The organism is Paraburkholderia sp. DD10, assembly GCF_049177125.1.
Taxonomy (GTDB): domain Bacteria; phylum Pseudomonadota; class Gammaproteobacteria; order Burkholderiales; family Burkholderiaceae; genus Paraburkholderia; species Paraburkholderia terricola.
Map to the genome: position 1 here is coordinate 847,680 of NZ_CP185392.1, position 227,886 is coordinate 1,075,565.

The 227,886-nt window shown below is 63.1% G+C and carries 199 protein-coding genes, 2 tRNA genes, 3 rRNA genes and 8 pseudogenes (2 of these 212 running past the window's edge); 116 read left to right on the forward strand and 96 right to left on the reverse strand.

Annotated features, from left to right (window positions below):
- From ACOCG7_RS03950 to ACOCG7_RS03985, 8 genes are all read left to right on the forward strand, one after another.
- Nucleotides 1-1,393, forward strand: partial view of an efflux RND transporter permease subunit gene (locus tag ACOCG7_RS03950; protein ID WP_073430156.1) — the 3' end only. It extends 1,793 nt beyond the left edge of the window; only the last 1,393 of its 3,186 coding nucleotides appear in the window; its start codon lies beyond the left edge, outside the window; it ends in the stop codon at nt 1,391-1,393.
- Between the two features lie 13 nt (nt 1,394-1,406).
- Nucleotides 1,407-2,987 (forward strand): efflux transporter outer membrane subunit, encoded by a 1,581-nt coding sequence (locus ACOCG7_RS03955; protein ID WP_073430155.1) that lies wholly within the window; start codon nt 1,407-1,409, stop codon nt 2,985-2,987.
- Nucleotides 2,988-3,382: 395 nt separating this feature from the next.
- Nucleotides 3,383-4,222: a MetQ/NlpA family ABC transporter substrate-binding protein gene (locus tag ACOCG7_RS03960; protein ID WP_421376903.1), complete on the forward strand. Its 840-nt coding sequence runs from the start codon at nt 3,383-3,385 to the stop codon at nt 4,220-4,222.
- 42 nt (nt 4,223-4,264) lie between these two features.
- Nucleotides 4,265-5,671: an LLM class flavin-dependent oxidoreductase gene (locus tag ACOCG7_RS03965; protein ID WP_421376905.1), complete on the forward strand. Its 1,407-nt coding sequence runs from the start codon at nt 4,265-4,267 to the stop codon at nt 5,669-5,671.
- 13 nt (nt 5,672-5,684) lie between these two features.
- A complete protein-coding gene (locus tag ACOCG7_RS03970) occupies nt 5,685-6,842 on the forward strand; it encodes a methionine ABC transporter ATP-binding protein (RefSeq protein WP_421376907.1) in 1,158 nt (385 codons plus the stop codon).
- Nucleotides 6,835-7,491: a methionine ABC transporter permease gene (locus ACOCG7_RS03975; protein WP_073430151.1), complete on the forward strand. Its 657-nt coding sequence runs from the start codon at nt 6,835-6,837 to the stop codon at nt 7,489-7,491. Before ACOCG7_RS03970 ends, ACOCG7_RS03975 begins: the two co-directional genes overlap by 8 nt.
- A 60-nt stretch (nt 7,492-7,551) precedes the next feature.
- Complete coding sequence (locus ACOCG7_RS03980; protein ID WP_083082467.1) at nt 7,552-8,754, forward strand: acyl-CoA dehydrogenase family protein; 1,203 nt, start codon at nt 7,552-7,554, stop codon at nt 8,752-8,754.
- A gap of 67 nt (nt 8,755-8,821) precedes the next feature.
- Nucleotides 8,822-10,150, forward strand: coding sequence for an Nramp family divalent metal transporter (locus ACOCG7_RS03985; RefSeq protein WP_310125544.1), 1,329 nt, complete (start codon nt 8,822-8,824; stop codon nt 10,148-10,150).
- 151 nt (nt 10,151-10,301) lie between these two features.
- Here the strand turns inward: ACOCG7_RS03985 and flhC are convergent, their stop codons facing one another.
- From flhC to ACOCG7_RS04005, 4 genes are all read right to left on the reverse strand, one after another.
- A complete protein-coding gene (gene flhC / locus ACOCG7_RS03990) occupies nt 10,302-10,871 on the reverse strand; it encodes a flagellar transcriptional regulator FlhC (RefSeq protein ID WP_073430148.1) in 570 nt (189 codons plus the stop codon).
- 14 nt (nt 10,872-10,885) lie between these two features.
- On the reverse strand, nt 10,886-11,206 hold the full coding sequence (gene flhD, locus ACOCG7_RS03995; RefSeq protein WP_073430147.1) for a flagellar transcriptional regulator FlhD: 321 nt from the start codon (nt 11,204-11,206) through the stop codon (nt 10,886-10,888).
- A gap of 690 nt (nt 11,207-11,896) precedes the next feature.
- A complete protein-coding gene (locus ACOCG7_RS04000) occupies nt 11,897-12,433 on the reverse strand; it encodes a GNAT family N-acetyltransferase (protein ID WP_083082464.1) in 537 nt (178 codons plus the stop codon).
- An 83-nt stretch (nt 12,434-12,516) separates the two neighbouring features.
- Nucleotides 12,517-13,410, reverse strand: coding sequence for a helix-turn-helix domain-containing protein (locus ACOCG7_RS04005; protein WP_421376912.1), 894 nt, complete (start codon nt 13,408-13,410; stop codon nt 12,517-12,519).
- Between the two features lie 116 nt (nt 13,411-13,526).
- Between ACOCG7_RS04005 and ACOCG7_RS04010 the strand changes: the two genes are divergently transcribed.
- The 5 genes from ACOCG7_RS04010 (at nt 13,527) to ACOCG7_RS04030 (ending at nt 15,728) form a co-directional block, all read left to right on the forward strand.
- Nucleotides 13,527-13,895, forward strand: a complete 369-nt coding sequence (locus ACOCG7_RS04010) for a nuclear transport factor 2 family protein (RefSeq protein ID WP_154871999.1) — start codon at nt 13,527-13,529, stop codon at nt 13,893-13,895.
- Nucleotides 13,896-13,923: 28 nt separating this feature from the next.
- Nucleotides 13,924-14,274: a hypothetical protein gene (locus ACOCG7_RS04015; protein ID WP_227470546.1), complete on the forward strand. Its 351-nt coding sequence runs from the start codon at nt 13,924-13,926 to the stop codon at nt 14,272-14,274.
- 76 nt (nt 14,275-14,350) lie between these two features.
- On the forward strand, nt 14,351-14,812 hold the full coding sequence (locus ACOCG7_RS04020) for an RbsD/FucU family protein (protein ID WP_073430143.1): 462 nt from the start codon (nt 14,351-14,353) through the stop codon (nt 14,810-14,812).
- Nucleotides 14,813-14,960: 148 nt separating this feature from the next.
- Nucleotides 14,961-15,392 (forward strand): DoxX family protein, encoded by a 432-nt coding sequence (locus ACOCG7_RS04025; RefSeq protein WP_073430142.1) that lies wholly within the window; start codon nt 14,961-14,963, stop codon nt 15,390-15,392.
- Nucleotides 15,393-15,455: 63 nt separating this feature from the next.
- Nucleotides 15,456-15,728 (forward strand): hypothetical protein, encoded by a 273-nt coding sequence (locus ACOCG7_RS04030; RefSeq protein ID WP_073430141.1) that lies wholly within the window; start codon nt 15,456-15,458, stop codon nt 15,726-15,728.
- A 139-nt stretch (nt 15,729-15,867) separates the two neighbouring features.
- Here the strand turns inward: ACOCG7_RS04030 and ACOCG7_RS04035 are convergent, their stop codons facing one another.
- Nucleotides 15,868-17,172, reverse strand: a complete 1,305-nt coding sequence (locus tag ACOCG7_RS04035) for an MFS transporter (RefSeq protein WP_421376916.1) — start codon at nt 17,170-17,172, stop codon at nt 15,868-15,870.
- A 402-nt stretch (nt 17,173-17,574) separates the two neighbouring features.
- On the opposite strand from ACOCG7_RS04035, the pseudogene ACOCG7_RS04040 reads away from it, so the two are divergent.
- The 4 genes and pseudogenes from ACOCG7_RS04040 to ACOCG7_RS04055 all read left to right on the forward strand — a co-directional run.
- Nucleotides 17,575-17,998: pseudogene (locus ACOCG7_RS04040) on the forward strand (response regulator transcription factor); the annotation flags it as partial.
- Nucleotides 17,999-18,396: 398 nt separating this feature from the next.
- Complete coding sequence (locus tag ACOCG7_RS04045; protein WP_083082456.1) at nt 18,397-18,747, forward strand: hypothetical protein; 351 nt, start codon at nt 18,397-18,399, stop codon at nt 18,745-18,747.
- 173 nt (nt 18,748-18,920) lie between these two features.
- The gene (locus ACOCG7_RS04050; protein WP_114163811.1) at nt 18,921-19,358 is read left to right on the forward strand and encodes a response regulator; all 438 of its coding nucleotides are present in this window, start codon (nt 18,921-18,923) and stop codon (nt 19,356-19,358) included.
- Nucleotides 19,359-19,834: 476 nt separating this feature from the next.
- Nucleotides 19,835-20,752 (forward strand): LysR family transcriptional regulator, encoded by a 918-nt coding sequence (locus ACOCG7_RS04055; RefSeq protein ID WP_083086813.1) that lies wholly within the window; start codon nt 19,835-19,837, stop codon nt 20,750-20,752.
- Between the two features lie 256 nt (nt 20,753-21,008).
- Here the strand turns inward: ACOCG7_RS04055 and ACOCG7_RS04060 are convergent, their stop codons facing one another.
- Nucleotides 21,009-22,046, reverse strand: a complete 1,038-nt coding sequence (locus ACOCG7_RS04060) for a phage integrase central domain-containing protein (RefSeq protein ID WP_347143373.1) — start codon at nt 22,044-22,046, stop codon at nt 21,009-21,011.
- A 50-nt stretch (nt 22,047-22,096) separates the two neighbouring features.
- Nucleotides 22,097-22,294, reverse strand: coding sequence for an excisionase (locus ACOCG7_RS04065; RefSeq protein ID WP_114163809.1), 198 nt, complete (start codon nt 22,292-22,294; stop codon nt 22,097-22,099).
- A gap of 48 nt (nt 22,295-22,342) precedes the next feature.
- Between ACOCG7_RS04065 and ACOCG7_RS04070 the strand changes: the two are divergent.
- The 9 genes and pseudogenes from ACOCG7_RS04070 to ACOCG7_RS04110 form a co-directional block, all read left to right on the forward strand.
- Nucleotides 22,343-22,810, forward strand: a pseudogene (locus ACOCG7_RS04070) (DnaB-like helicase C-terminal domain-containing protein); the annotation flags it as partial.
- 3 nt (nt 22,811-22,813) lie between these two features.
- The gene (locus tag ACOCG7_RS04075; RefSeq protein ID WP_421376920.1) at nt 22,814-23,872 is read left to right on the forward strand and encodes a helix-turn-helix domain-containing protein; all 1,059 of its coding nucleotides are present in this window, start codon (nt 22,814-22,816) and stop codon (nt 23,870-23,872) included.
- Between the two features lie 14 nt (nt 23,873-23,886).
- Nucleotides 23,887-24,747, forward strand: a complete 861-nt coding sequence (locus tag ACOCG7_RS04080) for a hypothetical protein (protein WP_421376922.1) — start codon at nt 23,887-23,889, stop codon at nt 24,745-24,747.
- A 342-nt stretch (nt 24,748-25,089) separates the two neighbouring features.
- Complete coding sequence (locus ACOCG7_RS04085; protein ID WP_421376924.1) at nt 25,090-25,653, forward strand: MarR family transcriptional regulator; 564 nt, start codon at nt 25,090-25,092, stop codon at nt 25,651-25,653.
- A gap of 34 nt (nt 25,654-25,687) precedes the next feature.
- A pseudogene (locus ACOCG7_RS04090) lies at nt 25,688-27,130 on the forward strand (terminase gpA endonuclease subunit); the annotation flags it as partial.
- 58 nt (nt 27,131-27,188) lie between these two features.
- Nucleotides 27,189-27,764, forward strand: a pseudogene (locus tag ACOCG7_RS04095) (phage late control D family protein); the annotation flags it as partial.
- Between the two features lie 94 nt (nt 27,765-27,858).
- Nucleotides 27,859-28,320, forward strand: a complete 462-nt coding sequence (locus tag ACOCG7_RS04100) for a hypothetical protein (protein ID WP_114162730.1) — start codon at nt 27,859-27,861, stop codon at nt 28,318-28,320.
- A complete protein-coding gene (locus ACOCG7_RS04105) occupies nt 28,317-28,868 on the forward strand; it encodes a glycoside hydrolase family 108 protein (protein ID WP_421376926.1) in 552 nt (183 codons plus the stop codon). The genes ACOCG7_RS04100 and ACOCG7_RS04105 overlap by 4 nt, the downstream gene beginning before the upstream one ends.
- Nucleotides 28,869-28,921: 53 nt before the next feature.
- On the forward strand, nt 28,922-29,491 hold the full coding sequence (locus tag ACOCG7_RS04110) for a hypothetical protein (protein WP_421376928.1): 570 nt from the start codon (nt 28,922-28,924) through the stop codon (nt 29,489-29,491).
- On the opposite strand, the gene ACOCG7_RS04115 is transcribed toward ACOCG7_RS04110, so the two are convergent.
- From ACOCG7_RS04115 to ACOCG7_RS04125, 3 genes are all read right to left on the reverse strand, one after another.
- Nucleotides 29,460-29,735 carry a hypothetical protein gene (locus ACOCG7_RS04115; protein WP_421376930.1) on the reverse strand — a complete coding sequence of 92 codons (276 nt, stop codon included), beginning with the start codon at nt 29,733-29,735 and terminating at the stop codon, nt 29,460-29,462. The two genes, ACOCG7_RS04110 and ACOCG7_RS04115, sit on opposite strands and share 32 nt — an antisense overlap.
- Nucleotides 29,736-29,897: 162 nt before the next feature.
- Entirely contained in the window at nt 29,898-30,245 is a 348-nt protein-coding gene (locus ACOCG7_RS04120) for a hypothetical protein (RefSeq protein WP_347143367.1), read from the reverse strand.
- On the reverse strand, nt 30,242-30,919 hold the full coding sequence (locus ACOCG7_RS04125; RefSeq protein WP_421376933.1) for a glycoside hydrolase family 73 protein: 678 nt from the start codon (nt 30,917-30,919) through the stop codon (nt 30,242-30,244). Before ACOCG7_RS04125 ends, ACOCG7_RS04120 begins: the two co-directional genes overlap by 4 nt.
- Nucleotides 30,920-31,027: 108 nt before the next feature.
- Here ACOCG7_RS04125 and ACOCG7_RS04130 point away from each other — a divergent pair, with 108 nt between their 5' ends.
- Nucleotides 31,028-31,819, forward strand: coding sequence for a DNA adenine methylase (locus ACOCG7_RS04130; RefSeq protein ID WP_347143366.1), 792 nt, complete (start codon nt 31,028-31,030; stop codon nt 31,817-31,819).
- A gap of 1,366 nt (nt 31,820-33,185) precedes the next feature.
- Nucleotides 33,186-34,751: a hypothetical protein gene (locus ACOCG7_RS04135; protein ID WP_421376935.1), complete on the forward strand. Its 1,566-nt coding sequence runs from the start codon at nt 33,186-33,188 to the stop codon at nt 34,749-34,751.
- A 664-nt stretch (nt 34,752-35,415) separates the two neighbouring features.
- Here ACOCG7_RS04135 and ACOCG7_RS04140 read toward each other — a convergent pair.
- From ACOCG7_RS04140 to ACOCG7_RS04155, 4 genes are all read right to left on the reverse strand, one after another.
- Entirely contained in the window at nt 35,416-36,735 is a 1,320-nt protein-coding gene (locus tag ACOCG7_RS04140) for an IS701 family transposase (RefSeq protein ID WP_421376937.1), read from the reverse strand.
- Nucleotides 36,736-36,813: 78 nt separating this feature from the next.
- Nucleotides 36,814-37,086 (reverse strand): hypothetical protein, encoded by a 273-nt coding sequence (locus tag ACOCG7_RS04145; protein ID WP_083086380.1) that lies wholly within the window; start codon nt 37,084-37,086, stop codon nt 36,814-36,816.
- Between the two features lie 253 nt (nt 37,087-37,339).
- Complete coding sequence (locus ACOCG7_RS04150) at nt 37,340-38,467, reverse strand: GNAT family N-acetyltransferase (RefSeq protein ID WP_083086381.1); 1,128 nt, start codon at nt 38,465-38,467, stop codon at nt 37,340-37,342.
- Between the two features lie 411 nt (nt 38,468-38,878).
- A complete protein-coding gene (locus ACOCG7_RS04155; protein WP_143326721.1) occupies nt 38,879-39,142 on the reverse strand; it encodes a hypothetical protein in 264 nt (87 codons plus the stop codon).
- A gap of 738 nt (nt 39,143-39,880) precedes the next feature.
- Here ACOCG7_RS04155 and ACOCG7_RS04160 point away from each other — a divergent pair.
- The 5 genes and pseudogenes from ACOCG7_RS04160 to ACOCG7_RS04180 all read left to right on the forward strand — a co-directional run.
- On the forward strand, nt 39,881-41,062 hold the full coding sequence (locus tag ACOCG7_RS04160; protein WP_421376940.1) for a GNAT family N-acetyltransferase: 1,182 nt from the start codon (nt 39,881-39,883) through the stop codon (nt 41,060-41,062).
- A 294-nt stretch (nt 41,063-41,356) separates the two neighbouring features.
- Nucleotides 41,357-41,671 (forward strand): hypothetical protein, encoded by a 315-nt coding sequence (locus tag ACOCG7_RS04165; protein WP_083086386.1) that lies wholly within the window; start codon nt 41,357-41,359, stop codon nt 41,669-41,671.
- A 261-nt stretch (nt 41,672-41,932) separates the two neighbouring features.
- Complete coding sequence (locus ACOCG7_RS04170; RefSeq protein WP_416448122.1) at nt 41,933-43,324, forward strand: PQQ-dependent sugar dehydrogenase; 1,392 nt, start codon at nt 41,933-41,935, stop codon at nt 43,322-43,324.
- 578 nt (nt 43,325-43,902) lie between these two features.
- Nucleotides 43,903-44,187 (forward strand): DUF3303 domain-containing protein, encoded by a 285-nt coding sequence (locus tag ACOCG7_RS04175; protein WP_083086389.1) that lies wholly within the window; start codon nt 43,903-43,905, stop codon nt 44,185-44,187.
- Nucleotides 44,188-45,159: 972 nt separating this feature from the next.
- Nucleotides 45,160-45,486, forward strand: a pseudogene (locus tag ACOCG7_RS04180) (winged helix-turn-helix domain-containing protein); the annotation flags it as partial.
- A 114-nt stretch (nt 45,487-45,600) separates the two neighbouring features.
- Here the strand turns inward: ACOCG7_RS04180 and ACOCG7_RS04185 are convergent.
- Nucleotides 45,601-46,506, reverse strand: coding sequence for a dihydrodipicolinate synthase family protein (locus ACOCG7_RS04185; RefSeq protein WP_421376943.1), 906 nt, complete (start codon nt 46,504-46,506; stop codon nt 45,601-45,603).
- 349 nt (nt 46,507-46,855) lie between these two features.
- Between ACOCG7_RS04185 and ACOCG7_RS04190 the strand changes: the two genes are divergently transcribed.
- The 6 genes from ACOCG7_RS04190 (at nt 46,856) to ACOCG7_RS04215 (ending at nt 51,784) form a co-directional block, all read left to right on the forward strand.
- Complete coding sequence (locus tag ACOCG7_RS04190; RefSeq protein WP_073432056.1) at nt 46,856-47,812, forward strand: 4-hydroxyproline epimerase; 957 nt, start codon at nt 46,856-46,858, stop codon at nt 47,810-47,812.
- Nucleotides 47,809-48,939 carry an NAD(P)/FAD-dependent oxidoreductase gene (locus ACOCG7_RS04195; RefSeq protein WP_083086392.1) on the forward strand — a complete coding sequence of 377 codons (1,131 nt, stop codon included), beginning with the start codon at nt 47,809-47,811 and terminating at the stop codon, nt 48,937-48,939. Before ACOCG7_RS04190 ends, ACOCG7_RS04195 begins: the two co-directional genes overlap by 4 nt.
- Nucleotides 48,932-49,207, forward strand: a complete 276-nt coding sequence (locus ACOCG7_RS04200) for a (2Fe-2S)-binding protein (protein ID WP_073432058.1) — start codon at nt 48,932-48,934, stop codon at nt 49,205-49,207. Before ACOCG7_RS04195 ends, ACOCG7_RS04200 begins: the two co-directional genes overlap by 8 nt.
- On the forward strand, nt 49,204-50,484 hold the full coding sequence (locus ACOCG7_RS04205) for an FAD-dependent oxidoreductase (protein WP_421376946.1): 1,281 nt from the start codon (nt 49,204-49,206) through the stop codon (nt 50,482-50,484). The genes ACOCG7_RS04200 and ACOCG7_RS04205 overlap by 4 nt, the downstream gene beginning before the upstream one ends.
- 192 nt (nt 50,485-50,676) lie before the next feature.
- The gene (locus ACOCG7_RS04210) at nt 50,677-51,444 is read left to right on the forward strand and encodes an AraC family transcriptional regulator (RefSeq protein WP_073432060.1); all 768 of its coding nucleotides are present in this window, start codon (nt 50,677-50,679) and stop codon (nt 51,442-51,444) included.
- A gap of 10 nt (nt 51,445-51,454) precedes the next feature.
- Nucleotides 51,455-51,784 (forward strand): hypothetical protein, encoded by a 330-nt coding sequence (locus tag ACOCG7_RS04215; protein ID WP_073432061.1) that lies wholly within the window; start codon nt 51,455-51,457, stop codon nt 51,782-51,784.
- A gap of 16 nt (nt 51,785-51,800) precedes the next feature.
- On the opposite strand, the gene ACOCG7_RS04220 is transcribed toward ACOCG7_RS04215, so the two are convergent.
- The 3 genes from ACOCG7_RS04220 to ACOCG7_RS04230 all read right to left on the reverse strand — a co-directional run bounded on the left by ACOCG7_RS04220 (nt 51,801) and on the right by ACOCG7_RS04230 (nt 54,625).
- Nucleotides 51,801-52,058: a hypothetical protein gene (locus tag ACOCG7_RS04220; RefSeq protein WP_073432062.1), complete on the reverse strand. Its 258-nt coding sequence runs from the start codon at nt 52,056-52,058 to the stop codon at nt 51,801-51,803.
- Nucleotides 52,059-52,222: 164 nt separating this feature from the next.
- Nucleotides 52,223-52,555 (reverse strand): hypothetical protein, encoded by a 333-nt coding sequence (locus ACOCG7_RS04225; protein ID WP_073432063.1) that lies wholly within the window; start codon nt 52,553-52,555, stop codon nt 52,223-52,225.
- Between the two features lie 186 nt (nt 52,556-52,741).
- On the reverse strand, nt 52,742-54,625 hold the full coding sequence (locus ACOCG7_RS04230; protein WP_083086395.1) for a bifunctional sugar phosphate isomerase/epimerase/4-hydroxyphenylpyruvate dioxygenase family protein: 1,884 nt from the start codon (nt 54,623-54,625) through the stop codon (nt 52,742-52,744).
- A gap of 323 nt (nt 54,626-54,948) precedes the next feature.
- On the opposite strand from ACOCG7_RS04230, the gene aroQ reads away from it, so the two are divergent.
- Genes aroQ through ACOCG7_RS04245 form a run of 3 tightly spaced genes read left to right on the forward strand, consistent with a single transcriptional unit; the run spans nt 54,949 to nt 57,730 of the window.
- Entirely contained in the window at nt 54,949-55,404 is a 456-nt protein-coding gene (gene aroQ, locus ACOCG7_RS04235; RefSeq protein WP_073432065.1) for a type II 3-dehydroquinate dehydratase, read from the forward strand.
- Nucleotides 55,401-56,303 (forward strand): shikimate dehydrogenase, encoded by a 903-nt coding sequence (locus ACOCG7_RS04240; RefSeq protein WP_073432066.1) that lies wholly within the window; start codon nt 55,401-55,403, stop codon nt 56,301-56,303. The genes aroQ and ACOCG7_RS04240 overlap by 4 nt, the downstream gene beginning before the upstream one ends.
- Before the next feature lie 59 nt (nt 56,304-56,362).
- The gene (locus ACOCG7_RS04245; RefSeq protein WP_421376951.1) at nt 56,363-57,730 is read left to right on the forward strand and encodes an MFS transporter; all 1,368 of its coding nucleotides are present in this window, start codon (nt 56,363-56,365) and stop codon (nt 57,728-57,730) included.
- A gap of 93 nt (nt 57,731-57,823) precedes the next feature.
- Here ACOCG7_RS04245 and ACOCG7_RS04250 read toward each other — a convergent pair whose 3' ends face one another.
- The 3 genes from ACOCG7_RS04250 to ACOCG7_RS04260 form a co-directional block, all read right to left on the reverse strand.
- On the reverse strand, nt 57,824-58,534 hold the full coding sequence (locus ACOCG7_RS04250; protein ID WP_073432068.1) for a TetR family transcriptional regulator: 711 nt from the start codon (nt 58,532-58,534) through the stop codon (nt 57,824-57,826).
- Nucleotides 58,535-58,625: 91 nt separating this feature from the next.
- A complete protein-coding gene (locus tag ACOCG7_RS04255; protein ID WP_083086397.1) occupies nt 58,626-59,930 on the reverse strand; it encodes an NAD(P)/FAD-dependent oxidoreductase in 1,305 nt (434 codons plus the stop codon).
- A gap of 78 nt (nt 59,931-60,008) precedes the next feature.
- Nucleotides 60,009-60,941, reverse strand: a complete 933-nt coding sequence (locus ACOCG7_RS04260; protein WP_073432070.1) for a dihydrodipicolinate synthase family protein — start codon at nt 60,939-60,941, stop codon at nt 60,009-60,011.
- 149 nt (nt 60,942-61,090) lie between these two features.
- Here ACOCG7_RS04260 and ACOCG7_RS04265 point away from each other — a divergent pair, with 149 nt between their 5' ends.
- Both ACOCG7_RS04265 and ACOCG7_RS04270 read left to right on the forward strand, forming a co-directional pair.
- Nucleotides 61,091-62,026 (forward strand): LysR family transcriptional regulator, encoded by a 936-nt coding sequence (locus tag ACOCG7_RS04265; protein WP_421376954.1) that lies wholly within the window; start codon nt 61,091-61,093, stop codon nt 62,024-62,026.
- Between the two features lie 194 nt (nt 62,027-62,220).
- A complete protein-coding gene (locus tag ACOCG7_RS04270) occupies nt 62,221-65,301 on the forward strand; it encodes a transglycosylase domain-containing protein (protein WP_073432072.1) in 3,081 nt (1,026 codons plus the stop codon).
- Nucleotides 65,302-65,370: 69 nt separating this feature from the next.
- Here ACOCG7_RS04270 and ACOCG7_RS04275 read toward each other — a convergent pair whose 3' ends face one another.
- From ACOCG7_RS04275 to ACOCG7_RS04295, 5 genes are all read right to left on the reverse strand, one after another.
- On the reverse strand, nt 65,371-66,597 hold the full coding sequence (locus ACOCG7_RS04275; RefSeq protein ID WP_073432073.1) for an ROK family transcriptional regulator: 1,227 nt from the start codon (nt 66,595-66,597) through the stop codon (nt 65,371-65,373).
- 31 nt (nt 66,598-66,628) lie between these two features.
- Nucleotides 66,629-67,426, reverse strand: a complete 798-nt coding sequence (locus ACOCG7_RS04280; RefSeq protein ID WP_073432074.1) for an ATP-binding cassette domain-containing protein — start codon at nt 67,424-67,426, stop codon at nt 66,629-66,631.
- 14 nt (nt 67,427-67,440) lie between these two features.
- The gene (locus ACOCG7_RS04285; RefSeq protein ID WP_073432075.1) at nt 67,441-68,427 is read right to left on the reverse strand and encodes an ABC transporter permease; all 987 of its coding nucleotides are present in this window, start codon (nt 68,425-68,427) and stop codon (nt 67,441-67,443) included.
- Between the two features lie 86 nt (nt 68,428-68,513).
- A complete protein-coding gene (locus ACOCG7_RS04290; RefSeq protein ID WP_073432076.1) occupies nt 68,514-69,518 on the reverse strand; it encodes a sugar ABC transporter substrate-binding protein in 1,005 nt (334 codons plus the stop codon).
- A gap of 472 nt (nt 69,519-69,990) precedes the next feature.
- The gene (locus ACOCG7_RS04295; RefSeq protein WP_073432077.1) at nt 69,991-71,022 is read right to left on the reverse strand and encodes a LacI family DNA-binding transcriptional regulator; all 1,032 of its coding nucleotides are present in this window, start codon (nt 71,020-71,022) and stop codon (nt 69,991-69,993) included.
- Nucleotides 71,023-71,214: 192 nt separating this feature from the next.
- On the opposite strand from ACOCG7_RS04295, the gene ACOCG7_RS04300 reads away from it, so the two are divergent.
- Genes ACOCG7_RS04300 through ACOCG7_RS04320 form a run of 5 tightly spaced genes read left to right on the forward strand, consistent with a single transcriptional unit; the run spans nt 71,215 to nt 77,573 of the window.
- Complete coding sequence (locus ACOCG7_RS04300; RefSeq protein ID WP_083086400.1) at nt 71,215-72,369, forward strand: ABC transporter ATP-binding protein; 1,155 nt, start codon at nt 71,215-71,217, stop codon at nt 72,367-72,369.
- Nucleotides 72,370-72,380: 11 nt separating this feature from the next.
- Entirely contained in the window at nt 72,381-74,369 is a 1,989-nt protein-coding gene (locus tag ACOCG7_RS04305) for a beta-galactosidase (RefSeq protein WP_073432079.1), read from the forward strand.
- A gap of 60 nt (nt 74,370-74,429) precedes the next feature.
- Nucleotides 74,430-75,683 (forward strand): ABC transporter substrate-binding protein, encoded by a 1,254-nt coding sequence (locus ACOCG7_RS04310; protein WP_073432080.1) that lies wholly within the window; start codon nt 74,430-74,432, stop codon nt 75,681-75,683.
- A gap of 45 nt (nt 75,684-75,728) precedes the next feature.
- On the forward strand, nt 75,729-76,712 hold the full coding sequence (locus ACOCG7_RS04315; RefSeq protein ID WP_421376958.1) for a carbohydrate ABC transporter permease: 984 nt from the start codon (nt 75,729-75,731) through the stop codon (nt 76,710-76,712).
- A 9-nt stretch (nt 76,713-76,721) separates the two neighbouring features.
- Nucleotides 76,722-77,573, forward strand: a complete 852-nt coding sequence (locus tag ACOCG7_RS04320) for a carbohydrate ABC transporter permease (protein WP_073432082.1) — start codon at nt 76,722-76,724, stop codon at nt 77,571-77,573.
- A 30-nt stretch (nt 77,574-77,603) separates the two neighbouring features.
- On the opposite strand, the gene ACOCG7_RS04325 is transcribed toward ACOCG7_RS04320, so the two are convergent.
- From ACOCG7_RS04325 to ACOCG7_RS04350, 6 genes are all read right to left on the reverse strand, one after another.
- The gene (locus ACOCG7_RS04325; RefSeq protein ID WP_073432083.1) at nt 77,604-78,347 is read right to left on the reverse strand and encodes an energy transducer TonB; all 744 of its coding nucleotides are present in this window, start codon (nt 78,345-78,347) and stop codon (nt 77,604-77,606) included.
- Nucleotides 78,340-78,738 carry an ExbD/TolR family protein gene (locus ACOCG7_RS04330; protein WP_073432084.1) on the reverse strand — a complete coding sequence of 133 codons (399 nt, stop codon included), beginning with the start codon at nt 78,736-78,738 and terminating at the stop codon, nt 78,340-78,342. The genes ACOCG7_RS04325 and ACOCG7_RS04330 overlap by 8 nt, the downstream gene beginning before the upstream one ends.
- On the reverse strand, nt 78,735-79,382 hold the full coding sequence (locus ACOCG7_RS04335) for a MotA/TolQ/ExbB proton channel family protein (RefSeq protein ID WP_073432085.1): 648 nt from the start codon (nt 79,380-79,382) through the stop codon (nt 78,735-78,737). Before ACOCG7_RS04335 ends, ACOCG7_RS04330 begins: the two co-directional genes overlap by 4 nt.
- 26 nt (nt 79,383-79,408) lie before the next feature.
- Entirely contained in the window at nt 79,409-81,607 is a 2,199-nt protein-coding gene (locus tag ACOCG7_RS04340; RefSeq protein ID WP_073432086.1) for a TonB-dependent receptor, read from the reverse strand.
- A gap of 346 nt (nt 81,608-81,953) precedes the next feature.
- A complete protein-coding gene (locus tag ACOCG7_RS04345; protein ID WP_073432087.1) occupies nt 81,954-82,748 on the reverse strand; it encodes an alpha/beta hydrolase in 795 nt (264 codons plus the stop codon).
- Between the two features lie 115 nt (nt 82,749-82,863).
- Nucleotides 82,864-83,214, reverse strand: coding sequence for a DUF4148 domain-containing protein (locus tag ACOCG7_RS04350; protein ID WP_073432088.1), 351 nt, complete (start codon nt 83,212-83,214; stop codon nt 82,864-82,866).
- A 756-nt stretch (nt 83,215-83,970) separates the two neighbouring features.
- Between ACOCG7_RS04350 and ACOCG7_RS04355 the strand changes: the two genes are divergently transcribed.
- Nucleotides 83,971-85,887, forward strand: coding sequence for an SMP-30/gluconolaconase/LRE-like region family protein (locus tag ACOCG7_RS04355; protein ID WP_421376963.1), 1,917 nt, complete (start codon nt 83,971-83,973; stop codon nt 85,885-85,887).
- A 3-nt stretch (nt 85,888-85,890) separates the two neighbouring features.
- On the opposite strand, the gene ACOCG7_RS04360 is transcribed toward ACOCG7_RS04355, so the two are convergent.
- The 5 genes from ACOCG7_RS04360 to ACOCG7_RS04380 all read right to left on the reverse strand — a co-directional run bounded on the left by ACOCG7_RS04360 (nt 85,891) and on the right by ACOCG7_RS04380 (nt 92,470).
- Nucleotides 85,891-87,057: an MFS transporter gene (locus tag ACOCG7_RS04360; protein ID WP_421376965.1), complete on the reverse strand. Its 1,167-nt coding sequence runs from the start codon at nt 87,055-87,057 to the stop codon at nt 85,891-85,893.
- Entirely contained in the window at nt 87,054-87,848 is a 795-nt protein-coding gene (locus ACOCG7_RS04365; protein ID WP_073432525.1) for a DeoR/GlpR family DNA-binding transcription regulator, read from the reverse strand. Before ACOCG7_RS04365 ends, ACOCG7_RS04360 begins: the two co-directional genes overlap by 4 nt.
- An 86-nt stretch (nt 87,849-87,934) precedes the next feature.
- A complete protein-coding gene (locus tag ACOCG7_RS04370; protein ID WP_073432526.1) occupies nt 87,935-89,464 on the reverse strand; it encodes a PepSY-associated TM helix domain-containing protein in 1,530 nt (509 codons plus the stop codon).
- A gap of 71 nt (nt 89,465-89,535) precedes the next feature.
- On the reverse strand, nt 89,536-91,986 hold the full coding sequence (locus ACOCG7_RS04375) for a TonB-dependent receptor (protein ID WP_083086401.1): 2,451 nt from the start codon (nt 91,984-91,986) through the stop codon (nt 89,536-89,538).
- Between the two features lie 82 nt (nt 91,987-92,068).
- A complete protein-coding gene (locus ACOCG7_RS04380) occupies nt 92,069-92,470 on the reverse strand; it encodes a DUF2946 domain-containing protein (protein ID WP_073432528.1) in 402 nt (133 codons plus the stop codon).
- A gap of 239 nt (nt 92,471-92,709) precedes the next feature.
- Here ACOCG7_RS04380 and ACOCG7_RS04385 point away from each other — a divergent pair, with 239 nt between their 5' ends.
- Both ACOCG7_RS04385 and ACOCG7_RS04390 read left to right on the forward strand, forming a co-directional pair.
- Entirely contained in the window at nt 92,710-94,008 is a 1,299-nt protein-coding gene (locus tag ACOCG7_RS04385; RefSeq protein ID WP_073432529.1) for an MFS transporter, read from the forward strand.
- Between the two features lie 45 nt (nt 94,009-94,053).
- Nucleotides 94,054-94,833 (forward strand): substrate-binding domain-containing protein, encoded by a 780-nt coding sequence (locus tag ACOCG7_RS04390; RefSeq protein ID WP_421376969.1) that lies wholly within the window; start codon nt 94,054-94,056, stop codon nt 94,831-94,833.
- Nucleotides 94,834-95,091: 258 nt separating this feature from the next.
- Here ACOCG7_RS04390 and ACOCG7_RS04395 read toward each other — a convergent pair whose 3' ends face one another.
- Complete coding sequence (locus ACOCG7_RS04395) at nt 95,092-97,026, reverse strand: SMP-30/gluconolactonase/LRE family protein (RefSeq protein WP_421377680.1); 1,935 nt, start codon at nt 97,024-97,026, stop codon at nt 95,092-95,094.
- Nucleotides 97,027-97,623: 597 nt separating this feature from the next.
- Between ACOCG7_RS04395 and ACOCG7_RS04400 the strand changes: the two genes are divergently transcribed.
- Nucleotides 97,624-98,007, forward strand: a complete 384-nt coding sequence (locus ACOCG7_RS04400) for a hypothetical protein (RefSeq protein WP_073432532.1) — start codon at nt 97,624-97,626, stop codon at nt 98,005-98,007.
- A 187-nt stretch (nt 98,008-98,194) separates the two neighbouring features.
- Here the strand turns inward: ACOCG7_RS04400 and ACOCG7_RS04405 are convergent, their stop codons facing one another.
- Both ACOCG7_RS04405 and ACOCG7_RS04410 read right to left on the reverse strand, forming a co-directional pair.
- Complete coding sequence (locus ACOCG7_RS04405; protein WP_159442610.1) at nt 98,195-98,653, reverse strand: hypothetical protein; 459 nt, start codon at nt 98,651-98,653, stop codon at nt 98,195-98,197.
- Nucleotides 98,654-98,795: 142 nt separating this feature from the next.
- Nucleotides 98,796-100,223 carry a cytochrome P450 gene (locus tag ACOCG7_RS04410; protein ID WP_083086404.1) on the reverse strand — a complete coding sequence of 476 codons (1,428 nt, stop codon included), beginning with the start codon at nt 100,221-100,223 and terminating at the stop codon, nt 98,796-98,798.
- A 124-nt stretch (nt 100,224-100,347) separates the two neighbouring features.
- On the opposite strand from ACOCG7_RS04410, the pseudogene ACOCG7_RS04415 reads away from it, so the two are divergent.
- Nucleotides 100,348-100,670: pseudogene (locus ACOCG7_RS04415) on the forward strand (CoA transferase); the annotation flags it as partial.
- Between the two features lie 324 nt (nt 100,671-100,994).
- Here ACOCG7_RS04415 and ACOCG7_RS04420 read toward each other — a convergent pair.
- From ACOCG7_RS04420 to ACOCG7_RS04430, 3 genes are read right to left on the reverse strand one after another with little or no spacing between them, the layout of a single operon-like run.
- Nucleotides 100,995-101,840 (reverse strand): MBL fold metallo-hydrolase, encoded by an 846-nt coding sequence (locus tag ACOCG7_RS04420; RefSeq protein ID WP_073432534.1) that lies wholly within the window; start codon nt 101,838-101,840, stop codon nt 100,995-100,997.
- A 21-nt stretch (nt 101,841-101,861) separates the two neighbouring features.
- Nucleotides 101,862-102,188 carry a hypothetical protein gene (locus ACOCG7_RS04425; protein WP_073432535.1) on the reverse strand — a complete coding sequence of 109 codons (327 nt, stop codon included), beginning with the start codon at nt 102,186-102,188 and terminating at the stop codon, nt 101,862-101,864.
- A 7-nt stretch (nt 102,189-102,195) separates the two neighbouring features.
- Nucleotides 102,196-102,741, reverse strand: coding sequence for a sugar ABC transporter (locus ACOCG7_RS04430; protein WP_421376972.1), 546 nt, complete (start codon nt 102,739-102,741; stop codon nt 102,196-102,198).
- A 166-nt stretch (nt 102,742-102,907) separates the two neighbouring features.
- On the opposite strand from ACOCG7_RS04430, the gene ACOCG7_RS04435 reads away from it, so the two are divergent.
- Nucleotides 102,908-103,801, forward strand: coding sequence for a LysR substrate-binding domain-containing protein (locus tag ACOCG7_RS04435; RefSeq protein ID WP_073432537.1), 894 nt, complete (start codon nt 102,908-102,910; stop codon nt 103,799-103,801).
- A gap of 355 nt (nt 103,802-104,156) precedes the next feature.
- Nucleotides 104,157-105,428 carry an IS256 family transposase gene (locus ACOCG7_RS04440; RefSeq protein ID WP_412534878.1) on the forward strand — a complete coding sequence of 424 codons (1,272 nt, stop codon included), beginning with the start codon at nt 104,157-104,159 and terminating at the stop codon, nt 105,426-105,428.
- Between the two features lie 308 nt (nt 105,429-105,736).
- On the opposite strand, the gene ACOCG7_RS04445 is transcribed toward ACOCG7_RS04440, so the two are convergent.
- Nucleotides 105,737-106,099, reverse strand: coding sequence for a winged helix-turn-helix transcriptional regulator (locus ACOCG7_RS04445; RefSeq protein WP_073432538.1), 363 nt, complete (start codon nt 106,097-106,099; stop codon nt 105,737-105,739).
- Nucleotides 106,100-106,211: 112 nt separating this feature from the next.
- Here ACOCG7_RS04445 and ACOCG7_RS04450 point away from each other — a divergent pair, with 112 nt between their 5' ends.
- From ACOCG7_RS04450 to rrf, 12 genes and pseudogenes are all read left to right on the forward strand, one after another.
- On the forward strand, nt 106,212-106,946 hold the full coding sequence (locus ACOCG7_RS04450; RefSeq protein WP_073432539.1) for an SDR family NAD(P)-dependent oxidoreductase: 735 nt from the start codon (nt 106,212-106,214) through the stop codon (nt 106,944-106,946).
- A gap of 91 nt (nt 106,947-107,037) precedes the next feature.
- Nucleotides 107,038-107,640: an NADPH-dependent F420 reductase gene (locus ACOCG7_RS04455; RefSeq protein WP_114163683.1), complete on the forward strand. Its 603-nt coding sequence runs from the start codon at nt 107,038-107,040 to the stop codon at nt 107,638-107,640.
- 1,207 nt (nt 107,641-108,847) lie between these two features.
- Nucleotides 108,848-109,603 (forward strand): DeoR/GlpR family DNA-binding transcription regulator, encoded by a 756-nt coding sequence (locus ACOCG7_RS04460; protein ID WP_073432544.1) that lies wholly within the window; start codon nt 108,848-108,850, stop codon nt 109,601-109,603.
- A 359-nt stretch (nt 109,604-109,962) separates the two neighbouring features.
- A pseudogene (locus ACOCG7_RS04465) lies at nt 109,963-110,399 on the forward strand (hypothetical protein); the annotation flags it as partial.
- A gap of 43 nt (nt 110,400-110,442) precedes the next feature.
- On the forward strand, nt 110,443-110,622 hold the full coding sequence (locus ACOCG7_RS04470; RefSeq protein ID WP_114163682.1) for a hypothetical protein: 180 nt from the start codon (nt 110,443-110,445) through the stop codon (nt 110,620-110,622).
- A 2-nt stretch (nt 110,623-110,624) separates the two neighbouring features.
- On the forward strand, nt 110,625-111,890 hold the full coding sequence (gene phnA, locus ACOCG7_RS04475) for a phosphonoacetate hydrolase (RefSeq protein ID WP_421376976.1): 1,266 nt from the start codon (nt 110,625-110,627) through the stop codon (nt 111,888-111,890).
- 323 nt (nt 111,891-112,213) lie between these two features.
- Nucleotides 112,214-112,774: a phosphonate degradation HD-domain oxygenase gene (locus ACOCG7_RS04480; RefSeq protein ID WP_421376978.1), complete on the forward strand. Its 561-nt coding sequence runs from the start codon at nt 112,214-112,216 to the stop codon at nt 112,772-112,774.
- A 563-nt stretch (nt 112,775-113,337) separates the two neighbouring features.
- A 16S ribosomal RNA gene (locus ACOCG7_RS04485) occupies nt 113,338-114,870 on the forward strand.
- Nucleotides 114,871-114,935: 65 nt separating this feature from the next.
- Nucleotides 114,936-115,012: transfer RNA gene (locus tag ACOCG7_RS04490), tRNA-Ile, on the forward strand.
- A 53-nt stretch (nt 115,013-115,065) separates the two neighbouring features.
- Nucleotides 115,066-115,141: transfer RNA gene (locus tag ACOCG7_RS04495), tRNA-Ala, on the forward strand.
- A 309-nt stretch (nt 115,142-115,450) separates the two neighbouring features.
- Nucleotides 115,451-118,331: ribosomal RNA gene (locus ACOCG7_RS04500) — 23S ribosomal RNA — on the forward strand.
- Nucleotides 118,332-118,499: 168 nt separating this feature from the next.
- Nucleotides 118,500-118,613 (forward strand): 5S ribosomal RNA (rrf, locus tag ACOCG7_RS04505).
- The 16S, 23S and 5S rRNA genes sit together here with 2 tRNA genes alongside, the layout of an rRNA operon.
- Before the next feature lie 208 nt (nt 118,614-118,821).
- Here the strand turns inward: rrf and ACOCG7_RS04510 are convergent.
- The gene (locus ACOCG7_RS04510; RefSeq protein WP_073431941.1) at nt 118,822-119,823 is read right to left on the reverse strand and encodes a LysR family transcriptional regulator; all 1,002 of its coding nucleotides are present in this window, start codon (nt 119,821-119,823) and stop codon (nt 118,822-118,824) included.
- A gap of 198 nt (nt 119,824-120,021) precedes the next feature.
- On the opposite strand from ACOCG7_RS04510, the gene ACOCG7_RS04515 reads away from it, so the two are divergent.
- From ACOCG7_RS04515 to ACOCG7_RS04525, 3 genes are all read left to right on the forward strand, one after another.
- Complete coding sequence (locus ACOCG7_RS04515) at nt 120,022-122,190, forward strand: FUSC family protein (RefSeq protein WP_073431940.1); 2,169 nt, start codon at nt 120,022-120,024, stop codon at nt 122,188-122,190.
- Nucleotides 122,191-122,333: 143 nt separating this feature from the next.
- Nucleotides 122,334-122,549 (forward strand): hypothetical protein, encoded by a 216-nt coding sequence (locus ACOCG7_RS04520; RefSeq protein ID WP_073431939.1) that lies wholly within the window; start codon nt 122,334-122,336, stop codon nt 122,547-122,549.
- 191 nt (nt 122,550-122,740) lie between these two features.
- A complete protein-coding gene (locus ACOCG7_RS04525; RefSeq protein ID WP_073431938.1) occupies nt 122,741-124,255 on the forward strand; it encodes an acetyl-CoA hydrolase/transferase family protein in 1,515 nt (504 codons plus the stop codon).
- A gap of 58 nt (nt 124,256-124,313) precedes the next feature.
- Here ACOCG7_RS04525 and ACOCG7_RS04530 read toward each other — a convergent pair whose 3' ends face one another.
- Both ACOCG7_RS04530 and ACOCG7_RS04535 read right to left on the reverse strand, forming a co-directional pair.
- Nucleotides 124,314-124,568: a GlsB/YeaQ/YmgE family stress response membrane protein gene (locus ACOCG7_RS04530; RefSeq protein ID WP_073431937.1), complete on the reverse strand. Its 255-nt coding sequence runs from the start codon at nt 124,566-124,568 to the stop codon at nt 124,314-124,316.
- Between the two features lie 161 nt (nt 124,569-124,729).
- Entirely contained in the window at nt 124,730-125,437 is a 708-nt protein-coding gene (locus ACOCG7_RS04535; protein ID WP_073431936.1) for an MgtC/SapB family protein, read from the reverse strand.
- A gap of 684 nt (nt 125,438-126,121) precedes the next feature.
- Between ACOCG7_RS04535 and ACOCG7_RS04540 the strand changes: the two genes are divergently transcribed.
- Nucleotides 126,122-126,643, forward strand: a complete 522-nt coding sequence (locus ACOCG7_RS04540; RefSeq protein WP_073431935.1) for a hypothetical protein — start codon at nt 126,122-126,124, stop codon at nt 126,641-126,643.
- 139 nt (nt 126,644-126,782) lie between these two features.
- On the opposite strand, the gene ACOCG7_RS04545 is transcribed toward ACOCG7_RS04540, so the two are convergent.
- Nucleotides 126,783-127,946, reverse strand: a complete 1,164-nt coding sequence (locus ACOCG7_RS04545; RefSeq protein ID WP_073431934.1) for a metallophosphoesterase — start codon at nt 127,944-127,946, stop codon at nt 126,783-126,785.
- A gap of 361 nt (nt 127,947-128,307) precedes the next feature.
- On the opposite strand from ACOCG7_RS04545, the gene ACOCG7_RS04550 reads away from it, so the two are divergent.
- The 6 genes from ACOCG7_RS04550 (at nt 128,308) to yjfF (ending at nt 134,775) form a co-directional block, all read left to right on the forward strand.
- A complete protein-coding gene (locus tag ACOCG7_RS04550; RefSeq protein ID WP_073431945.1) occupies nt 128,308-128,637 on the forward strand; it encodes a hypothetical protein in 330 nt (109 codons plus the stop codon).
- Between the two features lie 307 nt (nt 128,638-128,944).
- Nucleotides 128,945-129,550: an alpha-ketoglutarate-dependent dioxygenase AlkB family protein gene (locus ACOCG7_RS04555; RefSeq protein ID WP_073431933.1), complete on the forward strand. Its 606-nt coding sequence runs from the start codon at nt 128,945-128,947 to the stop codon at nt 129,548-129,550.
- 354 nt (nt 129,551-129,904) lie between these two features.
- On the forward strand, nt 129,905-130,831 hold the full coding sequence (locus tag ACOCG7_RS04560; protein WP_227470935.1) for an ABC transporter substrate-binding protein: 927 nt from the start codon (nt 129,905-129,907) through the stop codon (nt 130,829-130,831).
- A gap of 214 nt (nt 130,832-131,045) precedes the next feature.
- Entirely contained in the window at nt 131,046-132,650 is a 1,605-nt protein-coding gene (locus ACOCG7_RS04565) for a sugar ABC transporter ATP-binding protein (protein WP_073431931.1), read from the forward strand.
- Nucleotides 132,647-133,678, forward strand: coding sequence for an ABC transporter permease (locus tag ACOCG7_RS04570; protein ID WP_073431930.1), 1,032 nt, complete (start codon nt 132,647-132,649; stop codon nt 133,676-133,678). The genes ACOCG7_RS04565 and ACOCG7_RS04570 overlap by 4 nt, the downstream gene beginning before the upstream one ends.
- Nucleotides 133,675-134,775, forward strand: a complete 1,101-nt coding sequence (yjfF, locus tag ACOCG7_RS04575) for a galactofuranose ABC transporter, permease protein YjfF (protein WP_073431929.1) — start codon at nt 133,675-133,677, stop codon at nt 134,773-134,775. Before ACOCG7_RS04570 ends, yjfF begins: the two co-directional genes overlap by 4 nt.
- Nucleotides 134,776-134,820: 45 nt before the next feature.
- Here the strand turns inward: yjfF and mdcH are convergent, their stop codons facing one another.
- From mdcH to ACOCG7_RS04615, 8 genes are read right to left on the reverse strand one after another with little or no spacing between them, the layout of a single operon-like run.
- Entirely contained in the window at nt 134,821-135,753 is a 933-nt protein-coding gene (gene mdcH / locus ACOCG7_RS04580) for a malonate decarboxylase subunit epsilon (protein ID WP_073431928.1), read from the reverse strand.
- Nucleotides 135,753-136,448 carry a malonate decarboxylase holo-ACP synthase gene (locus ACOCG7_RS04585; protein WP_083086307.1) on the reverse strand — a complete coding sequence of 232 codons (696 nt, stop codon included), beginning with the start codon at nt 136,446-136,448 and terminating at the stop codon, nt 135,753-135,755. Before ACOCG7_RS04585 ends, mdcH begins: the two co-directional genes overlap by 1 nt.
- Nucleotides 136,448-137,263, reverse strand: a complete 816-nt coding sequence (mdcE, locus tag ACOCG7_RS04590) for a biotin-independent malonate decarboxylase subunit gamma (RefSeq protein WP_073431927.1) — start codon at nt 137,261-137,263, stop codon at nt 136,448-136,450. The genes ACOCG7_RS04585 and mdcE overlap by 1 nt, the downstream gene beginning before the upstream one ends.
- Nucleotides 137,260-138,144 carry a biotin-independent malonate decarboxylase subunit beta gene (locus ACOCG7_RS04595; protein WP_073431926.1) on the reverse strand — a complete coding sequence of 295 codons (885 nt, stop codon included), beginning with the start codon at nt 138,142-138,144 and terminating at the stop codon, nt 137,260-137,262. Before ACOCG7_RS04595 ends, mdcE begins: the two co-directional genes overlap by 4 nt.
- Nucleotides 138,141-138,455 (reverse strand): malonate decarboxylase subunit delta, encoded by a 315-nt coding sequence (locus ACOCG7_RS04600; protein ID WP_073431925.1) that lies wholly within the window; start codon nt 138,453-138,455, stop codon nt 138,141-138,143. The genes ACOCG7_RS04595 and ACOCG7_RS04600 overlap by 4 nt, the downstream gene beginning before the upstream one ends.
- Nucleotides 138,443-139,474 (reverse strand): triphosphoribosyl-dephospho-CoA synthase, encoded by a 1,032-nt coding sequence (locus ACOCG7_RS04605; RefSeq protein ID WP_083086281.1) that lies wholly within the window; start codon nt 139,472-139,474, stop codon nt 138,443-138,445. The genes ACOCG7_RS04600 and ACOCG7_RS04605 overlap by 13 nt, the downstream gene beginning before the upstream one ends.
- A gap of 2 nt (nt 139,475-139,476) precedes the next feature.
- Complete coding sequence (gene mdcA / locus ACOCG7_RS04610) at nt 139,477-141,138, reverse strand: malonate decarboxylase subunit alpha (RefSeq protein ID WP_421376986.1); 1,662 nt, start codon at nt 141,136-141,138, stop codon at nt 139,477-139,479.
- Nucleotides 141,139-141,146: 8 nt separating this feature from the next.
- A complete protein-coding gene (locus ACOCG7_RS04615) occupies nt 141,147-141,920 on the reverse strand; it encodes a GntR family transcriptional regulator (RefSeq protein WP_073431923.1) in 774 nt (257 codons plus the stop codon).
- Nucleotides 141,921-142,115: 195 nt separating this feature from the next.
- Between ACOCG7_RS04615 and ACOCG7_RS04620 the strand changes: the two genes are divergently transcribed.
- Both ACOCG7_RS04620 and ACOCG7_RS04625 read left to right on the forward strand, forming a co-directional pair.
- Nucleotides 142,116-142,556, forward strand: a complete 441-nt coding sequence (locus tag ACOCG7_RS04620) for a type II toxin-antitoxin system Phd/YefM family antitoxin (RefSeq protein WP_421376988.1) — start codon at nt 142,116-142,118, stop codon at nt 142,554-142,556.
- Between the two features lie 10 nt (nt 142,557-142,566).
- Nucleotides 142,567-142,818: a Txe/YoeB family addiction module toxin gene (locus ACOCG7_RS04625; RefSeq protein WP_073431921.1), complete on the forward strand. Its 252-nt coding sequence runs from the start codon at nt 142,567-142,569 to the stop codon at nt 142,816-142,818.
- 78 nt (nt 142,819-142,896) lie between these two features.
- On the opposite strand, the gene ACOCG7_RS04630 is transcribed toward ACOCG7_RS04625, so the two are convergent.
- Complete coding sequence (locus ACOCG7_RS04630) at nt 142,897-145,035, reverse strand: TonB-dependent receptor (RefSeq protein ID WP_421376991.1); 2,139 nt, start codon at nt 145,033-145,035, stop codon at nt 142,897-142,899.
- 453 nt (nt 145,036-145,488) lie between these two features.
- Nucleotides 145,489-146,409 carry a DMT family transporter gene (locus ACOCG7_RS04635; protein WP_073431919.1) on the reverse strand — a complete coding sequence of 307 codons (921 nt, stop codon included), beginning with the start codon at nt 146,407-146,409 and terminating at the stop codon, nt 145,489-145,491.
- A gap of 103 nt (nt 146,410-146,512) precedes the next feature.
- On the opposite strand from ACOCG7_RS04635, the gene ACOCG7_RS04640 reads away from it, so the two are divergent.
- Entirely contained in the window at nt 146,513-147,400 is an 888-nt protein-coding gene (locus tag ACOCG7_RS04640; protein WP_073431918.1) for a LysR substrate-binding domain-containing protein, read from the forward strand.
- A gap of 16 nt (nt 147,401-147,416) precedes the next feature.
- On the opposite strand, the gene ACOCG7_RS04645 is transcribed toward ACOCG7_RS04640, so the two are convergent.
- Nucleotides 147,417-148,937: a carbohydrate porin gene (locus ACOCG7_RS04645; protein ID WP_073431917.1), complete on the reverse strand. Its 1,521-nt coding sequence runs from the start codon at nt 148,935-148,937 to the stop codon at nt 147,417-147,419.
- Between the two features lie 357 nt (nt 148,938-149,294).
- Here ACOCG7_RS04645 and ACOCG7_RS04650 point away from each other — a divergent pair, with 357 nt between their 5' ends.
- From ACOCG7_RS04650 to hutC (ACOCG7_RS04690), 9 genes are all read left to right on the forward strand, one after another.
- Nucleotides 149,295-149,975 carry a hypothetical protein gene (locus tag ACOCG7_RS04650; protein ID WP_073431916.1) on the forward strand — a complete coding sequence of 227 codons (681 nt, stop codon included), beginning with the start codon at nt 149,295-149,297 and terminating at the stop codon, nt 149,973-149,975.
- A 199-nt stretch (nt 149,976-150,174) separates the two neighbouring features.
- The gene (locus ACOCG7_RS04655) at nt 150,175-151,011 is read left to right on the forward strand and encodes an arylamine N-acetyltransferase family protein (RefSeq protein ID WP_073431915.1); all 837 of its coding nucleotides are present in this window, start codon (nt 150,175-150,177) and stop codon (nt 151,009-151,011) included.
- 16 nt (nt 151,012-151,027) lie between these two features.
- Complete coding sequence (locus tag ACOCG7_RS04660; RefSeq protein WP_073431914.1) at nt 151,028-151,708, forward strand: methyltransferase family protein; 681 nt, start codon at nt 151,028-151,030, stop codon at nt 151,706-151,708.
- A 324-nt stretch (nt 151,709-152,032) separates the two neighbouring features.
- A complete protein-coding gene (locus ACOCG7_RS04665; RefSeq protein WP_374710950.1) occupies nt 152,033-152,857 on the forward strand; it encodes a transporter substrate-binding domain-containing protein in 825 nt (274 codons plus the stop codon).
- Nucleotides 152,858-152,947: 90 nt separating this feature from the next.
- A complete protein-coding gene (locus ACOCG7_RS04670) occupies nt 152,948-153,670 on the forward strand; it encodes an ABC transporter permease (RefSeq protein WP_073431912.1) in 723 nt (240 codons plus the stop codon).
- 14 nt (nt 153,671-153,684) lie between these two features.
- Complete coding sequence (locus tag ACOCG7_RS04675; RefSeq protein ID WP_073431911.1) at nt 153,685-154,440, forward strand: ABC transporter permease; 756 nt, start codon at nt 153,685-153,687, stop codon at nt 154,438-154,440.
- Between the two features lie 35 nt (nt 154,441-154,475).
- Nucleotides 154,476-155,267, forward strand: coding sequence for an ABC transporter ATP-binding protein (locus ACOCG7_RS04680; RefSeq protein ID WP_421376996.1), 792 nt, complete (start codon nt 154,476-154,478; stop codon nt 155,265-155,267).
- Between the two features lie 39 nt (nt 155,268-155,306).
- Entirely contained in the window at nt 155,307-157,001 is a 1,695-nt protein-coding gene (locus ACOCG7_RS04685) for an HAL/PAL/TAL family ammonia-lyase (RefSeq protein ID WP_421376998.1), read from the forward strand.
- Nucleotides 157,002-157,192: 191 nt separating this feature from the next.
- A complete protein-coding gene (gene hutC, locus ACOCG7_RS04690) occupies nt 157,193-157,876 on the forward strand; it encodes a histidine utilization repressor (RefSeq protein ID WP_090518852.1) in 684 nt (227 codons plus the stop codon).
- Nucleotides 157,877-157,908: 32 nt separating this feature from the next.
- Here the strand turns inward: hutC (ACOCG7_RS04690) and hutC (ACOCG7_RS04695) are convergent, their stop codons facing one another.
- From hutC (ACOCG7_RS04695) to ACOCG7_RS04715, 5 genes are all read right to left on the reverse strand, one after another.
- Nucleotides 157,909-158,748, reverse strand: a complete 840-nt coding sequence (gene hutC / locus ACOCG7_RS04695) for a histidine utilization repressor (protein ID WP_073431907.1) — start codon at nt 158,746-158,748, stop codon at nt 157,909-157,911.
- A gap of 57 nt (nt 158,749-158,805) precedes the next feature.
- Entirely contained in the window at nt 158,806-159,675 is an 870-nt protein-coding gene (locus ACOCG7_RS04700) for an amino acid ABC transporter ATP-binding protein (protein WP_073431906.1), read from the reverse strand.
- A 19-nt stretch (nt 159,676-159,694) separates the two neighbouring features.
- Nucleotides 159,695-160,357, reverse strand: a complete 663-nt coding sequence (locus tag ACOCG7_RS04705; protein WP_073431905.1) for an amino acid ABC transporter permease — start codon at nt 160,355-160,357, stop codon at nt 159,695-159,697.
- Between the two features lie 21 nt (nt 160,358-160,378).
- Entirely contained in the window at nt 160,379-161,029 is a 651-nt protein-coding gene (locus ACOCG7_RS04710; protein ID WP_073431904.1) for an amino acid ABC transporter permease, read from the reverse strand.
- A gap of 87 nt (nt 161,030-161,116) precedes the next feature.
- Nucleotides 161,117-161,944 carry a transporter substrate-binding domain-containing protein gene (locus ACOCG7_RS04715; protein ID WP_421377002.1) on the reverse strand — a complete coding sequence of 276 codons (828 nt, stop codon included), beginning with the start codon at nt 161,942-161,944 and terminating at the stop codon, nt 161,117-161,119.
- A gap of 286 nt (nt 161,945-162,230) precedes the next feature.
- Here ACOCG7_RS04715 and ACOCG7_RS04720 point away from each other — a divergent pair, with 286 nt between their 5' ends.
- Both ACOCG7_RS04720 and ACOCG7_RS04725 read left to right on the forward strand, forming a co-directional pair.
- Complete coding sequence (locus ACOCG7_RS04720) at nt 162,231-163,220, forward strand: isopenicillin N synthase family dioxygenase (protein ID WP_073431902.1); 990 nt, start codon at nt 162,231-162,233, stop codon at nt 163,218-163,220.
- A complete protein-coding gene (locus tag ACOCG7_RS04725; protein WP_227470930.1) occupies nt 163,217-164,665 on the forward strand; it encodes an FAD-binding oxidoreductase in 1,449 nt (482 codons plus the stop codon). The genes ACOCG7_RS04720 and ACOCG7_RS04725 overlap by 4 nt, the downstream gene beginning before the upstream one ends.
- A gap of 50 nt (nt 164,666-164,715) precedes the next feature.
- Here ACOCG7_RS04725 and ACOCG7_RS04730 read toward each other — a convergent pair whose 3' ends face one another.
- The 4 genes from ACOCG7_RS04730 to ACOCG7_RS04745 form a co-directional block, all read right to left on the reverse strand.
- Nucleotides 164,716-165,486, reverse strand: a complete 771-nt coding sequence (locus ACOCG7_RS04730; RefSeq protein ID WP_073431901.1) for a hypothetical protein — start codon at nt 165,484-165,486, stop codon at nt 164,716-164,718.
- A gap of 271 nt (nt 165,487-165,757) precedes the next feature.
- Entirely contained in the window at nt 165,758-167,572 is a 1,815-nt protein-coding gene (locus tag ACOCG7_RS04735) for an L-lactate permease (protein ID WP_073430875.1), read from the reverse strand.
- Nucleotides 167,573-167,744: 172 nt separating this feature from the next.
- Nucleotides 167,745-171,161 carry an alpha/beta fold hydrolase gene (locus ACOCG7_RS04740; RefSeq protein ID WP_421377005.1) on the reverse strand — a complete coding sequence of 1,139 codons (3,417 nt, stop codon included), beginning with the start codon at nt 171,159-171,161 and terminating at the stop codon, nt 167,745-167,747.
- Between the two features lie 236 nt (nt 171,162-171,397).
- Nucleotides 171,398-172,189 carry a hypothetical protein gene (locus ACOCG7_RS04745; RefSeq protein ID WP_073430877.1) on the reverse strand — a complete coding sequence of 264 codons (792 nt, stop codon included), beginning with the start codon at nt 172,187-172,189 and terminating at the stop codon, nt 171,398-171,400.
- A gap of 423 nt (nt 172,190-172,612) precedes the next feature.
- Between ACOCG7_RS04745 and ACOCG7_RS04750 the strand changes: the two genes are divergently transcribed.
- Nucleotides 172,613-174,508: a hybrid sensor histidine kinase/response regulator gene (locus tag ACOCG7_RS04750; RefSeq protein WP_073430878.1), complete on the forward strand. Its 1,896-nt coding sequence runs from the start codon at nt 172,613-172,615 to the stop codon at nt 174,506-174,508.
- Between the two features lie 239 nt (nt 174,509-174,747).
- On the opposite strand, the gene ACOCG7_RS04755 is transcribed toward ACOCG7_RS04750, so the two are convergent.
- The 7 genes from ACOCG7_RS04755 to ACOCG7_RS04785 form a co-directional block, all read right to left on the reverse strand.
- Nucleotides 174,748-175,542 carry a response regulator transcription factor gene (locus tag ACOCG7_RS04755; protein WP_073430879.1) on the reverse strand — a complete coding sequence of 265 codons (795 nt, stop codon included), beginning with the start codon at nt 175,540-175,542 and terminating at the stop codon, nt 174,748-174,750.
- A gap of 330 nt (nt 175,543-175,872) precedes the next feature.
- Complete coding sequence (locus ACOCG7_RS04760; protein ID WP_073430880.1) at nt 175,873-176,058, reverse strand: hypothetical protein; 186 nt, start codon at nt 176,056-176,058, stop codon at nt 175,873-175,875.
- Nucleotides 176,033-177,037: a cytochrome d ubiquinol oxidase subunit II gene (gene cydB, locus ACOCG7_RS04765; RefSeq protein WP_073430881.1), complete on the reverse strand. Its 1,005-nt coding sequence runs from the start codon at nt 177,035-177,037 to the stop codon at nt 176,033-176,035. The genes ACOCG7_RS04760 and cydB overlap by 26 nt, the downstream gene beginning before the upstream one ends.
- Before the next feature lie 36 nt (nt 177,038-177,073).
- On the reverse strand, nt 177,074-178,486 hold the full coding sequence (locus tag ACOCG7_RS04770) for a cytochrome ubiquinol oxidase subunit I (RefSeq protein WP_421377008.1): 1,413 nt from the start codon (nt 178,484-178,486) through the stop codon (nt 177,074-177,076).
- 127 nt (nt 178,487-178,613) lie between these two features.
- A complete protein-coding gene (locus ACOCG7_RS04775) occupies nt 178,614-178,778 on the reverse strand; it encodes a hypothetical protein (protein ID WP_159442586.1) in 165 nt (54 codons plus the stop codon).
- Nucleotides 178,779-178,811: 33 nt separating this feature from the next.
- Entirely contained in the window at nt 178,812-179,099 is a 288-nt protein-coding gene (locus ACOCG7_RS04780; protein ID WP_083086272.1) for a helix-turn-helix domain-containing protein, read from the reverse strand.
- Complete coding sequence (locus ACOCG7_RS04785) at nt 179,086-179,418, reverse strand: type II toxin-antitoxin system RelE/ParE family toxin (RefSeq protein WP_073430884.1); 333 nt, start codon at nt 179,416-179,418, stop codon at nt 179,086-179,088. Before ACOCG7_RS04785 ends, ACOCG7_RS04780 begins: the two co-directional genes overlap by 14 nt.
- Before the next feature lie 614 nt (nt 179,419-180,032).
- Here ACOCG7_RS04785 and ACOCG7_RS04790 point away from each other — a divergent pair.
- Nucleotides 180,033-180,866, forward strand: coding sequence for an NAD-dependent epimerase/dehydratase family protein (locus ACOCG7_RS04790; protein ID WP_073430885.1), 834 nt, complete (start codon nt 180,033-180,035; stop codon nt 180,864-180,866).
- Between the two features lie 27 nt (nt 180,867-180,893).
- Complete coding sequence (locus ACOCG7_RS04795) at nt 180,894-182,186, forward strand: MFS transporter (protein ID WP_421377011.1); 1,293 nt, start codon at nt 180,894-180,896, stop codon at nt 182,184-182,186.
- Nucleotides 182,187-182,292: 106 nt separating this feature from the next.
- Here the strand turns inward: ACOCG7_RS04795 and ACOCG7_RS04800 are convergent, their stop codons facing one another.
- The 3 genes from ACOCG7_RS04800 to garL form a co-directional block, all read right to left on the reverse strand.
- Nucleotides 182,293-184,305: a glycoside hydrolase family 28 protein gene (locus ACOCG7_RS04800; protein WP_421377013.1), complete on the reverse strand. Its 2,013-nt coding sequence runs from the start codon at nt 184,303-184,305 to the stop codon at nt 182,293-182,295.
- Nucleotides 184,306-184,415: 110 nt separating this feature from the next.
- Nucleotides 184,416-185,345: a 2-hydroxy-3-oxopropionate reductase gene (locus ACOCG7_RS04805; RefSeq protein WP_421377557.1), complete on the reverse strand. Its 930-nt coding sequence runs from the start codon at nt 185,343-185,345 to the stop codon at nt 184,416-184,418.
- Entirely contained in the window at nt 185,342-186,142 is an 801-nt protein-coding gene (gene garL / locus ACOCG7_RS04810) for a 2-dehydro-3-deoxyglucarate aldolase (protein WP_073430888.1), read from the reverse strand. Before garL ends, ACOCG7_RS04805 begins: the two co-directional genes overlap by 4 nt.
- A gap of 222 nt (nt 186,143-186,364) precedes the next feature.
- Between garL and ACOCG7_RS04815 the strand changes: the two genes are divergently transcribed.
- Nucleotides 186,365-187,948, forward strand: a complete 1,584-nt coding sequence (locus ACOCG7_RS04815; RefSeq protein WP_421377015.1) for an aldehyde dehydrogenase (NADP(+)) — start codon at nt 186,365-186,367, stop codon at nt 187,946-187,948.
- Nucleotides 187,949-188,047: 99 nt separating this feature from the next.
- Here ACOCG7_RS04815 and ACOCG7_RS04820 read toward each other — a convergent pair whose 3' ends face one another.
- The 3 genes from ACOCG7_RS04820 to kdgD all read right to left on the reverse strand — a co-directional run bounded on the left by ACOCG7_RS04820 (nt 188,048) and on the right by kdgD (nt 191,431).
- On the reverse strand, nt 188,048-188,791 hold the full coding sequence (locus tag ACOCG7_RS04820) for a FadR/GntR family transcriptional regulator (RefSeq protein ID WP_073430890.1): 744 nt from the start codon (nt 188,789-188,791) through the stop codon (nt 188,048-188,050).
- 209 nt (nt 188,792-189,000) lie between these two features.
- A complete protein-coding gene (locus ACOCG7_RS04825; protein ID WP_073430891.1) occupies nt 189,001-190,350 on the reverse strand; it encodes an MFS transporter in 1,350 nt (449 codons plus the stop codon).
- Nucleotides 190,351-190,513: 163 nt separating this feature from the next.
- Nucleotides 190,514-191,431, reverse strand: coding sequence for a 5-dehydro-4-deoxyglucarate dehydratase (gene kdgD, locus ACOCG7_RS04830; protein ID WP_073430892.1), 918 nt, complete (start codon nt 191,429-191,431; stop codon nt 190,514-190,516).
- Nucleotides 191,432-191,646: 215 nt separating this feature from the next.
- Between kdgD and garD the strand changes: the two genes are divergently transcribed.
- The 7 genes from garD to ACOCG7_RS04865 all read left to right on the forward strand — a co-directional run bounded on the left by garD (nt 191,647) and on the right by ACOCG7_RS04865 (nt 199,935).
- Nucleotides 191,647-193,236, forward strand: a complete 1,590-nt coding sequence (gene garD, locus ACOCG7_RS04835; RefSeq protein ID WP_421377018.1) for a galactarate dehydratase — start codon at nt 191,647-191,649, stop codon at nt 193,234-193,236.
- A gap of 42 nt (nt 193,237-193,278) precedes the next feature.
- Nucleotides 193,279-194,121: an NAD(P)-dependent oxidoreductase gene (locus ACOCG7_RS04840; RefSeq protein WP_310120145.1), complete on the forward strand. Its 843-nt coding sequence runs from the start codon at nt 193,279-193,281 to the stop codon at nt 194,119-194,121.
- Nucleotides 194,118-195,059, forward strand: a complete 942-nt coding sequence (locus ACOCG7_RS04845; protein WP_421377021.1) for an SMP-30/gluconolactonase/LRE family protein — start codon at nt 194,118-194,120, stop codon at nt 195,057-195,059. The genes ACOCG7_RS04840 and ACOCG7_RS04845 overlap by 4 nt, the downstream gene beginning before the upstream one ends.
- A gap of 608 nt (nt 195,060-195,667) precedes the next feature.
- The gene (locus ACOCG7_RS04850; protein ID WP_073430896.1) at nt 195,668-196,669 is read left to right on the forward strand and encodes a TRAP transporter substrate-binding protein; all 1,002 of its coding nucleotides are present in this window, start codon (nt 195,668-195,670) and stop codon (nt 196,667-196,669) included.
- A gap of 139 nt (nt 196,670-196,808) precedes the next feature.
- Nucleotides 196,809-197,288 (forward strand): TRAP transporter small permease, encoded by a 480-nt coding sequence (locus tag ACOCG7_RS04855; RefSeq protein ID WP_073430897.1) that lies wholly within the window; start codon nt 196,809-196,811, stop codon nt 197,286-197,288.
- Nucleotides 197,289-197,295: 7 nt separating this feature from the next.
- A complete protein-coding gene (locus ACOCG7_RS04860) occupies nt 197,296-198,648 on the forward strand; it encodes a TRAP transporter large permease (protein WP_073430898.1) in 1,353 nt (450 codons plus the stop codon).
- Nucleotides 198,649-198,735: 87 nt separating this feature from the next.
- Nucleotides 198,736-199,935: a porin gene (locus ACOCG7_RS04865; RefSeq protein ID WP_073430899.1), complete on the forward strand. Its 1,200-nt coding sequence runs from the start codon at nt 198,736-198,738 to the stop codon at nt 199,933-199,935.
- Nucleotides 199,936-200,230: 295 nt separating this feature from the next.
- On the opposite strand, the gene ACOCG7_RS04870 is transcribed toward ACOCG7_RS04865, so the two are convergent.
- Entirely contained in the window at nt 200,231-200,596 is a 366-nt protein-coding gene (locus ACOCG7_RS04870; RefSeq protein WP_083086264.1) for a 4-oxalocrotonate tautomerase, read from the reverse strand.
- Nucleotides 200,478-201,254: a class II aldolase/adducin family protein gene (locus ACOCG7_RS04875; RefSeq protein ID WP_083086262.1), complete on the reverse strand. Its 777-nt coding sequence runs from the start codon at nt 201,252-201,254 to the stop codon at nt 200,478-200,480. Before ACOCG7_RS04875 ends, ACOCG7_RS04870 begins: the two co-directional genes overlap by 119 nt.
- Nucleotides 201,255-201,570: 316 nt before the next feature.
- Here ACOCG7_RS04875 and ACOCG7_RS04880 point away from each other — a divergent pair, with 316 nt between their 5' ends.
- The gene (locus tag ACOCG7_RS04880) at nt 201,571-202,125 is read left to right on the forward strand and encodes a putative glycolipid-binding domain-containing protein (RefSeq protein WP_244745990.1); all 555 of its coding nucleotides are present in this window, start codon (nt 201,571-201,573) and stop codon (nt 202,123-202,125) included.
- Here ACOCG7_RS04880 and ACOCG7_RS04885 read toward each other — a convergent pair.
- The 5 genes and pseudogenes from ACOCG7_RS04885 to ACOCG7_RS04905 all read right to left on the reverse strand — a co-directional run bounded on the left by ACOCG7_RS04885 (nt 202,100) and on the right by ACOCG7_RS04905 (nt 205,500).
- Nucleotides 202,100-202,480, reverse strand: a complete 381-nt coding sequence (locus ACOCG7_RS04885; protein WP_347143442.1) for a hypothetical protein — start codon at nt 202,478-202,480, stop codon at nt 202,100-202,102. The two genes, ACOCG7_RS04880 and ACOCG7_RS04885, sit on opposite strands and share 26 nt — an antisense overlap.
- Nucleotides 202,481-202,533: 53 nt before the next feature.
- Entirely contained in the window at nt 202,534-203,532 is a 999-nt protein-coding gene (locus tag ACOCG7_RS04890) for a sulfonate ABC transporter substrate-binding protein (protein ID WP_083086305.1), read from the reverse strand.
- A gap of 108 nt (nt 203,533-203,640) precedes the next feature.
- Nucleotides 203,641-203,901 (reverse strand): annotated as a pseudogene (locus ACOCG7_RS04895) (MerR family transcriptional regulator); the annotation flags it as partial.
- The gene (locus tag ACOCG7_RS04900) at nt 203,898-204,482 is read right to left on the reverse strand and encodes a GNAT family N-acetyltransferase (RefSeq protein ID WP_244745994.1); all 585 of its coding nucleotides are present in this window, start codon (nt 204,480-204,482) and stop codon (nt 203,898-203,900) included. The gene ACOCG7_RS04900 and the pseudogene ACOCG7_RS04895, both read right to left, overlap by 4 nt.
- A 130-nt stretch (nt 204,483-204,612) precedes the next feature.
- Nucleotides 204,613-205,500 (reverse strand): DMT family transporter, encoded by an 888-nt coding sequence (locus tag ACOCG7_RS04905; RefSeq protein WP_083086303.1) that lies wholly within the window; start codon nt 205,498-205,500, stop codon nt 204,613-204,615.
- A 117-nt stretch (nt 205,501-205,617) separates the two neighbouring features.
- Between ACOCG7_RS04905 and ACOCG7_RS04910 the strand changes: the two genes are divergently transcribed.
- Nucleotides 205,618-207,051 carry a PLP-dependent aminotransferase family protein gene (locus tag ACOCG7_RS04910; protein ID WP_083086256.1) on the forward strand — a complete coding sequence of 478 codons (1,434 nt, stop codon included), beginning with the start codon at nt 205,618-205,620 and terminating at the stop codon, nt 207,049-207,051.
- A 23-nt stretch (nt 207,052-207,074) separates the two neighbouring features.
- On the opposite strand, the gene ACOCG7_RS04915 is transcribed toward ACOCG7_RS04910, so the two are convergent.
- From ACOCG7_RS04915 to ACOCG7_RS04925, 3 genes are all read right to left on the reverse strand, one after another.
- On the reverse strand, nt 207,075-208,175 hold the full coding sequence (locus ACOCG7_RS04915; RefSeq protein WP_083086254.1) for a TAXI family TRAP transporter solute-binding subunit: 1,101 nt from the start codon (nt 208,173-208,175) through the stop codon (nt 207,075-207,077).
- A 24-nt stretch (nt 208,176-208,199) separates the two neighbouring features.
- Nucleotides 208,200-209,288 (reverse strand): hypothetical protein, encoded by a 1,089-nt coding sequence (locus tag ACOCG7_RS04920; protein WP_421377028.1) that lies wholly within the window; start codon nt 209,286-209,288, stop codon nt 208,200-208,202.
- Between the two features lie 267 nt (nt 209,289-209,555).
- Entirely contained in the window at nt 209,556-211,088 is a 1,533-nt protein-coding gene (locus ACOCG7_RS04925; protein WP_347143441.1) for an MDR family MFS transporter, read from the reverse strand.
- Nucleotides 211,089-211,163: 75 nt separating this feature from the next.
- Here ACOCG7_RS04925 and ACOCG7_RS04930 point away from each other — a divergent pair, with 75 nt between their 5' ends.
- Nucleotides 211,164-211,988, forward strand: coding sequence for a TetR/AcrR family transcriptional regulator (locus ACOCG7_RS04930; RefSeq protein ID WP_421377030.1), 825 nt, complete (start codon nt 211,164-211,166; stop codon nt 211,986-211,988).
- 358 nt (nt 211,989-212,346) lie between these two features.
- Nucleotides 212,347-212,859 carry a response regulator gene (locus tag ACOCG7_RS04935; protein ID WP_073430909.1) on the forward strand — a complete coding sequence of 171 codons (513 nt, stop codon included), beginning with the start codon at nt 212,347-212,349 and terminating at the stop codon, nt 212,857-212,859.
- Between the two features lie 28 nt (nt 212,860-212,887).
- Here ACOCG7_RS04935 and ACOCG7_RS04940 read toward each other — a convergent pair whose 3' ends face one another.
- Together ACOCG7_RS04940 and ACOCG7_RS04945 are read right to left on the reverse strand one after the other, a co-directional pair.
- A complete protein-coding gene (locus tag ACOCG7_RS04940) occupies nt 212,888-213,505 on the reverse strand; it encodes a Fur family transcriptional regulator (RefSeq protein WP_421377032.1) in 618 nt (205 codons plus the stop codon).
- 64 nt (nt 213,506-213,569) lie between these two features.
- Nucleotides 213,570-214,196 carry a glutathione S-transferase family protein gene (locus tag ACOCG7_RS04945; protein WP_073430911.1) on the reverse strand — a complete coding sequence of 209 codons (627 nt, stop codon included), beginning with the start codon at nt 214,194-214,196 and terminating at the stop codon, nt 213,570-213,572.
- A gap of 182 nt (nt 214,197-214,378) precedes the next feature.
- On the opposite strand from ACOCG7_RS04945, the gene ACOCG7_RS04950 reads away from it, so the two are divergent.
- From ACOCG7_RS04950 to ACOCG7_RS04960, 3 genes are read left to right on the forward strand one after another with little or no spacing between them, the layout of a single operon-like run.
- Complete coding sequence (locus ACOCG7_RS04950) at nt 214,379-216,073, forward strand: ATP-binding domain-containing protein (protein ID WP_073430912.1); 1,695 nt, start codon at nt 214,379-214,381, stop codon at nt 216,071-216,073.
- A gap of 28 nt (nt 216,074-216,101) precedes the next feature.
- A complete protein-coding gene (locus tag ACOCG7_RS04955; RefSeq protein WP_083086246.1) occupies nt 216,102-216,644 on the forward strand; it encodes a molybdopterin-dependent oxidoreductase in 543 nt (180 codons plus the stop codon).
- Nucleotides 216,614-218,485, forward strand: a complete 1,872-nt coding sequence (locus tag ACOCG7_RS04960) for a hybrid sensor histidine kinase/response regulator (RefSeq protein ID WP_073430913.1) — start codon at nt 216,614-216,616, stop codon at nt 218,483-218,485. Before ACOCG7_RS04955 ends, ACOCG7_RS04960 begins: the two co-directional genes overlap by 31 nt.
- A 193-nt stretch (nt 218,486-218,678) precedes the next feature.
- Here ACOCG7_RS04960 and ACOCG7_RS04965 read toward each other — a convergent pair whose 3' ends face one another.
- The 3 genes from ACOCG7_RS04965 to ACOCG7_RS04975 form a co-directional block, all read right to left on the reverse strand.
- Entirely contained in the window at nt 218,679-219,533 is an 855-nt protein-coding gene (locus ACOCG7_RS04965) for a helix-turn-helix domain-containing protein (protein ID WP_073430914.1), read from the reverse strand.
- Between the two features lie 444 nt (nt 219,534-219,977).
- Nucleotides 219,978-221,318, reverse strand: coding sequence for a type II toxin-antitoxin system HipA family toxin (locus ACOCG7_RS04970; protein ID WP_073430915.1), 1,341 nt, complete (start codon nt 221,316-221,318; stop codon nt 219,978-219,980).
- Nucleotides 221,319-221,320: 2 nt separating this feature from the next.
- Nucleotides 221,321-221,575: a helix-turn-helix domain-containing protein gene (locus ACOCG7_RS04975; RefSeq protein WP_073430916.1), complete on the reverse strand. Its 255-nt coding sequence runs from the start codon at nt 221,573-221,575 to the stop codon at nt 221,321-221,323.
- Between the two features lie 376 nt (nt 221,576-221,951).
- On the opposite strand from ACOCG7_RS04975, the gene ACOCG7_RS04980 reads away from it, so the two are divergent.
- The 6 genes from ACOCG7_RS04980 to zwf all read left to right on the forward strand — a co-directional run.
- A complete protein-coding gene (locus tag ACOCG7_RS04980) occupies nt 221,952-223,292 on the forward strand; it encodes an NAD(P)/FAD-dependent oxidoreductase (RefSeq protein ID WP_421377036.1) in 1,341 nt (446 codons plus the stop codon).
- Between the two features lie 20 nt (nt 223,293-223,312).
- Nucleotides 223,313-223,951 (forward strand): C39 family peptidase, encoded by a 639-nt coding sequence (locus ACOCG7_RS04985; protein ID WP_073430943.1) that lies wholly within the window; start codon nt 223,313-223,315, stop codon nt 223,949-223,951.
- 107 nt (nt 223,952-224,058) lie between these two features.
- Complete coding sequence (locus tag ACOCG7_RS04990) at nt 224,059-224,313, forward strand: hypothetical protein (protein ID WP_073430918.1); 255 nt, start codon at nt 224,059-224,061, stop codon at nt 224,311-224,313.
- Between the two features lie 117 nt (nt 224,314-224,430).
- Nucleotides 224,431-225,537, forward strand: coding sequence for a potassium channel family protein (locus ACOCG7_RS04995; RefSeq protein ID WP_073430944.1), 1,107 nt, complete (start codon nt 224,431-224,433; stop codon nt 225,535-225,537).
- 90 nt (nt 225,538-225,627) lie between these two features.
- Nucleotides 225,628-226,563 (forward strand): bifunctional Delta(1)-pyrroline-2-carboxylate/Delta(1)-piperideine-2-carboxylate reductase, encoded by a 936-nt coding sequence (gene lhpI, locus ACOCG7_RS05000; protein WP_073430919.1) that lies wholly within the window; start codon nt 225,628-225,630, stop codon nt 226,561-226,563.
- Nucleotides 226,564-226,790: 227 nt separating this feature from the next.
- Nucleotides 226,791-227,886, forward strand: the 5' portion of a protein-coding gene (gene zwf / locus ACOCG7_RS05005; RefSeq protein WP_073430920.1) for a glucose-6-phosphate dehydrogenase. 386 nt of this gene lie beyond the right edge of the window; 1,096 of the gene's 1,482 nt are visible here — the first part of the coding sequence; it begins with the start codon at nt 226,791-226,793; its stop codon lies beyond the right edge, outside the window.

The following is a 227,886-nucleotide window of genomic DNA, read 5'->3' on the forward strand; positions in this document are numbered from 1 at the left end:
GATCCGCGACATGAGTGCGATCGCGCTGAAGCAACCCGGCGTGGAAAGCGCGGTGGCGTTCCCTGGTTTGTCGGTGAACGGCTTTACCAACAGTTCGAGCGCGGGCATCGTGTTCGTGACGCTCAAGCCCTTCAAGGAGCGTGGCGACAAGAAGCTCTCGGCCGGTGCGATTGCCGGTGCGTTGAACCAGCAATATGGCGCGATCAAGGACTCGTTCGTGGCGGTGTTCCCGCCGCCGCCGGTGCTCGGTCTCGGTACGCTCGGCGGCTTCAAGATGCAGTTGGAGGACCACGGCGCGCTCGGTTACGCGGAGTTGAACAAGGCCGCGGAGGCCTTCGTGAAGAAGGCGGCGCAAACGCCTGAACTCGGCCCGACCTTCTCCAGCTATCAGATCAACGTGCCGCAATTGAACGTCGACCTGGATCGCGTGAAGGCCAAGCAACTCGGCGTGCCGGTCACGGACGTGTTCAACACGATGCAGATCTATCTGGGCTCGCTGTATGTGAACGACTTCAACCGCTTTGGCCGCGTGTATCAGGTGCGGGTGCAGGCGGACGCGCCGTTCCGTCAACGCGCCGACGACATCCTGCAACTGAAGACGCGTAACACGGCGGGCGACATGGTGCCGTTGTCGTCGCTGGTGGCGGTGACGCCGACGTATGGTCCGGAAATGGTGGTGCGTTACAACGGCTATACGGCGGCCGACATCAACGGCGGACCCGCGCCGGGCTTCTCGTCGGGCCAGGCGCAAGCGGCGGCCGAACGCGTCGCGGCGCAAGTCCTGCCGCATGGCGTGAAGCTCGAATGGACCGACCTGACGTATCAGCAGATTCTCGCCGGCAATGCGGGCCTGTGGGTGTTCCCGATCAGCGTGCTGCTCGTGTTCCTCGTGCTCGCCGCGCTGTATGAAAGCCTGACGCTGCCGCTCGCGGTGATCCTGATCGTGCCGATGAGCGTGCTGTCCGCGCTGACCGGCGTGTGGCTCACGCAGGGCGACAACAACATCTTCACGCAGATCGGTTTGATGGTGCTGGTGGGCTTGTCCGCGAAGAACGCGATTCTGATCGTCGAGTTCGCACGCGAACTGGAGCATGACGGACACACGCCGCTCTCGGCGGCGATCGAAGCGAGCCGCTTGCGTCTGCGCCCGATTCTGATGACGTCGATCGCGTTCATCATGGGTGTGGTGCCGCTGGTGCTGTCGAGCGGAGCCGGTTCGGAAATGCGTCACGCGATGGGTATCGCGGTGTTCTTCGGCATGCTCGGCGTGACGCTGTTCGGCTTGATGCTGACCCCGGTGTTCTATGTGGTGCTGCGCACGCTGGCCGGCGGAACGATTCACGTCGCGCAGAAGGATGCGCCGCACTATGGCGCGCCGGTGACGGACGCTTGAGGAGAAAACAATAATGAAACGTTTTGAATCTTTGGGCGGGTGGGGTCGGGCTGCTACCAGCGGTTTGCTGGTCGCGCTGCTCGCCGCCTGCTCGGTGGAGCCCACGTATAAGCGGGCGGAGGTGGATACGCCGGCCGCGTTCAAGGAAACGCCTGCCGCTTCGGCACAGGACACGGGCACATGGAAGCAGGCCCAGCCCGCCGACGACGCGCATCGCGGCCAATGGTGGACGATTTTCGGCGACCCGCAGTTGAACGCGCTGGAAGAGCAGGCGGCCGCCGCGAATCAGGATCTGAAGGCAGCGGCGGCGCGCGTGCAACAGGCGCGCGCGGTGACGCGGGCGGCGCGCTCGGACTGGTTCCCGAAGCTCGACGCGGGCTTCGGCCCGACGCGTGAGCGCGTTTCGGCGGCCTCGCAATTCCAGCCGGCCAGCGCGGGCGGTACGACGGGCACGATCTGGCGCGCGCAGGTGGGCGCGTCGTACGAAGCCGATCTGTTCGGGCGCGTCGGTTCCAACGTGAACGCATCGCAAGCGGACGAGCAGCAAAGCGAAGCGCTGTTCCGTTCAGTGCAGTTGTCGTTGCAGGCGGACGTCGCGCAAAACTATTTTCAACTGCGCGAACTCGACACGGATCAGGATCTGTACCGCCGTACCGTGGCGCTGCGCGAGGACACGCTGAAGCTGGTCGAACGGCGTTTCAAGGAAGGCGATATCAGCGAACTGGACGTGTCGCGCGCGCGCAATGAACTGGCGAGCGCGCGTGCCGATGCGGTGGGCGTGGCGCGTCAGCGGGCGGCGTCCGAGCATAGCCTCGCGATTCTGCTCGGCAAGCCGCCGGCGGATTTCTCGTTCGCGGAAGCGCCGCTTGCGCCGGTCACGGTGCGCGTGCCGCCTGGTTTGCCTTCGGCCCTGCTCGAACGCCGGCCGGATATTTCGGCGGCGGAGCGGGCGATGGCGGCGGCGAACGCGCGGGTGGGTCTCGCGAAGTCGGCGTTCTTCCCGAAGCTCGATATCACGGGCGCATTCGGTTATGAGTCGGCGACCTTGGGCGATCTGTTCATGTGGTCGAGCCGTGCGTTCATTCTCGGGCCGTTCGCCGGCACGGCGCTGACCTTGCCTCTGTTCGACGGCGGCCGCCGCAAGGCGAACCTCGCGCAAGCTCGCTCGAAGTACGACGAGGACGTCGCGCAATATCGTCAGCAGGTGCTGGTGGCGTTCCGCGAGGTGGAGGACAACCTGGCCGATCTGCGTTTGCTCGACGATCAGATGCGCGAGCAGAACAATGCGGTGCAGGCATCGCAGCGCGCGGCGCATCTGTCGCGCACGCAGTACACCGAGGGCGCGGTCAGCTATCTGGACGTGATCGACGGCGAGCGGCAGGTGCTCCAAACGCAACTACAGGCGAGTCATTTGTCGGGCACGCAGGCGGTGGCGACGGTTAATCTGATTCGCGCGTTGGGTGGTGGATGGAGCGATGTGAAGGCGCCGGATGCCGCGGTGGGGTCGGTTGCGCCGGCTTCGGGTGCGGTTGCTGCTTCTGCTGCTGCTTCTGCTTCTGCTCCGGCGGTGACGGAACAGGTAGCGAAGCGGTAGGTTTTTAGATCAGTTGTTAGTGGTGAACGCCGGGGCGCGCGGTTGCGCGGCCCGGCGGTTTTGTTTGGGCAGCAGCGCGACGGCGCGGTTTTGGCGGTTCTATTCCCCACGGCGTCCCGCCAAATCATTTTTCCCGCTTTCCTTCCGAAAATCCCTTCGTAGACCACTGGTTTCGCCGCCTCTATCATGGGCCGCACCTCATCTGGAGAGAGGCGATGACCTGTCCGACTTTCCGCTGTTCGCGCTGACCGACTGGCGCTTCCTGTCACTGCCACGCGCGGGCTAAGCCGCGCGTCGCGGATTTCCGTTGCCCGATGTTCTAGCGGCATGCGTCGCCGCGTGCCGTTGGACCGGCTCGCCTCAAAACCTATACGTCACGACTTTACGAGTTCACCATGCGCATTTTTCTATCCACATTGCTGCGCTCTTTCAATGCGCCGGCTCGCACGCTTTTCGGCGCATTCGGTCTCGCGCTGGCGTTGTCCGCCACGTCGGCATTCGCGGCGGATGTGCCCACGCTGAAGATCGGCACCGCCACCAGCCCGCAAATCGAGGCGCTCAAAGTCGCCGCGCGCGAAGCCAGGGAGCAGGGACTCGACGTCAAGATCATCGAGTTCACCGACTGGAATACGCCGAACGCGGCGCTCGCCAACAAGGATATCGACGTCAACTACTTCCAGCACATTCCGTTTCTGGAGAACGCGAAGAAGCAGGGCGGCTATAACTTCGTCGCGATCGCGCCGGGCACGATCATGAAGATCGGCCTGTACTCGAAGAAGATCAAGCGCTTCGACGAATTGAAGAACGGCGCCACGGTCGCAATCGCCAACGATCCGGTCAACGGCGGCCGCGGGCTGTTGTTGCTGCAACGCGCCGGTCTCATCAAGCTGACGCCGGGTATCGACTATCGCGCCACGACGCTCGACATCATCGACAACCCGAAGCACCTGAAGATCGTGCAGCTCGAAGCGTCGCAACTGGCCCGTTCGCTCGACGACGTCGACCTCGCGCAAGGCTACCCGAGCTTCATCAAGCTCGCGGGCACCACCGATCCGAATAGCGCGCTGCTGTTCGACGGGCTGGAGAACAAGAACTACGCGATCCAGTGGGTCGTGCGTCCGGAAAGCGCGAACGATCCGCGTATCCGCAAGTTCATCGCGATCTATCAGCATTCGCCGGCCGTGCGCGCCGCGCTCGACAAAGCCTTCGGCACGCTTTACGCCGTCGCCTGGTAACGAAAGCGGTTAGGCGTGGCCGGAACAGAAAGGAGCCGCACGATGGCGAAGAAAAAGATTCTGCTGAACGCGTTCAACATGAATGCCGTCGGCCATATCAATCATGGCTTGTGGACGCATCCGCGCGACCGCTCCGCGCATTACACGGATCTCGACTATTGGACGAGTCTTGCGCAAACACTGGAGCGCGGCAAATTCGACGGCATCTTTCTCGCGGATATCGTCGGCGTCTACGACGTTTATCAAGGCGGACCGGACACGCCGTTGCGCGAATCGGTGCAGATTCCGATCAACGATCCGTCCCTGATCGTGCCCGCGATGGCGCACGTGACCCAGCATATCGGTTTCGGCGTCACGTCGAATCTGACCTACGAACCGCCGTATCTGTTCGCACGCCGCATGTCGACGCTCGATCACCTGACCAGGGGCCGGGTGGGCTGGAACATCGTCACCGGCTATCTGGACAGCGCGGCGCGCGGCATGGGGCTCGCGCAGCAGATCAGCCACGACGACCGCTACGATCGCGCCGACGATTACATGGACGTGGTCTACAAGCTGTGGGAGCAAAGCTGGGAAGACGATGCGGTGGTGCGCGACCGCGCGGCGCGCATCTTCTCGCATCCCGACAAGGTGCATCGCGTGAAGCATGACGGTCCGTATTATTCGATCGACGCCATTCATTTGAGCGAGCCGTCGCCGCAACGCACGCCGGTGCTTTACCAGGCGGGTTCGTCGAGCCGGGGCGTCGATTTCGCGGCACGTCACGCGGAATGCGTGTTCGTCGGCGGGCAGAACAAGCCGCTCACGCGCTCCATTGTCGACGACATCCGCGCGCGCGCGGTGAGTTTCGGGCGTGCCGCGGACGATATAAAAATCTTCGCGGGCATCACGGCTGTCGTCGGCGAAACGGAACGCGCGGCGCGGGAGAAGTTCGACGAGTACCGGCGTTATGCGAGTGCCGAAGGCGGCCTCGCGCATTTCTCCAGTTCGACCGGCATCGACTTCTCGCAATACGAGCTGGACGAGCCGATCTCGTATGTGAAGACCGAGTCGATGCAATCCGCCGTCGAAGCCATTTCGAAGAAGAGCGTGAGCGGCGTGTGGACCAAGCGCAAGGTACTCGAACAGATGACGCTCGGCGGCCGCGCGAAACCGGTGGTCGGCTCGCCGCAGCAGATCGCGGACGAACTGGTGTCGTGGATCGAGGAAGCGGGTGTCGACGGTTTCAATCTGACGCGCACGGTGATGCCGGAATCGTTCGAGGACTTCGTGAATCTGGTCGTGCCGGAGTTGCAGAACCGCGGCGTCTATAAGGAAGATTACGATGCCGCGCCGACGCTGCGCGAGAAGCTGTTCGGCGCCGGCCGAGCGCGGCTGCCCGACGTGCATGCGGGCGCGCGGCATCGGCGTCATGCACGACACCACCTGCCGAGCGCAGTGAATGCCTGAGAGGAGCGAAGCAATGGCTAATCTATTCGACGTGCCGCAGTTCATTGAAGACACGCCGTCCCTCGCATCGAATCCTGGTTCGCTTCAGGCGACGCGAGCCGTCGTCGTATTCGACGACGTAGGCAAGACCTTCACTCATGCGCGCGGCGTGCCGACCGCGGCGCTTTCGAACGTTACGCTGAACGTGGCGCACGGCGAAGTGTTCGGCATTATCGGCCGCAGCGGCGCGGGCAAGTCGACGCTGCTGCGGCTCGTGAACGGGTTGGAGAAGCCGAGTTCAGGCAGCGTGCGCGTGAACGGCGTGAGCGTCGGCGAACTCGACGAACGCGGCCTTGTTACATTGCGGCGGCGCATCGGCATGGTGTTTCAGCACTTCAATCTGCTTTCCGCGAAAACCGTGCGCGAGAACATTGCGTTACCGCTGAAAATCGCCGGCACGCCGAAAGCGGTGATCGACACCAAAGTCGACGCGCTGCTCGAACTGGTCGGCCTGTCCGCCAAACGCGACGCTTATCCGGCGAGCCTCTCCGGTGGTCAGAAACAGCGCGTCGGCATTGCGCGGGCTCTCGTCACCGATCCTGAGATTCTGCTTTGCGACGAAGCCACGTCCGCACTCGATCCCGAAACGACGCAGGCGATTCTCGCGTTGCTGCGCGACATCAATCGGCGGCTCGACCTCACCATCGTTTTGATCACGCACGAAATGCAGGTGATTCGCGAAGTCTGCGATACGGTTGCCGTGATCGAGCGCGGCGAAGTGGTGGAAAGCGGACCGGTGTGGCGCGTGTTCGGCGATCCCCGGCACGATGCGACGCGCGCCTTGCTGCGCACGCTCGTGCACGACTTGCCCGCGGATCTCGCTGAACGCATCAAGCCTTTGCACGACATCGCGCACACCGATGCGCGGATTCTGCTCGACGTGCGTTTCACCGGAGCCGATGCGCGCGAGCCGGATCTCGGCGGGCTGACTTCGGCGCTGAGCGTCGAAGGTGGGCGCGTGAGCTTCGTGCATGGCGGCATCGACAGGATTCAAGGGCATGCGCAAGGGCGTCTGGTCGTGTCCGCGCAAGTGCGCGCGAATGCGCACGGCACGATTCAAAAGCAGATCGCGACGCTCGTCGAGCGCGCGCGCGGCTACGCCAATCACGTCGAGGTGCTCGGCTATGTCTGATCTCTGGCTCTCGGAACTCGCGGACGCGATTCGCGACACCGTCGTGATGGTCGGCGTCTCCGCGTTCGTCGCGGCGTTGGCCGGCATTCCTCTGGCGCTGGTGCTGGTGACCACGACACGCGGCGGCATCTTCGAAAAGCGCGCGGTGAACAGCACGCTCGGCGCGCTCGTCAACGTGTTCCGCTCCACGCCGTTCATCATTCTGCTGGTCGCGCTGCTGCCGTTGACGCGCTTGCTGATCGGCACGACGATCGGCGTATGGGCCGCGATCGTGCCGCTCAGCATCGCGGCGATTCCGTTTTTTGCGCGCGTGGCCGAAGTGAGCCTGCGCGAAGTGGACCGCGGTTTGATTGAAGCCGCGCAGGCGATGGGCGCGCAACGGCGTCACATCATCTGGCACGTGCTGCTGCCTGAAGCGCTTCCCGGCATTCTCGGCGGCTTCACGATCACGGTGGTGGCGATGATCGGCTCGTCCGCAATGGCGGGCGCGGTCGGCGCGGGCGGCCTCGGCGATCTGGCGATCCGTTACGGCTATCAGCGTTTCGATACCACGGTGATGGTGACGGTGATCGTATTGCTGATCGTCATCGTGACGGCCGTGCAGTTCGTCGGCGACCGCTTCGTGCGACGGTTGGCGCAGCGCGCGTGACGGCCGGACCGCGCTTATGATGCTTGCGTCGCTCGTCAAACCTTTTCACGTGGACATTGCATGAACGAACCCCGTCATCCCGAGGCGCTGCAAACGCAGCAGGCGTGCGCCGCGCCCGTGGTGCGCGATCTCGCCGGCTTGCTCGACGCATTGCGCGCCAGCGCCGCGCAGCGCGATCGCGACGGCGGTCACGCAGCCCAGGAAAAACAATGGATCGCGGATGCGGGACTGCTCACGCTCGCCGTGCCGCGCGAATTCGGCGGGCTCGGCGCGCGCTGGCCCAACATCTACGAGACGATTCGCAAGATCGCGGCGGTCGATAGTGCGCTGGCGCATCTGTTGGGCTTTACCTGCTTGCAGGTGGTCAGCGTCAATGTATGGGGCAACCCCGAACAACGCGCGCGCTATCTGGGCGGCACCGTGGAAGGGCGCTGGTGGTGGGGCAATGCGGTCAATCCGCTCGACACGCGGCTCGTCGCGAGCGCGAGCGGCGACGGCGGCTATCGTCTCGACGGCCAGAAGGGCTTTTGCTCGGGCACGCGCGGCTCGCGGATGATGACCGTCTCCGCGCACGATCCGGTCAGCGGCAAACCGGTGTTCGCCGTGGTGCCGACCACGCGCGAGGGCATCACCGTCCACGAAGACTGGAATCCGATCGGTCAGCGGCAGACCGACAGCGGCAGCGTGTCCTTCGCGCAGGTCAGGGTCGAGCCGCATGAAGTGCTCGTGCGCGCCGATACGCCGTATGCGAGTTTGCGCACGCTGGTTTCGCAGCAGGTGTTGATCAATCTGTTCGTGGGCATCGCGCAAGGTGCGCTCGAGGAAGCGCGCGGCTACGTCAATCAGCATGGCAAGCCGTGGATCAGCTCCGGCGTCGACAAGGCCACCGACGATCCTTATCTGATCCAGCGTTTCGGCGAAATGCGCCTGCAAGCGGTGAGCGCGGAAGCGCTGGCGACCCGCGCCGCCTACGCACTCGAGGACGCGTGGCAACAAGGTCCGGCGCTTTCCGCGGAAGCCCGCGCGCACGTCGCGCTCGCCACGTCGGAGGCGAAAATCCTGGCGCATCGCGCCGCGCTCGACGTCAGCGAAAAACTGTTCGACGCCTGCGGCGCCCGCGCCACCCACGCGCCGCTCGCGCTCGACCGGTTCTGGCGCAACGCTCGCGTGCATACGCTGCACGATCCGCTCGACTATCGCGTGCGCGACGTCGGCCGTTATGCACTGAGCGGGACATTGCCGGAGGTTTCTTTGTACACTTGAGGCGGTTCGCGGCGGCCATCCCCCTTATGACGCGCCGCGGTTTATCCCCCTTCAAGAGATTGCCGACTTGCAGTTCAAACTCCCGACTACCGCAACGGCGCCGTTTTGCCCATCCGAGGTGCAAGGCTCGGTCGCCGTCTCGCAAGGCGCGCCTTTCTGGAAAAAAATCCTGCAATTCGCCGGCCCCGGCCTGCTCATCTCGATCGGCTACATGGACCCGGGCAATTGGGCCACCGATATCGAAGCCGGATCGCGCTACGGCTACAGTCTGCTGTTCGTCGTCATGTTGTCGAGCCTCGCGGCGATGGTGCTGCAATGCCTGAGCATGCGACTCGGCATCGTCACCGGGCGCGATCTTGCGCAGTTGTCGCGAGCGCGTTATTCGCCGGGCGTGGCGCGCGTTCAATGGCTGCTCGCCGAGGTGTCGATCGTGGCCTGCGATCTGGCCGAAGTGCTCGGCGGCGCGCTCGCCTTCCATCTGCTGTTCAAATGCTCGCTGACCACCGGCGTCTTGCTGACCGCGTTCGATACGCTGATCGTGCTCGGCCTCAAGGGCAAGAACTTCCGCGACCTCGAAGCGATCATGCTCGGCCTGATCGCGACCATCGGCGTGGGGTACGTCATCGAATTGGCGCTGGTGCAGCCGCACTGGCCGTCGGTCGCGCAAGGGTTGATTCCGTCGTGGGAGGCGCTCAGCAGCCGCGAGCCGATGTATCTCGCGATCGGCATTCTCGGCGCGACCGTGATGCCGCATAACCTCTACCTGCATTCGTCGATCGTGCAGACGCGCGCGGTGAAGCGCGACGCCGCGAGCATCGGGTCGGCGATCGGCATGTCGCGCATCGATACGATCGTGTCGCTGGTGCTCGCGCTGCTGATCAACATGGCGATCCTGATTCTCGCCGGGGCGGCGTTTCATGCGACCGGCCACGATCAGGTCACCGAGATCGAAGACGCTTACACACTGCTCGCGCCGATCGTCGGCACCGGTTTGGCGGCGGTGCTGTTCGCCGTCACCTTGCTCGCCTCGGGACAAAGCTCGACCTTCACTGGCACGGTGGCCGGGCAGGTCATCATGGAAGGCTTTCTGAACCTGAAAATTCCGTGCTGGCAACGGCGCTTCATCACGCGGGCGCTCGCCTTGATCCCCGCGCTGATCGGCGTGCAGATGATGGGCAACGGCGCGGTCGGCAAACTGCTGGTCGCAAGCCAGGTGGTGTTGAGCCTGCAATTGCCGTTCGCGCTTTATCCGCTGATCCGCATGACCAGCGACCGTTCGCTGATGGGCGAATTCGCCAACAAGCTGCCGACGCGGCTACTGGCGTGGATGCTGTTCGTGGCGATCAGCGCGGCGAACTTGTGGCTGGTGGTGCAGACGGTTGGGCTGGTGGATTGAGGCGGTGCCGGGGCGGCTTGAGGTGGTAGCCGCGGGGGTGCCGGTGGCTGTGGCGGTGGAAGTGACAAAAAAAGTCCGCTCGTAACGGCGGACTTTTTTCTCAGGCTTCGGTTCGAGTCGGGCGGACCAGCCCTTCTCGATTCAGTTCAGCTCAGGCGGCTTGCGCGATCTGCGCTGCATCGAGCGCTTCCTGGCGGGCCGCTGCGGCTTTCTTCGTCTTGCCCGCGCGCGACGGCGGCTGGCACGCGCCGCACACCACGTTGTGTTGCAAATCGTGCTTGTGCGCGACGAACTTGCCGGTGCAACGGCAGCATTTGGTCAACTGCAGAATGTCGGCGTCGAAGAAACGCACCAGCGTCCAGGCGCGCGTCAAATCCAGCACCGGTTCGGTTTCGCTGTGCTTGCAGTGTTCGAGATACAGCCGGTAGCCCTTGGTCAGCGCATCCAGATGCGAGCAACGCGCTTCGTTCTTCAGGAACAGGTACGTGTTGTAGAACAACGATGCGTGGATGTTCGCCAGCCACGTCATATACCAGTCCGCCGAGAACGGCAGCATGCCCTTGGGCGGCGATACGCCCTTGACCTCGCGGTACAGGCGAATCATGCGGTCGCGTGAGAGCGTCAGTTCGCTCTCCAGCACCTGCATGCGTGCGCCGAGTTCGATCAGCGCGATGGCGCGGAATACTTCTTGTGCGTCTTCCGTCAGGCTACGCTTGAGCATCGCAGTCACCTCGATTAAGCGAACTGCTCGGCGGGCTGGCCCGCAAGCAGGATTGCCGCGTGAGTCGGTGCAACTGCTGCGTGCTTCGTGGTTTGCGTCAACGCCGACAACATGGCGTGGTCGTTGAAGCGGAAGAAGCACAAAAGTTGATCGGAAGCGGCCAGCTTGACGACCTGCGCGAGCGACAGCCCGCCAAGCAGATCGGCCAGTTCCGATGACAGTCCCAGCCGGAACATCCCGACTGCTTTGTCCTCGCGCAACATGCGCTGCGCAAGCATGATGTACGACAAGTTGATCTCGCGGATTGAATCCAGCGTCTCGCTGCTACGGTCCATTTTCTCTGTTTCCGAAGCCCCGAATTACCATGCCGGCTTTTTGCCGTTTTCTCTTTTATGCCTCGCCGGAAACGATGACCTCCGGCTACATGTCTTGATACAGATGGCGACTTTTTGATACATCGCGTTACATTTCGTAACAGCTTGGGACGAATTGTATGAAGGGCAAAACAAGAAATCAATCCCTTCTCGAAAAAATATCGCTAAAAAGATACATCAATTTCAGGTAATTTTTTCACGGGCTCGTAATAGAAGCCGTTATGCACATTTTTGGGTTGGGGCGGCCTTCGTCTGGTCCCTGAAAACCCTTATAGAACAGGACTTGTAAGCTTTCGTCTGAGCACACGACAAGTGTGGGGCGATCTCGCCGATTTAAGCGCGCCTGGAAAAGAAAAAGCAGAAGGGCGATCTGCTGAGATGTAATAAATACCGCACGTTTTCGGAGGTGGGGGACAAATCACAGATGTAACAGATCGTCGCGGCCCTCGTTACAAACCAGGCCGAGTTTGTAACTTTTTTCGTAACATCGTGGGCCGGCCGGTCGAACCCGCTCGACTGCGGGGCCGGGAACAGCGGCCGCATCGGCCGTCCATGACGGGCCGTTCGCCCTGGCCTGGATGTCAGCCGTAGCCGGTCTGTTAGGGCAAGAGGAGGTCAGATCACGCGCCGCCGGTTCGAGACAGCGACGGCTCACATGAACCGCGCCATCAAATCGGCGTCGTGAAACACGCCGTCGACATTCAGCGCGTCGACTTCGCATCCGTATATCCGAAAGCCGAGCGACTCGTACAGCTTGCGCGCCGCCTCGTTGCGGCTGCCGACCATGAGTTGGACTTGCCGCAAACCTTCTATTCGCGCCGCACGCGCCAGCAACTCGTCGAGTAGCGCGCGCCCAACGCCACGCCCAGCGGCTTCCGGCGCGACGTACATGCCGACCACGGCGGCTTTGTGCCGCTCCTTGTCGCGCGGGTTGCGCCGCATTCCAACCACGCCGACGAGCGGTGCGCCGGCCGATGCGTAAGCGCCCAGCAGAAAATCACCGTCGGCCGCGCGCGAACCTTCCAACATGGCGTCGTGTTGCGCCGCACCTCTTGCCAGCGCGTCCGCGTAGCTTTGGCCGAATGATTCCGGATGCGCCTTCAGTCCGCGCAGGCGAAGTTCGAAGTAGGCGTCGCGGTCGGCCAGTCCGAGTTGGCGTATCAGCACGGCGTGATTGTTCAAGTGCATCTCCGTGGACGGTTGTTCGAATCGGGCGGTCGTGACCGGCGCGCATTGCCCGGTTTCGGCGGTGTTGCGGGATCAAACCACGACTAAGGCGCCGCCTGGGCGCGCTGGCTTTCGGCAAACTCGCGCAACGCCGCCGCGGTGTGCTGGTCGGCTGGAAAAAACGCTTCGATCGCAAGCTCCGATAGCGTCACGTCCACCGGCGTACCGAATACGGTGGTGGTGCTGAAAAACGACAGCAGCCCGAGCGGCGTGCGTAGCCGCAGCGGCACGGCAATCTGATTGATGGCCGGGTCGGGGTCGATCGCCTCCGCACCAGGCGGCGCGGGATAACCCGCCAACTCGTCGCGCAACGCGCTCAGCGTGTCGTCGCCGCTTACGTCGATCTGACGTTGCAGCCGGGCCAGCACGTGTTCCCGCCAGGCATGCCAGTTGACGATGGAAGCCGCGATCCCCTCCGGATGCAAGCTCAGGCGCAGCGCATTGACCGGCGGCTTCAGCAGCTCCGCGCTTGCGCCCGCCACCAGAGGCGCGAGCGCGCTGTTGGCGGCAAGGATGGTCCAGTGACGGTCGATGGCGAGCGCCGGATACGGCTCGTGCCCCTTGAGCACCAGTTCGACGGCCTCACGCGCGGCGGCCAACTGGGGATCGGTGAGCGGACGCTCACGGAACAACGGCGCATAACCCGCCGCGATCAGCAGCGCATTGCGTGCACGCAGCGGCACGTCGAGCCGTTCCGCCAGATGCATGACCATCTCCCGGCTCGGCACCGCGCGGCCAGATTCGACGAAGCTCAAATGCCGCGTCGAAATATCGGCCTCGGCGGCGAGCAGCAACTGGCTCATTCGTCGCCGCTGCCGCCATTCGCGCAGCAGATCGCCGACCGTGCGGCTGGCCGTCGGCGGATTCGACGGGGCGGTTTGCGCAAGAGAGAGCGTATTCATGCCAACGATGATAGCCAAGCCGCGCTGGCAATCCATTACCTCGCACGTAATCGACGCGCCGCGCGCGAGCCGCCAATCTTCACTCCGAGCCCGCCGCATACAACGTGTTTGCCGAGCGTAGTGCTCAGTCGCTACCTATGAAGGAGTCTGAGATGAATGCGCATACCGATCTGATCGACCGTTATTTCGACGCATGGAATGAAACCGATGGCGCGCGCCGTCGCGAGTTGATCGCCGCGACGTGGGCCGCGGATGCCGACTATCGTGATCCGCTGCTGGCGGGCGCGGGCCACGACGGCATCGACGCGATGATCCGCGCGGTGCATGAACGCTTCCCGCATCACACGTTTCGCCGCACGACCGAGGTCGACGGCTTCGCGAACCGGCTGCGTTTTTCCTGGGAACTGACCACGCCCGCGGGCGAGGCGATCGTCAAGGGTTCCGATTTCGGCGTGGTCGATGCGCATGGCCGCCTGCAGGCGGTCACCGGTTTCCTCGATCAGGTGCCGGCCGCCGCCTGACCGGCGTCATCTTTTCACGGAGACGATCATGCCTGAACCCGCTGCCGCCACAGCTATCCGAACCGTCATCGCGTTCGCGCGCCTGTCGTGCGCCGTCGACGCGTTGTGCAGCGCCATCGCCGGTTTCGCCTTGCTCGCCGGCGCGCGCGCGTTCACGTTCACCGCCTTGCTCGCGTGGCGCGAGCCGGTTCTCGGCGGCGTGGGCCTCGTGCTGCTGGCGTTGGTCGGCTGGCTGCGGTGGCGGTGCGGCGTCTCGCGCGGGTTTGCGCGGATGGACGCAAAGTTGCTTGCTACAATCGATCGCCGGAATGCAATCGGCGGCGCTGTTCCGTTCTCGTCGAGCGCCGGTCGTATCGGCGAGACCCGAACGCGGGCGTGAAGCGGTCGCTGCGTAAAGAATCGACTGTTGTTTAAAACCGGGCGGCCAGCCGCCAATCGAACTACAAGGAGACACCGTGCTGAAGAATCTCGACCCGCTGCTGAATGCCGATGTGCTGCATGCGCTGCGCTCGATGGGCCATGGCGACGAACTGGTGATTTGCGACGCGAACTTTCCGGGCGATTCGGTCGCCCGCGAGAGTGTGCTCGGCAACCTGCTTCGCCTCGACGGCGTGAGCGCGCCGCGCGCGATTCGCGCGGTGCTGTCGGTGATGCCGCTGGATACGTTCATCGAACACCCCGCCTCGCGGATGGAAGTGGTCGGCGAGCCGCAGACGATTCCGGCGGTGCAGCGCGAGGCGCAGACCGAGGTCAATGCCGCGGAAGGGCGCGAGGTGCCGTTTGCGTCGATTGAACGGTTCGCTTTTTACGAGCGGGCGCGCAAAGCCTATTGCGTGATCGCCACGGGCGAGGAGCGCGGTTATGGTTGCTTCGTGTTCACCAAGGGCGTGCTGCTTGCGCCGGATGCGCCTCGGTAATCGCCTGCGCTCCAATACGGCGGGCGCCGCGCCGCTCGGCCCCGCCCGAGCTTGGAAAAGGCGGGTAATGCACATATCCTCAGGTGCAAGGCGGGGAACTGCGGCAACCTGACCGGGTCTGCTGCTTATTCATTTATAGGAGCTTCTCATGGCGCGTCCCGTCGATTCCGGCGTTATCCTCATCGCACGTATCGCCCTTGCCGTGCTGTTTCTGTGGGGCGGTGTGATGAAACTGCTGGGCTATGCGGGCTTCGTCGGCTACCTGCATTCGAAGGGCGTGCCGTTCGTGCAGATCGCCGCGCCGATCGCGACCGTGGTAGAGGCGCTCGGCGGCCTCTTGCTGATCGTCGGCTTCAAGGTGCGTCCGCTTGCCGTGATCATGGCCGTCTATACCGTGGCGACAGCGGTGTTGGGCCACGATTTCTGGAACGTCACCGATCCGGCTTTGCAGCGCGACATGGTGATCCATTTCTGGAAGAACATCGGAATCGCCGGCGGCTTCCTGCTGCTGTTCGTGACCGGCGCGGGCCGTATCAGCATCGACGGCGCACGTGCGCCGCGCGGCGGGCTGGGGCTCTGATACGGAGCCCGGGCGGCGGGCGCCCGCCGCCATCGATTCTGGCTGCAACCAAGGGAGCAAACAATGATTCAGAGTTTCGAGCAAACCATTGGCGGCAAGGTGATGCAGTTGTGCGCGAGCCTCGGCGAAGGGCCCACGCCTCATCGGGTCATCATCAGCCTGGCTGATTCGGCGAAAACACTCGTCGTGCTGGATGCGTCCGGCCTCATCGGCACGCTCAAGGCGGAGATCGAGGAGCCCGACAAGCTGATCGCCGATGCGATCACGAAGGCGCAAAGCGAAGGGCTGATCGAACGCGCGATCGATACCGGCACGATTCAGGAAGCGTCGCTGTAAGCCGCGGCGCGGCGCAGCGGTTCTTTGGCCGCTCCGTCGTGTTGCCGCAGCCTTGCCATTGAAAAACGACCCCCGCGATGCGCGCGCATCGCGGGGGTCGTTTTTTCACGGGTCAAGTCGCGTCGACCGCCAGCCCCGCTCAGCGAGCTTGCGGCGCTGCGTCCTTGATAAACAGCGTGGTCAATGCGCCGAGAATGCAGATCGCTCCCACATACAGCGGCGCGGCCATCGGGTTGGACTTCATCATCAGCGAGACGGCGATCGGCGTGAGGCCGCCGAACACCGCATAGGCGACGTTATACGAGAACGAAATGCCCGAAAACCGCACGACGGGCGGGAACGCCTTGACCATCACGAACGGAATCGCGCCGATCACGCCGACAAACAGGCCGGCCACGGCGTAGAGGGGCACCAGCGCAGACGTATCGACGGCGAGTTGCTGGAACATCACGTAGTACGTGACCGCCAGCGCGAGTCCGCCGATGAAAATCGCGCGACCGGCGCCGATGCGGCCGGCGATCGAGCCCGCCATCACGCAGCCGATCGTCAGGCACAGCGTCGCCACGCAATTCGCCAGCAGCGCGGTGGCCGGCGCGACATGAAACTGCTTTTGCAGCAGCGTCGGCGTCATCAGAATCACCACGACGATCGCGGCCGACAGCATCCACGTGAGCAGCATCGAGACGATCACGGCGCGGCCGTGGTCGCGCAGCACGGCCTTGAGCGGCACTTCGGCGGCGATCGCCTTGCGCTGCTTGAGTTCGGCGAAGACCGGCGTTTCATGCAGCCAGCGGCGCAGGTAGACGGAGAACATGCCGAACACGCCGCCCACGAGGAACGGCAGGCGCCACGCATACGCGGAGATCTCCGCCGGCGCGAAGTTGCGGTTGACCGCCGAGGCGATCAAGGAGCCCAGCAGGATGCCGGCCGTGAGACCGGCCGTCAGCGTGCCGCATGCATAGCCGATATGCCGCTGCGGCACGTGCTCGGAGACGAACACCCAGGCGCCCGGCACTTCGCCGCCTACCGCCGCGCCTTGCATCACGCGGAACAGCAGCAGCAGCACCGGCGCCAGCACGCCGATGCTCGCGTAGGTCGGCAGTAGGCCCATCATCAGCGTGGGCACCGACATCAGCAGCACGCTCAGCGTGAACATGCGCTTGCGGCCGAACAGGTCGCCGAAGTGCGCCATGATGATGCCGCCGAGCGGCCGCGCCAGATAGCCCGCCGCGAAGATCCCGAAGGTTTGCACCTGGCGCAGCCACTCCGGCATCGCGGCCGGGAAGAATAGCTGACCGATCGCCGGCGCGAAAAACACGAAGATGATGAAGTCGTAGAACTCGAGCGCTCCGCCGAGGGCGGCGAGGCCGAGCGTTTTGTAATCGCTGCGCCCAAGAGGGCGTGGGGTGACAGCCTGCGCTCCACCCAGATTTGTCGCTTGCATTGCTACGTCGTTGTCTTGAATGGTGAGCCACACGTGGCGCGTGGAAATACGGCGGTCGTCGGGCGAGAAGTGTGGTAGGCGCTGGGTAGAGCACGGGACACCGGCGCGCCGGCCCGGATAGGGGGCGCGATGACGACTTTGGCCAGGCGGGGATTTTACAGGATGAAAGTCGCCCGCCTCGGGAAGGGCTTAATTCGATTGAGAAAAGTTCCACGGGGACGGGCGTTTTCGCCACCGGGTTCCGGCTCTGCGCGCTGGGAAACGTCGCGGCAGCTTGTAGGAGTTGCGGGATGGAGTTGTCGGGCGGCGTCGATAGATATGTAAATTAGGATTGTTCCTATGGGATGGAACGGGCCTGCCTCTGAGAATCGCGTCCGAGCTATCAGTTAAGAGTCATCCCCCATGCGCATTGCCATTCTTCAGCGTGACCCGGTCATGCGTCAGTCCATCGAAACAGTTCTTCTCAGCGCGGGCCATACGTGCATGGCCTACGACGACGGCCTTGCCATGTCGAAAGCGCTCGCCCGTTCCACCGTGGATCTGCTGGTGCTGGACTGGCACGGCACGCGCCTGTCCGGTGCGGAGGTGCTGAGGTCGGTGCGGGCGGTCGGCGGCGACCGGTTGCCGGTCATCTTCGCCTCGCGGGAGACGTCGGAGGAAAGCATGGTGCGAGCCCTCTCCGGTGGCGCGGACGATTACGTCGCGTTGCCGCTGCGCCCAGCCGAGTTCCGGGAGCGCGTCGGAGCGCTGCTGCGGCGCGCGTATCCCGATCGCTCCAGCGTGGCGAGTTTCGACGTGGGGCCGTACCATTTCGACATTTCCCGTCGCCCGCAAAGCCTTACCCAGCAGGGGCTGTTTAATATTTGTTCAAAATTCGTTCAAAACTCCCAGTTCCGATTCGCTGCGCTCGGGAGTGGTTTGTGGGCGTTGCGGAGGCCTGCTCTGCGAATCTGATTGGTGTGCGTCGCCGTCCGGCCATTTACTGCCGTTTGCCAAGTTTCGTGGATCGGCGAGTGAACGTCAGCTTCCGCCGAGCTACCTGACAGTCGCACCTTGACAAGGTAACGACATCATTGGCGGAGGATAATGTGGTGGGTCCCGAGCAAGCCGACGCTGTTGACAAGGTCGGGCCGGGCATTTTGGTAGGACCCTTGGTCGCATTGCGACCGACCTGGTGACGTAGACTACGAGGCACGGACTCAACCGGCGCGACACCGAACACGGATGATCTATTTGAGCAACCTTGACGACCAGGCCCGCGCTGAACTGCTCTGCTACCTGGTGGTGGGGCAGCTGGTCGCGCGAGCGCGCACAAGCGGTTGGATGCGAACCGTTCATGTTGAGGAGTTGCTGAGCATCTGGCTAAACGGCAACGGAGCCCGAGCCGACTGGACGGACTGCGTTCACCTCGGCGCCCTATCGGAAAAGGTAGCACTGGGTTTTGCAGGGTTCCCCATGTTTGCAGATTCGTATTTTCTCGCGCAACTGTTCACCGATGGCTGGCGGTTGGACTACTGGTCACCAGTTGTCTGCAAGATCTATGCAGCCTGCGAAGACGAGTTGCAGCGGAGCTAGGCCTATTTAATCGCAGCCGCGCGGCCTCACAAACCCCACATAGCGACCGGATGGACGCCATTCGAGGTTCAGGGGGAGATTCTGTGCTGACTCTCGGGATTTCAAAGAACCGAAGCGACGTTCGGGGCGGCATAGCAGTTGCTGAAAAAAGGGAGCCTCACTGGGCTCTCGCTATGTCTATCATCCTGATTGTTGACGATGACCCCGATTCGTTGTGGCTTCTTCAGGTTGCCTTGGAGGGACGGGGCCATCACGTTGTGCTCGCGGGCGATGGGCAATCGGCGCTGGAAATGGCAGGTCATTGCCTTCCTGATGTAATTGTCACCGACTGGAACATGCCGCGCATGGACGGGGACGTCTTATGTGAGCAGCTGAAGTGTTATCCGGCACTGGCCTTGATTCCGATCGTCATGACGTCGGCGCGGTCGCCGCCGTTAGATAGAACTGGACTATGGAATTTTTTTCTCCGCAAGCCCGTAGATATCGAAACGCTCGCCGCGACGGTCGATTCTCTCGTGACAAAGCGCCTGGGGAATAACTCGATTCGGTCGCATTGCGGGGCCGCGCCGCTATGCAGGTGGCCTGCGGAAGCTCTCAAGTACTGGGCCTAGCACCGCCGCGCTTGAGGCCGCGCGAACCGACTATTTCAAGCGACTTCTGGCATCACTCGAACGTGTCTACACCTTGGGACCGGTCATTCACCACGCTCGGCCCGAAGGGCCGCGATGGGTCGCGTGCCGCCGGCCGCCCGAGGCCTTCGAGGCGGGCGACGTATGCCAATTGCATAAGACGGGAATCGGCCAGTTTGAGACATTCGACACGGTCACCTAGGTCGTTGACAATTCGACGGGTGTGACTCCCGTTATGCGCGGCAGTCACGCAACAGTATGCCAACGGTGTCAAATAGCTTAGACTCGCGCACCGTTGCGGGCCCTGTCGATTCAATTGGCCGCGGCTGTGCAGCCGAGAGAATTTGCTTGCAAGACTGCATCAATCCTGTCCTGAACCGCCCCCGAGTGAACCCATGCATAAGAGCGCGAAAGCGCTGCTGCAAATTGTTAGCAATACCTTGAGGACGTAAGCTCCTATGGCGATAAGCCTTTCGTTTGAAGTTCTTGAGGTTTTGGACGCGATCGACCGCACCGGCACATTTGCTGAAGCGGCCGAATCGTTGCATCGCGTTCCTTCGTCCCTCACGTATCTCGTGCAGAAATTGGAGGGCGAGATCGATGTCGAGCTTTTTGATCGCAGCGGCAGACGAGCAAAACTCACGCAGGCTGGTCGTTTTCTTGTCAATGAGGGGCGTCAGCTTCTGCGGACCGCCCGGGATCTGGAAGTCAAAACGAAGGGGATACAGGACGGCTGGGAATCTGAGCTGCGAATATGCCTGGATGCTATCTTGCCCTCCGCAGCGTTGTGGTCACATGTCCGCGCTTTCTATGATCTAGAGATGGTTACCCAGTTGCGCCTTTCCACCGAGGTGCTTGGGGGGGTATGGGACGCGCTGGTTACCCAGCGCGCCGACCTGGCCGTGGGCGCATTTGGCGAGCCGCCGCATGCGTCCAATATCGCAGCCCGGCCAATCGGCACGCTCCGTCACGTGTTCGTCGTTGCACCAGACCACCCACTCGCCGATTTCCCAGAGCCGTTGGATAGCGGGGTGATCGCAAGATACCGGGGTGTTGTTATAAGTGACACATCTCGCCAATTGCGACCTCAATCCGTGGCCAAACATAACGGACAGATCGTAATTGTCGTCCCGACACTGGGGGCCAAGGTTGAAGCATTGTGCGAAGGTATCGCTGTCGGAATGCTGCCCGATCGCGTAGCGGAAGGGCCGATACGCGAAGGGAAACTCGTGGTGCGACGCGTTGTGGGCGTGCGCGAATACACAAATTGCTACCTGGCCTGGCGCGAAGACAAAATAGGGCATGCTTTGGAATGGTGGATAGCACAACTAGACAAGCCCGATCTGGTTGAACGATTTTTTGGGAAGTTGGGTTAGATTGCACGCCTTCTGTTCAACGTCGGATCGCCCTGCATTGCCCCAGTCAAACCTTTGGACCCTTTAAGGGTGCGTCTTTGCTTCTGTTCATGTGCCCCATTGAGTAACGGTGCGCGGTTGCGCGCGCTTGCGGGGTGTCCGTTTTTTGAAGATTTGGCCGTCCCTTGTGGGTCGAAGTGGGACCCTAGATGCGGCACAATCATGGTTCACCTGTGTGACGATCGATATGCGTCTGATACCAGCGCCCTTACCCCGGTCACCTTTTGCTGATCTTCACCTTCAGAGGTTCAAGGCCACGTGAATTTGCATACAGGTCAGCAATCGCGTCTGTCATATGCCCGAGTAGCGCTTTGGTGTCGACGCCGCCCTGTTCCATGTAAAGTCGTTTCGTCAGACTGCGCATTTCGTGGAAGGTCGGCGCGTCGTCGCCCGTGATGCCGGCGAGGTCGCGTGCTTCCTTGAATTTCGACGTGAAGGTCTTGATCTTGATCGCAGCGCCTTTGGGCGCGTTTACGTTTGGCCTGATGTGGTGGACCAGGTATTTGCTGACGATCCCCGTGGACCTGCAGCGCGCGATTACGTCGGCGAGCGACATCCCGAGCACGTCCATGCGCAATTCAAGCGGGATCGCGATGCGTACGCCGGTCTTGCCACGCGTCAGCACTGCATGGCCGTCCTGTTGGAAGCTGCGCTCCCAGCGCGCTATCGTGGAACGGTCCTGCCCGGAAACAAGTGCCAGCAGCATCGCATTTTGCAGCCATAGAGCCACCTGCGGCGCCTTCTCGTAGATCGCCTGGAACTCCTCGAACGTCAGTCGTCGGCGCTTCACCGTAACTTTTGCCTTGTCGGTGGCGTCGGCAGGGTTCCTGTCCATCCAGCCAAGTGCCATCCCTCGGCGACACACGGCGCGCATGCGACTGCGGATGTGAACAGCCCATTGCATTTTGCCGCGCGCTTCCACCTTCTCCAGCATGTCGGCGACGTGTTTCGTCGTCAGGGCCGCGCACGGGACCTTCCCGATCTCGTCGCGAATCGCGGAATCCACGTACTTCCTGTGGCGCACCGTCTCGGGCTTTGCCTTGCCAACGGGCATCTTGTCCAATAGATCGCCGATAGTCTCGCGCGGCGTGTCCAGCCGTTCAGCAAGGCTCGTTGCTACTTTGCCAGCCACTACCTTGGCGTTCGCCTCCTGCGCTTCAAAGATCGCGAGTGCGAGGTCGATGCGCCCGAGGACATACGTCTTCCCGTCACGCGGGTCGCGCCAGGTGTAATAGCCAGGGCGTGGTTCGTGCATGTTGGCCGGCCAGTTGGCACGGCGCCGAATGCGTGGTCGTGCTGCCATAGTTATTGTGGAATTCGTTGTGCAAGACGTGGGCGAACCGTGCCGTCCTGAAAGACCGCGTTCTGTTCGACGTAGTAAGAGCGCCCGACCTTGATCGGCGTGGGAAAGATTTTTCCCGCGTTGATCCAAAGGCGCGCTGTACGGATCGCCGGCGGAGGATCGAACTCGCGTTTCAGCCACTCATCCAACCTGATTTTCATTTCACCTCCTAATGTTTGCGTATGGTTTCGAGAATTTGCTGTGCTGCTGCGGTTACGCCTTCAACGCTCAAGGGCCGGCTGCGCAGGCTGCACCGCGAGTGCGGGCGCCTGGGCGTTGTCGTCGTCGACTACCTGCAACTGATGTCGGGCGATGGCGGCAACTCGGACATGCGCGCGGCGGAGGTGAGCGAGATATCGCGCTCGCTCAAACAGATTGCGACCGAACTGCGCGTGCCTGTCGTCGCGCTGTCGCAGCTGAACCGCGGCCTCGAGCAACGCCCGAACAAACGTCCTGTCATGTCCGATCTGCGCGAGTCGGGCGCGATCGAACAGGACGCCGACGTCATCCTGTTCATCTATCGCGACGAAGTCTACAACCCCGACAGCGCTGATCGCGGCACTGCGGAAATCATCATCGCGAAGCAGCGCAACGGGCCGATCGGCACCGTGCGACTCGCATTCCAGAACGCAATAACCCGGTTCGAAAACTTTGCCGACCCGGGCTCAGGATATTGATCTATGACCACCGTGTCCCCTTTCTTCACCTGGCGCCGTGCGATGACGGGCAGTGAACTGCCGTCGACCACAAAGCTGGTGCTGTTCGTGATCGCCGAATACACCAATGCGATGGACGACACCTGCTGGCCGTCTGTCGAAACGATCGCCGAGAAGGCGAGCCTCTCGGAGCGTTGCGTCAGCAATCACCTCGAGGTCGCGGAGCGCAACGGATGGCTCACGCGCTGGAAGTCGCGCAGGCCGACGCGTCGCTGGGCGCATGCGCACTACCGACTCTCAATCCCGGCGGACGTCGCGCGCCGTCAGCGTGATGCCATTGATTTCGATCTCGCGGACGATGCCGTGATGTTGGGCAATCCGGAATCACGTTCAGGTAACCCTGGGGAGTTAGATGAACGTGGTTCCGAAGTTGCACAGGAAACGAGCAATCCGGAACCACATTCCGGTAACCCCGCGGAACTGGATGAACGTCGTTCCGAAGTGCCCGGCGCGGAGCCCCTGCAGGCAGTGAATCCGGAAAGTTACCGGAACCACGTTCCTACTAATAAACCAGTAAACAGAAATACAAGTAAACCCTCTCTATCTCAACCCTTAGCGGTTAACGAAGCTAAGGACGTTCAGAGAGAAAAACAGGACGAAGCGGATTTATCGCTTGAGCGTTGGATGTTCGAGCGGATTCGGACGCGCCTGCACGATTTCCCCAAGCCGGACATGAGTCAATGGGCGCGTGACGTCGACGATATTCAGCGCGTCGATGGTCGTAGCCGGGAGGACATCGCGCGGCTGTTTGGGTGGGCGAACCGTGACAGGTTCTGGGCGAAGGTCATCACGTCGCCAGCGCGTTTGCGAAAGAACTGGGAGGAGTTGCGCCGTCGTCGCAACGACGCGCTGATTGCCAGGCCCGCAAATGCGACATCGCAAACCGTGAGTGCGGCTGACGATCGGGTCTGTGCTCACGTCGAAAACGGTTGCCGCTGCACGCATGCCGCCACGACCATCATCGGCGCCGGCTCGACGCGGCGCGGCTATTGCCGACCGCACATCGGCCAGTACGAAGACTGAGGACCGGGGGAACCATGTACGAAATCGAATTGAAAGAGCAGGTCGGTGTAGCCATCAATCCGCGCTCGCAGACGGCCGACCCGGTCGGCGACGTCGCGTTGAAGATCGGCGCGCTCGCCAGGGTCGACGAACTCGGCGCATTGCTGCTGCGTATGAAATACGGTGACGACAAACGCCGGTCGGGGTTGCATCGCGCGGTGCTGCTTCTCGCGAAGCGTGAGCGTTCGAGCGTGCGGTTCCGGCGCGGAAAGTACATCGCGTTCAAGCGCGAGATTCGCGAGGCCCCGCACGCGACGCCGCAATCTCCGATGGGCGATGTGATCGAGCGATTCTCCGCGGCTGTGCTCGAAGCGTGGCTCGATGACATGTGCGGCGCGTGCAGCGGGCGCGGCAACGTCGGTGGCAAGGAAGGTGTTGAGTCGGGCACCGCTGCTTGCGGCAAATGCGGCGCGACCGGCAGGGTTGCAGTCGGTAGCCATGTCACGCCATTCTGCTCATGGCCGCATGGAGTCGCGCGCGACGAACCGGTGAAGCGAGGCCAGCGTTATGAAGCGCCGACGACTGGTTTGCCCATTTGCGAATTGATGACGCGGACAGAGTTTGATGGATGTCCGGCGTGCGCCGGCATTGGCCGGATCGTAACCCGGGCGAAGTCGGTGTCGCGTCAGGTCTGCCGCGTGTGCAGTGGCACCGGCAAGCGCTGGCAGATTCCGGCGCAGCGCGCGCACGCAATGCAGGTGTCGCTCGGCCAGTATCAGGCCCACTGGCATGAGCGGTTCGAGGCGTCGTTGCGCATGCTGGCGGCGCTCGACGAGTGGACGGATCTGCAACTGCGTCGTGAGCTGCGCGCAAAACCACTTGCGAATCCAAAATGATTCGCATAGACTCCGTTTCCAATGAAGTTCGCTGGCACCGCGCGTTAGTCGTGCAGCCCTTTCGAGACACAACAACAATAAGTGGAGCTCGTTAGGTACGGCGGGTCCGCTCGCCTGAACAAAACGAAACGAATTCCCAAAGCCCTGAGTGCGCAAGCCTCGGGGCTTTTTGCATTGGACCTTCCAAAAGGCGCAGTCATCGGCCCGGATAGCCCGCCCAGCAAGGCTTTGAGCCAGATGCGGCAAGGCCGCGACGCAGCCGGGGACCCTATAGCAGTTCTGGACACGGGGGCTCGCACCCGCGTTTTTTCTCTACTGGTGATTCCCCAGGGGGGCATATTCATGCCAACCCAACAGCAGATCGCCGACCACCTGGACCTCGACCAGTCGGCAGTTTCGCGCCTCGTCGACAAGCTCGGCATCGACTACCGGCAGGCATCGATCGACGAGATCCGCGTCGAGTACATCCGGCATCTTCGTGGTATCGCGTCTGGTCGGGTCGGCGACGGCGGATACGACCTTGCCACCGAGCGCGCGATGACCGAGCGTGTGGAGCGCGAGATCAAGATCCTTACGCTCGCGGAGAAGAAGGGGCAGCTCGTCAACGCAGAGCAGCTGGAACGCGCCTATGGCCAGATGGTCGGCGCGTTCCAGTCGGACCTGCTGTCGCTGCCGGACAGGATCGCGCAGGAGATGCGCACGCTCTATGGGGTCGACGTCGATGTCGAGTTGTTGAATGAACACATCAATGGATGTCTCGAGCAGCTGGCTGGATACGACCCAGACCGTGCGCGCAGTGATCCGGCGCCTGGCGAAGCTGCTGACGCCGGCCGAGAAGATCGGGACGACGGACTGGGCGAGGCGCTATCGCCGTTTGAGCGCGAAGGCGGCAGCGAGCCCGGGTAAGTACAACCCGGACATCACGCCGTGGGTGCACGGTATGCACGCCGCGCTCGACGATCCGCGCGTGCAGAAGGTCGTATGCATGAAGTCCGCACAGGTGGCATGGACCGATGGCGTTCTGCTGAACTACGTCGGGCGACGTATCGACATCGATCCGTGCCCGATGATCATCATGTTCGCGAAGGAAAAGTCGGCGAAAAAATTCAACCTCGAGAAGTTCGAGCCGATGGTCGAGGTGACGCCGCGCCTGTCCGCGAAACTGCCCGTGCATGCGGGCCGTGACAAGAACAACCTGTGGGACCACAAGACGTTCGCCCGAGGGTTTCTCAAGTTCATCACGTCGAATGCACCGGATGATGTGAAGTCGACTCCGGCGCCCGTGGTTGCCGTGGAAGAGCCGGACGACGCGAACCAGAACGTTCGCGAGCAGGGCGATTCGATCACGCTGCTCGAGGAGCGCAACAAGAGCTACTCCGACAGCCGCCGCAAGGTGATTTTCGGCGGCACGCCGACGATCGACGGTTTCTCGCGCATCGCGCAGGCTTATGAGTCGTCGGACCAGCGCCGGTATCTGGTGCCGTGTCCCGATTGTGGCGAGGAGCACGAGCTGGCCTGGGACAATGTGACGTGGTCCGAGAATGCCGAGGCGCCGCATGAGGTGTTCGGTCTGGCAACGCCCGCGTCCGCACGTTACGCCTGTCCGTTCTGCGGCAGTCTGTGGGACGACACGGCGCGATTTCGCGCAGTGCGCCGCGGCCGGTGGGTCGCCACCGCCGCCTTTCACGGCGTCGCCGGCTTCCGTCTGAACGAGCTCGTGTCGCCCTTTCCCGGCTCGCGCCTCGCGGAGCTCGTGAAGAAGCGGCTCGTCGCGGAAAAAGCGCTGCGCGCGGGCGACGACACGAAGATGCGCTCGTTCGTCAACAACACCGAAGGCCGCCCGTACCGATACGAGAGCGATATTCCGGAGATCGATCTGCTCGCCGAGCGTGCGCTCGACTATGACGTCTTCACCGTGCCGGCCGGCGCACTGGTACTCACCGCCGGCATTGACGTGCAGCACGACCGGATCGCGATCGTGCTGCGCGCGTGGGGCCGTGGCGAGGAAAGCTGGCTGGTGCTGTGGGATGAAATCTACGGCAACGTGCTCGAGCAGGGCACCGATCCGATGGTCGGTGGCGTATGGGGCGCACTGACCGATCTGATCACGCAGGGCTACCGGCATGCGAACGGCTGGGTGCTGCGCGTGAAGGCGGCGTCGATTGACTCGTCGGATGGCTCGACGTCGGATGCGGTCTATCGCTATGTGCGCGTCGCGCAGAAGCGCGGCATCAACATCATGGCGATCAAGGGCGCGAAGCAGATCGATGCGGAAATATTCAGCGTGCCGAAGGCGCCCGTCGACTCGGTGCGTAACAACAGCAAGGCGGCGAAGTACGGTCTGCGGCCATACATGGTCGGTGTGAGCAAGGCCAAGGATCTGATTCTCGATAACCGGCTCAAACTCGAAGATGACGGCGCCGGGCGCCTGCACTGGTACCGGGGCGACGGCGACGGTGAAGGCGGGCAAGCTGATCGTCGTGGGACGTGGCGCCGGCCGGAGCGTGAGCGGCAAACCGCTGCCCACGATCACGCTCACGCCCGACATGCTGCTCGATTACGAGATCACGTTTCCCGATCGCGCGAGCTTTGTTGCCGTGCGCACGAAGGTCCATGACGCGAAGACCGGCAGGAAGATCGATCTGACGATCCCGAACCCGGATGCGCCGCCTGGTGCAGCGGCGGTGCACACCGAGCGGCATGCGTTCGCGAGCCCCGAGGCCGCGAAGGCGGCAGCGAACGCCCGCCTGCAGAAGCTGAATCACCATACCGCGAAAAGCACGATGACGATGACCGGCCGGGCGGACTTTGCGGCCGAGAAGACGGTGACGCTCAAGGGCTTCAAGAAGGAGGCGGACGGCGACTTCCTGATCGAGTCGGTGACGAACACCTATGCGGGCCGCAGCTGGGAAACGCAGGTCGAGCTGAATGCCGGCAACCGGGGCAAGGCGAAGGTCGGGCACGGGAAAAAGAAGGGCAGGAAGATCAGTCTCGTGGTGCCGGCGCCACCGCACTGACACGATCGACGGAAGATAACCACTAGCATCACCACAAACCGCCCGCGCCCGCATATGGGACGCGAGGCGGTTTTTTTATTGAACGGACGGCCCGATGGGTGAACAGCACAACAACGATCTGGCGGTGCAGATCGCGCGTTTCGGCGAGCAGCTGCGCAGCGTCGCGGCAAGCCTCGAGGACATCAAGACGTCGGTGCAGCCGGTCGCCGCGCTCGATCGTGCGCTCGCGCAGATGTCGATCCACAACCAGAACGCGCGCAAGGACATCGAGCTGCTATGGGCGCGTGTCGATGAGGGGAAGAAGGAACGCGATGCGCTCGAGGCGCAGATCGGCGACGTCGACGACCGGGTGGCGGCGATGAAGAACACGGCGAGGGGCGCGATGTGGGTGCTCGGGATCGTGCTCGGCATCGTGCAGACGTTCCTCGTCGGCTCGATCGTGTGGGTGTTCACCCATATCAACGAAGGCGACATCCTCAACCGGTTGCAGCAGCAGCGCCTCGAGGTGCTGGAACAGACCATGACGCGGGAAACCAGACAGGGAACGAAACAATGACACTTGACGAAAAAATCGATGCGCTGATCGGCCGCGAGGGCGGCTACTCGAACAATGCGCTTGATGCCGGCGGCGAGACGATGTGGGGCGTGACTGCCGCGGTCGCCCGCGCGTTCGGCTATACCGGCGCGATGCGCGACATGCCGCGACCGACCGCCGCGCAGATCTATCGCAGCCGCTACTGGCAGCAGCCGAAGTTTGATCTGGTCGACGCGGTCTCGCCGGCGCTCGCCGAGAAGCTGTTCGATATCGGCGTGAACGCCGGGCCGGCGACCGGCGTGCGCTTCCTGCAACGTGCGCTGAACGTGCTGAACCAGAACCAGCGTGCATTCGCCGATATCGCCGTCGACGGCGGCATGGGCGCCATGACGGTCGCGGCGCTGAAAGCTTTTCTCGCCGCGCGGGGTGCGGACGGCCATCGGGTGCTGCTGGGCATGGTGAGCGCGCAGCAGTCGGTCTATTACATCGAGTGCGCCGAAAAGCGCGTCGAGAACGAGACGTTCGAATACGGCTGGCAGCTCAATCGTGCACTGGGGGTGAGCGCATGATGGATGTCCTGAAAACGGTCGCGCCGTGGCTTGTCACGGCCTTGACGGGCGGGGTGCCGGGCATCGCGGCAATGGCCGCCTCGGCGATCGCCGGCAGGCTCGGTCTGGCGGATGGTTCGGTCGACGCGGTGAAGACCGCACTGACCGGCCAGCAGATGACGCCCGAGCAGCTGCTCGCGCTGAAGCAGGCCGACGACGATTTCGCATTGAAGATGCGGCAGGCGGGTTTCACGCATGCGGAGAACATGGCCGGCATCCAGGTGCAGGCCGACCGGGTGGCGGCCGACGATCGTGCGAGCGCCCGCAACTTTGCGGCGGCAGAGCACGACCATACGGCGCGTAATCTGGCCTATATGTATACGGTCGCGCTGTTTGCGGTGATTGGTCTCGAGTTCCTGCTGGCGGCCAGGCAGGTCCGGCTCGACGACGGCGTGATGCGTGCGCTCGATACCCTGTTCGGCATTCTGATCGCGATGGTGCTCGGCTCGAAGGAATACTTCTTTGGCTCGTCGTCGCGTGCCGACAGGCAGGCTGCGGCGATCACCCAGTTCGCGGTGTCGCCGGACACGGTGGTGGCGCGCTCGGATGCGCTCACGAGCCGGCCGGATAAAGCGGCGGGCTGAGCTCGCCGCTTGCAGTGGCGGTGTCTCCATCCCAGTGCTCATCGATCCAGGCGACCGCCCAGGCACGGCCGAAGGCCTCAGCTGACCATTCGTTGTCAAACTGGCCGAGATCAATGGCCTCAAACGTCTCGCCGTCTCTTTCGTCCCTGCGAGGCGGACGGCTGATGCGGACGCGCGCGAAGAATTTTCCAATCGAAAAATCAGGCGTCGCGTCGATCGTGTAGACCTTGTATGCGTGCAGCATGATTCCCTCCTTATCAGGATACGAATCTAGGTCACCAGTTCGAAAAAATAAAGGGGACTCGTGGTGCGCACAACGGATTGAGCGTATCCGGCCCGTCGGTATCAACTGGTCGCAGGTGCCGCCGACATTGAAGGTATTGAACGCCGGGGAGCAGTACGCGCCTCAATTCTTTGCGGATCTTCTGAGCGGCAGGTACTGCTCGCTGTCGTACGCGGTGGTGAGCGTATAGCCGTCGCGTTTGCGGATCTTCAGGAAGAACAGGGTAGGCGAGACGCCGGCGGCACCGCCGCAGGCCTGGGTGTGGTTTTCGCGCACCCGCACCAGAAAGTATTCGCCCTTGTCGGCGGTATCGAAGAGCAGGCATTCGGTCCTGTCTTCCGAGAGCCCGTAGGTGCGCGTGATGTCGGCCGCACGCGCGGCTGCGTCATTGTCATCTGCCAACGGTTGCTGGGCCGCGCACGCCTGCGTGCAGACGATCAGCGCTGCCGTGATGACCGCGCGGCGCATCATGGCGCGGTCCTGCGCGCGTCGTATTGATCGAGCTTATGCGCACGGATGATGGCGTTGAGCTTGACCGCGTAAGACGGATCCGGCGCATAGCCATTGCGGGCGAGTGCGTTGGCGAACTGCGAACTGCGGGTATAGAGAAAGCACGACCGGAAACGCGGGTTGTTGCGGAGCATCTGCGCGTAGTCGTCGGCGGCCTCTTCATAGCTGCCGTAGGCGCGGAACGCATCGTCGATCCTGATCGCCTGGCCGTTGATCACTTCGTGAGTGGTGAACGTGGTGCTGTCGCCGCTGGGCGCGCGGCCCTTGACGCCGAAATAGGCGTTGCCGACGACCGACCTTCCCCAGTTGCTCTCAAGTGCAGACTGGGCGATGACGACGCCTGCGGGCACCTGGTACCTGCGCTGCACTTCCTGCGCGGCGGCCAGATGGGTATCGATGAATTGCTGCACGTACGCCGGCGCCACGTGGGGCTTCGGCTGGTGCCGCGTCGCGGCATGATGGTGTGTCGACGGTTGCGCCATGACCAGGCTGTTCCTCGTCCGAAACGGGAGATCCAGCATGCCACACGCGCGTATCACGGGCAATCGGCCGCCCGATGCGCGCAGCATAAAGTTACTTTGATCGCGCTTCGTGGCGCGGGAAAAGACAGGGCGACCGGGATGATGTTCGCGCATTTCTCCCGGTCACCTTTCCACTGAACACGCCAGTGAATTAGCCAGGGCCCTGCTACCTACCGGTAGGCGGGCCGAATTCTAACCGAAAAAGAAAAGGCAATTCCAGATATGGCAACTCCCATCGTTCCATGGATCGGCGGCAAGCGCCGCCTTGCGGACCATCTCATCCCGCGGTTCCCTGAGCATGAGTGTTATGTCGAGGTCTTCGCGGGCGGGGCTGCGCTGTACTTCATGAGGCCGCCAGCGAAAGTCGAGGTGATCAACGACATCAACGGCGAGCTGGTGAACCTGTACCGCGTCGTGCAGCATCACCTCGAGGAGTTCGTGCGCCAGTTCAAGTGGGCGCTCACCAGCCGGCAGGTGTTCAGATGGTTGCAGGACACGATCCCGGAAACGCTCACCGATATCCAGCGGGCGGCCCGCTTCTACTACCTGCAGCAGAACTGCTTTGGCGGGAAGATCGAAGGGCAGTCGTTCGGCACGGCGACGACCACACCACCGGGGCTAAACCTGCTGCGGCTCGAGGAGACACTGTCAGCCGCACACCTTCGCCTGTCCAACACGTTCGTCGAGCGGCTCGACTGGAAGGCGTGTATCGACAAGTACGACCGGCCGCACACGCTGTTCTATCTGGATCCGCCGTACTGGGAGACTGAAGGCTACGGCGTGCCGTTTCCATACTCCGAATACCTTGAGATGGCAGCCCGTCTGCGATCGCTGAAGGGCAGGGCGATCGTGAGCCTCAACGACCATCCGGACATCCGTCGGGCGTTCGAGGGGTTTCACATCGAGACGGTGGATATCAGGTACACCGTGGGCGGTGGAGGGCGGGAGGCTGCGCGAAAGGAGGTGATTATTTTCAGCTGGGATGATGCGGCACAGCCGGCGGGACTCTTCTAGCTTGGAGCGATTGCCGGAGTCCTTGTCGAGGGCTCGGGTGTAACCTTTCCGGTGATTCGAGTCCGGCCTCCTCATATAAGAATCAATCCGATTGGATGCCAAACAATGCAAGGCTCGTGCGAATCTCACAACACCATTTCGACATCAAAGCTCCTTCGCACGCACCTCTCCGGGATAACTTGAATAGCTAAATTGTTAAATTTGCTGGCGATTCGAGAAAGGCAGTTTAGTGCTTGGCTATTCAGGGCGCATGCTCAGCACCGTGCTGGCTGCGGCGACGGCGATCGGGATTGGAATTATGCTTTTTGATGCTGCAGATTGTTAACGGTTGAAAAGTTCGCTGCGGGCGAGTTTCTCTAGACAAATTAAAAGCCCTATGTGAGAGTGCATCCTGCACTTACGGAACCTTCCGTCCTTACCGGAACCCACTTTCAACCAAGTGGAGGCAAAGATGGCCCAAATAAGCGCCGTTGTTCAATTGGTCAATAAGACAAACCACGATCTGTCGCTTGATCCCAATGACTGTTCTCTTGGAGCTGGAGAGTGGGTGACCAGTCCACCGGAGTCCATTCCGGCTCAATCTACTGGCGAGTGGGAATCAGAGTCAGAAGACGAGCAGGGTGGGACGCACGGACGCTGCAATTACATTATTCAAGACGGATCTGATGCCCAGGTCGAACTATTTTGGGCCGTCCCATCTTTGGGGGAAAATAGGGCAACATCTGATGTGAATGATAGCGGTATTTACGTCTGTACACCGCCTAATCCTGGCTCATATAACGGAGACAATCCCACGATGGTGTTCACCTTGAGGGAATCAAATTAGGAGGTTGAAAGAGATGGGCCAAGCACCGTCATACGTGAAGGGCGCGTAGATCTGGATCGGTACGCCGAAACGCCTCGCGTACCTGGGGCCCATCCTCTCAAGCGAGCGACCTGCTTTGGAGCAGATGACATAGTCGGCGGCCTCGCCGGCGAGCGTCGCGAGGGCTTCTGTACGCACGCCGTCGCCGGCGAGAATCCCTATCTGACCAGGCCTTACGCCTGTCATTCCACCCCTGACCTATCGCCGGCCGGCAAAATACCCAGCAAAAGTAACTTGAACGGCTCAGTACGACCCATCCCCGTCGTTCGATACGACGTCACGTCAAGGGCAGCTTCCAAAGGTACAGCGGTCGTTCGGTGTCGGCACCATAGCCCGCAGAGTGTTGGCCGGGCAACAGTAACCTTGGAAGGTTGCGCCGATAGTTCTCAAGCACGTGAGCAAAGAATTCACCGGTCTATATGAATCAACGTTTCTCTCCAAAATGGGAGTAACCCAGCGCGGCACCTGGGACTTCTATTAGAGTAAAGGACATATCGCGGCATGAGCTCAAATAAAGAAAAACGCTGCCTTGTCAAATTTTCTATCACGCTCCTGATTGCAATCTCGAGTCTTTGCGCTACGGTATTCGCGTGCGCTCAGGTTGACCTTAGTTCTCGACAAGCACGTGTCGACATCGGTGCAAACTCGCACCAAAAAAACACGTGTTTGAAACGGACTGATCTGCTTGCAGGTCTGACTCTTCTAGATCTGGACGCCGCAATGGTCGCGTGTGTCAAACAAGGGAAATTCGAGGACGCCACGTTTCTATATGCGTTATCGGGTGTTTATGGCCGATACGATATCTTGAGGGTCCCCGATCGAACTGCGCATCAAGCCGTTACAGTGTTGCGGACGTGGGCGATGTCTTCACTGAGCGATGAAGAAAAGGCAAGATTCAAGAACGAAGTGTTGAGCAGAACCGAGGACAATGAGGCGCGGTCTAAAATCTGCAAAGACGTCGAGAAAATCGGGCCACCTCGATACATTCCTACTTACATGACAGGCCATGGCCTCGGTGCGATTGTCGGATCCGAGCAAAGCGGGTCGACGCCAGCGGGATTCAATTCATCAAGCGCATGGCACGAGGCTTTGACTGGCTATCTTCATTGTCCTTCGCCCACAGCGATTAACGAAACTCGCCAGTTCGAACTCAACGTGGTACTCCTCATAAACCGGGAGCCGCGCGAAATCTCATACAACTGGCGGTGCACACGTATCCGGGATACCGCGAATGCAAGTCAAAATTCGCCGTGGACGATTTTTCCTCGGCCCGGTCCTGTACTGAAGATGTTGGGAGCCGAAGCCGCAGTTCTCGTTACGGCTCCGAATTACTGTGCGACGGGTGCCCAGGAAGCGCCGGAAAACGATCCCATCCCATACTCATCGCCTGTCATGATTGTCGATTCGGTTACCGATCCCTTCACGATCCAAGTATTTACAGAAAACTATTATCGCGGGGTGGGATACGAAGTCTTAATAAAGTCTGAATCGATGCGGCGCATCGACTCCGCAACCAAGGACTATGAATTCTCGAAGGAGGAACTGAGTTTCCGGGAGACTGTATCGAAAGGGAATATATACTTCCAATCCGTGCAGGCAAGAATGGAACCAAAATCGATGTGGGGCAATTCTGAAGCTGCAATGCAATTTTTCTCGGACAAGAAAGGCATCGTCGTCGCTGATACGCCTGCACGTATTGAGACAAGCGTTGCCGGTCGTGACGGCGCCCATAATTTCTTCCCGTTTGACCGGGCTGGAATCAAAACGGGACGAAATCTGGATAGGTTCAGCGTACCGCTCAGAAAGATCGGCGATGTTTGGCTGCTTCAGCCAACTGACGACACCGCTTCTGCCACGACGTATGTTCGCGTAGCCGACGACTCAGAGCAGTTGGCGACCCGAAGGTATGGAATCAGCCGGCCGCCTCCGGTTACCGTAAGATATGAGGGTGTTGCCGTTCCGGTCATAGGTTCCCAGGAAGTTTACGACGCTGATCGCGAATTGTTGATCCAATTCATTAACGGGTATAGACCAATAAAAACTCTTGGATTGTTCGTCGATCGCTAAGGAAGTTGTAATGCTGATGATGCATCCGAGTTGTTCAAAGGACAGAGAACGCAAGGAAGATGAGCCCTACTGAGAAACGTCAAGGTGCCGGATGTGCGATGCTCATTGACGGCCGCTCAGATCTCAAACGGCGACCGGCGCCGATCTTTGAATGTCCGATATCTGGAAGCTTGAGACGTACGAATGGCGGAGTCGGGACGCCAGCCGATGTCCGAAACTGGGCCGGTCGCTGCCTGTCGTCGCAAGAGTCACCGCGATCCGCGTCAAGGGGGCGGTGCCATGGAGGAGCCATGCACGGGGATTCTGACGCCGGGTGATTGATCTGAAAGAATATTTGTCTGAATGGAGCGGATCAATATTCGACGGCCCTATCGGATAAAACTTCCCCTCGCAGACCACGAGCCGACATCACGGCTCGCGCGCCTCACTCGGCGACGCATTCCATCCATCCAACTGGGTGAACCATCACTAGATGGCGTGGTTTCTGGCGTAGGTCGGCCTTAAAAAGCCGGTCAGAAAAGGCGCGGGTACTGCTGCATCAGCAAAGTGTGTCTCCTAGTCTTACTGTGTCAGATAATTAGTCGCGCAGTCTGTCGCCGGACAGGAAGAGTGCCATCGTTGCATGAGGCGAAGTCCAAGCAGGATCCGCAACGTGGTAATGGAATCAGGAACGTGGCGTTGAGCGCGCTGGACTGCCCCGTGGGACGTAATCCGGGGGAAGGGCAGGCAGCGCGCGTTCGGGGAAGTTTTTTTTATCGCGCTCATCCGAGCGCATCCTGAGTCGCTGCGCCATCAGAAACCCATACGCAGCGATACTCAGTGTGGCGTGGTGGTGAAAGCCACGCCAGCCTCGTCCTTCGTAATGACCGAGCCCGAACTCCTGTTTCAGGTCCTGATAGTCGCGCTCGATGCGCCAGCGCATCTTGGTCACGAACACGAGCTGCTCAAGTGTCGCCTCAACTGGGGCGGTAGTGAGAAAGTACTTGAGCGGCTCCGTATCGCCATCAGGCCATTCAATGAGCAGCCATTCTTCATCGCGAACGGTGCTCCGCCAATAGTCGCGATGTGCGGGACGAACCCGTACGGCGGCAAAGCGTGAGGAAAGTGCCGCGTTGCTGCCTTCCCGCCAGGTTACGGTTTGCCAGGCGTTCCCGGGTAATAGCATGGCCAGTTCCTTCACCGCGAGCGGTTCATGGCCGGGCGCACGGCGCAACAATGTCGATGGCTTGCCGCGCCCGCTCCAGGGCCTGGGAGGCAGTGGCGCCGTACCGGGCGCCCACACAGAGGTGCCTGGCCGGATCCCTACTGCGTACAACAAACCCAGTTCAGTTACGCCATCCCGGAAAGCCGTTTCGTCGCCATACCCCGCATCGGCCAGCACGATGCCCGGTGCAACGCCGGATGCCACAGCTTCGCGAAGTTGCGCCAGCGCAATCTCGGGCTTGGTCTCGAAGGCCAGATCGTCGGGAATGCCCGCACGACGGGCACGTTCCCGGTCGTCAATCCATTCCTTGGGGACATACAACTGCCAGGCAATCGGCAGGCTGCCACGTTGCGTCGCGATTGACAGGCTCACGGCGACCTGACAGTTGTCCTGTTTCCCAAGCTGCCCACAGTACTGACGTGCCACCCCGACCGAATGACGTCCCTTCTTTGGAAAACCGGTGTCGTCAATAATCCAGTAGTAGCCGCTTTCTTCAGCAGCGTGTGCGTCTAACGCGGGCATCACCCATTCGCGTACCCGCTGCAAAACCGCGCGGTCAGACCATCCTGCCTTGGCCACAAAGTGGTGGAGCGACTGGTGCTTCGCACTCGCGTGAAGTGGGTCAATGTGCGCGGCCATCGGCTCGACGCTCTTGCGCGACAGCGGCAATACCAGGCCCGAACAGTAACCTTTGAGGCCGGCATGGCGATCGGCGTGCCCTAATGCCTGCCCCAGATGATTCAGATACGCGTCAAATTCGTCGACAACATCTTCTCTCATCGCGATCGCCCGAAGTCTTTAGTATTCAATACTACCAGGTATCGCTCTCCTGCAAACAAATTTTGTGACACAGTAAGACTAGGCACAAGTGAAGCCACGTACTTCCAATGCAGCGTCGCCTTTACCTCGTCGTTCCAGATCCTCGGCAAGTAGCTCTTTAAACAGTGCTACTTCCTCATCCCCATACAGGTTGCGAAACTCACCGATGACCTCGGTGATCGCCCGGGTACGGGTATCGGGTGTAAGCATACTGCTGACGTGTGAACAGCCCCGGGCCAGTTCGAGGAAGTAGATTGCTCGAGCAGCAGTAGGAGAGATCATGGCGCCGCCGCGAGATTTTCCTTTGGGCATGAGGTTCACCTCTCTTTTGTAGCTGCCTTGCTCCGTCCGGGCGGTGGCTCCTGCCGTTGATGAACGGAACCTGCCACCTTAGCCAATCTAGCACGCGCACCTGAGCGGAAACTTAAGCGATTGGCGAAACGGGAAGAGTGAATCGAGCTCGTTGTGCAGGAGCACCTAATAAGCGAGGCGTCGTGATCGGAAAATATACAGATCGTGTGATCGATGAAGGATGTCCGCCGTCGCGCCGGGATCTGTGACGTGTTCACGTTCTACGCAGGGTCTGCAGCGTTCCCTTCGCATGGGACATGATCCCCTGTTGCAGACGTAGAGCACGCATTCCCAGGCGCCCCCACGGAGAACTGACAGTCCGCAACGTCCAGACGCCCCCCTTGTTGCCGCGGGCCCAGAATTGCTTGTACTGCTCGTCGCCTGCGCCGAAGTCGAGATCCAGCCCCCGGTCGAATGCCCATTGCACGACATATTCGTACGCCAGCAAACCGGGCGAGAGCTTGCGCTGCGCCTGGTCGAAGCCTGAAATGATTGTGCTCGCGCAGCAGTTGTCAACGCAGAACACCAGCGCCGCGAGCGGTTCGCCATCAAGCGCGACGACGAGCAGATGGGCTTCCGTTGCCAACGGCGACGATAGCCACTCGACGAGGAAGTTCCGGTAGTGAACGGACGTCACCCACTGCCCATGCTTGCCGACACGATCGCCCCAGTCGCGCTTCCATTCGAGCATCAGGTCGATGGCAGAAGCGACGGCGCCCTTGTCTGACAGGTCTACCAGCGATGCATCCAGTTGCCCTTTTTTCGCCAGGCGACGCGCGATGGAACCAGGCTTTTTACTTTCCTCAAGCACGGTCAGCGAATCGCAGAACGATGTCCAGTCGCGCTGCCTGCATTCGAGGCTGAGCTTTGCGACATATGAAACGTTGCGGTGCCTGGTTACGAGCGACCGGTCCTGCCCGGCGACGCGGTATAGGTCCGCCGACTCATGCAGGTATGGCAGGTGCACGAAGTCGGCGCCACAGTGCCCAGTCGCGATGCGCCAGGCGCCTTCGATCCAGGAGAGGGTCCCGGCACGCGCTTCCATGAGTATGTCCGAGTAATCGGCGGCCTCCGGGGACAGCGGTGCCAGGCAGGCCCACATGAACCGGTGACGCAGGACAAGCGGCCATACCATGGCAAGCCTGCCTTCGTCGCGCCGGATAATGCAGCGCAATGACCTGCCCTTCGGCTTCGCTACCTGCTGCCACGCAGTCCAGCAGAACGCGAACGACAGGTAGTGCCGCCCCCCTGCGCGTTTCCACAACGCGTCCCATTCGGGTTGCAATCCGGCCAATGCATGTTCGTCGGTGATGATTTCGTAGTGGAAATCCGGGACCGTCATCGCTGCCTCGCCAGAGCCGCATGAAGCAGCCTGTTTGACATCACGTCTCGGGGGAAGATTACTCCTCGCATGAGAGCGCCACGCGTGCGGTGGCGCACGGTTATAGGCGCTCTGAAATGAACCGCGAGCGTGGTAAAACCCGCAACGCAAGCCACCCTATGTGGCGCCGGTGTTATACATACGTGACCGACGCTGGGCGGCTGAAGAGCTGCCGATGCCCAAGCACGATGTCGCCTGACACCGGTCCGAAGCTTCAACATTAGCATTCACGTAATTCTCGAGGGTGCCACTCGTCACTCGCCTGAATGCAGTCGTTAGTGGCGGCCGCCGGTCGGCCTGATTCACGACCTGCCTCAAGAGGCCGCCGATGCGATCTGGGGAGGTCGCACTCCTGACTCGCACGTGATGACGTCAGTTCCTCAACACGAGGAATGCGCAATCAACAAAGGTATGCGCACGACGCTGACCGTAGGCGACGGCCTCCTCGGGACACGCAAACTCAAGTGACTCTGCATGACTTGCAACCACGTTTTCCGGAATGAAGTGAGCTTTCTTATGCACATACCAGGTGACGGTATAGCGTGGCTCGGCACCATTGAAGGAAAGTGCTGTGGTCTCGTCGACACGTACGTGTACTCCGAGATCCCGGTATGGCTGGCAGATATGGTCTCGCACTGTCTCCTCCTCAGTCCTGGGGAAGCGAATGAATCCCCCTTTGCAACGTCTGTTCAAGACGTGTATTTCACGGTGTGGCGCCGCCGGACTAATACATAAGAGCTATGGCCTGCGCAGCGCCAGAAAAGCAGGGTTGGCGGTCCACGCTCACACCTGATATGTAATACGAAACGATTACGGCTGAGCACTGGCTGGCGTGACGCACATCGACGGTCCGCATCTGAAACGCTGCAACCGAAAAGCTTGAGCAAAAAGCGGCGTCACCGGCTGAGAACCAGGACGCCGCTGAAAACACCTCCCGCGTGGACAGGGTAGTCCGCAGGAGTGACCTGAAGGTATCGTTCATCGGTCCTCGGTTCAAGATGCAGAATTTCCGTTTGTAACAGAGCCCAAGGTATTTTATGCAGCATTAAAACTGGATGCGCCGCAGGCAAGGAGGCGACGGTGCAGCGCCCGGATCGCGGGCGACAATCGATAAATTTACAAACCGATAAATTTTTTACAACACTGCTGGTTGCTTGGGCTCGCGCGGCAACGGGGTGATGTCCTGAAGGTAGGGCGGCGGTTTCAATTTTCGAATGTCTGATCGCCCACAGTGGTGCATCCGAACTGCCGCTACGCTTGGTCTGCCGCACTTTCCGGGTTCGTTTCAGGACGGTGACCACAATTTGACGTGACGCCGCAACAGCGGTGTTTGGCGCCAAAGCGCGACGGGGCAGCGACTATATAACGGGTTTCATGAATGAAGCCTCGGCGGCCGTGTCGATATTTAAACCCGTTATCTGTAAACGCTCCAGCCGATTGAATCCTTATGTGGCTGCCTGCGACAGCTACGCTGGTACCATGAACATGGTTAACGAAGACGTCTCCGTGAAGCTGATGCCTGCACCACGAATCGAAGTCGACCGAATGCGCACCGATGTGAGCAACGCCAGGACAACCGTCATCCACGCCGCACGCGCCGGTCTGAACGGGCGCTCGATTTTCCATGAGCCCTGGTGGCTGGATATCGCGACCGGGGGCAACTGGAAGCTGGCGTCGGTTCATGACCGTGGTCAACTGGTCGCCGAAATGCCGTACACCGTGACACGCAAGGGCATCTGGCGCCTCTCGACCTTGCCCCCGCTAACGCGCACGCTCGGTCCCGTGATTCCGGCAGCAAGAGGCACGAGCGACGATGACTGGCGTCATTGCTTCGGTGCAACGCAAGCCCTGGTCGAGCAGTTGCCGGAGTGCGCGCTGTTTCACCAGCGGTTCGACCCGTACGTCTCGGATGCCATGGGATTTGCGTTGCTGGGCTTCGGGGTCGCCGTAAGCTATACGATGCGGATCGAGCCCGGCAGGGCCGAGCCGGACGTATGGGCCGGACTTCGTCCGAATACCCGCAATCTGGTTCGCCGTGCCGGCGAACAGCACACCGTTCGTCAGATACCCGACGCGAACCTGTTCGTCAGCTTCTACGATGCCAATCTGACGCGCCGGAATCGGGACAATGTGTACGGCACTCGCGTCATGAGGCAACTCGTCGATGCCTTCGTCTCGAGGGGCTCGGGTATGGTGCTTGGCGCCTACCAGGCGGACGGCAGCCTGTGCTCAGCGATCGCGGTGATATGGGATAAGCACACGATGTATTACCTGCTGTCGTCGAGAAAAGACGATGCCCATGGCGGTGTCATCGGCCTGTTGTTATGGCACGCCATGCGCAATGCCAGGGAAAAAAATCTCACTTTCGACTTCGACGGCATTTCCAATGTCGGCATTCTCAAGTTCCTCAGCGGTTTCGGAGGAACCCTGGTTCCGCGGCTCGAAGTCGAGCGGGCGAGAGCAGACTATGCTGCGATGCGCGGCATCGTGCATGTGGGGCGATCTGTATCACGTTCGGTAGGCCAGCGCGTAGGGCGACAGAAGCGTGACCAGTGATGACTATTGCGACAACGCGAACACCTTCCTGAACATCGGAACGAGGAAGCGTACGTTGATCTGGTTAGCATCAACAGGCCCGGCCGAAGCTGCTCGGCAGGTGTCAACGGCGATTTCAAAGCTACAGCGATGATCCGCAAAATGCTTCCGTCGGGCGGATTATTGATCAGGTCGCCAGCGTGGATCTGCGCGTCGAGGCCTGCCAAGGTACTTTCCCTGGCCACATTCCGGGCGGCATGCGGGTTGCGCGCTACTCGTTGTCGGTTCGCGCAATAGCGGGACGAGGGGGCGCCAATGTCTTTCCAGATCTTTGCTTCATACCGCGGGTATAGCATCAATGTTCAGGTCACTCCAGCCAGGACGTTGTCTTTCCATGGCGTTGGGCGTCGATACAAGGTGTCCTGGTTCATCAAAAAGTCTGGACATCCCGGCGAGGAGATCGCAGGTTTTCCTGAGCGGCTCGAATTCATGTCCGAGCATGAGGCGTTCAGATACGCTGAAAACCGGGCCCATACCTTCATCGACTGCGTACTTTCCCGAAGACACGCTGCGAGGCCTGCGGTTGAAGGAGGAGCCAGTCAGGAGCGCTCGCTCGGTCCGGGCGGCTGATGTCGTAACAGGTGATGCCAAAATGCGGGCCCGGAAGGGCCGTCCGCTATTCAACAGTTCGAACGGCAGCTTACAGCGAGATATCGGTCGGCGTCTTAGCGCCTGTCTCATATGTCAGCGAAGCGCGTGCCGGCCGCAGCTCATCCTCCCATTCAGCTTGCTTGCCGGCGTGCGACGTCGCTACTTTGTCCGCCGCCTGTGGGCAAACGGCCTATCGTTAAATGGTTTCGCGATGAATCTATCCGTGAGTGGGAGGATAAGATGCCGCACTCCGTAGAAGGCTGGCCAAGCCGAAGCCCCGTGATCGCCACGCTGGCAGCGTTGCTCATATTGTTGGCTTTCACCGATGTGGCGCGCGCTCAGGCCGCTGCTGTACCCAATGTTGCTGTCGGGCAGTCGGTTACATGCCAGCCCGCGTCCACGACCAGGCCGCAACCGAAGCTTCCCATTGGTTTTACCGAGCAGATCTTATACGCAGGCTGTCTCACTCAGCCGACCGCGATAAGCTTTAACGGAAGCAAGACCAGGGTTTTCGTCGCCGAAAAAGGGGGCAAGGTTTGGAATTGCGATTTGGCGGCCCCTACCTGTACGTTGCTCGCCGACTTGGGGAGCGAAGTTTGCAATGATGCCGACCGGGGGCTCCTCGGACTTGCAGTCGACCCGCAGAATGATGGGAACGTCTACGTGCTTTACACGACGCGTCCTACCACAGGAGCGTGTAATGGAAACGTCCTTACCGGCGGCCAACTTTCGCTTTTAACGGGGTCAGGCGAAACGAAGATTCTGCCCCGCGCAGGATCCACCAGCCAGCCGTGGTGTTTTTACTATACGTCTCACAGCATCGGGGGCTTGGTCTTCGCAGCCGATAACAAAACGCTATATGTCAGTGCCGGCGATGGCGCAAGCTTCGACCGGGTCGACTACGGCCAGTTGGATACCGCTTGCGGCGATGGTACAAACTTGCCTCAGGGGGCGTTTCGCAGTCAGAGCGTGTCGCCCTACAACGATGGCGTTATTCTCAGGGTAACGAACCCGGGCGCGACAACCCAAAGCGTTTCCGTTGTCACAAACGGCCTGCGCAATCCGTTCCGCTTCGCCAGACTGCCCGGTATGACGGATGAACTGTATATCGGTAATGTGGGTTGGACCCTCTGGGAATCCATCGATCACTTCACCGTCGCCGGCCAGAACTTTGGGTGGCCGTGTTTCGAAGGATGGGCCCCCAACAACAACTTCAGTGCGGCTCCTCAACCCGACTACCAGAACACCGCATACTGCGGAAGCGTTGGCGGCGTCACTGCACCGTTCTTTGCGTACGCTCATGCGAGTTACGTTACGGCCCAAGACAGCAAGGGAAGGACCTGCGGTGGCAAGCCGTCCGGCGGTGGGGCTGATCAAAACGGTAGTGTGATCTCCGCGATTGGATTCACTGACGGCACCAGCACAACCTACCCTCCTGAGTTCAGGAACGCCCTGTACTTTGGCGATCTTCTTCGGAAATGCATCTGGACAATGCAGCCGCCGAATAATACGCCACAGTCCTTTGCAAGAGACCTGCAGGGAGGACCGGTGGATTTGAAATCCGGTCCGGCCGGGGACCTCTTTTACGTAGACCTCGTTACCGGTACCGTGAGGCGATTTACGCATAAGTAGGAGGCGACAGCTGAGTGGTGCCTGGCTGGCGCTAAACGATTCCTGTGCCTTGCGCGAGTTGTGCGTTTGGTCCGCGTGTTAGGAGATTGGACCCGAAACAGACGAACGGCGGCTTCAGAGGTTGAAGCCGCCGTTTGAATGCCCGTCGGCTCAGCATGACGAAAGACCGGAACTGGCCCGCGACCGGCCCCTCGACGGAAACGGGCTCTCCCGCATTCGAAGAAGTGGAAAACTGCTCAGGCGAGCATGCGGCCTGGCACCGACGACGCTATACGTCTGGCGCAACGTGTCACTGCGCAATGAGACCCAATCGACAATCGTAGTTGCTATATATTGTCAGGCAGTAGATGTGGCGGCATTGCTATGAAAGTTGGCCATTCGCTGCTGTATTCAGAGGGTTTCTATTGCGCGGGCCAATCTATGATGAACTATGCGCCTCGTGGCCTCATACCGATCGTGTGGATGAGGAAACACTCCAAGCCCCGATCCCGGGCGTCGACGCGCCGCGACGCTGCGGCGTGTGGGGTGTCGACGGCCCGCCACGAGCCGGCGTCGCCAATCTGCGAATGGGGACTGCAATGAAGTTCATTGTTCAATGGAAGGGCCTGCCGCCGACACAAGAGCTTGCAATCGAGCGCTTCATGAAAACCGGCGGCCGTCCGCCGGACAACGTCGAGCTGCTGGGACGCTGGCATGCGATCGGTGAATTGAGTGGCGTTGCCATCGTTGAAGCGACAGATGCTAGTGGGCTCGCGGAATGGATACTTCAATGGGGGGATCTGTTCTCGTTCACTTCCGCTCCCGCGATGTCCGACGAAGAACTGGGTGCCGTGCTCGCGGCTCATCAGGCGGCGTCGAAATAGGACGCGGACAAGGAAAAGAGGCAAGCCGGCAACACGGCGCGTCGGAGAATCGTGCTGCTCGACTCCCCGCGTCGCTCACCCCGCACAAAACGCCTGACGGACTGGATCAGGACATGAAGCGGACGGCCAAAATGATGGTTTGAACGGCTCAAACTGGGCCGGTCACTGCCGGTCGTCGCATGAGTCATCGCAATCCGCGGCAAGGGGCAGCGGTGCCGTGGAGGTGCCATGCACCGGAACTCTAAAAATAGGTGATTGATCTGAAAGAATATCTGTCTGAAATGGAGCGGATCAAGTACTGGACATATCGCTTGGAACGGCGGTTGATCTGAGCCGCGAAATCGCGCGCCTACCCTCGAAGACAAAAAGACACGCGCAAGCATCTTCTAGATCACATAGCGGTTTGGGTCGCTGCATTGGGTGCTCATCGCAGCGTTACATCTGGCACCATCGTGGAATCGATTCTGGGAGGCCTGCGTGGCTGAAGACACCAATCTCGATCGCGATGCGCGAGCCGAGCTCCTTTGCTATCTGGTTGTTGCTCAGCTCGCGGCGCATGCCCGGACGGGAGAATGGCTGCGTACGGACCATCTCGTCGAGTCCGCCCGCATGTGGACGGATTCCAACGGCGCGCACGGGGCATGGTTGGCGCGGTCCGAGCTCGGCCAAGCTTCAGCGACTATCGCCCCGGACTTTCTCAAGGTTTCAGCGCTTTGCGACTCTGGCTCGCTTGCAATGCTCTTCACGGATGGCTGGCGACTGGACTATCGATGTCGACTCGTACGTTGGTTGCATGACGTTTGCGACGCGCACCTACATGGGAGCGGAGAGCTGCCAACCCTTGGCGGGCATGTTCATAACTCTCCGTAAGTGATTGATTTTACTTGGACGCGTCATGCTGTTTTTGCTGTGAATTTCGATCCAAAAATCCACCATAAACCAATGATTTCTAGTCGCAAATTGGCGGTGCGGGGGCTGTATCATTTCGACACGCACCGTCAAGTCGTCATGGTGCGTGGCCAGCCGGTGCAACTCTCCGGCACGCAATACCGGCTGGCGTCGCTGTTCTTCTCCAACATCGGCCGCGTGATGTCGCGCGATCACATCTTCGCGATGGTGTGGGGCCGTGAGTTCCGCGAGTTCACCCGCACGATCGACAGCCACGTCTCGCGGCTGCGTCTGTTGCTCGAAATCGAGCCGCAAAACGAGTTCCGGCTGCAACCGGTTTATAAAAGCGGCTATCGACTGCTGCATCTGCGGCAAGATGAATCCGCCGACGAGCAAAAGCGGGTCGCCTGAATTCGCCTCCGCATCGAAGGTGAATGAGGCGGCGGCCGCCGCATCCATCGCACCACCGCCTACAGCCGCCGCCAGCGATTGCTATCGGCCGGTTCGGCAAAAATCAAACGTGATTCAGATTCGCGGCAGCGCCGGCCGCGTTTCAATCGCGTTGCGAATCAACGTTTCCACCGCCTTGCGCTCGTCGCCTGCCAACGGCAGACGCGGCGGGCGCACCGGCTCTGTTCCCAATCCGACGATCGTCTCGGCCAGCTTGATGTTCTGCACGAGCTTCGGCGACACGTCGAGTGCGAGCAAGGGTGCGAACCAGCGATAGATCGTTCGCGCTTCTTCAAGGCGTCCCGCCTTCAGCAATCTGTAGATCGCCACGGTCTCGTGCGGAAACGCGCATACGAGTCCGGCCACCCAGCCGTGCGCGCCCATCAGCATCGCTTCCATCGCGAGATTGTCGACGCCGCACAGAATCGCGAAGCGGTCGCCCACCGCGTTGATCAGATCGGTCACGCGCCGCACGTCGCCGCACGATTCCTTGATCGCGACGATCTTCTGTTCGTCGGCGATCTCCGCGAACATCTCGGGCGTCATGTCGACGCCGTAGGCGAGCGGATTGTTGTAGACCATCAGCGGCAACGCGCTTGCATCGGCGACGCTGCGGAAATGATGCAGCGTCTCGCGCCGGTCCGACAAATAGCGCGGCCCCGGCAACACCATGAAACCGGCCGCGCCGCGACGGCCGCCGGCTTCGGCCTGGCGGCAGGCGTCGAGCGTGCTGTTTTCGGCGATCGTCAATAACACCGGCACGCGGCCTTGCGAGGCCTCGACGGCAATGTCGAGCACCTGCAGCTTTTCGTCGAGCGAGAGCGTCGACGCTTCGCCGAGCGATCCGCATACGATGATGCCGTCCACACCCGCGTCGATCTGCGCCTCGATGTTCTTCGCTGTCCACGCGCGGTCTATGCTGAAATCCGCGTGAAACTTGGTGGTGACCGCGGGCCATACGCCTTCCCAGATATGCGCCACGACTGCTCTCCTGAGTGTGATGTGTCGAGGCGCAGTGTAAGCAGGGAAAATGCCGCCGTCTTGCGCGATTCGCGCGCTGTGAATGACGATTTCGGCATAGGCGATATGCCTGTACCCGCGCTCGTTCAAGCCGTTCCGCATATTGCGGGATAAAAGGCGGTCTCCTTCGAAGAGGCGTTGCCAGCGACATGCGATGCGCTTCAGGTCTCGCTCACCGCTCGTGGCGCCGGCACGGTCCATGATCCGGTTCGACGAAGTAACCTGCCCGTAAGCCATCGGCCGGACTGTGCCAAAATCGTCACAATCCGCGCGTAAGCGCACCAAGACGCGAACGCCCGGCATTCCTACCATGGGCGTCATGAAAACCTTGGACTTCATCGACTCGCACACCGGCGGTGAACCGACCCGCCTCGTGGTGTCGGGCGGCCCGGATCTCGGCGGCGGCACGCTGGCGCAACGTCTCGACGTATTCCGCACCCGCTTCGATGGCTGGCGCGCCGGCGTCGTCACCGAACCGCGCGGCTCGGACGTGGTGGTGGGCGCGCTGCTGTGCGAACCGGACGACCCCACCTGCGCGGCCGGCGTGATCTTCTTCAACAACGTCGGCTATCTCGGCATGTGCGGGCACGGCACGATCGGCCTCGTTGTTTCGCTCGCGCACATGGGGCGGATCGGGCCAGGACGTCATCGGATCGAGACGCCGGTCGGCATCGTCGAGGCGACGCTCAACGAGGACGGCAGCGTCGCCGTGCGCAACGTGCCGGCTTATCGCTACCGGCAAGCCGTGCAGGTGGACGTGCCCGGTCATGGCGTATTGAGCGGGGACATCGGCTGGGGCGGCAACTGGTTTTTTCTCGTCGCCGAACATGGGCATGTGCTGGACGCGTCGCATATCGCCGAGTTGACCGTCTTCAGTTCCGCAATTCGCGATGCGCTGATCGCGCAACACATCACCGGCGCGGACGGCGCCTTGATCGACCACATCGAACTCTTCGCACCCGGTTCGCGTGACGGCATCGACAGCCGCAGCTTCGTGCTTTGCCCCGGCAACGCGTACGACCGCTCGCCGTGCGGCACCGGCACGAGCGCGAAAGTCGCCTGTCTCGCCGCCGACGGCAAACTCGCCGAAGGCGCGGTGTGGCGGCAGGAGAGCGTTATCGGCAGCGTGTTCGAGGCCAGCTATCGTCACGCAGGCGACGGCGTTGCGGTGATCCCAACCATTACCGGCCACGCGCACATCATGGCCGAAGGGCGCCTCTGCTTCGATGAGCGCGACCCGTTCGCGTGGGGCATTCCCACGGTATGACAGCGGATGCGCTGATCGTCGGAGCCGGCATCGTCGGCGCGGCCTGCGCGGCGGAGCTGGCCGCGCTAGGCATGCGGGTCGACGTGCTCGACGCGCATGGCATCGGCGGCGGCGCGACGGCGGCGGGCATGGGCCACATCGTCGTGATGAACGATTCGCCGGCGGAATTCGCGCTCAGCCGTTACTCGCGGGACTTGTGGCTGCAACTCGCGCCGCGGTTGCGCACGCGCGACGCGTTCGCGCGCTGCGGCACGCTCTGGATCGCCGCCGACGACGAAGAATGGCACGCCGCCCGCGCCATGCATGCCGCGTTCGAGGCGCAGGGCATCGGTGCGCAACTGCTCGACGCGTCCGCGTTGCGCGCGTGCGAGCCCGCCTTGGCGGCGTCGATGGCGGGCGGTTTGCGCGTCGAGCACGACAGCATCGTATATGCGCCCACCGTCGCCGAGTGGCTGCTGACGCAGTCTCCCGCAGCGGCGAATATCCGCTTGCGGCTGCGCACGCCGGTTACGGCGGTCCGCGCGGATGGCGTGACGCTGCAAAACGGCGAACGCATCGGCGCCGCGCACGTGATCGTCGCTAGCGGCCTGGGCGCACGGCAATTGGTGCAGCCGTTGCCGTTGCAGCCGAAGAAGGGTCATCTGCTGATCACCGACCGCTATCCCTCGCTGATCCGTCATCAGTTGCTGGAACTCGGCTACATCAAGAGCGCGCATCATGCGGCCGGCACCTCGGTGGCGTTCAATGCGCAACCGCGGCCCACGGGGCAATTGCTGATTGGCTCGTCGCGTCAGTTCGACACCACCGATCCCGCCGTCGAGATGCCGGTACTCGCGCGGATGCTGCAACGTGCCGCGCGCTATCTGCCCGTCTTGCCGACGCTCAATGGGGTTCGCGCCTGGACGGGCTTTCGCGCGGCGTCGCCGGATGGCCTGCCGTTGATCGGCCCGGCCGGCGATTTCGCGCCAGGTGTCTGGCTCGCCGTCGGCCACGAGGGCCTCGGTGTGACCACCGCGCTCGCCACCGCGAGACTGCTCGCCGCGCAGATCACGGCGAGCGCCGCGCCGATTCCCGTCGAGCCTTATTTGCCGGCCCGTTTTGCGCGCAAGGTGGTGGCTCATGATTAGCCCCGGCACGACGCGCATTCGCGTGACGATCGACAACCAAAGCATCGAAGTCGAAACCGGCACGACCGTGGCCGCCGCGCTCGTTCTCGCGGGCGTGAAAGGCACGCGGATTTCGGTCGACGGCGAGCCGCGCGCCGCGCTGTGCGGCATGGGCGTGTGCCAGGAGTGCCGCGTGACGATCGACGGTGGATCGCATGCGCTGGCCTGTCAGACACTATGCCGCGAAGGCCAGGTCATCAGCGTCCCTCATATGATGAACGCGCGATGACGCAGCACTTCGATATCGTCGTGGTCGGCGCCGGTCCGGCCGGATTGAACGCGGCGCATGCGGCGGCGCGCGAGGGCGTTACCGTCGCGCTGCTCGACGACAATCCGCGCGCCGGCGGCCAGATCTGGAGACAAGGTCCGGGCCAGCCACCGCAAGTACCGTTGCAAAGACTGCTTGCTGACTTGAATCAGCAAAGCAACGTCACGTATTTTTCTTCGACCCGCGTGATCGCGCCATTGGGCGCGCACGGCTTGCTGCTGGAATCGGCCGGGCACGGCGGCGTTGGCATCAGGTACGAGCGCCTGATTCTCGCGACCGGCGCACGCGAGCGGCTTTTGCCGTTCGCGGGCTGGACTTTGCCCGGCGTGACCGGTGCCGGCGCGTTGCAGGCGCTCATCAAAGGCGGCATGCCGGTGCACGGCGAACGGATCGTGATTGCCGGCAGCGGTCCGTTGCTGATCGGGGCGCTCGCCACCGCGCGCGCGGCTGGGGCGCGCGTGGTGGCGGTGGTCGAACAGGCACCGGCGTTCGAGGTTGCGCGCTTCGGCGCCTCGTTGATCAGCGAGCCGGCGAAGCTGCGCCAGGCCGTTGGCATGACGCGCGGTTTCACGGGATTGCGTTACTGGACTAGCAGCATCGTGCAGGAGGCGCACGGCGAAGGCTGCGTCGAGCGCGTGACAATCCGGCGCGGCGAGCGGAACGTGACGCTCGCTTGCGACCGCGTTGCATGCGGCTATGGACTCGTGCCGAACGTCACGCTCGCGCACGCGCTCGGCTGCGCGATCAACGAAGCGGGCGAGATCGTCGTCGACGGCGAGCAGCGGAGTTCGGTCGGTGGTGTATTGGCGGCGGGCGAGTGCACCGGTATCGGCGGCGCGGAACTGGCGGCCGTCGAAGGCGAACTCGCGGGACTGTCGGCAAGCGGCTCTGCTGCGAGCCGTGCCGTGCTGCATGCGCAACGAGCGCGCTGGCGCCGCTTCGGCCGCCGGGTCGAAGCGGCCTTTGCGTTGCGCGACGCGGCGCTTGTAGCGCCCGCCGACGCCACGCTGCTTTGCCGCTGCGAAGACGTCAGCCTCGGCGAAGTGCGCGCCTATCCCGACTGGCGCGACGCCAAGCTGCATACGCGTTGCGGAATGGGCGCCTGTCAGGGCAGAATCTGCGGCGCGGCGGCGAGCTTGTACTTCGGCTGGCAGGCCGCCGCGCCGCGGCCGCCGTTCAGTCCGGCGCGAATCGGCACGTTGATGGCGGCGAGCGAAGAACCGCCGTTGGCTGAGTGACATCGGCCTGCGGATATCCTCTGGATATTGCCGGCAGCAGCACGGCCCTATAATCGTCCGCAGACGCGAAAGGCTACGGCGCAGCGACTGCCCGGGAACCGCACGCCGAGCGCACGCGCCGCCGATCACCCGCATAACCCAACGCGAAACCATACCGTCCAACGCCCGAACATCGACCACGGAATCCGCACGATGAACTTGCTGGCTCATCCGCTCGAACCGGACGACGCAACGCTGTCCGGCATGTTGTCGCACTTCACGCTGCTCGAGCCCGTGTTCGACGCGATGCCGGACGTCGTGTTCTTCGTCAAGGACGTCGAGGCGCGCTACGCGCTGGTCAACCGCACGTTGGCCTCGCGCTGCGGCTTCAAGGAAAAGACAGCGCTGCTCGGCAAGACCGCCGAGGACGTTTTTCCGCGCCGCTTCGGCCGCATCTACACGGCGCAGGACAAGGCGGTCATCAACGTCGGCAACCAGATGATCGATCAACTGGAATTGCACCTGTATCCGGGCCGCCAGCCGGGCTGGTGCCTGACCTGCAAGCAGCCGTTGCGCGATCCTTCGGGGAAAGTGGTTGGTCTCGCCGGCATTTCGCGCGACCTGAAAGCGGACGAAAGCAGCCACCCCGCGTATAGCCGGCTCGCAGCGGTGGTGCAGTCGATCCAGGAAAACTACGTGCAGCCGTTGAACCTGAAGCAACTCGCGGCGATGGCCGACATGTCGGTCGCGCAACTGGAGCGCTACTTCCACAAGGTGTTTCATCTGACGCCGCGCCAGGTGCTGCTCAAGACACGCCTCGACGCCGCCACGGCGCTGCTGGTCTCGCACGACAAGGTGACCGACGTCGCCGCGCTTTGCGGCTACACCGACCACAGCGCCTTCACACGGCAATTCAAGGCGACCGTCGGCGTCACGCCGACCGAATACCGGATGCTGCTGCACGGAACCTCGCGGAACTGAGCCGTCGCACATGGTCCGTCGCAAGCATCACTATTACGTATACGTCGTCGCGCTCGACGACACGGTCTGGAACGAGGCGCGCTTTCGCCGCGCGAATCCGGACTACCGGTTCGACAGGCCTTGCGTGTATGTGGGGATGACGGGACTGGACCCGGATCTGCGATTCGACCGGCACAAGGCCGGGATTCAGGCCAATCGCTATGTGCGCGATTACGGCTTGCGCCTCGTGCCCGAGTTGTACGACGTGTTCAATCCAATGCCTTACCGCGGCGCACAGGATATGGAAGTGGAGTTGGCGATCAGCTTGCGGGAGGCGGGGTACGGCGTGTGGCAGGCATAAGCCGGCCGACGTTGCGTTACTTCACGCCGAGGCCGCGCAGCACGGCGTTGCCTTCGGGCGTCAGACGAATATGCGAGGCGCCGGCGTCGCTGGAGACCGTTTCGATCAGGCCGGCCTCATGAAGCTGCGGAATCTCGGGTTTCGCGGATGCATCGATCGGCGCGTGCAGCAACAGCAGCAAGGTCGCCAGTTCGTGGTGGCTCAACAGGCGGCGCAGAATCGTGGGCCGCCTGGCCGGCGCCGGTGCGTCGTTCGTCTCTTGATCGGGGTTCATGGCGCACCTCGTGCGAATTAGTGTCGGGTGGATGATGCGGACGAAGTCTTAAACGATTCTTAAGCGACCATTGTCCTGTAACACCGTGACACGAAGATGGCACGAGAACGCGTTACCGATTGTCACCGCTACCTGCGTTTACCCTCGATGACCCTTCACGGGCCTTACGGCGCGCAGGTTTTGCCCGCTGTTTCGATCCAGAGATTGTTGACGTGGCGCTTGCCCGCATAGAAACGGTAAGTGGTCGCGCCGTTGTCGCTGCGCACCTTGACGATATTCGAATCGCCGAAGTCGAGCATCTGGCCTTGCGGGATTGCCGTGGACTTGAACGCGGCGTTGTGGCTCGTGGCGAGCTGGGTCAAACAGGCGACCACGTCGTTGACCGAGCGCTGCGTGGTGGTGTCCGTCACGGGCTCGCCGGCGTCCGGGTTCTTCTGGAAATAGGCACAAGCGTTCAGAAGCAGGGGAATGGACAGCACTACGGCAAACTTCTTCATATCTCTCCTGGCATTTGATTCGGCTGACGGTACGTGCAACGCCGGTACGGGCGCGGCCCGCGGCTCCGGCCGCGAAACAACGCATTATATCGATGCGATGCGACGGTTCCCGCCAATGCCGCACGGGATGTGCCCGCTCCGCCCTTTGCCCCCGCTCGACCCGCTCGCGGTGCCTGTGCCGACCCCCTACTTGCGGCGCTGCGCCTGAGCAGCAAGCCGCACGGCCGCGTTGGCCGCGCCATAGCCGTCGTAGCCGCCGCGCCGCTCGACGATTTCCATGAAGAAGCGTTGATCCAGTTGTTCCGTGTAAGCGTGGAAAAACTCGCCACCGCGCTCGTCGCGGTCGTACAGGATGTTGTGCGCGCGCAGCGCCTCCAGCGTCTCGTCCGGCAGCGCGTAGCGGGCCGCGAGATCGTCGTAGTAATTGCGCGGAATGCGCAGCACCGGCAAGCCATCGGCGACGAACTCGGGAATCGCGCTGAAAATGTCGCCGGTGCTGAACGCGACATGGTTCAGGCCGGAGCCGTGATAGGTGTGCAACGCTTCGGCCACCGCCGTATGGTGATCCACCGAAGCGTTCAGCACGATGCGCACCGAACCGTCACGGCTGCGCAGCGCGCGGCTGCGCACGAGGCCGTATGGGTCGGGCACCAGCACGCCCGGCTCGGCCTGGAAGCCTAGCGCGGTTCGCAGAAACAGCACCCACGTATCGAGCGAATTCGCCGGCACCGACAGGCAGACGTGATCGATTCGGGTGAGCGGCCCTACTTCGGTAGGACCGTTGACGTCGGTCAGAACGAAATCGGCTTCGAACAACGTGGGCTGTTCCGGCCTTTCGTCGACGAAATAGTTCAGGCTGCTGTCGGGCGCCTGCACGGCGGGCAGCACGCGTTCGTTCGGGCCGATCTGGCCGGAGAACGGCGCGTAGCCGAAACCGGCGGCGCGCTCGAATGCCTGGCGGGCGTCGTCCACGCGAAACGCCGATGCGCAGAGCGACAAGCCGTGCTGCTGAAAAAACGCGTTGGCGAACGAATCGGGCTCGGCGTTCAGCACGATCGACGCCGCGCCGTGCTGATACAGCGTCACCTCTTTCGAGCGATGCTGACCGGCCTGGCGAAAGCGCAGTTTGCCGAGCCAGTCGACGAGTTGCGCGCGCGTGGTGCGGTCGACCGCGAACTCGAGAAACTGATAGCCGACGTGCGCGGGCGCCGCGGGCGATCGATAGAGATCGCCGACCGGCTGCTGGGTGGCTTCGAGTAGCGCGCGGGTCTGCTCCTCGAGAAACAGCAGTGAGCGATGGCCGTCCGCCGCGGTAATGGTGGTGGGCGCGGCGCGAAAGCCGTCGTTGAAAATCTCCAGCGAAAGCGGCCCCTTGTAGCCCGTTTTCACGACTTGCGCGGTGAAGCCGGCCACGTCGAAATCGCCCTGGCCGGGAAAGCAGCGGTAATGGCGGCTCCATTCGAGTACGTCCATCGCGAGCTTCGGCGCGTCGGCGATCTGCACGAAGGCGATGCGCTCGCCCGGAATGTCGGCGATGCCGTCCACCGTATCGTTCAACGACAGCGTGTGAAAGCTGTCGAGCACGAGCCCGAGATTCGGATGGTTCACGGCGTTCACGAGCTTCCACGCATGGCGGTAGGTTTTCACGTGCTTGCCCCACGCGAGCGCCTCGTATCCGGCGACCACGCCGGCCGCCTCGGCCGCGCGGGCCAGCGCGCCCAACTGATCGATCATCAGCGAATCGTCGCCGATGGTGTCGGGCGACACGTTACTGCACACCAGAATGCGGTCCGTGCCCAGTTCGTGCATCACGTCGAACTTGCGTTTCGCGCGATCGAGATTGCGCGCGAGACGTTCGGGGCTCACGCCATCGAAATCGCGGAACGGCTGGAACAGCATGATTTTCAGCCCGAGATCCTCGGCGATGCGCCGCACGTCGGCAGGAGAACCGTCGAAATACAGCAGATCGTTTTCGAAGATTTCGACACCCTCGAAGCCCGCCGCGTGGATCGCGTTCAGCTTCTCGACGAGGGTTCCGCTGATCGACACGGTGGCAATCGAACGTTGCATGAACGGCTCCTGCAAAAACAATGGAACGGCTGTTGAAGAACTGCGGGCGGCGGCCGGTGCGCCGCGCCGCGGCATGCGTCGCGAGCCGCGTGCTGTAATGCGCAAAATTGGTCCAGCTAGTTACCCAATCTCAGCAAACCATGGGCAAAACCTATCGACAATGGCCCGAATTTTCGCCAGTTTATACAAACTAACTAGATGGTACAAATTCGTACAAACCCCGAATGACGGCGACGGACAATGCGCGCACACTTCGTCCACGTCGTAGAACCGCCGCGAGTGCCGTGGTTCGCTTCAAGTCTTACTTCGCAGGAGTAGCTGTCATGAGCTTTGCATCGGTACTGGTTCTCAACGGACCGAACCTCAATCTGCTGGGCACGCGCGAGCCGGCCATCTACGGCTCGGAAACGCTCGACGACGTCGCGAAACTATGCAGCGAAGCCGGCGCGCGCCTCGATCTATCGATCGACTTTTGCCAGTCGAATGCCGAGCATCAACTGATCGACTGGCTGCACGCGGCGCGCACGAAGGTCGACGGCATCGTGATCAATCCGGCGGCTTACACGCACACCTCGGTCGCCATCGCCGACGCCCTCAGCGCGATCGAAAAGCCGGTCATCGAAGTGCATATTTCAAACGTGCATCGACGTGAAGCGTTCCGTCACCACTCGTATGTGTCGGCGGTGGCGGAGGCGGTCATCGTCGGCTGCGGCACGCAAGGCTACGTGCTCGCCCTGGAACGGATGGCGACCATCCTTAAGAATAGGGCGGCTAAATGAACACACAAGCGAACACACAAGCGAACGCACTCGCAAGTTCAAAGGCCAACCCGAAGTCCTATCTGGTCGGCCTGATCGGCTCGGGCATCGGCGGATCGCTGAGCCCCGCGATGCACGAGGAAGAGGGCGGCAAGCTCGGCCTGAACTACGTTTATCGGCGAATCGATCTCGAAGCGTTGAAGCTCGATGTCGCGGCGCTGCCCGATCTGCTGGTTGCCGCCGAACGCATGGGCTTCGACGGCCTGAACATCACGTACCCCTGCAAGCAAGCGGTGATCCCGCTGCTCGACGAACTGTCGGACGACGCGCGCGCGTTGGGCGCGGTCAACACCGTGCTGTTCAAGGACGGCAAGCGCATCGGCCACAACACCGATTGGTCCGGTTTCGCGCGTGCGTTTCAGCGCGGCTTGCCGGACGTATCGCTCGAACGCGTCGTGCAACTGGGTGCGGGCGGCGCCGGGGCGGCGGTCGCCCACGCCGCGCTGACGATGGGCGCGCGAGCCCTCGCGCTGTTCGACGTGGACGCCGCGCGCGCCGCGTCGCTCGCCGCGGAATTGCAGCAGCGCTTCCCCGGCGCGACGGTCAGCGCCGGCAGTTCGCTCGCCGAGTCGCTCGCCGCCGCCAACGGCCTGATTCACGCCACGCCCACCGGCATGGCGAAGCTGCCCGGCTTGCCCTTGCCGGTCGAATTGCTGCACCGCGAGTTGTGGGTGGCCGACATCGTCTATTTCCCGATTCGCACCGCGCTGTTGCAGGCGGCCGAAGCGCTCGGCTGCCGCACGCTGAGCGGCGGCGGTATGGCGGTGTATCAGGCGGTCGACGCAATGCGCATTTTCACGGGTCTCGAACCGGACGCCGAGCGCGTGTACACCCACTTTCAGTCGCTGTTGCAACGCTAGCCGGCGGCGCAAGCGCCGGTACATAACGGATCGATGCCAGATCGAGGAGACGGACATACATGTCACAACCAACACAATCCAGTTCCGCTAACGCCACGCTCCAGACGGACGCCGCCGTGAGCACCCCGCGCCGCTCGAAAGCCCGCTATCAGATTCTCGCGCTGCTCGCGGTCGGCACGATGATCAATTATCTCGACCGCACGGTGCTCGGCATCGCGGCGCCGCAGTTGACCAAGGAACTCGGCATCAACGCCGCGCTGATGGGCCTGCTGTTCTCGGTGTTCTCGTGGAGCTACGTGGCCTCGCAGATTCCGGGCGGCCTGTTTCTCGACCGCTTCGGCAGCAAGCTCACGTATTTCCTCTCGATGACGCTGTGGTCGCTGTGCACGCTCGCGCAAGGACTCGTGAACGGCGTGGGCGGGCTGTTCGCGTTCCGGCTGGGTCTCGGCGTGTCCGAGGCGCCGTGTTTTCCGACCAATAGCCGCGTGGTGGCCACGTGGTTTCCGCAAAGCGAGCGCGCGATGGCGACCGGCACCTACACGGTCGGCGAATATATCGGCCTCGCCTTCTTCAGCCCGTTCCTGTTCATGCTGATGGGCGCGTTCGGCTGGCGCTCGCTGTTTCTGGTGGTGGGCGGCGCCGGCATCGTGTTCGGCGGCATCTGGTGGATGTTCTATCGCGAGCCGCGCGATCATCCGTCGGCGAATCAGGCGGAGTTGGACTATATCGAAGCGGGCGGCGGTCTCACGCACCGGAAAAAAGAAGCGGCTGCTTCGGGCGCTGAGCCCGCAGCGAAGACCGGCTTCGAATGGCGCACGATTGGGCGCCTGCTCAAGCACCGTCAACTGACAGGCATCTGCCTCGGCCAGTTCGCCGGCAATTCGACGCTGGTGTTCTTCCTCACCTGGTTTCCCACGTATCTCGCCACCGAACGTCATATGGCGTGGCTGAAGATCGGCTTCTTCGCGATCATGCCGTTCATTGCGGCGTCGATCGGCGTGATGTTCGGCGGTCTGTTCTCCGACTGGCTGCTGCGTCGGGGCAAGTCGGCGAACGTGGCGCGCAAGCTGCCGATCATCGCCGGCCTACTGCTCGCGTCGACGATCATTCTCGCCAACTACGTCCAGAGCAACGTGGCGGTGATCGCGATTCTGTCGGTGGCGTTTTTCGCGCAAGGCATGGCCGCCCTGGGCTGGACCCTGGTGTCGGACATCGCGCCCGACGGCCTGCTCGGCGTGACCGGCGGCATCTTCAACTTCGCGGCGAATCTGGCCGGCATCATAACGCCGCTGGTGGTGGGTTTCATCGTGGCGGCGACCGGCTCGTTCGTCGGCGCGCTGGTGTTCATCGGCGTGATCGCCTTGATCGGCGCGCTGTCGTATATCTTCATCGTCGGCGACATCAAGCGGATCGTGCTGGTGCATTGAGCGATTCGACTCGATCGCAACCAGACGGATCGAGCAAATAAAAAAGCGGAACGCGGCGAGGCCGCGTTCCGCTTTTTTCGTTTCCGGCCGGCTTCAGTTTTCCTTGCGCACGAAACGCAGCACGGCGTCGACGATCATCGCGCGATGCCGCGCGCGCAAGCGCGGATGCGACGGATCGCGCCCGAACGCCGTGCCGAACGTATGGCGATTACCGACGCGATGAAAACACAGCGAACTGATCAATAAATGCAGATCGATCGCATCGACGTCGCTGCGAAACTGCCCGGACGCGATGCCGCGCGCGAGCAGATCCTCGATCGTATGAATGACGGTGACGTTGCGGCCTTTGAAGGTCTTGACCTGCTCGACGTACTTCGCGCCGTGAATGTTTTCGATCGTCACTAGACGCACGAAATCGCGCTGGCGGTCGTGATAATCGAAGGTGAACTCGACCAGCGCGCGCATGCCCTCGACCGGATCGAGTTCGCTGATGTGCAGATCCTGTTCGAGCGCGCGAATGTCGCCGTACACTTTTTCAAGCACGGCCTGATACAAGCCTTCCTTGCTGCCGAAGTAGTAGTACAGCATGCGCTTGGTGGTGTTCGTGCGTTCCGCGATCGCGTCGACGCGTGCGCCCGTCAGGCCCATCGCGGAGAACTCCTGAGTCGCGACTTCGAGGATATTGCGCTTGGTCTGTTCGGGATCGTACTTGCGTCGGGCGTCGCTGCGCCGGGCGTCGGTGCGCGGCGTCTCGGACGGGATGCCGTTGGTATCAGGCTCGGCGGCCTTGCTTCCCTTTTTCATTGTGTATTCGAGCGCCAGTGACGGCGCATTCTAGCATGGTGAAAACGGCCTCTGGCGCGGGTTTCGGGCATGACGAGCCGTGCCTCGGCGGTTATCGGGAGGACGAGCGGTGCGGCCGGCGGCGCGCGGCGAGCGCGTCGCGCGCCTGCATGGCGGTGTAGGTCAATTGCGCGGCCGCGAGACCGAACGCGCCGTAAGCGGGCGTCAGGCCGAACGCCGCGAACGCTTCCGGCACCGGCCGCTCGCCCGCGATGGCCGCCGCCAGCAGTTCACCGGACACGGTGGTCGGCGCCATGCCGTGTCCGCCGAAGCCGACCGCGTACCAGACGCCGTCCGCGCCGCGGCCGATTTGCGGCATCTTGTGACGCGCGTAACTCATCAGGCCGCCCCACGCATAGTCGATACGCACGTCGTGCAATTGCGGATAGACCTTCAGCAGATCGCGCCGCAACAGCCGCGCGATGACTTCGGGCGCGCGGTCGCGCACCGAGATGCGGCCGCCCCACAGAATGCGCGTGTCGGGCAGCGGGCGGTAATAATCGAAGGCGAAGCGCGTGTCGTAGACGGCCGCGCGCGTGTCGATCGCGTCTTTCAGGCGTGCGCCGAGCGGTTCCGTTGCAATGACGTAAGTGGCGATCGGCAGCACCGTGCGCTCGACCTTCGGATAGACGTTGCGCGCATAGCCGCCGCCGGCCATCACGACGTGACGCGCTTCGAGCGAGCCATGCGGCGTATGCACGACGAACCCCGCGCCCTCGGGTTGCAGGCGCACCACGGGCGAATGCTCGTGGATCCGCACGCCGGCATTGGCCGCCGCGGCGGCGACGCCCAGCACGTATTTCAGCGGATGAAAGTGGAACGCGTGGCGCTCGAGGAGCCCGCCGTGATAACGGTTCGTCTTCAGTTGCAAAGCGAGTTGCGCGGCCGGCACCGGTTCCCATTCGACGCCGAACGAATCGCGCATCAAGCGCCGCTGCGAATCGAGCAGCGCCGGCTCGTCGAACCAGTTGGCGAGGATCACGCCGGCATCGGTCACGTCGCAATCGATGCGGTAACGCTGGATACGCTTGCGCATCAGATCGACCGCATCCGTGGTCAGCGCATACAGCTCGCGGGCGCGAGAGGCCCCAAGCGTTTTCAGCAGGTCCGCGCAATCGAGGCTGTAGCCGCCGAACACGAACCCGCCGTTGCGCCCGGATGCGCCGAAGCCGACCTGCTCGGCTTCGAGTACGGCAACATCGCCGACACCGCGCTCGGCGAGCCCCAACGCGGTCGACAAACCCGCGAGCCCGCCGCCGACGATGCAGACGTTTACGCCGCGCCGGCCGGTTAGCGGCGCGTAAGCAGACGCGAGCCCGGAAGCGCGCGTGACAGTGGCTTCGTAATAGCTTTGCATCCGGCTAGGTTAGCCGCAAGCGCGCGCCCGCGTCCAGTGCGCGTGCCCCGCGTCTGCTCGCACCTGCTCGAACCAGCCTTAACGGCCCCAGCGCAGCACCAGCGGATCGAGCCGCCGCGCGACTTTCAGCAGCCCTTCACGCGTGGCCGGATGCATCTGCGGCAACGGATGGCGCACCGCGTCCGAGCGGATCACGCCGCCTTCCTTCATCAAGGCCTTGCACGACGCGAGACCGCCCTGGCGGTTTTCGTAGTTGATCAATGGCAGCCATTGCTGATAATGCGCGGCGGCCGCTTCCGTGTCGCCGGCCGCGTAAGCGTCGACGATCAGACGGATACCGTCGGCATAGCCGCCGCCCGTCATCGAGCCCGTTGCGCCCGCATCGAGATCGGCCATCAGCGTGATGGCCTCCTCGCCGTCCCACGGACCCACCACCGCTTCGCCGCCCAACTCGATCAGTTCGCGCAGCTTGTTCGCCGCTTGCGGCACTTCGATCTTGAAGTACGACACGTTTTCCAGTTCACGCGCCATGCGCGCGAGGAACGGCGCGGACAACGCCGTGCCGCTGACCGGCGCATCCTGGATCATGATCGGAATGTCGATCGCATCGGACACCGTGCGATAGAACTCGTAAATGCCGCGCTCGCCGATGCGGATCGTCGCGCCGTGATACGGCGGCATGATCATCACCATCGCGGCGCCCGCGGCTTGCGCGCTGCGGCTGCGCTCGGCGCACTGATGCGAGCTGAAGTGCGTGGTCGTGACGATCACGGGCACGCGCCCCGCGACCTGCTCGAGCACAACGTGCATCAGCGTGTTGCGCTCGTCGTCGGAAAGGGCGAACTGCTCGGAGAAGTTCGCGAGGATGCACAGGCCGTTCGAACCCGCGTCGATCATGAAGTCGATGCAGCGTTTCTGGCCTTCGAGGTCGAGGCGGCCCGCTTCGTCGAAGATGGTCGGCGCGACGGGGAACACGCCGCGCAGCGCGGCAGGATTGCGTAGTTGGGTCATGGCGATGTGCGTGGTTTGACGGTGATGAGCGAAGCTCGTTTGAATGTCTCCGTCGCCGACTATACGGCGGCGGGCACGGCGGGTATAGTGAATTGTTTCCATCTTGTGATCGCTTTTGCGACTCACGTGCTTTTGCGATCCGCCGAACCATGAAAGACACCTTCAACACGCTGCTGTCGAAACTGCGCATGAAGCAGTTGCAATTGCTGATCGCGCTGGACGACCAGAAGTCGCTGCACAAGGCGGCCGGCGCGATGTCGATGACGCAATCGGCCGCGAGCAAGGCGTTGCAGGAACTGGAATCGATGCTGGAAGCCCCGCTCTTCGAGCGCTCGAAAAGCGGCATGATCCCGAATCAGCTCGGTCATTGCGTGATCCGCTATGCGCGCCTCGTGGCGACCGATCTCACCGCGCTATGCCAGGACGTCGCGGAGATTCGTTCGGGGCGCGGCGGACGTCTCGCGATCGGCGCGATCATGGGCGCGATTCCGGCGTGCGTGGTGCCGGCGCTGAATCAACTGCATACGGGGCAGCCGAATCTGTCGATCGAAGTGGTGGAAGACACCAGCGCGCGCATGCTCCAGCAACTCGACGACGGACGGCTCGATCTGGTGATCGGCCGCGCGGCGGTCGCCGCCGATCCGTCGAAGTATCACTATCGTCCGCTGGGCGACGAGCCGTTATCGGTGGTGGTCGGTCATAACCATCCACCGTTGCCGAAGAGAGAAGTAAAACTGGCCGAGTTGGCCGCGCACCGTTGGGTGGTCTATCCGTCACATATGCCGTTGCATGCGCTGCTCGAACGGGAAATGGATCTCGCCGGACTCGAAATGCCCGATAACCCTATTTCAACTGCATCGACTTTCGTGACCGTCGCGCTTTTGCAAAGCAGCGCCGAACTGGTTTCGTTATTGCCGACCGCGATTGCCGAGTTGTTCGTTCGGCAAAAAATGCTGCGCCTTGTGCCGGTCAAGCTGAAATCGCCGTCGCAAACCTTCGGCGTCGTCACGCGCAAGGGCGGCGTGCTGTCGCCGCCGGCGCAGCAATTCATCGAACTGCTGCGCGCGCGGCAAAAAGTTAGCTAACGCGCATTTTTTGGTGCGAGAAAAGTTCTTCAATATCGCACGGCAATTCACGCCGCGCCATGTCTCGTCAGCAGATGTTGTACCCGTGACACCTTCGGGTAAATCCGAACCGATTAAAGCCTCGCGTTCCGCGCTACACTGAGTTGAAGGTGCGCCAGATTAATAAGCATGGCGCCGGCTCGGGGAGAGCAACCATGAATCGGCCACTGGTTCGGCTTCCACTTCGCACGGCGGGTACGGCGCCTGTTCGCAAGTGGTTCAAATGGGGGCTGGCGGCAGCGTTTCTGCTTGCGCTAGCCGCAGCGGCACGCTTCTGCCAGGTCGAAATCGAAACGTCGCGCCTGCAGGCGCGCTACCTCTCCGAACTGACACGCGACGTGGGTTTCTCGGTCGCGGACGGTCCGAGCCACTCCATCCGCTTCCCTCAGACAAGTCAAGGCCCTTACGACAGCCGTCTCGGCTACGCGTTGCTGCCGTCGATCCAGCAGCGGCTGCTCGAACGCGGCTTCGAAATCACCTCGCAGGCGCGCAGTTCGGAGCGCATGTTGTCGCTGGCGGATAACGGTCTCTTTCTGCCCTACGTCGAAAAAGATCAGGCGGGTTTGCAACTCTTCGACGGCACCGGCGCGCCGCTTTTTGGTGCGCGGTTTCCGGGCCGCGTGTATGACAGCTTCGAGGCCATTCCGCCACTCATCGTCAATTCGCTGCTTTTTATCGAAGATCGCTATCTGCTCGATCCGAGCCAGCCCAACCGCAATCCGGCGATCGACTGGGGACGCTTTAGCCGCGCGGTGGTCGACCAGGGCGCGCGTGTTTTCAACCATCATCAATCGACGCCTGGCGGCAGCACGCTTGCCACGCAGATCGAAAAATTCCGCCACTCCGAGGGCGGGCGCACCGCGACGCCGCCCGAGAAATTGCGGCAAATCGCATCGGCTTCGGTGCGCGCCTATCTGGACGGTCCGCAGACCATGCCCGCGCGTCAGCAGATCGTCGTGCATTACCTGAACTCGGTGCCGCTTGCGGCGCAACCGGGCATCGGCGAGATCAACGGCATCGGCGACGGTCTCGCCGCCTGGTACGGCCGCGATTTCAGCGACGTGAACCGCATCCTGAACGCGCCGTCGACTCCCGGGAATCTGCCCGGGCAGGGCGTGGCCTTCCGTCAGGTGCTCTCGCTGATGATCGCGCAGCGCGCGCCCTCGCGTCTGCTGCACAGCGGCTATGCCGAACTCGAACGTCTGACGGATAGCTATCTGCGGCTCCTGGCGAACGGCGGCATCATCTCCATGCCGCTGCGCGATGCCGCGTTGTCGGCGCAGGTCGAACTGCGCCGTGCGCCTACCCGAACGCAGAGCGTTGACTCGTTCGTATCGCGCAAGGCCGTCACGTCGATGCGCTCGAATCTGTTGGCCGCGCTCGGCGTGAAGAGTTTCTACGAACTCGATCGCCTGGACTTGCAAGCGAAGGGCACGCTCAACAACGCCGTGCAACAGGCCGTGAGCGAACGGCTCGCCGCCGCCGCGACGCGCGACGGCGCGCAAACCGCGGGTCTCGTCGGCTTTCATATGTTGCGCCCCGCGGACGACCCCTCGAAGATCGCCTATAGCTTCACGCTGTTCGAACGGCGCGACGGCGCCAACCTCGTGCGGGTGCAAACGGACAGCGTCAACCAGCCGTTCGATATCAACTCGGGCGCGCGGCTGAATCTCGGCTCCACGGCAAAACTTCGCACGATGGTGACGTACTTGCAGATCGTCTCCGACTTGCATGCGCGTTTTGCGCCGTTCAGCCCCGCTGAGCTGAAGGCCGTCAAGCCCGATCCGAACGACAGGTTGACCCGCTGGGCGCTCGACTATTTCGCGCACACCTCCGACCGTTCGCTGCAAGCCATGCTCGACGCGGCCGTCGAACGCAAATACTCGGCGAGCGCGGGCGAAACGTTCTACACGGGCGGCGGCGCGCAAACCTTCAACAATTTCGAAGCCGAGGACAACGGCCGCATCCTGACTCTTCATAGCGCGTTCCAGCATTCGGTGAACCTGGTGTTCGTGCGGCTGATGCGCGATATCGTCAACTACGAGATGATGCGGACCACCGGGTCGTCGTCGCAATGGCTCGGCGATCCGGCGACCCGCAAGATGTACCTGACGCGTTTCGCCGATCAGGAAAGCCGCGTATACATGAGCCGTTTCTACACGAAGTATCACGGCAAGACACGCGATCAGCAGTTGGCCCTGCTGCTGCTCGGCGTGCGCAAGTCGCCGCCCAAGGTGGCGACGGTGCTGCGCAGCGTGGCGCCCGACGAGTCCAACGCATGGTTCAACGCGAGGATGCGCGCCGCGCTGAAGAACACGCCGGCCGCCACGATACTCGACGATGAAGACCTCGCGAAGCTATACGGCAAGTACGCGATCGACCGCTTTAATCTGAACGACCGTGGCTATATTTCGAGTGTTCATCCGCTGGAGTTGTGGCTCGTCAATTACTTGCGCGAACGTCCCGACGCAACGCTCAGCGAGATTCAGAACGCGAGCCGCGACGTGCGCCTGTCGACGTATTCGTGGCTCTTCAAGACCCGCTATCACGCGACGCAAGACCGCCGCATCAAGCGCATGGTGGAGTTGCGCGCCTACGAGGCGATCGGCAAATCGTGGCAAGCGCTCGGCTATCCGTTCGCGACGCTCACGCCTTCGTATGCCGCGGCGATCGGCGCATCGGGCGATCGGCCCGCCGCGCTCGCGCAACTGATCGGGCTGATCGCCAACGACGGCAACAAGGTGCCGACCGAAAGCCTCACGCAACTCGACTTCGCGAAAGACACGCCGTACGAGACGCATTTCAAACGTGCGGCGGTGGCGCCGCAACAGCAAATCTCGCCGGAAATCGCGGCGGTGATGAAGGGGCTGCTGCGTGACGTCGTGACGGGCGGCACGGCCCGGCGTCTCGCGCAAGGCATGACGTTCCCCGATGGTCAGACGCTTCAGGTCTACGGCAAGACCGGCACCGGCGATCAGCGCTTCAATGTGTTCGCCAAGGGCGCACGGCTGATCGAATCGCGCAAGGTCAACCGCAGCGCGACTTTCGTGTTCGCGATGGGCGATCGTTTCTACGGCACGCTGACCGCGTGGGTGCATGAACCCTATGCGGCTCACTACGAGTTCACGAGCGCGTTGTCGGTGCAGTTGCTGAAGTCGATGGCGCCGGCATTGCAACCGTTGCTGGACGAACAACCCGCCGATACCGCGTCGATCACGAAGGTGGACGCGCATTGAGCGGCTCATTCAGCGGAACGGTGCCGCATGAGACCGATGCCCGGCAACACGGACCGCGCCTGACAGCGTCTAATAAACCGCGTCCACGGCGGGCTTGAGAAACAGCTCGTGCGTCGGCGCGAAATGCGCGTACAGCGGCAGAATCGCGCCGCCCATTGCTCGCGCGTCCGCGCCGATGGTGCCCTCCAGCAGTTGCGGACGCACCATGCCTTCCCATTCGAAGCGATCGAGCACACGCTCGGTGCGGCGAATGATTTCCCGCACCAGTTGCCGGTCGAGTTCGCCGTCGATCACCACCGCTTCGAGGTCGAGCAACGCGGCCGCGTTGGTCAGCGCGTTGGCGATCGCGGGGCAGGCGGTATCGAGCCACTGCTCGGTGTGACGCCACAGGTCCGGCGACAACGCCCGATGATCGTGCGCGGCGGCGGGCGGCACGCCCGCATCGCTCAGCAACTGTTCCAGAACGAAGCCGGACGCCGCGTGCAGCAGTTGCCGCGCGGGTTTGCGCGCGCTGCCGTCGCGCAGCGGAATCGAGCCGACCGCGCCGGCGTTGTCGTGCGGCCCGCCATGCAAACGGCCGTCGATCACGAGGCCGCCGCCGATGAACGTGCCGACGAACAGGTACAGAAAGTTGTGAATGCCGCGGCCCTGGCCCATCACGAGTTCGGCGGCGCAGGCGGCCGTGGTGTCCTTGGCGAACTCGACGGGCAAACCCGTCATGCCCGCAATGCGGCTGCGCAAGTCGATCTCGTGCCATGCGCCCAGGGCGTCGGGCGGCGCGCCGAGAAAGTCGCGCCAGCCGCCGAGCCACAAAGGCGCGGCCACGCCCACGCCGACCACTTTGCCGGCCTTCGCGCCGAGCGTCTGGTTCACGCGCGCCAGTCTGCTTTCGAGCGCGGGAAACAGCGTGCGGGGATCGGGATACGCATACTCGAATACATCGCGGCACACCACGCGGCCCGCGAAATCCATCGCCAGCACGTCGAGACTGCGGCGCCCCACCTTGACGCCGATGGTGTACGCGCCGTCCGCGCGCAACGCGATCGGCACCGAGGGCTGGCCGATCTTGCCGCGCACGCGCGCCTGCTTTTCGAGCAGACCGTCGTCGATCAAACGGTCGACGATCATCGAGACGCTCTGCATCGAAAGACGCGTCAAGCGGCCCACGTCGGCTTTCGGCAGCGGCCCATGCAAGCGGATCGCCTGCAACACGATCCGTTCGTTGAACTGCCGCATGCCGACCTGATTCGAGCCGACCGTGCGTTTCAGGGGCGGGCGCGTGCCGGTGGTATCCATCGTCGCGAGCCCGCTCAACAGGATGCGTGCATCATGCGATCGCCTTGACGTCCGCTTCCTTCGCGCCCGTCATGATCGCGACGGCCTCCGACATATGCACGTCCTTCGTATTGACGAGCGCCGCGCGCCGGCCGAGCCGCTGAATGTGGATGCGGTCGGCCACTTCGAACACGTGCGGCATGTTGTGGCTGATCAGGATCACCGGCAGGCCGCGATCGCGCACGCGCCGGATCAGTTCGAGCACCATGTTGCCTTCCTTCACGCCGAGCGCGGCGGTGGGCTCGTCGAGAATCACGACGTGCCGCGCGAAGGCCGCGCTGCGCGCCACGGCCACGCCTTGACGCTGACCGCCCGACAGGGTTTCGACCGCCTGACGCATCGAACGGATGCCGATCTGCAGGTCTTTCATATGCGAGGTCGCTTCTTCCAGCATGCGGCGCTTGTCGATCATCTTGAAGATCGAGCCGCGCCAGCCGGGCTTGAGCAGTTCGCGGGCGAGGAACAGGTTTTCGGCGATGCTCATCGCCGGCGCGACCGCGAGTTCCTGGTACACGGTCTCGATGCCTTGGGCGCGCGCATCCAGCGGGCTGCGGAATTTGACCGGCTGGCCGTCGAGCAGAATCTCGCCTTCATCCGGCACGGTGGCGCCGGAAAGCGCCTTGATCAACGACGATTTGCCCGCGCCGTTGTCGCCGATCACGGCGAGGATTTCGCCGGGCAGCACTTCGAAATCGCAGCCGTCGAGCGCGGTGACGTTGCCGTAGCGTTTGACGAGTCCGCGTGCTTGCAGAACCGGCATCGCGGGAGAAGCGGAAGGTGATGTCGACATGAGAGGTGTCTCCGTTAACCGCGACGATGAGAGAGTTTGTCCGCGGCTACCGCGAGAATCACCAGCATGCCGGTGATCAACACCTGATAGACCGAGGAAACGCCGATCAAGGTCAAGCCATTGCGGAACACGCCGACGATCAGCGCGCCGAGCAGCGTGCCGACGATCGAGCCGCGTCCGCCGAACAGACTCGTGCCGCCGAGCACGACCGCGGTAATGCTGTCGAGGTTCTCGGTTTGCCCCGCCTGCGGATCGCCCACGCCGGTTCGCGACACCGACAGCAGCGCGGCGATGCCATAGATCGCGCCGGCAAGCGAATACACGGTGAGCAGAATCTTCTGCGACGACAGGCCCATCAGCCGCGCGGCCTCGGCGTTATTGCCGAGCGCATACAAATGCCGGCCCGGAACCGTGTCGCGCAACACGAACCATGTGGCGAGATACATCAGCAGCGTAAGCACCGTGCCGTAGGTGACATCGGCGGGACCGAGCTTGAAGGTGTTGCCGAAGAACATGATCGCGTCGGGCAGGTTCGACACGCTCTCCGCGTTCGAATAGATCTGCGTGAGCGCGAACGCAATGTTCAGCGTACCCAGCGTGACGATGAACGCGGGCAGCTTGATGCGCGTGATCAGCACGCCGTTGAGCGCGCCGAACAGCGTGCTCGCGGCCACGCCGCACAGAATCGCAAGCGCGGGCGGCACGCCGAGCGTGACCGCGAATTTGGTCATGATGATCGAGCCGAACGCCATCACCATCCCGCATGACAGGTCGATGCCGCCGGTCAGCACGATCAGCGTCTGGCCGATCGCGATTACCGCGACCACCATGGTCTGTTGCAGGATCAGCGAGAGATTCTGGAACGACAGAAAACGGCTGCTCTGCGAAATGAAGAAGCCGCAGGCCAGCACCAGCGCGATCAGCGGGCCGACCTCGGCGAGCGACGGCAGACGGTCGGTGAAGTGGCGCGAGTGGCCGACGGGCGCGGTGGGAGTCGACATGATGAAGGTCCTCGATGCATGAGCGTGGCGTGGCCACGCGGCGAGTCAGAGGCGTCCCGGCGCACCGGGCCGCCATGCAGTGCGCGTTACTTGTTGCCCCAGCAGTTGTCGAGGCCGAACTTCGTATCCTTGCTGTCGACGCCGGACATCGGCTTGTCGCTGATCAGCGTCACGCCCGTGTCCTGATAGCCGGAGACCTTCTTGCCGGTCTTCGCATACTCGACGCCCGCCGTCACGCCGAGCGCGGCCATCTTCAGCGGATACTGCTGCGAGGTCGCGGCGATCGCGCCGGCCTTCACATTGCGCACGCCTTCGCAGCCGCCGTCGATCGAGACGATCATCACGCTCTTGTCCTTGCCCGCCGCCTTGAGCGCGCGATAAGCGCCCGCCGCCGCCGGTTCGTTGATCGTGTAGACCACGTTGATGTCGGGCGATTTCTGCAGGCAGTTTTCCATCGCCGTTTGTCCCTTCGACTGATCGCCGCGCGTGTCCTGGCTGCAGACGATCGACGGATCGCCTTCCTTCACGCCGAAGCCTTCGAGGAAGCCGTTATGACGCAACACGCCGACCGATACGCCGGGTGCGAGATCGAGCGTGGCGATCTTCGCGGGTTTGCCGTTCAGCGCGGCTTTCGCGTATCGGCCGATCAGCACGCCGGCCTTGAAGTTGTCGGTGGCGAAGAGGGCGTCGGTGGCGTCTTGCGGATCGGTGGGCGTGTCGAGCGCGACCACCATCACGCCGGCGGCGCGCGCTTTCTTGATGCTCGGCACGATCGCCTTCGTGTCGCTCGGCGTGATCAGAATCGCCTTGGCGCCGGCCGTCAGCATGTTTTCGATCGCGGTGACCTGGCTCGCGTTGTCGCCGTCGAACTTGCCGGCCGCGGTGAGCAGCTTCGCGCCGTCTTTCGACGAGGCCGCTTCGGCGCCCTGTTTCATCTTCACGAAGAACGGATTGGTGTCGGTCTTGGTAATCAGGCCGACGATGGGCTGGTCGGCCGCCTGGCTGGCGCTCGCACACCACACCGCCGATGCGGCCACGCACATCGACACGATTTTCCTGGCGACAGGATGCCTGCGGGAATTCAGATTCATGGGACGCTCCTCCGATTATTGGCAACGACGTTATGAACTGCTGGCGGTTGCCCATGCGAACGCTGCGCGTCGGCAACCTGGTTTGTGAAACTGTGGGACGCGGATGCGGCCCGAAACCGGCCGCCTAAATCACTTAAGTTGATTTAGTACAGCAGGCGCGGCGACGCTCGTCAAGGAAACGATCCGCGCCGCCGAGGAGGCGGCAGCGTACGTGTGAGGGCGGAGCGCCATATGTGGCGGGGCTTGACGGCGGTAGTGCGGTGCAAGGTGGAGGGCCGGAACTTGGGGAAAGTCCTGGCTCGGTTGAAGGCTAGTTGTAATTTGAATTCGCCTTTTCGACGGCAAATGGTTACGCCGAGCAGGTGTCGGGTGACGCACGAAATGCGCGAGCGCGAGGGCACGGGTTGAACGTGCCAGGCACCGCGGCGCGAGTGCATGCCGCTTACATCACCGCAACACGTCACGCATCACATCACCGCAAACGCGGCGCTCCGGTGGACGCGCGCACGACGAGCTGCGGCGCGGATGAAACCAGCATCGGCACCTTCGTCGCGCCGCGACGCGCTTGTCCATACGACGACTCGATCAACTCGCGCAACAGCGAGACCGCGAGTCCGGCGACTTCGACCGTGGGCACGGCCACCGTCGTCAGCGCGGGCCGCGACTCGCGCGCAAGTTGAATGTCGGTGATGCCCACCACGGACAGGTCGCCCGGCACGTTCAGGCCGAGATCGGCGGCGGCGTGCATCGCGCCGAGCGCCGGCAGATCGTTGGTCGCGAAGATCGCGGTGAGCTTCGGGTCGGCTTCGAGCAACGCGCGCGTCGCGGTGTAGCCGCCCTGGATCGTGTCGGGTGCGTGCTTGACGCGTCCCTTCGGCGCGCCGGCCGCACGCAGCGCATCGACGAAACCTTGATAGCGTGCCGCGTGAATGCCCGAGGCCTTGCTGCCGACGATCGCGCCGATCCGCCGATGCCCGAGTTCCAGCAGATGCGTGCCGGCCAACTCGCCCGCCAGCCGGAAATCGACCGCGACGCACGGCAGCCCCGGCGGTTCATTGGGCCGCTCCCACATGCACAACACGACGGGCGTGCCGCGCGCTTCGGTCGCGTGAAGATCCGCGAAATCGAGGTTTGCATTCGTCACGAGCACGCCTTCGGAGAGCGTGCCGGCGATCTGGTCGAGATACGCGCGACCGCTCAGCGGATCTTCGTTGGTGTTGCAGATGATCAGGAACTGGCCGCGCGTGCGCGCCGCGCGTTCGACCGCGAGCGCGAACTCCGGGTAGAACGGATTGGCGATGCTCGACACCATCAACGCGAGCGTCGGTGCGCGGCCTTCGGCGAGCGCGCGGGCCGCGAGGTGAGGGCGATAGCCGAGCGCGGCGACGGCATCGAGCACGCGCTGACGCGTCGTCGCGCCGACGCGGCCGCGATTGCGCAGCACGTTGGACACCGTGGCCGGGGTAACGCCGGCGTGACGCGCGACTTCGCTGAGTGTGGGCATGGTGCTTTCAGTATTTGGGATAGGTGTCCGACATTTGCATCGTGGCCGAAGGCGCGGCACCATCTCTCGCACAGACAAACGATATCGGAGACAGGCGGGACCCCAACGATCGCATGCGGTCGATTTTTTTGGTCTTGCTGATTAAGCGCTTAATCTCCGACGTCGAGCCGATTAAATCACGGAGTCGATGCGATGGCGAGCATTTCGTTAAGAGGCGTGCAGAAGGCGTATGGCGACGGCGCGCTGGTGATCCGCGACGTCGATCTGGAGATCGGCGAAAACGAATTCTGCGTCTTTCTCGGCCCGTCCGGTTGCGGCAAGTCCACGCTGTTGCGCATGATCGCGGGACTCGAAGACCTCACTGAAGGCGACCTCTCGATCGGCGGGCGCGTCGTCAACGACGTGCCGTCGGCGCAGCGCGGCGTGGCGATGGTGTTCCAGAGCTACGCGCTGTTTCCGCACATGACCGTGTACGAGAACATGGCGTTCGGCCTGAAGCTCGCCAGGACGCCCAAGGACGAAATCGACCGCAAGGTGCGGGAAGCCGCGCGCATTCTGCAACTGGAAGCGCTGCTCGAGCGCCGGCCGAAGGCACTCTCCGGCGGCCAGCGGCAACGCGTGGCGATCGGCCGGGCCATCGTGCGCGAGCCGGGCGTGTTTCTGTTCGACGAACCGCTCTCCAATCTCGACGCCACGTTGCGCGGCCAGACCCGCATCGAAATCGCGCGGCTGCACAAGCAGTTCGCCACCGCGAGTGTGGTTTACGTGACGCACGATCAGATCGAAGCGATGACGCTCGCCGACAAGATCGTGCTGCTGCATGCGGGCAAGGACACCGAACGCTACGGCAGCATCGCGCAGATCGGCGCGCCGCTCGAGTTGTATCACCGTCCGCGCAGCCGCTTCGTCGCGGGTTTCATCGGCTCGCCGCGCATGAATTTTCTGCCTGCGCGCGTGACGTCGATCGATCCGCAAGGCGTGATCGTCACGCTCGATCACACCGGGGAAAACGTGCGTGTGCCGGTGAACGGCGAAGGACTGCAAGCGGCGCAGCCGGTCACGTTGGGCGTGCGCCCCGAACATCTGGAATTCGTCGATGCCTCTTTCGCGACGCCGGATAACGGCGTATTGACCCGCACCGTCTCTCTCGTCGAACAGCTCGGCGAACACAGCTATGTGCATCTCGATCAGCCCGGCGGCGCCGCGCTGATCGCCAAGGCGCCTGGCGACACACGTCTCGCGCCGGGTGACCGCGCGCACTTGCGCGTGCCGCGCCATGCCAGTCATTTGTTTACCGAGGACGGCTTCGCGGCCGCTTCGCTCGAATCCGTCGAACACTACGCATAGAGGACATTCGAATGCGCCTTGGAGTCTGTTATTACCCGGAACACTGGCCGGAGTCGATGTGGGAAGACGACGCTCGCCGGATGAAAGCACTCGGCATCGAGCAGGTGCGGATCGCGGAGTTTGCGTGGAGCAGGATCGAGCCGACGCCTGGCGAATACGACTGGGGCTGGCTCGATCGCGCGATCGACGTGTTGGGCGACGCCGGCTTGCAGGTCGTCATGTGCACGCCGACGGCGACGCCGCCCAAGTGGCTGATCGACCGCCATCCCGACATTCTGCCGGTCGGCGCGGATGGGCGTCCGCGCGCGTTCGGCTCGCGCCGTCATTATGATTTTTCGTCGCCTTCGTATTTCGCCGCCTCGCAGAAAATCTGCACGGCGATCGCCGAGCGTTACGGCAAGCATCCGGCCGTCGCTTATTGGCAGACCGACAACGAATTCGGTTGCCACCATACGGTGGTCAGCTATTCGAGCGCGGCAGTGGAGCGCTTTCGCGAATGGCTGAAGGCGCGTTATCAAACGGTCGACGCGCTCAATCGTGCGTGGGGCACGGTGTTCTGGAGCATGGAGTACCGCGGCTTCGAGGAAATCGACGCGCCGGTGGCGACCGTTACCGAGGCGCATCCGTCGCACCGGCTCGATTACCGGCGTTTCGCTTCCGACGAAGTCGCGCGCTACAACCGCATGCAGGTCGAGATCATCCGCGCGCATTCGCCGGGACGTCCGGTCGCGCATAACTTCATGCAGCTCTTCACCGAGTTCGATCATTACAAGGTGGCGGCCGATCTCGATGTCGCGAGTTGGGACAGCTATCCGCTCGGCGCGCTGGAGGAGCAATGGTTCGCACCGGACATCAAGGCGCGCTGGCTGCGCAGCGGGCATCCCGACTTCGCTTCGTTCAATCACGACGTGTACCGCGGCATGTCCAAGCTGCCGTTCTGGGTGATGGAGCAGCAGCCGGGTCCGGTGAACTGGGCGTTGTGGAATCCGGCGCCGTTGCCGGGCATGGTGCGCCTGTGGAGTTGGGAAGCGTTCGCGCACGGCGCGGGTTGCGTGTCGTATTTCCGTTGGCGTCAGGCGCCGTTCGCTCAGGAGCAGATGCATGCGGGCTTGAACACGCCCGATAACCGGCTCGACGTGGGCGGCAACGAGGCTGCGCAAGTGGCCAACGAAATTCGCACGGTGCTCGCGGCGAACGCCGATGCCAACGCCGCGATTCGCTCGAAAGTCGCGCTCGTCTACGACTATGAAGCGAAGTGGCTGTTCGAGATTCATCCGCAGGGCGCGGACTTTCACTATCCGCGTTTCGCCTTCGAGTATTACTCCGCGCTGCGCGCGCTCGGGCTCGACGTGGACGTCGTGCCGGTCGACGCGCCGCTCGACGGCTACCGTCTGATCGTCGTGCCGCCGCTGCCGGTTGTGCCGGACGATTTCGCGGCACGCCTCGCGCGTTCCGGCGCGCACGTCGTGTTCGGTCCGCGCACCGGTTCGAAGACTCACGATTTGCAGATTCCGGCCAACCTGCCGCCTGGGGCGCTTACCTCGGTGCTGCCGTTGCGCGTGTGGCGCGTCGAATCGATGCGGCCAAACGTGACCGAAGCCGTGCGGCTTACGGACAGCAACGACCCGAGCGTGGACGATGGCTTCGCGCGTCACTGGCGTGATTTCATCGACAGCGATGCGGCAGGTTCATTCGACGTGCGCGCGCGTTTTGCCGACGGTCATCCCGCCTATGTGCAAAGCGGCGCGTTTCATTACCTCGCGAGCCTGTTCGACGATGCGCTCACGATGCGGCTATTCTCACGCATCGCTCAGCAAGCGGGCCTCGATACGCTGTCGCTCGGCGAGAGCGTGCGGATCAGCCGGCGCGGCGCGCTGACCTACGTGTTCAACTACGGCGACGACGCGCACACGCTCGGCGAGGTGGACGACAAGGCTTTCGTGATCGGCTCACGCGTGGTTGAGCCGCAAGGCATCGCGGTCTATCGATCGAATGGATGAGCCAGGTTCCACGCAGCACCACAACGACGTAAAAATCGACGCATAAAGGAGACAGGCAGGATGAAACTGAAACCACGCAGGATTCTGTTGGCACTCGCGCTGGCCGCGGCGGCGGCTGGAACGTCCGTCGTCAGCACGGCGCAAGCCGGCACGCTCGCCGTGAATATCGCGTTCAAGGGCGCAAGCCAGCGCGCGGTCTGGCAGTCGACGATCGACGAGTTCAAGAAGGCGCACCCCGGCATCGACGTGAAGGTGTCGTTCATCGACGAAGAAGCGTACAAGGTTCAACTGCCGGGCTGGCTCTCCACCGTCGCGCCCGACATCGTCAACTGGCATGACGGCGAGCGCATGGCGTATTACGCGCAGCGCGGCCTGTTCGAGGATTTGAGCGGCGACTGGGCAAAGAACGGCTGGAACGACATGTATGCGTCGACCAAGGAAGCGTCGTCGTATAAAGGCAAGCAGTATGCCGCGCCGACCGTGTATTACTCGTGGGGCATGTTCTATCGCAAGGATCTGTTCCAGAAAGTCGGCATTACCGGCGAGCCGAAAACCTGGGATCAGTTTCTCGAAGACTGCAAGAAGCTGAAGGCCGCCGGCATCACGCCGATCGCGGTGGCGGGGCGCGATGCATGGACGCTCGCCGGCTGGTTCGATTATCTCGACCTTCGCCTGAACGGCAACGCGTTCCACCAGAAGCTGATGGCGGGCGAGATCGCCTACACCGATCCGCGCGTGAAGAAGGTCTACACGACGTGGAAGCAATTGATCGACGCGGGCTATTTCATCGACAACTCGCTGTCCTACGATCTGGATTCGGTGCAGCCGTTCCTGTTCCAGGGCAAGGCCGCGATGATGCTGATGGGCACGTTCATCACCGCCGGCTTTCCGCCGGGCGTGAAGCCGGAAATGGGCTATTTCCAGTTCCCGATCATCGACGACAAAGTGCCGACCGCCGAAGACGGGCCGGTCGAATCGCTGCACATTCCGTCGAAAGCGAAGAACAAGGCCGACGCCCACACGTTCCTCGCTTTCGTGGAGACGCCTGCAATCGGCGCGAAGCTGGCCGCCGGGCTCGGCTCGCTGTCGGCGAACAGCAAGTCGCCCGAGCCGGAAGATCCGATTTCGAAGATCGGTTTCCAGATTCTCGCGAACACGAAGGGCGGCATTGCGCAGTTCTACGACCGCGATATGACCAAGGAAATGGCCGATGAAGGGATGAAGGGAATGCAGCAGTTCATCTCCGACCCATCGAAGCTCGACAGCGTGCTCGCGCAACTCGAACAGACGCGCAAGCGCATCTACAAGAAGTAAGCGGTGGCGGCCTTGGGCCGCCGTTCGCCACGTTCGATCGGGAGAATGATCGTGTCGCATTCCGTCACCCGTCAACCCATTGGCGGCGCTGCCGATTCCGGGGGCGCCGGCCTGCCCGCATCCGGCGGAGCATCACGCGGCGGGCTGCCTGCCGCCGCGCGCCGGCGTGGGCCGTCGCCCACCGCGCGGCGGCAGCGGCGCGCCGCTTTTCTGTTTCTCGCGCCGGCCTGCGTGATGGTGGCGATCTATGTGGTGTGGCCGATTCTCTCGACCATCCGCTTGAGCTTCTTCAATTGGGACGGCATGACCGAGCCGTCTTTCGTCGGCCTCGCGAACTATGCGGAATTGTTCCAGGCGCAGACGTTCTATACGGCGCTCAAGAACAACCTCATCTGGCTGCTGCTGTTCCTGCTCGCGCCGCCGATGGGGCTCGCCGTCGCGCTGTATCTGAACCAGGCGGTGGCGGGCATACGCATCGTCAAGTCGCTGTTCTTCGCGCCGTTCGTGTTGTCGGGCGTGGTGGTCGGTTTGATCTTCTCGTGGTTTTACGATCCGACGTTCGGACTGCTCGCGCTGATTCTCGGCCACGGCGTGCCGGTGCTGGGCGATCCCCACTATGCGACCTTCGGCATCGTGTTCGCGGCGCTGTGGCCGCAAACGGCCTATTGCATGATTCTTTACCTGACTGGCCTGACTTCGCTGAACGCCGAGCAGATCGAGGCCGCGCGCATGGAAGGCGCGCACGGCTGGTCGATGCTGTGGCACGTGATCCTGCCGCAATTGCGGCCGACCACGTTCATGGCGATCGTCGTCACGGTGATCGGCGCGTTGCGCAGCTTCGATCTGATCTCCGTGATGACCGGCGGCGGCCCGTTCGAAAGTTCGACCGTGCTCGCGTATTACATGTACGACCAGGCGATCAAGTACTACCGCATCGGCTATTCGGCCGCGGTGGCAGTCGTGCTGTTCGGCATCATGCTGGTGTACATCGTCTATCACTTGCGCCGCATGCTGCGCGCCGAGCAATAAGGAGCCGCCATGTTTCCGATCTCGATCGACAAATGGAAGCCGGTGTCGCGCCGCGTGTACAAACTGACGTTGCCGATCGCATTGCTGATCTGGCTGCTGCCGATGATCGCGGTGCTCGTCACGTCCGTGCGCTCCACCGAGGAACTGAGCGAGGGCAATTATTGGGGCTGGCCGAAGCACTTCGCGATGTTCGACAACTATCGCGAGGCGCTGACCACGTCGCCGATGCTGCATTACTTCTGGAACAGCGTGCTGATCACGGTGCCCGCTGTCGTCGGCTCGATCGCGCTTGCGTCGATGGCGGGGTTCGCGCTGGCTATCTACCGGTTTCGCGGCAACTCGACCTTGTTTGCGACTTTCGTCGCGGGCAATTTCGTGCCGGTGCAGGTGTTGATGATCCCGGTGCGTGATCTATCGTTGCAATTGGGACTGTTCAATACGGTCAGCGCGTTGATTCTGTTTCATGTGTCGTTTCAAACCGGATTCTGCGCGCTGTTTCTGCGCAATTTCATCAAGCAGTTGCCATTCGAACTGGTCGAGGCGGCGCGCATCGAGGGCGCGAACGAGTGGACCGTGTTCTTCAGGATCGTGTTGCCGCTGATACGTCCCGCGCTCGCGGCGTTGGCGATTCTCGTGTTCACGTTCGTCTGGAACGACTACTTCTGGGCGCTGTGCCTGACGCAAGGTGACGATGCGGCGCCGATCACGGTCGGCGTGGCCGCGTTGAAGGGCCAATGGACGACCGCCTGGAATCTCGTATCGGCCGGGTCGATTCTCGCCGCGTTGCCTTCGGTCGCGATGTTCTTCGCCATGCAGAAGCACTTTGTGGCGGGGCTGACGTTTGGCGCGACGAAGGGGTAGGGCGGGGATGGTTCCGTTGGCGATCGGCGGCTAGTTCACGTTGAAATGCACACGGACGTCCTGGCGTGTTTCGACCGGATGTCCGCCCTGCATCGCCGGCAGGTAGCGCCATTTGTGAAGCGCCTGAAGCAGAATCTGGTTGAGCCGCGGATTGGGCGTCGGCTTGATGAGTTTGACGTCGACCGAACCGTCGACGTGAATCACGAAGCGCGCGGTCGCGATGGTTTGATACGCCTGCTCGCGCAAATCGTCGGGCAACTCCGGCAATGGTTGCGAGAGGGAGCGCGCGGCTGCATCGTTGGATGAGGTGGCGGACGGTGTGGCGCTTTGTTTTTCTTGCGAGCCTTCAACGGTGTGAGACGGCGTCTCGGCCGCGGCTTTCGATTCGCTCGCCACCGGTGCGGGCTGAAGCGGCGCGATGCTTTGCGTTGCGCGCGTATCCGCATTCGGTTTGGTGATCGATGCGGCGTGTTGCTGCAACGCGCGACGAGGCGGCTCGACAGGTTTCGGCGGACGGGGCGGACTCGGCGAAGCAGCCGGAGCGGGCGCGGCGCGAGCCGGATGCAACGAGCTTGTCGCGGCAGGCGGATCGATTTCCACCACGCGCATCTCCAACGGCTCCTCGGCTGTCGGTGCTGCGTTGAGCGTGGCCAGCCAGCGTCCGAATTCAAGCAGGAACATAAACCAGAGCAGGAACGCCAGCACGACCGCTAGCGCGATCCGTACCTTCGGAGCATCGCCGATGGCGACGGCAACGCGTGTTCCGCTACTCACGATGCACCGCGATCAGAAAGTGCTCCGCCCCGCCGCGGCGAGCGGCCAGCATCGCTTGAACGACTACGCCGTGACCGGCTGCGTCGTCGGCGGCAATGACGACATTTCCGTTGGATTGGAGCAGGTGCTTGACCGTCGACTCGATCTGGTCCGGGCGCACCGACTCACGATTCACAAATACCTCGTTGCGCCGGTCCACCGAAATCGTTAGCGGTTCATGCGCCGCCATTTGCTGCGCGCGGCCGGCGGGAAGCGTGAGCTTGACGGCGTCGAGCCGCTGCATCGCCAGTGAGGCCAGCATGAAAGTCGCCAGCAGAAAGAACATCACGTCGATCATCGGAATGATTTCGATGCGGCCGCGCCGCGCCGCACGCGAACGCTTGAACTTCACGACCGTTCTCCCGCCGTCGATGCGGCCAGACGGATTTCGCCGAGTCGCGCATTTGCGAACGATTCGAGTTCGTCCATCAGACGTTCGAGCCGACGCGAAAAATAGTTGAACGCAAAGAGCGCGAACAGCGCGACGACAAGACCGATGGCGGTCGCGACGAGTGACTGCGCCACACCGCCGGTGACGCCGCCCGGATCGACGAGCCCGCTACCGCCGAACAACTGGAACGAATGCATCATGCCGACGATGGTGCCAAGCAAACCGAGCAGCGGGGCAGCCGTGACGATCGTTTCCAATACCCAGAAGCCCTTGCTCATGTCGCGCTCGATTTGCGAGGCGAGCAATTCCGCCTTCGCCTCGCGTAGCCACAGCGGAACTGCGGGCTCGGGCGTCCACGGCGCGTTCATTCGCCTGAAAGCGTTTTGGCTGGCGACGTGTTTCAAGCTGCTGGACCAGTCGAGGGCCGATCCGCTCGCGCTGATTTCATGTGATCCGCGCATCGCAGCCGGCAAGCGACCAAAACGCAGGAACACGTATGAGCGGTCGAGGACGATCGTGACCGCGAGAATGGCGAGTACCGTGAGCGGATAGATAACCCATCCACCCACGCGTACCGCCGCCAGAACATGTGTCCAATCTTGCATGACAGATCTCTTATGGGCCGACGGATTCAGAAATGCTTGGTGACGCCTGCATAGACGGCGAAATGCGGACCGTATTGCGGCGCGCCGACGCCGATGCCCGAGCCGTCGCGCAACTCATAGACGCGATTGAACGCGTTGACCACGACGAGGCGGGCATCGAATTTGCCGAGCATAGGCTGGTTGAAGTGCTGAATCACACCGAGGTTGATCTGCGCGTAGACCGGCAGGCGGTCGGTGTTCGCAAAGCCGCTGCGCAAGCCGCTGCCTACGAGGCCATCGAATGTGAAGGTGGTTCTGCCGAGGTCGTAGGTTCCGCCGAATGAGGCGGTGATGCGCTGATCGTGGTCGAGATTTACCCAGTGAGAGCTGATATAAGCGAGCTCGTCTGCATCGAAATTGAATTGCGCCGAGTCGATCTGTTTGCCCTGCGCGCGGCTATACGCGAGATTCAGATAGGCGGACACATTGTCCTGCTTGTAGTTTGCGGTGAACTCGAGTCCGTACACGCGCCCGTACTGGTAGTTGAACGGCGTGAAGATGAGAGCGGAGCCGAACTGACCTTCGTCGAGCAGGTTGGTGGATTTTTTGTAGTAGGCGTCGAGGCCGATGGTCACGTTCGAGCCGAGCCGCTGCGTCACGCCCAGATCGAAGTAATGGCTGCGTTCGGGTTGCACCGGATCGTTCTGAGCGGACGGACTCTGATTGGTCGTGCCGTTGAAGCGGCCGATGGTCGAGCCGGACAATAGTTCGAACGCAGGCGGCGTGAAGTAGCGCGCGTAACCGGCGTGAAAGGTGGTGGTCGGTGTCAGCGCATAGACGAGACCGATGCGCGGGCTCAACTGACTCGCGCTGACGTATTCGTCCATCTTGTCGTAGCGCAGGCCGTAGTTGAGCGTGAGCTTGTCGGTGATCTTCCATTCGTCCTGCACGTAGGCGCTGTACAGGTAGCCGGTTTTGCTGCTCGAGTCGTGGATGTTGAAGGGCTGGTCCGATGCCTGGTTGCCGTCGGCGTCCGTCGCGAAGACGTTGACGTTGTCGTCGAATACCGCGTGCTCCTGCTGGAAGAGTATGCCGGAGCGGATCGTATGCTTGTCGTTCAGCCGCCAGGTGGTGTCCAGTTGCGCGCCGTTAGCCGAGTTGCTGTGAAAGTCCTTCGATGCCACGCCATTGAATAGCAGATCGCCAACCGGATCGGGATTGAATTGCGTTCGCGTGTAGCGTGTAAAGAGCGCGACCTGATAGTCGAGTGCGCCGCCATTGGTGCCCTGAAGCGCCACGACCGCAAAGTTGTTCAGCTCCGATTGCGTTTCGTTCAACCGGCTCGAATCGAACGTGTTATTGCCGTTGAGCGTGAAGTTCGTCTGCAAGCCTGGCGTATTGGGGATTTCAAACTGATTGCTGGTGGTGCCGAACATCACGCTCAACCGGGTAAGCGGGTTGATGATGTACGACATATAGCCGAATGCGTCGCCCTGGCGCGTGTGATCGTGCAATGCATTGGCGCTCGCGGTCGGATTCTCGATGCCGAGGTTGTTGACGCCGAGCGATCCGCTGAAGTAGTAGCTGAACGGCCCCTGACTGCCGAACACGTCGGCGCTGGTCTTGAGGGTCTGGTGGCTGCCGCCGAATACGCCGATGGACCCGCCGTTGCCCGCATCGCCTGTCTTCGTGCGAATGTCCACCACGCCGGCCGTACGGTAGCCGTACTGCGCGGGCAACGCGCCGGTCAGCAGGTTCACCTGATCGATGATGCGCGTGTCGAGCGTTTGCCCGAAGCCGCTAATCGGCTCGGGAATGATGATGCCGTTGATGCGGTATTGCAGATCCGCATGGTCTCCGCGCACGTGCAACTGTCCATACGAATCGGCGGCCACGCCGGGTGCCTGCAACAGCACCTGATTCAGCGGCGTGTCCTGCCCCGCGGGCAGCGCATCGATGTCGGCCTGACTGAAGCGATACACGCTGCTGCCGGTTTCCGGCGATAGGCCGTTGCGGGCCCGATCGAGCCGCTTCGCGTTCACCTGAACGTCGAGCGTGTCGCTGCTGGTCACATTGTTTGCGGCGCTATCGGTGTTTGCCGTGCTTGCCGTGGCGTTGCTGACCGGCTTGCCGGATGCATCGACGACAGCGCCGGTTGCCGGGCGGTCGGTCGGCGCGGCGTGGGCATGAGCGGCAAAAGCGGATAGCAGCAAGGCTGCGTGCGAGACGCGCGTGTGGTTCTTCATCGTTATTTTGTTTGAATGTTGGCGACTGGGCGAGGGTGTCTTTCGTCGGAGATGTTCTTGTTAGCTCAGGATGAATGGCGGCGATTTGCCACTTTCCCCGTGCGCCGAGAATGTTATATCATTGCACTAAAAAAAGAAAATGACAATTCGATGATGCGCATGCGGAGGGAGCGTGAGGCGATGACGGCGAGCGGAAAACGCGTCGCCCCAATGCAAGCGGCGGATCTTTGAAATCCGCGCATGAGCTTGCATGAGAAGAGACCGCCAGGCATCACGGCATAGGGACGGGGCTGGCGAGCGTGAGTGAGCTGCTGGAGTCGACTCGAATAATCACGCGTGGGACCGGTTACGGTTGCGCGTGCTTCGCGGCGTCCTCGATAACCGCGACGACTTCCTTCGGCCGCGATTCATACACCGAGTGACTCGCGCCGGCGAGCACCGTCGTGTGACTATGCGCGCGCGCGTAGTACCAGCGTTCGAGGTCGGGGTTGATGATCTTGTCGTCCGCGGCGACGATGCCCCAACTCGGCTTGCTGGTCCAGGCGGCGACCGTCATCGGCGTCGAGAAGACTTTCGCGGCGGTCAGCATCTGCGCATGCGACTCGAATTGAGCTTCCTTGAGCGGCAGGTCGGCGGCGAAATCCTTCGGGAAATCCGCCGGGTTCAGATAGGTGTAGCCGTCGTCCGTTTTCATGATCGCGCCCGGCTGCTTCGACGTATAGCTCGGCATGCCCTTGCCGAGTGTGCTCTCGTCCTCGCCGACGGCCGGCGCATGGGCGGCCACATATACCAGGCCGACGACGTTCGGGTGTACGCCGGCCTCGGTGATGACCGAGCCGCCGTAACTATGGGCCACGAGAATCGTGGGACCGTTCTGCTGATCGAGAACCCGCTTCGTGGCGGCGACGTCGTCTTCGAGCGAGGTCAGCGGCTCCTGCACGACGGTGACGTGATAGCCGTCTTTCGTGAGTTTTTCGTAGACCGGCTTCCAGCCCGAGCCGTCCACCCACGCGCCGTGTACGAGAACAATGTTGTGGACGGGAGCGCTTTGCGCTTTGACCTCCTGCGCCGTGGCGGCGGTCGAGGCAAAAACACAGGCGGACAATGACAGGACGGCAGCGGCGACGGGCATCAGTTTCATGACTAACTCCTTTTGATAGGCGAGAAAAAGTTTCGAGAGGAAAGGGATCAATAGCGGAACGCGTGGCGGGCATGCTTCGCCTATGAGAGACGAAGCGGCGCCTCATGCAAGCCGTTCAGCTACCGAAGAAAACATTGCAATAGCTCACCGGTCCCACGCAGTTGGAATTCATCGACATGCGCGTGGACGCACCGGACGACGAACTGCCGTTCTGCGCCACGCCGCCATACGCCCGCGATCCGGTTTGCGGCCCGTCCTGCGCGGCGATCCTGGCCTCGGCTGCCTGGATGTCGGCGGGGTAGGTAGCGTCGTCGGCGACGGACGGGTTGTAGCCTGCCTGCTCGACGCGCACCAGGTCGGCGCGAACTTCAGCACGTGTCAACGGCGCGTTCGATTGTGCGAAGCTGAGAACCGGAGCAGCGAGGGTGCCGGCGGCGAGAGCAAAACAGATCAGAGCGTTTTTCATGATGAGTATTCCTTGTTCAACGTAATGAAATGAAGGGCAATGGTTGCCCCGAAAAGTAGTGATGCTTGACTTGCTGCTGTACTGCACGAGGTGCGTCCGGTTGCGCCAGCCGATATAAGCCGGATTGCCTCGGCTAGCAATTCGGCATTCCCTTTTCACAGGCGTGACTAAGCATCGGCGTATTCAAAACGCCTCGCTATGTCATCGGGAAATACGTCTTTGCTTGTTACCAACAGCGATGGTTAGTGATGGAGTCACGCATTGATGCTTGTCTCATCACTGGCGGCGAGTTGTTTTTCGCCGTCTGTGTAGGGGCAAACACGCCGGTTTGCCGCTTATTCCAAATTTTTTCCACCAGGCCGAATTTTTCGCTTGGAGGAACGAGTGGGCGCTGAGCACGGCGCCCGCCGGACAAGGCGCGCGCGGCGTCGCGGGGCGCGTGTATCGCTACCGTGACGGCATTCCAGCGGACATTGGCTGAGGCGCTACGCAGTATGCGCATCGCATTGGCGGCCAGTCCGAACGCCCACGGCAAACCATGGCAGCCCCGCGAATGCCGGCTATTGCATCGACTTTGCCGAGCCAGAACCGGGCGGGAATTATTTCTGAATTATTTGCGAATTTAGGCCAATAAAATAGTAAAGAGGCTTAAAGCTCAATAGCCGTTTTTAACAAGCCTATTTAACAATTGCATTTAACATTTCACGTCTCCGATTCATTCACTATCGAACGGGCGCCGTCGGGAGAGCATCACTCATGGTCCACAAACGAATGCGCGCCGTGTTCCTCGGCGCGGTGATTGCGATGATCGCGTCTCTCTGTCAGGCGCAATACGCAACCGACTGGCTGGCGAACACCTACGGCACCCTGGCCGCTCACGTGGGCAACGGCGCACGCTCGATGTGGGTCGCGCCCGAGGGCGTCATCTATACGGCTTCCCTGTGGGACGAAAACGAGGGCGGCGTCGCGATCTACCAGAACGGCAAGAGCATTGGCTCGATGGGCATCAACAGCGAGTTTCAGGGCGGGGCCATCACGGGCAATGCCACGTCGATCTTCACTGCGTTGCAGTACGGTACGCCGGACGGCACCGGTTCGGTCGTGCGATACAACCGCGCGACTCGAACCCGCGATCTCGTCATTCATGTCAGCGTGTGGGACGCGCTTCCTCGCGGCGACGTCATCACCGGTCTCGCGACCGCGGGCTCGCTGCTTTATGCGAGCGACTTCTTCAGCAATCGCGTGCGCGTCTATACGACGGACGGCGTATGGCAGCGCGACATCAGCGTCTCAGGTCCGGGCGCGCTCGCCGTGGATGGCGCGGGCAATCTCTGGGTCGCCCGCAAGAGCGCCGGCGTGATCGCGCAATACAGCGCGGCCGGCGCGCCGCTGAACACCATCCAGATGTCCGCCGCATCGCGGCCCTCCGCGCTGTATTTCGATGCGTTGTCCGGGCAACTCATGGTCGGCGACCAGGGTCCGGACATGAACATCAAGCTCTACAACATTGCGGGCGCGCCGACGCTGGCCGGCACGTTCGGCGTTCAAGGCGGCTATCTCGACACCACGACCGGCATCAAAGGCCAGGTGGGCGACAAGCGCTTCACGCGCGTCGTCGGCATCGGCAGGGATTCCGCCGGCAACCTGTATGTGCTCAACAATCCGTGGGGCGGAGGCTGGGACCTGGGCCGCAACGGCTCGACCGACATTCACATGTACAACAGCGCCGGCATTCTGCAATGGAAGCTGCAGGCGCTGAACTTCGATGCGGTCGCCGCGCCGGACCCCGCGACGGACGGCGCCTACTTCTATAGCGGCATGAACATTTATACGGGCACCGCGGGCGGCACCTTCGTCGCGAATACGGTCGATCCGTTCACGTATCCGTCCGACCCGCGCCTGAGCATGAGCGACACGCAGCGCGGCCAGCACTTCGGTCAGCTCGTCAACGTTGGCGGGAACCGGATTCTCGTGGCCTCCGGCCAGAATCCCGGCGCGTTCAACTTCTATCATTTCAATCCGGCGAGCGGCTACATCGCCATACCGGACGCATCCATTCCGGGCGCCGCGTTCAATACGACCCGACAGGTCACGGGCGGATTCTGCCTCGACAGCCGGGGAGACGTATGGGCCGGTCTGGATAGAACGAACCAGATCTATCACTACCCGCTGACCGGTTTCAACGGCGAGGGAAAACCGGCGTGGGGACCGGGCACCACCACTTCCATTCCGCAGAGCATCCGGCCGCTCACGCGCATCATCTACATGCCCGAAACCGACACCATGATCCTCGCGCAAGGGATTGCGGGGAGTTGGGACTGGACCGCGATCGATTCGAGAATCGAGGTGTATCACGGCTGGAGCGCGGGCAACAGGGCGAACCCCAATCCGGTGATCACGCTCACCAGCGCCAATCCGAAGTCGATTACGGCGGCCGGCAATTATCTGTTCGTCGGCTACGTGCACACCGTGCCGAACATCGACGCCTTCAACCTCACCACGGGCCACCTCGACGCCACGCTCACCAATTCGAGTCCCGGTACGCTGGATGTCGGCAACGACGTGGATTCGATGTACGGTCTGCGCGCCTATCAGCGAGCGGCGGGCGAATACGTGATCACGAAAGACAACTACAACGGCTCGAGTTTGATCGTTTATCGCTGGACGCCCTGACTTTCACGCGAGCCGCACGCCGCGCACCGCCCTGCCGCCCAGCAGGCAGACGATCGCGGCGGCCAGCACGAGCACGCACAGCGCGAGGCGCAAGCCGAGCCAGCCGGCGCCGAGCCCGATCAACGGCGGCCCGATGAGGACGCCCGCATAGCCCGCGGTGGCCGCCATCGACACGCCGATCGCCGGCGTGTCGGTCGAGCGGCCCGCCGCGCTGAAAATAACCGGAACGATATTCGCGAGGCCGATGCCGACCATCGCGAAGCCCACGCAAGCGGTGAGCACCGTCGGCAAGCTGAGCACGAGCGCGAGCCCGGCCACCGCGATCAGGCCGCCCAACGCCACGACCTTGCTGGAGCCGAAGCGGCGCACGGACACGTCGCCGACAATACGGCAAGCCGCCATTGACAATGCGAACGCGGAATAGCCGACCGCGGCGACGCTCGCCTCCTGGTTCAACGTCGAGCGAAGGTACACCGCGCTCCAGTCGGCCACCGCGCCTTCCACCAGCATGCACAGAAACGCGAGCATCGCGAGTTTCATCACGCCGCCGCTCGGCCACGCGAATCCGCTCGAAGACGCAGCCGCGCGCGGACCGAGATCGCGTAGCGCGAGAAGCGCGGCGGCGACGATCACGATACCGATGACAACACCCGGCAACAGCAGACCGCCGATCACGCCGACGCCGCCTTTCTGAAGCAGCGCACCGGTCGCCGCGCCGAGCAGCCCGCCCGCGCTCCATGCCGCGTGAAACGACGACATGATCGGCGAGCGCCACTGTGTTTCGATGGTGCTGGCGTGTCCGTTCATCGAGACGTCGAGCGCGCCGTTCGCCGCGCCCAACATGAACAGCACAATGCATAGCGCCGCCATGCCCGGCGCGAACGCGGGCAGCGGCAGCGCGACGACGAACGCCGCGCCGAGCAGCGCGGTGGCCCGGCCGCTGCCGAAGCGCGGCGCGAGTTGCCCCGCGAGCGGCATGGCGACGATGGCGCCCAGCGCGAAGGCGAACAACGCGATACCCAACGCGGTGTCGCTGAGCGCGAGGCTTTCCTTGATGCGCGGCACTTCGACGGCCCACGCGCCGATCCCGAATCCGTTGGCGAGAAACACGCCGATGGTCGCAATGCGCTCCTTCAACGGCTTGATACTCGATGCGAGGTGTGACGTCATGACCGAGCCACCGTCACGTTGTCGCACACGGCTTCGAGTCTCGCGAGCCGCCCGGCAGGCACGTCGGCTTCGACAAACAGATAATCGACGGCCGATGCCGCCGCGACCGCGAATGGCGCCGCGGTCATCAGCTTCTCAGAGGTCATCGCGACGGCGATCTGGCCGCTCGCTTTCACCATTGCACGTTTGATTTCGGCTTCCTCGGCGTCGAAGGCGGCGACGCCTTCATCGGGATCGAGCGCACACGCGCCGAGAAAGCAAAGGTCGGCCTTGATCTGCTGGATTTGCAGCAAGGCGGTCGAGCCGACCGAGCCGGCCACGTTCCTGGCGATGCGTCCGCCGATCAGGATCACCTCGATTCCCGGCCGGTTCAGCAAGCGCGCGCAAGCCTCGGGCGAATTCGTCACGACGGTCAGGTCCGCGTGGTCGGGAAGCGCGGCGGCGATGGCGACGTTGGTGGAGCCCGTGTCGAGCACGATGATCTGTTTCGGCCGGACGATCGACGCCGCGGCGGCAGCGAGGCATGCCTTGCGGTCCATTGCTTGCCGCATGCGAACCGCCGCCGGCTCGCCGCCCGGCGAGAGGAGCAGGGCGCCGCCGTAGACGCGCTTGCAATGCCCCTGCTCGGCGAGGTCGCGCAAATGACGGCGCACCGTGTGTTCGGAAGTCTGCAATTCCGCCGCGAGCGACGAGGCGAGCACGCGCCCTTGCGCGCGCAGCCGCTCCAGGATCAACTGCTCGCGCTGCTCGGGCAGAAGCCCTTCCATTGCTTCCTGTCGTGTTCGTTGCATGTCTCCGCTTTGCTCGATTTGAAATCACTCATAACCGAGCAAAATGTATCGTAAACGATCAAACTATGCAACGACGCCGCGATAGCTCAGGAAGGCTGTGCGTCCGGATCACGCCGCGAAGTCCGCCCGAAAAATGCCCGATCGGCGAGCCACACGGCGACGAGCGTCGCGCCCATCAACGGAAAGACGATGCCGAGCAGGACAAGTGCGGCTTTCCAGCCGCGCATCGGCGGCGCGGCCCGTTCGCGCGACGGCGCGCCGAGCGCGCGTTGCGGCCGCCGCTTCCACCACATCACGCAGCCGGTTACGGCCATGCCCGCGAGTCCGAGCGAAATCGCGGCGCAAAGAATCTGATTCGCGACGCCGAAGTAGCGGCCCATATGCAGCGACGTGCCATACGACACCGCCTTGGACACCGCGCCGTAATCGCCATAGCGAATGTCCTTCAGCACCGCGCCGCTGTATTGGTCGATGTACAGGGTGCGCTCCTGTTTAGGATCGGCCGGAAAGTACGAGACGGTGTAGACGCCCGTCGGCGATGCGGGCAGCGCGATGTTGTAGCCATCGGTCACGCCGAGCGATGCCGTCAGCGCGACGATGCGCCCAAGCGGCAGCGCCTCGGACGCGTGAGCACGCGCATCGACGGAGGACGGCACCGGCGTGTTGCCGACCGCCCACGGCGTAAGCGGCAAGGGCAGATCGTCCATGACCATGCCCGGCATCGAGTCCGCGTTCGATGCGTGGGCCTCGTGCCCGCTGTGTTCTCCGTGTGCCGTATGCGCGGATTGCGCCGCGGCGGACGTATCGCCGACGGTGGCCCGCTCGCCTCGCGCGCCCGGCCATACCGAGCGCAACGGCAAGCCGCCCCACGATCCCGGCGGCGCGCCCAGATTCGCCGCGCTCGCGAGCGCCTTGAACTGCTTGCCCCACGAACCCGACCACGGCAGCCCCGTCAATACGAACGCCAAGGCGCCGAGCGCGAGCCAGATACCCATCGCCGCGTGGATGTTCCTCCACAGCGCGCGGCCCTTTAGCGCGAAGCTCGGCGTCAACGCGGCGCGTAAGCTGGTTTTCTCGCGTGGCCACCAGAGTGCGACGCCGGTGCCGATCATCACCAGCGTCCAGCATGCGGCCAGTTCCATCAGCAGTTCGCCGGGTTTGCCGAGCAACAGCTTGCGATGCAGCATCCGGTCGACTTGCATGAAGCGATGCTCGACGCTCAGCGTGCCCAGCACCTCGCCGCTGTACGGATTCAGATAGACGCTCTGTTTTTCGCCGTCAGGCAGACGGAACACGAATTCGGCGCTGCGATCCGGCGCGCTCGCAATCACCGCGGTCACGGCAGCCGCGCCTCGCGGCATCGCCGCGCGGGCCTTGGCAAGCAACGTGTCTTCGCTGAGCCTGGCTGTCGCTCGCGGTTCGACGATCAGCCGGTGCGGATAAAGCAGCGGCTCGATTTGCGGCTGAAAACAATACAGCGTGCCGGTGATCGCAAGCACGATCAGAAACGGCATCACGAAGAGCCCTGCATAGAAATGCCAGCGCCACAGCGTGCGATAGCCTGCATTCGGCATGCCGGTGAGCGCAGCCGTGCGTTGAGTGGTCGTGGTCGACATGGAATCTTCCTGAAACGAAAAATGGGTCAATCGGTTCGCGCCCGGCGCCTACGCGTGGCAGCGCATCGCGTTCACATGCGCAGCTTCGCCTCGACGTAGAACGTGCGGCCCGGATACGGGTGATAAACGAAGTAGCGGGCATCGAACAGGTTGTCGACGCCGATGCCGATTTCACTCAGCTTCGTCGGCTTGAAGGTGAACTTCGCGTCGGCCACCGTGTACGAACTCGTGCCGCCGAACACGTCGGGATTCGTGTCGGTATTGGTGAGCGTGTTGTACTGGCGGCCCGAATAGCGCGCGGCGAGCGTGAGCGCCGCGCGTTCGTCGATGTGATAAGTCGCCGCGAGATTCACGCGCCACAGCGGAATGCGATAGAAGTACTTGCCGACCGTGGCCGGGTTTTGCGCGTTGGCGATGATCTTCGATTGCGTATAGGCCACGCTCGCCAGCAGATCGAGGCCGCGCACGAACACGTCCTCTCCCGAGTAGCTGGTTTCCACGCCGCGCGAGCGCACCTTGCCGATGTTCTGGAAGTTCGTCACGCTGGGAATCACGGTCGTATCGGTCTGACTGAAGATCGTGTTCTTCACGTCGTCCTGAAACAGCGAGAAGCGGAATACGCCATTCCAGTGTGCCCATTCGGCGCTCAGTTCTTTCGAAAGATCGTCTTCGGGCTTCAGGTTCGAGTTGTTGTTGACGATCGAGGCGCCGTTGATTTGCCCCTGGAACAATTCGCTGACAGTCGGAAACCGATAAGCGCGGCCGATGGAAGCGCGCAAGCTCAGGTCGTCGCTGACATCGAACGAGAGCGACGCTTTCGGCGAGAAATGCTGCTGGCTTGCATCGCGGTATGCAAGCCTTTTGCCGGGCAATGCCTGAGAACCGCCATAGGCTTGCCAGTCTTCATACCGCACGCCGTACACGAGCTTCCAGCGTGGCAGAAAACGCCAGGCGTCCTGCGCGTACAGCGCCTGGGTTTGCGTCTTGCCCGCGAATGCGTTGGCAAACGACGTGGCCGCGCCGTCGCGCCAGTTGAGCGTGTTGTAGCTCTTGTTGTCGAGGAAGTAGTTGTCGTAGTGATAGCCGAAACTCAGCGCGTGATTCGCGAGCCCGGCTTGTGTCACCGCGGGCGTGTAAGTGGTGCGCAGATCGAGCGTTTTCCAGCCCGTGCCGTCGCCGAGCATCATCGTGCCGGGGCCGTTGCCCGGCGCACCCGAGCTCGCGGTGCGCGCCACGCTGTTGCGGATGTCGTAGTAGGAAGCGATCGCCTCGCCGTTCCAGCCCGTGGCGTTGCGCGTTTTCAGCGACACGCCGTAGAGCCAGTTCTCGCTATGGCCGAGGCTCGGGGCGAATGCGGCGGCGGGAATCGTGTATTCGTAGCCGTCGATCGCAACCTTGCCGCTGTACACGGGGTTGCCGTTCGCGTCGCGCAGGAAACTCGACGTCGCGCTGTTATACGTTTGATGCCAGTAGCCGAGCGTGAAGCCGGCTTGCAGCGTCGGCGTGAAGTCGTATTGCATCTTCAGCCTGAACTGGTCCTGCACGGTGTGCTCGATGCCTTCGCCGTTCACGCCGAGCACCGCGGTCGGCGTATTGGTCTGGTTGTTGTAGAAGTGCGCGCCGCTCACCGGGGTATCGCCGGCGTTCGCGGGCGTGGTCGATTTGGCGAGCGTGGTGAATTGCAGCGGCTGGCTGGTGTTGTCCAGGTGGTTCACGCCGAGCCGATACGAGAACTTGCCGATCCGGTCGCCGATCGACGCACTCGCTTCGCTGCCGTTGAAGTTCTGATTCACGCCGAACAGGCTGAAGTGCTGGGTGAAGGCTTTGAGGTCCGCGTCGGCTTCGAATTTTTTCGGCATCCGCGTGCTGATGAGCACCGTGGCGCCGAGCGAATTGCCCGGATACAGCGCGGAAAACGGCCCGTAGATCACGTCGACCTGCTGGATCTCGTCGGGCGACACCATCGACCAGCGCGGCGGAAACGAAAAGCTGCTGCCGAGCAGATTGCTGAGCAGCAGACCGTCCGCATAGACGAGACCGCGCGCGCTCTGCGTGTTGCTCGTGCCGCGCACGGCGATGATCGCATTCAGGTCGCCGATGAAGCGCTTGCGCACCGCAAGGTTCGGCATGTACTTCAGCACGTCCTCGGTGTTGACGACGTTCCAGTTGTCGAACTGTTCGCGGGTCACCGTCTCGACGGACGCCGGCAGATTCGGGTCCACGGCGCGCGGCGTGCCGGCCGCATTCGCGCTGACCCTGACTGCCGGCAGCGTGGCGTCCGCGATTGCGTTCTCCGCATGAGCCGGCGACGGGATGAATGCCGGCACCAACGCCGGAACGAAGACGGATAAACAGCCGGGCAGATAGACGGTCGCGCCGGCAGGCCAGTACCGCGCCAAACAAGTGGGCAACTGAACCAAAGGATGCACTGAGAAGTGTGCGGGCCTAGACCGCGGCGAACGCCGCGCGGGCGCGCAACGGCGAGCGCGAAGGCACAGCCTTCGCAGAACGAGCTTGAACATGAACGTTTCCTCGATGCATTGAACAGGCGATCGCGCGCGCCCTCGACGGACGCGACGAATACGCAATCAGGAACAACGGCAATCAGGAAACGACAGGCGGGTCTCGGGGACGTCCGGACGGAAACGCGCCGAGCGGCGTGAAACGGGTGGAGAGGGTGGGCGGCGCGGTGCCGGCAAGCGCGAGCGGCGCCGGCAGATCGACGGCGGCAACAACCGACATCGCGACGTGATGTTCGAGCAGATGGCAGTAGCCGCACGCGCCGAAGGCGTCGTCGTGGCTGAGACTGACCGGCGCGGGGCCGGCCTGAGCGATCGCGCTCGCGTCGCTCGGCCCGCTCGGCTGAAGCGCCGAACAGAGCGCCGCAATGGGCTCATGCACACGGCTCGACGCCAGCATCTGACTCACGACCGGCGCGAACACGACGAGCCACATGGCGATCAGGCCAAGCCATGCGGTCAGGTGGTGGCGGGAGCGTGAAGTCATGATGGAGAGGATAAAGACGCCGGCGATTCTAGCATCGCCGGGCCGGATTTTGCCGCGCGATCCTCGTCATGCGGGCCGATCGGCGGACAGGATCTCCTGCATCGCCTGGCCGCCACTGATAACCCCCGCACATCAATCGTTCCAAAAATAGCACTTATCGTTTCGCGGCGTTCGGGCGAGTATTCGACAAACAACAATCCGCCGAGCACCGCAAGCTCAAAATTTCTGGAGACGTCTCGATGCATTCCCCCTCAACCTCCCTGGCCCCCGGGCAATCGAAGGCCTCCGCCGTACTTCGCGTGACGGCGGGCAACTTCCTGGAGCAGTTCGATTTCTTCCTGTTCGGCTTCTATGCCACGCAGATTGCCGCGGTCTTTTTCCCGGCGGGGAGCGAGTTCGCTTCGCTGATGATGACCTTCGCGGTCTTCGGCGCGGGCTTCCTGATGCGGCCTCTCGGCGCGATCATTCTCGGCGCGTATATCGACGATGTCGGCCGTCGCAAGGGCCTGATCCTCACGCTGTCGATCATGGCGAGCGGCACCATCCTGATCGCGTTCGTGCCCGGCTATGCAACGATCGGACTCGTTGCGCCGGCCCTGGTGCTGATCGGCCGTCTGCTGCAAGGCTTCTCGGCGGGTGCGGAGTTGGGCGGCGTGTCGGTCTATCTCGCCGAGATGGCGACGCCCGGCCGCAAGGGGTTCTTCACGAGCTGGCAGTCCGCCAGCCAGCAGGTGGCGATCGTGGTGGCAGCGGCACTCGGCTTCGCGCTCAACCAGTGGCTGGACACGGCGGCGATCGCCGCGTGGGGCTGGCGCGTGCCGTTCTTCGTCGGCTGCATGATCGTGCCTTTCATCTTCGTTCTTCGGCGCAATCTGGAGGAAACGCGGGAATTCAAACAGCGCCAGCATCGCCCGGGCATGAAGGAGGTTTTCGCCACGCTCGTGCAGCACTGGAATGTCGTGATCGCCGGCATGCTGCTGGTCGCGATGACCACCACGAGCTTCTATCTGATCACCGTGTATGCGCCGACCTTCGGCAAGACGGTCCTGCATCTGAGCACCGCCGACAGCCTGCTCGTCACGCTGTGCGTGGGGATCTCCAACTTCATCTGGCTGCCGGTCGGCGGCGCGTTGTCGGACCGGATCGGACGCCGTCCGCTCCTGCTCGGCATGACGGTCCTGGCGATTGCGACCGCCTACCCCGCGCTATCGCTGCTGGCTCACGCGCCGAGCTTCGTCAACATGCTGCTCGTGCTGCTCTGGCTCTCGTTCATGTATGGCATGTACAACGGCGCAATGATCGTCGCGCTCACCGAAGTGATGCCGGTCGAAGTGCGTGTCGCGGGATTCTCGCTGGCCTACAGCCTCGCCACGGCGGTCTTCGGCGGGTTCACGCCCGTCATCTCGACCGCGCTCATTCATACGACGGGCGACAAGGCCGCGCCCGGCTACTGGATGAGCTTCGCCGCGGTGTGCGGGCTAGGCGCCACGCTGGCACTGTATCGGCGCCGTGCCGTTCCGCTGCCTGCCGCTTCCTGAAGCATCGCTGCGCGCCTCGAATTTCAGACTGACATTCCTTCGACCATGAAATCCATTCTTCTGAAACTCTGCGCGGCGGCGCTGCTCGTCAGCGCCGTCGCGGCGAATGTGCAGGCCGCCGATCTGCACGTGATGACCTCGGGCGGCTTTACCGCCGCCTACAAGCTGCTCGGCCCGAAGTTCGCGGCGTCGACCGGCAACACGCTCGATACCGCGCTCGGCCCGTCGATGGGCAAGTCGCCGGAGGCCATTCCGAACCGTCTTCAGCGCGGCGAGCCTGCCGACGTGGTGATCATGGTCGGCTATGCACTCGACGACCTGATCAAGCAGGGCAAGGTGATGCCCGATTCGCGCGTCGAACTCGCGGATTCGCGCATCGGCATGGTCGTGCGCGACGGCGCGCCGAAGCCCGACATCGCGTCCGAGGCGGCGCTCAAGGAAACCTTGCTGCATGCCCGGTCGATCGCGTACTCGGATAGCGCGAGTGGCGTCTATGTCGAGCGCGAATTGTTCAGGCGGCTCGGCATCGAGGAACAGGTGAAAACCAGGGCGAGGATGATCCCGAAGATTCCGGTGGCGTCCGTGGTTGCGACCGGCGACTACGAAGTGGGTTTTCAGCAGGTGAGCGAGCTGCTGCCGATGAAGGGCGCGGCGTACGTCGGCAAGATTCCGGAGTCGATGCAGTCCGTCACGCGCTTTGCCGCGGGCATACCGGTCGGCGCGCAGCATCCGAAGGAGGCGAAAGCGCTGCTCGACTATCTCGCGTCGCCCGCCGTGCAGCCGGAAGTGACATCGACCGGGCTCGATTCCGTCGCCACGCATTGAGACAAAGGCAACGATTCAGCCCGGCAGGTCGGCGGGCTGATCGAAGGTTCTTCTGGCTGATGCGCCAGGCACAAGGCGTTCTTCAGGCGAGAGCGGACCCGGCAAAAGTCCTCGGTCTCGAGCGCTTCATTCGCTCGAAACAGAAGTTCTATTGCGCGGTTCCACGACGGTGTAGAAAACCCGATTTGCACCCGCTCTGTTCAGCACAAGTGCCAATCCGCGCCGGGGCCTCTCTCATGGACTGGACTGAGCGCACGATCACGGCGTCCAGCGATAAACGGTGATGCTGGAACCCTTGACGTTGTTCTTCGTGACTACGTACTCGCCGGTCGATCGAAGATAGGCCCTCACGCCGTACATCGAATCGAGGGCGCTGCTGGCGTCCACGGTACTGCTATTGGTGTTGATCAGTGTGGCGTCGAGGTTGCCGGTAGCGAGGTTAAAGGCGTCGATGTTCGGCCTGGCCGGCCCGCTGCCACCGAACCAGTAGCCGACGAAGAGATGGTTGCCGGCCGCGGCAATCGACTTGGCGCCGGCGTTAGCGAGGTTGATCACCGGGTTCGGCGCGGTGGTGTTGCCCGCGCTCCAGCCGTGATACACCTCGATCCGCGTGCCGATCGACGTCCAGTCCGTGCTCCCCACGATGCCCTGTCCGAGAATCATGGTGTCGCTGTCCGCCAGGTAGATGATGCGCGTCAACGGCTGGATGCTGGCGGGAATGCGGACCGGGATACCGGACCCCCATGCTGGCTTGCCGCTGGCGTCGAAGCGGGTCAAGGGATAGTGGTAGATATAACCGGTCCTGTCCAGACCGGCCCACACGCCCCCCTTGCTGTCGATGCAGAATCCGTTTCTGACCGGTGCTGTCGTATTGAACGCCGTACCGGGAAGGGCGGCGTCCGGTATCGCGATGTAGCCATTCGCAGCGTTGAAGTGGAAGAAGTAGAACGTATCGGGATTCTGGCTGGACACCACGAGAATCCGGTTGCCGCCCACGCTGGCAAGTTGACCGAAGTGCTCATCCCGTGCGCGATCGTTGAAGTTGACGCGCGGGTCCGACGGATAGGCGAACGGATCGACGGTATTCGCGACGAAGGTGCCGCCTGCGGTGCCGGCGTGAATGCTGGTGCCGCCATAGAACAACGCGCCATCGGTGGCCGGGTCCGGCGCGGCGACGCCCTCGAAGTTCAGGGACTGAAGCGTCCACTGCAAGTTGCCGGCGGCGCCATACGCGTAAATGTCGGTGCCGCCGTCGCGGCCGAGGTCCCAGCTTCCTCCCCACGGGTTGTTGAGCACGTAGAGGTTGCCGGCGGTGTCCTTGCCGATGCCCGTGACGCGGGTGAAGCGCTTCGCACCGACCTGGCCTTTGATTCCCGTCGTGGTGTCGAGATAACCGCCCTGAATGCCGAATGTACCGGCCAATGTGGGCGTGCCCGAGAGCTTGTAGCGCTTGATATTCATGTCAGGGCCCTCGTCGCCGACCATGAGTTGCCCCGATGAGGCATCGGAATAGAGCGCCGATGGCTGCGAGTCGACAGGCATCTGGATGGTATTCAGCAGGGCGCCGGTTGGACTGAACTCGACGATCGTGCCCGTCTTCTTCTGTGCAACCCAGACGTTGCCCGCGCCATCCAGGGCGAGCGCGCCCGGACTCGCGACGTTGATGTCGCGCTTCCACACACCGTCGGTGGTGAAGACCCGGACGCGATTGCCAAAGAAGTCGCTCGCATAGAGCAGCGAACCGGCGGTGGCGAGTCCGGTGACGACATCGACCCGAGGCTGGTTGCTCAACGCACTGACCTGAATCAAAAGATCGCGGGTCCTGGTGGTACGGTTGTAGCGTCCCACCGCGCCGCTTCCGTAGGCGCTGCTGTACTGCAGCGCCGCGAAAATCGAAGCGGCGTTTCCGGTAATGGCGCTGCCCTGGAACTCACCGTGAGTCCCGATCGAGCCGGCGCTGCGACCGTTCTGGTAGATGGCGACGCCGCCCTCGTACTCGTCCCACATGGAGGCCGTATAGATCACCCCCTCGGGCGCGACCCACATGGCACGCGCAGTGTTGCCCACGTGGCCGGCGAGGGTGCCATAGGTGTTCGCCAGCCAGTCGGTGGTGTTTTGCGCCTGACAGGCCGGTGCAAACGCGGCGATCGCCAGGGCGAGGAACACAGCACGAATCCGATTCTTCTCGACCATGGCCGATGCTCTCCGAAAGGTGGCGATCATTCACTTGGATCGACTCCGAGGAATGGGCGAGACCCCGCGAGCGCTTGCACGGTCGCATAGACAGGTGACTCATGTATGAACATATGCAACTCATCGCGCCTTTACAAGCTCGCCGCATGGGTTATGCGCCGCCGCTATCTGCCACCGCCGTCCAGCGCGCGTCTGCCAATATGCCTGTGCGCAGGCCGTCGTTATCAGCGACCACAGCGGATGCCATCCGGTTGAGATGAGCAGCCCTGCCACTGAGAGCAGCGCGAAACAGTCTTTAACCCCGGTTGCTTACGTTGCACTTGCAGCGAAGAGCGCCATGCTGGAACAGGGCAGTCAAACGCGTGGAGGACGATCGTGATCGCGAACCGGGCGAATCCGCTCCGACCGATGCCCCGATCATGGCGACGTTGTGACCGCGTACCGCGATCAAGTCGACCCGCGGCTGAGGGTTTTCCTTGGGGAGTGAATAAGGGTGACGTTCAACCTCGAGCGCGCAGAACAGGCACGGCAACAATGCCGATGGTTGGGCGAGGGCGGTCATGCTAGGATTTCCCGCAAACAACTCAGGAGACTGCTATGCCGTTCATCTGCGAAAACGTTGAATGTCGCGCCGTGCTGGCCCGCGGGCAGGTCGGCTCCATTCATGAGAACGAGGGGTGGTGCTTCTATTGCCCAGACTGCAAGGTGAGAAACGAGTTGAAGGACATTGCCGTGCCGGGCGGTCCTGTTGAGTTGGTTCAACCGGAGAGATCTGGTCTTCCGCACAAAGTGATTGCAACTGCTCGACCACTGGAGGACGGCAGGTACTCGGCGCAGTTGCGCATACAAAGAGCACTCGGTATGAAGGGGACTTACGCGACCGAGGAGAATTGGGAACAGCTCGGTGTGTTCCTTGACGCGCAGGAGGCCGTCGCTCATGCGAAGTCCATTGCGGCAGACTGGCTGAACCGAAAGGCCTAGCCCGAGTGAGTGGAACGCTGGATTCAGCTGTGCGCGGATCTTTACGGCTGGCGCGACCGTAGATCCGCCGACAACCTGGTGCTGTCCGGCGCCGGTGCCGTGAAGGTAGCGGTTCAGCCTTCGGTACGCTCAATGAGCGACACCAATGGAACCGCTCAACGCTGAAACACTCGGCCAGACACATCACTCACGAAGCTTCGACGGCAGCGAGTTTCACAAATAGTCGGGCTGCTTCGTTGCCATGGGACAAGGCACGCAGTGCAAGCGAGAGCGCTAGCTGCGCGTCGTGGGCGACTGCGCTACGGTTTTGATCGAAGAGCTTGACGGCATGACGCATATGCAGTGCCGCCTGGTCGTGAAGCTCTGCTGCCGTTGCGTGATGTTTTGCCGCAATTTCGTTGTTTTTGTCAGAGCCGGTCGATGCAGGCGTTATCGGCGGCGTAGTGGCGCTGTGTGCACCGGCCTCGTGTGCCTGATCGATCGCGTACAAGGTGTGGCCGTAGGCCATCATCGACTGGTGTGCGGCGTGGGCATAGTCTTTACCGGCCTCGAAATGCCGCGACGCCTCGCGGTGATATCGTGCCGCCTTCTCGTGATGTGACGCTGCGGCTTCCAGATGTTCTTTTTTGTTGTGCTTCGTGTTCATATCGGCTCCTGTAAGACTCACTCCGATGGCGACCGATTGGAAGACGCCGTGGCGGGTCGGAGGCCACTGGATTCGAATTTACACGCACTTGCGCTCCTGCGCGCACCGGAACCGGATCGATCGGATGCGCGGGGCGAAAAATCTAGGCGGTCCGTGCGGTCAGACGCACCGGCATGGCACTCGGAACCATGGTGAAGGCCGTGACCTCCCGGATCGTACCTGGATCGACAGCCATCTGAATCGAGAAGTTCGCCATCAGCATCGACAGCACCAGGCGCATTTCGACCGCAGCCAGGTAACGTCCCGGACACACACGCGGCCCCGCGCCGAATTGCAGGTACGCGCGCGGGTCGTGCGCTGTACGCGGGCGGCTCCCGTCATGCAGCCAGCGATCAGGGTCGAATTGCAACGGATTCGAGAAATTTTTCTCGTCGAGTGTCGCGGGCCGATTCAGGAAAAACATCTTCGTGCCAGCCGGCAGCATGATGTCGGCGAGACACACATCCTCCAATGGCTCGAACGAGTTCACCGCGGCGACAGGACGCAGCCTTCCGGTCTCCGTGCAGACAGCCTCGAACAGATCCAGTTGCTTCAACGACGTGAAGTCCGGGCAAACGGATTCCGAGCCGAGCACACCGCGCGCTGAGTCGAAGAGCCTCTGTTGCAAGGCCGGATCTGCGGCAATGTATAGCAAAGCCCACGCTATCGAATTTGCCGTCGTGTCTTCGCCCGCCAGCAGTAGCGTCAGAACATTGGCGGCGACCTGGTCGTCGGTGACGCCGGAGCCGGGCGTGTCGCGCATGGCCAGCATCGCTTCGAGGAGATGACGTGGCGACTCCGACGGTTCATCGCGCATCCGTTCACGTGCCCGGCTCATCATGCTGCGCACATATCGGTGAACTTCGACCAGGGAGCGGTCGAGTTGGCGGTCCCGAGGGAGCTTGACATACCGCCAGTACGGAAAAGGCGCGTTGATGCGATTCATCAGCATCGGAAAGATAAGCGCGAGATGTTCCTGTATGACACCCCGGTCCTGTTCCAGGGTTCGCGGGTCCTCGCCAAAAGCAAGAGCACTGGTGACATCCACCGTGTACCGCTTCAGATCGTCAGTCATCTCGACGACCTTGCCGTGCGCCGCGGCGCTTTGCCAACGTCGGTAAAGCCTCTCCGTGGTGGCCTTGAGACCGGGATAAAACGCCTTGATATTCGGGATGGACAACGATTGCATGATCAGTTTCCGTTGAGGCGCCCAAGCTGCGCCCTCGGCAGAAAACAGTCCGTTGGTGCCGATTTCCTCCAGCACCGGCTCGATCGATGCATAACGGCGATACCGGTGCGGACGTTCGCGCATGATGGCCTGGCACAGTTCCGGATCGGTCCACACTGTCACAGGCATCCGGCAGATCTGGAACCTGAAAGGCGAGCCGAGTTCCTGGGCCCATTGTTCGAGCACGAGATGAAGGCGGGTCGGCGATAGCTGATGAAGGTTGCCGACAAAAGGCAGACCCTTCGGGCACGGAAGATCGGAAACCTGCCTGCACCGGACGCGGGAACTTGACACTGTATCCATCAGATACCTCTTGTTTTGCGGTTCCTTGATTGGATGGCCGGCAACCGGCGCTGACCGTCAGTCATTCAGGATAGATCATCCTGCGCGCGGTTGGGGGGCAATGGCGGTGAGCGCGTGCGGCCTGATGCTCGGCGATATGTACACGGGTATTCACGCCGTGGCCGCGATCAACGCCGAGTTGCTCGGTCGTGTGAAGAGCGTCGCGGCCAGCACATCGACATGGCTCTCTACGACACGCTGGTGTCGATGCACGAATACGCGGTGCAGTGCTACACGATGCAAGGCATCGTCCCTGAGCAGACCGGTCACGACATGCCTACGTCGACGCTCTATGGCGTGTTCCGCGCCGCGGATGGCGACCTCGTGATCGCCGCACAGGTGGACGACCCGTGGGAGCGTTTCGCCGCCCTGGTCGAAATGCATGGCGGACCTGCCGGGTTCGGTGCGGGTGGCGCGGTGCGCGGCGCATTGCTGCCGTTGATCGCCGACCGCCAGCAGGCAGGGAACGGCCTGGAGCCGCCGTTCGCATGGGTCGTCCCTCGGACGTTCAAGCGTCGGCTTCACCCCGTAACCGGCCATCCGCTTGACAAAGACAAACGCTCCTTCGTCAACCGAAGCGGCCGCTCAGTTAGTGCAGTGAGAACGTCCCTTAATAAACACGAAGCTAAACACGGAGCGGCCACGGCTGTTGTCACGGCATCGCACTGTTCGTCGTTGCTCCGGTGCGTAGTGCCGGAGTGGTATCAGACATAGTCACTTCTGTGCGCGGCCTCATGCTTCGGTCTCATAACGCAGACCGTAGCTCCCGCTCGTTCGCTTGATTCGCGCGAAGCCGAGTTCCCCGAAATGCATACCTGCGATCAAAAGTCCCTCCGAACTGACCAGGTCCAGAAGCCGTGATCGTGTGGCGGCTGCCAGGGAAGGGTCCTGATCGAATGCGATCGATACGTCCGGCCGTTCAATCTGGATGTGCGGGAAATGAACAATGTCTCCCCAAACAAGCAGGCCCTGATCAGGGGATTCGACAAGATATCCGGAGTGTCCATCGGTGTGTCCCGGTAGCGGCATCGCTCTGATACCGGGAAGCACTTCTCCGTCATCGAAAGTGCGAAGCTTGTCGCGGTAGCCGTCGAATACTCGACGCGCTATCAGGAAGTTACCGCGGGCACGCTCGCTGGCACGACTTAGGTTTCCGTCATCCTGCCAGAATGCGACCTCTTGCTGATGAGCAACAAGCTCCGCATTCGGAAAGGTAATTTGTCCGGCTGTGTCCACTAGCCCGCCGACATGGTCGGGATGGGCGTGTGTGAGCAGGATCGTGTCGATCTCGGATGGTTCGACGCCAGCAAGCGATAAATGGGTTCTCAGGCGGCCGCCCCATTGCTTGATGCCTCCCGCCCCACCGTCGATGAGAATCGTGCGGCCCGCTCCGCGTACTACATAGCAGTTGATATGTACGGCGGAAGGCTCCTTCTGCCCTGCATCACTTTGCATTCTTGATGCCTCGGACGGGGCGATGTTCGAGAGGAAGTCCAGACTAGCGGTAAGGTAGCCGTCGCTGATTGCGGTGATCGTGAAATCCCCGGCTCGCTGACTTGGAAAGGCAAAGGTGGACACAATTCTTCTCCGGAAGACTTTTTAGTTTCGGGCGTGAAGGTTCGATGCGGCATACCCAAAACAACGGATGCGCGCCGTGAAACCCGTGCGGTGCGCAATGGCATCGTCCAGGGCTTCCATGAACTGGTTCATCACCGAAGGCGTGCGAAACGTCTCAAGGCGATATTGGATTTCCGCGAAGACGGGATGTCCGTGCCCATGCCGAACGTCGACATAGACGACATGAACGTTTTCGAGCGCCGCTTCAAGGACACTCGTACAGAGTACGATGCAGTCGCTGGAAAGTTCGGCAAGCCTCTCATCAGACGGCATTTGCCCGGTAGGAATATAGAAAGTGACATTGGGCATCGCGGACCTATTTTTCCTGTCCGGTCGAAACGGTGCAGGAGCGTATCAGTTGTTCCGTCATCGGCGCGTAGAGGTGGACGCCTTCCGACATGCTCTCGACAAGTTGAGCGTTTCGCCGAGGCAGTCTTGCGAGCCAACGGCGGTCCGGAAACTTCTCCAGCGCGACTGCTCGCATGGCCAACGGTGTGAGGCCCATCTGGATCAGAGGTTCGGGGCCGCCTGCGCAAAGCACGAGGAGTTCGTCAGCATTGACCGCCGGCGCAAGGCCGATATCGCTGTAGAGATTTCTATGCCAGTCGGTGATGTGTTGCTGCCACCTTGCAAAATTGCCACCGCCTTTCTGGCGATATTCCTCTCCCGTCAGAACATCGAGACCGTCAATCGTGTGGACGGCGAGGTAGACCGGGCAACCGTCGCTTAACGACTTGAAGCGCTGCGATGTGTGAAAGCCACTAACCGAGATGAGGGCGGGCAGCTTTTCAAGGCTGTAGAAGTCATTCCATTCGGCTTCGCTGTTGGCATCGGCGAAGCTGCATTCCACGGTGTAGATCATCAGATTATCCTTCGTGACGGCTGGGACATAGTGCAGCAAGCGACCCATGTTCATTGCAGTAACGTAATGCTAATCTGATGTTTTCCGCGTATATAGCGATATAAAGTCAGCCTTCAGTGATGTTTGCTCAAGCTGGTCGAACGCATTCCAACCGGCGAGACTTTCGATGCGACGTAAGATTCCAAGCAATTCCGCGCTCTTGGCTTTTGAGGCTGCGGCTCGACACGGCAGCTTCGCCCGCGCGGCCGAGGAGTTGGCGCTGACCGAGGGCGCCATCAGTCGTCAGATCGGTCGCCTGGAGGCGTTTTTGGGTGTCGCGCTGTTCGAGCGCGTTGGAAATCGGGTGAGGCTTGCGCCCAGCGGCACGCGATACGCGTTGCAGGTTCGCGAGGTTCTGGATCGACTGGAACGGGACAGCCTATATCTGATGGGGCAGCCCATCGAGGGCGCGAGCATTGATATCGCCGCCATTCCGACCTTCGCCACCCGTTGGCTTATCCCTCGGCTGAAACGCTTTCAGAATATGCATCCGAACATCACCGTGCATATCGCCGAGCGGATGGAGCCCTTCATTCTTGCGGGTAGCGGTTTCGATGCAGCAATCCATTTTGGGCATCCAGCATGGGCGGGTATGCATCTACATCACCTGCTGGAGGAGGTGCTTGTGCCCGTCTGTAGTCCGGCGCTCCTCGCGGACGCCGCTGCGAACCTGTCGCTCGACGAGCTGCCACGCCTTCACAGGCGGCAAAATCCGGACGCGTGGCAGCTTTATGCACAAGAGGCCGGCATCGTGCTGACCAATTCGGCGGTTGGCGCACGTTACGATCTCCATTCGATGCTGATAGAGGCGGCGGTGGCTGGCCTGGGTGTCGCGTTGGTGCCGCGTCTTTACATCGGGGCAGAGCTTGAACAAGGCCGTTTGGTCGCGCCTTGGCCTGACGGCAAAGCGATTACCAAAAACTTCTGCCTCGTTCTTCCAGAGCCGATCGAGTTGAGTGAGGAGCCACTACTGGCATTTGCGAAATGGATTCTTCACGAAGCCCGGGGCTTGGCGGCTTAAAGCAGCGCCTGACGTTCATCACAAGATAGCCATCCTGCAGAGTTGCCATCGCCGGGTGGTCGCCTCGCTTCGAACTGACCGTCGCGAGTCGACGAACGGCCGTTGTACCTTGAAAGCCGTCGTAGATGTGGCACTGGGTCGACGGGCAGTCCGTGTCGGGCACGGACTGCCGGGTAGCGCGCGGCGTGAAAAACCACGAGCGCTGGAAGACAATGGACAAGGTTCGGCCACAAAGAACCGTTCGACAGTGTTGCCTAAATTGTCGACAGTGGGTTGCAGACAACTTCTTCTAGCGCAAAGGACCTATCCGTAATTTCGTGGGCGAGGCATATCATGAAGGATCAAAGTCATGGATATGCCGATGAAGAAGAAACGCACCGTCGCTTCGCAGGCAGCGGCCCGAGGGCCGCTGCCTGCCCTGCCTGAAGCGCTGCTCGATGAACTGGTCAAGGGGCCGATGACGCCCGCCGAGGTCCAGGACCTGATGCTCGCGTTCAACAAGGCGCTCATCGAGCGCGCGATGGGCGCCGAGATGAACATGCATCTGGGCTACCGGCCCGGTCAGCCCAAACCCTCCGAGCAGACCAACGAACGCAATGGCGCCAGCGGCAAGACGGTGATCACCGAGCGCGGCCCGCTCAGGGTCGATCTGCCGCGCGATCGCGAGGGGAGTTTCGAGCCGCTGCTGATTCCCAAACACGAGCGCCGTTTCACGGGCTTCGACGAACGCATCATCGCGATGTACGCGCGGGGCATGAGCGTGCGCGAAATCCAGGCGTTCCTGGCCGAGAGCTATGGCACCGGGGTCTCCCCCGACTTCATCAGTTCGGTCACTGACGAGGTGATGGCCGAGACGCTCGCCTGGCAGAGCCGCCCGCTCGAGGCGATGTATCCGGTGGTGTTCTTCGACGCGCTGCGCGTGAAGATCCGCGACGACGGCGTGGTGAGCAACAAGGCCGTCTATCTGGCGCTGGGCATCCAGGCCGATGGCCAGCGCGACGTGCTCGGCCTGTGGATCGAACAGACCGAGGGCGCGAAGTTCTGGCTCAAGGTGTTCAATGAACTGAAGACGCGCGGCTGCCAGGACATCCTGATCGCGGTGGTCGACGGCCTGAAGGGCCTGGCCGGGGCGATCGGCACGGCGTACCCGCGCACGACCGTGCAGACCTGCATCGTGCACCTGATCCGCAACAGTCTGGAGTACGCGAGCTACAAGGACCGCAAGAGCGTCGCCGCGGCGCTGCGTCCGATCTATGCAGCCGCGAGCGAACCGGCCGCCCTGCAGGCCCTGGAGGCCTTCGCCGAAGGCCCATGGGGAGCGAAGTACCCGACGATCGTGCAGTCGTGGCGACGAGCGTGGGAGAACGTCACGCCGTTCTTCGTGTTTCCCCCCGAGATACGCCGGGTCGTGTACACCACAAACGCCATTGAGAGTCTGAACATGCAGCTGCGCAAGATCATCAAGACCCGCGGCCACTTCCCCAACGACGAGGCCGCCATCAAGCTGCTCTGGCTGGCGCTGCGCAACGTGCTGGCAAAATCAGTACGGGCGGCATTCGACTGGTCATCCGCCATGAACCAGTTTGCTATCCTGTTTGGTGAGCGATTCACCAACGCACGCGGGTAACTCCGCCCATCGCCTCGCACACAAAAATGCGGACAGGTTCAGCGCAAATCAAACGCCTCTATATCTTCCATCGCACTCGGGTCGCTTACGCTGGATTTCGACGCAGCAATGATCATGGTGCCGAGCAACGGCGACTACGATTGGATGAATGAGGATTGGACAGATACACAGCAGGAGATTGAAGTCATTCAAGGTGAGACATCGGCCACCGTCACTGGATTGACGGGGAGATCTGCACAGACCGGCCCACATGTAATCGAAATGCTTTCGCCTCGCATCGTCCGACCCGGCGGTTCTTCAGCATCCCGCTAGGACAACGCGTCGCGCTCGGCGAAGATGCTTGCCATTTCCGCTGCGTTCTCGGTTCCCCAAGTGCACAGCGGGACGATCGCGTCGGCCAGGCTGCGACCGAGCGGGGTCAGCGCGTAGTCCACACGCGGCGGCACTTCCTTGTAGTCGGTCCGCGCTACCACGCGATCGGCCTCCAGATCTTTCAATTGCTGGATCAGCACCTTGTCGCTGACGCCCTGGGTCAAGCGCTTGAGCTCGCCGTAGCGCTTCGGGCCGTCGCGCAGAAAAAACAGGATCAGCGGTTTCCACTTGCCCGAGATGATGCGGAGCGTGGCGTTGAGTCCGCAGCCGGTATCGCAGATTTGAGAGGGCGTCGTCATGTTTTGATACTTACCAAAAAGTGCATACTTGTCCTCAAGTTACCAGAACAGCATACTTCCCTCAAGTAAGCAGTTTCCTGCTTCCGTACAACTCCGAGGAAGGATGCATATCATGACCAGACTGAATGGAAAGACCGCCGTGATCACCGGTGGCGCTACCGGCATCGGCCGCGCGGCGGCAAAGCGTTTCATCGAGGAGGGCGCCTTCGTCTTCATCTTCGGCCGCCGGCAGGAAGCGCTCGACGCCGCTGTGGCCGACCTCGGGCCCAATGCCCGCGCGATGAAGGGCTCGGTCTCCGATCTGGCCGACCTCGACCGACTCTACGCGGCGGTGAAGGCCGAGCGCGGAACCCTCGACATCGTCTTCGCCAATGCCGGGGCGGGAAGCCAGCTTCGGCTCGGCGAGATCACCGCCGAGCACATCGACGAAACCTTCGACACCAATGTGAAGGGCACGATCTTCACGGTCCAGAAGGCGCTGCCGCTGATGGGCCAGGGCGGTTCGATCATCCTGACCGGATCGAGCGCCGGCACCACGGGTGCCCCGTCAATGAGCGCCTACAGCGCGAGCAAGGCGGCAGTGCGCAACCTCGCGCGGAGCTGGGCGGAGGACCTGAAGGGCACCGGCATCCGGGTCAACGTGCTGTCGCCCGGGGCGACGGCGACCGAACTCGCGAAGGAAGCGCTAGGCGAGGAGGGCCAGAAGGTCTTCGCCTCGATGACTCCGCTTCAGCGCATGGCCGATCCGGCGGAGATCGCAGCGGTGGCCGCCTTTCTCGCATCGCCGGACAGCAGCTTCATGACCGCTAGCGAGGTCGCGGTTGACGGCGGCCTTGCGCAGCTCTGATGCGCTACCGCAACTCTGAACCGCCACGCCCGGCCGGTCACTCCATTCGATATTTGGAGCCCGCAGGGCGTGGTAAACCGAAGGAAAATATATGAGCTACGCAATTATCGGCTTCGGCAAGATCGGCCAGGCTCTTGCCAGGGCGTTTGCCCGAAGCGGCATCGAAGTATCCGTTGCAACCACTCGCGACCCGGAAAACTTTGCGTCCGCTGCGGCCGCGATCGGACCCGGGATCGTTCCCAAAAAACTGGCGGAAGCGGTCAAGGCGGACATCGTCTTTCTGGCTGTCCGTTTCGAGTCGCACCAGGATGTCGCGAACGCGCTGTCCACCTGGCAGGGGAAGACCATCGTCGATGTGACCAATGCCTACGGCGTGCCCCCTGAGGAACTGGGCGGACAACCTTCTTCCAGGGTCGTCGCACAGGCCTTCACTGGCGGTAGACTGGTTAAGGGCTTCAACCATTTGGGCGCGGCTGTCCTTGACCAGGATCCGGCCGTACATGGCGGCAGGAGAGTCGTGTTCCTGGCGAGCGACGATGACGGCGCCGCAGCGGAGATTGGTACGCTTGCGGAAAATCTCGGTTTCTCGCCGATCAAACTTGGCGGGCTTTCGGACGGTGGACTGCTTGTGCAGGCGCGTGGAAATAGCTGGGGTCAACTGATCTTTAAGGACTTGGTCAAGTTCGACGGATGAATCGTGATCGCAACTTTCGGTGCGATCGGTTGCTACAACGAGGCTTCCAGAATGCAGCAACAACGGTGGCGTCGGTCTCGCTTGCCTTAACACCTGGTAGCAATGCCGGCCGAAGCAGCACCAGGCCGCCAACCCCGCTGCGGCGGTTGCGGCCATCGATCCCAAGGCAATCGCTATACCTGCATATGGGGCAACGAGCGCCGATAGCCGAAATGAGCGCCGGAAACCGTTGCCAGCGTCGTTGCGCCAGCCGGTGTGATCGTTGCGACGGTCACAAAGAGAATAACGACAGGTCATTGTGAAGCGCCACGTCCTCCCTGGTCAGTCGATCGTAGGAAGGACGAACCGTTCACTGAACGTAGGATTGACCCCCACGAGTGGTCCGCCGGCTTACTGGAGTCGGCCGCCCTCTGCGAGGGAACCTAGATCGAGACTGTAGAAACCGATCTCCTCAATTAGGTCGCTCACCGCTTTTTTGGCGCCGGCGTCGTCCCCGGACACGAAGAACGCGGTCTTCCGCTTTGACGGCGAGAAATCCGAGACCCAGGGGCACTGGAACGGTGTTGAACGCCTTGACGACCTTCGCTCCCGGCGCGAGATCGGCGACGATCTCGCTCGACGTCCGACCCGTTATGTCGCCTAGTGCCCAAGGCTTAACGCTGGCGGATGACGAAGTCGTCACACAGTTTTCGCACCGTGTATGATTCCGGCGTCGAAGCCGCCACAGTCCGATTGGATGCCTTGAGTGTGAGAACAGGGTCTTCCTTAGCGTCGCGGCGCTGCCGAATGTCTTGCCATTCGACATTCGACATTCGACTATCGCGGCAGCGTACGACATTGCTGGCCACTCTCGCAGCTTCTGCTGACGCATCCGGCCATCGACGGGCGATTTGAATCGGTAGGTCCAACTGCGCCGCGATGCGGTCGCTTCCAGACGAAGGCCCGGGGACGCGTCGAAGCTCATGTAAGTACCAGGTTTTAGCTGTTTGGCAGCCTTGGCATCAAATCGCGTGGTCGGCGTAGGTTTTCGGCTAACGAGCGAAAAAGAGCTATGCCCATGTCTAGCGTTTAGCAACTTGCAGACGACGACCGTAGCTGTTTCTTGGTGCGCAAACGGTCGATACAAAAAGCCCTTATCTGAAGGGCCTTTGATGAAGAAATGCCCCGCGTGACCAGCCTCTCTCGGATGATGAAGGAAAAGCCGTCAATGCTCGCAGAACAACGTCACCAATACATCCTCGCGCAAGTCGCCAAAACCGGCGCGCTCTCGGTCGCTGAACTCGTGCGCGAACTGAACGTGTCGCGTGAAACGATCCGCCGTGATCTGAACGCGCTCGCCGGGCGCGGTCTGCTGGTCACCACGCATGGCGGCGCGCTGTCGAGCGACCGGCGCGAGCCCGACCTCGACACGCGCGAAGCCGCCAACGCCGGCGCGAAGCGTGCGATCGGCGAGCGCGCGGCCGAGTTCGTGCCCGATGGCGCATCGCTGATTATCGATTCGGGCAGCACCACGCAAGCGGTGGCGCGGGCGCTGCTCGACCGGCATCGTCTGTCGGTTTACACGAACGACTGGCGCATCGCGCTGCTGCTGGGCCGCCGCAACGACAACCGCATCACGTTGCTCGGCGGCGAACTGTCGGATATCGAAGACGCCACCTTCGGGCTCGACACCGTCCATCAACTCACCCAGTATCACGCGGACTTCGCGTTCATCGGCGCAGGCGGCATCTCGCCGGATGGTTTTCTGACCGACTACAGCCGCATGGCCGCCGAAGTGCGCAGCCGCATGATCGCCGCCGCCGATACGGTGGTGATCGTCGCCGACCATTCGAAGTTCGGACGTGTGACGCCGGTGCGCATCAACGGGATCGAATCGGCGCGTTATCTCGTGACCGAACTCGCGCCGGAAAAAACGCTCGGCAAGGCGATCGCGGCGCACGGGCCGGAAATCGTGATCGCCTGAGCGTTCGAGCGGCCGGGCCGTTTGCGCTGTTTCATTTTGCTTGGCGGGAGTGCCGTGCTTCACGAAGGCGCGGTTGTTATATGAGCTTCCGTCGGCAGATCAAGGTTCGTCGCTCCGCTCGACCGGAAAATTCGATTTGCGCGTGATTTGCATGTGATTGGCGAGTTGTGTCGCTTTGTTCAATCCGATGCGACGGTCATGGACTTGTCATCCAAAGCTGTGATTCTTCTGCCCGTTCAGACATGGCAGGCAGCGCGAAGATCGCAAGCAGACTGCAAGCCAGGCTGAAGAGAAGCGGCAAGCTTCCCGCAATCGCGCATCTCCACCACGCGGACCGAGGCGCGACAGCCACGCTCACGCGGCATGGCGCGGCCGCCCCGCGACCTGTGTTGACGATTCCGCGCGAAGCGGCGGCAAGCCTCGGTGCGCCGCGTTCGATGGTGCTGCGGCTCGTCGTGCTGCCGCAACTCGTGCCGGCGATCCGCGAGCCTCACGCTCGGCTTCGCGTTGTCGCTCGGCGAACCCGGCGCTACGCTCACGGTGTACCCGCCGGGTTTCGCGACGGTGCCGGTCCTCGTCGTCGGGCAAGTGGAGCGCGGCTATTATCTGCCGGCTTCGGCTTCGGCTTCGGCTTCGGCTTCGGCTTCGGCTTCGGCTTCGGCTTCGGCTTCGGCTTCGGCTTCGGCTTCGGCTTCGGCTTTGTCGTTGATTCTGCTGCTGGTCTCGCCGGGCCTCGCTGCTGCTGATCGCGGCTCGCGTGCTGCGTCGTCGGGGTGAACTGACAGGCAACTTCTGATGTTTCGTGTTGTGTGTCATGACGGCGCGCCGACCATCGCACAATGACCAACCTGCGCGCCGTGCGAATGCAGACGCGTGTGAATAGCGGCGTGCGGCGCGCCCGTGACGCGCGCGAACCGGCTGGACCGTTGGACGTGGCGGACGTCGCACGATTGACCGTGTTGAAACAGCTTGACTACGAAGTGGTAACTGCACGCGTGCTCGACACGCAGGGACGGTAACGATGGCGAATGCAGGCGAACGTACGATCGAAGTCAACGGGCGCGGCTACCGCCTACCCTCGCAACCGACCGTCGTGGTGTGCGTCGATGGCTGCGAATTCGATTACCTCGAAGCGGCTGCCGCGGCGGGCGTGGCGCCGTTCATCGGCAAGATGCTCGAGGGCGGGGCGGCTTTCAAGGGCGACTGTGTGATTCCGTCGTTCACGAACCCGAACAACCTGTCGATCGTGTGCGGCGTGCCGCCGTCGGTGCATGGCATCTGCGGCAATTACTTCTGGGACCCGGACGCGAGCGGCGGCGAGGGTGCGGAAGTGATGATGAACGACCCCGCGTATCTGCGCGCCGGCACCTTGCTCGCGGCTGCGGCCGAAGCGGGCGCGACGGTCGCCGTGGTCACCGCGAAAGACAAGCTGTGCCGGCTGCTCGGCTGGCAACTGAAGGGCATCTGCTTCTCGGCGGAAAAAGCCGACAAGGTGACGCGCGAGAAAAACCGCATCGGCGAGGTGCTCGATCTGGTCGGTTTGCCGTTGCCGGATGTGTATAGCGCGGCTTTGTCCGAGTTCGTGTTCGCCGCCGGCGTGCGGCTGGCCGAAACGCGCAAGCTCGATCTGATGTATCTATCCACCACCGATTACATCCAGCACAAATGCGCGCCGGGCACGCAAGGCGCAAATGCGTTCTACTCGATGATGGACGGCTATCTCGCGAAGCTCGACGCGCTCGGCTGGATAATCGGCCTCACCGCCGACCACGGCATGAACGCCAAGCACGATCCGCAAACCGGCGAGCCGAATGTGATCTATCTGCAGGACGTGCTGGACGATTGGCTCGGCGTGAAAAGGGCGCGCGTGATCTTGCCGATCACCGATCCCTACGTGGTGCATCACGGCGCGCTCGGTTCATTCGCGACGATCTATCTGCCGCGCGATGCTGGTGTCGCGCAGGTGATCGAACGGATCGGCGGCTTGCCGGGCATCGATGTCGTGCTCGATAAGCGCGCCGCGTGCGAACGCTTCGAGCTGCCGAGCGACCGCGTCGGCGATATCGTCGTTGTCAGCGCCAGACATGTAGTGCTCGGCACGCGGCGCGATGAGCATGATCTTTCCGGACTGACCGTGCCGTTGCGTTCGCACGGCGGTATTTCGGAGCAGGTCGTGCCGTTGTTGTTCAATCGGCGCGTCGAGATCCTGCCGTCTGCCGCGGGTGGCAAACGGCTGCGCAACTTCGATATCTTCGACGTCGCGTTGAATCATCTGCGGGCGTCGTGAATGCGGTGTCGCGGGACGACGCGGCAGTTCGGGCTTCAGTGCCGCGGCTTAAGGCGAGCGTTCGGTGACGACATTCGTATCGGCAAATGGAGCGTCGTTCGGTTTGTCGTCCAGCGTGTGTGCGAACGGGAGGACGTCACTACGCGCTTCATCAATGAACTGCGCGTGGGAATGGCCAACGCGTGGGAGGTGCCGGGCTATTGGGTCGAGCTAATGCGGTTCGGCTGTATCGAAGTGCCGGGTTCGGCTATAAGGAAGTCGTTCAGTACGCGACGAAAGGTTGTCCCAATCTGAAGACTTTTTCATTCGCGTGGGAGTAATCGGTGGCATTGAGTCTGAACGACATTCGATCGTTGTTCGAGCAATACGGCAATCTCGCATATAGCGGCGAGCCAGTGACGCAACTCGAACACGCGTTGCAGAGTGGCGCATTGGCGGAGGAGGCGGACGCCGATGATGAACTCGTCGCCGCCGCCTTCTTGCACGACGTTGGACATCTTCTGAATCCGCAAGGCGACACGCCGACGCAGCGTGGTATCGACGATCTGCATCAGTATTTCGCGCTGCCGTTCTTGCGGCCTGTGCTCCCGGACGCGGTATTGGAGCCGATCCGCTTGCACGTCGACGCAAAGCGCTGCCTGTGCGCAATCGACGACGGGTACTTTGGCCAGCTTTCCCCTGATTCGGTGCGAAGCCTTGAATTGCAAGGCGGCGTCTTCAGTAAGGAGGAAGTCGCGGCATTCCTGCAAAAGCCTCACGCGGAAGATGCATTGCGTCTGCGTAAATGGGACGATCGCGCAAAAGAAGAAAACCGCGCGACGCCCGGTTTGGAGCACTATCTGGAGCTCGTCGAGCGAGTGATGCGCAATCGGGCGGTTGATTGAGTCCGTTTCGAGTCGCTGTATTGCTCTCGGACTCGGACTGGTTTCGTCTCCTGGTTTGTGCTTTCTTTGCGCCCATTCTGGCGCAATTGATGCTCATCAAAATAACGCTTGCAAGGCCCGTTCGGGGTCGCTAGAATCTCGCTCTTTCGTGCCTCGGACAGCGGGGCGCGGGAAGCGGGAGAGCCAGCAATGGCGGGGGTTTGCGGCAGGTCGGACGGGTTAGAAAGTTGGAAAAACCTGTTGACGGCGTGACGGAAGTTCTCCATAATCTCGTTTCTCTGCTGCAGATGCAGCGACGCAGAACGAAGCGGTGCCGGGTGGTTGAAGTGGGCGTCGTGACGGTGGTGAATGCGTAACCGATCTTTAAAAACTAACAGCCGATAAGTGTGGGCGCTTGATGCGCGGCGCGCGGTGGATTCTTCGGGGTCTGCCGGAAGCGAAAGTATCAAGTCTCACACAGTAATGAAAGGAAGGTTTTCCTGTTGAAAGACAGGATGATCATTCGTCAGTACGTTGAGTGAGCGACCGGTTGGTAAAACAACCGAAAAACAGTAACAGGCATTGAACTGAAGAGTTTGATCCTGGCTCAGATTGAACGCTGGCGGCATGCCTTACACATGCAAGTCGAACGGCAGCACGGGGGCAACCCTGGTGGCGAGTGGCGAACGGGTGAGTAATACATCGGAACGTGTCCTGTAGTGGGGGATAGCCCGGCGAAAGCCGGATTAATACCGCATACGCTCTGCGGAGGAAAGCGGGGGCTCCTTCGGGACCTCGCGCTACAGGGGCGGCCGATGGCAGATTAGCTAGTTGGTGGGGTAAAGGCCTACCAAGGCGACGATCTGTAGCTGGTCTGAGAGGACGACCAGCCACACTGGGACTGAGACACGGCCCAGACTCCTACGGGAGGCAGCAGTGGGGAATTTTGGACAATGGGCGCAAGCCTGATCCAGCAATGCCGCGTGTGTGAAGAAGGCCTTCGGGTTGTAAAGCACTTTTGTCCGGAAAGAAAACCTCAGCCCTAATACGGCGGGGGGATGACGGTACCGGAAGAATAAGCACCGGCTAACTACGTGCCAGCAGCCGCGGTAATACGTAGGGTGCAAGCGTTAATCGGAATTACTGGGCGTAAAGCGTGCGCAGGCGGTCCGCTAAGACAGATGTGAAATCCCCGGGCTTAACCTGGGAACTGCATTTGTGACTGGCGGGCTAGAGTATGGCAGAGGGGGGTAGAATTCCACGTGTAGCAGTGAAATGCGTAGAGATGTGGAGGAATACCGATGGCGAAGGCAGCCCCCTGGGCCAATACTGACGCTCATGCACGAAAGCGTGGGGAGCAAACAGGATTAGATACCCTGGTAGTCCACGCCCTAAACGATGTCAACTAGTTGTCGGGCCTTCATTGGCTTGGTAACGTAGCTAACGCGTGAAGTTGACCGCCTGGGGAGTACGGTCGCAAGATTAAAACTCAAAGGAATTGACGGGGACCCGCACAAGCGGTGGATGATGTGGATTAATTCGATGCAACGCGAAAAACCTTACCTACCCTTGACATGTACGGAATCCTGCTGAGAGGTGGGAGTGCCCGAAAGGGAGCCGTAACACAGGTGCTGCATGGCTGTCGTCAGCTCGTGTCGTGAGATGTTGGGTTAAGTCCCGCAACGAGCGCAACCCTTGTCCCTAGTTGCTACGCAAGAGCACTCCAGGGAGACTGCCGGTGACAAACCGGAGGAAGGTGGGGATGACGTCAAGTCCTCATGGCCCTTATGGGTAGGGCTTCACACGTCATACAATGGTCGGAACAGAGGGTCGCCAAGCCGCGAGGTGGAGCCAATCCCAGAAAACCGATCGTAGTCCGGATCGCACTCTGCAACTCGAGTGCGTGAAGCTGGAATCGCTAGTAATCGCGGATCAGCATGCCGCGGTGAATACGTTCCCGGGTCTTGTACACACCGCCCGTCACACCATGGGAGTGGGTTTTACCAGAAGTGGCTAGTCTAACCGCAAGGAGGACGGTCACCACGGTAGGATTCATGACTGGGGTGAAGTCGTAACAAGGTAGCCGTATCGGAAGGTGCGGCTGGATCACCTCCTTTCTCGAGCTAACGCGTCCAAGTGTTGAGCGCTCACGCTTATCGGCTGTGAAATCAGGCAGACTCAGGGGTCTGTAGCTCAGCTGGTTAGAGCACCGCCTTGATAAGGCGGGGGTCGATGGTTCGAACCCATCCAGACCCACCATTGTCTTGTCTGGTGTGCTGAATGCAACCCCTCTGGCGCATCTGCATGATCCCGGGGGATTAGCTCAGCTGGGAGAGCACCTGCTTTGCAAGCAGGGGGTCGTCGGTTCGATCCCGTCATCCTCCACCAATCCTCAATGCGCAGTGTTCTGTGTACGGCACAGAGCGTTTTGCATTGGCGATTGAGCCAGTCAGAGTGATACGCGGTTATGGCAACTGCGATATCGGCTGTCGTTCTTTAACAATCAGGAAGAAGTAGTAAAGAGATTCACGAAAGGGTACCTCGAGATGGGTGTCCGAGTAGGTGAATCAGGGTTGTGATTGTATCAATGTATGAAAGGGGAATCGGAAGATTGCCCTGGAATACGGCGCAACACGAATACTCAACCTGTAGCGAGCTCGACGGATCCGCAAGGACCGGGAGACACACTCGTTATAGGGTCAAGCGAACAAGTGCATGTGGTGGATGCCTTGGCGATCACAGGCGATGAAGGACGCGGTAGCCTGCGAAAAGCGGTGGGGAGCTGGCAAACGAGCTTTGATCCACCGATATCCGAATGGGGAAACCCACTCCTTATGGAGTATCCGTAGCTGAATACATAGGCTACGTGAAGCGAACGCGGTGAACTGAAACATCTAAGTAACCGCAGGAAAAGAAATCAACCGAGATTCCCAGAGTAGTGGCGAGCGAAATGGGAGCAGCCTGTACTCTTTATCTTCATTGTTAGTCGAACGCTCTGGAAAGTGCGGCCATAGCAGGTGATAGCCCTGTAGACGAAAACAGCGAGGAAGAACTAGGTGTACGACAAGTAGGGCGGGACACGTGAAATCCTGTCTGAAGATGGGGGGACCATCCTCCAAGGCTAAATACTCGTGATCGACCGATAGTGAACCAGTACCGTGAGGGAAAGGCGAAAAGAACCCCGGGAGGGGAGTGAAACAGATCCTGAAACCGCATGCATACAAACAGTCGGAGCCTCGCAAGGGGTGACGGCGTACCTTTTGTATAATGGGTCAGCGACTTACATTCAGTGGCAAGCTTAACCGATTAGGGCAGGCGTAGCGAAAGCGAGTCCGAACAGGGCGATTCAGTCGCTGGGTGTAGACCCGAAACCAGGTGATCTATCCATGGCCAGGATGAAGGTGCGGTAACACGTACTGGAGGTCCGAACCCACTAACGTTGAAAAGTTAGGGGATGAGCTGTGGATAGGGGTGAAAGGCTAAACAAACCTGGAAATAGCTGGTTCTCTCCGAAAACTATTTAGGTAGTGCCTCGTGTATCACCTTCGGGGGTAGAGCACTGTCATGGTTGTGGGGTCCATTGCGGATTACTACGCCATAGCAAACTCCGAATACCGAAGAGTGCAATCACGGGAGACAGACATCGGGTGCTAACGTCCGGTGTCAAGAGGGAAACAACCCAGACCGCCAGCTAAGGTCCCCAAATATTGCTAAGTGGGAAACGAAGTGGGAAGGCTAAAACAGTCAGGAGGTTGGCTTAGAAGCAGCCATCCTTTAAAGAAAGCGTAATAGCTCACTGATCGAGTCGTCCTGCGCGGAAGATGTAACGGGGCTAAGCAATATACCGAAGCTGCGGATGCATATTTATATGCATGGTAGGAGAGCGTTCCGTAAGCCTGCGAAGGTGCACTGGAAAGTGTGCTGGAGGTATCGGAAGTGCGAATGCTGACATGAGTAGCGATAAAGGGGGTGAAAGGCCCCCTCGCCGTAAGCCCAAGGTTTCCTACGCAACGTTCATCGGCGTAGGGTGAGTCGGCCCCTAAGGCGAGGCAGAAATGCGTAGCTGATGGGAAGCAGGTTAATATTCCTGCACCATTGTTGAATGCGATGGGGGGACGGATCGCGGAAGGTTGTCCGGGTGTTGGAAGTCCCGGTCCTTGCATTGGAGAAGGCGCTTTGGCAAATCCGGGCGCGTAATTCAAGGGTGTGAGGCCAGTCACTTCGGTGACGAAGCAATCGGAAGTGGTTCCAGGAAAAGCCTCTAAGCTTCAGTTCAACAAGACCGTACCGCAAACCGACACAGGTGGGCGAGATGAGTATTCTAAGGCGCTTGAGAGAACTCGGGAGAAGGAACTCGGCAAATTGGTACCGTAACTTCGGGATAAGGTACGCCCCTGTAGCTTGATGCGCCTGCGCGCAAAGGGTGAAGGGGTTGCAATAAACTGGTGGCTGCGACTGTTTAATAAAAACACAGCACTCTGCAAACACGAAAGTGGACGTATAGGGTGTGACGCCTGCCCGGTGCCGGAAGATTAAATGATGGGGTGCAAGCTCCTGATTGAAGTCCCGGTAAACGGCGGCCGTAACTATAACGGTCCTAAGGTAGCGAAATTCCTTGTCGGGTAAGTTCCGACCTGCACGAATGGCGTAACGATGGCCACACTGTCTCCTCCCGAGACTCAGCGAAGTTGAAGTGTTTGTGATGATGCAATCTCCCCGCGGCTAGACGGAAAGACCCCATGAACCTTTACTGTAGCTTTGCATTGGACTTTGAACCGGTCTGTGTAGGATAGGTGGGAGGCTTTGAAGCGTGAACGCCAGTTTGCGTGGAGCCATCCTTGAAATACCACCCTGATCTGTTTGAGGTTCTAACCCTGGTCCGTGAATCCGGACCGGGGACAGTGCATGGTAGGCAGTTTGACTGGGGCGGTCTCCTCCCAAAGTGTAACGGAGGAGTACGAAGGTACGCTAGGTACGGTCGGAAATCGTGCTGATAGTGCAATGGCATAAGCGTGCTTGACTGCGAGACCGACAAGTCGAGCAGGTGCGAAAGCAGGTCATAGTGATCCGGTGGTTCTGTATGGAAGGGCCATCGCTCAACGGATAAAAGGTACTCTGGGGATAACAGGCTGATACCGCCCAAGAGTTCATATCGACGGCGGTGTTTGGCACCTCGATGTCGGCTCATCTCATCCTGGGGCTGTAGCCGGTCCCAAGGGTATGGCTGTTCGCCATTTAAAGAGGTACGTGAGCTGGGTTTAAAACGTCGTGAGACAGTTTGGTCCCTATCTGCCGTGGGCGCTGGATATTTGAAGGGGGCTGCTCCTAGTACGAGAGGACCGGAGTGGACGAACCTCTGGTGTACCGGTTGTCACGCCAGTGGCATCGCCGGGTAGCTATGTTCGGAAGAGATAACCGCTGAAAGCATCTAAGCGGGAAACTCGCCTTAAGATGAGATATCCCCGGGGCTTCGAGCCCCTTGAAGGGTCGTTCAAGACCAGGACGTTGATAGGTCAGGTGTGTAAGCGCAGTAATGCGTTGAGCTAACTGATACTAATTGCCCGTAAGGCTTGATCCTATAACCAGTGTGTTTCCGGTGGCGCCTCCCCGCGTCGCCCCGCACGGTTGAGATCCGCGTTGTGCCCGATACACTCACCACCCCATTGCCCCCTGGTGCGATGCACCAGACACTACTTCTTCCAGATTGGTCGTGTTGACCCCCGCGTCAACCTGACAACAAGTCATGCCTGATGACCATAGCGAGTCGGTACCACCCCTTCCCATCCCGAACAGGACCGTGAAACGACTCCACGCCGATGATAGTGCGGATTGCCCGTGTGAAAGTAGGTAATCGTCAGGCTCCCATGCAGAAACACAGACCCCACCCCACACCGGTGGGGTTTGTGCGTTTACGCGCCATATTCGAGATGGGGCTAAAAACAAACATCTAATCGTGCTCTCTCGCAACGACCAACCAGCACATAAACATCGCTCGCCAGGGCACTTCTGTTTTTCAAACAGCACTAACAGCATAGTGCCCCAGCAAGCGGTGCACGCAAAATTCCGCATCAATGCGTGGCGGCATCGCCGCTGCCAACGGCGCAGGCACGAACCGGCATGACTTCATCGTCGGTATATAACTGACCGATTTCCGCAAGTAGCGCCTCGTCGCGTGCAATCACTTCCGGCAGGTGGGCGCGCAGAAATTCGACCCACGTCCGCGTCTTGGCATCGATGAACTTACGCGATGGATACAGCGCGTAAATGTTCATCTTCTGCAGCGTATATTCCGGCAATACGCGCATTAACGTTCCATCACGCAACCCGGAAATCGCCGCGTAAAGCGGCACCATGCCGATGCCCATCCCTTCGCGAATCGCAACGATCAGCGACTCCGCAATGTTCACGTGCACGGGCCCATTCACTTCCATCATCTCGCCTCCGTTTGGCCCATCGAGCAGCCATTCGTGCGGCGGAAATGCTGGCGTGTGCAGGATCAGACATTCGTGATGCGCGAGATCGCCCGGCTGTTGCGGCGAGCCATGCGTCCTCACATAAGCAGGCGATGCACACAAGATGCTAAAGGTCGTTCCGAGCGGCAGCGAGACAAGATCCGAGTTGGGCAAATTCGAGGCGCCGATCACTGCGACGTCCGCACTGCCTTCGAAGAGATCGGGCATACGCTGGGACAACGTCAGCTCCACCGTCACCTCCGGATAAAGCGCGCGATAACGCGAGATAGCCGGCAGCACATAGTGCTGGCCGATGCTGGCGAAGCTATGCATTCGCAAGGCGCCGCTGGGACGCTCGTGCGCGCAACTCGCCTCTTCTTCCGCCGTGTCGACGTCCGCGAGTATTTGTTGGCATCGCTCCATATAACGCTCGCCCGCGGTGGTTAGGGCGAGTCGCCGTGTCGAACGGTTTAGCAACCTGGTACGTAGATGGGCTTCGAGTTCCGATACTGCGCGGGACATCGCCCCGGTCGTTGAATTGAGCGACTGCGCTGCGGCGGTAAAACTACCGGCTTCCACGACTCGCACGAACACTCGCATATTTTGTAACGTATCCATCGATCCTTCTGATTCACGGCAGAAGCCGTATTGTCCGCCTGTCCCGCAAGCGCATTGTTGTTCGTTCTGGAAGGGACTTTCCGAACCAGTCCCATTAGTGCGTGCGTCGCACGCTCCTACAATCGGCGCCTTGCCTGCCGGTGTGCGCAACATTCGCCGGCGCTTCTTTCAGCATCACCCGGGGCGCATTGCTTTCCGATGAAACGCCAACACGCGATCGAACCGCCTGCGAATTCCCGCCGACAGTGGAACGTCGCATCGCAAACGATGCCCGGCGCGGCGATTCGTGATTGGGCAAACAGCGAGGGTCTGATCTGGCTGCATCTGTTGAAAACGGTCACCGCGGGTCTGCTGGCGCAAGGCATCGCGATGCTGCTGGATCTGCCGCAGCCGCGCATTGCAATGACGACAGTGTTCGTATTGATGCAGCCGTTCAGCGGCATGGTGCTCGCCAAAAGTTTCTATCGGCTTTTCGGCACCGCGGTGGGCACGGTCGCGGCGCTCATGCTCGGTGCGCTGTTCGTCCAGCAGCCTGAACTGTATATGTTCGGCATGGTCGCCTGGGTGAGCGCCTGCATCGCTGCCGCTGTCCGATATCGGCATTTCAAGTGGTATGGTTTTGTGCTGGCGGGTTACACCGCCGCCTTGATCGGCGTCCCGAATGTCACCGCGCCTCACGACCTGTTTCTGGCCGCGCTCACACGCGCGGCGGAAGTAACGATTGGCATTGTGTGCTCGAGCGCGGTCAGTGCGTTAATCGCGCCGCAGCGTTCGAGTCTTGCTCTGCTGCACGCGCTGCAAATTCGATACACAAATTTTACTGCGTTCGCGGCCGACGCGCTGGGACGTGGAATCGAGCGTGGTCAGTTCGAGCGGCGCTTTGCGAACCTCGTCGACGAAATCGTGGGTTTCGAGGCGACGCGCATTTTCGCCGCGTTCGAAGATCCCGCCATGCGCTCACGCAGCCAACATCTAGGCCGTCTGAACGGCGAATTCATGGATGCATGTGCGCGGCTGCATGCACTGCACCAATTGCTCAAGCGTGGGCGTGTCAACGCTTCGGCGCGTGTGATCGACGCGATCAAGCCGTACTTCCATCAGCTATCGTTGTTGCTGGCGCCGCAAGCTGACGCCACCGTCGATGCCTCGCGCGTCGCAGCCCGCTTGCGGCTCTTTCAGGCAAGCCTGCCACGGCGCGTGCGCGAAACAAGACGTCCGCTGGAAACCGCGCCTGCCGAACCACTGGCGGATTTCGACACGGCCGCCGAACTGCTGTATCGGTTCGTCGACGAATGGATTCGCTACTCGGAAACCTACGCGGCTTTGGCGAGGCGCAAGCCAGAGAACAAGCAACGCAATGGCAGCCGCTACGTGAGCAGGACGAACGGCTCTCTCGTCGCATTCACTTTCGTGCGGTCCGCGGTGGTCTTGTCGATCGTCGGATGGTTCTGGATCGCGACCGATTGGCCGAGCGGTGGTCTAGCGGTGATCGGCGCGGCACTGGTGTGCGCTCTGACTTCCACCGCGCCGAATCCTTCGAAGACAGCCGTGCAGATGGCGCTCGGCGCCGTGCTGGCCACCATGACCGGCTACTTCTTCACATGCTATGTGTATCCCAACATCGACGGTTTTCCGCTCCTTTGCATCATGCTTGCGCCAGTGCTTGCGCTCGGCGGGTTCGTCGCGACGCGCAAGCTCACGGCCGGATATGGCATCGGCTTCTCCGTGTTCTTTTGCCTGCTGGCCGGGCCGGACAACGTCGTCACCTATGCGCCTGATCTGCTGATCAACAACGGCCTGGCGCTCGGTGCTGCGATGCTGTTGGCGGCAATCGTTTTCGCGGTGGTTTTTCCGGCCGATATGCCGTGGCTCATCGACAGGATCATGGGCGATCTGCGTGAGCAAGTCGTGTTCGCATGCAACGACAAGCTGCCCGGTCTCAATCAGCGTTTTCAGTCGAGCACACACGACCTCGCCTCCCAATTGCGCCTGCTGCTGACGCGACGCTCCCGCCGCCGCCGGGATGCGTTGCGCTGGATGCTTGCGACACTCGAAGTCGGCCACGCCGTTATCGATCTACGCAGCGAAGCGTCACGCGCCACCTACGCGGTGACAATTCATCGACGTTGGGATAGCGCTCTGGAGCAAACCTGCAACGCGCTCTCGCAACTGTTCGCGCGGCCTGACGCGCATGCTCTGGAGCACGCGCTCGTGGCGGTGCGCTCGGCCACATGGATCGCGCAGGAAGTGTTGCAAACCGTTCATGCCGACCGCGACAAACGCCATGACTTGCAGCGCATTCTGAGTTGCCTGCATTTCATCCGCACTGCGTTGCTCGACAAGGACGCGCCTTTCAATACACGTTGACCGATGCTCATGTGATCGGTCGCACATGTCGATCCTTCCGCCGGATGGAAAGGTCACTTCCGGACAGCCACGTTTATCCGCATGGACGGCGGCTCTATAGTTTCATCGCTGCCTCGCAGTAACCGTAAGTCCCGGAGAAAGAAATGAAAGTGTTGAAGATTGTCCTGATTGCCTGTGCTTTATCCGCTGCTGTTGCTCATGCACAAACCGCGCCGTCCACGCCGCAACAGAAGGCCGCCCAGGCAAATAACCAACGCGCCGACAGCGCCGCCATGCAAGACCACCGTGCCGCACCGGCCGCTAAAGCTGAAGAGTGCGTCGGCCCCATGAGTTTCTGCAATATCTATTTCGGTAGCTAGTCAGCGCCGCACCGTACGCAAGTCATGCCTGCAAGAGCCGTCGCGAAAGTGACGGCGCGACGAAGTACCTGGCCGCGACGCCGTCTCATCGAGACGTCGCGCCTGTTGCGACAATCGGGCTACTGAACGAAGCACGCCGCCGATGTGCGCACCGGTAGCCAGAACTGGTGACCATGGAGAGACTCAGTTTCATGTACGAAGATCGGATTCGCTGCGCCGCGCTGCGCGGAAAAATCACTTCCGCCGCAACTGCGGCGCTTCTCATTCAGGACGGCATGTGCGTCGGCGCCAGCGGTTTTACACGCGCGGGCGACGCAAAAGCCGTCCCTGTCGCGCTCGCCGAACGTGCGCGCAACGAAGGCAAGCCGCTGCGCATTACGCTGATGACCGGTGCATCGCTCGGCCACGACGTCGATCGCATGCTGACCGAGGCACACGTGCTGGCGCGTCGCTTGCCGTTCCAGGTGGACAAGACCCTGCGCGATGCGATCAATCGTGGCGAAGTGATGTTCGTCGATCAGCATCTGTCCGAAACCGTCGAGATGCTGCGCGCGAATCAACTCGGCAAACTCGACGTCGCGATTATCGAAGCGGCAGCGATCACCGAGACGGGCGGCATCGTGCCGACCACTTCCGTCGGCAATTCGGCGAGCTTCGCAATGCTCGCCGAGAAGATCATCGTTGAAATCAATCTGGCCCAGCCGATCGCTCTCGAAGGGCTGCACGACATCTGGATTCCAGGCCGCAGGCCGAACCGCGAGCCGTTGCCGATCGTCCATCCACACGATCGCGTCGGTACACCGGCCATCGACGTTCCACTCGACAGGATCGCGGCGATCGTCATTACCGATATGGCGGACAGTGCGTCCACGGTGTTGCCGGCCGATGAGGAGACGAAGATGATCGCGGGCCACCTCATCGAGTTCTTTCAGTACGAGGTGTCGCGCGGTCGCATGCCTCGGCGCTTGCCGCCGCTGCAGGCGGGCATCGGCACGATCGCCAATGCGGTGCTGGCGGGCTTCGCCGACTCGCCTTTCGATCCCTTCGAAATTTACTCGGAGGTACTGCAGGATTCGACGTTCGACCTGATGGATGCCGGCAAGGTGACGTTCGCCTCAGGTGCATCGATTACGTTGTCGGCCGCGCGTCAGGCGCAGGTGTTCGGCGAACTCGAACGCTATCGCGATCGTCTGGTATTGCGCCCACAAGAGGTCAGCAATCATCCGGAAGTGATCCGGCGGCTTGGGTTGATCGCGCTGAATACCGCGTTGGAATTCGACATCTACGGCAACGTGAATTCGACGCATGTGGGCGGCACGCACATGATGAACGGCATCGGCGGCTCGGGCGACTTTTCACGCAATGCGTCTTGCGCGATCTTCGCAACCAAATCGATGGCCAGGAGCGGCCGCATTTCGAGCGTCGTGCCGATGGTGCCGCATTGCGACCACAACGAACATGACGTGGACGTGGTCGTGACGGAGCAGGGCTTGGCCGATCTGCGCGGGCTGGCGCCGCGCGAGCGCGCCACGCTGATCATCGAAAACTGTGCGCATCCGCTGTATCGCGATCTGTTGCGCGACTACTATCGGGACGCCTTGCAATGGGGAGGACAAACGCCGCATCGACTGGACCAGGCTTTCAACTGGCATACGCGGCTGCGTGACACCGGCTCGATGTTGCCGGCTGAGGAAGTGCTTCTCTAGTCGAAACCGACGTCAGGCGGCCTTCGCCCCTGACGCCGGAAGACATCAAATGCGACCCTCAACCACCTCGGCGGACGAGGCGGATAAGAAACAGCAGAATGACCGCGCCGATGACAGCAGTAATGATCGAGCCGATCCAGCCGCTGCCAAGCGAGATATGCAGCACACCGGCAAGCCACCCGCCGATGAACGCGCCGACAATCCCGACGATGATGTCGACGATCAAGCCGAAGCCGCCGCCCTTGACGAGCACGCCGGCCAGCCAGCCGGCGATCGCGCCGATGATGAGCCATGCAATGATGCCGTGTTCCATAATCGAGACTCCTTGGTTGAGTGTGAAAAATTCACGGTGACAGAGCTTAGTCGATGGTCATGCGGCAGTCCATATTCAGGACGGTAAATTAACATTGTCTGAATGTATTGCGACTAAGTGTAGACGATGCGCCCGCATAAGCGGCACTTGCTCACGGCGCGTCACTCCGGCGTCGGCTCCGCTTCTGTGGCCGTCCAACTGACGCTCGATACGCTTTTTTCCATGCTGATGCGGCTTGCCATCTGTTCTAGCTTCGGTTGGTCCTTGGGATGCAGCTTCAGTGTCGCCGTGACACGGATACGTCCGGTATCGCCTTCCACGTCCTCGCTGGTCAGGCTCTGGAACGACAGTGGCGTCGAATACATCGAGTTCGACACGGCGGTGCGAATGTGAATCTCGTCGGTTTCCCGGCAGACAATCGTCAGCACGTACTCGCGAATCAGGTCCGCGTTGGAAACCGGCGCCGCGTTGATAGTGCGGCTCACTTCACGCAGCACCGTATTGGTGAGCAGCACGACCGCGGTGCCGGCGATCGCGGGGCCGTAATGGCCCGCACCGCATAACACGCCGACCGCCGCCGAACACCACAAGGTCGCCGCGGTATTGATGCCCTGAATGGAACCCTTGTCGCGCATGATCACGCCGCCGCCGAGAAAGCCGACGCCGGATACGACATACGCGGCGATCTGGGTGATGCCGGTAGTCCCGTTGCCGGTCAGTACGCCGAGGGTGACGAACAGGCACGCGCCGCTCGCGACGAGTGTGATCGTGCGCAGGCCGGCGTTGCGCTGACGCATCTGCCGTTCGAGGCCGATTGCCACGCCGCAGGCGAAGGCGGCAAGGAGCCGCAAGACGAATTCAATTGTCATCGGTAAGAAAGCTTGTGGCGCGTATCCGCGCAGTGTGAACCGTGCGCATGACAGCAGCGCGAATCGCCGACGAAACGCGGATGCGGTCAGGCATGACGAGAACGCGAGCGGGGCTCGCGGCGGCGCTGAACGTCGCGGAGCAATCGGATGGCATCGAACCATGCGGCGCTTCACACGCGTAGAAGCGCGATAAAAGGCTGTGAAAAGTAAAGAGACGACGCGCACCGTCGAGCCCGGAGGCAAGACGGCGACAGGCAGGAGAGCTGACGCGGAAATCTTGCCGATCAGGCGATCGGGTGAATCGAAGCTCGACTGGTAGTACTGCTACTGTCCAAGATCGTGATTCCGGCTAAATGAAGTGGGCGAATTTTAGGCGGCTCTGCAAAGGTAAGTCAAGCCGGGATAAAGCACACAGTGCTGGCGAACTCATGTCCTGTTGTGGAAACTTCCAGTGAAAATCTGGAACTATCACCGCGTAAATGGGGACTCCGAATATTGACCGACCTCATCCCGGAAACCACACTGTTCGCACATTTCCAAATACGTCGCGCGCTTTTAGCACTCTCGCAGCGCTCAATCCACGTTTCACTTCTAGCGGCTTTGCTCGAGCATTGTGCGGAAGGTCTTGATCCAGGATTCGCTCGACGTCGTCCGTTTTAGCCGTTTACCCCAGTTGAGGAAAGTATGAAAGTTCAAGCTCGTCGCATCATCGCCGGCGCGTTGATTGCTGCCGCTCCGCTCATGTCGTTTGCCGCAGGTCTGCCCGCGCCGTTCGAAGGCAGCAGCACGCTGCAGGCGGAAGGCGTCGTGACATCGGTAGACATGGCGAAACATTCGGTCACCGTGCGCGATGCTCGGGGCAGCCAGGCTTCGTTCAATGTCACCGACTCGCGCGACCTTACGCAGATCAAGCAGGGCGGCAAGGTCCACGTCCGCATGGTGCGCAACGCCGTGATCAGCGTTACCCGTGGTGCCGGTCAAGGTGCTGCTACGCCGGTCGTTCAGTCCAACACCGCCGGGAACGTCACCGCCGAGATCCAGACCGTCGACCACGCGTCGGGCATCCTGGCCCTGAAGGGTCCGAATGACGCCGTGTTTCATATCAAGGGCCGCGAGCCGGCAACACTCGCCAATGTGACTCCTGGTATGCAGGTGTCGGTAGCGTTCGCGCCGCAAGTCAGCGTGGCCGTCGTGCCAGCGCAATAGGCAGGCTAACGGGCGCCGCACGTTGGCGCCTTGGAAGCGGATGTCATTGCCGACGTCCGCGCTCCTGTCATGCAGTCAGTCCAATACAACGCAGGCGCCGTTTCATGACGGCGCCTGCGTTTCGCTTTATTTGGATGCCTTAATCGGGCTCGCCAGGCACAAGGCGTAAGCGCGTGATTTCAGACGGCGCGCCGAGACGCTTCGGCGGTCCCCAATACCCTGTGCCACGGCTCGTGTACACCCACAGTCCATTCAGGCGAGCGAGGCCGGCTGTGAACGGCTGCTGAAATCTCACAAAGAAATTCCACGGAAAGAACTGACCGCCGTGCGTGTGGCCGGATAGCTGCAGCGTGAAACCGGCGGCCGCGGCCGCCTCAGCGGAGCGCGGCTGATGGGCGAGCAGCACCTTGATCAGCACGTCGCCAGGCGCGCCGGCAAGCGCGGCGACAGGGTCGCTACGATGCAACGGGTCATGATGACCCGCCGAATAATCGGTCACGCCGGCAATCACGGCGCGCGCGCCGTCGTGGTCCACGATCACGTGTTCGTTGAGCAGCACGGTCAATCCGAGGCGCCGGAATTCGTCGATCCATGCATTTGCGCCGGCGTAATACTCGTGGTTGCCGGTAACGAGGAAAGCGCCGTGACGCGCGCTCAACCGCGAGAGCGGCTGCGTGTGGTTCCTCAATTGCGGCACGCTGCCGTCCACGATATCGCCGGTCACGGCAATCAGATCGGGCTCGAGACGGTTCACCGCATTGACGATGGCGTCCACGTAATGGCGTTTGATGGTCGGGCCGACGTGGATATCGCTGATCTGAACAATCGTGAAGCCGTCCAGCGCGGGCGGTAAATCGTCGATCGGCACTTCGATCGTCACCACTCTGGCGCGCCGGCGCGCGTTGACGAGACCGACGAGCGTCGAAAGCAGCGCAGCCAAAGGCACCGCTGCCGCCGAACCGGTCCGCCAGTTTCCCATCGCCACGGCGCGCGGCCAGATTGCATCGATGGTGAGCAGCGACGCGAGAACCACGTCGCGCAAAAAAGTCAGCACCAGCAAAGACGAGAAAAAACCCATCGCCAGCAGGCCGACCCATGCGAGCCGGTCGCCGAGCGGCTGTCGTTTGATGGTGCGCGCCAGCATGCCGAGCGGAATCAGAAAGATCGACAGCACGAGCCACAGCGCGCAAAGCCCTCGGCCGACAGTATCGATCGGCATGTCTGGAATCAGACGGAAGCCGACATAAATATGCAGCAGGATGCCAATGAGGATGATGCGGACAAGAAACGATGAGCGGCGCATAGGGAAGATAAGGGCGGGAAGGGTCCGAGACGAACTGAACCTTGGGCGACTCGGAGACTGCGATGCCGCGTTAGCGAACGGGGTGAACCATTCTACCGGCATGTGCCACTGCGCGCGGGGCGGCACCAAACTTGCTCGCCAAGTTATGGAACCCGCCTTGGGCGGCCGCCCCGGCTACTGCATCGCAGCATCGACATATCGCGACGCAAGGCCCACCCGGCGGTGCTTGGAGCCATAATTAAATGGGCTTTGAATCGTGTCCGTGCGTAGACTATTCTCAAAATGAACCGGCTTGCATCAGGGCCGCCGCGGCCGGATCGCGGTTCGTTTTATCGCCGGTAAAGGCGAGGCAGGGGGCATCATGAAACTGCTCAGATCAGGCAATCAGTTACGGCCCGCGCACCACGCGCATCATGTCGGCTACGAGGGCAGCCATGTGATGCTGCCGCTGGTGGTCTTCTCGCTGATGGCGGTCAGCCTGTACGTCGGCGTGCGCAACATCGACTTTTCCGAACTGGGCAAAACCGCGCTCTTCTACATCGTGATGGTGTGCGTCGCGCTCGGCATCGCAGGGTTGTTCGGGGTGGTCGGCGGGTGGTTGCGTTCGAATGGCGAGGATACCGAGGAGGGCTTCTGCTTTATCGGCGCCGTGATCGGCGCAGTGGTGTTTTACGTCGCCGTCTTCACCTGACCGCGTGGAGAGTTGCGGTCCATCAGACGATACGTGCGGTTTGGTCGAACGAACAGCGCGCGTTGCGCGGCAATAGTTTCGCCGGATGCCGGGCGCACGGGCGGCCAGAATATTGGGTCGCACCGCAGCGTTGAATCGCGAAATGTCGTCTCCGCGATAGCCCTATTGTTTCCGGCGAACCAACTGCACGCGTCGGCATGCCATCTCCTTCCCGACGATCACCGCGAGCCGCTCTATCGCTGCCGCCATAATAGCCACACGTTTTCTCCCGGCACGCATCGCGCGCGGCCGCATCCAGCCCAATCTCATGATGGATCTCTTTGATGATCATCGCCTGCCGGCGCCCGACGTCGACTGGTATCCCGACTGGCTGACGCCCGCGGCGGCGCAGCGGACTTTGACGCGGCTTGTCGGCGAAGTCGAATGGCGCCAGGACATGATGGGTACGCCCGCCGGCCGCGTGCCGCTGCCGCGTTTGACCGCCTGGCAAGGGGAGCCGGACGCGGTCTACGTGTACTCGGGTATCCGCAACGTGCCGCAACCCTGGACGCCGACCGTCGCCGAACTGAAGGCCGCCGCCGAAGCCGCCTGCAACGCCCGTTTCAACAGCGTGCTGATCAACCGCTACCGCAGCGGCGCCGACAGCATGGGCTGGCACGCGGACCGCGAGCCTGAACTCGGCGTTCGGCCGGTGATCGCGTCGGTGAGCCTCGGCGTGGCGCGCACCTTCGATTTGCGCCACAACGAAACCGGCGTGACGAAGTCGTTTTCGCTCAAAGGCGGCAGTTTGCTGGTGATGAAAGGCGACACGCAGGCTGAATGGCGGCATCGGGTGCCGAAGGAGTCTGATGTCACGGGCGAACGAATCAATCTGACGTTTCGTTGGGTCACGCCGCGAGCGGCAACGCGGTAGACCGCCGTGAACCGGTCAGCCCGGCAGCGCGCCATCGGCACGTAAGCGCATAAAAAGCCCGTCAGCCGTAACGCGGACCAGGCGCCGCCGACATCCTCGACGCGGAGGTCGACACACGGCCACGCGACAACCGACACCGTCCGCTATACCAGAATTGATATCGTCGGCGCGAATCATATGATTGGACGGTTAACGCGCCGCACACTACGCTACATCACGATCCACGCACCGTGAAAGCAGCAAGCGCTGGCGGTTTCGCTGGGTCGCCTACACAACAACGATCAGGAGACAGTCATGGCGAATACACGACGCGCCGCATGTCGTGCGTTGGGCGCGCTCGCATTGTGCGCGGGCATGGGCGCGCTGACGCTGGCAGCACCGGGCGCCTACGCGCAGGACAAACAGATCACGCTCGGCTTCGCCCAGGTCGGCGCCGAAAGCGCATGGCGCACGGCGAACACCGAGTCGGTGAAATCCGCCGCCACTGAAGCGAAAATCAAGCTCAAATTCTCCGACGCCCAGCAAAAGCAGGAAAACCAGATCAAGGCGATCCGCTCCTACATCGCGCAGAAAGTCGACGTCATCGCGTTCTCGCCGGTTGTGGAATCGGGCTGGGAGCCGGTGCTGCGCGAGGCTAAAGCCGCGAAGATTCCGGTGATCCTGACCGACCGCAACGTCGACGTGAAAGACACCTCGCTTTACGTGACGATGATCGGCTCCGACTTTCTGGAAGAAGGGCGGCGTGGCGGCAAGTGGCTTGCGGACCATTACAAGAACGAAAAGAACACGGTCAATATCGCGGAACTTCAGGGAACGGTTGGCTCCGCGCCCGCCAACGACCGGCACGCCGGCCTGATCGAAGTGATCAAGAGCGATCCCAAGTTCAAGATCATCGCGTCCCAAAGCGGCGACTTCACGTTGGCCGGCGGCAAGCAGGTCATGGAGGCGTTTATAAAAACCTATGGGAATAAAATAAACGTAGTTTATGCGCATAACGACGATATGGCGCTCGGCGCGATCCAGGCAATGGAAGAGGCCGGCATGCATCCGGGCAAGGACGTGATCGTCGTCTCGTTCGATGCGACCAAGGGCGGCTTCCAGGCGATGGCCGCCGGCAAGATGAACGTCGACGTGGAATGCAGTCCGCTGCTCGGGCCGCAGTTGATGTCGGCGGTGAAGGACGTCGTGGCCGGCAAGCCGCTGCCCAAGCGCATTCTCACGGAAGAAACCGTCTTCCCGATGAGCGTCGCGGCGCAGACATTGCCGACGCGCAAGTACTGACGCACAGTACCGAGGCTTGCTGACCAAAAAGCGGCGCACGAACTCAACACGAAAGCGCAGTACGGACAGGTGTAGCAGTTTCTCCAGCGGTGCCTGACCGCCCGTCTGCTTGGGCAGCGGGCGGTCTCTTTTCCGCGGGGTCCGCTGAGTGCCTTCGAGTTTCGCTAGAGCCACCGAAGCAACGCACCAACGCACCGCCGATCGAGCGAGGTCTATGACGCATCGCGCTTCTGAACCCAATCCGCCGGCCCTCGGCGCTATCGCAACCACTGCCGATGGCGCCGCGAACGCACACGAGCCCATTCTTGCCACCGCCGGCGTCAGCAAGACGTTTCCTGGCGTGAAGGCGCTACAGCAGGTCGATTTCCGCCTGTTCCCCGGCGAAATCCACACGCTGATGGGCCAGAACGGCGCCGGCAAGTCCACGCTGATCAACGTGCTGACCGGCGTGGTTGCGCCTGATGCGGGCACGATCCGCCTGGGCGGCGAGACCGTGGCGTTCGCCTCGCCGCAGGAAGCCGAGGCGGCCGGCGTGCGCACGCTGTATCAGGAAGTGAACCTGTGCCCGAACCTGTCGGTCGCGGAGAACATTTTCGCGGGCCGGCAGCCGCGCCGCTTCGGCGCGATCGACTGGCCCGACATCAAGCGCCGCGCGCAGGCCGCGCTCGCGCGTCTCGACGTATCGCTCGACGTCACGCGTTCGCTCGACGCTTATCCGATCGCCGTGCAGCAGATGGTGGCGATCGCGCGAGCGCTGTCGGTCGATGCGCGCGTGTTGATCCTCGACGAGCCGACCTCGAGCCTCGACGACAGCGAAGTCGCGCAGTTGTTCAAAATCCTTCGCCATCTCAAGAAATCCGGCATTGCGATTCTGTTCGTCACGCACTTCATCGAGCAGACGTATGCCATTTCCGATCGCATCACGGTGATGCGCAACGGCGAGCGCGAAGGCGAATATCTCGCGCGCGATTTGCCGGCCGATCAACTCGTGTCGAAGATGGTCGGCCACGAGCGCATGAGCGCGCGCCTGCGTGAAGCCGCGCATGAAGGCCGCGATCCGCACGAATATCAGCATGGCAAGGAAGCTGTTCAGCCATTCGTCGAATTGCGCGGCGTGGGCCGGCGCGGCACCATGCAGCCGCTCGACCTCGACGTGCAGCCGGGGCAGATTCTCGGCCTCGCCGGATTGCTCGGCTCGGGCCGCACCGAAACCGCGCGGCTACTGTTCGGCGCCGACCGCGCCGACAGCGGCACGATCCTCGTCGAAGGCCGGCCGGTGCGCTTGCGTTCGCCGCGCGACGCGGTGCATCACGGCATCGGCTACTGCGCGGAAGATCGCAAGAAAGAAGGCATCGTCGCCGAACTCTCGATCCGCGAGAACATCCTGCTGGCCTTGCAGGCAAGGCGCGGATGGTGGCGCAAGATCAGCCGCCAACGCGCGCGCGAACTGGCCGATCTGTGGATCGAGCGGCTCGGCATCAAGGCCTCGGACGCCGAGCAGCCGATCGGGCTGCTCTCCGGCGGCAACCAGCAAAAAGCACTGCTTGCGCGCTGGCTCGCCACCGATCCGAAGCTGCTGATTCTCGATGAACCCACGCGCGGCATCGACGTCGCGGCCAAGTTCGACATCATGGACCGCCTGCTGGCGCTGTGCGCGAACGGCTTGAGCATTCTGTTCATCTCGTCCGAGATCAGCGAGGTGGTGCGGGTCAGCCATCGCGTGGCGGTGTTGCGCGACCGCCGCAAGATCGCCGAAGTGGCCGGCAAGGCTTCGAACGAAGACAACATCTACCGACTCATCGCGGGGAGCGGCGAATGAAGCTATCGAACTGGTTCGTGCGCGACGGCGCCGAGCGCGCATTGATCTGGCCGTGCGTCACGCTCGCGTTGCTGTGCGGCCTGAACCTGTGGGTGAACCCGCATTTTCTGTCGCTGCGGATGCTCGACGGCCATCTGTTCGGCGCGCCGATCGACGTGCTGAATCGCGCCGCGCCGCTCGTGCTCGTCGCCACCGGCATGACGCTCGTGATCGCCACGCGCGGCATCGACATTTCGGTCGGCGCGGTGGTGGCGATCGCGGGCGCCGCCGCCGCGACGATACTCGCGACGCAGCCCGTGCCGAGCGGCGGACTGATCGCGCAGGCCCTGGTGGCGGCGTTGATCGTCGGCGTACTGAGCGGCATGTGGAACGGCTTGCTGGTGTCGTTCGTCGGCATGCAGCCGATCATCGCGACGTTGATCCTGATGGTGGCCGGCCGCGGCATCGCGCAATTGCTGACGGCGGGGCAGATCATTCCGATCGGCGCGCCCGGCTATCTGTTCGTGGGCGGCGGGTACTGGCTCGGTGTGCCGTGTTCCGTGTGGATCGCGACGGTGGCCGTGCTCGCCACCGCGGCGCTCGTCGAAGGCACCGCGCTCGGGCTCTTCATTCGAGCGATCGGCGTGAATCCGGTCGCGACGCGCCTCGTCGGGCTGCGTTCGAAAGCGCTCGTCTTCGCGGTGTACGGTTTCTCGGGATTGACCGCCGCGATGGCGGGCATTCTCATCAGCTCGAACGTGCGCAGCGCCGACGGCAATAATGCCGGCCTGCTGCTCGAACTCGACGCGATCCTCGCGGTGACGCTCGGCGGCACGTCGCTGCTCGGCGGCCGCTTCAGTCTCGCGGGCACGGTGCTCGGCGCGCTGATCATCCAGACGCTCACCTACACCACTTATTCGATCGGCGTGCCGCCGGAAGCGACGCTCGTCGTGAAGGCGGCCGTCGTGCTCACGGTGAGCGTGATCCAGTCGCCGGCGGCGCGCTCGATCGCCATGTCGCTCTTCACGCAGCGCGGGGTGACCCGATGAGACGACTCCTCGAAGCATGCGCCCGTATCGTCGATCCGCGCACGTTGCCGATCGCCGTCACGATCCTGCTGTTCTGCGCGCTGTTCGGTTTCGGCTCGGTGATGTACACCGGCTTTTTCTCGTGGCAAGTGCTGCTCGATCTGCTGGTCGACAACGCGTTTCTGCTGATCGTCGCGATCGGCATGACGTTCGTGATCGTCTCGGGCGGGATCGACCTCTCGGTCGGCTCGATCGTCGCGCTAACCACGATTGTCGAGGCGGTGCTGTCCGAACACATGCATTGGCCGGTCTGGCTGATCGTGCCGGCCGTGCTGCTGATGGGCACCGTGTTCGGCGCGGTGCAGGGCGCGCTGATTCACTTCTTCCGCCTGCAGGCGTTCATCGTCACGCTGGCCGGCATGTTCTTCGCGCGCGGCCTGTGCTTTCTGATCACGACGCAGTCGATCACCATCAACGATCCGACCTTTCACGCGATCTCGGCGTTTCGCCTCGACATCGGTATCGGTTCCGTCACCGCGAATGTGTTGATCGCCTTTATCACGCTGCTTGCGGCGATTTATATCGCGCATTTCACACGCTTCGGCCGCAACGTGTATGCGGTCGGCGGCAACGCGCGCTCGGCGCTGCTGATGGGCTTGCCGGTCGCGCACACGCGGATCGGCGTGTATGCGTTGAGCGGCTTCTGCTCGGCGCTCGGCGGCGCGGTCTTCACCTTCTACGTGCTGTCCGGTTACGGTTTGCAAGGGCAGGGCATGGAACTCGACGCGATCGCCGCGACGGTGATCGGCGGCACGCTGCTGACGGGCGGCGTCGGCTATGTGCTCGGGTCGCTGTTCGGGGTCGGCATTCTCGGCACGATCCAGACCTTGATCACGTTCGACGGCACGCTCAGTTCATGGTGGACGCGCATCGTGATCGGCGCCTTGCTCTGCGCGTTCTGTCTGTTGCAACGGCTGATCGAGCGGCATGCGAAATCGGTGGGGCGTCCGGGCGGAAGCGGCGCGGTGGTGACGCCGGGGCGTGAGCGCGCGCGCAGCGATGCGGGTGCGGCGGCGGATTCGCAAACGATCGGACGCGCGCCGGAACAGGCTTTATAGCGCCGCTCGGGAACGCGGGCCTTGCGGCGCCCGCCCGCTCACCGCTCAATCCGCTTCCAGACGCCGGCGCGCCGTCGCCACCAGCCGATCGAACGGGAAGCCGCTCGCGGCCAGCGCGGCGGCATCCGGAAAGTTGTCGCGCGCAATGTCCGTCAACACCTGGCCGGGCGGCGCTTCGATCAGCACGCGAGCGCCCATTTCCAGCATCGCCGCGAGCGCGTCGAACCAACGCACGGTGTAGCGCATGTTCGTGACGAGATCGTCGCGGATCGCGTCCGCCGTGTACAAGGGCCGGCCGCCGCGGTTGCCGACATAGGTGCCGTGCGGCGTGTAAAAAGGCACATGCTGGGCGTAGGCGACCAGTTCGTCGGTGGCATGCGCGAGCAATTCGCAATGCGACGGCACGCTCACCGCGAGCCGGGTGGCCTTGCGGGCACCGGCTGCCAGCGCACGTTCGATAAACGCATCCAGCGCGGCATTCGCGCCCGCCACGACGATCTGACGCGGCGCATTCACATTGCCGATATAGACGCGCTGTCGCGCCTCGTTCGCGTGCTGCGCGGCGAGCGTTTCCAGTTGGTATTCCGTCAAACCCGATACGGCCGCGAGACCGTATCCCGACGGATACGCGGTTTCCATCAATTCGGCACGCTTGCGAACCATCCTTAGCGCATCGTCGAAGTGGACAGCGCCGCAACTGACCGCCGCGGCATACGCGCCCACCGACAGCCCCGCGTTGAGCGCCGGTATCAGCCGTTCATCGGCCAGCGCACGCGTGATCGCCACGCCCGCAACCGTCAAGCCGATCTGCACGGCGACGGTCGAGCGCAGCGCGTGCGCTGTATCCAATGTCAGCACATCGGCGCCGATCACCTCGGAGGCTTCCGCGAGCGTTTCGCGCACGAGGCGATGCTGGGGCAGACGATGCAGGAACCCTTCGGTCTGCGCGCCCTGGCCGGGGAAGATCAATGCAAGCATCAGACGTCGTCGCCGCGAACAGCGGCCCAAGGATCGGCGACGAGTTGCGGGCCGCGTGCGTCGCGCGCCATCACCTGCGCCTTGCCCGCTGCCCATTCGGCCAGCGCCACCCCGCCCGCGGGCGTTTCGAGTTGCGCGTCCACGCGAATGCCGGCGCGCTGCGCCAAAGCTTGCAGATGGCCGAGCAATCGAACCGCGTCCTCGTGTGCGAGCTTCGACGGCGTGCGGATCAGCAAGTCGAGATCGCTCGATTCGGACACAGTAGGCACTTGCGCCGCGAGTTCGAAACCGGCGCTGCCGGTGGGTCCCCAAACGAAGCCGCACAATGGCCCGTCGGCCTCGCTCCGCAATGCGGCGAGCGCGGCGAACGCTGGCAACATGGCGCGCTCGCCAGCAGGGCTGCGGTGTGCCAACGCTTCCGGCGATATGACGTGTTCGATATCGTCCGCCGACGCCCATGTGCCATAGCGCTGCGAACGCCCCACGCCGCGCACGCCAATCGCGATTACACCCTCGGCGGCCAACGCGCGTCGCACGACCGCATACGGCGCATGAGCGAAGGCCTCGCGCACCCATGCCGGTTCGCCATCGAACTGTTGCAGGCGCCGCAAGCGCAGCAGGTCATGCGGCCGCCATCGCGTATCGCGGGACAACGCTTGACCGTTTGCGAACGGCGGGGCGGCGCAGACTCGCATCACGTGGCATCCCATTGTTCGGCGAGACGCCGGCGCACTTCGATCGACGCCGCGCGGTTCTGCCGCGCCGCCGCCGATTCGAGCCGATGCGACAGGTCACGGCTGCCGTCGCGCGCGCTGCGAATCTGCGCCGACAACACCTCACGCACGCGCTCGATCTGCGCGGCATCCGGCGCATCCGCATCGACGCCTTCGATCAACTGATCGAGCAGCCCGAGTTTGGCGAACGAGGCCATGGTGTACGACATCGGCACGATGGTTTCGCCGAGCGCGTCGAGCGCTTCGACGGTGCGGCGCGTGACGCGCGCGGCGGCTTCCTTGCCCATCGCGTGAACCATCGTGCCGGGCGCGTCGAGCGCGACGATGCGGTTGGCCTGGTAGCCGTGCGCGAGGAACGCCCCCGACATCGCCGGCCCGACGATCAGCGCGATCACCGGATGGCCCGCATCGCGCGCCGCCGCATACGCATCGACGGCGGCGGCGCAGGCGAGGTGAATGCCGAGCATCTCCTCGCGATAGCCGTATGCCTGGCTTTTCACGTCGACGATCGCGACGATCGGGCGGCGCGTGCCGCTCGCTTCGTCCCGCGTCATCGCTTCACGCACGGCCCGCGCGAGCAGCCAGCCCTGTTCCAGGCCGACGACGTTATCGGTCGCGCGCGGAAAACGGTTGTCGGGATCGGGCACGACCGCGATGAAGCGCGCGGTCTCGCCGCCGAGCGGCGCATCGGCGTTCAATACCGGCGCGTTGCCGGACGGTTCGCCGGCGAGCGCCTGAAACCAGCGCGCGCCGCGGCTCGGTTGAGTGTCGTTCATGCTTGCTCCTTGCGCGCGTCGTTTTGCACATGCGGGTGGTAGACCTCGCGCATCGTTTGCGGCGTGACGCTGGCCGGATCGATCCGCGCGAGCCGGTCCAGAAACGTGTCGACCTGTTCGCTGCGATGCGCGGCCGGCACGCCTTGCGCGAACGCGGCGCGCACGGCGGCGCTCACAGCGTCGGCATCGTCGTCGACCAGCCGATCGGCCAGCGCGGTCGCGGCCCTTTGTTCGCCGCCGATCAATTGCCACACGCGGCGGCGGTCGCTCGCGTCGAGTTCCTCGATGCCCGCTTCCTGTTCGATCACCTCGGGGCCGTTCATGCCGAGCCGGGCTTGCTTCGTCACGACGAGATACGAGCACAGCGCGGCCGCGAGCGACATGCCGCCGAAGCAGCCCACCATTCCCGCGATCACGCCGACCACCGGCACATGCCGGCGCAGCGCGACGATCGCCGCCTGAATCTCGGCGATCACCGCGAGCCCGAGATTGGCTTCCTGAAGCCGCACGCCACCGGTCTCGAACAGCACGACGGGGCGCACGATCTTGCCGCGCTCGCAGTCGCGCAGGGCCATTTCGAGCGCGGCGGCGATCTTGCTGCCCGACACTTCGCCGATGCTGCCGCCCTGGAACGCCGATTCGATTGCGGCCACCACGGCGGGTTCGCCGTCGATGCTGCCGCGCGCGATCACGCAGCCGTCGTCGGCCTGGCAGACGACGCCTTGCAGCGGCAGCCACGGCGACTCGATCTTGTCGAACGGTCCGAGCAATTCGCGGAAGGTGCCGGCGTCGAGCAGCGAGCGGGCGCGCTCGCGCGCCGGCAGTTCGATGAAACTGTCGCGCAGAATCGGCGCGGGATGCGCGGTCGCAACGGTAGTCATGCGGCGTCTCCCTGTTCGGCCGCCTCGACGGCTTCCGCGAGGCGCAATGCCACCACGCCCGGCGTTGCGCCGAAGTCGTTGATTTCGATGTGCGCGGCGCCGTCGTAGCGCGTGAAGAAGCGGTCGAGCACGCTTTTCCAGATGTGGCCATAGCCGTCGACGCTGGTGCGCACGACCACATGCGCGTTCAGCGCGGCGCCGTTACCGGCTGGCGACAGCAGCACTTCCAGATCGCCGGAACCCACCACGCCGACATGCGCGCGGGTCGTGACGGCGCGTTGCGCCGGATAGTCGAAGGTCAGATGTTCCATGTGACTGGGCTCCCGCCGGCGTCGTGTCGCGCCAGCATGTCGAGAAAAAGGGTGGCGGCGAGCAGATCGGCCGCGCCGCCAGGCGATGCATTGAGCGACAGCAGGTCGTGTTCGAGTGCGGCAAGGGCGGCGGCGCCCGCGTGCGTCGAACTTCCGCCGGCAGCGAGCACGCGGCGCGCGCCGCGTTGACCGGCGTGCAAGCCCGGCAAACCCGCGCGATGCAGCAGGCAGGTATCGTCGAGCGAAACCATGATCGCGAGCAGGGCGTCGAGGCGCGCGGCATCCTCGGCGATGCCTCGTGCGCGTGCCGCGACCAGCGCGGGCAGGCCGATTTCGACGACATGCGGAAAACCGTCTTGCGCTTCGCGGCGCGCGCCGCCGACCTGATAACGCTGACGTGCGCGTTCGCCATGACTGTTCGAGGGCGCGGCGAAGCGATCCGGAAAGCAGGCGATCCGCGCGGCACGTCCGCATACGTGCGCAGCATGGCGTTGCGTGCCGCCGCCCGGCATCGACGCGCCCGCGACGAGCAAGCCGACGATCCAGATCGCGCCGCGGTGCGCGTTGCTGCCGCCGGTGGCGCGCAGCATGTCGTGCTCGCCGGCGCGGCCGATTTGCGCGAGTTCGGTACGCAACAGCGCCGACGGTTCGCCGCGGCGGCGCGCCGCGCGCGCCAGCGCCGCGAAGGTCGGCTCGAGCGCGTGTGCCGAGCGCAGCATCGTGGCGAGGTCGAGATCGCGATGCGCGCCGCTGCCGCGCCGGTCCACCAGCGCGGGCTTGGGGGTGAGTTGCGCTTCCTCGATCAGCGCGGTGACGGCGTAGCGCGACAACTGCGCGTCGGCGGGCACCGCCGCGAGCGGCGCGGCGTGGGCGGCATCAGCCCGAGAGACAGCACGAGCGGGGATGTGAGCCGGCCTATCAACAGCACCGGCGACATCGGCGCGTAAATCGTTCTGCGCGACACACGCGGTGTGTGCACAGGCCCGATCCGCACGCGCGCGCAAGGCGGCGGGCGCCATCCTCACCAGCTCCTGAAGCGTGCCGGCGGCGCGTACAGGCCGCCCGACCACGTCACCAGATCGTCGATGCTGCGCGCGGCCAGCAACGAGCGCTTCGCTTCACCGCGCCGTATGCCGAGGTCTTCCGGATACGCGACAATGCCGCGCCGGCGCAGCTCCGCCGTCTTTTCAGGCTTCGCGCGCAATCCGACCGGCGTCACGCCCGCCACCGCGGCGAGCGCAGCGCGCCGCTCGTCGATGCCTTCGGCCTTGTGCAGATGCGCGATGCCTTCCTCGGTGACGACATGGCTCACATCGTCGCCGTAGATCATCACGGGCGCGATCGGCATGCCGTTTTTCGCACCCACCGCGATCGCATCGAGTTCGTCGACGAACGTCGGCTCTCCGCCTTTCTTGTAGGTCTCCGCCAACTGCACGACCAGCTTCTGTCCGCGCGATACCGGCCCTTGATCCTTCAGCAGCTTGAGCCAGGCTTCGCTCGAATGACGTCGGCCGCGCGGATCGTGACCCATGTTCGGCGCGCCGCCGAAACCGGCGAGACGCCCACGCGTGACGGTCGACGAATTCGCGTCCGCGTCGATCTGCAAGGTCGAACCGATGAACAGATCGACGCCGTATTGCCCGGCCAGTTGGCACAGCACGCGATTCGAGCGCAGGCTGCCGTCGTTGCCGGTAAAGAACACATCGGGGCGCGCTTCGATATACGCCTCCATGCCGACCTCGCTGCCGAAGCAATGAATGCTGTCGACCCAGCCCGACTCGATCGCGGGAATCATCGTGGGGTGCGGATTGAGCGTCCAGTTGCGGCAGATCTTGCCCTTCAGACCGAGCGACTCGCCGTAAGTCGGCAGCAGCAATTCGATCGCGGCCGTGTCGAAGCCGATGCCGTGATTCAGCGAGCTCACGCCGTACGGTTCGTAGATGCCGCGGATCACCATCATCGCGGTGAGCACCTGCAGGTCGCCGATATGGCGCGGATCGCGCGTGAACAACGGCTCGACGGCGAACGGCCGGTCCGCCTCCACGACCACGTCGACCCACGAACCGGGAATGTCGACGCGCGGCAGTTCATCGACAATCTCGTTGACCTGCACGATCACGATGCCGTGACGGAACGCGGCGGCTTCGGCGATGGTGGGGGTGTCCTCGGTGTTCGGACCGGTGTACAGATTGCCATGACGATCGGCCTTTTCCGCGCACAGCAGCGCGACGTGCGGCGTCAGATCGACGAACATGCGCGCGTACAACTCCACGTAGGTGTAGATCGCGCCGATCTCCAGTTGCCCGTCCTCGAGCAATTGCGCGACCCGCAAGCTCTGCGGCCCGGCGAACGAAAAGTCGACCTTGTGCGCGATGCCGCGCTCGAACAGCGTCAAATGCTCGGGACGGCTGATGCTCGAAATCAGCAGATGCACGTCGTGAATCTTTTGTGGATCGACCCGGGCGAGCGAGCGCGACAGGAAGTCGGCCTGCTTCTGGTTGTCGCCTTCGAGCGCGACACGGTCGCCCGGCTGGATCAGCGTTTCGAGCGCATCGACGATGCGGTGGGACGGCAGCAAGCCGTCTTCCAGCCACGGCGCGATGGCCGCGAGGCGGCGGTTCTTTTCGTCGCGACGCGTGGTCCATGAACGGGTGAGGGGTGAGGCTTCGGCGGAACGGTTCATCGGCGGAGTCAGCTCCCGGTGGTGGTGCGCGCGCGTCTGCCGCGCCGCTTGGGTTGATTCGCATGCGCGGCTTCCGCCTGCGCGCGTTCGGTCAGGAAGCGATGCAGCACGTCGCCGGTGCCGAGCAGATGCGCGACGACCAGCGCCTGGGCCGCGGGAATGTCGCGGCGCCGCACCGCGTCGAGCAGGGCGGCGTGTTCATTGTCGGACTCGCCCTTGTACGACGGCAAGCCGAACTTCAGACGCAGATAGCGTTCGCCACGCCGATGCAGCGTGCCGATCATTTCCTCGAGTTGCGAACGCGCGGCGGGCGCATACAGGCTCATATGAAACGCGACGTTGCGCGCCACGTACAGCGCCGGATCGGGCTCGCGTTCGGCGGCGCGGCACAGCCTGGCGCATTCGCGCAGCGTGGCGGCGGTGTGCCTGGGAATCGCGAGGCCGATGGCGAGGCTCTCCAGCGCGGCACGGATTTCGTAGATTTCGCGCGCTTCATCCGCCGACAAGGGCGCGACCGTCGCGCCCTTATGGACCGCGGCCTTGGCCCAGCCTTCGCTTTCGAGCTGACGCAAGGCCTCGCGCACGGGAATCGCGCTGACCGAGAAATGCCGCGCAATCGCGTCCTGGCGCAGCGGCGCGCCGGGCGCCAGGGTGCCGTCGACGATTGCCGCGCGCAGCGCCTCCGCGATGACACGGGACGTGCTCTCGCGGGGCGCCGCCGCCGGTAGCAGCAGGCCGCGCGTCGGAATGTCCAAGGGGGGACTCTCTGTCGCATCGCTCATAAGTTCAAATATTATATATAAAAATGAGCGTTTGGCAGGCGGTGAACCGGGAGACGAACGGCGAGGTGCCGCTTCAGTGACATTGGCCGTTTGGCCGAGTGGCGCGCGGGGTTGTCGGCGGGCATCCTCTCATGGGTTGGACGACGTATTTCTCCGTTGTTTTTGGGTTTGCCGTTCTGTACAGTGATCTGTACAATGGCCGTGGCCGCCGGGAGGGGGTTTTCCCTTCGGGTCAACGGCTCACGCGGTAGTCCCCGCGGCGCGGTCAATCCGTTTAGCGGTGGAATCGTCTCTAACTTTTCACAGGAGCGATCGGAGGGTAGCCTCTCCAATCGAAAACGAATGAACGTCCTTACTTACAGCGAGGCGCGTGCCGGCTTCAAGCAAGCGATGGACGAAGTCTGCCGCGACCACACGCCCATGCTGATCACCCGGCAGAGCGGCGAAAACGTGGTCATGGTTTCGCTCGATGATTTCAATGCGATGCAGGAGACCTTGTATCTGTTGAGTTCGTCGAAGAACGCCCAGCGGCTCGCTCGATCCATCGCCCAGTTGAACGCCGGCGGTGCGGCCGCGCGCGAACTGCTGACCGATGAACCAACGGAAAAGCCGCAACGAGGAAGCCGCAAAGGCTGACAGTGTTTTTATGTTCACCGACGAAGCGTGGGACGACTATCTCTATTGGCAGGAAACCGACCGCAAGGTGCTGCGCAAGATCAACACGTTGCTGGAGGAATGCCGGCGCGATCCTTATAGCGGTGCGGGAAAGCCGGAGCCGCTGGTCGGCAGCTTGAGCGGCTTCTGGTCGCGCCGCATCACGCATGGCGATCGTCTCGTCTACCTGCCGCGAGACGGAAAGATCTATGTGATTGCCTGCCGTTTTCATTACGGCGATTGAAATAAAAAAACCGGGCGCGGCGCCCGGTTTTTTATTCGACGATTCAACGCAGCCACACGCCGCCGAGTCCGAAAAACTTCACATGTGCCACCGCGCCGCCACGGTCAGCGTGCGCGGCGCGCCCGGCATGTTGTACATGTCCGCGTTGCCGTGCGCCGCGATGAAATACTTGCGATCGAACAGGTTCTCCAGCGTCAACGTGACGTCGACGTTCTTGCCGTGATAACCCGCGCCCAGATCGAAGGTCACGAACGACGGCAACGTGACCGCATCGCTGGCCGACGTATAGCGCGCCGACTGGAACTGCGCGCCGCCCGCCGCGTAGAAGCCGTACTTCAGGTCGCGCTTGATCCAGACGCTCGCGCTATGGCGCGGCATCAGGCCCGGCGTGTTGTCGTGCAAAACCAGCCCGGCCGAGGTCGCTTGCGGCGAGCCGTCCACTTTTCCGTTCATATACGCGTAGCCCGCGTACACCGACCACTTGGGCGCGATCTCGCCGGTCATCGACAGCTCCAGGCCGCGCGAGCGCTGCGTGCCGACCGGCAGCGCGTAGCCCGGGTTAGCAGGATCGGCGATCTGCTGATGGGTCTGCTTCATGTCGAACAGCGCGACGCTCGCGCTCGCCCGGCCCAGGTCGAACTTCGAGCCGATTTCGAAGCTGGTGGTCTTTTGCGGCGCCAGCGCCGAGCCGTTGGCAAACGCGCCGCTGCTGATCAGCGTGTCGGCAAGCGGCGAGAACGACTGGCTATACGACGCATACAGCGACACCCAGTCGAGCGGCTCGTAAATCAGGCCCACGCGCGGACTCCACGCGCGGTCCGTGCGATCCAGATTCACGTGCGCCGGCGTGTAGTCGTTGCGCGTTTGCGTTAGATAGTCGAAGCGCAAACCCGCGAGAATCTTCCAGTGCTCGGTCAGCGAGATCAGGTCCTGCGCATAGACGCCCACCAGTCCGAGCACCGTCGCCGCATTGGTTTTCGCCGCGGTGCCGGGCTTCACGCCGGGCAAGTTGACCAGTTGCGGATTGTAAAGATCGTAGGTGGCGACCTTGTTGGTCGAGTAGATCGTGTCGAACTTCTGCTGTTGCGATAACTCGACGCCGTACAGCAACTCATGCTTCATGCCGAACAGCGTGGTCTTTTGCGTCAGTTCGAACAGGCCGTCCACGCCGTGATCCTGGCGAAAGCGCGTGCTCTGGTCGAGCGTCACCACAGGATGCGCCGCCGTCTTGATCGGCTCGAACGTGACGTAGTTCTTGCGTTCGAGCGAGAAGTCGTACGCGCGCACGGCGGTGTGCAACGACAGCGAATCGTTGAAGCGGTGGTCGAGCGACGCGGTCGCGCTCTTCGCGTCGATGTCGTTGTACGAGGCGTTGACCGCGTTGGACGAGCCGTAATACGTGTTGATCGGCACGTTGACCGGACGGCCGAGATAGGCGGGCAGGCCCTGATCGGAGGTGCGGCGATCGTGCAGATAATCGGCTTCGAGATTGATCGTGGTGTCGCGGTCGATGCGAAATTGCGCGGACGGCGCCACGGCCTGGCGATTCAACTGGAACTGGTCGCGAAAGCTGTTCGAGTTTTCGGCGGCGCCGGTAATGCGAAAACGCGCCGCATCGTTCGCGTTCCAGCCGAGGTCGAATTCGCCGCGACGCTCGCCTTCGGTGCCGAGCGTGACACCCACCGCTTGCTGCGGGTTCGCCGAGGGTTTCTTCAACACGCGGTTGATCAGCCCGCCCGCCGAACCGCGTCCATACAGCACGGCGGCCGGTCCCTTCAACACGTCGACGCGTTCGACGTTCGACAGGTCGCGGTAGTAGAGCGCATCGTCGCGAATGCCGTCGACGTATTGATCGGTCATGCTGTTGAAGCCGCGCAACGTGACCTGATCGCGCTGGCCGTCGCCGACTGAAAAGCCGACGCCCGGCACGTTGCGCAGTGCATCCTGCAACGAGCTCGCGTTCTGCTCGTCGAGCAGCGCGCGCGGCACGATATTGACGGTCTGCGGCACGTCCATCAGCGACATGGTGGTTCTGGTCGCGGTGTTCGACGTGCTGGTGTCGTACGAGCGGTCGGCGGCGGCCTTGACGGCGATGGCCGGCAGCGTGTTGTCGGCGGCGCCGGCGGCGGGTGCCGTCTCTTGCGCCATCAAAGGCTTCACACCGGCGAGGGACGTGGCGATCAGCAGTGCGCGGTAAATCTTCTTATTGACGTTCATGTTGACGTTCTTTGAGTCGGATCGGTGGCTGTTATAGGTTTGGGTTTTTAAGCGCGGCGAAGCGGCATGGCACGCGGGCAAACGCGCGCCGCGCGGCAAGGTAAGGGCCGCGAAATGGGTCAGGCAAGGCGCAGTGGGGATCCCCTGTTACTGTCGAATGAATTCGAAAATCGAAACGGCCGGGGCGCCGCTCGTCAGCGCGCGAAATGCGCGGGCGTGACATCGGCTGCCGCGGAATGGCATGTCGATGTGGGGATGGGAGATACAGCGGAAGCCGGATCAGTGCCCGGCTTGTAATATCTTGAAATTATAAACGAGAAGAATTCTCGATTGTGCGAAATGCATGGAGAACGTTGGTTTTTTGCAAGGTATGTTTCGGGTCGATGCGAGCAGAGAACGCGAACCGCCTTGCGTCCAATGCCACTGCGCGTGCGGCGCAGGCGCGGCGGCAACTCAATCCGCGTGACGCCGCGCACGTCCGCCCGGCCGTAATGCTGAAAGCAGCGGCCAGCCGAGATTGACGCCCAGACTCGCGACCACGATCAACGCCATGCCCGCGAGTTGCGGCAGCGACAGCGCCCGCCCATACACGAGCGCGTCGACCACGATGGCCGTCAACGGATAGACGAACAGCAGCACGGCGATGATCGGCGTGGTCAGCCTGGGCAGCGCGCCGTAGATCAGCACATACGAGAGCCCCGTATGCAGCACGCCCATGCCGATCAGCCAGAACCACTGCATCGCGCCGATGGGCTCGGCGGCGAGCGGTGCGATGAACGGCAGGCATACCACGCCGACCGCGCACTGCGCGAGCGTCAGCAGATGCGGCCGCAGCTCGCCGAGTCCCTTGGCGATCAACGTGACGCCCGCATACAGCACCGACCCCACCAAAGCCTCGCCGATACCGATCAGATAGCGCGTGTGCCCCTGCAGATTCTCGGTGGCCGCGACGCCCGACGCGAGCACGAGTCCGACGAAGGCGGTCGCGATCCAGCCGAGCCGGTCGGCGCCCAGGCGCTCCTTGAAGAGCGCCGCGCCGATCAGCACGACCCAGAACGGCTGCACGTGAAACACCACCGTCGCCACCGCAATGCTCGTGCGATGAATCGCATCGAAGAAACCGACCCATTGCGTGACCATCAGCACGCCGGAGATCAGCGCCAGCATGACCGTGCGGCGCGTGAAATGCGCGCGCGTGAAGAAGCCCTTCCAGGCGCAATACGCAGCGAGCGACAGGAAGCCGAACAGGCAGCGAAAGAACACCAGCGTCAGCGCGCCGAGCCGCGCTTCCTCGACGAACACACCGAGCGTGCCCATCAGAAGCCCGCCGCTCGCCAGCGTGATCGCGCCTTGTTGACGTGGGGAGAAGGACATGCGAAGCGGCCTCGGTAGACGTGGAATCACGAATATTGCGCGGCTTGCGTGGCTGTCACAAACGAATTAAATTGAGCAATTCCATAAGCCGGATTGATGAATCATGCACGCCGAATTCGACGTCGATTTGCTGCGCACCTTCGTCGCGGTGGTGGAAAACGGCAGCTTCACGAAGGCGTCGGTGTCGGTGCATCGCTCGCAGGCAGCGGTCAGCATGCAGATCAAGCGGCTCGAAACCATGCTCGGCACCACGCTGTTTGCGCGCAACACGCGCAATCTGTCGCTCACGCGGCCCGGCAACACGCTGCTCGAATACGCGCGGCGCGTGCTCGCGTTGCATGAGGAGGCGTGGTCGGCGATCGTGCGGCCGGAAGTGACCGGGCGCGTGGTGCTCGGCGCGCCGGACGATTACGTGTCGTCGCTGTTGTCGCCGGTATTGCGGCGCTTTTCGAATCTGTATCCGCATGTGGAGATCGAAATCGTCTGCGCGCAGAGCACGTCGCTCGCGCCCATGCTGGCCGATAACAGGATCGATCTCGCCTTCGTCACGCGCGACCGCAAACTGCGCGGCGAATTCGTGCGCAGCGAGCCGATGGTGTGGGTGGGGGCGTCGGTGGAGACGCCGGTGCTGGCGGTGTCACCGTTGCCGGTCGGACTGTACGAACCGGGTTGCGTGGCGCGTCAGCACACGCTCGCCGCGCTGGACGGCGCACGTATCCGCTATCGGGCCGCGTTCAGCAGCGCCAGTTTGATGGGCCTCGTGGCGACCGTGGACGCGGGACTCTCGGTGGTCGCGCTCACGCGTTGCAGCGTGCCGCCGCGGCTGGCGATTCTCGGCGAGGCGCAAGGCTTGCCGAAGATCGCTCCGCTGGAAATCGTGGTGGCGCGCAGCGCCAAATCGGACCGGCCCACGTGCGACTATCTGGCCGCGCAGATGGTGCAGGATCTGTCGCTGCGCACGCAGGCGCGCGGTTCGGCGGCGCCTGCGTAGGGCCACACACCACGCATCAGAACGCGATGTTGGTCCGCACCCCAACCACGAACGTATTGCGCAGCGGCTGCGCCGGGTCGTTCGGATTCTGACCGGCGCCCGCGTTGAACGTGTATTGCGCATCGGCTTGCAGCGTCCACCATGGAGCGACCTGATACTGATAGGTCGCTTCGAGCGCCGTTTCACTCGTGCGCACGCCGTACGGCCCGCCGCTGAATGCCCGGCTATCCTGGTCGAGTCCGTGCGTGTGATTGCCGACCTTGATGTAGGTGAGGGCGAGGCCCGCGCTGTCGTTGTCGCGTCCGGCGAACGGCGCTTTCAGCACGACGCCGAGGTTCGCCGCGAAGCTCACCAGGTTGCGGTCGCCCGGCGCGCCCATCACGCGGGCGAACACGCCGAGGCTGCGCGCCGCGTCCGGGCTCGGACGCCAGATCATCTGGTCGGCCACGGCGTAGAAGCTGCAGTCGCCGCGATGATTCGCGGCAGTGCCGGTGGAGGCCGGATTCGCGAGCGACAGTCCGGTGTTGTCGTAGCGTTGATCCGCGAAGCGGCCGTTGTTGTACCAGAGGCCGATCTTGTAGGTGCCCGGCAAACCGCCGCCGCTCGCGGCGGGCTTTCCGTCTTCCGCCGGCTGGTTGATCGCGTACTGCAACTCCCCGATGAACAGCGTGCCGTTATGCAGATTGAAGTTGGTGCCGCTCTTGTTGTTCGGATTGTTGCCGAGCGGGTCGCCGTCGAACACGCCGGCGAGCGCCGTCAACGAGGGCGTGATCTGGCCGCGCACGCGAACGCCGAGCGCCGACAGCGGGTAAGCGGGACCGCCTGACGGCATGTCGTACGAGGGCAGCGCGGGCCAGCCGAACATCGTGTTGAGGAAGAGCGCCGAATAGGTGCTCGCGATGAATTCCTGGTCGATGCTTTGCTGACCGATCTTCACGTCGACGCGCTTGTCGAGGAACGACTGCTGATACCACAACTCCCACAGGCGCGTCGTGCCTTCGGCTTCGATGCCGCTTGCCGTATTCAGCGTGCCGAGTTTGTCTGCGCTGAGATTGCGGCCGTGAATCTGCAACGCGCTGACGTTGAACTGGCCGCCGGGCAGGCCGAACGCTTCTTGTGTGTCGAGCTGAAGGGCCGCTGTGGTCACACCGTCGTAGGCTGCGCCGCGCGCGAGGCCGCCACGAAGGTTGCCGAGAATTTCGCTGGTCTCGGTGACGGTGAGCGTCACGCCGTACTTGCCGAGCCAGGGGCGCAAACCGCCCATATCGCCGAGCATTTGCTCGCGCTCCCAGAAACCGGCTGGTGGTTTGGTATCCGTCGCGTTGGCGTTGGCGTTGGCGTTGCGTTCGGCTTCGGCCGCTTCCGGCGCGGCGTCGGAGTTGGCCTGCGCCATCGCGGCGCCCGCTGTCAGCGATGCGCACGCAAAGGCCGTGTAAAGCGCGGCGCGCCGCATCGACGGTAGACGCGAACGGCGCGCGGCATGCTCGCGCAGCGAACCTGCGCGAGCCGTGAGTCCGCTGGATGAGGAGAGTTTCATCGGGATCCTTATTGGTATCGTATGGAGTGGTTCGAGCATCGGGGCGGTGTCTCCATGGGCCCGCGATGTGCCGCTTCCATTTGCCACGCCGGACTACAGCAGAAGGCGAGATCGTACTCATGCGTAATCGATGCGTCAACAAATGAGAACGATTCGCATCGAACTTGCCAAAGCGCAATTTTTTACCTTGACATATCGCGACTCAGCGGCCACTCATCGGCCACTCATGGGCCACTCGACGTGACTGAGCCCGAATGCGCGAGCGCATTGCCCGGCGTGGTCGCTTCGTATGAACCGGCGCGAGGCCAGGGTGTCGAACCGCGCGAGTACCCCAAAGTCCCAAGTCAGGAGAGACACATGAATAAGCGCAGCCTTTTGATTTCGTTGCTCGCGAGCGGCGGTTTGCTGATGAGCGGCGTGTCGAACGCGCAGCTGAATCTGAAGCAATTCGGCATAGGCGGCGGCGAGAGTTCGGCGGACGCGGGCGCGGCGTCGTCGGGTGGCATCTCGCAGTTGTTGCAAACCTACGTCGGCGCGAATCAACAGGTGCTGAGCGGCCAATCGAGTCTCGCGTCGGCGATGGGTTTGAGCAGTGCGGCAGGGCAAGCGCAACAGGCGGCGGGATTGCTGAGCGGCGGCACGCCGTCGGTCAGTCAATTGACGCAGGCGGGCAGCACGCAGCAGTCGTTGTCGCAAACGCTGACGCAGGCGTTGGCGAGCCGCGCGAGTGGCGGCTCGTCGGCGGCGCCGGTGAACAAGCAGGCGTTCACGGACGGCCTCGCGTCGCTCGGTAAAGGCGTGAGCCAGTATTCGAGCTTGCAGTCGGGGCTCGGCAGCATTGGGAAAATGAATCCGTCGTCGCTATTGCTGGCCGGCATGAATCCGCAGACCGCGCAGAGCGCGTCGTATATCGCGCAGTCCGCGCCGGGTCAGTTGCAATCGTTGATGTCGACGCTGAGCGCGGCGGTGCAGTTCGCGTCGAGCCACGGCATCAGCGTGCCGTCGATCGCGACCTCGGCGTTGCAAGGCGGCCAGTAAGGATAGGCCAGGCATGCGAGCGCCGCGCCGCGGCGGCGCGGCGCGAGCCGTGCGAAATCCTACGAAAACAGGCAGAGCGCGGTGCGCCGGGCGGCCTCGAAAAAACGGCTATGATCATCACCCGAAGCCGCGAGGCCGCATCCGGCCCACGCACGATTCACCCATGCCCAACACGCCAAACCCTACCGGGACCACGCCGATGTCAGACACAGTGAATCTGGAAAACTACTTCGCCCGCATAGGTTATCGAGGCCCGCGCGCGGCAACGCTGGAAGTGCTGCGGGACATCCACACGCTGCACCCGCGAGCGATCCCCTTCGAGAACCTGAACCCGCTCACGCGCCGCGCGGTGAAACTCGACCTCGCGTCGATCGAGAACAAACTCGTCACCGAGCGCCGCGGCGGCTACTGCTTCGAACAGAACGCGCTGCTGGCAAACGTGCTGACGCAGTTGGGCTTCAAGGTCACGCCGCTGCTGGGCAGAGTGCTCTGGGGGCGCGAGCCCGGCGTGATTCCCCCGCGCACGCACATGGTCTTGCGCATCGACATCGGCAACGAAGCGTGGATCGCCGACGTCGGCTTCGGCAGCGTCACGCTCACCGCACCGCTGCGTCTGAACGCGGGCCTCGCGCAGCCCACGCCGCTGGGCACGTTTCGCCTCGCCGACGCGGCGCATGGTTCGCTGTACCTCGAAGTGCTGACGCGCGACGAGAGCTGGTCGCGCGTTTATCGTTTCGACCTGCAGCCGGTCGAGTGGATCGACTACGAGACCTCGAACTGGTACACGTCCACGGCGCCGGATTCGATCTTCGCGAGCAACCTGATCGTGTGCCGCGTATTGCCCGAAGCGCGGCTCACGCTGCTCAACGATCTACTGAACGAACGCGCCCCGGACGGCCAGATCGTCAGCGAACGGCAACTCGCGAGCGCGGACGAACTCGCCGCTTGTCTGCGCGATCGCTTCGGCCTGAATACCGGCGGCATCGACATCGGCGAAATATTCGGCCGCGTGCGTACCCCGGCCAACAGCGCGTAACGAGCCGGGCATCGCCATGATCAAGCGCCTGATTCTCCACACAGCGGCCTGGCTGGTGTTCATGGGCGTGCTGTTGTTCGGCGCGGCCGGCACTTTCGCGTGGCCGGCCGCATGGTGGTATCTGATCGAGATGGGCGTGCTGAGCCTGTGGATCGGACTGTGGCTCGCGCGTCACGATCCCGGCTTGCTCGCCGAGCGCATGTCCGTGTTCGCGCAGCCGCAGCAAAGCCGCTGGGACCGTCTCTTTGTGACGAGCGCCGGCGTGGCGTGGTTCGGCTGGCTGATCCTGATGGGGCTCGACGCGATGCGCTTTCACTGGTCGGCGCCGTTGCCGGTGGCGCTGGTCAGTCTCGGTTCGTTGTGCGTGTTCCTTTGCATCTTCATGTGCCGCTTCGTATTCCGTGCGAACAGCTTTGCCGCGCCGGTCGTGAAGATCCAGGCGAGCCGCGGCCATAAGGTGATCGACAGCGGCCCTTACGCGTATGTCCGTCATCCGATGTATTCGGCCGCGCTGCTGTTTTTCATCGGCACGCCGTTGCTGCTCGGCTCATGGTGGGGGCTCGCCGTGGCGCCGGTCATGGCGATCGGACTCGGCTGGCGCGCGGTGCGCGAGGAGCGCATGCTGGCCGAGCAGCTCGACGGCTACGCCGACTACACCGCACGCGTGCGCTACCGTTTCGTGCCCTTCATCTGGTAACGCGGCGGTGCGCCATTCTTGCTCGCACTGCCCCTCGTGCACCAACCTGTCTAGACAAAGCGCACCGCGCTGACGCATGCAAGCGCATGCGTTCTCTGCTCATCATTGACTCGTCACTCCCAGCAAAGCCTTGTAACACTGCGCTTTCTAGGGGCTTACCCGATGATTCCGGCGATTCCACGCAAATTCTCTTGCGACGGTTTTTTGACTCATGCAGACTTGTCTATACAAATTAAGCAGCGGTTAAACATCCAGTTCGACGGTTTCCTCAATCAAAGGAGTTTCGACGTGAAAGTGAAGCGCACGACGTTAGCAAAAGCATTGATGGGCGCCGTTCTCGGCGCCGCGACGATTTTCGCGGCACCGGCCCAGGCCAAGGACTGGAAGACGGTGACCATCGCGCTCGAAGGCGGCTATGCGCCGTGGAACCTCACGTTGCCGGGCGGCAAGCTGGGCGGCTTCGAACCCGAACTGGTCGCGAATCTGTGCGAGCGCATCAAGCTGCAATGCAATCTCGTGGCGCAAGACTGGGACGGCATGATCCCCGGTCTGCAAGCCGGCAAGTTCGACGTGTTGATGGACGCGATCTCGATCACGCCCGAGCGTGAAAAAGTCATCGCGTTCTCGAAGCCGTATGCCGCCACGCCCGCCACCTTCGCCGTGACGGACGCGAAAGTGCTCGCCAAGGCCGCGCCCACCGCGGGCGTCGTCAAGCTGACGGGCGATCCCAAGACCGATCAACCCACCGTCGACGCGTTGCGCAAGCAGTTGAAGGGCAAGACCATCGGCATCCAGTCGGGCACGGTCTACACCAGGTTCATCAACGAAGGCTTCAAGGACATCGCCACGATCCGCGTCTACAAGACCTCGCCCGAGCGCGATCTGGATCTCGCGAACGGCCGCATCGACGCGTCGTTCGACGACGTGACCTACTACGCCGCCAACATCGACAAGAAGGAAACCGCGTCGATCCTGATGGCCGGTCCGAAGATCGGCGGCCCGATCTGGGGTCCGGGCGAAGGTCTCGCATTCCGCAAGCAGGACGCCGATCTGAAAGCGAAGTTCGACACCGCGATCAGCGCCGCGCTCGCCGACGGCACCGTCAAGAAGCTGTCCGCCAAGTGGTTCAAGACCGACGTCACGCCTTGATTCGCTGAACGTTCAGAGGTAGAGGCGGGCGCGGCATCGACAGGCCGCGCCTCGCTGGTTCGATCCGCCGTAACGGCTGAGGGGTAGGGAATGGCGCTGATAGAGATGCTCGGCTTCGGGCCGGAGGGCTGGGGCGGCGTGTTGCTGCTCGCGGCGTTGATGACGGTCGCGCTCACGCTGGCGGCGCTCGCCGTCGGCGCGGTGTTCGGCGCGCTGGTGGCGGCGGCCAAGCTGTCGCGGTTTCGCACGCTGCGCGTGATCGGCGACATCTACACCACGGTGTTTCGCGGCGTGCCTGAACTGCTCGTCATCTATCTGTTCTATTTCGGCGGCTCCACGCTCGTCACGACTGTCGGCCAATGGTTCGGCGCCGAAGGTTTTGTCGGCGTGCCGCCGTTCGTGATCGGCGCGCTCGCGGTCGGCATGATTTCCGGCGCGTATCAGGCCGAGGTGTACCGCTCGGCGGTGCTCGCGGTCTCGCGGGGCGAACTCGAAGCCGCGCGCTCGATCGGCATGCCCACGCTCACCATGGCGCGCCGCATTCTGATTCCGCAAGTGCTGCGTTTCGCGCTGCCCGGCATCGGCAACGTGTGGCAATTGAGCCTGAAGGATTCGGCGCTGATCTCCGTCACGGGGCTCGCCGAATTGCTGCGCACGAGCCAGGTGGCGGCGAGTTCCACGCATCAATACTTCACGTTCTTCGTGGTGGGCGGCGCGCTGTATCTGCTGATGACCGGCATCTCGAACCGCATTTTCAACCGCGCCGAAGCACGCGTGGGCCGGTCCTTCAAGCGCAACTTCGCGCGCAACTGACGAGGACGGACATCATGCATTTCGACTTCGACTTCCTTCTCGATACGCTGCGGCAACTGCTGGTGGCGGTGCCGACCACGCTCGGCCTGTTCTTCTGCTCGCTGATTCTCGGCGGCTTGCTTTCCCTCGTGATCGTCACGATGCGCGTATCGCCGCGTTGGCTGCCGAACCGCTTCGCACGCGCTTATATCCTGGTGTTCCGCGGCTCGCCGCTGCTGATCCAGATGTTCCTCGTCTACTACGGCATGGGTCAGTTCGGCGTGATTCGCGAGAGCTTCCTGTGGCCGGTGCTGCGCGAGCCATACCTGTGCGCGGTTTTATCGCTGGCGTTGTGCACCGCCGGCTATACGGCGGAAATCATTCGCGGCGGCTTGATGGCCGTGCCGGTCGGCCAGATCGAGGCCGGTTATTCGATCGGCCTGTCGGGCTTCGCGCTGCTGCGCCGCGTGATCGGTCCGATTGCGCTGCGCCAGTGCCTGCCCGCGTATTCGACCGAAGCGGTGCTGCTCGTCAAATCCACCGCGCTCGCGAGCCTCGTCACCGTGTGGGAAGTGACCGGCGTCGCGCAGCAGATCATTCAGCAAAGCTATCGCACGACCGAAGTATTCATCTGCGCGGCGCTGATCTATCTGTTCCTGAACTTCGTCATCGTGCGTCTGCTCGGCTACCTCGAGACGCGTCTGTCGCGCCATCTGCGCGCCGCGCCCGCGCAGGCCGCGCCGAGCCGGCCGGTTTCAGCCACCGCCGAAGCACGCCGCGCCGCGCCCTGAACGGCCGCCCATCCCGGATGAATCTGGAGAATCCCATGAACGCCACCGCACCCGTTGCACTTTCGGTCAAGAACATTCACAAGTCGTTCGGCGACCATCACGTACTCAAGGGCATTTCGCTCGACGCCCATCAAGGCGACGTGATTTCGATTCTCGGCGCGAGCGGCTCGGGCAAGAGCACGTTTCTGCGCTGCCTGAATCTGCTCGAAACGCCCGACGAGGGCTCGGTCGCGCTCGCCGGCGAGGAACTGAAAATGAAGCGCCGCGGCGACGGCAAGCTGCAACCGAGCGATCGCCGTCAAGTCGACCGGGTGCGCTCGCAACTCGGCATGGTGTTCCAGAACTTCAATCTCTGGTCGCATATGACGGTGCTGGAAAACCTGATCGAAGGCCCGATGCGCGTGCAAAAACGCAGCCGCGCCGAGTCAGTGGAAGAAGCCGAGGCGCTGCTCGCGAAAGTCGGCCTCGCGGAAAAGCGCGGCCACTATCCGGCGCATCTGTCGGGTGGTCAGCAGCAGCGCGTGGCGATCGCGCGCGCGTTGGCGATGCATCCGAAAGTGATGCTGTTCGACGAGCCGACCTTCGCGCTCGATCCCGAACTGGTGGGCGAAGTGCTGCGCGTGATGCGCTCGCTCGCCGAGGAAGGCCGCACCATGCTGGTCGTCACGCATGAAATGGGTTTCGCGCGGCACGTGTCGAATCGCGTGATGTTCCTGCATCAAGGCCAGGTGGAAGCCGACGGCACGCCCGACGAAGTCTTTGTCGAATGCAAGTCGGACCGCTTCCGGCAATTCGTGTCGAGTCATCAGGACCGCACCACCAACTGATCCGCAGCACTTGGCTACCTTACCGCGCAGAGCACCATCATGGCCGTGATCCGTTCCGATCGTCCTCTCGACTGGGCTCAGGTGGCGGCCATCGCCGCCGGCGAGCCGCTCGAACTTTCCGGCGACGCCCGCGCGCGCATCGCGGCGGCGCGCGTGCTCGTCGAACAGATCGTCGAGCGCGGGATTCGCGCCTACGGCGTGAACACCGGCGTGGGCGCGTTGTGCGACGTGATCGTGTCGCCGAGCGAACAGCGCACGCTGTCGCGCAACATTCTGATGAGCCACGCGGTCGGCGTGGGCGCGCCGCTCGGTGTCGCCGAGACGCGCGCGATCATGGCCGCGGCCGTCAACAACTTCGCGCACGGGCATTCCGGCATCCGCCTGGAAGTCGCCGATCAACTGGTCGCCTTGCTCAACGCGGATTGTTTGCCCGAGGTGCCGGCATTCGGTTCCGTCGGCTATCTGAGCCATATGGCGCATATCGCGCTGGTGTGTATCGGCGAAGGCCATGTACGTCATCGCGGCGAGCGGCTCAAGGGGCGCGACGCGCTGCAACGGCTCGGCCTCGAACCGCTCGTGCTCGAAGCCAAGGAAGGGCTGAGCCTGATCAACGGCACGCCGTGCGTGACCGGCCTCGCGGCGTTGGCGCTCGCGCGCGCCGCGCGTTTGCTCGACTGGACCGACATGGTCGCCGCGATGAGCTTCGAGAACTTGCGCGGCCAACTCGCGGCTTTCGCCGAGGATTCGCTCGCACTGCGCATTTCGCCGGGGCTGAACCTGGTCGGCGAACGCATGCGCGCGGCGCTCGCCGACAGCGGCATTCTCGCGGCGGTGGTCGGTCATCGCACGCAAGACCCGCTGAGCATGCGGACCATTCCGCACGTGCACGGCGCGGCGCGCGACGTGCTGGCCGCGACCGCGGTCGTGGTCGATCGCGAACTCGCGTCGATTACCGATAACCCGATCGTCGCCGGCACGCCCGAGGACCCGCGCGTCTATTCGCAGGCGCATGCGGTGGGCGCGTCGATCGCACTCGCGATGGACAGCCTCGCCACCGCGATCGCGCAAGTCGCCGCGATGGCCGAGCGGCGTCTCGACCGTCTGGTCAATCCGCTCGTCAGCGGCTTGCCGGCTTTTCTCGCCGAGCCGGGCGGCACCTGTTCCGGTTTCATGATCGCGCAGTACACGGCGGCCTCGCTGGTCGCGCAGAACCGGCGTCTCGCGATGCCCGCGAGTCTCGACGGCGGCATCACGTCCGGCCTGCAGGAAGACCACCTGTGCCATGCCACGCCCGCCGCGCTCAAGGCGCTGGAGATCGTCGACAACGCCGGGCGCATCGTCGCGATCGAGTTGCTGGCGGCGGCGCAGGCCTACGATCTGCAACGCGTGGACGCGCCGCGCGCGCCGCATACCGACGCGCTGTGGCAACGCGTGCGCCGCGTCGTGCCCACCTACCGCGACGACCGGCCGCTCGCGGACGACATGAGCATTGCGTTTCGCATGATCGCCGACGAGGCGCCGCCGCCGCTGCCGAACCCGGGTAACATTGGGCCCCGGCCGGTTACCTCCGGGCGCGGCCCGGAGCTTGCTGTGCTGGTGAAGGTGGCGAACGTGGCGAGTGTGCCGGATACAGGCAAGCTCGACGCAAGCGCGCATGGCGCGGCCAATGACGCAACCACGGCCCCAATCATGAACGCGCCCAACCACGGGCCAACCGTCGCCCGCGAGGCGTGATGCAGACATCCGGTGAGCGGGCTACCCGCCTGCGAACCGGCGAAAGTGGACAATCCAAACACACCGTGTACTACCCGCGTACCACCCACGAGGTCGACGTGAACACTATTACAAACACAAACGCGCAAACCGCAGACACGCAGGACCGCCTTGATGGTCCCGATCGCAGCCCGGAGACACCCGCGAAGGCGATGCCCGCCTACGAGCAGATCAAGCGCTACGTGATCAGGCGCATCAGTGAAGGCGACTGGAAGCCGGGCGGCCTGATTCCATCGGAAACGGAGCTGGTCAAGGAATTCGGTGTTGCGCGCATGACCGTGTCGCGCGCGCTGCGCGAGTTGACGACCGAACGCGTGCTTACGCGCGTGCAAGGCTCGGGCACCTTCGTCGCGCCGCAACGCTACGAATCGACGGTGCTGGAAATCCGCAATATCGCCGACGAAATCGCCGCGCGCGGTCATCGTCATTCGGCCCGCGTGCTCACGCTCGAACCGAGCGACGACCCGCAAGCGCTCGAAGCGCTCGGACTCGCGAGCGGCCCGGCGTTTCACTCGTGCATCGTGCACAGCGAGGAAGGCGAGCCGATCCAGTACGAGGACCGCTACGTGAACCCGAAGGTATTCCCCGACTACCTGCAACAGGACTTCACCGTCGAGACGCCGAATCACTACATGGTGCGGCTCGCGCCGATCCAGCGGGCGGAGTTTCGCATCTACGCGCAAAAACCCGACGCTTATGTGCGGCGGCATCTGCTGATGGATATCGGCGAGCCGTGCTTGCAGCTATGGCGCCGCACATGGGTGGGCGACGATGTGGCGACCTCGGTGCAGTTGTGGCATCCGGCGTCGCGGTTTCATCTGGCGGGGAACGTATAGAGCGGGTTGGCGCGGATTGATATGTCGTGCCGTCAACCTTGACGCTGCGACATATCCGGCGAAAACCGGCAGCCCAGCCGATAGCGCGAGCCCGGATGCACGAAACGCGCGAACGTCACCGCCACGCCGCTCGTCCAAGTGCGGCGCATCAGCGTGAGGCACGGTTCCTCAGCACGGATTTCGAGCAGATCCGCTTCGGCGCGCGTCGGCAGACCCGCGTCGACCACATGCTCGACGTCGTGCGCCGGCACGGTCTCGAACAGATACTCCGACGGCCTGATCGTCGAAAAATCCTGCTGCAAAAAATCCGGCGCGGTCGCGGGATTCACATAGCGATCCTCCAACTGCACCGGCAAGCCGTTCTCGCGGTGCACGCAAATCACATGGAACACCGAGGCGCCCGGCGCGAGGCCCAGCGCATTCGACACCATCACCGAGGCCGTTTCGCGTTGCGACAGCCGTGTGTCGTAGCTGTACTCGTGGCCGCGCGAGCGGATCTCGTCGCCGATATGCGCGATCATCAGCAGCGTCGATTGCGGCTTGCTTTGCGCGACGAAGGTGCCGACGCCGGATACGCGCGTGACGAGCCCTTCGTCCGCCAGCTCGCGCAGCGCGCGATTCACGGTCATGCGCGACACGCCGAGCGTCGCGACCAGATCCAGTTCGGAAGGCAGGCGGTCGCCCGCTTGCCGCGCGCCCGATTCGATGATCGCGCGGATATGGTGTTTCACCTGTTCGTAGCGTGCGGCCGGCGCGTCGTCGGCGGGGCGCGTGGATCGGGCGGCGCGCGTGGTTCCCGTCGCGCCCGTGGCTTTCGGCGACGCGGCGGGCGGCGGCTTGTCGTGGGCTCGGCTGCGAACGGTGGAGGACATCGGCGTTCTCGCGCTACCGTCCGCGTGACGCTTGCGCGGGTGCCAATTCGCGCGCGCTCATAGCGGCTCCACGTCATCGGGACCGCGTGTCCAGAAGGCGTTGCGGTCGAAGTAGTTTTGCAGGAACTGCCGCAAGCGCGGCTGCCCGGCGTCGTGAAAGACTTCGCGCGGTTTGCCTTGCACGGCGATGCGGCCTTGATCGATGAACATGACCTTGTCGGCGACCTGCGCGGCAAAGCCCATTTCATGCGTGACGACGGCCATCGTCATGCCGTCGCGCGCGAGCTGCTTCATCACTTGCAACACTTCGCCCACCAGTTCGGGATCGAGCGCCGAGGTCGGCTCGTCGAACAGCATGATGTGCGGCTCCATCGCCAGCGCTCGCGCAATCGCCACGCGTTGCTGCTGACCGCCCGAGAGTTTCGCGGGGTACGCATCGCCTTTATGCGCGAGGCCGACCGTTTCGAGCATCGAATTCGCGCGGCGGCGCGCTTCGTCGCGTGAAAGATGACGCACGCGCAGGAGCGCTTCCGTCACGTTGCCGAGCGCCGTCATGTGCGGCCACAGATTGAACTGCTGAAACACCATGCCGACGTTGCGCCGCACGCGATTGATCTCGCCCTGCGAGGCGCGCACGCGCTTGCCGCTGCGCTCGCTGTAGCCGAGCAGTTCGCCTTCGATGCGCACCTCGCCGTGGTCGTAGGTTTCGAGCGCGGCGAGGCAGCGCAGCAGCGTACTCTTGCCCGACCCCGACGGGCCGATGATGCAGACCACTTCCGAGCGGGCGATCCGCAGGTCGACGCCGCGCAGCACCTCGACTTCGCCGAAGCGTTTGCGCAGATCGCGCACTTCGATCAGCGGCGCGCCGCGCGACGTATCGGCGGCAGCGGTGGAGGCGGAGGAGGGCATGTCGGCGATGGCGTTCATAAGGTGGTCCCGATTGCGTTCATGCCATGAAGCGTGCGATGCGGCTTTCGGCCCACATGCCCGCGCGCGACGTGAGTTCGACCAGCGCGAGATAGCACACGCACAGCACCAGCAGGGTTTCGACGAAGGCAAACGTGGCCGAGCCGATGGCGGTCAGCACGAACGTGAGTTCGGGCACGGTAACGATCGACAATACCGCCGTTTCCTTGCTCAGCACGATGATCAGATTGGTCAGTGCGGGCACGATCAGCACGAGCATTTGCGGCACCTGAATGCGCAGGACGGCTTGCCAGCGCGTGAGGCCGAGACACGCGGCCGCTTCCAGATGACCGGGCGGCACCGATTGAAAGCCGGAGCGGAACGCTTCGGCGAAATACGCGCTGCCGTAGAGGCCCAAGCCGAGCACGCCGGCCGTCATCGGTTCGAGCGTGAGGCCGAAGGACGGTCCGCCGTAGTAAAGCAGAAACAGTTGCACGAGAAAGGGCGTGCCGCGAAACAGTTCGATATGGAGGCGCAGCAGGCCACGCACCCAGCGTCCGCAAAAGAGTTGCAGCACGGCGATCAGGAAGCCGATCAGCATGCCGATCGCGACGCCCGCGGCCCACGTGCCGAGCGTGGTCGCGAGGCCGGCGGCGATCGGCTGGAGGTTGTGCGTGATGACGGTGGGGTCGAGCGTTTGCATGGTTTGCTTTCGATCTCGGGCTCAGGCTCGCTGCAAGCGATATTCGGCGGCATGCGCGATGAGCGCGAGCGCACCGCAGATCACGAAGTAAATCAGCCCGGCGGCCAGATACGCTTCCAGCGGCCGATAGGTACTGGCGGCGATGTTCTGCGCGGTGCGCGTCAATTCGGCCACGCCCACCACCGAAATCAGCGACGAAGCCTTGATCAGCAGCACCATTTCGTTGACGAGCGACGGCAGCGTCAAGCGAAACGCTTGCGGCACCAGAATGCGCCGCAGCATGTCGAACGGCGAAAGCCCAAGCATGCGCGCCGCTTCCAGATGGCCCGGCGGAATGCTGAGAAAACCGCCGCGCAGAATCTCGGCGATATACGACGCGGAACACAGCGACACGGCGCTGATCGCGGCCACCACCGGCGACACGTTGATGCCCGCGAACGGCAGCAGGTAGTACACCAGCAGCAGTTGCACCAGCATCGGCACGCCGCGAAAGAAGAACACATAAGCGCCGCCGAACATGCGCGCCGCGCGGTTCGTGGAAAGCCGCGCGGCACACACGCCGACCGCGACGAAGAAACCGATCAGCAGACCCGTCAGCGAAATGCCGATGGTGGCGAGCGCCGCATGCAACAGCAGCGGCAAGCCCTGGACGAAGACGGTTGTGCTGAGCATGAACGTCGCACTCGCTGGAACGGGGAGGGCGATGCGGCCTGTGGAAAAGCGCGCATCGCCTGCATCGAAACGATGGTTCGGGGGCCGTCAATAGTTCGGCGTGGGCATCGTACTTGGCGCGTCCATCGCGACGCCGAACCATTTCTTCTGCAAGGTCGCGAGGCGCCCGTCGTTGTGCATCTTCACGAGCGCGGCGTTGAAGGCGTCGGCGAGCGGCTTGCTGTCCGCGTCTTTACGCAGGCAGTAAGCAAAGTACACTTTCGCGCCGAACGGCGGCTGCACCACGGCGAACGTTTCGGGACGTTGCTTCGCCACATACGCGATGTTGGTCATCGAGTTCGCGACCGCCGCGATCCGGCCGGCGGCGAGATCGGCGTAAGCCTGATTGTTGTCGACGTATTCGCGGATTTCAGGCGGCTTCGGCAAGGTGGCGACGTAGCTCTTCAACTGATCGAGTTGCGCCGAGCCCTTGCCCGCGCCGACCGTCTTGCCCGCGATGTCCGACGATTGCTTGACCGAAGCATCGTTGGCGCGCTTGAGCAGCGCGTCGGTGGCGTCCGCGATCGGCAGCGTGTACGTGTAGCGCTCCATGCGCGCCTTCGTGACCGTGAGGGGTCCGCCCACCATGTCGAACTTGCCCGCTTCGAGACCCGGCAGCACGCTCGGCCACGGCAGGTCGATGAAGCGCACCTTCACGCCCAGTTCCTTGCCGACCTCGGCGAACAGATCCTTGTTGAAGCCCGCTTGCTGGCCGTTTTCGAGGAAGTCGAACGGCGCGAACTGCATCTCGGTGCCGACCACCAGTTCGCCGGCTTTCTTTACTTTGGCGAACTGGTCTTCGGCGTGGGCCGCGACGCTTGCCGCGCACAACGCCAGCATGACCAAACGACACTTCCAGCCTGCAAGGATGCTCATGAGATTCTCCGGGTGGCAAAGCGGTGTCGCGCGAAAGCGGTCCGCGAACGGGCACGGCGCGAGTCATGCGAGGCAGTATATACCGCGTTTTTCGCACGAAACAAATAAACGCGCGAGTAGAGAAAAGCCCTTACGTGAAGCGCTGCGAAGCAACTTGCGGGTGTGCTTTTGGCGGTATATACAACTGGGATGCGCGAGGCGCGCGAACTTGCGGTACCTCTTGCGGCACCCCGTTCGCGCCGCGCATTGAGCAGTCGAATCGACCGGCCTTTCATGGAGTAACGCGATGCCTGTGACCCGCATTCCGATCATCGATTTCGCCGGCGTTCGCGCGGGCGATCCGCAGGCCTTGCAGCGCGCCGCGCGGGAAATCCGTGAAGCGTGCACGACCATCGGCTTCTTCTACATCGTCAATCACGGCGTGCCGCAAGCGACGATCGACGCAGCCGCGCAGGCGGCGCGCACGTTCTTCGCGTTTCCGGTGGAGACCAAGCGGCGCGCGGCGGTCAATCATCGGCATCGCGGCTTCAATGCGCTCGGCGACGCGACCATGTATCAGGCCACGCGTCCCGACTATAAAGAGTTCTTCAGCATCGGCCTCGAATTGCCGGAGGACGATCCCGACGTGCTGGCCGGCCAGGCGCTGCGCGGCCCGAACAACTGGCCCGACTTCATGCCGGAATTGCGTCCCGCGTTGTATGGCTACTATGAAGCGGTCGGGGCGTGCGGCGCTGATCTGCTGCGCGCGGTGGCGGTGAGTCTCGGCGTCGACGAACAGTTCTTCGCGCCGCGTTATACGAAGCGGATGCAGCGCACGCAGATGGTCTACTATCCGCCGCAGCCGCCCCAATCGGATGCGGATCAATTCGGCGTCGCGCCGCATACCGACTACGGCTGCATCACGCTGCTCTGGCAGGATCAGGTGGGCGGCTTGCAGGTGCGTGAAATCGCCAACGACACATGGGTGGAGGCGCCGCCGATCGAAGGCAGCTTCGTCGTGAACGTCGGCGATCTGCTCGCGCGCTGGACCAACGACCGCTTCCGCTCCACGCTGCATCGCGTGATCAATGCGTCGGGGCGCGAGCGCTATTCGATCGCGACGTTCTACGATCCGACCTACGGCGCGCGGGTCGATCCGCGCGAGCTCGGCACGAGCGAGGCCGACCTGAAGTATCAGCCGGTTGCGGCAGGCGACTATATCCTCGGGCGCATCAACGATTCGATGGGTTATCGGAAGAAGCAGGCACGCGAAGGAACGCAAGGAACCACTGCATGACGGATAACAGCAGGGAAAACAGCGGGACAAACAGCGGGACGCACAGCGGGACACACAGCGCGGCGCCGCTTGCCGCGACACTCGATGCACTGCGCGCCGCGCTCGGTGACGATGCGGTGCGCGTCGGCGCAGAGATCGGCGAACGCGCGCTCACCGACTGGACGCGCCACGATCCGACGCGCCCCGCCGCGTTGCTGCTGCCGCGCAGCACGGAAGAAGTCTCGCGCGCGCTGGCGATCTGCCATGCGGCGCATCAACCGGTGGTGCCGCAAGGCGGCATGACCGGTCTCGCGGGCGGCGCGATTGCACGCGCCACGGATATCGCGTTATCGCTCGAACGCTTGAGCGGCGTCGAGGAAGTCGATGCCGCGTCGGCCACGCTCACGGTGCGCGCCGGCACGACCTTGCAAGCCGCGCAGGAAGCGGCCGCCGAAGCCGGCTTCGAACTGGCGCTCGATCTCGGCGCGCGCGGCTCGTGCCAGATCGGCGGCAATCTGGCGACCAACGCGGGCGGCAACCGCGTGGTCCAGTCGGGCACCGCGCGCGATCAGGTGCTCGGGCTGGAAGTGGTGCTCGCCAATGGCGACGTGCTGACCTCGCTCGGCAAGATGGTCAAGAACAATACCGGCTACGACCTGAAACATTGGTTCATCGGATCGGAAGGCACGCTCGGCATCATCACGCGCGCGGTGTTGCGGCTCCATCCGCGGCGCGCGGCGCGTCACACGGCGCTGGTCGCGCTCGACGGGTACGACGGCGCCGTGAACCTGCTGCGCCGTCTGTCGACGCGTTTCGGCAACGACATCGGTGCATTCGAGATCATGTGGCCGGACTTCTACGATTTCGGCGTGAAGCTGACGGGCACGCGCTCGCCGTTCGCCGACCCGCATCCGCTTTATGCGCTGATCGAACATGCGGGCTTCGATTCAGGCGACGACGGCGAACGTTTCGCCGCCGCGCTGACCGACGCGCTCGACGCCGGCGCGATCCGCGACGCGGTGATCGCGCAGTCGGTGGCCGATGCGCGCGCGCTGTGGGCGATTCGCGAGTGCACCGCGGAGTTTCCGGTGCGGCTGGATGCGATCAACTTCGACGTGAGCCTGCCGATCGGCGAGATCGGCGCGTTCGTCGACCGTTGCCGCGCGGCGCTCGATCGGCAATGGCCGGGCAACGTGGCGTATTTCTTCGGGCATATCGGCGATTCGAATCTGCATGTCACCGTCGACGGCCATTCGCTTGCCGGCGTCGAGCATCACGCCGTGTATGCGTTCGTCTACGAGATGCTGCGTCCGCTGCGCGGATCGGTGTCGGCGGAACATGGCATTGGCTTGCTCAAGCGCGAGTTTCTGCCGATTTCGCGTTCAGCCACGGAACTGGCGGCGATGGCCGCGATTAAACATGCGCTCGACCCGCACGGCATCCTGAATCCGGGCAAGCTGTTTTGAGCGCGGCGCGAAGGTACGCGCATGCGCGCGAATATGCGCGAATATGCAATTTACTGCGGCGCGGTGTCGACGTGCGCCAGCAACTCGCGAGCGTAACGCCGGTAGAGCCAGGAGAGCGAAGCCGCCACCAACACGACCAACGATACATTCAGCAGCGCCTCGACAACGCTGAGGGACTTGCTCGAATAGTCGTTCGGCATGGACACGCCCAAGGCGATGCCCACGAGTACGGCTACGACGATAAGCGGCAGACAGGCGACGACGCCGACACCGAACATGTTCCAGACATGCCCGCGGCTGTCGCGCCATGCGGCGCGCAGCGTGAGGCGGCCGCCGAGCGCAATGGACGGGTAAAGCAGGATCAGCCGGAAAGACACGAACAGACAGATCGCGATCACAGGCAGATAGACGAGGCCCGCCAGCTTGAACCCGCGCGTGGCGGTGTAGGTGAGCCCCATCGCCGCAAGCACGATCAGCATGCTGGCGAGCCACACCGCCAGATAACGGCCGAGCGGCTTGCCATTCAGCGGCATGAGCGGGTTCGCGCCTTCGCCGAGCAGCACGAAGCGATGCACCTTGATCGTCAGCACGCTGGACACCACCATCTGCAACGCGAAAAAGCCCAGTGAAAGCAGCGCGTGGCCGAGTAGCGCGGCCGGGGCCACAGCGCCCGCGGCGTTCGACGGCCGCTGGCCGATCAGCAGCGAAGTACAGGCGAACACCGCCCAAACGCCGACGAACAGCCACGGCATCTGCGTGACGGCTTGCCACGAACTGATCCATCCTTTCTTGACGCAGGCCCCGAAGGTCAACTGTTCCATCGTTGAGTGCCCGCATATTAACCAAAGTATTTTCAAATGCGAGCTTTAGTCGTCGATGCGAATACCCGCGATGATTTTTCAATTGCCAGTCGGGAAAAATCAACAAAGGCGTAGCCGAAATATGACCGTGACACGCACAACGGCATCAGCAAGGACGGGACGGGCGACACCGGCGCCACCGATACGCTGCGGCTCGCGCTCCACGGCACACGGCAAGATTCGACGACCGGCGCGCAGGTCGAGGCCGTGCGCGCCGTTCATTCGGAGATGCTCACTTCGCAAGCGGCGCGATCGGAATCATCCACGGGAACACATACGCCTGCAGCATCGCGATCAGGCCGATCACCGCGGCCCCGGCAATCGAATGAAAGAACACGGTTCGGAAGATCGGCCCCAACGCGAACGAGCGCTCCTTCGGATCGTCGTAGCAGGCCGCGCACGCCACCATGATGGATTGAGCGTCGATCATCTTGCCCATCACGCCGCCGGTCGAGTTGGTCGCGACGATCAGGATCGGATTGAGGTTCAGTTGCTGCGCCGTGATGCGCTGCAGGCTGCCGAAGAGCGCGTTCGACGCCGTGTCGGAACCGGTCAGGAAGACCCCGAGCCAGCCCAGGTACGCCGCGAAGAACGGGTAGAGAAATCCCGCGTTGGTGAACGCAAGACCGAGGACCGCGTCGGTGCCCGAGTAGCGGGTCAGGAATCCCAGGCCCAGCACCTGAGCGATCACCAGCACCGGAATCTTCATCCGGTGCATGGTCTGCATGAAGGCATCCTTCCATTGCGCCGCGTTCAGCCTGAGCACGAGGCCGGACAGGATCGCCGCCACGAACACGCCCGTGCCGGCGGCGGACAGCCAGTTGATCATGAAGCGGGCCGCTTCGGGTTTCGCGTTGACGGGCGCGACGGGCGGCATGCGCTGCACGAGGTTATGCAGCGCCGGCATGTCCCAGACCGGAAGCGACAGCGACCCGCTGAACTTCGAGCCGAGCAGCGTGGTGCTGAAGGTGATTCCCGCGAACAGGTTGTTGAGGAATTTCTTGAACTCCGGCACGCCCCAGAGCGCGCAGCAGGCGATCAGAATCACCCACGGCATCCACGCATAGGCGGTTTCGGCGGCCGAGTATTTGTATTTCCATTCGCTCGTGTCGGTGGTTGCGGCGGCCGTGGTCTTGCCGGCTTGCGCGAGTGCTTCACGCTCGGAGCGCAGCAAAAAGCGGGTCTTGGGATGCCAGATGAAGCGCAGGAACAGCGCCGTGCAGATCACCGAAAAGACGCCCGATACCACGTCGGTCATCAGGTGCAGTGCGTTGGTTCCCGACGCGAAGAACTGCATCAGCGCGAACGACCCGCCCGCGCATAACATGGCCGGCCAGACTTCGAAGACTTCCTTCCAGGTTCCGCCTTCCATCTTCACGAACGTGGCGACCAGCCAGAAGGGCACGAAGATCGAGACGAACGGCAACTGGTGACCCGCCATGGCGGAAAGCGTGACCTGATCGAGGCCGCTCACGGCCGCCAACGTCACGATCGGCGTGCCGATCGCGCCCCAGGCGACCGGGGCCGTGTTGGCGAGCAGGTTCAGCACGGCGGATTGAAACGGCTTGAAGCCGAGGCCCACCATCACGGCGCCCGCGATGGCGACCGGCGTGCCGAACCCCGACGTGCCTTCGATGATCGCGCCGAACGAAAAAGCGATCAGCACGCATTGCAACCGCCGGTCGAACGAGATATGGACAATCGATTCCTTGACGATTTCGAATTTGCCCGTCACGACGCTCATCGTGTAGAGGAACATGGCCGCCAGCACGATCCAGATGATGCCCAGAAACCCCGACAGCGAGCCGAGCGCGAAGGCCGAGACGGCCGATACAACCGGCATCCTGAAGACCAGACACGACACGGCGAAAGCGGCGATGACGCCGAAAAAAGCCGCGTAGGGCGCGGAGATGCCCAGGTGCACGTTGCCCTGGGTGTCGCGGTGGCGGTGCAAGGCGATGAAATAGAGCAGCGTCAGGATCGGAATCGCGGCAACGAGCGTGGAAAGGAATGCATTGCCTAACGGGTTATAGGTCTGCTGGTACATGGCGTCTCCCTTTTGGTATTAGGGTTCGGGACTATTCGCGCGGCGTGAAGGCCCGATCATGCGCCAGAACAACGCAAACCGGCTCAGGAGGGCCGGCAGCCGATTCACGGCTGCCGCATTGAGGTATAGCGGGGGCAGCCGTCGATTTCAAGGTTGGGAGCGCCGTGGGCGGTCAATGCGCGTTCAGATACCTCGCGATGACCGGGTAAACATCCACCGCCGCATGCTTGCCGAAGATGCAGTCGATGTGCCCATAGCCGGGAATCAGATGCCGCTCGTAAGGCTGCTCCGGGAATTCCCTTGTCAGCAGGTCATAAGTGAGTTGGGTGCTCTTCGGCAGATAGGTTTCGTTGCGATCGCCGTGGATAAATCCGATCGGCATACGCATGCCTTCCAGGCCTTTTGCGCCGTTCGTCCCGCTGAGGTAAATGGCTCGCCCTTCGGCGTCGACGACTTCGCCTGCCCGCGCCATCGCGGCCAGATGCCTGAACAGCTCGACGTCGTGCATGCCGAACAATTCCTGCAGATTCGAATGCAGCAATTCGTTCAGTTGCGCGTGTTCATAGAGCAAGCCGTACAGGAACGTGGAGCGGTGACAGATGGCGTTGCCGCAACCTTCGTCGTGATCGATCGGGTAGAGCCGCAAGGCTTCGTCGAACAGATTGTGCGGCCACTTTTTGTGCTGCGTATAAGCCGTCAGATCGGACACGCCGAGATGCTGGATGAGGTCGGGAATATGCAAGCCAGCCTTGATCCGTTGCAGGGTGCCCGGCACCGGATGCGCCGACACCTGCGAAATGACCGCCGAGCGCACGCCTTCGAGTCCGTACAGCAGCGACATGCTCAACGCGAGGCCGCCGAGGCAATGGCCCAGCACCTGGATGTTCGGCGCGCCGGTCAACTCGCGCACCCTGGCGACGGCGGCCGGAATGTCCTCGCGCGCGACCTGGTCGACGTTGGTCGGCACCAGCACGCTCGGCATTTCGATGCTGACGCGCAGATCGACGAGCCATACGTCGTAGCCGGCCGCGCATAGATATTCCACCAGGTTGGTGGCGATCAGATCGGTCGAATAGATGCGGCTCGATACGCCGGAGCCGTGGATCAGCAGCAACGGACGCGCTTCCTTGTTGGCGTGGTCCAGATAGCGCGTGAGTCTCAGCGTCGTGCCATCGGGCGTATCGAAGAAGAACAGTTGCGGCGCCGGCGCGCGCAAGGGCCGCTTCGTGCGCGGCTTGGCGTTCGGATCGAAAAACTGTAGCGGCGCGGCCACGCCGCCGTATTCGGTGAACAGCACGCCCGCAAAAAACTTGCCGAACTTCAGTGTCCATTCGAGGCGGGTCGTCAAATCGGGCGCGTGAGTGACTTCGAGCGTGCGTTGCTGCTTGAGGAAATTCTCCGGCGTGATGACGAGCGTCGCCTTGCCGATCACGGGTGCATCCGCTTGCGCCGAGCCGCGAATCTCGGCGTACAGCGTGTTGGTCTGCTCCCATAGATTCAGCGGCGAACTGCGCGTGATGATCTTCTGCCCGCTCAGATAGTACGTTTTGCCTTCGGTGGCATTGAGCGTCATGCGGTAGTTCATGTTGCGTTCGTCGACATCCGCCGGATCGACGACGAACAGATTGAAGGTGCCGTCGGTGATCGTCATCGGTTGCGCCGAGAGGGCGGGGCAGGTCAGCGTGCCGGCCGTCTGCGCCAGATGCTGCGGATTGACGAGCATGTCGGCGAGATCGTCCGATTCCACGGTCAGCGTGAATTCGATCGGGCTCGTGGCCGCCTCGCCCGCGACGGCCGGCGTATAGGTGCCCACCATCGTTTCGGTGAAGCGCAGGCCGATGCGCTGCGGCGCTGGCACGGCGGCCCCGCCCTTCGACTCGTAGTCGATCGTCCAGCCTCGCGAGGCGGCGAGCAGCGCGCAATTGCGTTCGGCCAGCGCCGAGATCGTCAGCAGCGGATTCACGCCGAGCGACATCGGCATCACGGCGCCGTCCATCACGAAGAGGCCCTCGTGCACCGCGTCGCCGGAGGCGCCGCTAAACACCCGGCCCATGTGATCGACCACGCCGTGTGCGGCGTCCTCGCCCATGCCGCAGCCGCCGAGCGGATGAACGGTGACGGTGCGGTTGTCCATGAAGTCCGTCGAAATGGGATTGCGCAGATACTTGCCGCCGAGCGGCGCCGTCGCCTGCTTGAGGGTGGCCTCGATCGTTTCGAAGATCGGCTGCTTGCCGGCGTTTTCCCAGGTGATGCGCGCGCGGCCGTTGTCGTCGATGCCGATGCGGCCGCTTTCGTCGTCGTGCGCCATCACGAGGTAGCTTTGCGTGTGGTTGAGCGCGCCGTGATACGGGCCGCGCAGCACGCTTTCGATCACCCGCGCGTCATAGGCGAACGGCTTTTCGGGCGAGCCTGGCTCAGCGACCTCCTCGCCTTCGAGCGGCGCGGCCGCGCCGAGCAGGGCGACGAGCGCCGCGCCGACCGGTCCGGCGAGCGAGCCCTCCTCGATCACGAAGCCGTCTTTCACATCGGGCGTGTTGCGATGGTCGATGAGTCCGGTGATGGTCGGCCCGACCGGCGCGATCTCGCCCGGCTCGTGCGCGCCCCAGCCGACGCCGTTGATGGCCGCGTCGGTGTTGTACGCGAAGGCGAGCACGTCGCCGTTGCCGGTGAAGCGTTGGCCGAGCATCGCGGAAACGCTGAGCCCTTGCGGCGCCTGGCTCGAACGCAGCAGCAGCGCGGTCGAGCCGATCGTGCCCGCCGACACGATGACGATATCGGCGCTCACGAACAGATCGGGCGCGCCATAACTCTCGCGGCCGACGCTCACCAACTGGTAGTTCACCCGCCACTTGCGCGTGGCGGCGTCGCGCACTACGGAATGCACCGCCGCGCCCGTGAAAATCTGCGCGCCGTGCGCGACGGCGTCGGGCAGATAGTTCATGTGCGTCGAATTCTTCGCTTCGTAATTGCAGCCCGAATTGCAGTCGCCGCAGCCGACGCAAGCCTGCTGCGCGACGCCGGCGGCGTTCACGCGGTTCTCGAACGTGACGGTGATCGGCGGACGGCTGAAGCGATCTTCCATGCCGAGCGCCTGCGCCGACCTCTCCAGGGCCTGCAATTTCGGCAGCGGTGGAAAGTCGCTCGGCACCGGCGACGGTTGCAGCATCGCGAAGGCGCGCGCATAACCCTTGTCGCGGCCGTCCTTGTCGGCGCGCAGCGCGGCGGGCCAGCGCGGGTCGTCCCATAAGCGCGGGTCGGCTTCGAGCGCGACATTCGCGTTGATCAGCGAAGTGCCGCCGAGACCGCAGCCGACCACGGCGTTCACGTCTTCATTCACGTGCACTTCGAGCAGCGCGAGCGGCGAGCCGATGCGCGCGACCGAAGTGTTGTACTGCACCTGCGCGGCGCCCTGGAACGGCGTGCGCGGAAATTCGCCGGCCATGAATTCGCGCCCGCGCTCCAGCACGCACACGCTGCGGCCGGCGCGCGCCATGCGGCTCGCGGCGATCGCTCCGCCATAGCCCGAACCCACCACGACCACATCGTAATGCGACTTCATCGCCGTCACGGCGCTCGATAAGCGGTTCATCAGGACCACCTCGTCAGGAATGGCAATGCGGGGGGAGGGAAGCCGGACTTCGCAAGGAAGACGGCGTGCGGCGGCGGCTTTTTTATCGTAGGCGGTGCGCGATGACAAAAAAAGGCGCATCGTACGGGGCGCGCGAGATGTGGCGCGTGTGAAAAACCGTGTGGGACCCGTGTGAGGCGTGGGGCATCGTGCGGCGCGGCTGCCGCCCGTGAGCGACGCGTCATCATGAGCGCTTGTTACGCCGCTGCTTCATTCATTTCGCTGTCGCTCGATTCGGCCGCGAGCAGGTTCAGCGCGACGAGAATCGCCGCGCGATTGTCGAGGTCGATTTCGATGCCGAGCACGTCGCTCAGCCAGCGGCCGATCTTGGTATTGGAAAAATCCGCGGCGCCGGCCGTCTTTTTCATGGTGACGCCGAGTTTGACGGCGCGATAGTGATACGAGGGCACCCGATGCTGAGCTGCGACTGCCGACAAACCGCCTTTGCCTTCCGAACACCAGCCGAGGCTGCCGGCGAGCACGATGCGCTCGGGCTCGTCGAGGCCGTCGATGAACGTGCGCGCCGCGAGCCGCACGCGCTGTTCGTCGAGGCCGTATTGCAGCAGCACGCTTTCCACCGGGTCTTCCAGCGCCTGGGCATGCAGATCGATCTCCTGCGCCATGCCTTCGTTTTCCATCGACACGTTGCGCTGATGGCCGGCGCTGCGCAAACAGTCGATCAGGTAGCGGCGAAAATACGCGCACAATGCGTAGCCGTTGGACGGCGCGCTATCGGCGCAGGCGTGCGTTTCGGTGTGGCCGGGCGCGAGGCGCAGCACTTTCGAATAGATGAACTGGGCGACCAGTTCTTCCTTGTCCTCGCCGAGCGCGTGAAGTTCGAGCGGATGGTAGGTCCGCAGCGCCCGCTTGACCAGCTCGACCATCGACACCATTTCATCGGCGGACAAGCGGGTACGCCGGCGCCACAACTCGGGCAGGATCGCATCGTCGAGATTGCGGACGAACTCGTGGCTCGGAACAGCGCCCATGAAAACCTCCATAAGGGGGAAGGCAGAAGCGCGGCGAGCCTCGAAGGCAGGCGGTGAAGAGTGGCTGGAATGTCGAAGCCGCGCTGAATGTGAGGCCAGTATGCGTTTCGCAAATGGCTTCGCCTATATGGATTAAGTGGTAGCTGATGGGTAAACTGCCGGGTAAACCGTCCGGCGCGCGGTACGTCATTCGTCTGAACAGTGACGCGACGTGGACCGCGGGACCAACGTGGACCGCGCGCTGCCGCGCAGTGAAGCAATACGCAGCACCGATGCCGTCCCCTCGCGCGGCACGCCTGGGCTCCCAAGGCCCGCGTCGCCGGGCGCCCGCGCCTTATCACCGTATCCGCCATGCCCGATGCCGTGCACCGGACCGGAGTCAGCGCTGAAGCGCCGAGGCCGAACGATAAAGGAGACCGCGCAATGCGGGCCGAGCCTATCCAGCATGCAATCGACGAAGATCTGGTGCGCGTGCTGTACGCGCAAGATCCGATTGCGTTCTTTTCGCACTGGTTCTCGATCGCGGTGCTGGTGGCGATCTACTGGCCGGAGATACCGTCGCCGCCGCTGTTCATCGCGTGCTTCGGGTTTTATGCGGCCGCCAATTGCGGCAGCCTCGCACTGTGGATCTGCAACCGGCGCTATCCGCAACTCGTATCGCCGCGCGGCTGGATCTATCTGCATGCGGTACGCGGCGTGTTGCTTTACAGCGCGCCGGGCCTCGCGGTGTGGTTCGCGTTCCAGAGCCCGCAAACGGATTTGCCGCTGCTGCATACCGTGCTGCTCGTCACGCTGGCGGCCGGCGTGTTCATGTCGAACGGCTTCGACCTGCTCAATTTTTCGACCGCCATTCCGTTCCTGCTGTTTCCGTCGATCGTGCTGCATGTCGGCACGCATACGTTCGACCGCACGATACTCGCCATCGTCCTCGCGTTTTTCTTCTTCGCGATCAACGTCTATGCGTTGAGCTATCGCAAGCTGTTCCGGCAGGTCGTGCAGGCGCGGGTCGATCAGCAGTATCTGGCGGAGTCGCTGGCTGTGCAAAAGCACGTCGCCGAAGAGGCGAGCCTCGCCAAAACCCGCTTTTTCGCCGCGGCGAGCCACGATTTGCGTCAGCCCTTGCACGCGATCGGCCTGCTCGCGGCCTCGCTCAACGATGCGGCGGCGACACCGGCGCAGCATGCCAAAACGGCCGAGCACATCGTCTATAACGTCGAGGCGTTGAATCAGCTATTCAACCAGGTGCTCGATCTCGCGCGGCTCGAAAGCGGCGTGACCCAGGTGATCCGGCTGCATTTCCGGCTTTCCGAACTGTTCGAGCGCGTCGGCAGCCAGTACCGGCCGCAAGCCGCCGCCAAGGGACTCGCGCTGCGGATCGCGCCGACCACGATGGTCGTGCACGACGATCCGGTGTTGCTCGAACGCGTGCTGAGCAACCTGCTCTCGAACGCGGTGCGCTATACCGAGGAAGGCGCGATCTGGCTGGGCTTTCGTCGCGCGGGGCGGCAAGCGGGCGGGTATATCGAAGTGCGTGATTCGGGCATCGGCATTCCCGTCGAGGAACATGAACGCATCTTCGAGGAGTTTTATCAGGTCGCCAATCCGCAGCGCGATGCACGTCAGGGGCATGGCCTGGGGTTGCCCACGGTGAAGCGGCTGGTCGGCATGCTGGGCGGCGAATTGCAACTGCGCTCGGCGCCGGGGCGCGGTTCGGTGTTCCGCTTTCCGGTGCAGGCGGGCGACGCCCGCGGCATCGTGGCGAGCCTGAATGAAGCGGTGGCGGGCGGTCCTTCGGCGCAAGGGCGGCGCGTGCTGTGCATCGACGACGAACCGTCGATTCTCGAAGGCCTCGCCAGTTTGCTGGGACGCTGGGGTTGCACCGTGCGCGGCGCGCGCGACGAAGCCGCCGCGCTGGCGGCGCTCGAGGACGGCTTCGTGCCGGACGCCGTGCTATGCGACTACCAGTTGGCGCATCACCGCACCGGCGCGCAGGCGCTGACCGCCGTGCGCAACGTGCTCGCGCGCGCGGGGCATGAAGGCGTGGTGACGCTGCTGATCACGGGCGATATGGCGTCGGCGGAACTGGCGGCGCTGGCCTTGCAGGGGATTCCCGTGCTGCATAAGCCGGTCACGCCGGCGCGCTTGCGGCGCACGCTGGAAATGCTCTGGCAGCAGGCGGAACTGGATAAGAGACGGGCGGCGGCCACGCCGGAATTGCGCGCGGATGGAACGGGAAATGAGCCGGGGAGTTGGGCGGCGCCGGGCGGGGTGGGGCAAGTGGCGGGCCAGTCGGCGAGCGGCGCGAGGTTGGGGGCGTAGGGATAGTCGCAGGGATTGGGGAGTGGAGGGACGCGGGAGGGAAGCGGATGCCAGGCGCGGACGCAAGCGGCAAGCGCTAGCCGGAGCGTTAAACAATGCGCCGCTCGCCGGCGTTCGCTGCGCCGATTGCTGCCGTTCGTCGCACCGCTCGCCGGCGTTCGCCGCGCCGCTTGCTGCCGTCCGTCGCACCGCCTGCCGGCGTTCGCCGCACCACTTGCCACCGCCCGACACCCGCCCGCCTACAACGTTTTCCCCGCTTCGAGCCAGCCGTTGATCACCGCGATCGCCATCGACCGGTTATGTACGCCGAGCGCCCGGAAGATGACCGACAGGTGCACCTTGACCGTGCCTTCCGCGACGCCGAGTTCACGCGCGATCATCTTGTTGGTCCAGCCGCGATGCACGAGCCGCATGATGTCCTGCTGGCGCGGCGACAGGTTTTCCAGCAAATGCTGTTGATGCGGCTGCAGCGCCGGCAGTTGCGTGATCGGCTCGGTGAGCGCCGTCGCGCCTTGGCCCGCGCCCCGCGCGCTTGCCTGAATGCCCGCCTGAGCGGTAATCGGCATGCTGCCCAGGCTGGATGACCCGGCGGCGCCGTCGGCGCAGACCGGCGCGGCTTGCGCTTCGCGAGAGCCCAGCAGACTGAGTGCTTCCATCGGCACATACGCGCCGCCGGAAAGAACGAGTTCGATCGCCTTGAGCATCACGCTGGCGGGCTGCCGCTTCGGCACGAAGCCGAGCGCCCCGGCGGCCAGCACCGCACGCATCTCGTCGGGCGACTCCTCGGCGGACAGCACGACCACCGGCAACGCGGGATTCGCCGCCAGCAGCGTCTCGAGCGACGACGCGCCGCTCATGCCCGGCATATGCAGATCGACGATCGCCAGATCGTGATCGGCGTCGGGCCGCGCGGCGGTGGCGAGCGTTTCCCAGCTATCGGCTTCGTCGAACTGGGCGTCGGGATCGAGACCGCGCAGCATTCCCTTGACGCCTTGCCGGATCAGTTCATGGTCGTCGGCCACAAGAAACTTCATGATGTCTCCGCGAGTCGAGCCTGCGCGTTGTGGGCTACCGCCGTTGTAGCGTCTCGTTTTACTTCTATTCTCGTGAATTGCATCATTGCCGGCTACCCCGCGATCCTATACCGATCGGCGGCGCGGCGAACCTTCCGGCCCGCCGCGCACGTGACTATTTATTTATATGATCGCCGGCTGTTTAGATGCACCACGTTGTCGCTAAGGTTGGTCTCCCGCGCACAGGTTCCGGCTTGCTAGGTAGACGAGCCGCGAGCGCCGTTTTTGAAGCCGTGCCTAAGGGATTCCGCAGGTTATGCGCGCCGGATCGAGGCGCGCGACAACGGGCCTTTATTTAACGGCAAATAGCGTCGCATTCATCAGGAGCTTGAACGCGAAGCCGAGCGACATCGCCGAGGCCACGCCGAAGCACCATAGCGCGATGAACCACAGCCAGCCGGGCAGCTTCTTGCGCGCCGGCGTTTGCGCGCCGGCGCCGCCCTCCGCGTGCTTAGTGATAGTGATGTTGGTCGTCATGACGCACCTTGCCACGAAATACCCAGTAACCCATCGTCGTATAGGCGATGATGATCGGCAGAATCACCGCCGCGCCGACCAGCGTGAACATCTGGCTCGAACGCGGCGCGGCGGCCTCCCATAGCGTCATGCTCGACGGAATCGCATACGGCCACAGGCTCACCAGCAGCCCCGCGTAACCGAGCAGCACGAGCAGCAGCGCCAGCACGAACGGCGTGTTGTCATGCCGCTCACGCACCGCGCGGCGCATGAAGAACACGCAGACCGCAACCAGGAACGGCACCGGCAACAGCCGATAGAAGAGGCCGTCATGAAACCAGCGTTGCGCGATATTCGGGTCCTGCAGCGGCGTCCACACGCTGACCATCGCGATGAAGCCGAGCAGCACCATCGTCAGCGGCCATACCACGCGATGCAGGCGGCGTTGCAGATCGCCTTCGGTCTTCGCGACCAGCCAGCAGCAGCCGAGCAGCGCATAAGTGACGATGAGCCCGAGTCCCGTGAGCAGGCTGAACGGCGTGAGCCAGCCGAAGGCGTCGCCGGCATAACCGCCGTCGATCACCGGGATGCCTTGCAGGAACGCGCCCAGTGCGATGCCCTGGAAGAACGTCGCGCCCGCCGAACCGCCGATGAACGCGAGGTCCCACATAGGTTTCGTGCGATTGGCCTTGGCGCGAATCTCGAACGAGACGCCGCGAAAGATCAGGCACACGAGCATGAAGATCAGCGGCAGATAGAGCGCGGACAGCACGGTCGAGTAAACCACCGGAAACACCGCGAACAGGCCGGCGCCGCCGAGCACGAGCCAGGTTTCGTTGCCGTCCCACACCGGCGCGACGGTGTTCATCATCAGATCGCGTTCCTTCTCGTCGGGGAAGAACGGGAAGACGATGCCGATGCCCAGGTCGAAGCCGTCCAGCACCACGTACATGAAAAGGCCCAGTGCGATGATCGCGGCCCACACTACGGTTACGTCCATTGTCTTTCTCGCAAGCAGCTAGTGAAGCGGGTGGGTTCAGGCCGCGTCGATCATGTGATCGGCGGCGGAGAGCGGGCGGCGCGCGGTCTGGTTCGGCGAATGCTCCGGCGCGTCGTGCGGCGTTTGTCCGGGTAACGGCGGACCGGAGCGCATCAGCTTGAGCATGTAATAGACGCCGGTGCCGAACACCAGGAAATAGACCACCACGAAGGTCATCAACGAGATGCCGACCTGCTGCGTGGTGAGCGGCGACACGGCTTGGGAAGTGCGCATCACGCCATAGACCACCCACGGCTGACGGCCCGCCTCGGTGGTGACCCAGCCGGCCAGCAGCGTGATGAAACCGGTCGGGCCCATCAGCACGGCGAGATGCTGGAACCACCTGGCCTCGAACAGCCGTTCACGGCGGCGCAGCGCCCAGCCGATCAGCGACATCAGGATCATCAGCATGCCGAGGCCGACCATGATGCGAAAGCTCCAGAACACCACCGTCGAGTTCGGCCGGTCTTGCGGCGGAAATTCCTTCAGGCCGCGGATTTCGCCGTCCCAACTGTGCGTGAGGATCAGGCTGCCCAGGTGCGGAATCGACACCGCGTAGCGCGTGGTCTCCGCCTGCATGTCGGGAATACCGAACAGGTTCAGCGCGGTGCCGCCTTTTTCGGTTTCCCACAGACCTTCTATCGCCGCGATTTTCGCGGGCTGATACTCGCGCGTGTTCAGACCGTGCTGATCGCCGACGACTGCCTGGAGCGGCGTGAGGATCAACAGCAGCCAGAGCGCCATCGAGAACATCTTCTTGACGGCCGGATCGCGCCGGCCGCGCAACAGGTGCCATGCGCCCACCGCCGCCACCACCAGCCCCGCGACGATGAACGCGGCGAGCGCCATATGCGCGAGCCGGTACGGGAACGACGGATTGAAAACGATCTTGAACCAGTCGAGCGGCACGACCCGGCCGTTCACCACTTCGAAGCCTTGCGGCGTTTGCATCCAGCTATTGGACGCGAGAATCCAGAAGGTCGAGATCAGCGTGCCGACGGCGACCATCAACGTGGCGCCGAAGTGTGCGCGCGGACTCACGCGCTGCCAGCCGAACAGCATGATGCCGAGGAAGCCCGCTTCGAGAAAGAACGCGGTCATGACTTCGTACATCAGCAGCGGTCCGGTGACCGGGCCGGCGAAGCTCGAAAAACCGGACCAGTTGGTGCCGAACTGATAGCTCATCACGACGCCGGAGACCACGCCCATGCCGAAGGCCACCGCGAAAATCTTCGACCAGAACAGGCAAAGATCCTTGTAATACGTCTTGCCGGTTTTGAGCCAGCGCCATTCGAGCACGGCGATGAAGCTCGCGAGGCCGATACTGAGCGCCGGAAAAACGATGTGAAAGGAGACGGTGAACGCAAACTGGATGCGGGCGAGGTCGAGTGCCGAGAGAGCGGAGTTCATGAGCGTGAAGTGCGTGATGCCCGCGAGGGCGGACTACGCGCGTCGACCGGTGTCGGTGCGCACTGCGCTGGGCAGATGGGCGCAAGAGTAGGGGATGAGCGAATTTTCTGCTGCGACGCGACGTGCGTCAAAAAACCGCCTTGTTTTGCGTGAGTTTCGGATTCTTATGCCGCAAGCCTTTGATGGGCATCAAGTTTTTCTTATAGCGTCGTTGCTGCTGCTTGACGCGATCAGGCGAAAACTGCGGCAATCGACCGCGCTGCAACAACGCCGCGAAGCCGCGTTCGCGCATTCAACCGCGCCGGATCAGATCCGCTCCCGCGGCTTATGCGATCGAGATGAACAACTGCTTGCCGCACGCGGCCGCGTACCTGCGCAATGTGTCGATGGAAGGCGAGTGCCGCCCCGAGGCCAGCGCCCGTTCGAGCCGCGTGATCGCCGGTGCTTTCGTGCCCATGCGCTCGGCGACTTGCGCCTGCGTCAAGCCGGCCTCCCGGCGCGCCGCGAGCATCTGGTCGAGCAGCGCGAATTCCTCGCGGTTGAGGCGTTCATATTCGGCGCGTACTTCGGGGTCGGCGAGCGCCCGTTCGCGCATGGCCTCATAGGTTGCCATTTCTGATCTCCAGTAGTCTTTTGCGCGCCACGTCCAGTTCGTTGCGCGGCGTTTGTTGCGTCTTCTTCACGAAGCAGTGAAGCATGACGATTTTCTGTTCCACGATTGCGCAGTAGAACACTCTGGCGATTCCCTCCGCGCCTTTCAGGCGCATTTCGAACAAGCCGCCGCCCATTGAAGCGGTGTGCGGCTCGCCGAGATTCGGGCCGTATTCCTCCATGCGGTCGGCCAGCGCGATGAAGCGCGCGAGCAGCGTTTTCGGCAGCGAGGCGACGTTGACTTTGACCTTCTCGTTGTAGAAGTCGATCGTAAATGCCATTGAACTTGATAATAACAAATATGTTATTGACGCGCAAGCTGACGGCTATGACGGTTGCCGTGAGCAAGCAACCACCGCCCGGCATTGCGCGGCAAGGAATCGAACGACAGGAGGAGGGCGAAAGCTGGACCGCGATGAGCGGTTACGACGGCGTCGGCGCAACCAGGTGTTCGGTGTCGGCTAGATGGTTTCGTGCGGGACGCGACGGCGGCGCGGCACGAATGCGGATCTCCTTTTTTGCAGCGGCAAACTCGATAGGAAGGGATGGCTGATCGAGGCCAGCTCGCCACCAACCGACGATAGCCAGATCCGAACCGGCTTTCCATTAGCCGGTTAGCTAGCCAATCGGCCAGTGACAGCGCGTGACGATTGCGACGCGCTTCCTAGTTATACGATGTCACATCAATTTATGTGGTATCAGCCGTTTATCGGCAACGGCGCAACCGTCGAAAGCCCAAAAATAATACGGGTAAATGCCTAGTTGAAATCCGTCTTTCCATCGTTGATAGTACGTCGTCGTACAACAAGCACGGAAATTTCATCGAGGCCGTCGTGGCCTTCCCGCTTGCTGTCTCAAGTCTGCTCGCGCACGGCGCAGTAAAGGAAGGAAGCTTATGAAGAAGATTGCCCTGAGTGGGGCCGGTGGCCAGCTGGGCTCGGTAGTGCGTGCGGCATTGGTCGCGCGCGGCACGCCGTTGCGCTCGGCCGCCGGTTCGAAGCCGCTGGTTCCCCTGGTGGAAGGCGAGGACGTGATGCACGGCGATCTGCGCGATTCCGCCGTCGTGGATCGCCTGCTCGATGGCGTCGACGTGTTGATCCATTTCGCGGGGACCAGCGTGGAGCGCCCGCTGCCCGAAATCATCGAGAACAATCTGCGCGCGCTCGTCGAAGTGTACGAAGGCGCGCGCTGGCAGGGCGTGCGGCGCGTGGTGTTCGCCAGTTCGAACCACGCGATCGGCATGTATCCGGTCACCGAACAGCTCGGCCTCGACTGCGCGCTACGCCCGGACGGCTTCTACGGCTTGAGCAAGGTGTGGGGCGAAGCGCTGGCGAGAATGTACTGGGACAAGCACGGCATCGAAAGCGTTTGCGTGCGCATCGGCAGTTGCCTCGAGCGGCCCACCGAGCCCCGGCATCTGAGCACGTGGTTCGGACATCGCGACCTGCTGCATTTCATCGACCGTTGCATCGAGGCGGAAGACGTTGGGTTCCTCACCGTCTGGGGCGTCTCGGCCAACACGCGTAGCTGGTGGGACAACAGCGGCGCCGAGCGCCTGGGCTATCGGCCGACGCAGAACGCCGAGGACTACGCCGCGGAAATCCTCGCGCGCCCGAACCCGCTCGACGCGTTGGGCCAACGCTTCCAGGGCGGCAGCTTCGTGGGCATCGATTATTCGCGCGACGACGCCGGCCCGGATGGCGCGGCTTCGCGCGCAAGGTCCGTCTGACCGGTTAAAGATCAAGGAGACGTAGTCATGAAAATCAAGGGCATCCGCTGGTGGATGGTCAGCCTGGTCGCCGCCGGCCTCATCATCAATTATCTCGCGCGCAACACGCTGTCCGTCGCCGCGCCGACCTTGATGAAGGACCTTCATATCACCACCGAGCAATACTCGCATGTGGTGGTGGCGTGGCAGCTTTGCTATGCGTTCATGCAACCGGTCGCGGGATATCTGCTCGACACCATCGGCACCAAGATCGGCTTCGCCGCCTTCGCGATCGCGTGGTCGCTGGCCTGCGCCGCGGCGGCATGGTCGACCGGCTGGCAGAGCCTCGCGTTCTTTCGCGGCTTGCTCGGCGTCGCCGAGGCGGCCGGCATTCCGGCCGGCGTGAAGGCGACGAGCGAGTGGTTCCCGGCCAAGGAGCGTTCGGTGGCGATCGGCTGGTTCAACATCGGCTCGTCGATCGGCGCGCTGCTCGCGCCGCCGCTGGTGGTGTGGGCGCTGCTGCACGGGCAATGGCAATGGGCCTTCGTGATCGTCGGCGTGGCGGGGATCGTGTGGAGCGCGGTGTGGATGCTGCTGTACAAGCATCCGCGCGACCAGAAGCTGCTGGGCGACGCCGAACGCGATTACATCCTGAGCGGGCAGGAGGCGAAGCACAGCGACGCCGGCGCGCCGAAGCGCAGTTGGGGTGCGATGCTGGGCAGCCGCCACTTCTGGGCGATCGGCATTCCGCGCATTCTTTCCGAGCCGGCCTGGCAAACCTTCAACGCATGGATTCCGCTGTACATGATGACCGAGCGGCACATGAACCTGAAGGAAATCGCGCTGTATGCGTGGATGCCGTTTCTTGCCGCCGACATCGGCTGCGTGCTCGGCGGCTACCTCAGCCCGCTGTTTCATAAGTACGCGAAGGTCTCGCTGTTCACGTCGCGCAAGATGGTTTTCGTCGTCGGCGCGCTGTTCATGATCGGGCCGGCATGTGTCGGGCTGGTCGAGAGTCCCTATGTGGCGGTGGCGCTGCTGTGCGTCGGCGGATTTGCTCACCAGACGTTGTCCGGTGCGTTGTACGCGATCACGTCCGACATGTTCGGCAAGAACGAAGTCGCGACCGCGACGGGCATGGGCGGCATGGCGGGTTACCTGGGCGCCGCCGCGTTCACGGCGCTGTTCGGCGTGCTGGTGACGCAGGTCGGCTACAGCCCGCTGTTCGTCGTGCTGGCGGTGTTCGACATCGTTGCGGCTGCGGTGGTGTGCCTGCTCGCGAGAAGCGCCGACAAGACGTCCGAGCCGCGTTGGGTGGCGGCGAGCGCGGCGGCGAAGTGAGTCGCGAGCGGCGGATTCGTTAGCGGATCGGCGGCGTGACGGAAATGAAATGGCGGCGTCCTCGGACGCCGCCATTTTTTTTCTGGGCTTCGGTTGGATGACTCGCTTAGCGCTGATCCACCACCGTGGTGTTGTAAGTCGTCGATCCGATCACCACGTTCTTCAACGTGATGCCGTTGACGTTGTAGGCATAGATCGGTCCGGGCGTCGTCGAGGTCGCAGGTCCGGCGGCGACCGCCGTCCCCAGGTTGCAGTTCGAGATCGTGACGCCGCTGATCGGCGGAACCGCCGGCGCGGGAGCCGGGCCGTTGTAGTCGAAGGCGACGGGCCCCTGGGCCACGATCGCCTGAAAACACGAGCCTGTTACGCCGTTGAGCGTGACGTTGCTCGCCTGCACGTTCGAAATGTTCACGTTCTGCACGACTGCGGCACGCGTGCGAATAGCGTCGTTGGCCGGCTGATAATCGCAGTCGAACGTGATGAGGCCGCCCTGCGCCGCGGAAGGATTGGCCGCCGTCGCCGTGACGACGCCCAAGGGCACCGTGCCGTTGATCGGACTGCCGGCGAGCAGCGCACTGCCGTAGCCGCTGGCTTTCAGGCTGACGCCGTTGGGCAGCGTGACCGTATCCACGTAGAAGTTCTTCACGAAGCCGCCGCGATTCATGTTCGTCTTGATGCGAATCGCGATGTTCAGCGGATTGGTCGCCCAGTTCTGATTGAGCATCTGCAGATTGCGTGCGTAGATGTTCTGCACGCCGCCGCCCATTTCGCTGCCGAGCGTGATGCCGCCATGCCCGCTGTTCATCGTGCAGTTCTGGATCACGTGATTCTGCGCGGGACCATACTGCGTATCCTGGTCCTTGCCGGACTTGATCGCGATGCAATCGTCGCCGGTGTTGAACGTGACGTTGTCGCACAGGACGTTGTCGCACGCGTCGGGATCGAAGCCGTCGTTATTCGGGCCGATGCTGTTGGTGGTCACCCCGCGGATCACGACGTTCTTGCAATCGGTGGGGTGGTGCTGCCAGAACGGCGTGTTGTTGGTGCAATAGTTTTCCATCAGCACGTTCGTGCAGCCGATGAATTCCACCATGCACGGACGCAGATAATGCCCGATGCCGAAGATCCGCTGGGCGATCGGAACGCCTGCCTCCGAGAGCGCGGGCAGATAGTTCTGATCTTCCTGCCACGGTGTCGTGGGGCTGGTCAGTTGCGCATAAAGCGCGTCGGAAATACCCGGCGCCGCGATCTTGAGGTCGACATTGTTCGGGTTGAGATAGACCTGCGAGGGCGTCGACGAATTCACGCAGCCGTATGCGCCATTCGATCCCTTGTAGGTCCACCAGCAGGTGGCTGTGTTGCCGCTGCCGGCGAACGGTGTCATGGCCTGGCCGTTGAGCACCGAGGTGGCGTCTTCGCCGGTGAGCGCAATGTTGGTCTCGTTGCGCGCGTAGACCGGTGAGCCGTAATTCAGGCAATCGTTTGCCTGCCAGCGGCTGTAGAACAGCTTGCCGTTCGCGCCGCAGTCGACCGGGCCGTCCTTTGCGTAGTCCGCCGGGTTCGGGCTGAAATAGATCGTGCAATTCGCGCTGAGATGAAAGTTCACGTTGCTGAGCAGCACGATCGGCCCGGCGCAGTACCAGGTGCCCGACGGCACGACCACGCGGCCGCCGCCGGCCGCATTGCAGGCCTGAATCGCGGCAAGAAACGCGGGGCGGGAGTCGAACGACGCCGCGGCGTTGGTTTGTCCGGAGCCGGGGCTGGCGAGCGAGGCCGCGCCTGTATAGGGGTTGGTCGCGGCGACGACCGCGCAAGGCTGCGCGCCGTATTGCGTGACGACATAATCGCGCGCGGCAAACATCGATTGAGTGACGCCCTGCAACGACGCGATGATCCGCGTCGCGGCGCCCGAGGTGCCCCAGATCGGGTCCTGCACCACCGGCGGCGCGGACCCTGCGCTAACCGAGCCGCCGCAGGCCGACAAGCCGCCGAGCAGGGTTGCGCCCGCTGACGTTCCTGTCAGCACGATAAACGCCCTGCGTGTCGGCGAATCGGGTCCGCGTTGATTGTTGGCTCTCGATGCTGCCGGCTTGCCGCTGTTTTTATTGATGATGGCCACGCATGTCTCCTTGCCCTTTGCGGGCGTTGTCGGTAATCGCCAGAAATGAAAGCGCCGCCCCCTTTCCCTGTCGAGAAAGCGGGGCGGCGCTGTACATGAGGGTTTGGGGCTTAAGCGGTTTGCTGGCCGATTTCGTGATTGGCGAGCACTTCGAGCGCACGCACCATCGCGGAGTGGTCCCAAGCCTTGCCGCCGTGCGCCGCGCACGCGTTGAAAAGCGCCTGGCAGGTGGCCGTATTCGGCAGCGAAACGCCGAGCGCTTGCGCGGTGGAGAGCGCGAGATTCAGATCCTTCTGGTGCAGTTCGATCCGGAAACCCGGATCGAAGGTGCGCTTCGTCATCCGCTCGCCATGCACTTCGAGAATGCGCGACGACGCGAAGCCGCCCATCAGCGCCTCACGCACGCGCGCCGGATCGACGCCTGCCTTCGACGCGAGCAGCAAGGCCTCGCCGACCGCCTCGATCGTCGCGGCGACGATCACCTGGTTCGCCACCTTGCACACCTGTCCCGCGCCCACGCCGCCGATCAGCGTGACGTTCTTGCCCATCATGTCGAAGAGCGGCTTGACGCGCTGGAAGCTCGCCGGCTCGCCGCCCACCATGATGGTCAACGAAGCCGCCTTGGCGCCGACCTCGCCGCCCGACACCGGCGCGTCGAGATAGTCCGCGCCGCGCTCGCGCACGCGGGCCGCGAACTCGCGCGTCGCCATCGGCGAAATCGAGCTCATGTCGACCACCGTTTGCCCCGCGCGCAACGCGGCGGCGAGTCCGTGTTCGCCGAACAGCACGCGCTCGACGTCCGGCGTATCGGGCACCATGATGAAGATCACGTCGGCGTGCGCGGCCACCGCAGCGGGGCTATCGCACGCGAGCGCGCCGGCCTGCGTGAGGTCGTCCGGCACGCCGCTGCGCGTAAACGCCGCGAGGCTCACGCCGTTCTTGAGAAGATTCGCGGCCATGGGCTTGCCCATGATGCCGAGTCCGATGAAACCTGCTTTTTGCATGGAATTCTCCGTGGATGTCGTGGCGGCCGTGTCTATTGCTGGCCGGCCTGTTTCTGCATGAAGTGTTTCTGGACCGTCTGCGCGGCGTTTTTCAAGAGCCCCATATCGGCACACACGGCGATGACGCGGCAGCCCATCGAGAGATAGCGTTCCGCGTCGGCCTGCACCGGGGCGAGAATGCCGCTCGCCTTGCCCGCGGCCTGCGCGCGTTCGAATACGCGCGCAATCGCCTGCTGCACGTCGGGATGAGCGGGATTGCCGAGGTGGCCATACGCCGCCGCGAGATCGGACGGTCCGACGAAGACCGCGTCGACGCCGTTCACGGCGAGAATTTCGTCGATCGATTCGACGGCTTTGCGGCTTTCGATCTGCACGATGACGCAAACGTTGTCATTGGCGATGTTGAAATAATCGGCCGCCGTCGCGTAGCGATTGCCGCGGTGGCTCACCGAGACGCCGCGAATGCCCTGCGGCGGGTAGCGCGTCGCGGCGACGGCGCGGGCCGCGTCTTCGGCGCTGTCGACGAACGGCACGAGAAAGTTGGAGAAGCCGCTGTCGAGAAGCCGTTTGATGAACACGCTATCATTCGCCGGCGGCCGCACGACCGGGGCGCTCACGCTGTCCTTGAGCGCCATCAACTGGGGGATCAGCGTCAGGACGTCGTTGGGCGCATGTTCCGCGTCCAGCAGCATCCAGTCGAAGCCGACCACGCCGAGCAGTTCCGTGACAATCGGACTGGCGAGCGATGCCCAGCAGCCGATCAGGGTCTCGCCGCCGCATACGGCGCGACGAAAACTATTGGGTAGAGACTGGTAAGGCGTGACGGCTGGCATGGGACGTTTCCTCGAACTGCGATTGATCGGGCGGGCGCTGATGTCTGCAGGACGACATGTTATAGGTCGTCGTACGTCTTGGTGAAGATTAGCACTGGTCCCATTTATTGTAACGGTCACGTAAACCCGAAGTCCTCGCCAGATGGGCGTGTCCGGTTGCATGCGCATCTCGATATGTTGTAGGATGACTTATATCCAAGCGTTCATTCCAAGGAAAGCGAAATGTCTATTACCGGCGAAATGCTGATCGGCCGCCAAGCAGTGCGCGGCGACGAAAAACCACTGTACGCGTTCAATCCCGCCACGGGTTCCAACATCGCCGAGCCGGTTTTCGGCAGCGGCACGGTCGCCCATGTGGCGCAAGCCTGTGAGCTTGCGCAGAAAGCGTTCGACCCGTACCGGCACCTGCCGCTCGGGGTGCGCGCGGAATTCCTCGAACGGATCGCCGACGGCATCACCGCACTGGGCGACGCATTGATCGAGCGCGCGCAGCAGGAGTCCGGCTTGCCGAAGGCGCGCCTCGAAGGCGAGCGTGGCCGCACGACGGGTCAACTCAAACTGTTCGCGCAAGTCGTGCGCGCGGGGCAATGGCTCGCCGCCACACTGGATTCGCCGCTGCCCGAGCGCAAGCCGTTGCCGCGCTCCGATTTGCGCATGCAAAAGATTCCGCTCGGCCCGGTTGCGGTGTTCGGCGCGAGCAACTTCCCGCTCGCGTTTTCGGTGGCGGGCGGCGACACGGCGGCGGCGCTGGCCGCCGGTTGCCCGGTGGTGGTGAAGGCGCATCGCGCGCACCTCGGCACCTCGGAGATGGTCGGCCGCGTGATTCAGCGCGTCGCGCAGGAAATGGACTTGCCGGAGGGCGTGTTTTCGCTGATCGTCGGCGCGGGCAATTCCGTCGGCGAAGCGCTGGTCGCGCATCCGGCGATCAAGGCGGTGGGTTTCACGGGTTCGCGCGCGGGCGGCACCTCGCTGATGCGCGTCGCGGCGGCGCGTGCCGAGCCGATTCCGGTCTACGCCGAAATGAGCAGCATCAACCCGGTGTTCCTGTTGCCGAACGCGCTGGCTCAGCGCGGCGACAGCATCGCGCGCGGTTTCGTCGATTCGCTGGTGCTCGGCGCGGGGCAGTTTTGCACCAACCCCGGCCTGGCGATCGCCGTCGACAGCGACGCGCTCAAGGGTTTCGTCGCGGCGGCATCGGAGGCGCTCGGCGGCAAGCCCGCGCAAACCATGCTCACGTCCGGCATTCACGCGGCCTATGAAGAAGGCGAGGGCAAGCTGGCGGCGATCAAGGGCGTGGAGACCGTTGCGCGCGGCGTCGACGTAACGGGCCCGACACAGGCGCGCGCCGCGTTGTTCGTGACCGACGCGCAGACGTTCCTCGCCACGCCGGCGCTCGAAGACGAGGTTTTCGGACCGGCGTCGACCATCGTGCGCTGCAAGGACGAGCAGGAACTGCTCGCGGTCGCCGAACATTTCGCGGGGCAGTTGACCGCCACGGTGCAGATGGGCAGCGCCGATCTGCCGGCGGCAAAAAAGCTGGTGCCGATTCTCGAACGCAAAGCCGGCCGGATTCTCGTCAACGGGTTCCCGACGGGCGTCGAGGTATCGCATGCGATGGTGCACGGCGGTCCGTTCCCGGCCACGTCCGACAGCCGGGCGACCTCGGTGGGGACGACTTCGATCGAGCGCTTCCTGCGTCCGGTGTGCTATCAGGACTTCCCGGCCGATCTGCTGCCCGAGCCGCTCGTCGACGGTAATCCGTTGAACTTGTGGCGCCGTCGCGATGGCGAAATCACGCGCGGTTAAGCTCGCGGAAGAGAGCTCGCCAACGCGCTTCGTCTGAAAAACAAATGGCCGGGGAAACCCGGCCATTTGCTTGTGCGCCAACCGCTACGAACGCGCCAATCAGCTATTCGTCTCGGCGGCCTCGTTCGCGCGCCTCAACCGCTCGCGGCTGTTGGACAGATGCATGCGCATTGCCGCGCGCGCGCCTTCCGCGTCGTGCCGGGTGATCGCTTCGAGAATGCTTTCGTGCTCCAGATTGACGAGCGACAGATACGCATCCGGCTCCGCGCGCGCAATGCCCGCCGAGTCGAGCCGGTTGCGCGGAATCAGCGCGCTGCCCATTTGCGTGAGGATGTCGACGAAATACCGGTTGCCGGTGGCGCGCGCCACCGAGATATGAAACTGCAGATCGGCGTCGACGCTGTCGAGCCCGTTGTGGCGCGTGGCCTCGATCGCGTCGAGCGCGGTGCGCATGCGCGCGAGGTCGTCGGGCTTGGCGCGCTGAGCGGCGAGGCCCGCGCATTCCGTTTCGAGGCTGATGCGCAGTTCGAGGATCGACAGCACGTCGCGCAAGGTGGTGGCGGGCACCATGTCGATGCCCAGCTTTTCGCGCTGCGGCTCCAGCACGAAACTGCCGATGCCGTGGCGCGTCTCGATGATCTTGCCGGCCTGCAAGCGCGAAATCGCTTCGCGGATGACGGTGCGGCTCACGCTCAGCGTGACCATCAGTTGCGATTCGGTGGGCAGCTTGTCGCCTGGCTTCAAGGCGTTGGACGCGATTTGGTCGGTGACGTAGCCGACGACAAACTCGGCGAGATTGCGAGCGCGTCGTGGCGGTGCCGCGGACGCCAGTGGTGTAGCCATCGAAAACGCCCCTTAAATCAGATAGATGCAGATACTTCCTGCTATCTATTATACCGTCGTCTGACGACTGATTATATAAACGCCGGATCATTTTCAGCGCCGGCCTCAGGCCTGAAGCCGGCGCGTGGATTCGGGCGTCGCGGCCGGCAGGCCATCATGGCCATGCCGGCCACGCAAGCACGCCGGAAGTACGATCGCTAGCCGGCCGCTCAGCGCGGACGCAACTCCACCCGCTTGATGTCCTTCACGATCACGAGGTAGCTGAACACGGTGAGCAACGCGTTCACGCCGACGAACACCAATGCGCCGTTGAACGAACCGCTCTTCGCGACCAGATAGCCGATCACGATCGGCGTGACGATGCCGGCCACGTTGCCGAACATGTTGAAGATCCCGCCCGACAGACCGACTGCTTCCTTCGGCGACGTATCGGCAACCACGGCCCAGCCGAGCGCGCCGATGCCCTTGCCGAAGAACGCGAGCGACATGAGCGCGACGACGATCCAGTCGGTCGAGACATAGTTGCAGCCGATGATGCTGACCGACAGCAGCATGCCGCCGACGATCGGCACCTTGCGCGCCACGGTGAGCGAATGGCCGCGCCGGATCAGCGAGTCGGACAGAATGCCGCCGAGCACGCCGCCGGAGAATCCGCAGATCGCGGGCAGCGAGGCCACGAGGCCCGCCTGCAGGATCGTCATGCCGCGCGCCTGCACGAGGTAGATCGGAAACCAGGTCAGGAAGAAGTAAGTCAGCACGTTGATGCAGTACTGGGCGAGATAGACGCCGAGCAGCATCCGGTTGGTCAGCAACTGACGCACGAGAGACCAGCCGCCGGCGCGCGCGACGTCGTCGGGGCGGGCTTTCGCGTGGCCGTTCACCACGCCGCCGCCCTGTTCGATGTATTCGAGCTCGGCGGGCGACACGCCCGGATGATCGGCGGGGTTCTTCATCACCTTGAGCCAGGCGAGAGCGAGCAGCAGCCCTGCGCCGCCCATCACCACGTACACCGTGTGCCAGCCGAACGCATGCGTGAGCCAGGCCATCAACGGCGTGAACACGACCGCGGCGAAGTATTGGGCCGAATTGAAAATGGCGGACGCGGTGCCGCGTTCATTCGTGGGGAACCAGCTCGCGACGACCTTGGCATTGGCCGGGAACGCCGGCGACTCCGCCGCGCCCATCGCGAAGCGCAGCACGAACAGACCCGTGACGGCGGCAGCGGCGCTGCCGAGCAAACCGATCGAGCTTTGCAGCAACGTGAAGAGCGACCAGAAGAAAATGCTCGCCGCGTAGACGCGCCGCGCGCCGAAGCGATCGAGCAGCCAGCCGGCCGGCAACTGCGACAGCACGTAGGCCCAACTGAACGCGGAGAAGATATAGCCCATCCGGATCGCGTCGAAGCCGAACTCGGCGCGCATCGCTGAGCCGGTCACCGAAAGCGTCGCCCGGTCGGCGTAATTGAACGTGGTAATCACAAAGATCAGCAGCAGGATCGCGTAGCGGACTTTGGTGCGCTTCGCGACTTGGACGGAACTCGCCGTGCGGCTCATTTCCATGGTCATCTCCTGAATTTTTATACAAGGGAGCGGGCTCCCTGGCTCTATTGCTTCGCCGGCGGCGCTTCATTCAGAAGCGCCGCCGGCGCATTCGTGTTGCACAAAGCGCCCGGTAACGTTGCCGTCCCGGGCGCTCAAAACGATGCGTGTTGCGCCGACTGGGTTATTGCGGGCCGAGCGCCTTGATGAGCGCGTCGAGCCGGGTCATTTCTTCTTCGGTCAGATCGGTCAGCGGTGCGCGCACCGGACCGGCGCTATGGCCGACAAGCTTGGCGCCCGCCTTCACGATGCTCACCGCGTAGCCCGCGCGGCGGTTGCGGATCGCGAGGTACGGCAGGAAGAATTCGTCGATCAGTTTGCCGACGGTGGCGTGGTCGTCCGAGGCGATCGCGCGGTAGAAGTCCATCGCGGTCTTCGGAATGAAGTTGAATACCGCCGACGAATACACCGGCACGCCCAGCGCCTTATAGGCCGCCGCATAGACTTCCGCGGTCGGCAGGCCGCCGAGATAGGAAAAGCGATCGCCCAGACGGCGGCGGATCGTCACCATGTTCTCGATCTCGCCCACGCCGTCCTTGAAGCCGATCAGGTTCGGGCAGCGCGCGGCCAGCCCTTCGAGCATATCGGCGTTAAGCTTGGAATTCGCGCGGTTGTAGATGATCACGCCCATGTTCGGCACGGACTTGCAGACTTCTTCGGCGTGCGCGGCGATGCCTTCCTGGCAGGCTTCCGTGAGGTAATGCGGCATCAGCAGGATGCCGTTCGCGCCGTGGCGCTCGGCTTCCCGCGCGTATTCGATCGCAACACGCGTCGGGCCGCCCGCGCCGGCGAGAATCGGCACCTTGCCCTTGCAGACTTCGGTCGCGGTGCGCACCACGTTCGTGTAGTCGCTCCTGGTCAGCGAGAAGAATTCGCCCGTGCCGCCCGCGACGAACAGCGCCGAAGCGCCATAAGGCGCGAGCCATTCGAGACGCTCGGCATAGGTGTCGGCACGGAAATCGCCATTGGCGTCGAAGTCGGTAATGGGGAAGGACAAAAGGCCTTTTGAAACGATCTGCTTCAGTTCCTGCGGTGTCGTCATGATTGAGTATCCAGAGCGTCGAATAGAGGTAAATAGACAGAAATCAAGATTTCTTATACGTCATCGTACAACAAGAAATCGGCTAACTCAACGCTGATTTCGCGGCATAATGCGTGTCCTAGGGTAAATACGGAACGTCTGCGCGACATTTCATGTTGTAGGATGACGTATGAATCTGGCGCAGCAGGCGTGAAACGCCATTAAGGATCGATGCAATGGAACAACCCCCGCTCTATATTCGCGTTCACCCCAACGACAACGTCGCGATCGTCGTCAACGACGGCGGGCAGGGTGAAGGCGCAGTTTTCCCCGATGGTCTCGTATTGCGCGAGCGCGTGCCGCAAGGGCACAAGGTCGCGCTGGCCGATCTGGCCGAAGGCGACGAGGTCATCCGCTATAACGTGGTGATCGGCTATGCGCTCAAGGCCTTGCCCAAGGGCAGTTGGATCAACGAACACGTGATCCGCATGCCGAACCCGCCGGGGCTCGAGGATCTGCCGATCGCCACGATCAAGGCGCCGGAGATGCCGCCGCTCGAAGGCTTCACGTTCGAGGGCTACCGCAATGCCGACGGCTCGGTCGGCACGCGCAATATTCTGGCGATCACGACCACGGTGCAGTGCGTGGCCGACGTGGTTGAGCATGCGGTCACGCGCATCAAGGCCGAATTGCTGCCGAAGTATCCCAATGTCGACGACGTGGTGAGCCTCGGCCACACCTACGGTTGCGGCGTCGCGATCGACGCGCCCGACGCGATGGTGCCGATTCGCACCGTGCGCAACATCAGCCTGAATCCGAATTTCGGCGGCGAGGTGATGATGGTCAGCCTCGGTTGCGAAAAGCTGCAGCCTGAACGCCTGATGCCGCCGGGCACGATTCCGATTGCCGCGGCCGCCAATGTGGCCGAGGTCGCGGACATCGGCGACGTCGCAGCCGATCTGAACGGCGACGTGGTCGTGCTACAGGACGAGGCGCACGTCGGTTTCCAGTCGATGATCGAGTCGATCATGAAGATGGCCGAAGGTCATCTGAAGCGGCTGAACAATCGCCGCCGCGAGACCTGTCCCGCGTCCGACCTGGTGGTCGGCGTGCAATGCGGCGGCAGCGACGCGTTCTCGGGGCTGACCGCCAATCCCGCCGTGGGCTTCGCAACCGACCTGCTGGTGCGCGCCGGTGCAACCGTGATGTTCTCCGAAGTCACCGAGGTGCGCGACGGCGTCGATCAACTGACGGCGCGTGCGGCCAACGCGGAGGTGGCGGCGGCGATCATCCGCGAAATGCAGTGGTACGACGATTATCTGAAGCGCGGCGGCGCGGACCGCAGCGCGAACACCACGCCGGGCAACAAGAAGGGCGGCTTGTCGAACATCGTCGAAAAGGCGATGGGGTCGATCATCAAGTCGGGCAATTCGGCGATCTCCGGCGTGTTGTCGCCCGGCGAAAAGGTCCGCCAGAAGGGCCTCATTTACGCGGCCACGCCGGCGAGCGATTTCATCTGCGGCACGTTGCAGGTCGCCGCCGGCATCAACCTGCATGTGTTCACCACCGGCCGCGGCACGCCGTACAGTCTCGCGGAAGTGCCCGTCATCAAGGTCGCCACGCGCTCGGATCTCGCGCGCCGCTGGCATGATCTGATGGACGTCAACGCGGGCACCATCGCAACCGGCGCCGCGACCATCGACGAAGTGGGCTGGGAACTGTTCCGCCTGATGCTCGACATCGCCAGCGGGCGCAAGGAGACTTGCGCGGAGAAGCTCAAGCTCCACAATGCGCTGACGCTGTTCAACCCGGCGCCGGTGACCTGACCTGACAGCCGTTAAGAAACAACGAAGACATCGACTAGAGACATGACCGATTCGAATCCTGACCGCGCCGCGGCGCGAAAACCTTTCCGCCGCCTTCTGCTGACCGGCGCCGCCGGCAATCTGGGCACGCAGTTGCGCGGCGCGCTCGCGGCATGGGCCGATATCGTGCGCGTGACCGATATCGCGCCGCTCGGCGACGTGGCGGCGCACGAGGAAGCATCGACCGTCGACCTCGCGAATGAAGCCGCCGTTCATGCACTGCTCGAAGGGGTGGACGCGGTGATCCATCTCGGCGGCATTTCCGTCGAGGCGCCGTTCGAAGCTCTGCTCGAGGCGAACATCCGCGGGCTGTACAACCTGTATTCGGCCGCGCAGAAGCAGGGCGTGAAGCGCATCGTGTATGCGAGCTCGAATCACGCGGTGGGTTTTCATCCGGTGACCTCGGTGGTCGATATCGACGCGCCGTTGCGCCCCGACAGTCTGTATGGCGTGACCAAGTGCTTCGGCGAATCGCTGTCGCGCTACTACTTCGACCGCTTCGGTCTCGAGACGGTGTGTCTGCGGATCGGCTCGTCGTTCGAGCAGCCGAAGAATCCGCGCATGCTCGTGACGTATCTGAGCTATCGCGACTTCATCGAGCTGGTGCGTTGCTCGCTGTTCACCAACCGGGTGGGACATGCGATCGTCTACGGCGTGTCGGATAACCGCACCAAGTGGGTGGACAACACGAAAGCGGCGTTTCTCGGTTTTCGTCCGCAAGACAGTTCGGTCGAGTTCGAGCACCTGTTTCCGGTCACGGCTCCCACTGCTGATTTCGACGATCCGACCCAGCGTTTTCAGGGCGGCGCGTTCGTGCTTGCCGGTCCGATGGAGCCGAAGCGGTGAGCGCGACGGCGAACCCGCGCGTGGAACGAGTCGAGGGAGCAGGGCAGGCGCCCGCGCTGGTCGGCGAGAGCCCGGTGTGGCGCGCGGGGGAGCAGGCGCTTTACTGGGTGGATATTCCGGCGCGGAAGATCGTGCGGCTGCGGCTCGACTCGGCGGAGCGTTCCGAATGGTTGCTGCCGGAGAAGGTGGCCTGCATTGCGTTCGATCGTCGCGGCACAGTGCTGGCCGGCTGCGAGACGGGCCTTTTCGCGGTCGCGCTCACTGAAGCAGCGGCGAGCGATACACCGGGCGGCGAACCGCTGAAGGCGACGGCACGCAAGCTGGCCGCGCCCGCATTTCCGTTCGATGACATGCGTTTCAACGACGGCCGTTGCGATCGTCAAGGGCGCTTCTGGTCCGGCACGATGGTGCAGGACATGGCGGCCGCCAATCCCGCCGGCGCGCTGTATCGGTTCGATGAGCGCGGCGTGTTGTCCGGGCCGGTCGTCGACGGGCTGATCACGCAAAATGGCCTCGCCTGGTCGCCGGATGGCGCGACGATGTACCTCTCCGATTCGCATCCTCTGCGCAGGCAGATCTGGGCGTTCGACTACGACGTCGAGTCAGGCGAGCCGCGCAACCGGCGCGTCTTCGCCGATCTGAACGACCACGCGGGCCGTCCCGACGGCGCCGCGGTGGATGCCGACGGCTGCTACTGGATCTGCGCGAACGATGCGGGTCTGCTGTTGCGCTTCACGCCGCAAGGCAGGCTCGACCGGCGGATCGCCGTGCCCGCCACCAAGCCGGCCATGTGCGCGTTCGGTGGGCGCGAACTCGATACGTTGTTCGTCACGTCGATTCGTCCCGCAACGGGCGCGAGCGAACATGACGGACACCTCTTCGCCGTGCGTCCCGGAGTGGCGGGGTTGCCGGAGCCTGAATACGCTGGCGACCTGTAAGCGGCGCTTGCATCGGTGTTGCGTCGGGAGTCGCCCTGGCGCAACACCTTCACCCATATTCATCACTCGTCGTACAACATCGTGGCGTAAAGCCCCGATCGTATCTCTCGGCTTCGCTACGAAAAACATAGCGCATCTCATGCGCTGTATTCGCTATCCATTTCTCCCTGCCAAGCGTACAGGCACGCCTTGAGTGCCTTATCGGTCATTCATGCCGAGCGCGTTCGCTGTGCGGGTAACTACCGTCTGTACAAGTCAAAACTCGTTTTATAGACTTCGTGCGTCGTCGTACAACGTATAAGCCCAAACAGATTCCTTTCTTCGAATTTCGAGACGGACAGGGCGGGCAACGTATCTATCTCGTGCGCGAGCCTTCGCGAATGAGCTGCATGCCGACGCAGTAGAAGTAAAAGAAGTCGAGTTGTCTGACAGGAGTGTTGGGTATCCGTGCCGGGGACGTTGCGCGGGCCAGCACGGCGAAACGCGCGTCATACCCGCCAGGGCCGAGCGCGTGAGCCGGGAGACGCATCAAAACCATGTCACATCCGGGAGCGGCCTCAACGAGCGGCCCTCCGCGATTGGATGATCTATTTTCAAGGAATGTCACGATGAACAAGAAGTCTGCCTCTTCTCGCATTTGCCGCCTTTCGCTGCTTGTCGCGGCCTCCGTGCTGGCATTTAGCACCGTGTCGGCGCAGGCGCGCGTGTTCCGTGTGTCGGACGTGCATGGCGACACCTATCCGACCAACATGGCCGTGAAGTACATGGGTGAGCAGATCAGCAAGGCGACCGGCGGCAAGGATTCCGTGAAGGTCTTCGGCAACAGCGCGCTGGGCTCCGAGAACGACACGATCGACCAGGTGCGCATCGGCGCGCTCGACATGACTCGCGCCAACGGCGCCGCGTTCAACGAGATCGTTCCCGAATCGATGATTCCGTCGCTGCCGTTCCTGTTCCGCGACATCGACCACTTCCGCAAGGTGATGTACGGCCCCGAAGGCCAGAAGATTCTCGACGCCTTCAAGGCGAAGGGCATGATCGCGCTGACGTTCTACGAGAGCGGCGCGCGTTCCATCTACACGAAAAAGCCGATCCATTCGCCTTCCGACATGAAGGGTCTCAAGGTGCGCGTTCAGCCTTCCGATCTGATGGTCGACGAAATCAGGGCGATGGGCGGCACGCCGACGCCGATGCCGTTCGCCGAAGTCTATACGGGCTTGAAGACGGGTCTCGTGGATGCCGCGGAAAACAACCTGCCGTCGTACGAGGAGACCAAGCACTTCGAGGTCGCGCCGGTGTACTCGGAAACCCAGCATTCGATGACGCCGGAAGTGCTGGTGTTCTCCAAGAAGATCTGGGACACGCTCACGCCGCAGCAGCAGGAGATCATCAAGAAGGCGGCCGCCGACTCGGTGCCGTATTACCAGAAGCTGTGGACCGCGCGTGAAAACGACGCAAGCAAGGCCGTCACCAAGAACGGGGCGTCGATCGTCGCATCGTCGCAGATCGATCGCGCGGCTTTCGTCAAGGTGATGCAGCCGGTGTGGGCGAAGTACGAAAAAACCCCGCAAATGAAGCAACTGGTCGACGAGATCCAGGCAATCAAATAAGGCTCGTATAGCGGATACGCCGTAGCGGAGAAAAGCCCGATAAACAAGGGCTTTTCTTCGTGCGATCCGCTGAACCGGCGACGTCCAGCGGGATGACTGGATATTAAAGACGGATGCGTCGTATGCAAGGATGGGGTCAATGAAATTCATGAAGCGACCAAATGATTTTCTATTCCGCGTGCTGGTGATCGTGGCGTCGGTGAGTCTCGCCGTGCTGAGCCTGCTCGTGATCTACGGCGTCGTGATGCGCTACGTATTCAGCGACGCGCCCGATTTCGTCGAACCGATCGCGCTCTTGCTGGTGATCGTGATCGCGATGTTTGGCGCCGCGCTCAAGGTCCGCGAGAGCGGCCATATCGGACTCGACTCGCTCGTGAAGAGCCTGTCGCCCAAAGGCCAGGTCGTTGCGGAGGCGTTCCAGCATCTGTGCCTGATCGCGTTGGCCGTGGCCATTTTCTTCGGCAGCCTGCAGATGGCGGAGACCACGATGGAAGACCGGATTCCGATTCTGGGCCTGCCCGAAGCGCTGCGCTACGTCATTCCGGTCATCGCCAGCGTCTGCATCGCGCTGTTCTCGTTCGAGCATCTGCTGGCGCTTTTCGCCAGAAAAAACAAATAGAACAATCATGGAACTTGCCCTTCTCTCCATTAGTTTTCTCGTCTTCCTCGTTCTCGGGGTGCCTGTTTCGTTCGCGTTGGGGCTCTCGTGCGTCCTGACCTATCTGTATGAGGGCTTGCCCGCGGCCACCGCGATGCAGTCGATGGTGTCGGGAATGAACGCGTTTTCATTCCTCGCGGTGCCGTTCTTCATTTTCTCCGGCGAACTGATGCTGCACGGCGGCATCGCCGACCGCATCCTGCGTTTCGCGCAGGCCACGGTGGGGCATTTCCGCGGCGGGCTCGGCATGGCCAACGTGGTCGCGTGCACGCTGTTCGGCGGCGTGTCCGGTTCGCCCACGGCGGATACGTCCGCGATGGGCGGCGTGGTCATTCCGTTGATGAAGCGCGAAGGCTACAGCGCGGCGTACGCGGTCAACGTCACGACCCATTCGTCGCTGGCGGGCGCGTTGATGCCGACCTCGACGAACATGATCATCTACGCGTTCGCGGCGCAGGGCATCACGGGGACGCTGAACGGGCATCAGATGAGCGGCGTCTCGATCGGCGACCTGCTGTTCTCCGGTCTGCTGCCGGTTCTGTGGGTGATGGGTTTCGTGCTGATCGCCGCCTACTGGCAAGCGGTCAAGCACGGCTATCCGCGCCGTCCCGACGGCTCGACCGGCGTGCAGCGCTTTCCCGGCTGGTTCGCGGTATGCCGCACGTTCCTCGGCGCATTGCCGGGCCTGATGGTGATCGCGATCATTCTGGTCTGCGTGGCCAAGGGCATTGCGACGGCGACCGAAGCGGCGGCGATCGCGGTGGCCTATTCGCTGGTGCTGACCATCGTCGTGTATCGCACCATGACGCTGAAGAAGCTCTCGTTCGCGCTCGCCAAGGCCGCCAAGACGACCGGCGTGGTGCTGCTGCTGATCGGCGTGTCGAACATGCTGCGTTTCCAGATGGCTTATCTGGAGATTCCCGACGCGATTGAACACATGCTCAACGGCGCGACGAGCATCCCCTGGTTGATGCTGCTGTACATCAACCTGATTCAGATTTTCCTCGGCACGTTCGTCGACATGGCGGCGCACATCCTGATCACCACGCCGCTGTTCCTGCCGATGGCGATGCACAGCGGCGTCGGCCCGGTGCAGTTCGGCATCATGATCCTGCTGAACTGCGCGTTGGGCCTCGTGCACCCGCCGATCGGGTCGGTGCAATTCATCGGCTGCGCGATTGGCAATGTGTCGATCGGGGAAACTACCAAGGTGGCGTGGCCTTATTACCTGGCTATCTTCTCCGCGATCAACATCGTCACGTACGTACCGATGTTCTCGACCTGGTTGCCGAGTGTGATCAATGGGCATCCGGTGTTTTGAGCTGAATTCCCGAATTGTCGATTGCGAAGCCGGCGCGCCGCACAGGCGACGCCGGACATACAGAATAATTTTTTAAGAGGAGCAGAAATGAAAAAGGTACTAGCAACCTCGGCCCTTGGGTTGGTCGCCCTCGGCGCGCACGCTCAGAGCAGCGTGACGCTGTACGGGATCGTTGACGCGGGGATCGGCTATCAGAGCAGCCAGACGTCGCTCGGTTCGACCTCGGGCGGCCGCTCGGTCGTGAAGATGGTCAACGGGGTGTGGGCGGGCAGCCGCTTCGGCCTGAAGGGGGGTGAGGACCTGGGTGGCGGCACGAAGGCCATTTTCCAGTTGGAACAGGGCTTTAACAGCGCAACCGGCGCGCAGGGCGTCTCGGGCCTGGCATTCAACCGCCAGGCTTGGGTCGGCGTGACCAATACCACCTACGGTACGCTGACGGCCGGCCGCCAGTACACGGCCTATTACACGCTGCTCTCGCCGTATAGCCCGACCACGTGGCTGACCGGCGCCTACGGAGCGCATCCGGGCGACATCGATTCGCTCGATACGGTGTATCGCACGAATAACTCGCTGGTGTACACGTCGCCGAAGTTCTACGGCTTCACGGCAAGCGGTTCGTATTCGTTCGGCGGCGTGCCGGGCAGCCTGAACGCGGGTTCGACCTGGAGCGCGGCATTGCAGTACCTGAACGGTCCGTTCGGTATCGCAGCCGGCTTCCAGCGCATCAACAACTCGACGCCTGGCGGCGGCGCGTGGGGCGCGGACTCCGCCACGTCGAACAACGGCGCGCAAACGGGCGTGTCGGCGATCAACAACGGCTATCGGACCGCGCAGGCGCAGCAGCGCGTTGCCGTGACGGGCGGCTACGCGTTCAACTCGCAGTGGGACGTGTCGTTCTCGTACTCGAACGTGCAATACATTCCGGGCGTGGGCTCGGCGTTCCGTCATCAGGCGACGTTCAACACGGCCGGCGCCGTGGTGCACTTCAAGCCGCTGACGGCACTCGACCTGGCCGCTGGCTATAGCTACACGCGCGCAACCGAGTCGAACGGCATTTCGAGCGCGGCTCGTTATCAGCAGTTCAACCTCTCGCAGTACTACAGCCTGTCCAAGCGTACCGGCCTGTATGCGCTGGAAGCCTATCAGCGTGCGAGCGGCCAGACGATTGGAAACAACGGCACGAGCATCATCAACGCGACGGCCAGTATCGGCGACGGCCAGAACAGTGCGCCTTCGTCGTCGCGCAGCCAGTTTGCTGCCGGCGTGGGCATCATTCACCGCTTCTGATCGGGCTCGTATGGCGGTGGTGTGTTGTTATGCCGCCACAGCGACGCGTTTAAATACGCGTCGCTGACCCTCCTCCGGCTGCGCGCGCAACGCGCGCAGCATCTTCGGCGACGCGCGCTTTGCGGTAATGCGCGTGGCGGTCCGGCCAGCGCATTCAGTCATACAAACGTCACCACCGGCAGATCGCGGGACTTCGCATCGGCAGCCGTTTGCAGTGGCAAATTCTCCAGCGCTCAGCGCCGTTATCTGTCGATAACGTGAGAACCGCGCCCCGCGCCGCGATGTACTCGAACGTTCAGGCGTCCGCGTCGGACCACAAGCGCCCACCCGTTGCCCAGTTTTCACGTTTGACGTCGGTGAGAATGATGTCGACCGAATTCGGTTCGACGCCGAGCGATTCGCAGGTCGCCTTGGTGATGGCTTCGACGAACTGGCGTTTCTGCTCCAGCGATCGGCCTTCGAAGAGTTCGATATGAAACGTGGGCATTGCGTGACTCCGTTTGATTAATGGATTGAGCCGAAGGTCGGCGTGCAGAGCGGCTTCAATCGCGATAGCCGCGATCGATCCGGTCGAGCTTGCGCAGCAAGGCGGGCCATTCGAGCGCGCCCTCGATCGCGCCGCCGTCGTACAGTTGTTCGGCCGTGCGTGCGGCAATCGCATCGCCCGGCACCACCAGTTCCGCGCCGCACGCTTGCGCCTGCAACTGGATTTCGCAGGCCTTGATCAGCGTCGCCATCAGCACATAGGCCTCGGCGACGGTGCGGCCGACCGTGAGTGTGCCGTGATTGCGCAACAGCATGGCCGGCTTGTCGGCGAGATGCGCGACGAGACGTTGGCCCTCGGCCCGCGTGAACGCGAGACCCTCGTAGTCGTGATAGGCGAGGCAGCCGTGAAAGCGTAAAGCGTGTTGCGACGCGGGCAGCAGACCCGCCGGCTGAATCGAAACCGCGACACCCGCCGTATTGTGCAAATGCATCACGCAGAAAGCGTCGGCGCGCGCGGCGTGCACGGCCGCGTGCAGCGCGAAACCGGTTGCGTTGACCGCGTGCGCGCTTTCACCGACAAGCTTGCCTTCGATGTCGATCTTCACGAGATTGGATGCGCGCACTTCGTCGAACGCGAGGCCGAACGGATTGATCAGAAAGTGGCCGGGTTCGCCGGGGACGCTCGCCGAGATATGCGTGTAGATAAGATCGTCCCAGCCGTTGAGCGCCGCGAGGCGATAAGCGGCCGCGAGGTCGACGCGGGTCTGCTGTTCCGCGTCGGACAGCGGCCCCGTTTCGGCGACGCGTCCGGTGGGCGTGTGAGTGAACGACATGTTCGTCTCCAGGGATGGCTTGATGAGCGCTGACCGCGCAAACCGAGTCGTGGTCGAGGCGCATGACGCTAATTCGCGTACCGGCAAAGATTGGCGGCGTTGGCGGTTGCCGCACCTTCAGCCGCTTCGGACCCGAGCGCAACGATCACGCCGCCAAGGGCACATGCCATGCCGCAATCGGCCAGTGCGTTCGGTGAATCCTAACAGGCCCGCCGGCACTCGCATATGAAGAGCGATACCGGTGGACCACAAGCTTTCGCGCTACGATAAGAGCCCGGCGCGCACACGCTGCGCCGCTTCACGAGGAGACAGGGTAATGCGTGAATTACGCTGGGCATCGGAAGAGGGCGACGGCATCGAACATCTGGCGTTCGAAACGCGCGAGGACGGATTCGCGGTGGAAAGCGCCGTGGTCGGGCAGCGCTACGGCAAGGCGTATGGCCTGCACTACGTGGTGCGCTGCGACGCGCAGTGGCGCACCCGGTATGCGTGGCTCAAGATCGTCGGCGGCGGCGAACTCGAATTGCATGGCGACGGCGCCGGCAATTGGCGCGACGGTCACGGCCTCGTGCTGAGCGCAATCGAGGGCTGCGTCGATATCGACATCGCCGCCACGCCGTTCACGAACACACTGCCGATCCGCCGTTTGCAACTGGCCGAGGGCGAGCGTCAGCCGATTTCAGTGGCGTATATCTCGACGCCGGATTTGCAGGTCACGCGCGTCGAGCAGGCGTATTCATGTATCGAGTTGAATCGCGAGTATCGCTACGAAGGCATCTTCCGCAATTTCACCGCGAACCTGTCGGTGGACGAAGACGGGCTCGTGATCGACTATCCGACCTTGTTCACACGCCTGCCGCGTGCGCGTTGAACGACGCGTCGCCGCCACCGTCACGACTCGCTTCGCGCCGCGCGGCAAAGCGTTCGATGCAGGCCGCGATACGCTCGGGTTCGCGCGGCACGACCCAATGGCCGGCGTCGATTTCGATGCGGTGATACGCGCCGAGCCAGCCTTCCAGTCCAAGCGAGCGCGGGGGCCCAACCTGACGGTCGCGCAACAGCACGATGAATTGCACCGGCGAGTACGCCCGCCGCTTGCGCCGGTGCCGCAGCCTGTCGATGAAATTGGCGCGGTAGAGGTTCAGACCGTTGATCGCATTGCGCATCCGCGCCGGATCGCGCACCGCGCTCACGCGTTCGGTCAGGCGCAACCACAGCGGCCACATGCGTGCGCGCGGATTTAGCCGTGTGAAACACGGCCGGCGGCCGCGCGGAAGAATCACTTGGCGACCAACGCCGCGGCGACTTCGCGGTTTTGCCAGACGTTGTCCTTCACGGTGATTTTTTGCGGAATCAGATGCGCGCCGTAAAACGCGTCGGCGACCACTTGCTGGGCGCGCGCGATCTCGTCGGTAACGGGCGTGGTGCCGTAGGGGTAGCGGCGCACCCAGGTTTCGACCAGCTTCTGATCGAGGCCGACCTTCGGCGCGATCAGTGCCGCGGTTTCCACCGGATGCGCGTTGACCCACAATCCTGCGCTGCGCAACTGACCGAGAATCGCACCGACTACATCGGGATGCTGCCGCGCGAAGTCGCGCGTCGCTTCGTAGAAGTTGTATGGACCGTCGAGGTCGGAATAGTCGGCCAGCGTGCGCGCCTTCAGCGCTTGTTGTGCGGAGGCATAGTAAGGGTCCCAGATCACCCACGCATCGACGTCGCCGCTTTCGAAGGCGGCGCGCGCATCGGCGGGCGGCAGATAAACCGGCCGAATGTCCTCGTAACGCAGGCCCGCTTTTTTCAGCGCTTCGAGCAGCAGATAGTTTGCGCTCGAGCCTTTTTGCAGCGCGACGCGCTTGCCTTTCAGATCGCTCACGCCGCGCAGCGCCGAATCGTTCTTGACCAGAATGGCTTCTGAATGACGCCCGGCCGGCTCCGCGCCCACGTACACGAAGCGCACGCCGCCGGCTTGCGCGAAGACCGGCGGCGGGGCGCCGGTATAGCCGAAGTCGATGCTGTCGGCGTTCAGCGCTTCGAGCAATTGCGGTCCCGCGGGGAATTCGAACCACTTGATGCTATAGCCGAGCGGCTTGAGCTTCTCGTCGAGCGAGCCTTGCGCCTTGAGCACCGCGAGCAAGCCCGATTTCTGATAACCGATGCGCAGCACCTTGGCCGGCTCGCCGCCGCTGCTGCCGTTGGTTTGCGCGGCGGCGCTCAAGGTCGTGAACGCCGCGAGCAACGCGGCGGCGAGGGGAAGAGACAAACGGGTGTGACGGTGCATCCGGTGATTCTCCATTGCGTTCGATTGGTTCGTTGGGCGATCGTCGCATGGACGTTGCGCCCGTCAAACGAAGCAATGGAGATTTGAATATGATGCGCGCCGCGTGCGCTACTTCTTGCGCTTGTTCTTTTTCGCGCTGGCGCGCTCCGTCGCCGCGCCTTCCAGCGGATGGCCGAGCTTTTTCGCCATGATTGCGGCGACGCGGTCGCCGAGATAATCACCGGAGGCTTCTTCCAGCGCGCCGGTCATTTCGCTTTCGATCAGCACCATCGCCAGCGGCCGCACGCGCCAGATGGCGTCGGCCAGTGTGGGCACGTCGGCGGGCGTCGGCAGCGCAGCGGCATCGTAGCGGTCCAGCCGCCGCGTTACCGCGCCACGTCGTCCGGCGGGATCGAGTCGCCCACGCCCAGCGTGCGTTGCATCAACGTCGTGTCGAGCCATCGGCCATGTTTGAAGCCGACCGCCTTCAACGTGCCGGTCAATTCAAAACCCAGTTGCGTATGCAGCGACAGCGAACCGCCGCTGCCGCCGTCCGCGATCACGGCCACCATCTGGCGCCACGGTCCCTGTTCGCAGCGCTCGATCAGCGCTTGCAGCAGCACACGCCCCAGGCCGCGCCCACGATAAGCGTCGCTCACGTAAATCGAATCCTCGATGGTGTTGCGATAGGCGGCGCGCGGCCGGTACGGCGTGGCGTAGCAATAGCCGGCGACCTCGCCGTCGATCTCGGCGACCATGTACGGCAAGCCGTGGCTGCGCACCGACGCGAGCCGCGTGCGCAAGTCGTCCACGGAGGGCGGCGTTTCCTCGAACGACGCGACGCCGGTCAGCACGTGATGCGCGTAGATGGCCTGAATCGTGGGCAGATCGGCTTCGGTGGCGTCGCGGAGCTGCGTGGCGCTTGCTGCTTCGGAAGAGGACGGCGAGGGCGCGAGGTGGGTGGTGCTCATACGGGTCCTGTGGTGGCCGGTGGGTCCGAGGATAGCTTTGACTATGCCCGTCCCGCGCGCGAATTTGAAGGGAGTCAAAAATCGACATGCCCGGTATGGTCACACCGGCTTGGCGTTGACGTTCACTGTCTCAGACCGCCGGACGCACCGGCGCGGCTCGCGAGAAACGCCGCGCGCCCGCCACGCATGCCACCACCACGACCGTGACCAGGATCATCGCGGGCGGCACCTGTTCGTGCAAAACCAACCCCGCGAGCAGCAAGCCGAAGAACGGCTGCAGCAACTGCAGTTGCCCGACGCCCGCGATGCCGCCGAGCGCGAGTCCGCGATACCAGAACACGAAGCCGATCAGCATGCTGAAGAGCGACACGTACGCGAGTCCCCACAGCGCCGCATGACTGACGCCGTCGAACGAGGCGGGCCGCGCCCACCACGCGAGCGGCGCCATCACCGGAAGCGACAGAACGAGAGCCCACGAAATCACCTGCCAGCCGCCGAGGTGGCGCGACAGACGCGCGCCTTCGGCGTAGCCCAGGCCGCAGACGATGATCGCCGCCAGCATCAACGCGTCGCCGACGGGCGAAGCATCGAGGCCGTGACGCAAGGCGAATGCAACCACCGCGCCGCTGCCCAGCGCCGAGAACAGCCAGAACGCCGGCTGCGGACGCTCGCCGCCGCGCAGCACGCCGAAGATCGCGGTGGCGAGCGGCAGCAGCCCGACGAACACCACCGCATGCGCGGCGTTCACATGACGCAGCGCGAGAGCCGTCAACAGCGGAAAGCCGACCACGACGCCGAGCGCGACGACTACCAGCGGAATCAGGTCACGCCGGGCCGGGCGGGCTTCGCGAAACACGAGCAGCAGCAACAGGCCCAGCGTGCCGGCGATCGTCGCGCGCGCCACCGTCAGAAACACCGGATCGAGCCCTTGCACCGCGAGGCGCGTGGCGGGCAGCGAACCGCTGAAGATCAACACGCCAATCATGCCGCTGATCCAGCCGTTCGTTGTCTTGTCCATTGCCATGAAGTCCATGCACGTGAAAACGGAATTCGTAGCATCCGCTTTCCGGCCGTAAACGGTAAGCTACGGATCAGTACAATTCGTACAAACTGTACCGAACATGGAGCAGTACAGATGGCGGAAAGTCGAGGTATGCAGGGGGCGTCGGGCACGCGTGTCGGCACGGTGATGGACAGCTTGCGCGAGCGCATTGCGAGCCGTTCGCTCATGCCGGGCGCGCGCGTGCCGTCGATCCGGGTGATGACGGAAACGCTCGGCGTATCCAAGTCGACGGTGGTGGAAGCCTACGACCGGCTGGTCGCGGAGGGCGTGATCGTGGCGCGCCGCGGGTCCGGCTTCTTCGTGTCGGGCCATGCGCCGCCGCTCGCGCTTGCCGATCTCGGGCCGAGCCTCGATCGCGAGGTCGATCCGTTGTGGCTGACCCGGCAGTCGCTGGAAGCGGGGTCAAAAGTTCTCAAGCCGGGTTGCGGCTGGATGCCCGCCTCATGGCTGCCCGAAGACGGCGTGCGTCGCGCGCTGCGGGCGGTGGCGCGCGACCCGCAGTCGCCGCTCGCCGATTATGCGAGCCCGTATGGTCTGCCCGCGCTGCGTCAACAGCTCGCATGGCGGCTCGCGCGGCACGGCGTGGATGCGCCGCCCGAGCAGATCGTGCTGACCGACGGCGGCACGCACGCGCTCGATCTCGTGTGCCGCTTTCTGCTCGAGCCCGGCGATACGGTGCTGATCGACGACCCGTGCTACTTCAACTTTCAGGCGCTGCTGCGCGCGCACCGCGCCCGCATCGTCGGGGTGCCCTATACGCCGTCCGGGCCCGATCTGGCGGCGTTCGAACGCGCGCTGACCGAGCACCGTCCGCGCCTGTATGTGACCAATTCGGCCATCCACAATCCGACCGGCGCGACGCTCGCGCCGGCCGTCGCGCACCGGCTGCTGAAGCTCGCGGGCGAACATGATCTGCTGATCGTCGAGGACGACATTTTCGCGGACTTCGAAGAGGAAGCCGCGCCGCGTCTTGCCGCGTTCGACGGGCTCGCGCGCGTGGTGTCGATCGGCAGTTTTTCGAAGACGCTGTCGGCGGCCGTGCGTTGCGGCTACATCGCCGCGCGCGCCGAATGGATCGAGCCGCTGATCGATCTCAAGCTCGCCACCTCGTTCGGCAACGGCCAGCTCGCGGCGAGCGTCGTGCATCGTTTGCTGGTGGACGGCGCTTACCGGCGGCATCTGGAGTCGATGCGCGCGAAGCTCGCCGACGCGATGGGCGAGACGGTCAGGCGGCTCGGCTATGCGGGCCTGGAAATATGGACGCGGCCACGCGCCGGCATGTTCGTGTGGGCGCGTTTGCCGGACCCGCTCGACGCCGCCGACATCGCGCGTCACGCGCTAGCCGGCGGTGTGGTGTTCGCGCCGGGCAATGTGTTCAGCGCATCGCAATCGGCGGCCGGTTTTCTGCGCTTTAACGTCTCGCAGTGCAATCGCCCGAAAGTGTACGAGACGCTGCAGCGGGCGATGGAAGCGTCCGCTGTTTCGAAGCAGCGGGCGCGCGCCTGAGCAAACGCGTCCCGCGCGCCGCTTCATTTGCACAGCAGAAGCAGCCGTTCCTGATCCGTGCAGGCGGCGAGGGGTTTTTGCGCAGGCCGGGCCGCGGTTGCCCTTGCCGTCGTCGTCGCCGCCGTCGCGCTGAGCGCGGCGTTCCGCTTCGCGAGACACGCGCGAAGATGCTTCTCGACCGGCGGGTAGTACTTCCATCCACGCACGAGGCCCGGCAATTCGAGCTTCACCTGCTTCCACTTCGGGTGGCCGTGTTCCTGCAGCGTGTCGAAGTTCGCGCACAGCGAGTCGGCGAAGTGATTCAGGTTGCCGACCGTGTCGCGCAGACCGTAATCGTAGGTGACGAGAAAGGCTTTCACGGTCAGCGTGGGCACGTCTTCCTTCAGCCAGTTCGGATAGCTGCTCGCACGGATCGTCGCGGGGAAGTACGTCTGTTTGGCGCGCGCCGTTTCGGGCGCGGCGGGATCGACTTTCAGCAGGCGGATCTGTTGCAGCAGTTCCGGATTCATGTCGTTGAACAGTTTCGCCGGCTGCCCGACCACGATGATCGCCACGTCCACTTTCTTCACGATCAACGCGGCCAGCGCGTCCTCGTTGCTCAGGTGCTCGACGTTCTGTTCGGGAATCGCCGTGCCGAACATCAGGTGATAGAGCGTCGTGGCCGATTGAGCGGTGCCGCTGCCGATCAGGCCGACGCTGATGCGCTTGTTCCTGATGTCCGCGAAGGTATTGAACGGCGAGTCCGCACGCACCACGACGTTAATTTCCTCGTCGTAAAGCGGCATGATGAGCCGCAGCGGCCGGATCGCCGTGCCGGCGTCGGCGTTGCCCGCGTTGGCCATGTCGATGTAGGCCTGGTAGACGTCGGATTGCACCAGCGCCAGCTTCACGCCGGGTTCGAAGCGCATGCGCTGCACGTTCTCGGCCGAGCCCTTCGAGGCCACCGCCTCCAGGTCGATGCCCGCCGGTTGCGCGACCCATTTGGACAGATCCTGACCGATCTGTATGTACGTGCCTCGTTCGGGACCGGTCACGATCTTGTAGTGCGCGGGCTCCGCGAAAACGAACGAAGACACGGCCAGCAGCACCAGCCCCAGCCACCCCGTCAGAAGTCTCTTCAGCATGGTCTCCTCCGCCTATGGTTCAGGTTAGAAGCGCTTCTCGCGCAAGTGCGCGCCGCCTTTTGGTAAACGCGTTGGCAACCGGGCTTGCCGCGATGGTGATGGCGATGGCGATGCGGCTTGCGCTGGACTGAGCGGCTTCCAGCCGGTCTCGCGAATCACGCGCTGCAAAATGGTTTTGGCGGTTTCGCTGCCTGTATCGATAGTGAGCGCCTCGTTGGCGTGCTGGCGCGCGCAGGTCCACGACTGTTGCGCGGCGCAGAGTTGCGCCGCTTGCAACGCGATGTCGCGGCGCGCGGTGAGCGGCTTCAGTTCGGCCGCCAGGTTCCGTGCGTCCGTATTCTCCGGTCGCAGCGTTTGCGCGGCGCCGAGCGCGGCTTGCGCCGCGGACAGATCGTTGGCGTCGAACGCGAGGCGCGCGGAACGCATGGCTTGACCGGCATCGCTAAAACGCGGCGCGGCGGGTTGCATCACCGCTTCAGGCGCGAGCGGCGTCGCGGGAGTCGCCGGCGTTGCCTTCATCGCATCGTCAGCCTTGGCCGGCTCGACAGCGGCCGCCTGATTCGTCGACTGAGCGGGTGCATAGCGCGCGATTGTTCCGGTCGTGGTGGTCGTTGTCCTCGCATCCTGATCGGTTTCGGCGATCTGCGCGTTGTTGCCGTTGCGCGCTTCATGGCTGTCGCCGAATAGCGCATAGCCGACATAGGCGAGGCCGATTCCGACAATCGCCGCGATCGCCCATAGCAGCCTGCGAATCCGGTGCGCGGCGCGGCCATGCGAATCAAGCGCGCCGGCGAGAGAAGGGATCGACGTATCCGGCGACACCGCTATCGGCGCATGCAGCGCGACCTCGGCAGACGCGGCCGCGCCGACGCGCGCGGCACCCGCCGCAAGTTGTACTTCTCCAGGTGCGAGGGGATCGAAGCCGCTGTTGCGCGCCGCTCCGCTCGTGGCGCTGGCGCGGCTGCCGGGAATGACGGTGCGCTTAGGTGGGCTGGTATCGAGCGGATGCGCCGCGCCGCAATACGGGCAATAGTCGACCTGGCGGTACAGGGCGCCGCCACACCGATTGCAGGGCATTGGAAAACTATGTCCGGGTGCTGACTGGGTGGACATGCTGTGGCCCCACCTGTGGAAAACAATGCCATACGGCATGCCCCGGACCGTGCTGAGGCAGGAGCGATGTCCGCGGAAATCACGATCCACATGCGCCGGGGAGTGTCGGGGCGCAAGCGCACGCTTGCGATGCCGCCGCCTGCAATATGTGGCGTTTCGTTGCGAACGTCAATCGAAGTTGCTACCTACCTTATGTGCGTTAGCGCACATTCATAGTATGGCGAAGCATCTCGCATGTCGGAGGACGAACGGACGCGAGTGCTTCGCTCACTGCTTGCGCAGCGGATGATCCTTTAAAAGCCACGCGAGCGCAAAGGCAACCAGCACCACGCAAGCCGCCGCGAGGTACACCGTGTGCAGCGCGCCGGCGAACGCATGCAGGTAATCGTCGCGCAACGCTTGAGGCAACGCGTGAATGGCGGTGGGCCCGAGCGCGTGCGGCAATTCGGTGTCGGGCGGAAGCAGTTTTTCGAGGCGCGACGCAAGGCCGTTCGAGAACACCGCGCCGAACGCGGCCACGCCGATCGACCCGCCTATCGAACGGAACAGCGTGGCGCCCGACGTGGCGACGCCCACATGCCTGAATTCGACGCTGTTCTGCACGGCGAGGATCAGCACCTGCATCACCATGCCGAGGCCGCAGCCGAGAATGCCCATGTCGATATACATCACATGGATCGGCGTGCCGATCTGCAGGCGTGCGAGCAGCAGCATGGCGACGGCCACGAGCAACGTGCCGGCGATCGGGAACATGCGGTATCTGCCGATCTTGCTGATCACGCGGCCGGTCACCATCGACATCACGAACAGGCCGCCCATCATCGGCAGCATCTGGATGCCGGCTTGCGTGGGCGTCGAACCCTTGACCACTTGCAAATAGAGCGGCAGGAACGTGACCGCCCCGAACATCGACACGCCGATGATGAAGCCGATCAGGCTGCTCAGCAAAAACGTGCGCTGTTTGAAAAGCTCGAGCGGCATGATCGGCTCGACCGCGCTGCGCTCTTCGTGGATGAAGCCCCAGGTCGCCACCAGCCCCATGCCCAGCGTGAACCACAGTTGCGGCGACGACCACGGCAGGATCGTGCCGCCCTGGCTCGTGAACAGGATGATGCAGGTGAGCGCGCCGGCGAGAAAGGCGGCGCCCATATAGTCGATGGTGTGCTTCACATGACGCGCGTGCGGCTTGAACACCGCGCCGATCACGAGCAGCGAGACGATGCCGAGCGGCAGGTTGATGTAGAAGATCCAGCGCCATGTGAGATGCTCGACGAGAAAACCGCCGAGCAGCGGCCCGACCACGGTGGCGAGGCCGAACACGCCGCCGAACACGCCCTGATAGCGGCCGCGCTCGGCCGGCGGAATCACGTCCGCGATCGCGGCCATCGTCACGACCAGCAGGCCGCCGCCGCCGAGCCCTTGCAGCGCGCGCAGCACGATCAACTGGGTCATGTCCTGCGCGACGCCGCACAGCGCGGAGCCGACGAGGAACACCACGATCGCTGTTTGCAGCACGATCTTGCGGCCGAACAGGTCGCCGAACTTGCCGTACAGCGGCACGACGATGGTCGAGCTTAGCAGGTAGGCGGTCACCACCCACGACAGATTGTTGAGCCCGCCGAGTTCGCCGACGATCGTCGGCAACGCGGTGGAGACGATCGTCTGATCGAGCGCGGCGAGCAGCATGACGAGCAGCAGCGCAGGGAACAGCAGGCGGATCGGTGGTTGATCGGCGGCCGCGGCTGGCTGCGCCCCGGTGTCCGCCAGTTCGATAGGTTGAGTCGTTGTCGATTGATCCATGGCGACACGCTATTGAAATTAATTAATGTGGCGATTAATATATGCGACATCGCCGCCCCGGTCAAATTGAATGCAATGGCAAGAATTCCGTCCGATGAGCACAAGGTGAAAGTCGCGCCACGTAATGCGGCGACTGCGAAACCGCGCAAGCCCGCGAAGCAGGGGCGGCTTGAAGCCGCTGGTGAAGCCGCTGGTGAAGCCGGTGGTGGAGGCGCTGGCGGAGACGTCAACCCCGCAAGCGTGGCGGCCGGAGCGCCCGCACGGCGCCCCGGCCGGCCCTCGGGCGCCGCGCGCGGACCGGAGCAGCGCGGCCGTTTGCTGGAGGCGGCGCTCGCGCTCTTCGCGCGGCAGGGCATCGTCGATACCACGCTTGGCGAGATCGCTCGCGAGGCGGGCTTCACGCCGGCAATGATGCATTACTACTTCAAGACGCGAGATCAGCTACTCGACGTGCTGATCGACGAGCGCTTCGCGCCGCTGCGCGCCGGGCTCGGCGTGCCGTTTCAGGAGCATGCCGACGATCCGGTGGCGGCGATCACCACGCTCACCCAGCGGTTGGTGCAAGTGGCGAGCGAGAATCCGTGGTTTCCGTCGCTATGGGTGCGCGAGGTCATCAGCGACGGCGGCTTGCTGCGCCAGCGCATGCATGAACGGTTCGGCAACGTGCAACAGAAGGCGTCGCTCGAATGCATCGCGCGCTGGCAAAAGGAGGGGCGCCTGAACGCGGCGCTGGAGCCGTCGCTGGTCTTCGTCACGTTGCTTGGTCTGACGATCCTGCCGTTGGCCACCTCGAAGCTGTGGCGCGAGGATCCCATGCGGTGCAACGTCGGCGGCGAGGAAATCGCGCGGCATGCGGTGGCCCTGCTGGTGCAGGGCATAGGTCCGAAGAAAGCCGGTTAAAGCGCGGGTTCGCGGCGACGTGCGCCGGCGCCTGGGGAGCCGGAAGCCGCCGCGGCACGCGGCATGCTACCTGTCGGTTGGAAGTGAGCGCCGGGCGGAATAAGCAATGTCGCCCGCGCCGCAAGCGGAATACGAATTCGAGAAACGACGCCGGGCGAGAATGGCCGTGCCAACGGGGGCACGAACCGCCGCGGCGAATCGGATGTCGGCTATCGACTCGCCATCGTCACGGCGTCGAGGGCCGTTTCTTCATCCGCGTGCAATTTTGGCGCGTTACTGTGCGCACGCGTTGCGCCAAGGCCATGTTTTAAAATCGCGTGCCTGTCTGCAACTCGGTGCGCGAAGCCGGGTCGGAATCATGAACAGCAACAACCCAGCCGCGCAAATCGGCGGCAAGCAGCAGGGCGATAAGTTGGCCAAGTCTGACGGCCTAACCGGTTTTTTAGAGCAACAACAGAACATGAACGGAGCATTGAGACTCGATCAGGCCACGATCGTGCTCGTCGAAGACGACCCGGATAGCCGGGAATCGCTGACCTTGTTACTCGAAGCGGAAGGTGCGCATGTCGTCGCGGTGGCGGATGCGGAAGAGGGTGTCGAAGCGGCACTGCGTTTATTGCCCGACGCCGTGGTATGCGATCTGGAATTGCCGGCCATGGACGGCTTCTATCTGATCCAGCGGCTGCGCGATCACGAGATTCGCGGCGATCACGCGCCTTCGGTGGCCGTGGCGCTCACGGGTCATACCGACGACGCTTATCGCTTGCGCAGTATCGGCGAAGGCTTCCAGCATTTCATGACCAAACCGGCGCTGCCGGAAGATCTGGTGACCTTGCTGCACGACGCGATCGACGCCCGCTCGGCGGGTTGATCGGACCGCTGCAAAACGGGCGTCGCCGTTATTTCGCGGCGGCGACGGATGCCGCTGAACCCGCGGCGGCGGTCGCCGCCGCTTCCGCTGCCTGACAGGCGGCACACAGTCCCTTCAACTCGATCTCATCGCTGGCGAGGCGGTAGCCCGCGTCTTCGATTTGCGCGACGAGCGCCTGGCGCAGCTTCGGCTGATGCAATTCGGTGACGGTGCCGCATTGCTGGCAGACCACCAGAATGCCGTGCTGGCATTGCGTCAGATCGTGGCAGACGGTGAACGCATTGATCGATTCGATCCGATGCACGAGCCCCGCCGACAGCAGAAAGTCCAGTGCCCGATAAACCGTGGGCGGCGCCGAACCAGGGTGAATCTGGCGCATCTCGTCGAGCAGCGAATAGGCCTTGGTGGCGCGGCCCGAATTCAACAGCAATTCGAGCACCTTGCGGCGGATCGGCGTGAGTTTTTCGCCGCGTTCGCGGCAGTATTCTTCCGCGAGGGTCAGTGCGGCTTCCTGCGAATCGCCGTGCATGTGCCCCGCTGCATGAGAATGAGCGGAGCTGGCTGTAGTGGATTGCGCGGTGGATTGCGCGGTGGATTGCGCAGCGGCTTTCACAGCGGCGGTCGCGGTGGGCTTGGCGGTTTTCATGCGTCGATTATAAGGGCCATCGCGCCGCGCCGTGCCGGTGCATGGCACGGCTGCCAGCCACGCTTCACGTCAGCGGAAAATCAACGTATTTCTTGAAGCCCGGCCGCGTGGCGAGGCGCGAATACCAGCGCTCCACGTTCGGTAGCGGCGGACGCTCGACGCCGTCCACCCCGAACCAGCGTTTCGCGTATGCGCCGACCACGATGTCGGCGAGCGTGAACCGTTCGCCCTCGAGGAAGAAGCGGCCTTGCAAGTGGGTGTCGAGCATGCGCCATAGCAGCGTGACCGCGCTGAAGTCGGCCGCGAGTTTGGCGGCGTCGCGCTCGGCGGCCGGCGTGCGTACAAGCGCCCAGAACACCGGACGCTCGGTGGGTTGCAACGTGGAGAGCGACCAGTCGAGCCAGCGGTCGATGCTCGCGCGCAGCCTGGGCTCGGACGGATACAGCAGGCTCGCCTCGCCGTATTGCAGCACCAGATAGCGCAGGATCGAGTTCGATTCCCACAGCACGAAGCCGTCATCGACCAGCGTCGGAATCTTGCCGGTCGGGTTCATCGCGAGATAGTCGGGTTCGTTGTTGCGGCCGAATTGCAGACCGGCGTCGATGCGCTCGTAGGGCAGCACGAGCTCATCGCAGCACCACAAGACTTTCTGAACGTTGACCGAATTAGTGCGTCCCCAGATCGTGATCATCCGGCAAATCCTCTTCTTTACAGTTGGCAAGCCGCGCCCGGCGCGCGGCGTTCAGCCAGTAACGATACACGATGCGCATGGTTTTGCACGCGGCGGGTCGCGATCGGCCCACGTCGAGGCGCATGCCGGAAACATCTGCGCGTTGCGTACAATGAGCGCACCCGAATACGACGAGGCACCGCATGGCCCGCATTGTCCCCGACGACTGGAAGAGCCTCGCCGCCACCGGCGCGGCGGCACGCGAACGCGAAACCCTCGCGTTGCTGGAAGACACGCTGCCCGACGGCTATACCGTCTATCACGGCGTGCACTGGACGCGTCTGAACCAGAACTTTTCGGTGTTCGGCGAGGCCGATTTCGTGATCGTCAGTCCGGCCGGGCGCGTGATGATCGTCGAGCAGAAAACCGGTTTCCTGCGCGAAACGCCGAAGGGTCTCGTCAAGGTCTATCTGCAAACGGAGCGCAACGTGGCGATCGCGCTCGCGCACACCATCGAGGGGCTGCACCGGCGTTTTACCGCGGCATTCGGCGCGGGCACGTATTTCATCGAGGAACTGCTGTATTGCCCGGACCACATCGTCAAGGACGCGGCGATCGCGGGCGTGAACCCGGCGCGCATCGTCGACGCCACGCGCAAAACCCGGCTCGCGGCGATCATCCGCGAGGCGTTGCCGGCGGACGAGCCGCGCCTTGCCTGCGCGCCGAAAATCCATCACTTTCTCGCCGACGAACTCGCGCTCACGCCCGACGCCAGCGCGCTGGTCGGACAGGCGGGCACGCTCGTCACGCGCCTCGCCGGCGGTCTCGCGACATGGGCGCGGCGGCTCGAATTTTCGCCGTTCCGGCTGCGCGTGATCGGCACGGCCGGCTCCGGCAAGACGCAACTCGCGGTGCAGGTGATGAAGGACGCGGTGGCGCGCGGCCAGCGGCCTTTATACGTGTGCTTCAACCGGCCGCTGGCCGATCACATCGCGCGAGTCGCGCCGCCCGAGGCGAAGGTGGCGAACTATCACCAACTGTGCGACTGGATTGCGCGCGATGCGGGCCGCGAGCCGGATTTCCGTTCGGGCGACGTCTTCGACCAGCTCGAAACGGTTTTCGCGCAGACGCCGATCGGCGCGCGCTGGCAATTCGACGTATTGATCGTCGACGAAGGGCAGGACTTCCAGCAGCCGTGGGTCGCGGCGCTCGAGCGGCTGCTGCGCCCGGGCGCGGCGTGGTGGTGGCTCGAAGACCCGCTGCAGAATCTGTACATGCGTGAGCCGGTCGAGCTGCCCGGCTGGACCACGCTGAAGGAAACCACCAACTACCGCAGCCCGCGCGACATCCTCGACTATGTGCGCGACGTGGTCGGCGCCGCGGTGCCGGTCGCGGCGGCGCTCGCATCGGGCAGTCCGTTCGACGGCTCGGACATTGCGCTGTCCGTCTACGACGAAGCCCATGCCGTCGAAGGCAGCATCGAGGCCACCAAGCGCGCGATCACGCAGGCGCTCTCGCTCGGCTTTCGCAAGCAGGACATCGTGGTGCTGTCCTTCCGCGGCCGCGAAGGTTCGGCGATCACCGCGCAGGATCATCTCGGTCCGCACCGGCTGCGCAGTTTCACGGGCAAATACGACCTGTTCGGCAACCCGGAATACCGCGAGGGCGACGTGCTGTTCGAGTCGATCTACCGCTTCAAGGGGCAAGCGGCGCCGTGCGTGATTTTCACGGAGATCGACTTCGCTACGTTCGACGAGCGCATCGCGCGCAAGCTGTTCGTCGGCGCCACCCGCGCGACCATGAAGCTGATCGTGGTCGCTTCGCAGCGGGCCGCGCGGCATCTGCATCTGCGCGACGGTAAGGAAATCAGAGAAGCACGGGAAGTTGGAGAAACGTAGCGCGCCGCAAAAAACAACGGAAAAAAACATGACCAAGGTGACCAAAAAAATGCAGGGTGGGAAACGCGCGTACCGGGGTGCGCGCTGGGCAATGGGCCTGATGTTCGCGCTGGCGGCATGGAGCGCGCACGCTCAGCAGGACTCGGTGCCCTTCTCGCTCGACGTGAAGGGCAAGATCGCGAGGACCACCGACGCCTCGCGCCAGTCGTATCACTTCACCGAGGCGCAACTGCTCGCGCTGCCGGTGCATGCGATCACGACGAGCACCACGTGGACTCCGCGCTCTACCTTCACGGGACCGCTGCTCGCGGATATTCTGAAGACAGTCGGCGCGTACGGCGATCACGTGGAGATCCATACGTTCGACGACTACACCTACACCGTGCCGGTGTCGGACTGCGATCGCTATGGCGTGATCGTCGCGTACAGCATGAACGGCCGGCGTCTGAAGCTTAGCGACTTCGGGCCGCTGTTCCTTATCTATCCGCGCGATGCGTTCCCCGACGAACTCGTGGGCGCAGCGAGCGATTCGAAATTCGTATGGCAGATCAAGGCTCTCATCGTCAAATAGCGCGCCGTCCGTGGCGCCGCGTTCTCTACGTGCTGATCTGGCTCACCGCGCTCGCGGCGCCGGCCGGCGCGATCGGCTATCTGTTGTACGCGAATCTGCTGAACCCGCGCGCCACCGAGCAGTTGACCGGCACCTACGACGGCTTCTACTGGGACGCGGCGCAACTGCAGATCGCCTACGCGCGTTTCGAGAATCAGTTGCTGCTGTATCAGTCGGGCGTCGACGACGACTATCCGCGCCTGCTGCTGCGCTATCAGCTGCTGCAATCGAAGCTGCACGTGCTGGCCGGCTCCACGAGCAGGCTGACCGCGCAAGTGCCTTTGCTGCAGCGGCAACGCGACGAAGTGCAGTCGCTCGATCGTCTGCTCACCGGCCTCGCGCCTGAGGTCGCCGCCGTGGCGAAGGACCGCCGCGGCGCCAATCAGATCGTTGCGCAGTTGCGCCTGCATTGGAACGAAGTCAACGACCTCGCGTTGAGCCGCCGTTTCGCCGATGTCGCCGATCGCGAGGCGATGAGCCGCGATTTCATCGACAAGCGCCGCTTGCTGTTCGCGGGCGGCATGTTGATGCTGTTGCTGTCGGCGGCCGCCACGCTGCTGCTCGTGCTCAATGGCCGGCGCCGCACGCGTCTGATGCTTCAGCAGCACGCGGCGCTCGAAGCCGAGCACCAGGCGAGCCGCGCGGCGCGCGAGGCGAGTCTCGCCAAGGACGCGTTCCTCGGCATGATCAGCCATGAACTGCGCACGCCGCTGCACGCCATCGTCTCGTCGATCGAATTGCTGGGCTTCAACTACCATTCCGAAGCCGACCGCAAGGTGATCCAGCGGCTCGAAACCGCGGCGCGGCATCTCGAGGCGCAGATGAAAGACCTCACCGACTACGCGCGCCTCGGCGCGGGCAAGCTCGAATTGCGTCACGAGCATTTCGAGCCGCGCGAATTGCTGGCGTCGATCGTCGACGAGCACGCGATGTCGGCTGCCGCGCGCGGGCTGAAACTCGAAAGCGAGGTCATCGAGGCAGGCGGCGTGAGCGGCCTGGTCGACTCCGATCCGCACCGCATCCGCCAGATCGTCAACAACCTGGTCACCAACGCGATCCGCTACACCGAAACCGGCACGGTGCGCGTGCGGTTGAAGCAGCAGCCGGAGACGCTGACGTTCATCGTCAGCGATACGGGACCGGGCGTGCCGCATGCGCAGATTCCGCTGATCTTCCAGGAGTTCACGCAACTGGACGCGTCGCGCACGCGCCGCTTCGAAGGCGCGGGGATGGGGCTGACGATCGTGCAGGGGCTGGTCAGGCTGTTCGGCGGCACCGTCGACGTCGCGAGCACGGTGGGCCAGGGCACGACCTTCACGGTGACGATTCCGGTCACGCCGGTCGCGGCTGTCGCGCCGGCAGGCGTGAGCGTTCACGCGCAAGCGGGCGGCGAGCGGCCGTGCGTGCTGATCGTCGACGACAACCGGCTGATCCGCGAGTCGTTGAGCGAAATGGTCGCGCACATGGGTTTCGACGCGCACGTCGCCGCCAACGCCGACGACGCGCTCGCGTGGCTCGACACGCGCCGCTGCGACGTGGTGCTGCTCGATCTGCATATGCCGGAGCGCGACGGCTATGCGTTTCTCGCGGACTTCGCCGTGCGCGGCGGACCGTCGGCAGGCGTGCCGGTGATCGTGGTCAGCGCGTATGCGCCGGAGGCGGATGTGGCTGGAACGAAAAACGTCGTGGCCGAAGGCGAGGCCGATTCGAAGCCGTTTTTTGAAGCGTTGTTAAAGCCGGTGCATTACGAGGATTTGCGTCAGGCGTTGCAGCGAGCGCTGGCGTCGCGGCATACGGTGTGAAGCGGGGGGAGCGGTTGCAAGGCGGGTTGTGAAGCGGGTTGCAAAGCGGGTTGCAAAGCGGACGATGAAGCGAGGCGCGTGTGATACGGCGCATGGAAGCGCGCAATGGAGGCGATGGAGGCGGGCATCAACCTGAGCACACACCTTCAGCCGCTGACCCGCGCTTGACGGTCGTCGCTTGACGGCCGACGCTTTACGGCCGATTCAGCCGCTTGGAGAGATCGGCGACCAGAATCGCCATGCGCGCGGGCTTTTCGTAGCACGCCACGTCGTAGTTGCGTATCACCTGGCTGATCTCCGATTCGCTGGCCTTGCCCGTCAGCAATTCGCCGGTCAGCACGAAAATCGGCGCGTCCGGATTCTCCGACGCGCGCACCGCCCGAATCGCCGCCGCCGAAGTCTGCGAGCCGAACAGCCAGTCGATCACCACGCCGTCGAACACCTGGCTTTGCAGTTGCTCGGCGAACGACGTCAGGCCGTAGATCGCCACCGCCGTAAAGCCGCTGCGCTCCAGATAGTCGCGCAGGTTGTCGGCGCTGGCCTGATCGTCGTCGACTACCGCGATGGTCGGCTTGTCGGTCTCGGCGCGGCGCGGATAGATTTCGATCTTGTGGACTTCGTAGGCGCTCTGATAGAGCGCGCCGTCGTGACGCGCAACGCGCCATTGGCCGAGCTTGGAATAGGCGACGAATTCCGGGCGGCTGCCGGGTTCGAGCGCGGCGCCGACCCAGGCGGTGCAGGCCAGTTCGGTCGCGCCGATGCTGAACACGGCTTCCTGCGCGATCGCGCCGACCATGCCCGGATCGAGCGATTGCGCGCCGAATAGCTGGGCGGCGGGTTCGCCGAACACCTCGGCGACCTTCTTGATCTGCGAGAGGGTCCACGGACTGTTGCCGCGCAGCTTGCGGTGCCCCTGCGAAAAACTCAGATCGAGGATGCGGCAGAGTTCCGTGGTTTGCTGGCGTTTGCCGATTCCGTGCCGGCTCATCAACTCGCGCACGCGTTCGGCGACTGCGATGGAGTCGGGTGAGTGTGTTTCGTTGGCCATACTGCGTGAAAATCCGCCGTCGTAAAGGGCTGTGGGGAATGCGATACGCCACTCGCTCATGCATTCAATGTGCATTGACACGGGCAACGCGAGGGACAGCAAATGTACCGTAAAGTATCGCGACCTGTGTTTTTGTAGGACGGCCGCTGAACCGGTCCGCGCGCGGCGCGAACGGACAGATTCGGCGATCTGTTTATGCACTCGGCATTAACGGTATTTTACCGATGTGACGCGTCGTATCTGTAGGGAAATACATGGAGCCGCTCGCAGCCCTTGCGGCGCGCACCGTCCGAGCGGTGCCCGGCAAACGAAAAAAGATGGCGGACTCGCCTTTTCATGAGCAGCCGGTAAGCGTATTGCACGCGAGCTTAAGGAAGGCTTAAGCAAGTGTCCTCGAACCGCATCGAGCCAGAAGCGCTCAAGCCGCCGCCTGCAATCCGAAGCCTACGTTGCCGGCATTTTCTCCAGCCTGGCCGCCGAGGTTCTCAGTCCTTTGAAGATCCGCTCGGCCACCTTGGCGGGGAACCGCTCCGGCAATTCGGCCGAGACCTGTTCGATCACTTGCGGCGTCTGTTCGATCAGCCGCCGGATCAGCGGCTCGGCGTTGGCGCCGTGCGAGCACTTCAGCGCCATCGTGTTGAAGTGACGCCGCTGCACGTCGCGAAACGCATCGTGTTTGCTGCGCGACCACATCGCCATCGCGAGTCTCGCCTTGAACCACGACCACTGGTTCGGACCGTTGCCTTCCACCGGCCAGATCGACATTACGTCGTAGAGCGGCGTGAGCCGATACTGGCCGCCCGCCAGCAGGCGAATGCTGAAGTTCTTGGCGTGGCCGTCCGGCGCGGCCAGCATCCAGAACAGGATCTGGCTAGCCAGCAGCGTTTCGATGTCCTGCTGGGCCGTGACCGACTGCTGAAGAATTCGCGCGAGGTCGAGCAAGCCGGGGCCGCCTTCGTTTTCGTACTTGCGATGCGACGGCACGCCGTACACCTGGCAGAAGTCCTCCTGCGGCAACCGTAGCAGCCATTGCCCGCTCGAATGCAGTTGCCGGTCGAAGCGCTCGACGCTCAGCACGCGCTGCTTGCCGAAGGTCAGCATGTCGGTGTTCGCGACCGGCAAGCCATAGGCGCGCAGAATGCGCAGGCATAGCCACTCGTTTTCAACCGACGTGCTGAGGTCGGCGAGCTTGTTGCCCACGAGGCCAAGCGGCAGCTTGAAAATGTGCGTGGTGGGCGTCGCGCCATGCGGGCGCTGCCACTTGCCGTCGTGCCGCAGCAGCGCGGTTTTTTCCTGCGCGCCGGCGAGCGAGATGCGGAAGTCGTCGGCCTGGTCGGGCGTGCCGAGCGCCGGGTTGCCGACCGTGCGCGCCAGCATGGCCTCGATCTCGCTGTCCGCGAGCGGCGTGCCCTCGATCTGTTCGACACCGGTTGGCGCGTCGTCCTCGGCGAGCAACTGGACGGCGCCCACGCAATCGCGGCCGATCGCTTGCAGCAGATCGAACGCATCCAGCGTCTCGGTCTGGTAGCGTTGGGCGATGCGTTTTCTGATTGCCTCGCTGTCGGGCAGCAGGTTGTCGAAATAGTTGAGCACGCGCGAGCCTTTCTGCGGCAGATTGCTCGGCGTGAACGGCAGCGACAGCGAAAGCGGCCGGCCCGCGGGCGAGGCGACCCACGCGGGATCGTAGGCGAACTCCATCGAACCGCGCGTGGGAAGGCGCCACACGCCGACGCGCTCGCCATTGGCCCACACTGAAAGCGCCCGTGAATGCGTTTGCCGACCCATGCTCACCACTCGATCAACGGCGCCGGATCAGACACCGGCTGGTTCTTGTCGCGTACCTGCAATTGCAGGCCGTAGGCGCCGCACAGCGCCAGCAATTGCGCGAGGGTAATGGCCGCTGCGTCGGTTTCGAGCGCCGAAATGCGGCTTTGGCTGATGCCGACCCGCGCCGCGGCTTGCGCCTGCGTGAGGCCGGCCTGGCGCCGGCCGGCGGCGAGCAGCAGGGCCATTTGACCCGGCGTGGCGATGAGATGGAGCATGGCAAAATATCCGCGAGACGAATAAACGCACTTTATGCGTCACACGGATATTTGTCAAATATTCGTGTGACGCATATTCTGCAAATATCTGTCTCGCGAATAAAAGGCGAATATGCGTGTAGCGAATAAACCGCGCGGGCGTGCTCCCGGCAGACGGCATACGGCAAACCGCAAACCGCAAACCGCAAACCGCAAACCGCAAACCGCAAACCGCAAACCGCAAACCGCAAACCGCAAACCGCAAACCGCAAACCGCAGACCGCAGACGCAACGACGCCGCGAGCCCATGCGCCCCGAGCCTCGCGACCGCCGCGGCATTGCGGACAACGCTGCCGCCTGCGAAGATTATTCCCCCACTTAAAACCTTTCCTGCCCGATGACCACGACCTATCCGCTGCATGCGAGCTTCACGCCCGCCGATCAGGCGTTCCCGAAACGTGCCGATGTGGTGATCGCCGGCGCCGGCATCATGGGCTGTGCGGCCGCCTACTATCTGGCCCGCCGCGGCCTGTCGGCGGTGGTGCTCGACAAGTCGCGGATTGCGGGGCAGCAGTCGTCGCGGGCATGGGGTTTCGTGCGCCAGCAGGGCCGCGAGGCTGCTGAAGTGCCGCTGATGATGGCGGGCATCCCGCTGTGGAAAGGGCTCGAAAGCGAGCTGAACCTCGATCTCGAATGGCGTCAGGGCGGCTGCCTGTACGTGGCAACGAAGGAGAAGGACTGGAGTTCGTTCCAGCAATGGATGGACGTCGCGCGTCAGCATGGGCTCGACACCCGCATGCTCGACCGCAAGCAGATCGACACCATCGTGACCGGCATGCAAGGCCCGGCGCTCGGCGGCCTCTACACCCCCAGCGACGGCCAGGCGGAACCGCGCCGCGCCGCCGCGGCCTTTGCCGCGCGGGCGGCGCAGGCCGGCGCGCTGTTCTTCGAAGGCTGCGGCGTGACCGGCGTCGAGCGCGCGGCCGGCGCGATCGCCGGCGTGGTGACCGAGCGCGGCACGATTCGCACGTCGCGCTTCATCTGCGCGGCCGGCGCGAGTAGCTGGCGTCTGCTCGACACGCTAGGGCTGGCGTTGCCGCAGCAAGCGGTGCGCGGCACCTGCATGCGCACCAATCCGCTGCCGCGCGTCACCGCATCCACTTTCTGGGGGCAGGGGCTCGGCATCCGGCAACGCGCGAACGGCGTGATCAATCTCGCCGACGACATGCAGGTCGACGTCGACATGACCCTCGGCCATTTCCGCGCGCTCAAATGGTTTCTGCCGGAACTGTGGAGCCAGCGCGAGAAGTTCAGCTTCCATCTGAACGGCGCATGCCTGCGCGATTTGCGTGACCGTCTGCCGGGCGCGGTGCCGCAAGGCGAACGCGTCCTGCATCCGCGCGACCCGCATCCGCAGCCGAACGCGAGCCACGCGCCGCGCGCGTTGAAGAAGCTGCGTGCGCTGTTTCCCGCGCTGAAGGAGGCACAGGTGGTCGAGGCATGGGCTGGCCTGATCGACGTGCTGCCCGACGGCCTACCGGTGATCGACGCGCCGCCGCAGGTCGGCGGCCTGACCATCGCCACCGGTTTTTGCGGCCACGGTTTCGCCATGGGTCCGATCGTCGGCAAGCTGCTCGCCGAGATGAACGACGGCGGAGAACCGTCGCTCGATCTGTCGGCTTTCCGTTTGCAGCGTTTCTTCGACGGCACGATGCAACGGCCTCGCAGCATGTTATGACTTCGCTCCCGCTTACGACGATGAACGACCCGACACTGCGCCACGCCGGCGTGCCGTACTACTCGCAATGGGGCAGTCCCGAATGGGTTCGCCATATCGTCGAGCAGCGGGGCGACCCGTGCGACGATCCGGCCTGGCGGCGCAGCGGCTTCGACGATCCCGAGCGTTACCGCTTCTGGGCGAAGCGCCTGTGCGGTCTGACGTGCCTCGAATCCGCGCTCGACTATTGGCGCATCGGCCACGCGCCGCGCGCCGCGCTGCTCGACGAAGCGTTGCGGCATGGCGTGTACCGGGTGCGCGCGGACGGCGGCGTGGACGGTCTGATCTACCGGCCGTTCGCCGACTGGGCAAGCGCCGCCTTCGGTCTTCACATCGAGGTGCTGCCACAAGCGCCGCTAGAGGAAATCGCCGCGCGCCTGAACGCCGACACGCTGGCGATCGTTTCCGTGAGCCCCGAGATTCGTTATCCCGCACGGCCGAATCAACGCCGGGGCGGCCATCTGATCCTGCTGCACGGGCGCGATCGCGAGGGCGTGTGGTTTCACAATCCGTCGGGCATCGCGCCGCATCAGGCGGATGCCTATCTGCCGTTCGCGACCATGACGCGTTTCTACGCGGGGCGTGGCATGACGCTCACGCACGGGCGCGCGGCGCGCTAAGCGGCTCCGGTTGCGCGATGATCGGGCCCGCTTTCTGCTGAACCGCTTGCACGGAGCCTTGCGCACCTTTGCGCGCCTTTGCGATATGGGAGATACGGGAGCCCGACATGAATCGAACTTACGCGCTCTTTGCCGGCAGCCTTCTTGCGCTCAGTGCGGCCGCCGTCCCGGTCGACGCCGCCAGCCGCGACCAGCAAGCCAAGGCCTGTCGCGGCGACGCAATGCATTTCTGCGCAGCCCACATTCCGAACAAGGAAAAGATCACGGCCTGCATGAAGCAGCACATCGACGAACTGAGCCCGGCATGCCGCGCCATGTTCAAGAACGGCAAGAAAGACGAGGACAAAGCCGCGACGCAGTGAACCGGCGGCGCGGCTTGCAACGCCGCGTCGGCGTGGAGCTTGCGAACCGGGCCAACGGCGCACCGGGCGTCGTAGAATCGCTTGTTTCCCGACTCCCGGAGCCGCCGCGTGCCCGACGTGCCACACCCGCAGCTCAAATCGAAACCGCGTGCGCCGCGCTTTCGTCTGCCGCGCCGCGCTCGCTCGGCCTGGCAGGCGCCGCGCGCCCGCATCTTGTTCACGCGGCCGGCGGCGTCGCCGCAACGTGTGCTGCTGCAACGCATCGGTCTGGTGGCGGCGCTCTGCGTGCTCGCTTTCGTCGTGCTCTATCTCGACCGCGACGGCCTGCGCGACGCCAATCGCAAGGTGCTCGGCATCGTCGATCTGATGTACTTCACGATGGTCACCGTCGCCACCGTCGGTTACGGCGACATCGTGCCGGTCACCGCCCGCGCGCGTCTCATCGACGCCTTTTTCATCGTGCCGATCCGCATCATCATCTGGTTCGTGTTTCTCGGCACCGCCTATCAGTTCGTCATTCAACGCGTCATCGAGGAATTCCGCATGAAACGCCTGCAAAAACAGCTGCGCGATCACGTCGTCATATGCGGCTATGGTTTGAGCGGCTCGGTCGCGGTGCGCGAGTTGCTCGAGAGCGGCTTCGCCGCGACGTCGATCGTCGTGATCGATCCGCAGCAGGCGGCGCTCGAAGCGGCCGCCTCGCTGGGCGTCGCCGGCCTGCTCGGCGATCCGTCGCGCGAGGACCTGTTGCAGCAGGCGCAAGTGCGCATCGCGAAAGCCGTGATCATCGCCGTGGCCGACGACGCCACCGCGATCCTGCTCACGCTGACCGTGCGCAGCGTCGCGCCGCAAACCAAGATCGTCGTGCGTATCCGCGAGCAGACCTACCAGCGCCAGTTGCGCCAGGCCGGCGCGAACGTGATCGTTTCGTCGACGCGGATCGGCGGGCTGCTGCTCGCCGACGCCGTGGACAGCGACTACATCGTGCCTTTCATCAACGACCTGTTGTCGGCGCGCGGCCGGGTGAACCTGATCGAGCGCGAGGCGTCGGCAGAGGAAGTGGGCCGCTGGAGCAACGCGCTGCCGGGCGCGGTGGTGGTCGGCCTCGTGCGCGCCGGGCGCATTCTGTCCTTTTACGATGACGAGCCGTGTCCGATCGAGACCGGCGATCTGCTGATGCTGATCCAGTCCGCGCGTCAGACGAGCGGGACGCCCGTTGCCTAGCGCCGTGCGCGAGGACGCATGAAGAACAATGCGTCGTCGTGCGCGTCGCAATCGAACTCAACCTTCACAAGAATCGGAACCGCCCCGCTCATGACCCGTTCGACCACGCAGATTTTCGACGCCGCCGCGACCGCCCGGCTGATTCCGTACGCGACGCTCGTCGATGCGTTGAAGCGCGCGAGCATCGACTATGCACGGCAGCGCATCGCGAGTCCCGAGCGGCTCGTCGTGCCGCTCAACGAAGGCGGCGTCATGCTGTCGATGCCGGCCACCGCGCCCGATCTCGCCATTCACAAGCTGGTCAACGTATGCGCGAGCAACGGGCCGCGCGGCTTGCCGACGATCCACGGCCAGGTGATGGCGTTCGACGCCGATACCGGCGAGACGCTTTTCATCCTCGACGGTCCGACCGTGACCGGACGCCGGACCGCTGCGATGTCGATGCTCGGCGTCGAGACTTTCGCCGCGGCCGCGCCGCGCGAGTTCCTGCTGATCGGCACCGGCACGCAGGCGCTCAACCATCTGGAAGCGATCGGTGAACTGTTTCCCGGCGCGCGCGTATGGGTGAAGGGCAGTGCGCCCGCGCGCGCCGAGGCGTTTTGCGCCGCGCATCGCGGCAAGGCGCACGAACTGCGGCCGCTCACCGAACCTGACGCGACGATCCCCGCTTCGATCGACGTGCTGATCGCGCTCACCACCAGCAAGCAGGCCGTCTACGACGAAGCGGCGCGGGCCGGGCGGCTCGTGATCGGCGTCGGCGCATTCACGCCGGCCATGGCCGAGATCGGCGCGCGCACCATTGCCGGCAGCGCGCTTTTCGTCGACGACCTGGCAGGCGCGAGGCACGAAGCCGGCGACTTGATTCAGGCCGGCGTCGACTGGGCGAAAGTCGGCGGGATTGCCGCCGTGGTGGAAAACCCGGCGTCGCTGCCAGGGGAGAAGCCGGTCGTGTTCAAAAGCGTCGGTTGCGCGGCGTGGGATCTGGCGGCCTGCCGCGTGGCGCGCGAGGCTTTGTCCGGCGCTTGACGCTCACGGCCGCGACGCCGCACATTTGAAAGCGCCTCAAAAACAGGGGTTTAACAGCGCCGGTTGGCATATTGCGCCAAGCTGCGGCAGATGTTGCCGTGCAAACAATCTCAAAACGTTGCACCATAGGCGTTTGCCAGAAAAAAGTGCCGGTCCCCGGCGCTCGTGCTTCGCTTTTTCTGCCCCTTGACCGACGCCTTCTCCATCACGACGCTGCGATTCGCGCTATGACGACCCAACACGCTTCAGCCACTCCCGACCTGCCGCTCGACATGATCATCTTCGGCGGCACGGGCGACCTGTCGTTCCGCAAGCTGCTGCCGGCGCTTTACATGGCGCATCTGCACTGCAATCTGCCGACGGATACCCGCATTCTCACGATCGGCCGCAAGCCCTGGTCGCGCGAGGAGTACATCAACGAATTCATGGAGCTGAAGGCGAAGCCCTTCATCGAAAAGAAGGCGTTCGATGCCGCCGCCTGGGACAAATTCATGGCGCTGTTCGAGTACGTGCGCATGGACGTCGACTCGATCGAAGACTACACACGCCTGAGCGAAGCATCGCGCCCCGGCGTGCGGCGCGTGTTCTATCTCGCGACCTCGCCGGATCTGTTCACGAACATCTGCGACAACCTCTCGGCCGCCGGTCTCGTCGACGAGCATTCGCGCGTCGTGCTCGAAAAGCCGCTCGGCCACGATCTCGCGTCGGCGCAGGAGATCAACACGGCGGTCGGCAAGCACTTCAGCGAAGCGCAGATCTACCGGATCGATCACTACCTCGGCAAGGAAACCGTCCAGAACCTGATGGTGCTGCGCTTCGGCAATCCGATTTTCGGGCCGCTGTGGCAGGCGCCGTATATCAAGCGCGTGCAGATCACGGTCGCGGAAACGGTCGGCGTGGGCAGCCGCGCGGGCTTCTACGACAAGACCGGCGCGTTGCGCGACATGGTGCAGAACCACTTGCTGCAATTGCTGTGCATCGTCGCGATGGAGCCGCCGGTGTCGCTCGACCCCGATGCGGTGCGCGACGAAAAGCTCAAGGTGCTGCGCTCGCTGCGGCCCATGACCCCCGAGGACATCGCTCGCGATACCGTGCGTGGCCAATACACCGCGGGCGCGGTGGACGGCGAGGCGGTGAAGGGCTATCTGGAGGAAGAGAACGTGCCGGCCGGCAGCCGCGCCGAAACCTTCGTCGCGTTGCGCGCGCATATCAACAACTGGCGCTGGGCCAACGTGCCGTTTTTCCTGCGCACCGGCAAGCGGATGCAGAAGAAGGTGTCGGAGATCGTCATCGAGTTCTCCGAGTTGCCGTTCTCGATCATTC

Bases quoted from the DNA above. Each gene is read 5' to 3' on its own strand.
- ACOCG7_RS03955 (WP_073430155.1), top strand. From the start codon at position 1,407: ATGAAACGTTTTGAATCTTTGGGCGGGTGGGGTCGGGCTGCTACCAGC.
- ACOCG7_RS03960 (WP_421376903.1), top strand. From the start codon at position 3,383: ATGCGCATTTTTCTATCCACATTGCTGCGCTCTTTCAATGCGCCGGCT.
- ACOCG7_RS03965 (WP_421376905.1), top strand. From the start codon at position 4,265: ATGGCGAAGAAAAAGATTCTGCTGAACGCGTTCAACATGAATGCCGTC.
- ACOCG7_RS03970 (WP_421376907.1), top strand. From the start codon at position 5,685: ATGGCTAATCTATTCGACGTGCCGCAGTTCATTGAAGACACGCCGTCC.
- ACOCG7_RS03975 (WP_073430151.1), top strand. From the start codon at position 6,835: ATGTCTGATCTCTGGCTCTCGGAACTCGCGGACGCGATTCGCGACACC.
- ACOCG7_RS03980 (WP_083082467.1), top strand. From the start codon at position 7,552: ATGAACGAACCCCGTCATCCCGAGGCGCTGCAAACGCAGCAGGCGTGC.
- flhC (WP_073430148.1), bottom strand. From the start codon at position 10,871: ATGCTCAAGCGTAGCCTGACGGAAGACGCACAAGAAGTATTCCGCGCC.
- flhD (WP_073430147.1), bottom strand. From the start codon at position 11,206: ATGGACCGTAGCAGCGAGACGCTGGATTCAATCCGCGAGATCAACTTG.
- ACOCG7_RS04000 (WP_083082464.1), bottom strand. From the start codon at position 12,433: ATGCACTTGAACAATCACGCCGTGCTGATACGCCAACTCGGACTGGCC.
- ACOCG7_RS04005 (WP_421376912.1), bottom strand. From the start codon at position 13,410: ATGGATTGCCAGCGCGGCTTGGCTATCATCGTTGGCATGAATACGCTC.
- ACOCG7_RS04010 (WP_154871999.1), top strand. From the start codon at position 13,527: ATGAATGCGCATACCGATCTGATCGACCGTTATTTCGACGCATGGAAT.
- ACOCG7_RS04015 (WP_227470546.1), top strand. From the start codon at position 13,924: ATGCCTGAACCCGCTGCCGCCACAGCTATCCGAACCGTCATCGCGTTC.
- ACOCG7_RS04025 (WP_073430142.1), top strand. From the start codon at position 14,961: ATGGCGCGTCCCGTCGATTCCGGCGTTATCCTCATCGCACGTATCGCC.
- ACOCG7_RS04030 (WP_073430141.1), top strand. From the start codon at position 15,456: ATGATTCAGAGTTTCGAGCAAACCATTGGCGGCAAGGTGATGCAGTTG.
- ACOCG7_RS04035 (WP_421376916.1), bottom strand. From the start codon at position 17,172: ATGCAAGCGACAAATCTGGGTGGAGCGCAGGCTGTCACCCCACGCCCT.
- ACOCG7_RS04045 (WP_083082456.1), top strand. From the start codon at position 18,397: ATGATCTATTTGAGCAACCTTGACGACCAGGCCCGCGCTGAACTGCTC.
- ACOCG7_RS04050 (WP_114163811.1), top strand. From the start codon at position 18,921: ATGTCTATCATCCTGATTGTTGACGATGACCCCGATTCGTTGTGGCTT.
- ACOCG7_RS04055 (WP_083086813.1), top strand. From the start codon at position 19,835: ATGGCGATAAGCCTTTCGTTTGAAGTTCTTGAGGTTTTGGACGCGATC.
- ACOCG7_RS04060 (WP_347143373.1), bottom strand. From the start codon at position 22,046: ATGCACGAACCACGCCCTGGCTATTACACCTGGCGCGACCCGCGTGAC.
- ACOCG7_RS04065 (WP_114163809.1), bottom strand. From the start codon at position 22,294: ATGAAAATCAGGTTGGATGAGTGGCTGAAACGCGAGTTCGATCCTCCG.
- ACOCG7_RS04075 (WP_421376920.1), top strand. From the start codon at position 22,814: ATGACCACCGTGTCCCCTTTCTTCACCTGGCGCCGTGCGATGACGGGC.
- ACOCG7_RS04080 (WP_421376922.1), top strand. From the start codon at position 23,887: ATGTACGAAATCGAATTGAAAGAGCAGGTCGGTGTAGCCATCAATCCG.
- ACOCG7_RS04085 (WP_421376924.1), top strand. From the start codon at position 25,090: ATGCCAACCCAACAGCAGATCGCCGACCACCTGGACCTCGACCAGTCG.
- ACOCG7_RS04100 (WP_114162730.1), top strand. From the start codon at position 27,859: ATGGGTGAACAGCACAACAACGATCTGGCGGTGCAGATCGCGCGTTTC.
- ACOCG7_RS04105 (WP_421376926.1), top strand. From the start codon at position 28,317: ATGACACTTGACGAAAAAATCGATGCGCTGATCGGCCGCGAGGGCGGC.
- ACOCG7_RS04115 (WP_421376930.1), bottom strand. From the start codon at position 29,735: ATGCTGCACGCATACAAGGTCTACACGATCGACGCGACGCCTGATTTT.
- ACOCG7_RS04120 (WP_347143367.1), bottom strand. From the start codon at position 30,245: ATGATGCGCCGCGCGGTCATCACGGCAGCGCTGATCGTCTGCACGCAG.
- ACOCG7_RS04125 (WP_421376933.1), bottom strand. From the start codon at position 30,919: ATGCGCGAACATCATCCCGGTCGCCCTGTCTTTTCCCGCGCCACGAAG.
- ACOCG7_RS04130 (WP_347143366.1), top strand. From the start codon at position 31,028: ATGGCAACTCCCATCGTTCCATGGATCGGCGGCAAGCGCCGCCTTGCG.
- ACOCG7_RS04135 (WP_421376935.1), top strand. From the start codon at position 33,186: ATGAGCTCAAATAAAGAAAAACGCTGCCTTGTCAAATTTTCTATCACG.
- ACOCG7_RS04140 (WP_421376937.1), bottom strand. From the start codon at position 36,735: ATGAGAGAAGATGTTGTCGACGAATTTGACGCGTATCTGAATCATCTG.
- ACOCG7_RS04145 (WP_083086380.1), bottom strand. From the start codon at position 37,086: ATGCCCAAAGGAAAATCTCGCGGCGGCGCCATGATCTCTCCTACTGCT.
- ACOCG7_RS04150 (WP_083086381.1), bottom strand. From the start codon at position 38,467: ATGACGGTCCCGGATTTCCACTACGAAATCATCACCGACGAACATGCA.
- ACOCG7_RS04160 (WP_421376940.1), top strand. From the start codon at position 39,881: ATGAATGAAGCCTCGGCGGCCGTGTCGATATTTAAACCCGTTATCTGT.
- ACOCG7_RS04165 (WP_083086386.1), top strand. From the start codon at position 41,357: ATGTCTTTCCAGATCTTTGCTTCATACCGCGGGTATAGCATCAATGTT.
- ACOCG7_RS04170 (WP_416448122.1), top strand. From the start codon at position 41,933: ATGCCGCACTCCGTAGAAGGCTGGCCAAGCCGAAGCCCCGTGATCGCC.
- ACOCG7_RS04175 (WP_083086389.1), top strand. From the start codon at position 43,903: ATGAAGTTCATTGTTCAATGGAAGGGCCTGCCGCCGACACAAGAGCTT.
- ACOCG7_RS04190 (WP_073432056.1), top strand. From the start codon at position 46,856: ATGGGCGTCATGAAAACCTTGGACTTCATCGACTCGCACACCGGCGGT.
- ACOCG7_RS04195 (WP_083086392.1), top strand. From the start codon at position 47,809: ATGACAGCGGATGCGCTGATCGTCGGAGCCGGCATCGTCGGCGCGGCC.
- ACOCG7_RS04200 (WP_073432058.1), top strand. From the start codon at position 48,932: ATGATTAGCCCCGGCACGACGCGCATTCGCGTGACGATCGACAACCAA.
- ACOCG7_RS04205 (WP_421376946.1), top strand. From the start codon at position 49,204: ATGACGCAGCACTTCGATATCGTCGTGGTCGGCGCCGGTCCGGCCGGA.
- ACOCG7_RS04210 (WP_073432060.1), top strand. From the start codon at position 50,677: ATGAACTTGCTGGCTCATCCGCTCGAACCGGACGACGCAACGCTGTCC.
- ACOCG7_RS04215 (WP_073432061.1), top strand. From the start codon at position 51,455: ATGGTCCGTCGCAAGCATCACTATTACGTATACGTCGTCGCGCTCGAC.
- ACOCG7_RS04220 (WP_073432062.1), bottom strand. From the start codon at position 52,058: ATGAACCCCGATCAAGAGACGAACGACGCACCGGCGCCGGCCAGGCGG.
- ACOCG7_RS04225 (WP_073432063.1), bottom strand. From the start codon at position 52,555: ATGAAGAAGTTTGCCGTAGTGCTGTCCATTCCCCTGCTTCTGAACGCT.
- ACOCG7_RS04230 (WP_083086395.1), bottom strand. From the start codon at position 54,625: ATGCAACGTTCGATTGCCACCGTGTCGATCAGCGGAACCCTCGTCGAG.
- aroQ (WP_073432065.1), top strand. From the start codon at position 54,949: ATGAGCTTTGCATCGGTACTGGTTCTCAACGGACCGAACCTCAATCTG.
- ACOCG7_RS04240 (WP_073432066.1), top strand. From the start codon at position 55,401: ATGAACACACAAGCGAACACACAAGCGAACGCACTCGCAAGTTCAAAG.
- ACOCG7_RS04245 (WP_421376951.1), top strand. From the start codon at position 56,363: ATGTCACAACCAACACAATCCAGTTCCGCTAACGCCACGCTCCAGACG.
- ACOCG7_RS04250 (WP_073432068.1), bottom strand. From the start codon at position 58,534: ATGAAAAAGGGAAGCAAGGCCGCCGAGCCTGATACCAACGGCATCCCG.
- ACOCG7_RS04255 (WP_083086397.1), bottom strand. From the start codon at position 59,930: ATGCAAAGCTATTACGAAGCCACTGTCACGCGCGCTTCCGGGCTCGCG.
- ACOCG7_RS04260 (WP_073432070.1), bottom strand. From the start codon at position 60,941: ATGACCCAACTACGCAATCCTGCCGCGCTGCGCGGCGTGTTCCCCGTC.
- ACOCG7_RS04265 (WP_421376954.1), top strand. From the start codon at position 61,091: ATGAAAGACACCTTCAACACGCTGCTGTCGAAACTGCGCATGAAGCAG.
- ACOCG7_RS04270 (WP_073432072.1), top strand. From the start codon at position 62,221: ATGAATCGGCCACTGGTTCGGCTTCCACTTCGCACGGCGGGTACGGCG.
- ACOCG7_RS04275 (WP_073432073.1), bottom strand. From the start codon at position 66,597: ATGGATACCACCGGCACGCGCCCGCCCCTGAAACGCACGGTCGGCTCG.
- ACOCG7_RS04280 (WP_073432074.1), bottom strand. From the start codon at position 67,426: ATGTCGACATCACCTTCCGCTTCTCCCGCGATGCCGGTTCTGCAAGCA.
- ACOCG7_RS04285 (WP_073432075.1), bottom strand. From the start codon at position 68,427: ATGTCGACTCCCACCGCGCCCGTCGGCCACTCGCGCCACTTCACCGAC.
- ACOCG7_RS04290 (WP_073432076.1), bottom strand. From the start codon at position 69,518: ATGAATCTGAATTCCCGCAGGCATCCTGTCGCCAGGAAAATCGTGTCG.
- ACOCG7_RS04295 (WP_073432077.1), bottom strand. From the start codon at position 71,022: ATGCCCACACTCAGCGAAGTCGCGCGTCACGCCGGCGTTACCCCGGCC.
- ACOCG7_RS04300 (WP_083086400.1), top strand. From the start codon at position 71,215: ATGGCGAGCATTTCGTTAAGAGGCGTGCAGAAGGCGTATGGCGACGGC.
- ACOCG7_RS04305 (WP_073432079.1), top strand. From the start codon at position 72,381: ATGCGCCTTGGAGTCTGTTATTACCCGGAACACTGGCCGGAGTCGATG.
- ACOCG7_RS04310 (WP_073432080.1), top strand. From the start codon at position 74,430: ATGAAACTGAAACCACGCAGGATTCTGTTGGCACTCGCGCTGGCCGCG.
- ACOCG7_RS04315 (WP_421376958.1), top strand. From the start codon at position 75,729: ATGATCGTGTCGCATTCCGTCACCCGTCAACCCATTGGCGGCGCTGCC.
- ACOCG7_RS04320 (WP_073432082.1), top strand. From the start codon at position 76,722: ATGTTTCCGATCTCGATCGACAAATGGAAGCCGGTGTCGCGCCGCGTG.
- ACOCG7_RS04335 (WP_073432085.1), bottom strand. From the start codon at position 79,382: ATGCAAGATTGGACACATGTTCTGGCGGCGGTACGCGTGGGTGGATGG.
- ACOCG7_RS04340 (WP_073432086.1), bottom strand. From the start codon at position 81,607: ATGAAGAACCACACGCGCGTCTCGCACGCAGCCTTGCTGCTATCCGCT.
- ACOCG7_RS04345 (WP_073432087.1), bottom strand. From the start codon at position 82,748: ATGAAACTGATGCCCGTCGCCGCTGCCGTCCTGTCATTGTCCGCCTGT.
- ACOCG7_RS04350 (WP_073432088.1), bottom strand. From the start codon at position 83,214: ATGAAAAACGCTCTGATCTGTTTTGCTCTCGCCGCCGGCACCCTCGCT.
- ACOCG7_RS04355 (WP_421376963.1), top strand. From the start codon at position 83,971: ATGGTCCACAAACGAATGCGCGCCGTGTTCCTCGGCGCGGTGATTGCG.
- ACOCG7_RS04360 (WP_421376965.1), bottom strand. From the start codon at position 87,057: ATGACGTCACACCTCGCATCGAGTATCAAGCCGTTGAAGGAGCGCATT.
- ACOCG7_RS04365 (WP_073432525.1), bottom strand. From the start codon at position 87,848: ATGCAACGAACACGACAGGAAGCAATGGAAGGGCTTCTGCCCGAGCAG.
- ACOCG7_RS04370 (WP_073432526.1), bottom strand. From the start codon at position 89,464: ATGTCGACCACGACCACTCAACGCACGGCTGCGCTCACCGGCATGCCG.
- ACOCG7_RS04375 (WP_083086401.1), bottom strand. From the start codon at position 91,986: ATGTTCAAGCTCGTTCTGCGAAGGCTGTGCCTTCGCGCTCGCCGTTGC.
- ACOCG7_RS04380 (WP_073432528.1), bottom strand. From the start codon at position 92,470: ATGACTTCACGCTCCCGCCACCACCTGACCGCATGGCTTGGCCTGATC.
- ACOCG7_RS04385 (WP_073432529.1), top strand. From the start codon at position 92,710: ATGCATTCCCCCTCAACCTCCCTGGCCCCCGGGCAATCGAAGGCCTCC.
- ACOCG7_RS04390 (WP_421376969.1), top strand. From the start codon at position 94,054: ATGAAATCCATTCTTCTGAAACTCTGCGCGGCGGCGCTGCTCGTCAGC.
- ACOCG7_RS04395 (WP_421377680.1), bottom strand. From the start codon at position 97,026: ATGGTCGAGAAGAATCGGATTCGTGCTGTGTTCCTCGCCCTGGCGATC.
- ACOCG7_RS04400 (WP_073432532.1), top strand. From the start codon at position 97,624: ATGCCGTTCATCTGCGAAAACGTTGAATGTCGCGCCGTGCTGGCCCGC.
- ACOCG7_RS04405 (WP_159442610.1), bottom strand. From the start codon at position 98,653: ATGAACACGAAGCACAACAAAAAAGAACATCTGGAAGCCGCAGCGTCA.
- ACOCG7_RS04410 (WP_083086404.1), bottom strand. From the start codon at position 100,223: ATGGATACAGTGTCAAGTTCCCGCGTCCGGTGCAGGCAGGTTTCCGAT.
- ACOCG7_RS04425 (WP_073432535.1), bottom strand. From the start codon at position 102,188: ATGCCCAATGTCACTTTCTATATTCCTACCGGGCAAATGCCGTCTGAT.
- ACOCG7_RS04430 (WP_421376972.1), bottom strand. From the start codon at position 102,741: ATGATCTACACCGTGGAATGCAGCTTCGCCGATGCCAACAGCGAAGCC.
- ACOCG7_RS04435 (WP_073432537.1), top strand. From the start codon at position 102,908: ATGCGACGTAAGATTCCAAGCAATTCCGCGCTCTTGGCTTTTGAGGCT.
- ACOCG7_RS04440 (WP_412534878.1), top strand. From the start codon at position 104,157: ATGCCGATGAAGAAGAAACGCACCGTCGCTTCGCAGGCAGCGGCCCGA.
- ACOCG7_RS04445 (WP_073432538.1), bottom strand. From the start codon at position 106,099: ATGACGACGCCCTCTCAAATCTGCGATACCGGCTGCGGACTCAACGCC.
- ACOCG7_RS04450 (WP_073432539.1), top strand. From the start codon at position 106,212: ATGACCAGACTGAATGGAAAGACCGCCGTGATCACCGGTGGCGCTACC.
- ACOCG7_RS04455 (WP_114163683.1), top strand. From the start codon at position 107,038: ATGAGCTACGCAATTATCGGCTTCGGCAAGATCGGCCAGGCTCTTGCC.
- ACOCG7_RS04460 (WP_073432544.1), top strand. From the start codon at position 108,848: ATGCTCGCAGAACAACGTCACCAATACATCCTCGCGCAAGTCGCCAAA.
- ACOCG7_RS04470 (WP_114163682.1), top strand. From the start codon at position 110,443: ATGACCAACCTGCGCGCCGTGCGAATGCAGACGCGTGTGAATAGCGGC.
- phnA (WP_421376976.1), top strand. From the start codon at position 110,625: ATGGCGAATGCAGGCGAACGTACGATCGAAGTCAACGGGCGCGGCTAC.
- ACOCG7_RS04510 (WP_073431941.1), bottom strand. From the start codon at position 119,823: ATGGATACGTTACAAAATATGCGAGTGTTCGTGCGAGTCGTGGAAGCC.
- ACOCG7_RS04515 (WP_073431940.1), top strand. From the start codon at position 120,022: ATGAAACGCCAACACGCGATCGAACCGCCTGCGAATTCCCGCCGACAG.
- ACOCG7_RS04520 (WP_073431939.1), top strand. From the start codon at position 122,334: ATGAAAGTGTTGAAGATTGTCCTGATTGCCTGTGCTTTATCCGCTGCT.
- ACOCG7_RS04525 (WP_073431938.1), top strand. From the start codon at position 122,741: ATGTACGAAGATCGGATTCGCTGCGCCGCGCTGCGCGGAAAAATCACT.
- ACOCG7_RS04530 (WP_073431937.1), bottom strand. From the start codon at position 124,568: ATGGAACACGGCATCATTGCATGGCTCATCATCGGCGCGATCGCCGGC.
- ACOCG7_RS04535 (WP_073431936.1), bottom strand. From the start codon at position 125,437: ATGACAATTGAATTCGTCTTGCGGCTCCTTGCCGCCTTCGCCTGCGGC.
- ACOCG7_RS04540 (WP_073431935.1), top strand. From the start codon at position 126,122: ATGAAAGTTCAAGCTCGTCGCATCATCGCCGGCGCGTTGATTGCTGCC.
- ACOCG7_RS04545 (WP_073431934.1), bottom strand. From the start codon at position 127,946: ATGCGCCGCTCATCGTTTCTTGTCCGCATCATCCTCATTGGCATCCTG.
- ACOCG7_RS04550 (WP_073431945.1), top strand. From the start codon at position 128,308: ATGAAACTGCTCAGATCAGGCAATCAGTTACGGCCCGCGCACCACGCG.
- ACOCG7_RS04555 (WP_073431933.1), top strand. From the start codon at position 128,945: ATGATGGATCTCTTTGATGATCATCGCCTGCCGGCGCCCGACGTCGAC.
- ACOCG7_RS04560 (WP_227470935.1), top strand. From the start codon at position 129,905: ATGGGCGCGCTGACGCTGGCAGCACCGGGCGCCTACGCGCAGGACAAA.
- ACOCG7_RS04565 (WP_073431931.1), top strand. From the start codon at position 131,046: ATGACGCATCGCGCTTCTGAACCCAATCCGCCGGCCCTCGGCGCTATC.
- ACOCG7_RS04570 (WP_073431930.1), top strand. From the start codon at position 132,647: ATGAAGCTATCGAACTGGTTCGTGCGCGACGGCGCCGAGCGCGCATTG.
- yjfF (WP_073431929.1), top strand. From the start codon at position 133,675: ATGAGACGACTCCTCGAAGCATGCGCCCGTATCGTCGATCCGCGCACG.
- mdcH (WP_073431928.1), bottom strand. From the start codon at position 135,753: ATGCTTGCATTGATCTTCCCCGGCCAGGGCGCGCAGACCGAAGGGTTC.
- ACOCG7_RS04585 (WP_083086307.1), bottom strand. From the start codon at position 136,448: ATGCGAGTCTGCGCCGCCCCGCCGTTCGCAAACGGTCAAGCGTTGTCC.
- mdcE (WP_073431927.1), bottom strand. From the start codon at position 137,263: ATGAACGACACTCAACCGAGCCGCGGCGCGCGCTGGTTTCAGGCGCTC.
- ACOCG7_RS04595 (WP_073431926.1), bottom strand. From the start codon at position 138,144: ATGACTACCGTTGCGACCGCGCATCCCGCGCCGATTCTGCGCGACAGT.
- ACOCG7_RS04600 (WP_073431925.1), bottom strand. From the start codon at position 138,455: ATGGAACATCTGACCTTCGACTATCCGGCGCAACGCGCCGTCACGACC.
- ACOCG7_RS04605 (WP_083086281.1), bottom strand. From the start codon at position 139,474: ATGGCGCCCGCCGCCTTGCGCGCGCGTGCGGATCGGGCCTGTGCACAC.
- mdcA (WP_421376986.1), bottom strand. From the start codon at position 141,138: ATGAACCGTTCCGCCGAAGCCTCACCCCTCACCCGTTCATGGACCACG.
- ACOCG7_RS04615 (WP_073431923.1), bottom strand. From the start codon at position 141,920: ATGAGCGATGCGACAGAGAGTCCCCCCTTGGACATTCCGACGCGCGGC.
- ACOCG7_RS04620 (WP_421376988.1), top strand. From the start codon at position 142,116: ATGGCCGTGGCCGCCGGGAGGGGGTTTTCCCTTCGGGTCAACGGCTCA.
- ACOCG7_RS04625 (WP_073431921.1), top strand. From the start codon at position 142,567: ATGTTCACCGACGAAGCGTGGGACGACTATCTCTATTGGCAGGAAACC.
- ACOCG7_RS04630 (WP_421376991.1), bottom strand. From the start codon at position 145,035: ATGAACGTCAATAAGAAGATTTACCGCGCACTGCTGATCGCCACGTCC.
- ACOCG7_RS04635 (WP_073431919.1), bottom strand. From the start codon at position 146,409: ATGTCCTTCTCCCCACGTCAACAAGGCGCGATCACGCTGGCGAGCGGC.
- ACOCG7_RS04640 (WP_073431918.1), top strand. From the start codon at position 146,513: ATGCACGCCGAATTCGACGTCGATTTGCTGCGCACCTTCGTCGCGGTG.
- ACOCG7_RS04645 (WP_073431917.1), bottom strand. From the start codon at position 148,937: ATGAAACTCTCCTCATCCAGCGGACTCACGGCTCGCGCAGGTTCGCTG.
- ACOCG7_RS04650 (WP_073431916.1), top strand. From the start codon at position 149,295: ATGAATAAGCGCAGCCTTTTGATTTCGTTGCTCGCGAGCGGCGGTTTG.
- ACOCG7_RS04655 (WP_073431915.1), top strand. From the start codon at position 150,175: ATGTCAGACACAGTGAATCTGGAAAACTACTTCGCCCGCATAGGTTAT.
- ACOCG7_RS04660 (WP_073431914.1), top strand. From the start codon at position 151,028: ATGATCAAGCGCCTGATTCTCCACACAGCGGCCTGGCTGGTGTTCATG.
- ACOCG7_RS04665 (WP_374710950.1), top strand. From the start codon at position 152,033: ATGGGCGCCGTTCTCGGCGCCGCGACGATTTTCGCGGCACCGGCCCAG.
- ACOCG7_RS04670 (WP_073431912.1), top strand. From the start codon at position 152,948: ATGGCGCTGATAGAGATGCTCGGCTTCGGGCCGGAGGGCTGGGGCGGC.
- ACOCG7_RS04675 (WP_073431911.1), top strand. From the start codon at position 153,685: ATGCATTTCGACTTCGACTTCCTTCTCGATACGCTGCGGCAACTGCTG.
- ACOCG7_RS04680 (WP_421376996.1), top strand. From the start codon at position 154,476: ATGAACGCCACCGCACCCGTTGCACTTTCGGTCAAGAACATTCACAAG.
- ACOCG7_RS04685 (WP_421376998.1), top strand. From the start codon at position 155,307: ATGGCCGTGATCCGTTCCGATCGTCCTCTCGACTGGGCTCAGGTGGCG.
- hutC (WP_090518852.1), top strand. From the start codon at position 157,193: ATGCCCGCCTACGAGCAGATCAAGCGCTACGTGATCAGGCGCATCAGT.
- hutC (WP_073431907.1), bottom strand. From the start codon at position 158,748: ATGTCCTCCACCGTTCGCAGCCGAGCCCACGACAAGCCGCCGCCCGCC.
- ACOCG7_RS04700 (WP_073431906.1), bottom strand. From the start codon at position 159,675: ATGAACGCCATCGCCGACATGCCCTCCTCCGCCTCCACCGCTGCCGCC.
- ACOCG7_RS04705 (WP_073431905.1), bottom strand. From the start codon at position 160,357: ATGCAAACGCTCGACCCCACCGTCATCACGCACAACCTCCAGCCGATC.
- ACOCG7_RS04710 (WP_073431904.1), bottom strand. From the start codon at position 161,029: ATGCTCAGCACAACCGTCTTCGTCCAGGGCTTGCCGCTGCTGTTGCAT.
- ACOCG7_RS04715 (WP_421377002.1), bottom strand. From the start codon at position 161,944: ATGAGCATCCTTGCAGGCTGGAAGTGTCGTTTGGTCATGCTGGCGTTG.
- ACOCG7_RS04720 (WP_073431902.1), top strand. From the start codon at position 162,231: ATGCCTGTGACCCGCATTCCGATCATCGATTTCGCCGGCGTTCGCGCG.
- ACOCG7_RS04725 (WP_227470930.1), top strand. From the start codon at position 163,217: ATGACGGATAACAGCAGGGAAAACAGCGGGACAAACAGCGGGACGCAC.
- ACOCG7_RS04730 (WP_073431901.1), bottom strand. From the start codon at position 165,486: ATGGAACAGTTGACCTTCGGGGCCTGCGTCAAGAAAGGATGGATCAGT.
- ACOCG7_RS04735 (WP_073430875.1), bottom strand. From the start codon at position 167,572: ATGTACCAGCAGACCTATAACCCGTTAGGCAATGCATTCCTTTCCACG.
- ACOCG7_RS04740 (WP_421377005.1), bottom strand. From the start codon at position 171,161: ATGAACCGCTTATCGAGCGCCGTGACGGCGATGAAGTCGCATTACGAT.
- ACOCG7_RS04745 (WP_073430877.1), bottom strand. From the start codon at position 172,189: ATGGGCGCTGTTCCGAGCCACGAGTTCGTCCGCAATCTCGACGATGCG.
- ACOCG7_RS04750 (WP_073430878.1), top strand. From the start codon at position 172,613: ATGCGGGCCGAGCCTATCCAGCATGCAATCGACGAAGATCTGGTGCGC.
- ACOCG7_RS04755 (WP_073430879.1), bottom strand. From the start codon at position 175,542: ATGAAGTTTCTTGTGGCCGACGACCATGAACTGATCCGGCAAGGCGTC.
- ACOCG7_RS04760 (WP_073430880.1), bottom strand. From the start codon at position 176,058: ATGACGACCAACATCACTATCACTAAGCACGCGGAGGGCGGCGCCGGC.
- cydB (WP_073430881.1), bottom strand. From the start codon at position 177,037: ATGGACGTAACCGTAGTGTGGGCCGCGATCATCGCACTGGGCCTTTTC.
- ACOCG7_RS04770 (WP_421377008.1), bottom strand. From the start codon at position 178,486: ATGAACTCCGCTCTCTCGGCACTCGACCTCGCCCGCATCCAGTTTGCG.
- ACOCG7_RS04775 (WP_159442586.1), bottom strand. From the start codon at position 178,778: ATGCGCGAACGCGGCTTCGCGGCGTTGTTGCAGCGCGGTCGATTGCCG.
- ACOCG7_RS04780 (WP_083086272.1), bottom strand. From the start codon at position 179,099: ATGGCAACCTATGAGGCCATGCGCGAACGGGCGCTCGCCGACCCCGAA.
- ACOCG7_RS04785 (WP_073430884.1), bottom strand. From the start codon at position 179,418: ATGGCATTTACGATCGACTTCTACAACGAGAAGGTCAAAGTCAACGTC.
- ACOCG7_RS04790 (WP_073430885.1), top strand. From the start codon at position 180,033: ATGAAGAAGATTGCCCTGAGTGGGGCCGGTGGCCAGCTGGGCTCGGTA.
- ACOCG7_RS04795 (WP_421377011.1), top strand. From the start codon at position 180,894: ATGAAAATCAAGGGCATCCGCTGGTGGATGGTCAGCCTGGTCGCCGCC.
- garL (WP_073430888.1), bottom strand. From the start codon at position 186,142: ATGCCAGCCGTCACGCCTTACCAGTCTCTACCCAATAGTTTTCGTCGC.
- ACOCG7_RS04815 (WP_421377015.1), top strand. From the start codon at position 186,365: ATGTCTATTACCGGCGAAATGCTGATCGGCCGCCAAGCAGTGCGCGGC.
- ACOCG7_RS04820 (WP_073430890.1), bottom strand. From the start codon at position 188,791: ATGGCTACACCACTGGCGTCCGCGGCACCGCCACGACGCGCTCGCAAT.
- ACOCG7_RS04825 (WP_073430891.1), bottom strand. From the start codon at position 190,350: ATGGAAATGAGCCGCACGGCGAGTTCCGTCCAAGTCGCGAAGCGCACC.
- kdgD (WP_073430892.1), bottom strand. From the start codon at position 191,431: ATGACGACACCGCAGGAACTGAAGCAGATCGTTTCAAAAGGCCTTTTG.
- garD (WP_421377018.1), top strand. From the start codon at position 191,647: ATGGAACAACCCCCGCTCTATATTCGCGTTCACCCCAACGACAACGTC.
- ACOCG7_RS04840 (WP_310120145.1), top strand. From the start codon at position 193,279: ATGACCGATTCGAATCCTGACCGCGCCGCGGCGCGAAAACCTTTCCGC.
- ACOCG7_RS04850 (WP_073430896.1), top strand. From the start codon at position 195,668: ATGAACAAGAAGTCTGCCTCTTCTCGCATTTGCCGCCTTTCGCTGCTT.
- ACOCG7_RS04855 (WP_073430897.1), top strand. From the start codon at position 196,809: ATGAAATTCATGAAGCGACCAAATGATTTTCTATTCCGCGTGCTGGTG.
- ACOCG7_RS04860 (WP_073430898.1), top strand. From the start codon at position 197,296: ATGGAACTTGCCCTTCTCTCCATTAGTTTTCTCGTCTTCCTCGTTCTC.
- ACOCG7_RS04865 (WP_073430899.1), top strand. From the start codon at position 198,736: ATGAAAAAGGTACTAGCAACCTCGGCCCTTGGGTTGGTCGCCCTCGGC.
- ACOCG7_RS04870 (WP_083086264.1), bottom strand. From the start codon at position 200,596: ATGCGATTGCCGCACGCACGGCCGAACAACTGTACGACGGCGGCGCGA.
- ACOCG7_RS04875 (WP_083086262.1), bottom strand. From the start codon at position 201,254: ATGTCGTTCACTCACACGCCCACCGGACGCGTCGCCGAAACGGGGCCG.
- ACOCG7_RS04880 (WP_244745990.1), top strand. From the start codon at position 201,571: ATGCGTGAATTACGCTGGGCATCGGAAGAGGGCGACGGCATCGAACAT.
- ACOCG7_RS04885 (WP_347143442.1), bottom strand. From the start codon at position 202,480: ATGTGGCCGCTGTGGTTGCGCCTGACCGAACGCGTGAGCGCGGTGCGC.
- ACOCG7_RS04890 (WP_083086305.1), bottom strand. From the start codon at position 203,532: ATGCACCGTCACACCCGTTTGTCTCTTCCCCTCGCCGCCGCGTTGCTC.
- ACOCG7_RS04900 (WP_244745994.1), bottom strand. From the start codon at position 204,482: ATGAGCACCACCCACCTCGCGCCCTCGCCGTCCTCTTCCGAAGCAGCA.
- ACOCG7_RS04905 (WP_083086303.1), bottom strand. From the start codon at position 205,500: ATGGACAAGACAACGAACGGCTGGATCAGCGGCATGATTGGCGTGTTG.
- ACOCG7_RS04910 (WP_083086256.1), top strand. From the start codon at position 205,618: ATGGCGGAAAGTCGAGGTATGCAGGGGGCGTCGGGCACGCGTGTCGGC.
- ACOCG7_RS04915 (WP_083086254.1), bottom strand. From the start codon at position 208,175: ATGCTGAAGAGACTTCTGACGGGGTGGCTGGGGCTGGTGCTGCTGGCC.
- ACOCG7_RS04920 (WP_421377028.1), bottom strand. From the start codon at position 209,288: ATGTCCACCCAGTCAGCACCCGGACATAGTTTTCCAATGCCCTGCAAT.
- ACOCG7_RS04925 (WP_347143441.1), bottom strand. From the start codon at position 211,088: ATGGATCAATCGACAACGACTCAACCTATCGAACTGGCGGACACCGGG.
- ACOCG7_RS04930 (WP_421377030.1), top strand. From the start codon at position 211,164: ATGGCAAGAATTCCGTCCGATGAGCACAAGGTGAAAGTCGCGCCACGT.
- ACOCG7_RS04935 (WP_073430909.1), top strand. From the start codon at position 212,347: ATGAACAGCAACAACCCAGCCGCGCAAATCGGCGGCAAGCAGCAGGGC.
- ACOCG7_RS04940 (WP_421377032.1), bottom strand. From the start codon at position 213,505: ATGAAAACCGCCAAGCCCACCGCGACCGCCGCTGTGAAAGCCGCTGCG.
- ACOCG7_RS04945 (WP_073430911.1), bottom strand. From the start codon at position 214,196: ATGATCACGATCTGGGGACGCACTAATTCGGTCAACGTTCAGAAAGTC.
- ACOCG7_RS04950 (WP_073430912.1), top strand. From the start codon at position 214,379: ATGGCCCGCATTGTCCCCGACGACTGGAAGAGCCTCGCCGCCACCGGC.
- ACOCG7_RS04955 (WP_083086246.1), top strand. From the start codon at position 216,102: ATGACCAAGGTGACCAAAAAAATGCAGGGTGGGAAACGCGCGTACCGG.
- ACOCG7_RS04960 (WP_073430913.1), top strand. From the start codon at position 216,614: ATGGCAGATCAAGGCTCTCATCGTCAAATAGCGCGCCGTCCGTGGCGC.
- ACOCG7_RS04965 (WP_073430914.1), bottom strand. From the start codon at position 219,533: ATGGCCAACGAAACACACTCACCCGACTCCATCGCAGTCGCCGAACGC.
- ACOCG7_RS04970 (WP_073430915.1), bottom strand. From the start codon at position 221,318: ATGGGTCGGCAAACGCATTCACGGGCGCTTTCAGTGTGGGCCAATGGC.
- ACOCG7_RS04975 (WP_073430916.1), bottom strand. From the start codon at position 221,575: ATGCTCCATCTCATCGCCACGCCGGGTCAAATGGCCCTGCTGCTCGCC.
- ACOCG7_RS04980 (WP_421377036.1), top strand. From the start codon at position 221,952: ATGACCACGACCTATCCGCTGCATGCGAGCTTCACGCCCGCCGATCAG.
- ACOCG7_RS04985 (WP_073430943.1), top strand. From the start codon at position 223,313: ATGAACGACCCGACACTGCGCCACGCCGGCGTGCCGTACTACTCGCAA.
- ACOCG7_RS04990 (WP_073430918.1), top strand. From the start codon at position 224,059: ATGAATCGAACTTACGCGCTCTTTGCCGGCAGCCTTCTTGCGCTCAGT.
- lhpI (WP_073430919.1), top strand. From the start codon at position 225,628: ATGACCCGTTCGACCACGCAGATTTTCGACGCCGCCGCGACCGCCCGG.